At 69.9% G+C, this 229321-nt stretch carries 199 protein-coding genes, 4 tRNA genes and 1 riboswitch (2 of these 204 only partly in view); of the genes, 95 read left to right on the top strand and 108 right to left on the bottom strand.

Annotated elements, in window-relative coordinates; all coding sequences use genetic code 11:
* Nucleotides 1–258, bottom strand: partial view of an ABC transporter substrate-binding protein gene (locus MRB58_RS06435; protein ID WP_244780899.1) — the start only. It extends 750 nt beyond the left edge of the window; 258 of the gene's 1008 nt are visible here — the first part of the coding sequence; its start codon is at nucleotides 256–258; the stop codon falls past the left edge of the window.
* Between the two features lie 211 nt (nucleotides 259–469).
* Here MRB58_RS06435 and MRB58_RS06430 point away from each other — a divergent pair, with 211 nt between their 5' ends.
* From MRB58_RS06430 to MRB58_RS06390, 9 genes are all read left to right on the top strand, one after another.
* Nucleotides 470–853 (top strand): RidA family protein, encoded by a 384-nt coding sequence (locus MRB58_RS06430; protein ID WP_244780898.1) that lies wholly within the window; start codon nucleotides 470–472, stop codon nucleotides 851–853.
* Nucleotides 854–923: 70 nt separating this feature from the next.
* Nucleotides 924–1727 (top strand): creatininase family protein, encoded by an 804-nt coding sequence (locus MRB58_RS06425; protein WP_244780897.1) that lies wholly within the window; start codon nucleotides 924–926, stop codon nucleotides 1725–1727.
* 132 nt (nucleotides 1728–1859) lie between these two features.
* Nucleotides 1860–3461: an ABC transporter substrate-binding protein gene (locus tag MRB58_RS06420; RefSeq protein ID WP_244780896.1), complete on the top strand. Its 1602-nt coding sequence runs from the start codon at nucleotides 1860–1862 to the stop codon at nucleotides 3459–3461.
* 45 nt (nucleotides 3462–3506) lie between these two features.
* Nucleotides 3507–4484: an ABC transporter permease gene (locus MRB58_RS06415; RefSeq protein WP_244780895.1), complete on the top strand. Its 978-nt coding sequence runs from the start codon at nucleotides 3507–3509 to the stop codon at nucleotides 4482–4484.
* Nucleotides 4481–5461 (top strand): ABC transporter permease, encoded by a 981-nt coding sequence (locus MRB58_RS06410; RefSeq protein WP_244780894.1) that lies wholly within the window; start codon nucleotides 4481–4483, stop codon nucleotides 5459–5461. Before MRB58_RS06415 ends, MRB58_RS06410 begins: the two co-directional genes overlap by 4 nt.
* Before the next feature lie 43 nt (nucleotides 5462–5504).
* Nucleotides 5505–6398 carry a homocysteine S-methyltransferase family protein gene (locus MRB58_RS06405; RefSeq protein WP_244780893.1) on the top strand — a complete coding sequence of 298 codons (894 nt, stop codon included), beginning with the start codon at nucleotides 5505–5507 and terminating at the stop codon, nucleotides 6396–6398.
* Nucleotides 6395–7390, top strand: coding sequence for an ABC transporter ATP-binding protein (locus MRB58_RS06400; RefSeq protein ID WP_244780892.1), 996 nt, complete (start codon nucleotides 6395–6397; stop codon nucleotides 7388–7390). The genes MRB58_RS06405 and MRB58_RS06400 overlap by 4 nt, the downstream gene beginning before the upstream one ends.
* A complete protein-coding gene (locus tag MRB58_RS06395; RefSeq protein WP_371747239.1) occupies nucleotides 7387–8415 on the top strand; it encodes an ABC transporter ATP-binding protein in 1029 nt (342 codons plus the stop codon). The genes MRB58_RS06400 and MRB58_RS06395 overlap by 4 nt, the downstream gene beginning before the upstream one ends.
* A 121-nt stretch (nucleotides 8416–8536) precedes the next feature.
* A complete protein-coding gene (locus tag MRB58_RS06390) occupies nucleotides 8537–9085 on the top strand; it encodes a GNAT family N-acetyltransferase (protein WP_244780891.1) in 549 nt (182 codons plus the stop codon).
* A 71-nt stretch (nucleotides 9086–9156) separates the two neighbouring features.
* On the opposite strand, the gene MRB58_RS06385 is transcribed toward MRB58_RS06390, so the two are convergent.
* Nucleotides 9157–9834 (bottom strand): energy-coupling factor ABC transporter permease, encoded by a 678-nt coding sequence (locus tag MRB58_RS06385; RefSeq protein ID WP_244780890.1) that lies wholly within the window; start codon nucleotides 9832–9834, stop codon nucleotides 9157–9159.
* Nucleotides 9835–9883: 49 nt separating this feature from the next.
* A riboswitch (cobalamin riboswitch) is annotated at nucleotides 9884–10111 on the bottom strand.
* A gap of 140 nt (nucleotides 10112–10251) precedes the next feature.
* Here MRB58_RS06385 and MRB58_RS06380 point away from each other — a divergent pair.
* The 4 genes from MRB58_RS06380 to MRB58_RS06365 all read left to right on the top strand — a co-directional run bounded on the left by MRB58_RS06380 (nucleotide 10252) and on the right by MRB58_RS06365 (nucleotide 14262).
* Nucleotides 10252–11328, top strand: coding sequence for a BMP family ABC transporter substrate-binding protein (locus tag MRB58_RS06380; RefSeq protein WP_244780889.1), 1077 nt, complete (start codon nucleotides 10252–10254; stop codon nucleotides 11326–11328).
* A 224-nt stretch (nucleotides 11329–11552) separates the two neighbouring features.
* Nucleotides 11553–12395 (top strand): DUF2927 domain-containing protein, encoded by an 843-nt coding sequence (locus tag MRB58_RS06375; protein ID WP_244780888.1) that lies wholly within the window; start codon nucleotides 11553–11555, stop codon nucleotides 12393–12395.
* Between the two features lie 129 nt (nucleotides 12396–12524).
* Nucleotides 12525–13346, top strand: a complete 822-nt coding sequence (locus MRB58_RS06370; RefSeq protein ID WP_244780887.1) for a L,D-transpeptidase — start codon at nucleotides 12525–12527, stop codon at nucleotides 13344–13346.
* Nucleotides 13347–13623: 277 nt separating this feature from the next.
* Complete coding sequence (locus MRB58_RS06365) at nucleotides 13624–14262, top strand: Crp/Fnr family transcriptional regulator (protein WP_244780886.1); 639 nt, start codon at nucleotides 13624–13626, stop codon at nucleotides 14260–14262.
* A 43-nt stretch (nucleotides 14263–14305) separates the two neighbouring features.
* On the opposite strand, the gene MRB58_RS06360 is transcribed toward MRB58_RS06365, so the two are convergent.
* Nucleotides 14306–15016 (bottom strand): ribonuclease activity regulator RraA, encoded by a 711-nt coding sequence (locus MRB58_RS06360; protein ID WP_244780885.1) that lies wholly within the window; start codon nucleotides 15014–15016, stop codon nucleotides 14306–14308.
* 127 nt (nucleotides 15017–15143) lie between these two features.
* A complete protein-coding gene (locus tag MRB58_RS24810; protein ID WP_256461706.1) occupies nucleotides 15144–15275 on the bottom strand; it encodes a hypothetical protein in 132 nt (43 codons plus the stop codon).
* A gap of 528 nt (nucleotides 15276–15803) precedes the next feature.
* Between MRB58_RS24810 and MRB58_RS06355 the strand changes: the two genes are divergently transcribed.
* The 6 genes from MRB58_RS06355 (at nucleotide 15804) to MRB58_RS06330 (ending at nucleotide 21329) form a co-directional block, all read left to right on the top strand.
* A complete protein-coding gene (locus tag MRB58_RS06355; protein ID WP_244780884.1) occupies nucleotides 15804–16991 on the top strand; it encodes an ABC transporter substrate-binding protein in 1188 nt (395 codons plus the stop codon).
* 107 nt (nucleotides 16992–17098) lie between these two features.
* Nucleotides 17099–17926, top strand: a complete 828-nt coding sequence (locus tag MRB58_RS06350) for an ABC transporter ATP-binding protein (protein ID WP_244780883.1) — start codon at nucleotides 17099–17101, stop codon at nucleotides 17924–17926.
* 18 nt (nucleotides 17927–17944) lie between these two features.
* Nucleotides 17945–18271 (top strand): hypothetical protein, encoded by a 327-nt coding sequence (locus MRB58_RS06345; protein WP_244780882.1) that lies wholly within the window; start codon nucleotides 17945–17947, stop codon nucleotides 18269–18271.
* A gap of 22 nt (nucleotides 18272–18293) precedes the next feature.
* Nucleotides 18294–18998: an ABC transporter ATP-binding protein gene (locus tag MRB58_RS06340; RefSeq protein WP_244780881.1), complete on the top strand. Its 705-nt coding sequence runs from the start codon at nucleotides 18294–18296 to the stop codon at nucleotides 18996–18998.
* Between the two features lies 1 nt (nucleotide 18999).
* Nucleotides 19000–20013, top strand: coding sequence for a branched-chain amino acid ABC transporter permease (locus MRB58_RS06335; RefSeq protein WP_244780880.1), 1014 nt, complete (start codon nucleotides 19000–19002; stop codon nucleotides 20011–20013).
* Nucleotides 20010–21329, top strand: a complete 1320-nt coding sequence (locus MRB58_RS06330) for a branched-chain amino acid ABC transporter permease (protein WP_244780879.1) — start codon at nucleotides 20010–20012, stop codon at nucleotides 21327–21329. The genes MRB58_RS06335 and MRB58_RS06330 overlap by 4 nt, the downstream gene beginning before the upstream one ends.
* A 56-nt stretch (nucleotides 21330–21385) precedes the next feature.
* On the opposite strand, the gene MRB58_RS06325 is transcribed toward MRB58_RS06330, so the two are convergent.
* Complete coding sequence (locus MRB58_RS06325; protein ID WP_244780878.1) at nucleotides 21386–22087, bottom strand: hypothetical protein; 702 nt, start codon at nucleotides 22085–22087, stop codon at nucleotides 21386–21388.
* A gap of 192 nt (nucleotides 22088–22279) precedes the next feature.
* Here MRB58_RS06325 and MRB58_RS06320 point away from each other — a divergent pair, with 192 nt between their 5' ends.
* Together MRB58_RS06320 and MRB58_RS06315 are read left to right on the top strand one after the other, a co-directional pair.
* Complete coding sequence (locus MRB58_RS06320) at nucleotides 22280–22825, top strand: cytochrome b (protein ID WP_244780877.1); 546 nt, start codon at nucleotides 22280–22282, stop codon at nucleotides 22823–22825.
* Nucleotides 22826–22842: 17 nt separating this feature from the next.
* Entirely contained in the window at nucleotides 22843–23535 is a 693-nt protein-coding gene (locus MRB58_RS06315) for a RibD family protein (protein WP_244780876.1), read from the top strand.
* On the opposite strand, the gene MRB58_RS06310 is transcribed toward MRB58_RS06315, so the two are convergent.
* The 4 genes from MRB58_RS06310 to MRB58_RS06295 are packed head-to-tail and all read right to left on the bottom strand — an operon-like array spanning nucleotide 23517 to nucleotide 26745.
* Nucleotides 23517–24296, bottom strand: coding sequence for a trans-aconitate 2-methyltransferase (locus MRB58_RS06310; protein ID WP_244780875.1), 780 nt, complete (start codon nucleotides 24294–24296; stop codon nucleotides 23517–23519). The genes MRB58_RS06315 and MRB58_RS06310 overlap by 19 nt on opposite strands.
* The gene (locus tag MRB58_RS06305) at nucleotides 24293–25336 is read right to left on the bottom strand and encodes a glycosyltransferase family 4 protein (protein ID WP_244780874.1); all 1044 of its coding nucleotides are present in this window, start codon (nucleotides 25334–25336) and stop codon (nucleotides 24293–24295) included. The genes MRB58_RS06310 and MRB58_RS06305 overlap by 4 nt, the downstream gene beginning before the upstream one ends.
* 2 nt (nucleotides 25337–25338) lie before the next feature.
* Entirely contained in the window at nucleotides 25339–25737 is a 399-nt protein-coding gene (locus MRB58_RS06300) for a 6-carboxytetrahydropterin synthase (protein ID WP_244780873.1), read from the bottom strand.
* A 3-nt stretch (nucleotides 25738–25740) separates the two neighbouring features.
* Nucleotides 25741–26745 (bottom strand): zinc-binding alcohol dehydrogenase, encoded by a 1005-nt coding sequence (locus tag MRB58_RS06295; RefSeq protein ID WP_244780872.1) that lies wholly within the window; start codon nucleotides 26743–26745, stop codon nucleotides 25741–25743.
* 131 nt (nucleotides 26746–26876) lie between these two features.
* Between MRB58_RS06295 and mdoH the strand changes: the two genes are divergently transcribed.
* The 3 genes from mdoH (at nucleotide 26877) to MRB58_RS06280 (ending at nucleotide 29980) form a co-directional block, all read left to right on the top strand.
* Nucleotides 26877–28637 (top strand): glucans biosynthesis glucosyltransferase MdoH, encoded by a 1761-nt coding sequence (gene mdoH / locus MRB58_RS06290; protein WP_371747280.1) that lies wholly within the window; start codon nucleotides 26877–26879, stop codon nucleotides 28635–28637.
* Nucleotides 28638–28817: 180 nt separating this feature from the next.
* Nucleotides 28818–29165, top strand: a complete 348-nt coding sequence (locus MRB58_RS06285) for a VOC family protein (protein WP_244780870.1) — start codon at nucleotides 28818–28820, stop codon at nucleotides 29163–29165.
* A gap of 32 nt (nucleotides 29166–29197) precedes the next feature.
* The gene (locus MRB58_RS06280; RefSeq protein WP_244780869.1) at nucleotides 29198–29980 is read left to right on the top strand and encodes an SDR family oxidoreductase; all 783 of its coding nucleotides are present in this window, start codon (nucleotides 29198–29200) and stop codon (nucleotides 29978–29980) included.
* 82 nt (nucleotides 29981–30062) lie between these two features.
* Here MRB58_RS06280 and MRB58_RS06275 read toward each other — a convergent pair whose 3' ends face one another.
* A complete protein-coding gene (locus MRB58_RS06275) occupies nucleotides 30063–30917 on the bottom strand; it encodes a metallophosphoesterase (protein WP_244780868.1) in 855 nt (284 codons plus the stop codon).
* A complete protein-coding gene (locus MRB58_RS06270; protein ID WP_244780867.1) occupies nucleotides 30914–31804 on the bottom strand; it encodes a diacylglycerol kinase family protein in 891 nt (296 codons plus the stop codon). The genes MRB58_RS06275 and MRB58_RS06270 overlap by 4 nt, the downstream gene beginning before the upstream one ends.
* 145 nt (nucleotides 31805–31949) lie before the next feature.
* On the opposite strand from MRB58_RS06270, the gene MRB58_RS06265 reads away from it, so the two are divergent.
* From MRB58_RS06265 to MRB58_RS06250, 4 genes are all read left to right on the top strand, one after another.
* On the top strand, nucleotides 31950–33395 hold the full coding sequence (locus MRB58_RS06265) for a YcjX family protein (RefSeq protein ID WP_244780866.1): 1446 nt from the start codon (nucleotides 31950–31952) through the stop codon (nucleotides 33393–33395).
* On the top strand, nucleotides 33392–34522 hold the full coding sequence (locus MRB58_RS06260; RefSeq protein ID WP_244780865.1) for a YcjF family protein: 1131 nt from the start codon (nucleotides 33392–33394) through the stop codon (nucleotides 34520–34522). Before MRB58_RS06265 ends, MRB58_RS06260 begins: the two co-directional genes overlap by 4 nt.
* A 120-nt stretch (nucleotides 34523–34642) precedes the next feature.
* Nucleotides 34643–36070, top strand: coding sequence for an AarF/ABC1/UbiB kinase family protein (locus MRB58_RS06255; protein WP_244780864.1), 1428 nt, complete (start codon nucleotides 34643–34645; stop codon nucleotides 36068–36070).
* A gap of 125 nt (nucleotides 36071–36195) precedes the next feature.
* Nucleotides 36196–36272, top strand: a tRNA-Met gene (locus tag MRB58_RS06250).
* Between the two features lie 152 nt (nucleotides 36273–36424).
* Here the strand turns inward: MRB58_RS06250 and MRB58_RS06245 are convergent.
* The 5 genes from MRB58_RS06245 to MRB58_RS06225 all read right to left on the bottom strand — a co-directional run bounded on the left by MRB58_RS06245 (nucleotide 36425) and on the right by MRB58_RS06225 (nucleotide 41374).
* Nucleotides 36425–37371 (bottom strand): IS630 family transposase gene (locus MRB58_RS06245; protein ID WP_244781858.1). Its coding sequence is split into 2 segments (ribosomal slippage): nucleotides 36425–37035 and nucleotides 37035–37371, totalling 948 coding nucleotides; the frame shifts between segments, so codons are not numbered across the junction.
* 92 nt (nucleotides 37372–37463) lie between these two features.
* Nucleotides 37464–38207, bottom strand: a complete 744-nt coding sequence (locus MRB58_RS06240) for a GntR family transcriptional regulator (RefSeq protein WP_244780863.1) — start codon at nucleotides 38205–38207, stop codon at nucleotides 37464–37466.
* Nucleotides 38204–39736: a tripartite tricarboxylate transporter permease gene (locus tag MRB58_RS06235; protein ID WP_244780862.1), complete on the bottom strand. Its 1533-nt coding sequence runs from the start codon at nucleotides 39734–39736 to the stop codon at nucleotides 38204–38206. Before MRB58_RS06235 ends, MRB58_RS06240 begins: the two co-directional genes overlap by 4 nt.
* Before the next feature lie 4 nt (nucleotides 39737–39740).
* The gene (locus MRB58_RS06230) at nucleotides 39741–40202 is read right to left on the bottom strand and encodes a tripartite tricarboxylate transporter TctB family protein (RefSeq protein ID WP_244780861.1); all 462 of its coding nucleotides are present in this window, start codon (nucleotides 40200–40202) and stop codon (nucleotides 39741–39743) included.
* 206 nt (nucleotides 40203–40408) lie between these two features.
* Complete coding sequence (locus tag MRB58_RS06225; protein WP_244780860.1) at nucleotides 40409–41374, bottom strand: tripartite tricarboxylate transporter substrate binding protein; 966 nt, start codon at nucleotides 41372–41374, stop codon at nucleotides 40409–40411.
* Between the two features lie 267 nt (nucleotides 41375–41641).
* Here MRB58_RS06225 and MRB58_RS06220 point away from each other — a divergent pair, with 267 nt between their 5' ends.
* Genes MRB58_RS06220 through MRB58_RS06205 form a run of 4 tightly spaced genes read left to right on the top strand, consistent with a single transcriptional unit; the run spans nucleotide 41642 to nucleotide 44792 of the window.
* On the top strand, nucleotides 41642–41896 hold the full coding sequence (locus MRB58_RS06220; protein WP_244780859.1) for a hypothetical protein: 255 nt from the start codon (nucleotides 41642–41644) through the stop codon (nucleotides 41894–41896).
* Nucleotides 41893–42801: an NAD(P)-dependent oxidoreductase gene (locus MRB58_RS06215; protein WP_244780858.1), complete on the top strand. Its 909-nt coding sequence runs from the start codon at nucleotides 41893–41895 to the stop codon at nucleotides 42799–42801. Before MRB58_RS06220 ends, MRB58_RS06215 begins: the two co-directional genes overlap by 4 nt.
* A 36-nt stretch (nucleotides 42802–42837) precedes the next feature.
* Entirely contained in the window at nucleotides 42838–43518 is a 681-nt protein-coding gene (locus tag MRB58_RS06210) for an RraA family protein (protein WP_244780857.1), read from the top strand.
* A complete protein-coding gene (locus MRB58_RS06205) occupies nucleotides 43515–44792 on the top strand; it encodes an alpha-hydroxy acid oxidase (RefSeq protein WP_244780856.1) in 1278 nt (425 codons plus the stop codon). The genes MRB58_RS06210 and MRB58_RS06205 overlap by 4 nt, the downstream gene beginning before the upstream one ends.
* Before the next feature lie 13 nt (nucleotides 44793–44805).
* Here the strand turns inward: MRB58_RS06205 and MRB58_RS06200 are convergent, their stop codons facing one another.
* The 4 genes from MRB58_RS06200 to MRB58_RS06185 are packed head-to-tail and all read right to left on the bottom strand — an operon-like array spanning nucleotide 44806 to nucleotide 48352.
* A complete protein-coding gene (locus MRB58_RS06200) occupies nucleotides 44806–45534 on the bottom strand; it encodes a GntR family transcriptional regulator (protein WP_244780855.1) in 729 nt (242 codons plus the stop codon).
* A 26-nt stretch (nucleotides 45535–45560) separates the two neighbouring features.
* Entirely contained in the window at nucleotides 45561–46841 is a 1281-nt protein-coding gene (locus MRB58_RS06195; protein ID WP_244780854.1) for a TRAP transporter large permease, read from the bottom strand.
* Nucleotides 46841–47353 carry a TRAP transporter small permease gene (locus MRB58_RS06190; RefSeq protein ID WP_244780853.1) on the bottom strand — a complete coding sequence of 171 codons (513 nt, stop codon included), beginning with the start codon at nucleotides 47351–47353 and terminating at the stop codon, nucleotides 46841–46843. The genes MRB58_RS06195 and MRB58_RS06190 overlap by 1 nt, the downstream gene beginning before the upstream one ends.
* Nucleotides 47354–47374: 21 nt before the next feature.
* Nucleotides 47375–48352 (bottom strand): C4-dicarboxylate TRAP transporter substrate-binding protein, encoded by a 978-nt coding sequence (locus MRB58_RS06185; RefSeq protein WP_244780852.1) that lies wholly within the window; start codon nucleotides 48350–48352, stop codon nucleotides 47375–47377.
* A 141-nt stretch (nucleotides 48353–48493) separates the two neighbouring features.
* Here MRB58_RS06185 and araD point away from each other — a divergent pair, with 141 nt between their 5' ends.
* The gene (gene araD, locus MRB58_RS06180; RefSeq protein WP_244780851.1) at nucleotides 48494–50242 is read left to right on the top strand and encodes an L-arabinonate dehydratase; all 1749 of its coding nucleotides are present in this window, start codon (nucleotides 48494–48496) and stop codon (nucleotides 50240–50242) included.
* A gap of 41 nt (nucleotides 50243–50283) precedes the next feature.
* Here the strand turns inward: araD and MRB58_RS06175 are convergent, their stop codons facing one another.
* Both MRB58_RS06175 and sthA read right to left on the bottom strand, forming a co-directional pair.
* Entirely contained in the window at nucleotides 50284–51531 is a 1248-nt protein-coding gene (locus MRB58_RS06175) for an MFS transporter (protein ID WP_244780850.1), read from the bottom strand.
* A 366-nt stretch (nucleotides 51532–51897) separates the two neighbouring features.
* Entirely contained in the window at nucleotides 51898–53289 is a 1392-nt protein-coding gene (gene sthA / locus MRB58_RS06170; protein ID WP_244780849.1) for a Si-specific NAD(P)(+) transhydrogenase, read from the bottom strand.
* Between the two features lie 183 nt (nucleotides 53290–53472).
* Between sthA and argE the strand changes: the two genes are divergently transcribed.
* Nucleotides 53473–54627: an acetylornithine deacetylase gene (gene argE / locus MRB58_RS06165; RefSeq protein WP_244780848.1), complete on the top strand. Its 1155-nt coding sequence runs from the start codon at nucleotides 53473–53475 to the stop codon at nucleotides 54625–54627.
* A 61-nt stretch (nucleotides 54628–54688) separates the two neighbouring features.
* Here the strand turns inward: argE and MRB58_RS06160 are convergent, their stop codons facing one another.
* Nucleotides 54689–56068 (bottom strand): acetamidase/formamidase family protein, encoded by a 1380-nt coding sequence (locus MRB58_RS06160; protein WP_244780847.1) that lies wholly within the window; start codon nucleotides 56066–56068, stop codon nucleotides 54689–54691.
* A 357-nt stretch (nucleotides 56069–56425) separates the two neighbouring features.
* Between MRB58_RS06160 and MRB58_RS06155 the strand changes: the two genes are divergently transcribed.
* Nucleotides 56426–57289, top strand: a complete 864-nt coding sequence (locus MRB58_RS06155) for a helix-turn-helix transcriptional regulator (protein ID WP_244780846.1) — start codon at nucleotides 56426–56428, stop codon at nucleotides 57287–57289.
* A gap of 156 nt (nucleotides 57290–57445) precedes the next feature.
* Nucleotides 57446–58519 (top strand): NAD(P)-dependent oxidoreductase, encoded by a 1074-nt coding sequence (locus tag MRB58_RS06150; RefSeq protein ID WP_256461705.1) that lies wholly within the window; start codon nucleotides 57446–57448, stop codon nucleotides 58517–58519.
* A 32-nt stretch (nucleotides 58520–58551) separates the two neighbouring features.
* Here MRB58_RS06150 and MRB58_RS06145 read toward each other — a convergent pair whose 3' ends face one another.
* The 14 genes from MRB58_RS06145 to MRB58_RS06080 all read right to left on the bottom strand — a co-directional run bounded on the left by MRB58_RS06145 (nucleotide 58552) and on the right by MRB58_RS06080 (nucleotide 70483).
* Nucleotides 58552–59217, bottom strand: a complete 666-nt coding sequence (locus MRB58_RS06145; protein ID WP_244780844.1) for a TenA family protein — start codon at nucleotides 59215–59217, stop codon at nucleotides 58552–58554.
* Between the two features lie 198 nt (nucleotides 59218–59415).
* Nucleotides 59416–60402, bottom strand: a complete 987-nt coding sequence (gene dhaK, locus MRB58_RS06140; RefSeq protein WP_244780843.1) for a dihydroxyacetone kinase subunit DhaK — start codon at nucleotides 60400–60402, stop codon at nucleotides 59416–59418.
* 42 nt (nucleotides 60403–60444) lie between these two features.
* The gene (locus MRB58_RS06135) at nucleotides 60445–60864 is read right to left on the bottom strand and encodes a hypothetical protein (protein WP_244780842.1); all 420 of its coding nucleotides are present in this window, start codon (nucleotides 60862–60864) and stop codon (nucleotides 60445–60447) included.
* Nucleotides 60865–60870: 6 nt separating this feature from the next.
* Nucleotides 60871–62511, bottom strand: coding sequence for a putative PEP-binding protein (locus MRB58_RS06130; protein ID WP_244780841.1), 1641 nt, complete (start codon nucleotides 62509–62511; stop codon nucleotides 60871–60873).
* Entirely contained in the window at nucleotides 62504–62809 is a 306-nt protein-coding gene (locus tag MRB58_RS06125; protein ID WP_244780840.1) for an HPr family phosphocarrier protein, read from the bottom strand. The genes MRB58_RS06130 and MRB58_RS06125 overlap by 8 nt, the downstream gene beginning before the upstream one ends.
* Entirely contained in the window at nucleotides 62806–63195 is a 390-nt protein-coding gene (gene dhaM / locus MRB58_RS06120) for a dihydroxyacetone kinase phosphoryl donor subunit DhaM (RefSeq protein WP_244780839.1), read from the bottom strand. The genes MRB58_RS06125 and dhaM overlap by 4 nt, the downstream gene beginning before the upstream one ends.
* Complete coding sequence (gene dhaL / locus MRB58_RS06115) at nucleotides 63192–63830, bottom strand: dihydroxyacetone kinase subunit DhaL (RefSeq protein WP_244780838.1); 639 nt, start codon at nucleotides 63828–63830, stop codon at nucleotides 63192–63194. The genes dhaM and dhaL overlap by 4 nt, the downstream gene beginning before the upstream one ends.
* Nucleotides 63827–64852 carry an ABC transporter ATP-binding protein gene (locus MRB58_RS06110; RefSeq protein WP_244780837.1) on the bottom strand — a complete coding sequence of 342 codons (1026 nt, stop codon included), beginning with the start codon at nucleotides 64850–64852 and terminating at the stop codon, nucleotides 63827–63829. The genes dhaL and MRB58_RS06110 overlap by 4 nt, the downstream gene beginning before the upstream one ends.
* Complete coding sequence (locus tag MRB58_RS06105) at nucleotides 64849–65955, bottom strand: ABC transporter ATP-binding protein (protein ID WP_244780836.1); 1107 nt, start codon at nucleotides 65953–65955, stop codon at nucleotides 64849–64851. Before MRB58_RS06105 ends, MRB58_RS06110 begins: the two co-directional genes overlap by 4 nt.
* A gap of 4 nt (nucleotides 65956–65959) precedes the next feature.
* On the bottom strand, nucleotides 65960–66271 hold the full coding sequence (locus MRB58_RS24915) for a hypothetical protein (protein WP_371747238.1): 312 nt from the start codon (nucleotides 66269–66271) through the stop codon (nucleotides 65960–65962).
* Entirely contained in the window at nucleotides 66268–67215 is a 948-nt protein-coding gene (locus MRB58_RS06095; protein WP_244780835.1) for a carbohydrate ABC transporter permease, read from the bottom strand. Before MRB58_RS06095 ends, MRB58_RS24915 begins: the two co-directional genes overlap by 4 nt.
* Complete coding sequence (locus tag MRB58_RS06090) at nucleotides 67212–68150, bottom strand: carbohydrate ABC transporter permease (RefSeq protein ID WP_244780834.1); 939 nt, start codon at nucleotides 68148–68150, stop codon at nucleotides 67212–67214. Before MRB58_RS06090 ends, MRB58_RS06095 begins: the two co-directional genes overlap by 4 nt.
* Nucleotides 68151–68316: 166 nt before the next feature.
* A complete protein-coding gene (locus tag MRB58_RS06085) occupies nucleotides 68317–69645 on the bottom strand; it encodes an ABC transporter substrate-binding protein (protein ID WP_244780833.1) in 1329 nt (442 codons plus the stop codon).
* A gap of 271 nt (nucleotides 69646–69916) precedes the next feature.
* Nucleotides 69917–70483: a hypothetical protein gene (locus tag MRB58_RS06080; protein WP_244780832.1), complete on the bottom strand. Its 567-nt coding sequence runs from the start codon at nucleotides 70481–70483 to the stop codon at nucleotides 69917–69919.
* 231 nt (nucleotides 70484–70714) lie between these two features.
* Between MRB58_RS06080 and MRB58_RS06075 the strand changes: the two genes are divergently transcribed.
* The 8 genes from MRB58_RS06075 to MRB58_RS06040 all read left to right on the top strand — a co-directional run bounded on the left by MRB58_RS06075 (nucleotide 70715) and on the right by MRB58_RS06040 (nucleotide 78155).
* Nucleotides 70715–71599 carry a LysR family transcriptional regulator gene (locus tag MRB58_RS06075; RefSeq protein WP_244780831.1) on the top strand — a complete coding sequence of 295 codons (885 nt, stop codon included), beginning with the start codon at nucleotides 70715–70717 and terminating at the stop codon, nucleotides 71597–71599.
* Nucleotides 71600–71747: 148 nt separating this feature from the next.
* A complete protein-coding gene (locus MRB58_RS06070; RefSeq protein WP_244780830.1) occupies nucleotides 71748–72983 on the top strand; it encodes an amino acid ABC transporter substrate-binding protein in 1236 nt (411 codons plus the stop codon).
* A 22-nt stretch (nucleotides 72984–73005) separates the two neighbouring features.
* Nucleotides 73006–73872 (top strand): branched-chain amino acid ABC transporter permease, encoded by an 867-nt coding sequence (locus tag MRB58_RS06065; protein ID WP_244780829.1) that lies wholly within the window; start codon nucleotides 73006–73008, stop codon nucleotides 73870–73872.
* Nucleotides 73872–74825 carry a branched-chain amino acid ABC transporter permease gene (locus MRB58_RS06060; RefSeq protein ID WP_244781907.1) on the top strand — a complete coding sequence of 318 codons (954 nt, stop codon included), beginning with the start codon at nucleotides 73872–73874 and terminating at the stop codon, nucleotides 74823–74825. Before MRB58_RS06065 ends, MRB58_RS06060 begins: the two co-directional genes overlap by 1 nt.
* A complete protein-coding gene (locus MRB58_RS06055) occupies nucleotides 74822–75577 on the top strand; it encodes an ABC transporter ATP-binding protein (protein ID WP_244780828.1) in 756 nt (251 codons plus the stop codon). The genes MRB58_RS06060 and MRB58_RS06055 overlap by 4 nt, the downstream gene beginning before the upstream one ends.
* Nucleotides 75577–76296: an ABC transporter ATP-binding protein gene (locus MRB58_RS06050; RefSeq protein WP_244780827.1), complete on the top strand. Its 720-nt coding sequence runs from the start codon at nucleotides 75577–75579 to the stop codon at nucleotides 76294–76296. The genes MRB58_RS06055 and MRB58_RS06050 overlap by 1 nt, the downstream gene beginning before the upstream one ends.
* Nucleotides 76297–76346: 50 nt before the next feature.
* On the top strand, nucleotides 76347–77099 hold the full coding sequence (locus MRB58_RS06045; protein WP_244780826.1) for a hypothetical protein: 753 nt from the start codon (nucleotides 76347–76349) through the stop codon (nucleotides 77097–77099).
* 66 nt (nucleotides 77100–77165) lie between these two features.
* Complete coding sequence (locus MRB58_RS06040; RefSeq protein WP_244780825.1) at nucleotides 77166–78155, top strand: ketopantoate reductase family protein; 990 nt, start codon at nucleotides 77166–77168, stop codon at nucleotides 78153–78155.
* A gap of 67 nt (nucleotides 78156–78222) precedes the next feature.
* Here the strand turns inward: MRB58_RS06040 and MRB58_RS06035 are convergent, their stop codons facing one another.
* The 6 genes from MRB58_RS06035 to MRB58_RS06010 form a co-directional block, all read right to left on the bottom strand.
* Nucleotides 78223–79308, bottom strand: coding sequence for a 4-hydroxythreonine-4-phosphate dehydrogenase PdxA (locus tag MRB58_RS06035; RefSeq protein WP_244780824.1), 1086 nt, complete (start codon nucleotides 79306–79308; stop codon nucleotides 78223–78225).
* A 14-nt stretch (nucleotides 79309–79322) separates the two neighbouring features.
* Nucleotides 79323–80183: an NAD(P)-dependent oxidoreductase gene (locus tag MRB58_RS06030; protein WP_244780823.1), complete on the bottom strand. Its 861-nt coding sequence runs from the start codon at nucleotides 80181–80183 to the stop codon at nucleotides 79323–79325.
* A 12-nt stretch (nucleotides 80184–80195) separates the two neighbouring features.
* A complete protein-coding gene (locus tag MRB58_RS06025; RefSeq protein ID WP_244780822.1) occupies nucleotides 80196–81476 on the bottom strand; it encodes a TRAP transporter large permease in 1281 nt (426 codons plus the stop codon).
* A complete protein-coding gene (locus MRB58_RS06020; RefSeq protein WP_244780821.1) occupies nucleotides 81473–81982 on the bottom strand; it encodes a TRAP transporter small permease in 510 nt (169 codons plus the stop codon). Before MRB58_RS06020 ends, MRB58_RS06025 begins: the two co-directional genes overlap by 4 nt.
* Nucleotides 81983–82203: 221 nt before the next feature.
* A complete protein-coding gene (locus MRB58_RS06015) occupies nucleotides 82204–83190 on the bottom strand; it encodes a TRAP transporter substrate-binding protein (RefSeq protein WP_244780820.1) in 987 nt (328 codons plus the stop codon).
* Nucleotides 83187–84104, bottom strand: coding sequence for an amidohydrolase (locus MRB58_RS06010; RefSeq protein ID WP_244780819.1), 918 nt, complete (start codon nucleotides 84102–84104; stop codon nucleotides 83187–83189). Before MRB58_RS06010 ends, MRB58_RS06015 begins: the two co-directional genes overlap by 4 nt.
* Between MRB58_RS06010 and MRB58_RS06005 the strand changes: the two genes are divergently transcribed.
* Nucleotides 84105–84287 carry a hypothetical protein gene (locus tag MRB58_RS06005; RefSeq protein ID WP_244780818.1) on the top strand — a complete coding sequence of 61 codons (183 nt, stop codon included), beginning with the start codon at nucleotides 84105–84107 and terminating at the stop codon, nucleotides 84285–84287. It abuts the gene before it with no gap.
* 125 nt (nucleotides 84288–84412) lie between these two features.
* Nucleotides 84413–85084 (top strand): GntR family transcriptional regulator, encoded by a 672-nt coding sequence (locus tag MRB58_RS06000; RefSeq protein WP_244780817.1) that lies wholly within the window; start codon nucleotides 84413–84415, stop codon nucleotides 85082–85084.
* Nucleotides 85085–85156: 72 nt separating this feature from the next.
* On the opposite strand, the gene MRB58_RS05995 is transcribed toward MRB58_RS06000, so the two are convergent.
* The 11 genes from MRB58_RS05995 to MRB58_RS05945 form a co-directional block, all read right to left on the bottom strand.
* Nucleotides 85157–86158 (bottom strand): ABC transporter ATP-binding protein, encoded by a 1002-nt coding sequence (locus MRB58_RS05995; RefSeq protein ID WP_244780816.1) that lies wholly within the window; start codon nucleotides 86156–86158, stop codon nucleotides 85157–85159.
* Nucleotides 86155–87117 carry an ABC transporter ATP-binding protein gene (locus MRB58_RS05990; RefSeq protein WP_244780815.1) on the bottom strand — a complete coding sequence of 321 codons (963 nt, stop codon included), beginning with the start codon at nucleotides 87115–87117 and terminating at the stop codon, nucleotides 86155–86157. The genes MRB58_RS05995 and MRB58_RS05990 overlap by 4 nt, the downstream gene beginning before the upstream one ends.
* A 2-nt stretch (nucleotides 87118–87119) precedes the next feature.
* A complete protein-coding gene (locus tag MRB58_RS05985; RefSeq protein ID WP_244780814.1) occupies nucleotides 87120–88007 on the bottom strand; it encodes an ABC transporter permease in 888 nt (295 codons plus the stop codon).
* Nucleotides 88004–88951: an ABC transporter permease gene (locus tag MRB58_RS05980; RefSeq protein ID WP_244780813.1), complete on the bottom strand. Its 948-nt coding sequence runs from the start codon at nucleotides 88949–88951 to the stop codon at nucleotides 88004–88006. Before MRB58_RS05980 ends, MRB58_RS05985 begins: the two co-directional genes overlap by 4 nt.
* A 36-nt stretch (nucleotides 88952–88987) precedes the next feature.
* Complete coding sequence (locus MRB58_RS05975; RefSeq protein WP_244780812.1) at nucleotides 88988–90544, bottom strand: ABC transporter substrate-binding protein; 1557 nt, start codon at nucleotides 90542–90544, stop codon at nucleotides 88988–88990.
* 66 nt (nucleotides 90545–90610) lie between these two features.
* Nucleotides 90611–91393 (bottom strand): SDR family NAD(P)-dependent oxidoreductase, encoded by a 783-nt coding sequence (locus tag MRB58_RS05970; RefSeq protein ID WP_244780811.1) that lies wholly within the window; start codon nucleotides 91391–91393, stop codon nucleotides 90611–90613.
* 176 nt (nucleotides 91394–91569) lie between these two features.
* A complete protein-coding gene (bhcC, locus tag MRB58_RS05965) occupies nucleotides 91570–92733 on the bottom strand; it encodes a 3-hydroxy-D-aspartate aldolase BhcC (protein ID WP_244780810.1) in 1164 nt (387 codons plus the stop codon).
* Between the two features lie 89 nt (nucleotides 92734–92822).
* Nucleotides 92823–93893 carry a response regulator gene (locus MRB58_RS05960; RefSeq protein WP_244780809.1) on the bottom strand — a complete coding sequence of 357 codons (1071 nt, stop codon included), beginning with the start codon at nucleotides 93891–93893 and terminating at the stop codon, nucleotides 92823–92825.
* 36 nt (nucleotides 93894–93929) lie between these two features.
* Complete coding sequence (locus MRB58_RS05955) at nucleotides 93930–94310, bottom strand: response regulator (protein WP_244780808.1); 381 nt, start codon at nucleotides 94308–94310, stop codon at nucleotides 93930–93932.
* On the bottom strand, nucleotides 94307–97198 hold the full coding sequence (locus MRB58_RS05950; RefSeq protein WP_244780807.1) for an ATP-binding protein: 2892 nt from the start codon (nucleotides 97196–97198) through the stop codon (nucleotides 94307–94309). The genes MRB58_RS05955 and MRB58_RS05950 overlap by 4 nt, the downstream gene beginning before the upstream one ends.
* 9 nt (nucleotides 97199–97207) lie before the next feature.
* Nucleotides 97208–98224, bottom strand: a complete 1017-nt coding sequence (locus MRB58_RS05945; protein ID WP_244780806.1) for an ABC transporter substrate-binding protein — start codon at nucleotides 98222–98224, stop codon at nucleotides 97208–97210.
* A gap of 280 nt (nucleotides 98225–98504) precedes the next feature.
* Here MRB58_RS05945 and MRB58_RS05940 point away from each other — a divergent pair, with 280 nt between their 5' ends.
* The 4 genes from MRB58_RS05940 to pyk all read left to right on the top strand — a co-directional run bounded on the left by MRB58_RS05940 (nucleotide 98505) and on the right by pyk (nucleotide 102659).
* Nucleotides 98505–98774, top strand: a complete 270-nt coding sequence (locus tag MRB58_RS05940; protein ID WP_244780805.1) for a DUF3302 domain-containing protein — start codon at nucleotides 98505–98507, stop codon at nucleotides 98772–98774.
* Between the two features lie 21 nt (nucleotides 98775–98795).
* A complete protein-coding gene (locus MRB58_RS05935; protein WP_244780804.1) occupies nucleotides 98796–99734 on the top strand; it encodes an HlyD family secretion protein in 939 nt (312 codons plus the stop codon).
* Between the two features lie 114 nt (nucleotides 99735–99848).
* Nucleotides 99849–100985 carry a putative sulfate/molybdate transporter gene (locus MRB58_RS05930; RefSeq protein WP_244780803.1) on the top strand — a complete coding sequence of 379 codons (1137 nt, stop codon included), beginning with the start codon at nucleotides 99849–99851 and terminating at the stop codon, nucleotides 100983–100985.
* A gap of 222 nt (nucleotides 100986–101207) precedes the next feature.
* Nucleotides 101208–102659 (top strand): pyruvate kinase, encoded by a 1452-nt coding sequence (gene pyk, locus MRB58_RS05925; RefSeq protein WP_244780802.1) that lies wholly within the window; start codon nucleotides 101208–101210, stop codon nucleotides 102657–102659.
* A gap of 17 nt (nucleotides 102660–102676) precedes the next feature.
* Here the strand turns inward: pyk and MRB58_RS05920 are convergent, their stop codons facing one another.
* Genes MRB58_RS05920 through MRB58_RS05905 form a run of 4 tightly spaced genes read right to left on the bottom strand, consistent with a single transcriptional unit; the run spans nucleotide 102677 to nucleotide 106808 of the window.
* Nucleotides 102677–103495: a carbohydrate ABC transporter permease gene (locus MRB58_RS05920; RefSeq protein WP_244780801.1), complete on the bottom strand. Its 819-nt coding sequence runs from the start codon at nucleotides 103493–103495 to the stop codon at nucleotides 102677–102679.
* The gene (locus tag MRB58_RS05915; RefSeq protein WP_244780800.1) at nucleotides 103492–104376 is read right to left on the bottom strand and encodes a carbohydrate ABC transporter permease; all 885 of its coding nucleotides are present in this window, start codon (nucleotides 104374–104376) and stop codon (nucleotides 103492–103494) included. The genes MRB58_RS05920 and MRB58_RS05915 overlap by 4 nt, the downstream gene beginning before the upstream one ends.
* 58 nt (nucleotides 104377–104434) lie before the next feature.
* Nucleotides 104435–105697, bottom strand: a complete 1263-nt coding sequence (locus MRB58_RS05910; protein WP_244780799.1) for an ABC transporter substrate-binding protein — start codon at nucleotides 105695–105697, stop codon at nucleotides 104435–104437.
* 40 nt (nucleotides 105698–105737) lie between these two features.
* Nucleotides 105738–106808, bottom strand: coding sequence for an ABC transporter ATP-binding protein (locus tag MRB58_RS05905; protein ID WP_371747237.1), 1071 nt, complete (start codon nucleotides 106806–106808; stop codon nucleotides 105738–105740).
* 275 nt (nucleotides 106809–107083) lie between these two features.
* Here MRB58_RS05905 and MRB58_RS05900 point away from each other — a divergent pair, with 275 nt between their 5' ends.
* The 3 genes from MRB58_RS05900 (at nucleotide 107084) to MRB58_RS05885 (ending at nucleotide 120704) form a co-directional block, all read left to right on the top strand.
* Nucleotides 107084–107911 (top strand): DeoR/GlpR family DNA-binding transcription regulator, encoded by an 828-nt coding sequence (locus MRB58_RS05900; protein ID WP_244780798.1) that lies wholly within the window; start codon nucleotides 107084–107086, stop codon nucleotides 107909–107911.
* Between the two features lie 85 nt (nucleotides 107912–107996).
* Complete coding sequence (locus MRB58_RS05895) at nucleotides 107997–112997, top strand: glycerophosphodiester phosphodiesterase family protein (protein ID WP_244780797.1); 5001 nt, start codon at nucleotides 107997–107999, stop codon at nucleotides 112995–112997.
* A gap of 450 nt (nucleotides 112998–113447) precedes the next feature.
* Complete coding sequence (locus MRB58_RS05885) at nucleotides 113448–120704, top strand: autotransporter outer membrane beta-barrel domain-containing protein (RefSeq protein WP_256461704.1); 7257 nt, start codon at nucleotides 113448–113450, stop codon at nucleotides 120702–120704.
* A gap of 98 nt (nucleotides 120705–120802) precedes the next feature.
* Here MRB58_RS05885 and MRB58_RS05880 read toward each other — a convergent pair whose 3' ends face one another.
* The 16 genes from MRB58_RS05880 to MRB58_RS05805 form a co-directional block, all read right to left on the bottom strand.
* Nucleotides 120803–121483, bottom strand: a complete 681-nt coding sequence (locus MRB58_RS05880) for a DJ-1/PfpI family protein (protein ID WP_244780794.1) — start codon at nucleotides 121481–121483, stop codon at nucleotides 120803–120805.
* Nucleotides 121484–121505: 22 nt separating this feature from the next.
* A complete protein-coding gene (locus tag MRB58_RS05875; RefSeq protein ID WP_244780793.1) occupies nucleotides 121506–122477 on the bottom strand; it encodes a LysR family transcriptional regulator in 972 nt (323 codons plus the stop codon).
* A gap of 6 nt (nucleotides 122478–122483) precedes the next feature.
* Nucleotides 122484–123530, bottom strand: coding sequence for a carbon-nitrogen hydrolase family protein (locus MRB58_RS05870; RefSeq protein ID WP_244780792.1), 1047 nt, complete (start codon nucleotides 123528–123530; stop codon nucleotides 122484–122486).
* Between the two features lie 118 nt (nucleotides 123531–123648).
* The gene (locus tag MRB58_RS05865; protein WP_244780791.1) at nucleotides 123649–124926 is read right to left on the bottom strand and encodes an ABC transporter substrate-binding protein; all 1278 of its coding nucleotides are present in this window, start codon (nucleotides 124924–124926) and stop codon (nucleotides 123649–123651) included.
* A 39-nt stretch (nucleotides 124927–124965) separates the two neighbouring features.
* Nucleotides 124966–125724: an ABC transporter ATP-binding protein gene (locus MRB58_RS05860; RefSeq protein WP_244780790.1), complete on the bottom strand. Its 759-nt coding sequence runs from the start codon at nucleotides 125722–125724 to the stop codon at nucleotides 124966–124968.
* Complete coding sequence (locus tag MRB58_RS05855; RefSeq protein ID WP_244780789.1) at nucleotides 125717–126511, bottom strand: ABC transporter ATP-binding protein; 795 nt, start codon at nucleotides 126509–126511, stop codon at nucleotides 125717–125719. The genes MRB58_RS05860 and MRB58_RS05855 overlap by 8 nt, the downstream gene beginning before the upstream one ends.
* Complete coding sequence (locus tag MRB58_RS05850; protein WP_244780788.1) at nucleotides 126508–127554, bottom strand: branched-chain amino acid ABC transporter permease; 1047 nt, start codon at nucleotides 127552–127554, stop codon at nucleotides 126508–126510. The genes MRB58_RS05855 and MRB58_RS05850 overlap by 4 nt, the downstream gene beginning before the upstream one ends.
* The gene (locus MRB58_RS05845; RefSeq protein WP_244780787.1) at nucleotides 127551–128408 is read right to left on the bottom strand and encodes a branched-chain amino acid ABC transporter permease; all 858 of its coding nucleotides are present in this window, start codon (nucleotides 128406–128408) and stop codon (nucleotides 127551–127553) included. Before MRB58_RS05845 ends, MRB58_RS05850 begins: the two co-directional genes overlap by 4 nt.
* A 304-nt stretch (nucleotides 128409–128712) precedes the next feature.
* Nucleotides 128713–128789: transfer RNA gene (locus MRB58_RS05840), tRNA-Arg, on the bottom strand.
* 116 nt (nucleotides 128790–128905) lie between these two features.
* Nucleotides 128906–129355: a glyoxalase superfamily protein gene (locus MRB58_RS05835; protein ID WP_244780786.1), complete on the bottom strand. Its 450-nt coding sequence runs from the start codon at nucleotides 129353–129355 to the stop codon at nucleotides 128906–128908.
* A gap of 203 nt (nucleotides 129356–129558) precedes the next feature.
* Entirely contained in the window at nucleotides 129559–130017 is a 459-nt protein-coding gene (locus MRB58_RS05830) for a type II toxin-antitoxin system RatA family toxin (protein ID WP_244780785.1), read from the bottom strand.
* Complete coding sequence (lipA, locus tag MRB58_RS05825; protein WP_244781905.1) at nucleotides 130017–130994, bottom strand: lipoyl synthase; 978 nt, start codon at nucleotides 130992–130994, stop codon at nucleotides 130017–130019. Before lipA ends, MRB58_RS05830 begins: the two co-directional genes overlap by 1 nt.
* A gap of 208 nt (nucleotides 130995–131202) precedes the next feature.
* Complete coding sequence (locus MRB58_RS05820; RefSeq protein ID WP_244780784.1) at nucleotides 131203–131730, bottom strand: hypothetical protein; 528 nt, start codon at nucleotides 131728–131730, stop codon at nucleotides 131203–131205.
* 116 nt (nucleotides 131731–131846) lie between these two features.
* Nucleotides 131847–132689, bottom strand: a complete 843-nt coding sequence (locus MRB58_RS05815) for a sulfurtransferase (RefSeq protein WP_244780783.1) — start codon at nucleotides 132687–132689, stop codon at nucleotides 131847–131849.
* Complete coding sequence (locus MRB58_RS05810) at nucleotides 132689–133387, bottom strand: alanyl-tRNA editing protein (RefSeq protein ID WP_244780782.1); 699 nt, start codon at nucleotides 133385–133387, stop codon at nucleotides 132689–132691. Before MRB58_RS05810 ends, MRB58_RS05815 begins: the two co-directional genes overlap by 1 nt.
* Before the next feature lie 229 nt (nucleotides 133388–133616).
* Nucleotides 133617–134642, bottom strand: coding sequence for a cysteine synthase A (locus MRB58_RS05805; RefSeq protein ID WP_244780781.1), 1026 nt, complete (start codon nucleotides 134640–134642; stop codon nucleotides 133617–133619).
* 96 nt (nucleotides 134643–134738) lie between these two features.
* On the opposite strand from MRB58_RS05805, the gene MRB58_RS05800 reads away from it, so the two are divergent.
* Nucleotides 134739–135308 carry a CoxG family protein gene (locus MRB58_RS05800; protein ID WP_244780780.1) on the top strand — a complete coding sequence of 190 codons (570 nt, stop codon included), beginning with the start codon at nucleotides 134739–134741 and terminating at the stop codon, nucleotides 135306–135308.
* A gap of 15 nt (nucleotides 135309–135323) precedes the next feature.
* Here MRB58_RS05800 and MRB58_RS05795 read toward each other — a convergent pair whose 3' ends face one another.
* Nucleotides 135324–136220 (bottom strand): GAF domain-containing protein, encoded by an 897-nt coding sequence (locus MRB58_RS05795; protein ID WP_244780779.1) that lies wholly within the window; start codon nucleotides 136218–136220, stop codon nucleotides 135324–135326.
* A 257-nt stretch (nucleotides 136221–136477) separates the two neighbouring features.
* Nucleotides 136478–137470 (bottom strand): polyprenyl synthetase family protein, encoded by a 993-nt coding sequence (locus MRB58_RS05790; RefSeq protein WP_244781904.1) that lies wholly within the window; start codon nucleotides 137468–137470, stop codon nucleotides 136478–136480.
* Nucleotides 137471–137615: 145 nt separating this feature from the next.
* Here MRB58_RS05790 and MRB58_RS05785 point away from each other — a divergent pair, with 145 nt between their 5' ends.
* On the top strand, nucleotides 137616–137840 hold the full coding sequence (locus tag MRB58_RS05785; RefSeq protein WP_244780778.1) for a DUF2007 domain-containing protein: 225 nt from the start codon (nucleotides 137616–137618) through the stop codon (nucleotides 137838–137840).
* A 3-nt stretch (nucleotides 137841–137843) separates the two neighbouring features.
* Here the strand turns inward: MRB58_RS05785 and MRB58_RS05780 are convergent, their stop codons facing one another.
* The gene (locus MRB58_RS05780; protein ID WP_244780777.1) at nucleotides 137844–138794 is read right to left on the bottom strand and encodes a 4-(cytidine 5'-diphospho)-2-C-methyl-D-erythritol kinase; all 951 of its coding nucleotides are present in this window, start codon (nucleotides 138792–138794) and stop codon (nucleotides 137844–137846) included.
* A gap of 10 nt (nucleotides 138795–138804) precedes the next feature.
* On the bottom strand, nucleotides 138805–140631 hold the full coding sequence (locus MRB58_RS05775) for a tetratricopeptide repeat protein (protein ID WP_244780776.1): 1827 nt from the start codon (nucleotides 140629–140631) through the stop codon (nucleotides 138805–138807).
* 208 nt (nucleotides 140632–140839) lie between these two features.
* Between MRB58_RS05775 and ppdK the strand changes: the two genes are divergently transcribed.
* The gene (gene ppdK / locus MRB58_RS05770) at nucleotides 140840–143497 is read left to right on the top strand and encodes a pyruvate, phosphate dikinase (protein WP_244780775.1); all 2658 of its coding nucleotides are present in this window, start codon (nucleotides 140840–140842) and stop codon (nucleotides 143495–143497) included.
* Nucleotides 143498–143556: 59 nt separating this feature from the next.
* Here the strand turns inward: ppdK and MRB58_RS05765 are convergent, their stop codons facing one another.
* Together MRB58_RS05765 and MRB58_RS05760 are read right to left on the bottom strand one after the other, a co-directional pair.
* Entirely contained in the window at nucleotides 143557–144261 is a 705-nt protein-coding gene (locus MRB58_RS05765) for a hypothetical protein (RefSeq protein WP_256461729.1), read from the bottom strand.
* A gap of 177 nt (nucleotides 144262–144438) precedes the next feature.
* On the bottom strand, nucleotides 144439–146724 hold the full coding sequence (locus MRB58_RS05760; RefSeq protein ID WP_244780773.1) for a bifunctional diguanylate cyclase/phosphodiesterase: 2286 nt from the start codon (nucleotides 146722–146724) through the stop codon (nucleotides 144439–144441).
* A 343-nt stretch (nucleotides 146725–147067) separates the two neighbouring features.
* On the opposite strand from MRB58_RS05760, the gene flhA reads away from it, so the two are divergent.
* From flhA to MRB58_RS05705, 11 genes are all read left to right on the top strand, one after another.
* Nucleotides 147068–149164 carry a flagellar biosynthesis protein FlhA gene (flhA, locus tag MRB58_RS05755; protein ID WP_244780772.1) on the top strand — a complete coding sequence of 699 codons (2097 nt, stop codon included), beginning with the start codon at nucleotides 147068–147070 and terminating at the stop codon, nucleotides 149162–149164.
* A complete protein-coding gene (locus MRB58_RS05750; RefSeq protein WP_244780771.1) occupies nucleotides 149161–149919 on the top strand; it encodes a flagellar biosynthetic protein FliR in 759 nt (252 codons plus the stop codon). The genes flhA and MRB58_RS05750 overlap by 4 nt, the downstream gene beginning before the upstream one ends.
* A complete protein-coding gene (locus MRB58_RS05745; protein WP_244780770.1) occupies nucleotides 149916–150293 on the top strand; it encodes a hypothetical protein in 378 nt (125 codons plus the stop codon). Before MRB58_RS05750 ends, MRB58_RS05745 begins: the two co-directional genes overlap by 4 nt.
* A gap of 77 nt (nucleotides 150294–150370) precedes the next feature.
* Entirely contained in the window at nucleotides 150371–150760 is a 390-nt protein-coding gene (locus MRB58_RS05740; RefSeq protein WP_244780769.1) for a rod-binding protein, read from the top strand.
* Nucleotides 150757–151113 (top strand): hypothetical protein, encoded by a 357-nt coding sequence (locus MRB58_RS05735; protein ID WP_244780768.1) that lies wholly within the window; start codon nucleotides 150757–150759, stop codon nucleotides 151111–151113. The genes MRB58_RS05740 and MRB58_RS05735 overlap by 4 nt, the downstream gene beginning before the upstream one ends.
* The gene (locus tag MRB58_RS05730; RefSeq protein WP_244780767.1) at nucleotides 151110–151670 is read left to right on the top strand and encodes a hypothetical protein; all 561 of its coding nucleotides are present in this window, start codon (nucleotides 151110–151112) and stop codon (nucleotides 151668–151670) included. The genes MRB58_RS05735 and MRB58_RS05730 overlap by 4 nt, the downstream gene beginning before the upstream one ends.
* A gap of 23 nt (nucleotides 151671–151693) precedes the next feature.
* On the top strand, nucleotides 151694–153346 hold the full coding sequence (locus MRB58_RS05725) for a methyl-accepting chemotaxis protein (protein WP_244780766.1): 1653 nt from the start codon (nucleotides 151694–151696) through the stop codon (nucleotides 153344–153346).
* 28 nt (nucleotides 153347–153374) lie between these two features.
* Nucleotides 153375–156050: a chemotaxis protein CheW gene (locus MRB58_RS05720; protein ID WP_244780765.1), complete on the top strand. Its 2676-nt coding sequence runs from the start codon at nucleotides 153375–153377 to the stop codon at nucleotides 156048–156050.
* The gene (locus MRB58_RS05715) at nucleotides 156047–156520 is read left to right on the top strand and encodes a chemotaxis protein CheW (protein WP_244780764.1); all 474 of its coding nucleotides are present in this window, start codon (nucleotides 156047–156049) and stop codon (nucleotides 156518–156520) included. Before MRB58_RS05720 ends, MRB58_RS05715 begins: the two co-directional genes overlap by 4 nt.
* Before the next feature lie 14 nt (nucleotides 156521–156534).
* Nucleotides 156535–157698 carry a chemotaxis protein CheB gene (locus tag MRB58_RS05710; protein ID WP_244780763.1) on the top strand — a complete coding sequence of 388 codons (1164 nt, stop codon included), beginning with the start codon at nucleotides 156535–156537 and terminating at the stop codon, nucleotides 157696–157698.
* Nucleotides 157698–158543 (top strand): protein-glutamate O-methyltransferase CheR, encoded by an 846-nt coding sequence (locus MRB58_RS05705; RefSeq protein WP_244780762.1) that lies wholly within the window; start codon nucleotides 157698–157700, stop codon nucleotides 158541–158543. Before MRB58_RS05710 ends, MRB58_RS05705 begins: the two co-directional genes overlap by 1 nt.
* 9 nt (nucleotides 158544–158552) lie before the next feature.
* On the opposite strand, the gene MRB58_RS05700 is transcribed toward MRB58_RS05705, so the two are convergent.
* Nucleotides 158553–159413 (bottom strand): DUF6159 family protein, encoded by an 861-nt coding sequence (locus MRB58_RS05700; protein WP_244780761.1) that lies wholly within the window; start codon nucleotides 159411–159413, stop codon nucleotides 158553–158555.
* A 751-nt stretch (nucleotides 159414–160164) separates the two neighbouring features.
* On the opposite strand from MRB58_RS05700, the gene MRB58_RS05695 reads away from it, so the two are divergent.
* Entirely contained in the window at nucleotides 160165–168195 is an 8031-nt protein-coding gene (locus MRB58_RS05695; RefSeq protein ID WP_244780760.1) for an autotransporter outer membrane beta-barrel domain-containing protein, read from the top strand.
* Nucleotides 168196–168207: 12 nt separating this feature from the next.
* On the opposite strand, the gene MRB58_RS05690 is transcribed toward MRB58_RS05695, so the two are convergent.
* Nucleotides 168208–168297 (bottom strand) — tRNA-Ser (locus MRB58_RS05690).
* Nucleotides 168298–168448: 151 nt separating this feature from the next.
* On the opposite strand from MRB58_RS05690, the gene MRB58_RS05685 reads away from it, so the two are divergent.
* Nucleotides 168449–168889, top strand: a complete 441-nt coding sequence (locus MRB58_RS05685) for a group II truncated hemoglobin (RefSeq protein ID WP_244780759.1) — start codon at nucleotides 168449–168451, stop codon at nucleotides 168887–168889.
* Nucleotides 168890–168947: 58 nt separating this feature from the next.
* Here the strand turns inward: MRB58_RS05685 and MRB58_RS05680 are convergent, their stop codons facing one another.
* The 8 genes from MRB58_RS05680 to MRB58_RS05645 all read right to left on the bottom strand — a co-directional run bounded on the left by MRB58_RS05680 (nucleotide 168948) and on the right by MRB58_RS05645 (nucleotide 181026).
* Entirely contained in the window at nucleotides 168948–169841 is an 894-nt protein-coding gene (locus tag MRB58_RS05680; protein ID WP_244780758.1) for an ABC transporter permease, read from the bottom strand.
* Complete coding sequence (locus tag MRB58_RS05675; protein WP_244780757.1) at nucleotides 169838–170755, bottom strand: ABC transporter permease; 918 nt, start codon at nucleotides 170753–170755, stop codon at nucleotides 169838–169840. The genes MRB58_RS05680 and MRB58_RS05675 overlap by 4 nt, the downstream gene beginning before the upstream one ends.
* Nucleotides 170756–170786: 31 nt before the next feature.
* Nucleotides 170787–172910 (bottom strand): hydantoinase/oxoprolinase family protein, encoded by a 2124-nt coding sequence (locus MRB58_RS05670; protein WP_244780756.1) that lies wholly within the window; start codon nucleotides 172908–172910, stop codon nucleotides 170787–170789.
* 3 nt (nucleotides 172911–172913) lie between these two features.
* The gene (locus MRB58_RS05665; protein WP_244780755.1) at nucleotides 172914–174557 is read right to left on the bottom strand and encodes a hydantoinase B/oxoprolinase family protein; all 1644 of its coding nucleotides are present in this window, start codon (nucleotides 174555–174557) and stop codon (nucleotides 172914–172916) included.
* Between the two features lie 41 nt (nucleotides 174558–174598).
* Nucleotides 174599–175516 (bottom strand): LysR family transcriptional regulator, encoded by a 918-nt coding sequence (locus MRB58_RS05660; RefSeq protein WP_244780754.1) that lies wholly within the window; start codon nucleotides 175514–175516, stop codon nucleotides 174599–174601.
* A 166-nt stretch (nucleotides 175517–175682) separates the two neighbouring features.
* The gene (locus MRB58_RS05655; RefSeq protein WP_244780753.1) at nucleotides 175683–177209 is read right to left on the bottom strand and encodes an ABC transporter substrate-binding protein; all 1527 of its coding nucleotides are present in this window, start codon (nucleotides 177207–177209) and stop codon (nucleotides 175683–175685) included.
* Nucleotides 177210–177287: 78 nt separating this feature from the next.
* Nucleotides 177288–178973, bottom strand: a complete 1686-nt coding sequence (locus MRB58_RS05650) for a hydantoinase B/oxoprolinase family protein (protein ID WP_244780752.1) — start codon at nucleotides 178971–178973, stop codon at nucleotides 177288–177290.
* A gap of 4 nt (nucleotides 178974–178977) precedes the next feature.
* Nucleotides 178978–181026 (bottom strand): hydantoinase/oxoprolinase family protein, encoded by a 2049-nt coding sequence (locus tag MRB58_RS05645; RefSeq protein ID WP_244780751.1) that lies wholly within the window; start codon nucleotides 181024–181026, stop codon nucleotides 178978–178980.
* Nucleotides 181027–181464: 438 nt separating this feature from the next.
* Between MRB58_RS05645 and MRB58_RS05640 the strand changes: the two genes are divergently transcribed.
* On the top strand, nucleotides 181465–183333 hold the full coding sequence (locus tag MRB58_RS05640) for a dipeptide ABC transporter ATP-binding protein (RefSeq protein ID WP_244780750.1): 1869 nt from the start codon (nucleotides 181465–181467) through the stop codon (nucleotides 183331–183333).
* A gap of 156 nt (nucleotides 183334–183489) precedes the next feature.
* Nucleotides 183490–184305, top strand: a complete 816-nt coding sequence (locus tag MRB58_RS05635; protein ID WP_244780749.1) for an SDR family NAD(P)-dependent oxidoreductase — start codon at nucleotides 183490–183492, stop codon at nucleotides 184303–184305.
* Here the strand turns inward: MRB58_RS05635 and MRB58_RS05630 are convergent.
* From MRB58_RS05630 to MRB58_RS05610, 5 genes are all read right to left on the bottom strand, one after another.
* Nucleotides 184289–184750: a type II 3-dehydroquinate dehydratase gene (locus MRB58_RS05630; protein ID WP_244780748.1), complete on the bottom strand. Its 462-nt coding sequence runs from the start codon at nucleotides 184748–184750 to the stop codon at nucleotides 184289–184291. The genes MRB58_RS05635 and MRB58_RS05630 overlap by 17 nt on opposite strands.
* 77 nt (nucleotides 184751–184827) lie before the next feature.
* A complete protein-coding gene (locus tag MRB58_RS05625) occupies nucleotides 184828–185511 on the bottom strand; it encodes a GntR family transcriptional regulator (protein WP_244780747.1) in 684 nt (227 codons plus the stop codon).
* A gap of 28 nt (nucleotides 185512–185539) precedes the next feature.
* Nucleotides 185540–186574 carry a Gfo/Idh/MocA family protein gene (locus MRB58_RS05620; RefSeq protein WP_244780746.1) on the bottom strand — a complete coding sequence of 345 codons (1035 nt, stop codon included), beginning with the start codon at nucleotides 186572–186574 and terminating at the stop codon, nucleotides 185540–185542.
* A gap of 10 nt (nucleotides 186575–186584) precedes the next feature.
* Complete coding sequence (locus MRB58_RS05615) at nucleotides 186585–187643, bottom strand: isocitrate/isopropylmalate dehydrogenase family protein (protein WP_244781903.1); 1059 nt, start codon at nucleotides 187641–187643, stop codon at nucleotides 186585–186587.
* Between the two features lie 52 nt (nucleotides 187644–187695).
* Complete coding sequence (locus MRB58_RS05610) at nucleotides 187696–188706, bottom strand: SMP-30/gluconolactonase/LRE family protein (protein WP_244780745.1); 1011 nt, start codon at nucleotides 188704–188706, stop codon at nucleotides 187696–187698.
* 103 nt (nucleotides 188707–188809) lie between these two features.
* Here MRB58_RS05610 and MRB58_RS05605 point away from each other — a divergent pair, with 103 nt between their 5' ends.
* The 11 genes from MRB58_RS05605 (at nucleotide 188810) to MRB58_RS05555 (ending at nucleotide 201482) form a co-directional block, all read left to right on the top strand.
* Nucleotides 188810–189823: a tripartite tricarboxylate transporter substrate binding protein gene (locus MRB58_RS05605; protein WP_244780744.1), complete on the top strand. Its 1014-nt coding sequence runs from the start codon at nucleotides 188810–188812 to the stop codon at nucleotides 189821–189823.
* Between the two features lie 91 nt (nucleotides 189824–189914).
* Nucleotides 189915–190715: a tripartite tricarboxylate transporter TctB family protein gene (locus MRB58_RS05600; RefSeq protein ID WP_244780743.1), complete on the top strand. Its 801-nt coding sequence runs from the start codon at nucleotides 189915–189917 to the stop codon at nucleotides 190713–190715.
* Between the two features lie 4 nt (nucleotides 190716–190719).
* Nucleotides 190720–192264 (top strand): tripartite tricarboxylate transporter permease, encoded by a 1545-nt coding sequence (locus MRB58_RS05595; RefSeq protein ID WP_244780742.1) that lies wholly within the window; start codon nucleotides 190720–190722, stop codon nucleotides 192262–192264.
* Nucleotides 192261–193283, top strand: a complete 1023-nt coding sequence (locus MRB58_RS05590) for an aldo/keto reductase (protein ID WP_244780741.1) — start codon at nucleotides 192261–192263, stop codon at nucleotides 193281–193283. Before MRB58_RS05595 ends, MRB58_RS05590 begins: the two co-directional genes overlap by 4 nt.
* Entirely contained in the window at nucleotides 193280–194545 is a 1266-nt protein-coding gene (gene otnK, locus MRB58_RS05585; protein ID WP_244780740.1) for a 3-oxo-tetronate kinase, read from the top strand. Before MRB58_RS05590 ends, otnK begins: the two co-directional genes overlap by 4 nt.
* Nucleotides 194542–195177, top strand: a complete 636-nt coding sequence (gene otnC / locus MRB58_RS05580; RefSeq protein ID WP_244780739.1) for a 3-oxo-tetronate 4-phosphate decarboxylase — start codon at nucleotides 194542–194544, stop codon at nucleotides 195175–195177. Before otnK ends, otnC begins: the two co-directional genes overlap by 4 nt.
* Before the next feature lie 48 nt (nucleotides 195178–195225).
* Nucleotides 195226–195519 (top strand): putative quinol monooxygenase, encoded by a 294-nt coding sequence (locus tag MRB58_RS05575; protein WP_244780738.1) that lies wholly within the window; start codon nucleotides 195226–195228, stop codon nucleotides 195517–195519.
* 38 nt (nucleotides 195520–195557) lie between these two features.
* A complete protein-coding gene (locus MRB58_RS05570; RefSeq protein WP_244780737.1) occupies nucleotides 195558–196640 on the top strand; it encodes an isocitrate/isopropylmalate dehydrogenase family protein in 1083 nt (360 codons plus the stop codon).
* Nucleotides 196641–196965: 325 nt separating this feature from the next.
* Nucleotides 196966–198186 (top strand): MFS transporter, encoded by a 1221-nt coding sequence (locus tag MRB58_RS05565; RefSeq protein ID WP_244780736.1) that lies wholly within the window; start codon nucleotides 196966–196968, stop codon nucleotides 198184–198186.
* Nucleotides 198187–198289: 103 nt separating this feature from the next.
* The gene (locus MRB58_RS05560; RefSeq protein WP_244780735.1) at nucleotides 198290–200212 is read left to right on the top strand and encodes a tetratricopeptide repeat-containing sulfotransferase family protein; all 1923 of its coding nucleotides are present in this window, start codon (nucleotides 198290–198292) and stop codon (nucleotides 200210–200212) included.
* A 124-nt stretch (nucleotides 200213–200336) separates the two neighbouring features.
* Nucleotides 200337–201482, top strand: coding sequence for a calcium:proton antiporter (locus MRB58_RS05555; RefSeq protein WP_244780734.1), 1146 nt, complete (start codon nucleotides 200337–200339; stop codon nucleotides 201480–201482).
* A 103-nt stretch (nucleotides 201483–201585) separates the two neighbouring features.
* Here the strand turns inward: MRB58_RS05555 and MRB58_RS05550 are convergent, their stop codons facing one another.
* From MRB58_RS05550 to MRB58_RS05540, 3 genes are read right to left on the bottom strand one after another with little or no spacing between them, the layout of a single operon-like run.
* Nucleotides 201586–202890, bottom strand: coding sequence for a TRAP transporter large permease (locus MRB58_RS05550; RefSeq protein ID WP_371747236.1), 1305 nt, complete (start codon nucleotides 202888–202890; stop codon nucleotides 201586–201588).
* Nucleotides 202877–203431 (bottom strand): TRAP transporter small permease, encoded by a 555-nt coding sequence (locus tag MRB58_RS05545; protein ID WP_244780732.1) that lies wholly within the window; start codon nucleotides 203429–203431, stop codon nucleotides 202877–202879. Before MRB58_RS05545 ends, MRB58_RS05550 begins: the two co-directional genes overlap by 14 nt.
* A gap of 55 nt (nucleotides 203432–203486) precedes the next feature.
* The gene (locus MRB58_RS05540; protein ID WP_244780731.1) at nucleotides 203487–204473 is read right to left on the bottom strand and encodes a TRAP transporter substrate-binding protein; all 987 of its coding nucleotides are present in this window, start codon (nucleotides 204471–204473) and stop codon (nucleotides 203487–203489) included.
* Nucleotides 204474–204830: 357 nt separating this feature from the next.
* Between MRB58_RS05540 and MRB58_RS05535 the strand changes: the two genes are divergently transcribed.
* From MRB58_RS05535 to MRB58_RS05520, 4 genes are all read left to right on the top strand, one after another.
* Entirely contained in the window at nucleotides 204831–205367 is a 537-nt protein-coding gene (locus tag MRB58_RS05535) for a sigma-70 family RNA polymerase sigma factor (protein WP_244780730.1), read from the top strand.
* A gap of 14 nt (nucleotides 205368–205381) precedes the next feature.
* Nucleotides 205382–206008 (top strand): DUF1109 domain-containing protein, encoded by a 627-nt coding sequence (locus MRB58_RS05530; RefSeq protein WP_244780729.1) that lies wholly within the window; start codon nucleotides 205382–205384, stop codon nucleotides 206006–206008.
* Nucleotides 206009–206350: 342 nt separating this feature from the next.
* Entirely contained in the window at nucleotides 206351–207706 is a 1356-nt protein-coding gene (locus MRB58_RS05525) for a tetratricopeptide repeat protein (RefSeq protein ID WP_244780728.1), read from the top strand.
* 159 nt (nucleotides 207707–207865) lie between these two features.
* Complete coding sequence (locus tag MRB58_RS05520; protein ID WP_244780727.1) at nucleotides 207866–208777, top strand: LysR family transcriptional regulator; 912 nt, start codon at nucleotides 207866–207868, stop codon at nucleotides 208775–208777.
* Between the two features lie 4 nt (nucleotides 208778–208781).
* Here the strand turns inward: MRB58_RS05520 and MRB58_RS05515 are convergent, their stop codons facing one another.
* The 4 genes from MRB58_RS05515 to MRB58_RS05500 form a co-directional block, all read right to left on the bottom strand.
* The gene (locus tag MRB58_RS05515; protein ID WP_244780726.1) at nucleotides 208782–209426 is read right to left on the bottom strand and encodes a peroxiredoxin-like family protein; all 645 of its coding nucleotides are present in this window, start codon (nucleotides 209424–209426) and stop codon (nucleotides 208782–208784) included.
* A 45-nt stretch (nucleotides 209427–209471) separates the two neighbouring features.
* Nucleotides 209472–209948, bottom strand: a complete 477-nt coding sequence (locus tag MRB58_RS05510; protein ID WP_371747279.1) for a hypothetical protein — start codon at nucleotides 209946–209948, stop codon at nucleotides 209472–209474.
* A 196-nt stretch (nucleotides 209949–210144) separates the two neighbouring features.
* Complete coding sequence (locus MRB58_RS05505; protein ID WP_244780725.1) at nucleotides 210145–212385, bottom strand: calcium-binding protein; 2241 nt, start codon at nucleotides 212383–212385, stop codon at nucleotides 210145–210147.
* A 285-nt stretch (nucleotides 212386–212670) separates the two neighbouring features.
* Nucleotides 212671–212755 (bottom strand) — tRNA-Leu (locus MRB58_RS05500).
* A gap of 178 nt (nucleotides 212756–212933) precedes the next feature.
* On the opposite strand from MRB58_RS05500, the gene MRB58_RS05495 reads away from it, so the two are divergent.
* Nucleotides 212934–213908 (top strand): complex I NDUFA9 subunit family protein, encoded by a 975-nt coding sequence (locus MRB58_RS05495; protein WP_244780724.1) that lies wholly within the window; start codon nucleotides 212934–212936, stop codon nucleotides 213906–213908.
* Between the two features lie 91 nt (nucleotides 213909–213999).
* Here the strand turns inward: MRB58_RS05495 and MRB58_RS05490 are convergent, their stop codons facing one another.
* On the bottom strand, nucleotides 214000–214806 hold the full coding sequence (locus MRB58_RS05490) for an undecaprenyl-diphosphate phosphatase (RefSeq protein WP_244780723.1): 807 nt from the start codon (nucleotides 214804–214806) through the stop codon (nucleotides 214000–214002).
* A 111-nt stretch (nucleotides 214807–214917) separates the two neighbouring features.
* On the opposite strand from MRB58_RS05490, the gene MRB58_RS05485 reads away from it, so the two are divergent.
* From MRB58_RS05485 to MRB58_RS05470, 4 genes are read left to right on the top strand one after another with little or no spacing between them, the layout of a single operon-like run.
* Entirely contained in the window at nucleotides 214918–215607 is a 690-nt protein-coding gene (locus tag MRB58_RS05485) for a glutathione S-transferase family protein (protein ID WP_244780722.1), read from the top strand.
* On the top strand, nucleotides 215588–216733 hold the full coding sequence (queG, locus tag MRB58_RS05480; protein WP_244780721.1) for a tRNA epoxyqueuosine(34) reductase QueG: 1146 nt from the start codon (nucleotides 215588–215590) through the stop codon (nucleotides 216731–216733). The genes MRB58_RS05485 and queG overlap by 20 nt, the downstream gene beginning before the upstream one ends.
* Nucleotides 216721–217626: an SDR family oxidoreductase gene (locus tag MRB58_RS05475; RefSeq protein WP_244780720.1), complete on the top strand. Its 906-nt coding sequence runs from the start codon at nucleotides 216721–216723 to the stop codon at nucleotides 217624–217626. Before queG ends, MRB58_RS05475 begins: the two co-directional genes overlap by 13 nt.
* Entirely contained in the window at nucleotides 217608–217871 is a 264-nt protein-coding gene (locus MRB58_RS05470) for a hypothetical protein (RefSeq protein ID WP_244780719.1), read from the top strand. Before MRB58_RS05475 ends, MRB58_RS05470 begins: the two co-directional genes overlap by 19 nt.
* Before the next feature lie 1471 nt (nucleotides 217872–219342).
* On the opposite strand, the gene MRB58_RS05465 is transcribed toward MRB58_RS05470, so the two are convergent.
* From MRB58_RS05465 to MRB58_RS05450, 4 genes are all read right to left on the bottom strand, one after another.
* Nucleotides 219343–220935 carry a 2-isopropylmalate synthase gene (locus MRB58_RS05465; RefSeq protein WP_244780718.1) on the bottom strand — a complete coding sequence of 531 codons (1593 nt, stop codon included), beginning with the start codon at nucleotides 220933–220935 and terminating at the stop codon, nucleotides 219343–219345.
* A gap of 329 nt (nucleotides 220936–221264) precedes the next feature.
* Nucleotides 221265–221828 carry an LptA/OstA family protein gene (locus MRB58_RS05460; RefSeq protein ID WP_244780717.1) on the bottom strand — a complete coding sequence of 188 codons (564 nt, stop codon included), beginning with the start codon at nucleotides 221826–221828 and terminating at the stop codon, nucleotides 221265–221267.
* Between the two features lie 13 nt (nucleotides 221829–221841).
* A complete protein-coding gene (gene lptC, locus MRB58_RS05455; protein WP_244780716.1) occupies nucleotides 221842–222495 on the bottom strand; it encodes an LPS export ABC transporter periplasmic protein LptC in 654 nt (217 codons plus the stop codon).
* Nucleotides 222492–223106, bottom strand: coding sequence for a ribonuclease D (locus MRB58_RS05450; protein ID WP_244780715.1), 615 nt, complete (start codon nucleotides 223104–223106; stop codon nucleotides 222492–222494). Before MRB58_RS05450 ends, lptC begins: the two co-directional genes overlap by 4 nt.
* 368 nt (nucleotides 223107–223474) lie before the next feature.
* Between MRB58_RS05450 and MRB58_RS05445 the strand changes: the two genes are divergently transcribed.
* A complete protein-coding gene (locus MRB58_RS05445; RefSeq protein ID WP_244780714.1) occupies nucleotides 223475–224635 on the top strand; it encodes a lytic transglycosylase domain-containing protein in 1161 nt (386 codons plus the stop codon).
* Nucleotides 224636–224645: 10 nt separating this feature from the next.
* Here the strand turns inward: MRB58_RS05445 and xseA are convergent, their stop codons facing one another.
* Nucleotides 224646–226235 (bottom strand): exodeoxyribonuclease VII large subunit, encoded by a 1590-nt coding sequence (xseA, locus tag MRB58_RS05440; protein ID WP_244780713.1) that lies wholly within the window; start codon nucleotides 226233–226235, stop codon nucleotides 224646–224648.
* Nucleotides 226236–226279: 44 nt separating this feature from the next.
* Here xseA and MRB58_RS05435 point away from each other — a divergent pair, with 44 nt between their 5' ends.
* From MRB58_RS05435 to MRB58_RS05425, 3 genes are all read left to right on the top strand, one after another.
* Nucleotides 226280–226993, top strand: a complete 714-nt coding sequence (locus MRB58_RS05435; protein WP_244780712.1) for a 16S rRNA (uracil(1498)-N(3))-methyltransferase — start codon at nucleotides 226280–226282, stop codon at nucleotides 226991–226993.
* Between the two features lie 188 nt (nucleotides 226994–227181).
* Complete coding sequence (locus tag MRB58_RS05430) at nucleotides 227182–228552, top strand: glutamate--cysteine ligase (RefSeq protein ID WP_244780711.1); 1371 nt, start codon at nucleotides 227182–227184, stop codon at nucleotides 228550–228552.
* Nucleotides 228553–228764: 212 nt separating this feature from the next.
* Nucleotides 228765–229321: the 5' end (the start) of a xanthine dehydrogenase family protein molybdopterin-binding subunit gene (locus MRB58_RS05425; RefSeq protein ID WP_244780710.1), read on the top strand. The gene runs 1753 nt beyond the window's last position; the window shows 557 of its 2310 coding nt (coding positions 1–557); its start codon is at nucleotides 228765–228767; the stop codon falls past the right edge of the window.

The raw sequence follows: 229321 nt of genomic DNA, 5'->3' as shown, positions 1-229321 counted from the left end.
CTGCAACAGGTTGCCGCCCATGTGGAACTGGATCTTCCCCGCCAGCAGCAGCGCGCGGTTGTTCACCTGCGGTCCACCCGGCGCGATCGTGACGTCGAGGCCGCATTCCTCGTAGGTGCCGTCGGCGAGGGCCTGATAGTAGCCGCCGTGCTCGGCCTGGGGCAGCCAGTTGGTGCCGAAGGTGACCGGGGTCGGGTCCTGCGCCGCGGCGGGCAGGGCGACCAGCAGGGACGCCAGTGTCAGAACGGTCCGTGTCATCGTCTTTCCCCCTGGAGCCGGCGGCCGGCTCGCTTCGATTGCGGATCGCTTTGCGCGTCGCGTCGCGTCGCGGCCGACCGCGGAAGGGATACCACCCAGGACCGAACGCGCAACGGCCCTTCGCGCGTGCAACGTTCGTGCCGAGGGCGGGAGCGGGGCGCCGCCACCGAAGGCCCGTCGACCCGGCCGGCGTCCGTGCTAACGTGGCCCGATGAAGCGCCACACGCCGTCGACGATCCGCCGTCCGTTCGCCAATTATCCGCATGCCGTGGAGGTGCCGGCGGGGATGCGCCTGCTGCTGCTCTCCGGCCAGCTCGGCGTCGCGCCGGACGACAGCGTGCCCGAGGGCGCCGAGGCGCAGGCGCAGCTGTGCTTCGCCAACATCGCCGCCATCCTCGCCGAGGCGGGGGCCACCCCGGCCGACATCGTCAAGCTCAACGCCTACGTGACCGGGCGCGAGCATCTCCCCGGTTACATGGCCGCGCGCGACCGCTTCGTCGCCGACCCCGCCCCGGCGTCGACGCTGATGATCGTCTCCGGATTCGCGCGCGAGGCGTTCGTCGTCGAGGTCGAGGCGCTGGCGGCCATCCGCTGAGGCCCGCGCGGTTGCCGGCGCGCGGCCCCATGCGCTAGATCCACGCCCGTCGCACCCGGAGACGCCCTCGATGACTTCGCCGCGCCCGCACTGGGTGGAGATGACCACGCACGACATCCCCGACCATCCGGACGACTGGGTGGCGGTGGTGCCGACCGCGGCGATCGAGCAGCACGGGCCGCACCTGCCCATCGGGACCGACTCCCTCATCGCCGAGGGTATGGTGAAGACCGTGCTGGAACGGCTCCCGGCCGACATCCCGGCCACCTTCCTGCCGGTGCAGACGGTCGGCAAGTCCAACGAGCACATCGACTATCGCGGCACCATCACGCTGACCTGGGAAACGGCGATCCGCGCGTGGATCGAGATCGGCGAGTCGATCGCGCGGGCCGGGGTGCGACGGATCGTCTTCGCCAATTCGCACGGCGGCAACATCGCGCTCCTCGATGTCGTCACCCGTGAGCTGCGCGTCCGGTTCGACATGCTCGCCGTCCACGCCAACTGGATGCGCTTCGGCGACGCGGACCTGATCGGCGAGGAGGAGCGGGCGATCGGCATTCACGGCGGCACGCTGGAGACCGCGCTGATCCGCCATTTCCGCCCCGAGCTGGTGCGGGAGGAGGCCGCGCGGGCCTTCCCCAGTGCCCAGTCGCGCTATTCCGCCGAGTTTCGCCAGCTCGTCGCGCACGGGAGACAGCCCTTCGCGTGGAAGGCGCAGGACCTGTCGCCGGACGGGGTCGTGGGTGACGCGCGGGTAGGCAACGCCGCCCTCGGACGACGCCTTGCCGAGCATCAGGCCGACGCCTTTATCGACCTCCTGCGCGACGTGACCCGCGCGGATCTGGCGATTCTTTTGGGAACGCGCCCGCGCTGACAGGCCGCTCGCGCACCAACGGAAACACTTTGGATCTGCATAAGAGAATGGCTGGACGCCTCGCGCGTCCCGTGACTAGTCTCCCTGTCTAAATTCCGCGACGACGGAATGTGAGACAATGAGGAGCTCGCCATGAGACGGTTACTGCTCGGGACGGTGGCTGCTGCCGTGCTGACGAGCGCTGCACTCGCGCAAGACGACAAGACGTTCACGTTCGCGTTCCAGGGCGAATTGAAGTCGCTCGACCAGTATACGCTGAACGAGACCTTTTCGCTGGGCACCCTCGGCAACGTCTACGAGGGCCTGACCCGACGCGACAAGGACCTCAACATCATCCCCGGCCTCGCCGAGAGCTGGGAGATCGTCGACGACACCACCTGGCGCTTCCACCTGCGCGAAGGCGTCACGTTCCACAACGGCAACGATTTCACCGCCGACGACGTGGTCTTCTCGGCCGACCGCGTGCGCTCCGAGGGCTCGGACCTCAAGACCCGCATCCCCGCCGACGCCGAGTTCGTCGCCGTCGACGACCACACCGTGGACGTGAAACTCGCCACCCCCAACCCCATCCTCCACTACGAGTGGGACACCTGGGGCATCATGGACAAGGAGTGGTCCGAGGAGCACGACGCGGTCGCCGTGACGTCCGCCACCTCCGCCGGCGCCGACAGTCAGAACTACGCCGCCCTCAACGCCAACGGCACCGGCCCGTTCAAGATCACCAGCCACGAGGCGGGCGTGAAGACCGTCTTCGAGGCCAACGAGGACTGGTGGAACTGGGGCGACAAGGACTTCAACGTCACCCGCGTCGAGTTCACGCCGATCGGCCAGGACGCGACGCGCGTCAACGCGTTGCTTTCGGGCCAGATCGACATGGCCTACCCGATCCCGGTGCAGGACATCCAGCGCGTCGAGGCCAACGCCGACACCGAGGCGATGACCGGGCCGGAGCTGCGCACGATCTTCCTCGGCTTCGACCAGATGCGGCCCGAACTCGTCTCCTCGTCCGTCAAGGGTGAGAACCCCTTCAAGGACAAGCGCGTCCGCCAGGCCTTCTACCAGGCGATCGACATCGAGGCGATCAAGCAGAAGATCATGCGCGGTCTGTCGACCCCGTCGGCGCTGATGATCTCGCCGCAGCTCTACTCCCGCTCCGAGGAGTTCGAGCGCTACCCCTACGACCCGGACGCCGCCAAGGCGCTGCTCGAGGAGGCCGGCTACGGCGACGGCTTCTCGGTCATGATGGACTGCCCCAACGACCGCTACGTCAACGACGAGCAGATCTGCCAGGCGATCTCGTCGATGCTGGCGAAGATCGGCATCAAGATCGACCCGAACTTCCAGCCCAAGACGCAGTATTTCGCCAAGGTGCTGGCCTCCAACAAGTTCGACACCTCGTTCTACCTGCTCGGCTGGACGCCCGGCTCGTTCGACAGCTGGAACGTCATCCACAACCTCAACGGCTGCCGCAACGAGACCGGCACCGAGGGCGGCCCGTTCAACCTCGGCGGCTACTGCAACGAGGAGCTTGACGCGCTCGCGGACCAGATCCTGGTCGAGAACGACGCGGAGAAGCGCGACGACCTGATCTACGACGCGTTCAAGATCATCCACGACGACGTGGCGCACATCCCGCTGCATCAGCAGGGCCTCGCGTGGGGCAAGTCGACCAACGTCGACCTCCAGCAGCGTGCCGACAACACGCTGATGCTCTATCACGTCAACAAGAACTGACCTGGCGGGGCGGCTCCGGCCGCCCCCCATCGCCCCGGCCGAGTCGTGATTGCTTTCATCATCCGCCGTATCGTCCAGGCCGTCGTCGTCATGGCGGTCGTGGCGCTCATCGCCTTCAGCCTGTTCCGGTTCGTCGGCGACCCCGTGAACCAGATGGTCGGCATCGAGACGACACCTGCCGAGCGCGCCGCGCTGCGTGAGCGCCTGGGCCTCGACGACCCGGTGCCGGTGCAGTTCTGGCGCTTCATCTCCAAAGCCGCGCAGGGTGACTTCGGCTTCTCCTACCAGTTCAAGCAGCCCGTCGCGGATCTCCTGAAGGCGCGCGCGCCGGCGACGCTGGAGCTTTCCATCGTCTCGGCGATCTTCGCCCTCTTCGTGGGGATCCCGATGGGGGTCTACACCGGGCTCAAGCGCCACGCGGCGCTGTCGAAGGTGTTCCTGACCGTCTCGCTGGTCGGTATCTCGCTGCCGCCGTTCCTCATCGGCATCCTGCTGATCTTCATCTTCTCGGTGCACCTCCACTGGCTGCCCTCGTTCGGGCGCGGCCAGGTGGTGGACCTCGGCTTCTGGACCACCGGGCTCCTCACCGCGAGCGGGCTCAAGGCGCTGATCCTGCCGTCGATCACGCTCGGCCTCTTCCAGATGACGCTGATCATGCGCCTCGTCCGCTCGGAGATGCTGGAGGTGATGCGCTCGGACTATATCCGCTTCGCGCGGGCCCGCGGGCTGACGCGCCGGGCGATCAACTTCGGCCACGCGCTGAAGAACACGCTGGTGCCGGTGATCACCATCACCGGGCTCCAGCTCGGCTCGGTGATCGCCTTCGCCATCATCACCGAGACGGTGTTCCAGTGGCCGGGCATGGGGCTCTTGTTCCTGCAGGCGGTGCAGAACGTCGATATCCCGATCATGGCCGCCTACCTGTTGCTGATCGCGGCGCTGTTCGTGACCATCAATCTCGTCGTCGATCTCCTCTACGTGGCGGTCGACCCGCGCATCCGCCTGTCGGGAGGCTCGGCATGAGCGTCGATCCGGACCCCTCCGCGCTGGCGGTCGAGGCGAGGGCCGCCGCACCGCCGGAGCGGCCCGGGGGCGCCGTCGGCCGCGCCTTCGATTCCGACCTGTGGCACTCGTTCGCCAAGTCGCCGGTGACGATCCTGGCCGCGATCGTCACCGTGGCGATCTTCGCCTCGGCGATCGCCGCACCGTGGATCGCGCCGCACGATCCGTTCGACCTCGCCTCCCTGTCGCTGCTCGACAGCCTGACGCCGCCGGTGTGGCTGAACGGCGGCAACCCGGACTATCTCCTCGGCACCGACGATCAGGGCCGCGACATGCTCTCGGCGATCCTCTACGGGACGCGCATCTCGCTGGGAGTGGGCTTCGCCTCGGTGGCGTTCGCGGCGGTGCTCGGCATATCGCTCGGCTTGCTCGCCGGCTATGTCGGCGGCGCGGTCGACACCATCATCATGCGTGTCGCCGACGTGCAGCTGACCTTCCCGGCCATCCTCATCGCGCTGCTGATCGACGGGACCGCGCGCGGCTTGTTCCCCGGCCTCAGCCGCGAGGACTCGGCCTTCTACGTCCTCACCCTGTCCATCGGCCTTTCGTTCTGGGTGCAGTATGCGCGCACCGTTCGCGGCTCCACGCTGGTCGAGGCCAACAAGGAATACGTGATGGCCGCGCGGCTGATCGGCCTGTCGCGCTTCACCATCATGCTGCGCCACGTGCTGCCCAACGTGCTGGGGCCGGTGCTCGTCATCGCGACGATCAACCTGGCGCTGGCCATCATCCTGGAGGCGACGCTGTCCTTCCTGGGCGTGGGCGTGCCGCCGACGGAGCCCTCGCTCGGCACCCTGATCCGGGTCGGCCAGGACTTCCTGTTCTCCGGCGAGTGGTGGATCACGATCTTCCCCGGCGCGATGCTGGCCATCCTGGTGCTCGCTGTAAACCTGCTGGGCGACTGGCTGCGCGACGCGCTGAACCCGCGGCTGCGCTGAGAATGGCAGCGCTGCGACCCGCACGACCCCGAAAGGAGCGCCGATGACGGTACGCCTGCTCGACGGCGGCATGGGCCAGGAGCTGCGCAAACGCGCCGTCGGCCCGGCCGACAGCCTCATCTTCTCGGCCCGTGCGCTGCTCGACGCGCCGGGCGCGGTGCAGTCCGTGCACGAGGACTTCCTGCGGGCGGGGGCGGATATCCTGACCGCCCACACCTACGTCACCAACCGCTGGCGGCTGCGTCAGGAGAAGCTGGACGAGCACTGGTCCGCCATCAACCAGGCCGCCTGCGAGGTCGCCGAGGCGGCGCGCGAGGCGATCAATCCGGGGGCACTGATCGCCGGCTCGGTGCCGCCGCTGCGCCAGGCCTACCAGGCCGATTTCGTCCCCACCGCGACGCTCGACGCCGAATATGCCGAGCACGTCCTGATGCTGGCGCCGCGGGTGGACTTCTTCCTCGTCGAGACGCTGTCCACCTCGGCGGAGGCGATCGCGGCCGCACGCGCCGTCGCCACCACCGACCGTCGCGCCTGGATCTCGTTCACGTTGGAGGAGGAGGGGCCGCCGCGCCTGCGCGGGGGTGAGCCGCTGGCGGCGGCGCTGGCGGCGATCTCGGCCGCGGGACCGCTGCCGATCGACGCGATCCTCGTCAACTGCTCGATGCCCGAGGCGGTGGGATATGCCATGGCCGAGCTCGCCGCGCTCGACCTGCCGATCCCCTTCGGCGGCTACGCCAACGGCTTCGGCCCGATCCCGGACGGCTTCGGCCTCACCGCCGGCGTGGCCGACCTCGCCGAGCGTGCCGACCTCGACCCAGACACCTACGCCCGCCACGTCGCCCGGTGGATCGCCAACGGGGCGACGATCGTCGGCGGCTGCTGCCAGATCGGACCGGCCCATATCGCCCGCCTGAGGGAGCTGATCGACCACCCATGAGCGAACCCGTCCTCTCCGTCCGCCGCCTGAAGGTCGAGTTCCCGACCCGCCGCGGCGTGCTGCGCGCCATCGACGACGTATCGTTCGATATCGCACCCGGCGAGGTGCTCGGCGTCGTCGGCGAATCGGGGGCCGGCAAGTCGCTCACCGGGGCCGCGATCATCGGCCTGCTCGACCCGCCGGGCCGCATCGCCGCCGGGGAGGTGCGCCTCGAAGGCCGGCGGATCGACGATCTGCCGGCCGAGGAGATGCGGCGGATCCGCGGGCGGCGCATCGGCATGGTCTTCCAGGACCCGCTGACGAGCCTCAACCCGCTCTACACCGTCGGCTTCCAGCTCACGCAGACGATCCGCACCCACCTCGGCCTCGGTGCCCGCGCCGCCCGCAAGCGCGCCATCGCCCTGCTCGACGAGGTGGGCATCCCCGCCGCCAAGAGCCGTATCGACGCCTACCCGCACCAGTTCTCCGGCGGCATGCGGCAGCGGGTCGTCATCGCGCTGGCGCTGGCGGCCGACCCGGTAATGGTCATCGCCGACGAGCCGACCACCGCGCTCGACGTCTCGGTGCAGGCGCAGATCATCGGCGTCCTGAAGCGCATGTGCCGCGAGCACGGTGCCTCGGTCATGCTGATCACCCACGACATGGGCGTGATCGCCGAGACGGCGGACCGGGTGTGCGTGCTCTACTCGGGCCGCGTCGCCGAGATCGGCCCGGTGCGCGACGTCGTCTCCGCGCCCAAGCATCCCTACACGGTGGGGCTCATGGGCTCGATCCCCAAGCTCGACCATGCCGACCCGCGGCTGAGGCAGATCCCCGGCTCGATGCCCCGGCTCGACGCGATTCCGCCCGGCTGCGCCTTCAACCCGCGCTGCTCCGAGGCGTTCGCGCGCTGTGTCCTGAAGCGGCCCGACCCCATGGAGGTGGACGCATCGCGCGTCGCCTGCTGGCTGCACTCGCCCTACGCGCACGAGCACGCCACGGAACCGGCATGAGCGAGACCGCCGCCCCCGCGCTCCCCGCCGCGACCCGTGCCGGCGACATCATCGTCAAGGTCGACCACCTGTCGAAGACGTTCGACGTCTCGGCGCCGTGGCTCGACCGGATGCTCAACCTGCAGAAGCGCGCGCTCCTGAAGGCGGTCTCGGACGTCTCGTTCGAGATCCGCCACGGCGAGACTTTCGCGCTCGTCGGCGAGTCCGGGTCGGGCAAGTCGACCATCGCCAAGATCGTCGTCGGGCTCCTCTCGGCGACGGCGGGGGAGGTGGTGGTCGAGGGGGTGCCGGTGGGCCGGGACTCGGCCGCGCTGCGCCAATTGCGGCGGCGCATGCAGATGATCTTCCAGGACCCCTACGCCAGCCTCAACCCGCGCATGCGGGTCGACCGGATCATCGCCGAGCCGATCCGCGCGTTCGGCCGCGCCAAGGGGCGGCCGGTCAAGGAGATGGTCGCCGAGCTGCTGCGCGGCGTCGGCCTCGACCCGCGTGACGGGCAGAAGTTCCCGCACGAGTTCTCCGGCGGCCAGCGCCAGCGCATCTGCATCGCACGGGCGATGGCCTCCAGCCCGACCTTCCTGGTGTGCGACGAGCCGACTTCCGCGCTCGACGTCTCGGTCCAGGCGCAGATCCTCAACCTGATGCGCGACCTGCAGGACGCGCAGGACCTCACCTACCTCTTCATCAGCCACGACCTCGCCGTCGTGCGCCACATGGCGACGCGCATCGGTGTCCTCTACCTCGGCCGGCTCGCCGAGGTGGCGCCGGCGAAGGGCCTGTTCGAGAGCCCGCGCCACCCCTACACGCAGATGCTGCTCGGCGCTGTGCCGGACCTCGACATGTCGGGCCGGGACCGGGTGCCGGTGGTGGGCGAGATCGCCAACCCGATCGACCCGCCGCCGGGGTGCGCCTTCAACCCGCGCTGTCCGCTCGCGAACGAGCGCTGCCGCAGCGAACGGCCGGAGCTGACGGCCGCGGGCCCGGCGATGGTCGCCTGCCACGCCGTCGCCGAGGGGCGTGCCTGAGGCGACGGGACGGCGGCGAGCGGGGCCGGCCGGTTGTCGCCCGTGCGTGCGCGTGCTAGGCGCCGGACATGACCGAGCGCCCCACCGCCGACGGGCCGGCCCACTGCCAGAGCTAGCCGCCATGCCCGGGCGCCCGCCCCCCAACGACCTCACCATCCGCCCCGAGACCCCGCGCGACGACGACGCCGTCGAGGCGTTGTACCGCGTCGCGTTCGGCCCGGGGCGCTTCTCGCGCACCGCCTACCGCCTGCGCGAGGGGGTGCTGCACGACCCGCGCGTCAGCTTCGTGGCCGAGCGTTACGGCCTGGTGATCGGCGCGATCCGGCAGACGGCGGTGACCGTCGGCGGGAGGCCGGCCTACCTTCTTGGGCCGCTGGCGGTGGCCGAGACGGCGGCCAAGCAGGGGATCGGCCGCGCGCTCCTCAATCGCTCGATCGAGGAGGCGGCGGCGACCGAGGCGGACACGATCGTCCTCGTCGGCGATCCGGCCTTCTACGAGCCGTCCGGATTCGTGCAGGTGTGGGACCGGATCGTGATGCCGGGGCCGGTGGAGCGGCACCGGCTGATGCAGCGCGCGCTGCTGCGGCCGCTGGAGGGGCCCCTCGCGGCCGACCCGTGGCCCCCGCAGGAGGCGGGCATCGCGGCGGCCGTGGCGGTGGCGCGTGGATAGCGCCGCGCGGGTCGCGACGCGACGATAGAGGCGCCGATGGGAAGCGGCCGGGTGACCCCGGCCGCCGAGGGTCAGGCCGGCTGGTAGACGCGCGAGGACACCAGCGGGCGGCCCAGCAGGCCGGCGCCGAGCTTGGCGGCCGCCAGCACCGCGAGGTCGGCCAGCGGCTCGATCGCGATCACCAGCAGGTAGGCGCCGCCGAAGCTGGCGACGCTCGCCAGGTTGGCCGCGCCGAAGCCCTGGCCGTAGAACGCCCAGAAGGCGACCCAGGCGACGATGCCGCCCTGGTAGGCGGACGACAGCGCCAGCGCCTGCACGTAGCTCACGTCGACGTAAGGCGTCCTGGGCGCGATGATGCGCTTGGCCAGCAGCGCCACGCCGCCCAGCGGCACGATCAGCGTCGTCACGTTGACGAAGAACATCGGCAGGTCGGTCGGCGCGAAGAAGAGCCCTTGCAGGAGGAGGCCAACGGCGAGCCCGATGGCCGCCGGACCGGCCCCGAAGACGAGGAAGATCGTCGACCCCAGGATGAGGTGCACCTCGGAGATGCCGACGGGGTAGTGCGGGAAGACCTGGAAGAAGACGAAGACCGCCGCGGTCGCCAGGACCGAGCGCGTCATCATCGCGACGGGGCCGTCCTCGCGGATCGTGTCCCACGTCAGCTTGGCGGCGATGCCGGCCGAGGCCGCCGCCGTCGCCACCGCGAGAGCCATCTTGGCGCCGTCGACGACGCCGGGTTCGATATGCATGCGTTCACCTTTCTGCACCCACCGTGCAAAGGGGATTTCAGGACGCGGGGCGAGCCCGCACGACGATGGCAGGTGTCCTGGCTCGCGGGTCGCAGCTCGATCCCACCTTCCCAGCCTCGCCCGAGGGCGCGGCCAGTGGTGTCACGGGATGTCGCTCGCCGCATACAGTTGCGGGGGCAGCCACGGTTTCGGTCCCTGATGGGTACGCCACACCGTGTTCCCTTTTCACCCGCCCCACTCGTCTGCCGGGGCGGGAACCATCGCCGCCAACGTCCCGCAGCCGGGCGGCGGATGCAAGTCCTTCATCGCGCACGGTGGAGAGCCGCCGTGAGAGACCGCGGCCGCGCCTCGAAATCCTTTCCTTTTTGCTGAAGCGGATTGTAACGTTGCGCGACACGTACAACAGACGAGCCTGATATGACGCGTTTTGCGCCTCTCTTCGCCTTGACTGCCGCCGCCGCCTTGCTCGCCGCCCCTGCCAGCGCGCAGGACGATCCGACGAAGGCCTGCTTCATCTACGTCGGCTCGGTCGGTGACTTCGGCTGGACCTATCAGCACGATCAGGGCCGCAAGGCGGTCGAGGCGGAATACGGCGACAAGGTCGAGACGGCCTACCTCGAGAACGTCGCCGAGGGTGCCGACGCCGCGCGCGCGATCGAGCGGATGGCCCGCTCGGGTTGCGACATCGTCTTTACCACCTCGTTCGGCTTCATGGACGCGACCAACCGCGTCGCCGCCCGCTTCCCCGACATCAAGTTCGAGCACGCGACCGGCTACAAGCGCGAGCACCCGAACGTCTCCACCTACAACTCGAAGTTCTACGAGGGGCGCTACGTGATCGGGCAGATCGCGGCGGCGGTGTCGCAGACGGGGACGGCCGGCTACATCGCCTCCTTCCCGATCCCGGAGGTGGTGCGCGGCATCAACGCCTTCCTGCTCGGCGCGCAGTCGGTCGATCCGGACTTCGAGCTGAAGGTCATCTGGGTCAACACCTGGTTCGACCCGCCGCGCGAGGCCGACGCGGCGCGCGCATTGATCGACCAGGGCGTCGACATCATCACCCAGCACACCGACTCCACCGCGCCGATGCAGGTCGCGGCCGAGCGCGGCGTGCACGCCTTCGGCCAGGCTTCCGATCAGATCGCGTTCGGGCCGCAGACGCAGCTCACCGCCATCATCGACGACTGGGCGCCCTACTATATCGAGCGCGTTGGCGCGGTGATGGACGGGACCTGGGAGCAGCAGGACACCTGGCACGGCCTCGACACCGGCAACGTCGCCATGGCCCCCTACACCAACATGCCCGACGACGTGGCCGCCAAGGCCGCCGAGACCGCCAAGGCGATCGCCTCCGGCGAGCTGGAGCCCTTCACCGGCCCGATCAACAAGCAGGACGGCTCGGTCTGGCTGGAAGAGGGCAAGGAGGCGTCGGAAGGCGAGCTCCTCGGCCTCAACTTCTACATCGAGGGCGTCGACGGACAGCTGCCGCAATAATTTCGCGGCTCGATGCCGTGGGCGCCTGTGGCCAATCGACCGCGGGCGCTTGCTGCATCGTTCGGGCACGGCATATTCTCGCTTAGAGTGCAGAGCCGGAGAGGCGGCGCCCCGCATCGTGCGGGAACGCCGCCGTGTCGCCCGGTATTCTCTACGGAGAGGTTGTGCCGGCGGCGCACCGGGACGCGCCGCACCCGAGCGTAGGGGGAGGGAGATCCCGCAACATGCGCCTTGCGCTGAACCGGTCGTGTCGCGGCCGGGACCCTCGGTCGTCCGGTCTGGTCCGGGCCGCTCTCGTCGCCATCGTCCTGGCGGGCGCGCTCCTCGGTGCCCCAGCCCGCGGCACCGCGCAGACCCCCTACGGTGACGCCGAGCTGATCGACGGCTTCATGCTCACGGTTTTCGGCGCGGAAGACGGCAACACGCTGCGCGACCTCGAGGCGGCAAGCGTCGTGAAGAAGTTCACCGGCCCGGTGGGCTACACCATCGTCAACGGCGCCAGCAGCAACTACGCGGCCAGCGTGCGCGCCTTCCTGGCCGACCTATCGGACGCGGTCGAGGGGCTGACGATCGCCCAGGCCCTCTCGCCCGAGACGGCGCAGATGGTCATCTATCTGATCGACCGGCGCGATTATATCCCCACCATCCGCGCCAAGGTCTGGCCGGGGATCGACACCGCCTTCCTCGAGATCAACGCCTGCTCGGCGGTCATCGCGGCGCGGCGGACGGGGATCGAGCAGGCGTTCGTCTTCCTCGTCGCCGACGAGGGGTTCACGCCGCTCGCCCACTGCATGGTGGAGGAGATCTCCCAGAGCCTCGGCCCCGCCAACGACAGCGACGACCTGCCGGATTCGATCTTCAACGACTCGTCCGACGTGAACGTGTTCGGTGTGTTTGACTGGTATATCCTGAACATGCTGTACGACCCGCGCGTGCAAGCGGGCATGCGGATCGACGAGGTCGCGGCAATTTTACCGGCCGTGATCGCCGACGTCCGGCAGCGTCTTCCGGAAATTATGGCGCGGCGTCCGGCCGTTACACATCACGTCGCGTTTACCGATCCGTAACCATAAAATCACATTCGGCACAAAATCTCCGTTCTCTCGCCACTGTGAGTGGCCGAAATCAACCAGCGCGAACATATCATGGTCGCGTATCCCGTTGGACCCGGTCAGCTGAGAAAGGGATTGTGCCGTATGTCTCATCACTTCACGCGTCTTGCGAGCGGCACGTTCGGCGTGGCGCTCGCGATCGGCTTGGCGCTGCCCGCATCCGCCGACGGTGATCGTGCCTGGTGGATCCAGACGCTGCGCGAGCACCAGTCGAAGGCGAGCACCACGGTCGCTCCGGTGACGTCGACGACGCAGCAGCGCGTCGCCGCCACGCAGCCGCGCGTGACCGTGACGGCGCCGGGCGTCTCCACCGTCGCCACCGCCCAGTCCGCGCCGCGCTACCGCATGGTCGCCGGCCGCGTGATGCCGCTGGATCCGACCTCGGCCGCCGAGCAGCGCCAGGTGATCCACCGCGCCGCGACCGTGCCCGCCAGCGCCAACGCGCCGAGCTCGCGCCAGATCGACCCGCAGTTCCTGCCGACCGAGGTGGCGTTCAGCGGCTACGCCCCCGGCACGATCGTCATCGACACCGAGGAGAAGTACCTCTACCTCGCGATGCCGGGCGGCACGGCCAAGCGATATGGCGTCGGCGTCGGTCGTCCGGGCTTCCAGTGGGCGGGGACGCATCGCATCACCTCGAAGCGCGAATGGCCGGGCTGGACCCCGCCGGCGCAGATGCGCAAGCGGCAACCCGAACTGCCGGCCTACATGGAAGGTGGACCGGACAACCCGCTCGGCGCGCGGGCCATGTATCTCGGCTCGACGCTCTACCGCATCCACGGCTCCAACGCCCCCTGGACGATCGGCCACGAGGTGTCCTCCGGCTGCATTCGCATGCGCAACGAGGACGTCATGGACCTCTACGCCCGCGTCGACGTCGGCACCAAGGTGATCGTCAGGCGCTGAGGCGCGCGCCGCGACGCGGCGTCGGCGGGCGCGACGGGTACCCGCCGGCGAAGTCTCCGGCGAACGGTGTCTTGATCAGCCCCGGCGCACCGGCGGGCGATCACGCCGGTGGGCCGGCGCGTTTGCCGACTTCATCAGTCGCGCAACATTCTTCATTGCAAAATCGTGCGAGTCTTTCCTACTGTGGCACGGCCGCGCAGGCGGGAGCGGCCCAACTCGGCGAGGGATGATGCGCGTCAATCCGCAAGTTCTTTCCCAAAGTGTCGCGCTTGACGGATTGCCGGAAGACCTGGCGGAAGAGCTGACGAAAGTCGCGCGCACGCGCCCCGTCAAGTCCGGCCAGTCGGTGTTCGAGGCCGGCGACCCCGGCGACGGGTTCTACGCCTTGCTGGAAGGCTCGCTGCGCGTCGTGCTGCGCGGCGAGGAGAACGAGCAGGTGCTCGCCATCCTCTCCCCCGGCGCGATCTTCGGCGAGATGTCGCTGTTCGACGGGCAGCCGCGCTCGGCGAGCGTCGTCGCCGCCAAGGCCTCCCGCGTCGCCTTCTTCGACAAGTCCGCCGTCTACCGCTTCGCCGACGACAATCCCCTCGTCTATCGGCACATGCTGGCGATCGTCGGCAAGCGGCTGCGCGCGTCCAACGCGTCGCTGGCGGCGCGCTCGCTGCTGCCGCTCGCCGGCCGTGTGGCGCAGACCCTGCTGCACCTGGCCGACCTCTTCGGCAAGGACGTCGGCCAGGGGCGCACTTTGGTGCACCACAAGATCAGCCAGGCGGACCTCGCGGCGATGGTCGGCGCGGCGCGCGAGAACGTCTCGCGCGTCCTCAACGACTGGAAGCGCGAGGGGCACATCAGCCGGATCTCGGGCTACTACTGCATCGAGAACGCATCGGTCCTGCGCGCCCTCGCCACGATCTGATCGCGCGGGGCCGCAGCCCCGCGCCCGTGGTGCGGCCCGCGGATCAGGCTTTGCCGGCGGCCTTGGCGGCTTCGTAGCGGGCCTTGGTCTCGTCGTTCATCGGGTAGAGGCCGGGGAGGGGAACGCCGCGGTCGACCTCGGTCATGATCCAGGCCTCCATGCGCTCCTGCTCGGGCGCCTCGGCGCACACGGCCTCGACCAGGGCGGCCGGGATGATCACCGCGCCGTCGTCGTCCACCACTACGAGATCGTCCGGGAACACGGCGACGCCGCCGCAGCCGATCGGCTCCTGCCAGCCGACGAAGGTCAGCCCGGCCACGGAGGGGGGCGCGGCTGCCCCATCGCACCACACCGGCAGCCCGGTCGCCAGGACGCCCGCTGCGTCGCGCATCACGCCATCGGTCACGAGGCCGGCGACGCCGCGCTTGGCCATCCGCGCGCACAGGATGTCGCCGAAGATGCCGGCGTCGGTGATCCCCATCGCGCCGGCGACGACGATCGCGTCTTCCGGCATCGCCTCGATGGCGGCGCGGGTGGAGATCGGAGAAGCCCAGGAGGCGGGGGTGGCGAGGTCCTCGCGCGCCGGCACGAAGCGCAGCGTGAAGGCCCGGCCGACGAGGCGCTTCTGCCCCTCACGGGTCGGCCGTGCGCCGCGGATCCACACGTTCCGCAGGCCCTTCTTCAGGAGGATGGTGGTAATCGTCGCCGTGGTGACCCCCTCGAGGATCTGGCGGGGGTCGAGTTCGGTGGTCATTCCGGTGGCCCTTTATTGTCGCCTACTTCCTCGGCGACGGACGGGCCTCTGGTCAATCCACCACGGGGCATGCGCAACGCCCCGGGAGTCGGTGTCCGGTCGTGCGCGGGCGGATGCCGCGCGTCGATCAGAACGGAAAGGCGTTGATGCCGGCCGTCAGGCTGCCGGCGACGAGGGCCAGCAGGATCAGGTATTCGGGGAGGGGGGACTGGGCCGTCTCGGAAGAGGGAGTTTCGAGGTGGTCTTTGTCTTGCGGCATCGTTCTTTTCCTATGCGCCACAACAACGGGCACCGTCACCGATTGGTTTCAGGCCACGCTGACTGAATTTCATGCGGAGTGGATGAGACACATGATCCAGCGCGGGTGGGACATTCGCGCGCAAACTCTAAGAGGTTGCGACGCCCCGCGACAGATCTCCCGACCCATATACACGATCGGCCTCGTCCGGTGGTGAATATCACGTAAAGCAAAACAGGCGTAGGCGGCACTGTTTCTTTGGTTAATCGTAAAATGTCCTCATGAGCCGCGCGGGCGGCGGGCCGTCGTGGTCGACGGGCAGGTAGCATCGAGGTCGGGGGCGTGCCAGGGCGGCGGTCATCACAAGCGGTGGATTTCGCTTCACAGGGACGTGCAGTGCGGCGTCCGGGTGACACCGGCGCCGTGGGCGGGGCGTGACGGCCGCGTGACGGCGCGATGGCGCGAGAGGGGGCGGCACCATCTTGCGAAGCGGCAAGGCCTATGGTCAGGCTTCATGCCAAGCGAAAATGCTCGCCTGAGGAGCCAAAGATGAAAACCACCCTCATGGCGCTGGTCAGCGCCGCCGCACTCGTCACCGCCGCGCCCGTCCTCGCCGACGACGCCAAGATCGGCATCCTGCTCGGCTTCACCGGTCCGCTGGAAAGCCTGTCGCCCGCCATGGCGCTGGGCGCCGAGCTCGCCATCGCCGAGGTCAACGACTCCGGTAAGTTCATGGACGGCGGCTCCGTCACCTCCGTGCGCGGCGACGACACCTGCATCGACGCCGGCGCCGCCACCACCGCCGGCGAGCGCCTCGTCACCTCCGACGGCGTCAACGGCATCGTCGGCGCGATGTGCTCGGGCGTGACCGGTGCGGTCCTGCAGAACGTCGCCATCCCCAACGGCATCGTGATGATCTCCCCGTCGGCCACTTCGCCGGCGCTGACCTCGGTCGAGGATGACGGGCTCTTCTTCCGCACGGCGCCGTCCGACGCGCGCCAGGGCGTCATCATCGCCGACATCCTGACCGACAAGGGCGTCTCCTCCGCCGCGCTGACCTTCACCAACAACGACTACGGCAAGGGTCTGGCCGACTCGATCGCCGCGGCCGCCGAGGAGAAGGGCATCGAGATCACGATCAACGCCCCGCACGAGGACGGCAAGGGCGACTACTCGGCCGAAGTCGCCGCGCTCGCCTCCGCAGGCGGCGACATCCTGATCGTCGCCGGCTACCTCGACCAGGGCGGCCGCGGCATCATCCAGGCCTCGCTCGACTCCGGCGCGTTCGACACCTTCTTCCTGCCCGACGGCATGGTCGGCGAGGCGCTCGTCGAGGCCATCGGCGACGATCTCGACGGCTCCTACGGCGTGCTGCCGGGCTCGGACTCGGAAGGCTCGCAGATCTTCGCCAAGCTCTCCGAGGAGGCCGGCAATGCGACCGGCGTCTACGCGCCCGAGGCCTATGACGGCGCCGCGCTGATGATGCTCGCGATGCAGAAGACCGGCTCGACCGACCCCGCCACCTACAAGAGCGCCATCATGGAGCTGGCCAACGCCCCCGGCGAGCAGATCCTGCCGGGCGAACTGGGCAAGGCGCTCGAGATCATCGCCGGCGGCGGCGACATCGACTACGTCGGCGCCTCGTCCGTCGAGCTGATCAACGGTGGCGAGTCCGGCGGCTCGTTCCGCGAGATCGAGGTGAAGGACGGCGCCATCGAGACGGTGCAGTATCGTTGATCACCCCCGCCACGCCGGCCGCTGAGACGGCCGGCTCCACCATTGCGGCCGGCGAGCGAAAGGTCGCCGGCCCGTCGCATCGGGGCGATGCGACGAGCGCGGACGCGATGATCGCCGTCGAGGGCCTCGACAAGTGGTTCGGCGGCATCCACGCCGTGCGCGACGTGTCCCTGTCGATCGGCCGCAACACGATCACCGGATTGATCGGCCCCAACGGCGCCGGCAAGTCGACGCTGTTCAACGTGATCGCGGGGCTCTACCCGCCCACCGCCGGCCGCGTGATGCTGGACGGGCGGGACGTCACCGGCCTCGCCCCGCATGAACTCTTCCGCCGCGGCCTCCTGCGCACCTTCCAGCTCGCCCAGGAATTCCACTCGCTCCCCGTTCGCGAGAACCTGATGATGGTGCCCGCCTTTCAGCCGGGCGAGAACCTCTTCAACGCCTGGTTCCGGCCCGCCCGCGTCACCGCCCACGAGGCCGAGCTGCGCGACAAGGCCGACGAGGTTCTGGAATTCCTCACCCTGTCGCATCTCGCGAACGAGCGCGCCGAAAACCTCTCCGGTGGTCAGAAGAAGCTCCTGGAACTCGGCCGCACGATGATGGTCGATGCCAAGATCGTCTTCCTCGACGAGGTCGGCGCGGGGGTGAACCGCACGCTGCTCGGCACCATCGCCGAGGTGATCCAGCGCCTCCGGCAAGAGCGCGGCTACACCTTCTGCGTCATCGAGCACGACATGGACTTCATCGCCCGGCTCTGCGACCCGGTGATCGTCATGGCCGAAGGCGCGGTGCTCGCCGAAGGAACGTCCGAGGAGATCATGGCCGACGAGGCGGTGATCGAGGCCTATCTCGGGACCGGCTCCAGGCACGCCCGGCCGAAGAGCGTCGACGCCTCCGGCCCCGGCCCCGGCCCCGGCCACCAGGCGCCGGCGTGACGGAGGGGGTGCACCGCCATGTCTCGCCCCATGCGATATGCGATGATCGCGGTGATCTTCCTCCTGATCGCCGCGGCGCTGACGCCGGTGCTCGGCTTTCGCCTCTTCGTGATCGCGCCGCGGCCGGGGATCCCGGACGGGTTCGTCGCCATCGTGCGCGGGGCGAACTTTCTGCGGCCGTTCGATTCGCCCGAATGGGTCTGCCGGCGCTGGGGATCGGCGCCGAGCACCGAGTGCGTGACGCGCGCCATCACCGAGGTGAACCGCACCAGCCGCGTCCTGACGCGACTTCCCTATGTGCCGCCGCTGGCGACCCTGGCCGGGGTGCCGGACGAGGCGCGATGAACGATTTGGAGAGCATGAGCCGATGAGCTTTCTCATCGCCCGCGACATGCGCGGCGGCTACGGCGCGGAGGACATCCTCCAGGGCTGCACGGTGGAGGCCGACCGCGGCGAGATCGCGGTGATCGTCGGCCCCAACGGCGCGGGCAAGTCCACCGCCATGAAGGCGATCTTCGGCATGCTGCGCCTGCGGGCGGGCGCCATCTCCCTCGACGGTGCCGACCTCACCGCCATGAAGCCGACCGACCGCGTCAAGAACGGCATGAGCTTCGTGCCGCAGGTCCGCAACGTCTTCCCGTCCATGACGGTGGAAGAGAACCTCGAGATGGGCGCCTTCATCCGCCGCGACGACTACACGGCGACCATGGACGAAGTGTACGGCCTCTTCCCGGTGCTGGCCGAGAAGCGCCGGCAGCCGGCGGGCGAATTGTCGGGCGGGCAGCGCCAGCAGGTCGCGGTCGGCCGCGCACTGATGACCAAGCCTTCGCTCCTGATGCTGGACGAGCCGACCGCGGGCGTCTCTCCCATCGTGATGGACGAGCTGTTCGACCGCATCATCGACGTCGCCAGGACCGGCATCGCCGTCCTGATGGTCGAGCAGAACGCCAAGCAGGCGCTCGAGATCGCGACGCGCGGCTACGTCCTGCAACATGGCACCAACGCGCACACCGACACCGGAGAGGCCCTGCTCGCCGACCCGGACGTGCGCCGCACCTTCCTCGGAGGCTGACGTGGAAGGGTTCCTCAACGCGGTCGTCCTGATCGCCAACTTCGCCCTCGTGCCCGGCGCGGCCTACGGCTCGCAGCTGGCGCTCGGCGCGCTCGGCGTCACCTTGATCTTCGCGGTCCTCAGGTTCTCCAACTTCGCGCACGGCGAGACGATGTCGATCGGCGCCATGGTGACGATCTTCGTCACCTGGGGGCTGCAGTCCTGGGGCGTGTCGATCGACCCGCTCCCCACCGCGCTGCTGGCGCTCCCGGTCGGCATTCTCTTCACCGTCGGCCTCGTCCTCGTCACCGACAAGGTGGTCTACAGCTATTATCGCGAAAAGCGGTCGGATCAGGTGATCTTCATCATCGCCTCCATCGGCGTGATGTTCGTGACGGCCGGTCTCATCCGCTTCATCATCGGCCCGAACGACCAGATCTTCACCGACGGCGCCCGCTTCGTCTTCAACGTCCGCGACTTCAAGGAGGCGACCGGGCTCGACGAGGGGCTGGCGCTCAAGACCACCCAGGTCGTCACCCTGGTGACGGCGCTGATCTGCGTGGTCGCCCTCTTCCTGTTCCTGCAGAAGACGCGCACCGGCAAGTCCATGCGCGCCTACGCCGACAACGAGGACCTGGCGACCCTCTCCGGCATCGACGCCGGGCGCGTGGTGATGATCGCGTGGATGCTGTCGGGGACGCTCGCCGTCGTCGCCGGCGTCCTCTACGGGCTCGACAAGAGCTACAAGCCGTTCGTCTTTCAGGAGCTGTTGCTGCCGATCTTCGCGGCGGCGATCGTCGGCGGGCTCGGCTCGCCGATCGGCGCCATCGTCGGCGGCTACGTCATCGCCTTCGCCGAGGTGCTGACCACCTACGCCTACAAGCGTTTTCTCGACCACCTCCTGCCCGACGGTTGGATGCCGGACGGCCTCGTCCAGCTCCTGGGCACCGAGTACAAATTCGCGGTTGCGTTCGTGATCCTGGTGATCACGCTGCTCATACGGCCACAAGGCCTCTTCAACAGGAGGCCCGCATGACGAAGAATTCTCCGCTGCGCACGGTGCTGCCGTTCGCGATCTTCTTCGTCCTCGTGGCGGTGACCGGCTTCGTCCAGAGCTGGACGGTCGCGCTGACGATCATGAACATGTGCCTCGTCTCGGCGATCATGGCGCTCGGCGTGAACGTGCAGTGGGGTTACGCCGGGCTCGTCAACTTCGGCGTCATGGGGTTCACGGCGCTGGGCGGCGTCGCGGTGGTGATCGTCGCGGTGCCGACGGTGGACGCGGCGTGGGAGGTCGGCGGGCCCGGCGTCCTCTTCGGTCTCTTCGTGCTGCTGGCGACGGCAGCCGTCACGGTGGCGGCCCGCAGGCTGGTGAGCGGGCGCATCGCCAAAGCGCTGCTGACGGTCGTGCTCGTCGTGGCCGGCCTCTGGGCCGGGATGGAGGTGCTCGGCCCCTCGGTCGAGGCGGTCGAGGGCGTCAACCCGGCGATGGAAGGCTACCTCGGCGGCATGGGGCTGCCGGTGCTCCTGGCCTGGGTCGTTGGCGGTCTGCTGGCGGCGGCCGCGGCCTTCGTCATCGGCAAGATCGCGCTGGGGCTGCGGGCGGACTACCTCGCCATCGCGACGCTCGGCGTCTCGGAGATCATCATCGCCGTCCTGATGAACGAGGACTGGCTGGCGCGCGGAGTGAAGAACGTCGTCGGCCTGCCGCGCCCGGTGCCCTACGAGGTCGACATGCGGACCACCGAGTGGTTCCAGTCCCTCGTCGACACGCTCGGCATGCCGGCGATCCCGCTCTCCTCGATGGTGGTCAAGCTCGGCTATATCGGGCTCTTCGTGGTGGTCCTGGGGCTCATCCTGTGGCTGGCCGAACGGGCGCTCGCCTCGCCCTGGGGGCGCACCATGCGCGCCGTGCGCGACAACGAGACCGCCGCCAACGCCATGGGCAAGGACGTCAAGCGGCTGCACCTCCTGGTGTTCGTCGTCGGTTCCGGGCTGATCGGCGTGGCGGGGGCGATGCTCGTCACGCTCGACGGGCAGTTCGTGCCGACGGCCTACCAGCCGCTGCGCTTCACCTTCCTGATCTGGGTGATGGTGATCGTCGGCGGGGCGGGCAACAACTGGGGCGCCACGGTGGGCGCGTTCATCATCTGGTTCGCGTGGGTGGAGGCCGAGCCGGTCGGCACCTTCCTAATCGACTGGGCGACGCGCGGGCTGGGCGACGGCTCGTCGATCCGCCAGCACCTCCTGCAGAACGCCTCGCACATGCGCTACATCGTGATGGGCGTCCTGCTGCTGGTGGTGCTGCGCTTCGCCCCGCGCGGCATCATCCCGGAAACCGACCGGACCTGACCGGCCGGGCCCGATCCGCCCGCACGTCGGCCGGGGCCCTCGCAGGGCGGCCCGGCTCAGCGCTCGTAGGTGTAGCCGCGGGCCACCTTCTCGGCCAGTTCCTCGGCCGCGCGGGTCGACATGCAGCCGTCCCAAAGGTCCACCGTCGAGGCGATGGTGACGCCCGCGGCCTCGAGGTCGGCCATCTTGCGTGGGTTGCCGGTGACGAGCCGGACCGAGGCGATGTCGAGCGCCCGGATCAGCTTGCCGGCGATGTCGAACGAGCGTTCGTCGATGTCGTGGCCTAGGGCGAGGTTGGCCTCGTCGGAGGTGTGGCGCCGCTGGGTGCGCTTGCCGTCCACGAAGCCGTACTGCAACGCCAGGCAGTCGAGCTTGGCGCGCATGCCGATGCCGCGGCCCTCCTGGCGCAGGTAGATGAAGATCCCCTCGCGCTGCTCGGCCATCGCCTCCATCGCGGTGCGCATCTGGCTGCCGCAGTCGCACATCGAGGAGCCGAACGCGTCGCCGAGCAGGCACTCCGAGTGGATCCGTGTCAGCACCGACTTGGCGCCGGCGAACTCGTCCTCCACCGCCGCACCGAGATCCTGCGCCGCCAGCCAATTGCGCTTGCTGTAGAGGATCGCGAGATGCGGCGCGTCACCCATCGACACGCCGAGCGGCTCGAACGCCACGCACACGGCGACCTGACGGCGGATTTCCACCGGGGTGACGGCGACGAGGTTGAGCGCCGCGAACGACAGGGCTTGCGACAGAGACATTCGTTCCACTCTCCGTTGGCCGACGACACGCTATGCCCGTCGTCGGCCGGCTTAAGTGTGCTCGGCAACACTGCACGCGGCATCGACATCGTGCACTCCGGTTGCCTCGATGTTGTATTAGTTTGGGGCTGACACGTTGGTTCGACCAGTCCGGTGACCAACCGCCGCACGAGCGAGAGGCAGGACGAAGCGATGAGGCAAGGCTCGTATTCGGCGATCGCCAAGGGGTTTCATTGGCTTACCGTCTTGGCGGTGCTGTTCATGCTGGCGACCGGTTTCCTCATGACCTACCGCGGCGGCGACCTCGGCATCTGGGATGCACTGACCAACTGGCTCTATTCCAGCCACAAGCTCGTCGGCTTCACGATCTTGTGGTTCACGACTTTGCGATTGGTCAACCGTCTCCTCGCGGGTGCTCCGGCGATCGATCCGCCGTTGCACCCGCTCCAGCGCGTCGTCGCCGCGGCGACGCACTGGGCGCTCTACGCGCTCCTCGTCGTGTTGCCGCTGCTGGGGTGGACGGCGGTGTCACTGTTCCCGGCCCGCCAGGTGTTCGACTGGTTCTCCCTCCCGGCCCTCACCGCACCCGACAAGGAGACCTACAAGCTCGTCGCCGCCTGGCACGAGACGGCGGCGTTCGTCTTGATCGCCGTGGCCGCGCTGCACATCGCTGGCGCGCTGTTCCATCTCCTCGTCAAGCGCGACGGGGTGTTTCAACGCATGTGGCCCGGCCGGTGACGGCGGGGCGCCGCGGCATGCGCATCCTCGAGGCGCTGCGCGAGGCGGCGGCGGCGGGACGGCCGCTGGTCGTGGCCCAGCTCGGCCAGTCGCTCGACGGGCGCATCGCGACGCCCACCGGCCACTCCCACTACATCAACGGCCCGGAGGCGATCACGTTGCTGCACCGCCTGCGGGCGGAGGTGGACGCGGTGGTGATCGGCGCCGGCACCGCGCGGGCGGACGACCCGCGGCTGACGGTGCGGCACGTCGAGGGACGGGATCCGGCGCGGGTGCTGATCGACCGGCGGCGCTCGGCCGGCGCGGCGCTGAAGCTGCTGCGCGAGGACGGTTGCCGGCGCATCGTCTTCGGCCCGCCGCACGCGCACGATCCGGCCGGGGTGGAGACGATCCCGCCCGGCGCGGCGGCCGAGGGCGAGCCGCTGGCGCCGGCCGCCGTGCTGCATGCGCTCGCCGAGCGGGGCCTGACGCGGGTCCTGGTGGAGGGCGGGGCGACGACCGTCAGCGGCTTTCTCGCCGCCGGTGTCATCGACCGGATCGCCGTGCTGGTCGCGCCGATGATCATCGGCTCCGGCCCGATCGGCATCGCGCTACCGCCGATCGACCGGCTCGATGGCGCGCTGCGGCCGGCCGTCGAGGTGTCGACCTTGGCGGGCGGGGACGTCGTCTTCGACTGCGACCTCGGCGGCCTTCAGAACGTCGCGAAGTGATCGCGGTGGCCGACGAAGATCGTCGACACGGTCTTGCGGTCCCGGCGCCAGGCGGCGACCTCGTCCGCGCGCTCGGGCAGGATCTCGGTCGCGGCGGCCGCGAACCCGTCGAGCGTCGCCTGCATCAGTTCCGGGTCGAGCTGCCACTGTAGGCTCCACGCGCTGTCCGCCTCCTCGACGGTGGCGCCGACCGCGCGGAGCGCCGTGGTCAGCGCGTCGGCGGCGGCCGGTCCCAGCGCCGGCCCGAACGACTTCTCGCCCCGCTGATGGGCGTTGAACGCCTCGATCACCGTCTCGTCGAAGGGGTGCTCGGGCGTGATCGCGAGGCGGCCGTCGTAGGTCAGCATCGACAGGAAGGGGATCTTGTGCGCGGCCAGCGCCTTGGCTAGCCGGTCGACGAATTCCTGGGAGGTGATGTCGAACACGGCGGAGGCGGTGACGACGTCCGGCGGTTCGGTCCACAGCGGCTCGACCCGCAGGTCGGCGACGTGCGTCGCGATGCGCAGCCCGCCGTGCCCGGCGAGCTGCGCCTTGGCGATCGCAAGCAGCTCCGGATCGGCGTCGACCAGGGTCCAGTCCTGCGGGGGGCGGATATGCGGGAAGAGCTCGCGCACGGTCGCGCCGGTGCCGGAGCCTATGTCGATCACCCGCAGCGGGCGGCGCATCGGCTCGGTCAGGCGGGTGAGCCGCGTGGTCAGGGTGGAGCGGGCGCGGCGGTCGGCATCGCTGCGCAGAGCGAGCCAGCTCGAGCTGAAGCTCATGGCGTGGTGACGACCTCGGCAAGGCGGGCCGCGATCACCGCCGCACTGTCCTCCCAGCGGACGGCGGACCGGGCGGCACGGCGGGCGCCGGCGCAGAGGCGCTCGGCGCAGGCGGGATCGCTCAGCACGGTGCGCAGACCGGCGGCGAAGGCGCCCACGTCGTCCACGTCGACGAGGATGCCGGCGTCCGGGGGCACGACCGTCGGCACTGCGCCGCCGCGCGTCGTGACGACCGGGAGGCCGGACGCCATGGCTTCGAGAAACACCATTCCGAACCCCTCGTATCGCGTCGCGAGCGCGAAGACGCTCGCGTCCGCATAGTGTCGGCGAATGTTCGGTTCATCGAGTTCACCCGTCAGCATGATGCGGCCTGCCAGCGGTTCGATCGACGTTTCGAGCGACGAAGCCAGGATCGGGTCCCAGTCTTTGGAGCCGATGATAGCGCAGCGCCACGGCATGTCACTGATCTCGGTCAACGCCGCGATTAGCACGTCGTAACCTTTGCGTGCAATTATCGAGGCGACAGCTACGATGAGGGGCGGGTCCACCGGCCGGCGTTCCTGGTGCCAGGCGGGGTCCAGCCCCGGCACCGCGACGCTGATTCGGCCCGCGGGGACGCCATAGGCCGCGACCAGGCTCTCCCCCGTCGGCGGGCTGGTGACGACGACGCCGGCCGCCTGGCCGAGCGCGGCGGTCTCCATCTCGCGATGATGCGCCGCCGCGGCCGCGGAGAGGCCGGTCTCCAGCGCCAGCGGGTGGTGGATCAGCGCCACCATGGGGGTCTGGACGCCGCCGAGCGCGTCGGCCGGCATGGCGCTGAAGGCGAGACCGTCCACCAGCAGAACGTCGGCGTCGGCCGCCGCCAAGGCGTCCGCCGCGCGGGCGGCCTCGGCGGACGTGGGGACGGGAAAGGCGCCGTCCAGCACCAGGTGGGTGACATCGTGACCCAGCGCCCGCAGCTCGCCCAGCATCCGCCGGTCGTAGCGGTAGCCGCCGGACGGGGCGTCGATGTCACCTGGGATCGCGAAGGCGATGCGCATCCTCAGAGCGCGGCTTCGTACCAGGCCTTTGCGATGTGGGATTCGTTCAAGGTCACGCGGATGCGCGTCACGTTGCGCCCGTCGTCGCCCAGCGTGCCGTCGCGCGCCGCGGCGGCCAGCCGGTCAAACACCCAGCGGCACAGCACCTCGGTGGTCGAGCGCTTGGACTGGAAGTCGGGCAGCACGTCGAGGTTGGCGTAGTTCAGCGGGGCCAGCACCTCCTTCAGCGTCTCGGTGGCGAGGCCGATGTCGATGACGATGTCGTTGGGGCCGAGCACTTCGGAATAGAAGGTCGCGTCCACCACGAAGGTCGCGCCGTGCATGTTCTGCGCCGGGCCGAAGGCGGGACCGGGCAGGCTGTGGGCGATCATGATGTGGTCGCGGACTTCGAGGGCGTACATGGTTCACTCCGGTACGTATTCGAGCGTGATCGCCAGGGGACCGTCGTCGGTGAGGAGGCGGGGCAGGCAGTCGGGTGCATCGCCAAACGCGATATTGTGCGTCAGAAGCACGTCGAGTGCGGGGTCGTCCAGCAGGGCGAGTGCGGTTTGAAGCCGCCGCGTGGTGGTCCAGCGGGCCGCGCGCTCGGCCGGCACGCGTCCCACCTGCGAGGACACCAGCGTCAGCCGCTGCGAATGGAAGGCGCCGCCGAGCGGGACGGCGACCGTCCCGTCTCCCACCCACGACGCCTCGACGATGCGCGCCTCCAGGCCCGCGCCGGCGATCGCATCCGTCAGCGCCGCGCCGCTGCCGCTGGCATTGATGGCGACGTCCACCGGCGCGCCGGGCAGGGCGCCCGCACCGAACGCGGCGCCCATCGCCGAGACGACGCCGCGTTTGGCCTCGTCGCGGTCCATCACGGTGACGGTGGTGCCGGGGATCCGCGCCAGGATGCGCGCGACGAGGAGCCCCACGACGCCGGCGCCGATCACGAGGATATGATCCCCGGGTGCGGCCCTGCTGTCCCATACGACGTTGAGTGCCGTCTCCATATTGGCGGCCAGGGTCGCGCGGCGGGACGGCACGGCCGGCGGCACTGCGACGGCCGCCGCCGCGGGGACGGTGACGAGGGTCTGATGCGGGTGCAGGAGGAAGACGCGTTCGCCGCGGCGTTCGGCCGGTCCGTCGACGATTTCGCCGACCATTGCGTAGCCGTATTTCACCGGGAAGGGGAATTCGCCCTCCTGGTTGGGGCATCGCATCCGGTCGGCCTCGCTGTCCGGCACACGCCCTTCGAGGACGAGCCGCTCGGTCCCGCGGCTGACGGCGGAGTAGCGCGCGGCGATGCGGACGGTGTCGGCGCCGGCGAGCGGTTGCGGGGCGGGGCGCAAGGCATATCGTCCCGCCGCCACGCACCAGAGTGCCGTGGCTTGTCGCACCCCGGTGGTCGTGACGGGACGTTCTTCCATATCGACGTCGTTAAATCCGAAGTGTCGCGCGTGTCGAGTGCCGACGAGCACAGCGCCAGGGCCTGCGTCCTGCGATATCCCGAGAAACGGTAGCTGAAATGACGATGATGATGGCCGGCGCCCCTCCGCGAATGCACCCCGTGAATCTCGAACGGCGCCTGCTGGGGCGGCGGATCGTCTTCACACTGCTCAACGTGGTCACGGTCGCCGGGCTCGCCGGGGCGATGCTGGCGCTGTTGGCGGGCGACGGCATCGGGCTCGGGGAGGGGCTGATGTGGGGCGCCTACGTGGTCACGCTGCCGTGGCTGTCGATCGGGTTCTGGAACGCCGTCATCGGCACGTGGCTGCTGGTGCGCGGTCCGCGCGCGGACGACCCGCTGGCGCTCGACGAGGCGGCGGGCAGCGCCATCACCACCCGCACCGCCATCGTCATGACGCTGCGCAACGAGGCGCCGGCGGAGGCGATCGGCCGGCTGAGGCTGATGTTCGACGAGCTGGACGCCGCCGGCGAGGCCGACCATTTCCACGTCCATGTCCTGTCCGATACCGACGACCCGGCCATCGCCGCCGCGGAGGCGGACGAGATCGCCCATTGGCGCCACGAGAACGCGCGCGCCGGCCGGATCCACTACCGCCGCCGCAGCGACAATCGCGGCTTCAAGGCCGGCAACGTCGAGGATTTCTGCGCCACCCACGCGGCCGAGTACGACTTCTTCCTGACGCTCGACGCCGACAGCTACCTCGCCGCACGCGTCGTCCTGCGCCTGGTGCGCACGATGCAGGCCGCCGCGCACATCGGCATCCTTCAGACACTGGCGATCGGCACGCCCTCCACCTCGATGTTCACGCGCACCTTCCAGTTCGGAATGCGTCACGGGATGCGCGCCTACACCGCCGGCTCGGTCTGGTGGACGGGAGATTGCGGGCCTTACTGGGGTCACAACGCGTTGATCCGGATGGCACCGTTCGCGGCGCATTGCCGGTTGCCCAAGCTCGCCGGCTCCGGGCCGCTGGGCGGGCACATCATGAGCCACGATCAGGTGGAGGCGGTGCTGATGCGCCGCGCCGGCTACCACGTGCGGGTGATCGCGGAAGAGAGCGAGAGCTGGGAGGAGAACCCGCCGACGCTGCCGGACTTCATCCGCCGCGAGCTGCGCTGGTGCCAGGGGAATTTCCAGTATTTTCAGCTTCTGGCCATGCCGGGGCTGAAGGCGATCAGCCGCGTGCAGCTGGCGCTCGCCATCGTCATGTATCTCGGCGCGCCGGCGTGGATGATGTTCATCCTGCTGGGCGCCGTCGCGGTCGCGGTGCACGGCGCCGCGGTGCCGGCCGGGTGGGGGCTGGCGCTCGTCGGGGTGATCCTCTTCATGTGCTTCGCGCCGAAGATCATGGGCCTCGTGGCGGTGGTGGCGAGCCCGGTGCAGTCGCGCCGCTACGGCGGGCGGCTGCGGGCGGCGGCCGGCGGCGCCTTCGAGCTGACGGCCTCGATGCTGATGGCGCCGGCGGTGGCGTTCGCGGTCGCGGTGTTCGCCTTCGCGCTGATCTTCGGCCGGCGGGTCGCCTGGGGGGCGCAGCCGCGCGCCGTCCGCTCGGTCACCTGGGGCGAGGCGGTGCGCACCTTCTTGCCGCAGACGGTCTTCGGCCTCGCCCTCGGCGTGCTGATCGCAGCCCTGGCGCCGGACATCCTCTGGCTCGCCGCGCCGGTGATCGCCGGGCTGGTCCTGGCGATCCCGTTCGCGGTGCTGACGGCGGACCCGTCGCTCGGCCGGCTGATGACGCGGGCCGGCCTCTGCGCCATCCCGGAGGAGGCGGTGATGCCGCCCGCGCTCGCCCGCCTGCGGCAGATCGGCGGGGGGCGTGGCGGCGCCGAGGCCACCCGCGCGGCCGCCTGAGGCGCGGCGAGGGTACGCTCCTCGTCGAAGCGTCGCCGGTGCGCGGCGCGCCAAAGCCCGCTCCACGACGGGAGAGGGCCATGGTGCTTGATGTTCCGATAATGTTCTCTATTGTGGCGGCCGCAGAGGGAGAGAGGGAAGCGCGTGATGGCCCATCGGAGCCGACTGGGAGTGGTCGTGGTGGATTGCAGGACCGAGGACCTTGGCGACGCGCTTGCCTTCTGGTCCGCCGCGCTGGGGCAGCCCGGTGCCGTCGACCCCGACGGCAAGTATGCCGTTATGCAGGGCGCCGGCAACGAGCCGCGGGTGCTGCTCCAGGCGGTCGCGCACGAGAGCCGGGTCCATCTCGACATCGAGACCGACGATATCGCCGCCGAGGTCGCCCGCATGGAGCGGCTCGGCGCGCGGACCGTGGACGCGCGGCCACGCTGGACCGTCATGGAGGCGCCGACCGGCCATCGCTTTTGCGTCGTCGGCCCCCAGCGTGCAGGACTACAGGCCAACGGAACGCTCTGGGACGACGGTTGACGTCTCACCCGGAGGTCACGCACGGGGAAACGATGACTGATCTGCCGAACGGATTGTCCGCCTTCTCGCTCCAGGGCCGCACGGCGCTGGTGACGGGCTCCAGCCAGGGTATCGGCGCCGCGCTGGCCGAGGGGCTCGCCGCCGCCGGCGCCGCGGTCATCCTCAACGGCCGCGACACCGCAAAGTTGGAGGCCGCCGCCGAGCGGCTGCGGTCCACCGGCGCCGACGTGCGCACGCTCCCCTTTGACGCGACGGACCACGCCGCGGTGCGCGCCGCCGTCGACGCGGCGGAGGCGGAGGGCGCCGCGATCGACATCCTCGTCAACAATGCCGGCATGCAGCACCGCGCCCCGCTGGAGGAGTTCCCGGCGGAGGCGTTCGAGCGGCTGATGAAAACGAACGTCACCAGCGTCTTCAACGTCGGCCAGGCGGTGGCGCGGCACATGATCGGCCGCGGGGCGGGCAAGATCATCAACATCGCCTCGGTGCAGACCGCGCTGGCGCGGCCGGGCATCGCGCCCTACACCGCCTCCAAGGGCGCGGTCGCCAACCTCACCAAGGGCATGGCGACCGACTGGGCGCGGCACGGCCTGAACGTCAACGCCATCGCGCCGGGTTACTTCGACACCCCGCTCAACGCCGCGCTGGTGGCGGACGAGACGTTCTCAAAGTGGCTCGCCGGGCGCACGCCGCAGGGCCGTTGGGGGAACCTGCCCGAGCTGGTCGGCGCCTGCGTCTTCCTCTCGTCGGACGCGGCGAGCTTCGTCAACGGTCATACCCTCTTCGTCGACGGCGGCATCACCGCCAGCCTCTGAAGCCTTCTCCCGCGGTTCGGGTCGGCGGGCGGTGAGCCGGCGGACGGCGGCGCAGCGCTCGTGGCGCGGAGGAGGCCCGGCGTCAGGGCGTGGTGGCGGAGGGGTGGTCGATCCGCACGAGCGGGTCCGCCGCCCGCTCCCACTTCACCCCCGTCCACGAGACCGGGTGGACCTCCATCCGGCCCGCCTCGATCTCGATCAGGTTGAAGGCGTTCGCCTCGCCGCGAGTGCGCGAGGAGAGCGCGGTGCCGGCCTGGATCACCGTCACCCGGTGCTGCGGCTCGCCCACCTCGGTGACCACGGCGGCGGTGGCCGGCGGGGTCTGGAACGCGGCGGCGTAGGTGCGGTGCAGGTGGCCGGCGGTGACGAGGTCGACGCGCTCGTCCACGAACGCGGCCAGCGCCCGCTGCGCCCGCTGCACGATCGCCTTCGGCTTGGTGGCGAACTCGCCGTCCTCCTCCTCGAGGAAGGGGTGGTGCGCGACGATGATGCGGAACGCGTGACGCGCCGCGCCTTCGAAGCGCGCGCCGAGCCCGCGGATCTGCGCGCGCGACAGGCTGCCGCGCGACCAGTCCAGTTTGAAGCGCATGCGCCGCGCGGTGTTGAGCCCGACGACCGCCACGTCGTCGGAGAACCACGTCGGTTCCAGATCCTCGCCGACATGGCGGCGCCACCGCTTGTAGGGCTGGAACATCCGCTCGGGGATGTTCCAGGGGGTGATGTCGTGATTGCCGGGAACCGAGAGGGTCGGCGCCTCGAGGCGGTCGATGAAATCTCTCGCGCGCTCGAATTCGTCGTTGCGGGCGGCGAGGGTGAGGTCGCCGGAGAGAATGACGAGGTCGAGCCGGGCGCGGTTCAGCTCGTGGATCAGCGTCTCGGTCGTCGCCGGGTCTTCCGAACCGAAGTGCAGGTCGGAGACCTGGGCTAGTCTGGTCACGGCACCTCCTGAGGGGCGAACACTTGGATCTCTCCGCGCACGATCTCGACCGTGCAGGGGGAGGCGATGAGGGTGCTCTCGCCGTCGAGCATGGCGTGCATGCGCCGCCGCGGCCCGGCGATGGTGGCCCCGGTCGCGACCAGCTTGTCGACGTGCTCGTCGCTGGCGAGCTGGCCGAAGGCGCCGCGCAGCAGCATCCGCGCCACGTCCGCCCCGCTGTGCGGATGGATCGCGAACACGGTCATCTGGCCGCCGGCCACCGTATCGCGTCGCGGACGGGGCAGCATCCGCTCGCCGATGGTGCCGATCAGCACGGCGAAGGACTGCGAGTCGAGCTTTTTCTCGCCGGTCGGCGTGGACGCGGTCAGCAGCATCTTGGGGTCCCGCGGCAGCGTCGTCAGCGCGTGCGCGAAGAGCCAGATCCTGTCGACCAGGCGCATGTGACCGCGCCGCGCCTCGCGGTGGACGCCGATGCGCACCGGGAGCCCGGTGAACAGCGTGTGCAGGAAGACCCGCCCGCCGACGCACCCGTAGTCGACGTCACGCTTGGTGCCCGCGGCGATCACCTCGGCGGCGGCGTCGAGGTCCTCGGGAATGTCGAAGTCGTAGGCGAGGAGGTTCATCGTCCCAGCCGGGAGGATGCCGATGGGCCGCCCCCCGCCGCGATGCGCCTCGATCACGGCGCGGATGGTGCCGTCGCCGCCGCTGACGACGATGATGTCGTCCTCGGACTTCTGGCTGGCTTTGAGCTGCGCGCCGAAGTCGCCGCGCATGGGGTTGACGGTCAGGCCAGCCTGTTCCAGCGCGGCGACGGTGGACGCCAGCGCGTTCGCGGAATTGAGGTGGCGCCCGGAGGAGGCGTTGAAGATCAGGGCAGCCGACGGCATCGGGGTCTCGCGTTCGAACTAGAGCATGAACGCTTGTGCATTCAGATTTGTTGCCATTCGCCGGTTTTTGGTGATCGACGGCGGCGGACGGGTGTTCACGGTGGGCGCTGCCATCTAATGGAGCCAGGACGAGCGAGGGGACGACGTGCACGAGCGGTGGCGGCGGATCGGTGGTGAGGCGTGGACGGCCGCGGAGGCCGTCACCGAGCGTCTGGGCGAGGCCTTCTCGCCGACCTTGCGTCTGGGCGTGACAGGTCTGTCGCGCTCCGGCAAGACCGTATTCCTCGCCGCGCTGGTGCACAATCTGGTGCACGGCGGGCGGCTGCCGTTGTTCGCGCCCTACGCCGAAGGGCGCCTGTCGAGTGCGGGTCTCGCCCCGCAGCCGGACGACGAGGTGCCGCGCTTCCCCTACGAGGATCACGTCCGGGCGCTGGTGGACGAGCGTATCTGGCCCTCCTCCACGCGCAAGATCGCGCAGCTTCGCGTCACCATCGAATACGAGAGCGCCCGGCTCTTCAACCGTCGCTTCGGGGCCGGCCGGTTGCACCTCGACCTGGTGGATTACCCGGGCGAGTGGCTGCTCGACCTGCCGCTGATGAACCTCGACTATGCGCAGTGGTGCCGCGAGGCGATGGACGAGGCCGCCCGCCGCCCCGCCGACGCCGCGCCGTTCACCGCCGCCCTCCAGGGGATCGACCCTGCCGCCCCCGCCAGCGAGGCGACCGCGCAGCACCTCGCCGAGGCGTTCACCCGCTATCTGAGGGACGCGCGGGCCGATCCCGACGCGCTCGCCTCCCTGCCGCCGGGCCGCTTTCTGATGCCGGGCGACATGGAAGGCTCCCCCGCGCTCACCTTCGCGCCGCTGCCGGTGAGCGACGGCGAGCCGCCGGCGGGCTCGCTGGCGGCGATGATGGAGCGGCGCTACGAGAGCTATAAGACGCACGTCGTGCGCCCCTTCTTCAAAGACCACTTCGCCCGGCTCGATCGGCAGATCGTCCTGGTCGACGTGCTGGCCGCGCTCAACGGCGGCCCGCAGGCGCTCGACGAGCTGCGACGGGCGTTGCGGGGCGTGCTCGCCTGCTTCCGTACCGGCCGGCTCTCGTTCCTCGGTGCCCTGGTGGACCGGCGAATCCAGAAGATCCTGTTCGTCGCCACCAAGGCCGACCACATCCACCACGCCGACCATGACCGCCTGGAGCGCATCCTCAAGCACCTCGTCGCCGAAGCGGTGGAGGCGGCCGAGTTCTCCGGCGCCGAGGTGGACGTCGCCGCGATGGCCGCCGTGCGCGCCACCCGCGAAGCCAGCGTCACCCGGGCGGGCGAGACCTTCCTCGCCATCGCCGGAACCCCGATGGAGGGCGAGCGGATCGGCGAGCGGGTGTTCGACGGCCGGCGCGAGGTGGGCCTCTTCCCCGGCGACCTCCCCGACGATCCGCGCGAGGTGTTCGAGACCCCGCGGGACGAGTACGGCGTGACGACGCTCCGCTTCCGCCCGGGCAAGATCGAGACGTCGGGCGACACGACGCTCTCGCTGCCCCATATTCGGCTGGACCGGGTCCTTCAGTACCTCATCGGAGACCGCCTCCAATGACCAGGCGCCGCCCCATCGTATTCGACATCGACGAGGTGGAGTTCGACGAGGAGGACATCTTCGAGCCCGACCCGGTCGCGGACGAGCCGCTCGGCGCCGAGCGGCTCGAGGCAGCGCCCGAGCCCGAGGCCGAGCCCGGGACCGGCGCCGCCCCGCGTGGCCGCCGCGGCGGTCGCCGGCGGCGCGAGGCGGACCCCGTCGCCGATGCGGACGGACGCGGTGACGCGCGCGGCGAGGCCGTCGTCACCCCCGCGCCGCTGAAGAAGAAGCGCCGCTGGAGCTGGCTGAAGGTCTTCACCGTCGGCATCTCCGGCCTCGCGGCGCTGGCGCTCTCCCTTTCGCTCTACGCCTTCGTCGAGGATCTGCTCGCCCGCGTGCCGGCGCTGGGCTGGCTGGCGGCGGTGCTCACCGCGCTCGTCATCGCCGGCCTCGTCGGCATGGTGCTGCGCGAGTGGCTGGCGATCCGTCACCTCAAGCAGATCGAGGACCTGCGCCGCCGCGCCGACGACGCCGTCCTCACCGACGATCCCGCCGACGCGCGCGACGTGCTGGCCGATCTCATCGCCCTTTACGACGACCGTCCCGCCACCGCGCGCGGCCGCAAGGCCCTCAAGAGCCACATGCGCGAGGTGATCGACGGTCGCGACCTCATCGCGCTGGGCGAACGCGAGGTGCTCTCGCCGCTCGATCGCCAGGCGGTGACGCACATCGTCTCGTCTGCCCGGCGGGTGGCGGCCGTCACCGCGCTCTCGCCCCGCGCCCTCGTCGACATCGCCTACGTGGTGTTCGCGGCGTTGTCGCTGGTGCGACAGATCGCGACGATCTACGGCGGCCGTCCCGGCACGCTGGGCTTCCTGCGCGTCCTGCGCCACGCCATCGCCCACCTCGCCGTCACCGGCGGAATGGCGGCGACCGATTCGCTCATCGGCGAGGTGATCGGCAAGGGGATCGCCGCCAAGCTGTCCGCCCGCCTCGGCGAGGGTATCGTCAACGGGCTGATGACGGCGCGACTGGGGTTGGCCGCACTCGACGTGCTGCGCCCGCTGCCGTTCCACGGCACCCGCCGGCCGCGCATCAACGACGTCATGAGCGAGATCGCCAAGATCGCCCCCAAGGACGACAAGTAGCGGCCTCATCGAGGACGGCGGCCGGCCGCCCGCGGCGGGTGCCGGCCGATCGTCGCATCGCGCGGGTCGCGCCGGTCGCGCGTCCCTATATGCTCCGCGCAGGAGCAACGGGAGACGTCCATGGCGAGCGATCGCGAGCGGAACACCTTCGCCGGCCGCGCCGGCCGCTACGCGCGCGTCGGCGGCAACATGTCCGGCGTGGCGGCGAAGATGATGGCCGCCCGCGTCTTCGGCACCGAGCTGGACAACGACAAGACCGCCCAGGAACTCGCCAAGGCGCTGGGCAACCTCAAGGGCCCGCTGATGAAGGTGGCCCAGCTCCTCTCCACCATCCCCGACGCGCTGCCGCCCGAATATGCCGCCGAACTGCAATCGCTCCAGTCCGACGCGCCGCCGATGGGCTACCCCTTCGTCAAGCGCCGCATGGCCGCCGAGCTGGGCCCCGACTGGCTCCGGCGTTTCGCCCGGTTCGACAAGACGCCTGCCGCTGCCGCCTCGCTCGGCCAGGTGCACCGCGCCGCCACCCATGCCGGCGAGGAGGTCGCGGCGAAGCTGCAATATCCCAACATGGATTCGGCCATCGAGGCGGACCTGCGGCAGCTCGGGTTCATCTTCGGCCTGCATCGCCGCATGCGTCCCGGCATCGACACCTCCGAGATCGCGGAGGAGATCGCCGACCGCCTGCGCGAGGAGCTGAACTACACGCGCGAGGCGCGGGCGGCGAAGCTCTACGGCGCCACCTTCGCCGGCGACGACACCATCCGCGTGCCGACGGTGCACGACGACCTCTCCACCCGCCGCCTGCTGACGATGAGCTGGATGGAGGGCAAGCGCCTCCTGACCTACCGCGAGGCTTCCCTCGAGGACCGCAACACCATCGCCCGCGCGCTTTTCCGGGCCTATTGGGCGCCGTTCGCGCGCATCGGCGTCATCCACGGCGATCCACACCTCGGCAACTACGCGGTGTTCGAGGAGGATGGGGCACCGGCCGGCATCAACCTTCTCGACTATGGCTGCATCCGGATCTTCCCCGTCAGTTTCGTCGGCGGTGTGGTCGACCTCTACGAAGGTCTGCGCTCGGGGGACGAGGCGCGCGTCGTCCACGCCTACGAGACATGGGGCTTCAAGGGGCTGCATCGCGAGCTGATCGACATCCTCAACATCTGGGCCCGCTTCATCTACGGCCCCATCCTGGACGATCGTGTGCGGACCCTCGCCGACGGCACCAAGCCCGGCGAATACGGCCGGCGCGAAGCCTTCAAGGTGCACCAGGCGCTCAAGGAGAAGGGGCCGGTGACGGTCCCGCGCGAATTCGTGTTCATGGACCGTGCGGCGGTCGGCCTCGGCGCGGTGCTCCTGCACCTGCAGGCCGAGCTGAACTTCTTCCAGATCTTCCAGCAGCAGCTGGAGACGTTCACGATCGACGATGTCGCCGCGCGCCAGGGGGCCGCCCTCGACGCCGTGGGGCTTCCCCGGCCGGCCGAGACCGCGTCGTCGCGGATGGCGTTGCCGGGCGGAGGGGCACCGATGCCCAGCAATTCGGCATAGGAGCTATGTTGCGCCCATTTTTTGTGACGATTGGGTGTCGCCCCCCCTTTCACTCGGCGCCGTGGCTTGCTAGATGAGGGGCGTCGACGCGATGCGGCTGCGAACGCAGCGCTCGCCGACAATGGCGCGGGGTGGAGCAGCCCGGTAGCTCGTCAGGCTCATAACCTGAAGGTCGCAGGTTCAAATCCTGCCCCCGCAACCATCGCACCCGGTAAGGGGCGATAGGCCGCGCCAGACACGTTCGCCGCACGTCAGTCGGCAACTCTCGAAGTCATGTTTCGTATCGTAGCCTCTCCGCTCGCCTTCGTCGGCGTCGCGAGCCGGCGTCCGTCGGCTGGCTAGAGCACTTCGCGCTCAGTCCGGGTCATAGCCGGCGGCTCGGAAGTAGGCTCGGGCTTCGTCTGGCGTGACGAGGTCGAGGACCGCGCCGATGCGGTCCCACAGGTCATCGACGGTTCGCTCCGCCGCCTTTCGAAGGAGCGCCTTGATCTTGGCGAAGGCCATCTCGATCGGGTTGAAGTCGGGGCTGTAGGGCGGGAGGAACACGAGCCTCGCCCCGGCGCTCTCGATCAGGTCGCGAACGCGCCAACCCTTGTGACTGCCGAGGTTGTCCATCACGACGACGTCGCCCGGCGACAGGCATGGTGCGAGAACCTGCTCCACGTAGGTCTCGAACCATACGCCGTTGATCGCCCGGTCGAGCACCATAGGCGCGACGATCCCGGACAGCGAGAGCCCGGCGACCAGCGTGGTCGTCTTCCAATGGCCGAACGGCAGCGGCATGCGCAGCCTTGTCCCCCGGGCGCAGCGGCCGTGGGTGCGGGCCATCTTCGTGTTGGCCCAGGTCTCGTCGATGAAGATCAGGCGCTCGGCGTCGAGCTCGTCCTGCCCGTCGAACCAGGCGTGCCGCCGGGCAAGGACATCCGCGCGGTCCTGCTCGGCCGCGTGGCCGGTCTTTTTTTGCGCGTGATCCCGTGGCGACGGAAGAAGCGCGACAGCGCCGAGATGGAGACCGTGCCGCCGCTCTCACCGAGCCTTGCCTTCAGCTCGACCAGGGTGATGTCGCCGGTGCCGTCCAGGATCGCGAGGATGCGCTCGGCGTGGGCTTCGGTGACGTGGGACCAGCGGTCGCCGCCCTGGCGCTTGGCGCGGCATGAGCCGGTGCGTTGCCAAGCCTCGTACCATCGGATCGCCGTGGACGGGGCGACCTCGAACCGCGCCGCGGCCTGCCGGCGGGACATTCCATCGTCGATGGCGCGAACCACGCGAAGGCGAAGATCCTCAGAGAGCAGCTTGGGCATCATGACTGGCCCCCCATCGCCAGCCATGATGCTGAATCAGACTTCCGCTGATTCGGGAATCCCACAGCGATTCATTCCGAGCGCGAACCGCTCTAGCGGCGCGCCTTGTCGGGCGGTTTCGGCGGGGGCGCGGCGTCTTCCATTGCGGCGCTCATCTCCGAGGAGGGGATGGGAAAGCGGAAGGTCGTCGCACCGTCGACGCGGCCGGCGCGGCGGAAGCGCTCGATCGCCGCGGCCAGGTGGCAGGCGATCGCCGCGCGCGCCCAGTCCGGGTTGCCCGCCCGCAGCGCCGCGACGATCTCGCTGTGCTGGCGCACGCTCTCGATCATGTCGTCGCGGTCGTAGATGTAGAACCCGCCGATGACCAACGGATACTCCAGCAGCTTGACGCCGAAGGTCCGCAGGTGCGGGCTGCGCGATGCCTCGTAGAGGCCGGTGTGGAAGTCGAGGTTGGCGGTATGGATGACCTGCAGCCGGTCCTCCCGCTCGCTGTCGACCGCGGCGGCGATCTCCTCGTTCAGCGCCTCCAGCCGGTCGACCTCTTCGCGCGTCGCGTTCTTGGCCGCGAGCGATGCCCCATAGCCCTCCAGCATGATGCGCAGGTTGAAGATGTCTTCCACGTCCTGCGCGCCCCAGGGCGTCACCAGCGCGCCGCGCTTGGGCGCCGGCTCCAAGAGCCCCTCGGCGATCAGCCGGTGGATCGCCGCGCGCACCGGCGTTCGGCTGACGGAGAGGTCAGCCGCGACCACCTCTTCCTTCAGCTTGCTGCCGGGCTCGTAATAGCCCGACATCAGCCGCCGTCGCAGCGTGGAATAGACCTTCTCGCCGACGCTCATCCGGCGCTCGTCGCCTCGCCGCCGTCGTCGGGAGCGGCATCGTCACCGGCACCCCGGCGGCTGCGCCAGGCCCGCCACGCCGGTGTCAGCACCGTGAGCACGATCAGTGCGATCAGCACCCACGAGATCGGTCCGGCGACGAAGTAGAGCGGGTCGCCGCGGCCGATCAGCAGCGCACGGCGGAACGATTCCTCCGCCATCGGCCCCAGGATCACCGCCAGCACCGCCGGTGCCGTGGGAATGTCGAGCTTCTCCATGCCGTAACCGACCGCACCGAACGCCAGCATCAGCCACACCTCGAACATCGAGTTGTGGACCGCGTAGACGCCGACGGTGGTGAGCGCGATGATCATCGGGCCCAGGATGCGCGACGGCATCCGCAGGACGTTGATGAACGCCCGCGCGCCGATCTTGCCGATGACGAACATCAGGCCCGCCGTCACCAGCATCGTCAGCATGAAGCCGTAGACGGTGTCGGCGTCGGCGCGGAAGAGCTCCGGGCCGGGGCGAAGGCCGTGCACCAGCAGCGCGCCGAGGATGACCGCGGCGACGGCGTTGCCCGGCACGCCCAAGGTCAGCGCCGGGATCAGCGTGGCGCCGGTGTCGGCGTTGTTGGCGCACTCGGGGGCGGCGAGGCCCTCAGGCATGCCCTTGCCGTAATTGGCCTTGTCCTTGGTGACGCGGCGCTGCTCGTTCCAGGCCAGAAGCGCCGCGATGTTGCCGCCGAGCGCCGGGATGATGCCGACGAAGAGGCCGATCAGAGAGCTGCGGATCCACACCGGGATCAGCGTGCGCCAGCGGAACGGCGTGCGCTTGTTGCCGAGCGAGAGACTGCCCTTGGTGAGCGCCTCGCCGCCAAGCATCAGGTCGATCGCCGGGGGGATGGCGTAGAGGCCGGTGAGGAGGACGATGATGTCGATCCCCGAAAGCAGATCCAGCGTGCCGAAGGTGAAGCGCTCGGCGCCGGTCAGGCTGTCGATGCCGACCATGCCGAGGACGAGGCCGAAGGAGGCCGACAGGAAGCCCTTGGCCGGATTGCCGGCGAGGAGCACCGAGATCGTCGTGAGCCCGAAGAGCGCCAGCCAGAAGTAGTCCGCCGGCGAGAACTTCAGCGCGATGGCCGCCAGCGGCGGCGCCAGGAAGAGGAGCGCGAGCGCCGACACCGCGCTGCCCAGCGAGGACGAGGCCAGCGAGATGTCGAGCGCCAGGCGTGCCTCGCCCTTCTTGGCCATCTCGTGCCCGTCGAACACGGTGGCGATGCCGGCCGGCGTGCCGGGGATGCGGAGCAGGATCGCCGGGATCGACCCGCCGTACATCGCCCCGTTGTAGATGCCGGCGATCATGCCGAGCGCGACGAGCGGCTCCATCGCGAAGGTCAGCGGGATGAGGACAGCGATGCCCATGGTGGCCGACAGGCCGGGCAGCGCGCCCACCGAGATGCCGACGACCACGCCGACGATCATCGCGATGACGACACTGGGCGCGAAGACGGCGGGCGCAGCGTCGAGGATCGGGGAAATCATGTCCATCGGATCACAGGCCCAGGGCTTGGAGGAGCGTCTCGGGCGGCAGCGGGATCGACAGCAGCAGCCGGAAAACGCCGTAGAGGACCACGCAGAAGCCCGCCGACGTGATCAGCGCCACCGGCAGGTTGCGGTAGCCGATGAGGAACGACAGCCCCGGCACCATGATCAGCGTGGCGGTGAAGAAGCCGACATAGGTGACGGCGAGGACATAGCCGATCACGGCCGCGACGATGATGGCGAAACGCAGGAGAAGGCCGCGGTCGAGCGTCACCCGCACCCCCGTGCCGCGTGAGAGCGCGAGGGCCGATTGCGTCGCCCAGACCGCCGAGAGCGCCGCGGCGAAGCCCGTCACCGCCAACGGCATGTAGGAGGAGGCGCCGCGATACCCCGCCGCCTCGATCACCCCCAAAACCGATATCGCGCCGACGCCGAGCGCCGTCGCGAGTTCGATGGCAGCTCTGTTCGCCATCAGCCCCTCCCGGAATATGTCGATAGGTCGTGTCCGAGCCGTTTGCCGGCTTCTTGGTGCTCGTCGCGGCGGCCCGTGTTGGCGGGTCCGCCGCCGAGGACGATGCCGTCGTCGACGTCGCCCGCGGGCATCGTGCCTGTCGGGCTAGGCCGGGCGCGGCGTGTGCCGCCCCCGGCCGCTGCCGCCCCGCGAAGGGGCGGTGTGGGTCAGTCGTTGGCGACCCAGGGCTCTTCCTTCCACAGCGTCTGCAGCGTGGAATCGAGCCGCTCGAGCGAGGTGCGGAAGGACTCGCGGTCCTGGAAGGCGAGGGCGAGGTCCTGCTTGGCCGCCGCGGCGCGGAACTCCGGGTTGGCGACGGCGCGACCGACCGCGTCGGACAGCGTCTGCAACTCCGCGGCGTCGACGCCGGCGGGGGCGGCCATGCCACGGTTGGAGCCCATGATCACGTCGTAGCCCTGCTCCTGGAAGGTCGGCACGTCCGGCGCGCCTTCCCAGCGCTCCTCGGACATCTGGCCCAGCAGCACCAGCGTGCCGTCGTCGACGTCCTGCACCGTCTCGGAGACGTTCATCGAGGCCATCATGACGTGGCCGCCGATGACCGCGGCGCGCACGTCGGCGTTGCCGGAGAAGGGGATGTGCTCGAACTTGACGCCGGCCAGACGCTCGAAGTTGAGCGCGGCGAGGTGATCGTCGGAGCCGATGCCGGTGGTGCCGTAGGTGACCTCGCCCGGATGCTCCTTGGCGAAGGCGACCAGCTCGTCGAGGGTGGAGATGCCCTCGTCGGGACGCAGGCTGAACGCGCCCGGATCGTAGATGATGTTGGCGATCGGGGCGAAGCTGTCGATGTCGTAGCGCGCCTTGCGCTGGATCGGGATCGACAGGAGGTTCGGCGTGTTGATGAAGCCGATGGTGTAGCCGTCGGGCTTGGCCTGGGCGAGGGCGGTGAAGCCGATCTCGCCGCCGGCGCCCGGACGGTTCACGACGGTGATCGACGCGCCGTCGCCGAGCTCCTTCTCGATGAAGGGGACGAGGGTGCGGGCGGCGATGTCGGTGCCGCCGCCGGCGCTGTAGGCGACGATCATGGTGATGGGCCGCTCGGGATATTCCGCGTATGCGGACGTGGCGGCGACCGACGCCGCAAGGGTTGCGGCGAGCGCGATGGATTTCTTCATGGTCCCTCCCAATCGAGACGATCGACCACGGCGTTGATCGCCGCTGGCCCCGCTTTTTGGACACGAACAACGCTATACGAACCCAAATGCACGGGGCAAGAGCTTCGGCACGGAAATGCAATCCGGTGCGCCTATGGGCGCAATAAACGCCAGGAATACCTCCCGGCTTGGCGAAACAAACTGACGCTCGGCACCACCGCAGGGATTGCGCTCCCACTCCGTTTTGTATTTTTTCTGTACGGAAAAGAGAGCCACGGGAGGATCGCGATGGCCGCAGGAAACGCGAGGGACGTGCAGAATTCGCCCGGCCTCGATGCGCCGAAGGAGGGAGCGACACGCGTCCGGCTCGCCCACTACGGCGAGACTGGTCGCCCACCCGCCGCGCACCAACTCGATGCCGGTCCGTCCGCCGCCGTCCTCGCCCGCTTCCGCGTCACCGCCGGCCGTCTCGCCGGCGCCGCGCCGTCCCCCCGTCCCGACACCGCCAGAACAGCCCGCTGGCTCGCAGGAGAGGCCCGATGAGCCGCCCCGTCGTCGCCGTACTCGACCCCATCCATCAGCAGGCGATGGACCGCCTCGCCCGGCACGCCGACGTCCTCGGCCCCGGCGAGGCCGATCATTGGCGCGACGTGGCCGATGCGGTGATCGTGCGCGCCCACCCGATCACCGCCGCCGACGTCGCCGCCGCGCCGCGCCTGCGCGTCGTCGCCAAGCACGGCGCCGGGCTCGACAATATCGACGTCGCGGCGTGCGAGGCGGCCGGCCTCGCGGTGCGCTCCACCCCCGGCGTCAACGCCGATTCGGTGGCGGACCTGGCGCTGACGATGGCGTTGGCGCTGTCGCGCCGCCTCGTCCAGCACACCGACGCACTGCGCGCCGGCGAGGCGCAGCGCGGCCCGCAGCACCGCGGCTACGAAGTCGGCGAGATGGAAGCCGGCATCGTCGGCCTCGGCGCCATCGGCAGCCGCGTCGCGCGCCGGCTGATCGGCGGTTTCGGCGCCCCGGTCGCCGCTTTCGATCCCTACCTGGAGCGGTGGCCGGAGGGCGTGCGCCGCGTCGAAAGCCTCGACGCGCTGCTCGCCGAATCGCGCGTCGTCTTCCTGCATGTCCCGCTCGACGACGAGACGCGCCACCTGATCGACGCGGACCGGATCGCGCGGATGCGGCCGGGGGCCTTCCTCGTCAACTGCGCCCGCGGCGGGATCGTCGACGAGGCGGCCCTCGCCGCCGCGCTCCACGACGGCCGCCTCGCCGGCGCCGCGTCCGACGTCTTCGAGGCGGAGCCGAGCTTCCAGAGCCCGCTCCTCGCCGCCCCCAACTTCGTCGCGACGCCGCACGCGGGCGCGCAGACCCACCGTGCCCTCCTCAACGTCGGCACCGCCGTCGTCGACAAGGTTCTCGCCGCTCTCCAATCCGTCGACGCCTGACGCGCCGGCCGCAACACGATCCGAAGGAGGATCCCCATGACCATCGGTTTCCGCGTGATGAAGCGCAAACGCACCGTCCCCGCGGCCATCGTCGAGCGCTTCGCCGCGCTCCCCGTCGCCAACGTCTCCGACTCGATGTGGCGCATGACCGCCGGCGGCGCGCGCCTGCGCCCCTACCACAAGGAGGGGACCCGCTTCGCCGGCGTCGCCCTCACCGTGAAGACGCGGCCGGGCGACAATCTCATGGTGCACAAGGCGCTGGACATGGCCGGGCCGGGCGACGTCATCGTCGTCGACGCGGGCGGCGATCTCACCAACTCCATCCTCGGCGACATCATGACGACGATCGGCAAGAAGGCCGGCATCGTCGGCTTCGTGATCGACGGGGCGATCCGCGACGTGGACGAGATCCGCGAATCGGGCATCGGTATGTTCGCCGCCGGCGTCACCCACCGCGGGCCCTACAAGGACGGGCCGGGCGAGATCAACGTGCCGGTCGCGATCGACGGCATGATCATCGAGCCGGGCGACCTCGTCATCGGCGACGGCGACGGCATGCTGTGCGTGCCCTACGCCGAGGCCGAGACGGTGCTCGCGGCGTCCGAGGCCAAGAAAGCGGCCGAGGGGCGCGAGTTCGAGGCGATCGCCGCCGGCACGCAGGACCGCGCCTGGGTCGACAAGACGCTGGAAGCGCGGGGCTGCGAGTTCGAGGCGTGAGCGAAGAGGCCGCCACCGCGCGTCCCGACCCGGCGGCGGCCCGCGCCGGGGATGCCCCGGCGCGCTCGGACCCCGCGATCGAGAAGCGGCCGCACGAGGCGTTGCCGCGGGCGCTGCGCCGGGTCTTCAACCTCGACGATTTCGAACGGGTCGCGCGGCGCAAGCTGCCGCGCGGCGTCTACTCCTACGTAGCCGGCGGGTCGGACGACACCGTCGCCATGGCCCGCAACCGCGCCGACTTCGACGCGGTGCGGCTGATGCCGCGGGTGCTGGGCGGTCACGGCACGCGCGACCAGCGCACCACGCTGTTCGGCCGGACCTACGCCCACCCCTTCGGCATCTCGCCGATGGGTCTCTCCGCGCTCGCCGCCTACGACGGTGACGTCGCCCTCGCCAAGGGCGCCGCCGCGGCCGGGATCCCGGCGGTGATGAGCGCCACGTCGCTGACGGCGATGGAGCGGGTCGCCGCCGAAGGGCCGAGCCGCTGGTACCAGGCCTATTTGCCGGGCGACGACGCGCGCGTCGTGCCGATGGTGGAGCGCATCGCCGCCGCCGGCTACGAGGTGCTGGTGATGACCGGGGACGTCCCCGTCGCCGGCAACCGCGAGGATTCCAAGCGCGACAACTTCGGCGCGCCGATGAAGCCGAGCCTCGATCTCTTCCTGCAGGGGGCGACGCGGCCGGGCTGGGTCTTCGGCACCTTCGCCCGCACGCTTCTCACCCACGGCGTTCCCCACTTCGAGAACCAGGACGTCACCCGCGGCCCGCCCATCGTCGCGCGCGACGTGGTGCGCTCCTTCGCCGGCCGTGCGACGCTTTCCTGGCATCACGCCGAGCTGGTGCGCCGGACCTTCCCCGGCAAGCTCGTCATCAAGGGCGTGATCGCGCCGGAGGACGCGGCCCGCGCGCGCGACATCGGCGCCGACGGCATCGTCGTCTCCAACCACGGGGGCCGTCAGCTCGACGGCTCGCTCAGCGCCATCGCCGCGCTTCCGGCGGTGAAGGCCGCCGCGGGCGACATGGCGGTGATGCTCGACAGCGGCGTGCGGCGCGGTTCGGACGTCCTGCGGGCGCTGGCGCTGGGGGCGGACTTCGCCTTCGTCGGCCGGCCCTTCCTGTTCGCGGCCGCCGTCGCCGGTACGCTCGGCGTGCGCCACGCCGCCGCGATCCTCGCCGCCGAGGTCGATCGCGACATGGCGATGCTCGGGCTCGGCTCCCTCGCCGCCCTCGACGCCGGCATCCTCGCCCCCGCCTCCCGCTCGCGACGGGGCTGAGGCGGGGCGCACCTCACGGGGCGGGGACGAAGAAGTCCGGCTGCTGGGCGACGATGGCGGGCATGCGCTCGATGGTGCCGGAGAGGTGGCGGCGCATGGCGTCGGTGGCGCCGTGGCGGTCGCCGGCCTCGATGGCGGCCAGCACCGCGCCGTGCCCCTCCAGCACGGACTGCATCTTGCCGGCGCTGGGGAGGTCCAGCGTGCGCAGCCGCGCCATCTGGCTGGTGCGCTCCAGCACCAGCGCGTGCAGCGCCTCCTGCCCGGCGGCCATGAAGAGCGCGCGGTGAAAATCCTCGTCGAGCCGGCGGAAGAGGTCGATCTGCGAGGAATCGTCGGCGAGCGCCTGACTCATCTTGAGAATCCCCCGCGCCTCCAGGAGGCCCGACGTGTCGCCGAGGCCGGCGAGGCGGTTGACCACCTCGCATTCGATCCCGGTGCGGAAGAACTGCTCGTGACGCACCATCGCCTGGTCGATGTGCGTCACCTCGGTGCGGGACTGGCGGTAGGTGGCGACGAGGCCCAGCGTCTCGAGGCGCTGCAACGCCTCGCGCACCGGCGACTGGCTGACGCCGAACGCCTTGGCGAGATCGGGGCGCGAGAGGCGCATGCCGGGGGCGAGGTCGAGCGCGACGATGCGCGCCCGCAGCTCGTCGAACACGCGGGCGGACGTCGGCAGGTAGGCGCTCGTCCCCGGTGCTTTGGCGAGGATGTCGCTCTCTCCGTCCAGCCGAGGCGAATACATGGCGGCGCCCCCACGTCGTCCCGTCATCACATCAGAAGCCGCGGCAGCGACGTCGAGATGCTTGGAACCAGGATGAGTAGGATGAAGAAGACGAAAAGCGCAAGGAAGAACGGCATCGAAGCGCGGGTATAGGCACCGGTCTTCACATCCAGAATGCCGCATACGGCGAACATGATGACCCCCACCGGCGGGGTGAGACCACCGAGGTTGATGAGGAAGACCATCAGGATACCCATGTGGATCGGGTCGAACCCCGCCGCGGTCACCACCGGCATGATGATCGGCGTCACCAGGAGGATGTTGGCCGCGCCCTCCAGGAACATGCCCGAGACGACGAGGACGCCCATCACCAGCGCCAGGATCACCGCCGGATTCTCCGACAGCGTGGTCACGAACTCGGTGATCTGCTGCGGCGCCCGCTCGATGGTGATCGCGTAGCCGAGGACGCCCGCCATCATGATGAGGAGCATGATCATGCCGAGGTCCGAGACCGAGGCCCGCAGCGCTTCGAGCATGCGGGCCGGCGTCAGCTCGCGGTAGACGAAGACGCCGATGATGCCGGCGTAGACCACCAGGAAGGCGCCGGCCTCGGTGGCGGTGAAGATGCCGAAGCGGAAGCCGACGATCAGGATCACCGGGAACATCAGCGCCCAGACGCTCTCCTTGAAGCTCGCCCACAGCTCGCGCCTCTTCGGCAGCTCGGCGAGGTCGGCCGCGTAGCCCTTGTGGCGGGCGACGAGCCAGGTGGTCGCCATCAGCACCAGCGTCAGCAGCGCGCCCGGCAGGACGCCGGCCAGGAAGAGCCGCCCGATCGACACCTCGTTGATGTAGCCGAACAGAATGAGCCCGATGGAGGGCGGGATCGTCGCCGTGATGATCGACCCGAAGGCGAGGATCGCCGCGGTGACGGGCCGGGAGTACCCCTGCGCGATCATCGACGGGCCGAGCAGGCGGCTCTCCATCGAGGCGTCGGCGACGGCCGAGCCTGAGATGCCGCCCATCATGAACGACAGGACGATGGAGACCTGCGCGAGGCCCCCCGCGAGCCATCCGGTGAGGAGGCGGGAGAAGCGCACCAGCCGCTCGGTGATGCCCGACACGTTCATCAGGTTGCCGGCGAGGATGAAGAAGGGCACCGCGAGGAGCGGGAAGCTCTGCGTGGCGCCGACCATCTTCTGCACCGCCACCGTCGGCGGCATCGTGCCGGAGAAGATGAAGACGGGGATGGCCGCGAGCCCGAGCGCGAACGCGACCGGCTGGCCGACGAGGAGGAAGAGGGCGAAGAGCCCGGCGATGAGTAGCAGCATCAGGATTGACTGTTGGCGGACATCGGCGCGGCGACGGCGCGGCCGCGGGCGATGGCGATGAAGCGGGACAGGACGGTGCGCAGCATCAGCGCGAAGCCGAGCGCCATGGACGCGTGCGTCCACGAGCCCGGCATCTGCGCGGCGCCGAAGAGGCGCGGGTTCATCAGCACGGTGTTCTTCACCGCGTAGCGCAGCAGGAAGGCGAGCAGCACCGCCAGCACCGCGAGATTGACGAGCTCGACCCAGCGATAGCGGGCCGGGCCCAGCCAATCGGCGAGGATGGCGAGGCCGAAGTGGCGGCTTTCCTGCAAGGCGAGGTCCGCCGCCAGCACGCACAGCCACACGAAGAGGAGCTGCGCCACCTCGATCGACCAGATGATCGGCGAGCCGACCGCCCGCGCGATGGACGCGCCGGCGACGAGGACGACGATGGCGACGAGGAGGAGGACCGCGGCGCCCCCCTCCACTTTGCGAAGGACGGTGCCTGCGGTGAGCATCGAGGCGCTCGACATGACGTGATCCGGCACCCGGCCTCAGTCGCCGATCACCGATTTCGCGATCTCGGCCTCTTTCTCGAGGTTCAGCTCGGTGTAGACGCTGGCGACCGCCTCCTTGAAGGGCGCGAGGTCGACCTCGTGCACCTCGACGCCGGACGCGGCGACGTCCGCCAGCGCCTTGTCGCCCAGCTCGATGGTGAGGCCGGAGGCGTAGCGGCCGTTCTCGACCGCGAGATCGCGCACGATCTTCTGGTTCTCGGGCGAGATGTCACCCCAGGTGTCGGCCGAGATGACGAGGGCGGTGACGAGCTGGATGTGGCCGGTCTTGGTGACGTGCTTCACCACCTCGTTCAGCTTGGCGCCGGTGATGGCGGTGGGCTGCGCCTCGGCCGCGTCGATCGTGCCGAGCTGCAACGCGGAATAGACCTCGCCCCAGGCGATCGGCGTCGGCTCGGCGCCCATCGCGCGGATCGTCTCGATCCACACCGGCGCGCCGATGGTGCGCATCCTGACGCCCGACAGCTCGGCCGGCGTGGTGAACGGCTTCTGCGTCAGCGCGTGGCGGGCGCCCTGGTACCAGTTGGAGGCCAGCATCACGAGACCGGCCTTGTCGGCCAGCTCCTCGCCCCAGCCCATGTAGGCGTCGGACAGGGCGAACTTGTCGGCCTGCTCGTAGGTGTCGAACAGGAAGGGGGCCGACATGATGGCGAGCGAGGGCACGAACGAGGAGAGGCGGGCCACGTCCGTCACGGTGCCCACGTTGGCGCCGGCGCGAGCCTGGTCGAGCATCTCGGTCGTGTCGCCGAGCTGGCTGTTGTGAAACACCTCGACGACGACCTCGCCGCCGGTCTGCTCCTCCACCTCCTTGGCGAACTTGTCGAGCCCCTGACCCATCGGGTCGCTGGGGGCGAGGACGGTGCCGATGCGCAGCGTCGTCTCGGCCGCGGCGGGCGCGGCGAGGGCGGCGCCGGCGACGAGAACGGCGAGACACCGACCGATGGCGGTCATGGTCATTGGTATTCCTCCCAAATTGAAATTTTAGTTGTGATGGAAGATTAGAAATGCGATCGAAGCTGTGTCAACATAAAATTGCGGCTCGGCGGCGGGCCGGATAAACGATGCGACGGTTTGGGGGACTTTGCGTTGGACGGCCAGGTGACACGAACGACACGAACGCGGCGCAGTCCGGATCAGCTGCGCTCGGCGCGCTGGTTCGCGCCGGACGACCTCCGCAGCTTCGGCCATCGCTCGCGCATGATGCAGCTCGGCTTTTCGGAGGAGGATTTCCGCGGCCGGCCCATCATCGGCGTGCTCAACACCTGGTCCGAGCTCAACACCTGCCACGCCCACTTTCCCGAGCGCGTCGCCGACGTGAAGCGCGGCATCGCCCAGGCGGGCGGACTCGGCGTCGAGATGCCGGCGCTGTCGGTGGACGAGAGCTTCACCAAGCCGACCTCGATGCTCTACCGCAACATGCTGGCGATGGAGACCGAGGAGATGATCCGCTCCCACCCGCTCGACGGTGTGGTGCTGATGGGCGGCTGCGACAAGACCACCCCCGGCCTGGTGATGGGCGCGATCTCGGCCGGGGTGCCGATGATCTTCCTCCCCGCCGGGCCGATGCTGCGCGGCAACTACGCCGGCAAGACGCTGGGTTCCGGCTCGGACGCGTGGAAGTACTGGGATGAGCGGCGCGCCGGCAACATCTCCGACGCCGAATGGCGCGGCATCCAGGGCGGCATCGCCCGCTCGGCCGGCACCTGCATGACGATGGGAACGGCGGCGACGATGATGTCGATCGCCGAGGCGCTGGGGCTCACGCTGCCGGGCGCGTCGTCGATCCCGGCGGTGGATTCGGGCCACCAGCGCATGTCGGCCGACTGCGGCCGGCGCATCGTCGACATGGTGTGGGACGACCTGACCCCGGACGAGATCGTCACCCCCGCGGCGGTGAAGAACGCGGCGATCGTCGCCATGGCGACCGGCTGCTCGACCAACGCTGTGGTCCACCTCATCGCCATCGCGCGCCGCGCCGGCGTTGACCTGACGCTCGACGACCTCGACGCGCTGGGCCGGGTGACGCCGCTGATCGCCAACGTGCGCCCGTCCGGCAAAGAGTACCTGATGGAGGACTTCTACTATGCCGGCGGCCTGCGCGCGCTGATGCGTCAGCTGGAGGACCGGCTCGACGGCGAAGCGATCACCGTCACCGGCCGCCCCGTGACCGAGGGGATCGCCGGGGCCGAGGTCTACAACGACGACGTCATCCGCTCGCTCGCCAACCCGGTCTACCACGAGGGGTCGCTCGCGGTGCTGCGCGGCAACCTGGCGCCGGACGGGGCGGTGATCAAGCCGGCCGCCTGCGACCCGGCCTTCCACGTCCACGAAGGCCCGGCGCTGGTGTTCGACAGCTACCCGGAGATGAAGGCCGCGGTCGACGACGAGAGCCTCGACGTCACGCCCGACCACGTGATGGTGCTGCGCAACGCCGGACCGCAGGGCGGGCCGGGGTTCCCGGAGTGGGGGATGCTGCCGATCCCCAAGGCGCTCATCAAGAAGGGCCACCGGGACATGCTGCGCATCTCGGACGCGCGCATGTCGGGTACGTCATATGGCGCCTGCATCCTGCACGTCGCGCCGGAGGCCTACATCGGCGGACCGCTGGCGCTCCTGAAGACCGGCGACATCGTGCGGCTCGACCTGCCGGCGCGGCGGCTCGACATGCTGGTCGACGACGCCGAGATCGAGCGGCGCCGCGCCGCCTGGACGCCGCCCGCGCCGCGCTTCGAGCGCGGCTGGGGGTGGATGTTCTCGCAGCACGTCACCCAGGCCGACCAGGGCTGCGACTTCACCTTCCTCCAGGCCGACTTCGGCCGGCCCGCCGGAGAGCCCGACATCTACTGAGCCGGCTAGCTACTCGGCCGGACAGCCACTCGGCCGGCTAGCTATTCGGCCGGCACGGGGGCGGCGCTCGCCGTGCCGCCGCGCAGGCGGCGCGCGTCGAGCACCGTGACGGTGAAGACGAGGATGCCCGCGACGCTGAGGCCGACGCCGACGATGCCCGACGCGTCGGCGAAGCCGTAGCCCATGGTGAGCGCGGTCGCCGCCGCGAACGGGCCGAGCGCGTTGGCCATGTTGAAGGCCGAGTGGTTGAGCGCGGCGGCGAGCTGCTGCGCGTCGCCGGCGACGTCCATCAGGCGGGTCTGCAACACGGTCGACAGGCCGCCGGTGGCGCCGACCACGAAGATCACCATCAGGTAGGTCGGCAGCGAGCCGGAGGCGGCGGGGTAGAGCGCCATCGCCGCCAGCGTGCCGAACATGATGACGAAGGCCGCCAGCGTCTGGTTGCGGTCCGCTGCCCAGCCGGCGGCCAGCGCGCCGACGGTCATGCCCGTGCCGATCACCGCCAGCGCCATCGGCACCAGCGTCTCGGGGAGTGCCATGTCGGTGATCATGGTGGAGGCGAGGTAGGTGTAGACGGCGAACATGCCGCCGAATCCGACCGCGCCGGTCGCGAGCGTCAGGAGCACCTGGCGGTTGACGAGGGCGCCCAGCTCCTGAAGCGGGCTGCTCTCCTTGGACATCCGCCCCGGCGCCACGGTGAGCGCGACCGAGACCGCCGTCGCCGCCGCCAGCAGCGAGACGACGCCGTAGGCCGAGCGCCACCCCACCGTCTGCCCCAGCATGTTGGCGAAGGGGACACCGATGATGGTCGCCACCGTCAGCCCCAGCATGACCCGCGCGACGGCCGACGACCGGCGGTTCGGCGCCACCTGCCGCGCCGCGACCAGCGCCGCGACGCCGAAATAGGCGCCGTGCGGCAACCCCGAGAAAAACCGCGCGGCGACGAGCCACTCGTAGCTCGGAGCCAGTGCGGACATCGCGTTGAAGACCGCGAAGCCGCCCATGAAAGCGATCAGCAGCCGCCGCTTGGGCCAGCGCGCGCCGAGCACCACCAGGAGCGGCGCGCCGACCACCACGCCCAGCGCATAGGCGCTGATCACGTCCGAGGCGTCCGCCTCGGTAACGCCGAACGCGGCGGAGAAGTAGGGGACCAACGCCATGGATGCGAACTCGGACGTACCGATCGCGAAGCCGCCCAGGGCGAGGGCGAGAATGATGAGCCCGGCGCGCGTCTCCGGCCGGTCGGCGGCGAGGCGCGTCGTGGGCGTTGCGGCCAGATCGTTGCTCATAGCGGCGTCTTTCGTGACGAAGGTCGTGGTGGCGCCGGGCGAACCGGGCTGTGCGTCTCGGGTGTTCGGGAGCCCCGCCGCGGGCCCGCCGCGAACCCTCGGCCGCGCCATCCCGCCGCGGCCGGTCCCGCAGCCGTGGCGATGGCGCGCACGAAGGAGCACAGGGGCCGGGTGGGACCGGCGAACCGGTGGCCGTCCGCTGCGCGGGGGAGTGTCCTCGGCGTGTTCGGTGCGCCGACGATAGCGCACCCACAAGCTGGCGCTAGCGAAAGCTGATGCAAGGCGCGGCGGAGCTGCTATGCGCCGGATGCACGCCCTTGGCGGGGCACGGGCCGCCCCCGCCGGCGCTGGCCGCGTGCCGCGTCGCTAGAGCTGGCCCATGCGGTTCCACGCATCGAGCCCGGCGACTTTGTACGCCTCGGCGAGAGTCGGATAGTTGAAGGTGTTCTCGACGAAGAAGTCGACCGTGCCGTGCAGGTTGATCACCGCCTGGCCGATGTGGATCAGCTCCGTCGCCCCCTCGCCGACGATGTGCGCCCCCAGGAGGCGACGCGTCTCGAGCGAGAAGATCAGCTTCAGGAAGCCCGAGTTGACGCCCATGATGTGCCCGCGCGAGGTCTCGCGGAAGCGGGCGATGCCGCACTCGTACGGGATCGCCGCCTCGCGCACGTCCTGCTCGGTCATCCCCACGGTGGAGATCTCCGGCACGGCGTAGATGCCGTAGGGAAAGCTGTCCTGCGCCGGGGGCAAGGGGATGCCGAAGGCGTGGCACGCCGCGACGCGCCCCTGCTCCATCGAGGTCGACGCCAGGCTCGGAAAGCCGATCACGTCACCCGCGGCGTAGATGTTCGGGACGTCGGTCTGGTAGGTCGCCGGGTCCACGGTCAGCCGGCCGCGGGCGTCCGGCTCGATGCCGATGGCGGCGAGGTTCAGCGCCCCGACGTTGCCCGAGCGGCCGGCCGCGAACAGCAGCAGCTCGGAGCGTACCCGGCGCCCGTCCGACAGCGCGACCTCGACGCCGCGCTCGCCCTTGGTGATCCGGTCGACCTCGGTGCCGAGGCGGATCGTCATGCCACGGTCGCGCATCTGGTGGATGAAGTCGTCGACCAGCTCCTTGTCGACGAAGTCGAGGATCGTCCGGCGCGCCTCGACCAGCGTCACCGGGACGTCGAGTGCGGAGAAGATGGTTGCGTATTCCACGCCGATGACGCCGCCGCCGATCACGGTGAGCGAGCGGGGCAGCGCCTCGATCTCCAGGATCTCGTCGCTGTCGAACACGCGCGTCTTGTCGAACGGGACGTGCGGCGGGCGGAAGGGCTTGGTGCCGGTGGCGATGAGCGCCTTGTCGAAGACGACCTTGTGGGTGTCGCCGTCGTCGTCGGTCAGGGTCACCGTGTGGGCGTCGACGAACTTGGCCTCGGCGAAGGCGCTGCGCACCATGTTGCGCATGAACTGGTGCTGCAGCACCTCCACCTCGTGATCGAGCGTCTTGTGCAGGCGCTGCATCAGGTCGAAGGCGGAGATGTCCTTCTTCACCCGGTAGGCCTGGCCGTAGAAGCCGCGCTCGCGCCAGCCGGAGAGGTTGAGCACCGTCTCGCGCAGCGTCTTCGACGGGATCGTGCCGGTATGCACCGATACTCCGCCCAGCCGCCGTCCACGGTCCACCACCAGCACCGACTTGCCGAGCTTGGCCGACTGTACCGCGGCGCGCCGCCCCGCCGGGCCGCTGCCGATGACCAGCATATCGATCTCGTCCAACGGTCCCTCCAGTCGGGTGTGGGGGCGCGCCGCGCCCGCCCGGTCCCGTGCCATCGTCGACGGTGGTGGCAAAGACCATGCCGCATCGACGGCTGTCGAGGCTTGGCCCGGCGGCGCCGGCCGGTGCCGGCCGCCCACCGCGAGGCCCCTTGACCGCATGGGGCCGGCGCGATGAGGTGTGCCATGACCCTCACCCCCACGCAGATGCTGGAACGGCTCGTCGCCTTCCCCACGGTCTCGTCCCGCTCCAACCTCGAGCTGATGGCCTTCGTGAAGGACACGCTCGCCCAATGCGGCGTGACGGCCACGCTGCTGCCGGACCCGTCGGGGGAGAAGGCCAACCTCTACGCCACGGTCGGGCCGATGGTGGAGGGCGGCGTCGTCCTCTCCGGCCATACCGACGTGGTGCCCGCCGAGGAGGACACCTGGAGCGCAGGCCCCTGGGCGCTGACCCGGCGCGACGGGCGCCTCTACGGCCGTGGCGCGTGCGACATGAAGGGGTTCGACGCGCTGGTCCTGGCGGCGGTCCCGGCGATGGTGGCGGCCGGCCTCGCGGTCCCGATCCACATCGCGCTCTCCTATGACGAGGAGGTCGGCTGCCGCGGCGCGCCGCCGCTGATCGCGGCGATGAAGGCCGCGCTCCCGGCGCCGCGCGCGGTGATCGTCGGCGAGCCGACCCGGATGCGGCCGGTCGGTGGCCACAAGGGCTCGTTCTCGTTCCATACGCATGTCACCGGCCATGCCGTCCACTCCAGCCGGATCGACATCGGCGTCAGCGCGGTCATGACGGCCGCCCGGCTGATCACCTGGCTGGAGGACAGGATGGCCGCCAACGCGCGCGCCGCCGACCCGGCGAGCCCCTTCGTGCCGCCCTACACGACGATCCATTGCGGCATGATCCAGGGCGGGACCGCGGCCAACATCGTGTCCGACCGCTGCCGCTTCGTGACCGACATGCGGGTCGTGCCGCCCGAAGATCCGGAGGTGATCCTCGCCGAGTACGAACGCCATATCCGCGAGGTGATCGAGCCGGAGATGAAGCGCAAGCACGCCGGCGCCGGCGTCAGGATCGAGCGGCGCAGCGACGTCGCCCCGCTGATGCCGGACCCGGGCGGCGGGGCCGAAGCCCTCTTCGCAGCGCTCGGGGTCGGCGAGGCGCCCGCGGCGGTCTCCTACGGGACGGAGGCGGGCCTGTTCCAGCGGGCGGGATGGCCGGCGATGGTGTGCGGCCCGGGCGACATCGCCCAGGCCCACCAGGCGGACGAGTACCTGGAGGAGAGCGAGCTGGCGAAGGGCGAGCGGTTCATCGCCCGCCTCATCGCCCACCTGGCCGCCTGACGGGCCGTGCGGCGCGCCGGGCCGGGCGACGCGCCATGGAACGAGCCCGGCCGGGGCCGGCTCAGCGTCCGGCGAAGAGGCGCTTGTCGATGACGCCGTGGACGCCCCAGTTGCCGTCCACCACCTGTGTCACGCCGAAATCCGCCGCGACCGACATCAGCGAGATCGCCTCGTCTTCGGACAGCCCGTAGGCGGTCATCAGGAAGGTGCGCATCTTGCGGAAGGCGTCGCGCATGGCGCCGTCCACCGAGGACTTCGAATAGATGTCGCTCTGCGCGCTCTCGCCGAGGTCGTTGAGGTAGTCGGCGAAGGAGAAGCCGTGGACGACCCACTCGCCGGCGGTCTCCAGCAGCGGGAAGTCCAGCCCCTCGACCGGGGTGCCGGCCAGTTCGTCCGCCTTGACCAGCGTCACCCGCACCAGACCGGTGAGCGACGTCTCGATCGCGGTGCCGGCAAGCTCGGAATCGCCCTGCGCGGCGTGCGGGTCGCCGGCCGACAATAGGCCACCCTCGACCGCGACGGGATAATACATCGTCCCGCCTTTGCCGATGCGCCAGTTGTCGATGTTGCCGCCGAACGAGGACGGCGGGATGGAATCGACGAAATCCGCCTCCGCCGGCGCCAGCCCCATGGTGCCGAAGTGCGGGCGGATCGGTACGCGCACGCCCTCCAGCGCGGCCGTCTCCTCCACGGTGGCATGGTCGACCGGCACGCCCGGATAGTCGATCATCTCGTGTACGACGCCGTCCGGGTCGGTCTGCGGCGTCCAGCGGAAGGCGTAGACCGCCTGCGCCCAATCCTCCTTGCCGGTCGAGTCGAGCTCGTAGATCGTGATCACCTCACGCGGCTTCGGGTCCTCGATGAGGTCGTTGTAGTGGTAACCCCACCAGGCGGCGGCGTTGGAGCCGAAGGTCTTGCCGGCGTGCTCGGGGTTGGCCGAGGGGCGCGGCTTCAGGTCCAGGATCTCCACCTTCAGCACGTCCCCCGGCTCGGCCCCGCAGACGTAGACCGGGCCGGTGAGGATGTGCACGCCGAAGCCCTCGCCCGCCCCGCGCCCGTGGATCGACGCGTCGACCGGGCCGGCGCCACGACGGTTCACCCCCTTGCTGCCGGGCTCCCAGCGGAACACGCTCTCCGCACCCGGATCGCCCGTCACCATGCGCGAGGCGTCGTCGTTGGCGTGATGGGTGAGCGTCTCGAGGGTGACGAGGTCGCCGGAGTGGATGACCGCGGCGGGATCGAGGGTCTTGGAAAAGTAGCCCCAGTGGACGGTGTCGGCACTCGCCGGGATCAGATGGTGCGCGGGGCTCTCGGGGGCGGTGGCACAGGCCTCGGGGGCGTCCTGGGCGGAGGCGGCGCCCGCCGCGGCGAGCACCATCGTGCTCATGGCCGTGGCACCGAGGAGGACCCGCAGGGTGGGGCGGCTCGAAATGTGGGTCATCTGTGTCTCTGCTGTGGTGAAGATCGATCCGACCTGCAAAGACAATGCCATGAGAGCACACGCAGCGCGTGTGGAAGGTGTGCCGGGTGCAATATCGGCGCGTACCCGCGCCATCGATTGCGCACGCGTGTCATCCGGTAACTATCTTAGTAGCAAGACGCTTCATTCAGGCAAAAAGACATGCCATACGGTAATCGGATGCCACTGGTTGCGCTGTGCGGGTCACTCGCGCCGACCATGCCAGTTTTTTTCACCATATAGCGTAATACGTGCATTGTTCCCCTTTTCCAAACCGTGTCATCGACCAGATACTGGCGGACGCGGATGCGCGCTCTTGCCAGTTGTGGAAGGGGCCACATGCAAAAGATGGTTGAAAACAGGCTCGGCCAATTTCTGAAGGACCGCCGCTGCCAGCTGGACCCGGAGATGTTCGGCATCGCGCGGGCGGACCGTCACGACATGGGGCTCCAGTGCGAGGACGTGGCCGAGCGCGCCGGTGTGAGTGTCGCGTGGTATCAATGGCTCGAGGAGGGGTGGGAGGATGCGCCGTCCGCGGACGTACTCGATCGCGTGTCGAGCGCGCTCATGCTGAGCGAGCCGGATCGCGAGCACCTGCATTATATCGCGGCCACCATGTCCGGCCCCCACGGTGCGAGCCGGACCTACATGGTCCCGCCCAAATTGCAGCGCACTTTGGATGCGCTCAGCGTGTGCCCGGCCTACATCAAGTCGCCCTGCTGGGACGTGGTCGCCTGGAACGGTGCGGCGCGGGCGGTGCTGGAGGACTATGCGGCCGTGCCGCCGGATCGCCGCAACGTGCTGCGCATCATCTTCGGCGACACGGCGCTGCGCCGTAAGCTGCAGAACTGGGAGACGGTGGCCCGCCACGCGGTGGAGGATTTCCGCCAGCAGGGCATCCAGATGGGGATGTCGGACCGGGCGAAGGCGCTGGTGGACGACCTGTGCCACGAGAGCGAAGACTTCGCCCGCCTGTGGCGGGACGCCCCTCCCAACGAGGCCGGCGAGCGCACCAAGATCGTCGAGGTGCCGGAGTTCGGTGCCATCCTGCTCGACTATTCGCCCCACCACCTCAACGGCCATCCGGGGTTCCTGATGGTGGTCTACACGCCCGCCACGGTGTGCGACAGCGAGCGGCTGATCGGTTTCCTGAGCTCTCGCACCGGCCGCGTCGCCCGCTCCATCGGCATCGGCCGGCTCTGACGCCGGCGCCCTCCGTCGCAGACCCCATCGTCGGTGCGGATTCCTGCCGGAGCCGGCGGCACCTGGCGGCGTCAGCGCGGATGACGCACGATTCTGCGTCCAAAAAAATTGCAATCTTGCAATATACCTGCCTGCCCCTCCGTGGGGTTTTTGCGTATGCTGGCAGCCGACATTGTTCGATCGAATGGTCCGCAGCATCGGGGCGACTGCCGTGCGTCCCCTCCACGCCGCGGACGACGACCCGTCGGACGCCGGTTCCAGCCCGGCCCAGACCGTCGGCAACGACCCTCCGGACGGAGGGCGAGGCTCCCAGCGAAACGCGATCGTTGGCGTAACGAAGGCACCATACCGGGGGACGACGTGGACAGGATGCAGATCGGATTTCTCGGGGCGGGCCAGATGGGCTCGGGCATGGCGCTGTGCCTGTCGCGCGCCCATCCGGTGGTGACGATGCTCCACCGCAATCGCGGCCAGGAAACGCGTCTCAGAGCCGCCGATATCGAGATCGTCGACCGTGCCGAAGCCGTCGCCGAGCGGTCCGACGTTCTCTTCCTGTGTCTGCCCAACGCCGACACCGTGCGCGACATCGTCGAGCGTGTGCGCGGCGTGCTCCCCGGTGGCGCGATGATCGTCGACACAACCACCTCGCACCCCGCCGTCACCCGCGAGCTGGCCGCCGATCTCGCCGCGGCCGGCTTCGCCTTCATCGACGCGCCGGCCACCGGCGGCCCCGCCGAAGCGGCCGACGGGATGCTGGTCTCCATGGTCGGTGCGACGAAGGCGAATTACCAGCGGGTCGAGCCCTTCCTGGCGCTGACGTCGGAGACCATCGTCCACTTCGGCGGGCCGGGGGCGGGGCACGCGGCGAAGCTGATCAACAATTTCATCACCCAGGGTCAGGCCGCGTTGACGATCGAGGCGATGCGCCGGTGCGAGGCCGTCGGCATCGACATGGCGCACATGGTGGAGGCGATCGCCGCCAGCGGCAGCCGCTCCGGGACCTTCATGCGGATCATGCCGAGCGTCGTCGCCGGAACGTACGACGGCCTGCCGTTCAGCCTGGAGAACGCGGCGAAGGATGTGCGCTATGCGCGCGAGATGTTCGCCGAGGCGGGCGTCCCGTCGACGCTGATCGAGGGGGGCCTCTCCGCCTTCTTCGAGGCCGAGCTGTCCCGCTGGCCGCCGCAGACGTTCATCTCCGGCCTGATGCGCGACAGCGCGCTCGACTGACGGGATGGGGGGGCAGGGCGCAGGCGGCCGCGTCAGGCGGCGGGCCACAGCTCCTCGGTGCAGGCGCTCTGCCAGAAGGTATATTCCAGCTCGGCGCTCGCGACGTAGACGAGCAGCATCTCCTCGCGCACCGTCTCGCTCGCCTCCGCGGCGACGGCGTCGACCGCCTGCAGCATCTCGTGCATGGCGTCGGCGTAGGCGAGGCCGGCGTAGCTGTCGATCCAGGGCTGATAGGGGTTGCCGTCGACCGAGCGGCCCTTCAGATCGCGCCCGACCTCGGCGAACACCCAGAGGCAGGGCAGGAAGGTGGCGAGGAAGATCTCGGCCGGCTCGTTCTGCGCGCTGGCCTGCAGGTAGGAGATATATTGGTAGCAGGTCGGGTCGATGGAGGTTTCGCTGAACGAGTTGGCGCACAGGTCCAGCCTGTGGAACAGGTTCAGCTTGAGCGCATGCTCCTGTTTCATCGCCCGGTCGGCGGCGGTGAAGAACCGCGCGACCGCGGGCCGCTCCGACCCGCGCGCGGCGCTGCTGGCGAGCGCCCGCTCCATCCCGGTGAGGAAATGGACGTCCTGGACGACGAAACCCTTGAACCGCACGGGATCGAGCGTACCGGCGACCAGGCCCTGGGCGAACGGAGTCCTCAGGATCTTGTCGAACGAGGGCTTGGAGCGCGCCCAGGCGGCTTCGGAAAAACGCATCGATCCTCGGGGGTATCGAAATGCCGGGAAAGAACGATTGTACAATATAGCATAGAGATTCCTTATCAAGCGATCGAACATTAAATCGCAAAGACTTGGTCGGCCGCGGCCACGGAGCCGCGGTTGATGTGAATCAATTGCTTATTATTGCGGCAATCGGCCGGAAATCGTCTGCCGCAGGCCGGGTTCAGCCGGGGGTCACCACCGCAGCGCCGCAGTCGTGACCGGCGCGTCCCACAGCGCCGTGCGCTCGGCGTCGAGCCGGGTCAACGTGATCGACGCGCCCGCCATTTCCAGCGACGTGCAATAATTGCCGACGAGCGAGCGGGCGATGGTGAGACCGTGGCCCGCGGCCACCCGCGCCGCCGCATCGTAGAGGCCGTAGAGCTCCAGGAGCGGCGTGCCGCCCATCCCGTTGACGAGAAGCAGCACCTCCTCGCCCCTGGCGAGCTTCACGTCCTCGACGACGGCGCCGACGATCTCGGCGGCGATGTCGCGCGCGCTCATCATCGCGACGCGCCGGCGGCCGGGCTCGCCGTGGATGCCGATGCCCATCTCCATCTCGTCCTCGGCGAGGGTGAAGGTCGGCGTGCCGGCGGCCGGGACGGTGCAGCTCGTCAGCGCGACGCCCATGGTGCCGGAGGCGGCGTTCACCGCGTCGCCGAGCGCCTTCAGGGACGCCAGATCGTCGCCCCGCTCGGCCGCCGCGCCGACGATCTTCTCGACGATGACGGTCGCCGCCACGCCGCGCCGGCCCTGGCTGTGGGTCGACGCCTCGACCGCGACGTCGTCGTTGGTGAGGACGGTCTCCACCGGCCCGGAGGCCATCTCCGCCGCCATCTCGAAGTTCATCACGTCGCCGGCGTAGTTCTTGACGATGAGGAGCGTGCCGGCGCCGCCGTCGACCGCCTCCATCGCGGCGATCATCTGGTCCGGCGTCGGCGAGGTGAAGACCTGGCCGGGGCACGCCGCATCCAGCATGCCGGTGCCGACGAATCCGGCGTGCATCGGCTCGTGCCCCGTGCCGCCGCCCGAGATCAGCGCCACCTTGCCCTGCCGCGGCGCGTCCTTGCGGGCGACGAACATCGGGTCGAGACTCACGGTGACGAGGTCGGCGTGCACGGCGCCGAAGCCGGTGAGGCTCTCGGCGAGCAGCGTGTCGGCCTCGTTCATCAGCTTCTTCATGGGTTCCTCCTCGGCGGGGACTTGGCGTCCCTCGGGTTCGTGTCAGCTCTTGTGGGCGAGCGCGATGACGCGTTCGGCAAAATCGCGGATCAGCTCCTCCACCTCGTGCCGCACCGCGGGGTCGGCGAAATGGGGCACCGGGATGCGCAACACGTCCGCGTCGATGCGGGCCAGCTCCTCGATGGCGCCGGCCTGACCGGGATGGGCGAGGCGGTAGGCCTCCAGGAAGGTGCGTTTCTCCTCCGGCCCGAAGTGACACACGCGAAAGACCGTCGGGATGTGCTGGGCCGGGAGGGGGACACGGTAGGCCGGATTCGTGACCTGGCTGATGAAGCTCTTGTGCGTGCCGATCGCCTCGGCGAGCTTTTGCCGCGTGCCGGACGGGCGCCGCTCCAGCGCCGCCTTGAGGAGGCGCTTGTAGTGGGCGACCGGGTCGGCGTTATCGGCCTCGGCGTCGTCCACCGTCCGTCATTCCCCGCCGGTCGCGGTGGCCGCGCGGATCGCCTGCTTGACCGCGCCAACCTCGGCCGGCGCCACCGAGAAGGCGCGCAGCCCCGCCTCCAGCAGCGCCTGTGCGAGCGCCGGCGAGGACGCCATGTCGCCGCACAGCGAGACCTCGACCCCCCGCTGGGTGCCCGCGGCGACGGTGCGGGCGATCAGCTCCAGCACCGCGGGGTTGGTGGGGTCGGCGAGCGGGGCGACGGCCGGATTGTCGCGCGCCGAGGCGGTCGCGTACTGGACGAGGTCGTTGGAGCCGATGGAGTAGAAGCCGGCGTCGAACGTCTCGGCGGTGAGGGCGGCGGCCGGCACCTCGATCATGGTGCCGAGCACCGGGGCGGCGGCGGGGATGCCGGCCGCGGCGAGGCCGGCCAGCTCCTCGGCGAGGAGATCGCGCACGCGCTCCAGCTCGTCCGGCACCGTCACCATCGGCACCATCACCTTGAGCGGCACCGGCGCGGTGGCAGCGGCGCGGGCGAGGGCGCGCAGCTGGGTGCGTAGGAGGTCCGGCCGGCCGAGCGACAGGCGCACGCCGCGCACGCCCAGAAACGGGTTCGCCTCGCCGTCGAAGGTGACGCCGGGGATCGGCTTGTCACCGCCCGCGTCGAGCGTGCGGATGGTGACCGGCCGCCCGTCCGCCCAGGCGATCAGGCGCGTGTAGAAGGCGAGCTGCGCCGCTTCGTCCGGCGCGCCGTGCTGGAAGAGGAACTCGGTCCGCGTCAGGCCGACGCCGTCGCAGATCGCCGGGTCGAGCATGTCGAGGATCGCCGGATCGTCGATGTTGACCATCACCTTGACCGGGATGCCGTCGGCGGTGACGGCGGGCTCGGCGGCGTGCGCGTCGGCCGCGTCGCGGGCGGCGGCGCCTGTCACGCGGCGCGCCTCAGCCGCCCGCAGAGCATCGGGCGCGGGATGGGTGAGGAGGGTTCCGGCCGCCGCATCGAGGATCGCCGGCGCCCCCTCCCACGATGCGTCGAGCGCCGTGCGAAGGCCGACGACGAGGGCGACGCCGCGCGCCTTGGCGAGGATCGAAACGTGGCTGGTCGGGCTGCCGCCGAGGGTGGCGATGCCGCCGAGCCGCGCCGGGTCCAGCGCCAGGAAGGCGGACGGGGTCAGCTCTGCGGCGAGCACGATCGCGCCGGCCGGGACCGCGCTTTCGGCCGCGCGCTCGCCCGACAGCGCCAGGAGGACGCGGCGCTTCAGGTCGGCGAGGTCGTCGGCGCGGGCGGTCAACACCGGGTCGCCACCGGCGCGATAGTCGGCGATCTCGGCGTCCATCGCGGCGGACCAGGCGGCGTCGGCGGCAGTGCCGGCCGCGATGGTCGCGGCGATGGGGTCGACGAGGTCGGGGTCGTCGAGGAGCGCGGCCTGGAACTCCAGGATGTCGCCGGCGAGCTGATCTTCGGCGGCGAGGGTCTCCTCGAGCGCGGCGGTCGCGGCGGACAGGGCGGCGCGGAAGGCGGCGACCTCCTCCTGCGGCGCGGCGCTGGCGGTGCGGGGGGCGACGGCCGCCTCGCGCAGGATGTGCAGCGGGCCGATGGCGATGCCGCCGCACACCGGCGTGCCGGTCAGCGTCGTCTTGCGGGTCGCGACGGCCGCCGCCTCAGGCATCGAAGTTCGCCTCCACCAGCGCCACCAGCGCGGCGACGGCGGCCTCGGCGTCCTCGCCGGCGGCGCGGATGTGCAGCGCGCTGCCGTGCGCGGCCTTCATCTTCATGACCGAGTTGGGCGACTTGGCGTTGGTCCACCGCTCGTCGGACTCGGCGCGGACCTCGACGGCGGCGGCGAACGTCTTGGCGAGCTTGGTGAGCTTCACCGCCGGGCGCGCGTGGAGGCCCGTGGGGTCGACGATCGTCGCCGCGCCTTCCGTCCATTCGCTCGAGGCGGGCGCCGCTGCGGGACCGGTCATGCTCCAAAATCCTCTGCCGTTTGCCGCACCTCTTCGAGGGAGGAGCCGCCGGATGCTTCCGTCGCGGCCATCACCGCGCCCTCGACCACCGGGGCGTTGAGGATCGCGACACGGGCGCCGCGGTCCTCGGGTAGCATCTCGATCGCCATTTCCGAATTGGTCTCCGCGCCACCCAGGTCTACCAGGACTGCAACGCCCTTCTCGGTCCACACCTCTTCGATCGCGGCCATGATGGCGGCGACGTCGGTGCCGAGGCCGCCGTCCGCGGTGCCGCCGGCGCAGGCGACGCGCACCTCCTCGCCCACCATCTGCCGCACCATGTCCGCCGCACCCTTGGCGACGTCGGCCGAGTGGGAGACGATGACGATCGCGACGTTGTCACTCATGAGCGGGCCATCACGGTGCACACCGCCTCGGTGAGGAGCTGCGTGGAGCGCGCGCCGGGGTCGAGGTGGCCGACCGAGCGTTCGCCCAGGAAGGCGGCGCGCCCCTTGGTGGCGGTCATCGGGCCGGTCGCTTCCAGCGCGGCCGCCGCCACGTCGCGCGCGGTGGCGACGGGGTCGGCCGGGCCGGCACGCAGCGCGTCGGCGAGCGGGACGAGCACGTCGAGCATCGTCTTGGCGCCGACGTCGGCCTTGCCGCGCTTCTTCACCGCGTCGACGGCCGCGTCCAGCAGCTCCACCACCTCGGCGAGCGAGGCGGGGGCGTCGTCGCGCACTTTGCCGGCGGCCATCAGCGCCGAGCCGTAGAGCGGACCCGACGCGCCGCCGACCTTCATGACGAGCGTCGTCCCCGCCTTGGCGAGCGCCTTGCCGAAGGGGAGCGCGGCGAGTTCGCCGGCGATCGCGGTCACGGCCTCGAAGCCGCGGGCCATGTTATGGCCGTGGTCGCCGTCGCCGATGGCGCGGTCGAGCTCGGAAAGCGCGTCGCGGTGGGCGGCGATGGTCTCGCCGGCGGCGGCGATCAGCGCGCCGATCAGCGCGGCGTCGGTCGCGGTGGGCGTGTCGGTGGATGTACTCATGAAAGCCTCGATCCCGCGCTGTCGAAGTAGAGCGCCGCCCCTGGCCGCACGGTGGCGGCCACGGGCGTTCCGTGGGCGAAGTCCGTGCGGGGGCCGACCAGGGCATGCACATGCCGCCCCGAAATTTCGACGAGCGCGATTGTCTCTACACCAAAATGTTCGATCGTCAGGACCTGCCCCGTGACGCCGGTCCCGTTCGCGGCGCCGGCCCGCAGGACGATGTCCTCCGGTCGCACGCCGACGGTGGCGGTCCCTTGCGGCGCGGTGTCGACGCGCAGGGTGTCGGGCGGCAGGAGGTTGATCTGCGGGCTGCCGAGGCGCTGCGCGGCATACACGTCGGCCGGCGTCTCGTAGACCGCGCGCGGGGTGTCCACCTGCACCAGCCGACCTGCAGCGAGGACGCCGATCCGGTCGGCGAGCGTCATCGCCTCCAGCTGGTCGTGGGTGACGTAGACGATGGTGGCGCCGAGGTCCCGCTGGATGCGCTTCAGCTCGACCCGGAGGTCCTCTCGCAGCTTGGCGTCGAGCGAGGAGAGCGGCTCGTCCATCAGGAAGAGGTTGGGCGCGCGCACCAGCGCCCGGCCGATGGAGACGCGCTGCATCTCCCCGCCCGACAGCGCCGTGACGCGGTTCTTCAGCTTGGATTCGATCCGCAGCAGCTCCGCGATCTCCGTGACGCGCCGGGTGATCGCCGCACGGTTCACCTTGCGGCCCGGCGCCTTCAGCGGAAAGGCGAGGTTCTCGTACACGGTGAGGTGCGGATAGAGCGAATATTGCTGGAAGACGAAGGCGACGTCCCGCTCCGCCGGCCCCAGCCGGGTGACGTCCTCGCCGGCTATGGTGACGGTGCCTTCGTCCGGCATTTCGAGCCCGGCGAACAGGCGCAAGGTGGTGGTCTTGCCGGCGCCGGTCGGCCCCAGAAGGACGACGAACTCGCCGTCCTTCACGTCGAGCGTGACGGCATCGACCGCGGTGGTGTCGCCGAAGCGCTTGGTGGCGGCGCGGAGGCTGGCGGTGCTCATGCGGCCTCCCGCGCGCGGGCGCGGTCGAAGAGGGCGCTGGGGACGGCCTTGTCGCTGACCGGGTCGAAGACGATGAGCCGCTCGGGATCGAACGCGAGGCCGACCGTCTCGCCGGCGGCGACGCGCACGGTGTTGGGCGTGCGCACCCGCACGCGTCCCGCTTCGGTGTCGACGGTGACGAGCTGGCGCGCGCCCATGTACTCGGCGGCGAAGACGCGGCCCCGCAGCGGGCCGTCGTCGGCGATGGCGATGTGCTCCGGCCGCGCGCCGACGATCGCCTCGCCGCTCGCGAGCGCGGCCCGCGTCGCCGGCATCGCGAGGCTCGCGCCGCCGACCCGCACGCTCGTGGCGCCCGCCGGCAGCGGCCCCTCGCCGGGAAGGAAGTTCATCGACGGGCTGCCGAGGAAGCCGGCGACGAAGCGCGTCGCGGGCCGGTCGTACACCTCCATCGGCGGGCCGATCTGCAGCACCTCGCCGCGGTTCATGACGCAGATGCGGTCCGCCATCGCCATCGCCTCGATCTGGTCGTGCGTGACGTAGACCGTCGTGGCGCCGATCCGCTCGTGCAGCAGCCGCAGCTCCTCGCACATCGTCTCGCGGAACTCGGCGTCGAGCGCGCCGAGCGGCTCGTCCATCAGGAACGCCTTGGCGCGGCGCACGATGGCGCGGCCGAGCGCCACCCGCTGCCGGTCGCCGGCCGCGAGCCCGGAGACGCGGCGGTCGAGGATATCGTCGATCTGGAGGAGCTTGGCGACCTCCTCGGTGCGCGCCCGCACCTCGCGCCGAGGGACGTGCTGGGTGCGCAGCGGGAAGGAGATGTTCTGGCGCACGTTCATGTGCGGGTAGAGCGCGAAGAGCTGGAAGACGAAGGCGATGTCCCGCTGCGACGCACGGTTGAAGGTCACGTCCTCGCCGTCGAGCAGGATGCGCCCGGAGGTCGGCAGCTCCAGCCCCGCGATCATGCGCAAGGTGGTGGTCTTGCCGCAGCCGGAGGGGCCGAGCATCACGAAGAACTCGCCGTCGCGGATGGTGAAGTCGGACCCCCGGACGGCGGTGAAGTCGCCGAAGGACTTGGTCAGGGTTTCGATGCGGATCTCGGCCATCGCGCTACTCCGGCAGGTGGGTGGCGACGACGAAGCCGACGGTACCCGTGAGGATCACCGCGAACGACCAGCCGTAGAGCACGAACGACACCGGCTGCATCAGCATCACCACCCCGGCGGCGATGAGGACGGTGGCGAGGTTCTCCCACGGCCCGCGCCGCAGGAGGCGCCGCTCCTCCGGCGGAACCGTGTAGCGCACCAGCGGCCGCTCGGCCGCCGCGGCATGCGGCGGCTCGGGCATCATGCGCGCATCGGGCAGAGTGTGCGCGCCGGTGCGCGCCTCGGGGGTGCGGGTGTCGCGTTCGGCTTCGGTCATCGGCGGACGGCTCCGAAGGTGATGCCGCGCAGGAGCTGCTTGCGCAGGAGCACGGTGAAGACCACCACCGGCACCAGGAAGAGCGTCGTCCCGGCCGCGACGGCCGGCCAGTCGAGCCCGCCTTCGCCGATGATGATCGGGATGAACGGCGGCGCGGTCTGCGCCGTGCCGGACGTCAAAAGGAGGGCGAAGGCGTACTCGTTCCACGCGAAGATGAGGCAGAAGATCGCCGTCGCGGCGATGCCGGCGCGCATCTGCGGCAGCACCACTTTCACGAAGGCCTGGAAGCGGGTGTACCCGTCGACCACCGCCGCCTCCTCGTACTCGCGCGGGATCTCGTCGACGAACCCCTTCAGGAGCCACACGGAGAGCGAGAGGTTCACCGCGGTGTAGAGGAGGATCATGCCGAGGTGCGTGTCGTTGAGCCCCAGCTCGCGATACATGAGGTAGATCGGGATCGCGACGGCGACCGGAGGCATCATCCGCGTCGACAGGATGAAGAAGAGGAGGTCGTCCTTCAGCGGGATCTTGAAGCGCGAAAAGGCGTAGGCGGCGAGCGTGCCGAGGAACACCGCCAGGAAGGTCGACCCGAAGCCGATGATGACGGAGTTCATGTAGCGCCCGGCGAAGCGGGACTCGCCGGTGATGACCATGTTCCGCTCGCGCACCAGCGCGTCGTACCAGGTGGTCGGCGGGCCCAGGCTCTCGATGTACTCCGGCGTCTGGCGCGAGCGGGTGGTGAAGAGGTTCACGTAGCCCTCGAGCGTCGGCTCGAAGATCACCTGCGGCGGATAGGAGATCGACGCCGGCGGCGACTTGAAGCTCGTCGCCACGATCCACACCAGCGGGATCATCGTCAACAGCGCGTAGGCGATGACGAGCGTGCCGGCGATCACCTTTCCGCGCGGGGTGGATTCGACGATGGAGACGGCGGCGACACTCATTGCTTCACCCGGTTGAGCGCTTTGACGTAGATGTTGCCGAGACCGAAGACGGTGACGAAGAGGATCACCGCGAACGCGGACGCGTACCCGGTGCGCCACTTCTCGAACGCTTCGCGCTTCAGGTTGATGGAGGCGAGCTCGGTGGTGGATCCGGGGCCGCCGGAGGTCAGCTCGACCACCATGTCGAACATCTTGAAGTTCTCGATCCCGCGGAAGAGCACCGCCAGCATCAGGAACGGCAGGATGCGCGGCAGCGTGATGTACCAGAAGGTCTGGAACGGTCCGGCGCGGTCCACCTCGGCCGCCTCGTAGAGGTAGTCGGGGATCGAGCGCAGGCCCGCCAGGCATAGGAGCATGATGTACGGCGTCCACATCCAGGTATCGACGATGACGATCGCCCAGGGCGCCAGGTTGACCGAGCCGATCATGTCGATCGGTCCGAGCCCGGTGAAGAAGTCGACGATATAGGAGAAGATGCCGGTCTGCGGCTGATAGAGGTAGGTCCAGAAGGTGCCGACGACGGCGGGCGACAGCATCATCGGAATGAGGATGATCGTCGTCCAGACCGGCGCGCCCTTGAAATTCTTGTTGATGAGGAGCGCGAGGCCGAGCCCCAGCGCCACCTGGATCACCATCGTCCACACCACGAAGTGCGCGGTCGCCTGGAGGTAGGACCAGATGTCCTCGCTCCCCAGAAGGCGCGCATAGTTGCGCGTACCCAGCCACTCGACCGGCCGCCCCGGCTGATTGGCGCGGAAGTTGGTGAACGAGAGGTACACCGTCCAGATCAGCGGGAAGATGTTGATCGCCAGCAGCAGGACGATCGACGGCGCCACGAACAGTGTCGAGATCCACCGGTCCGAGAGGCCGCGCACGGTCCGCCGCCGCGGCGGGGCGCTGGGCACGGTCAGGGTAGGGTCAGCGTGATCGGACATCGGCTCGCCGTTCGCCAGAAGAGAAGGGTGGGCCGGCGGGTGGGGCCGGCCGCGGCGCCGTCACAGCCGGCGGGAGGGAGACCGGCTGCGCGCGGCGCGAGGTGGCCGGCGGCCCGTGCGCCGGCGGACGGGGCAGCCGCACCGCGGCCGCCACCGGGGAGGGGCGTCAGAGCTTGCCGTCGTCCTCGAACGAGTAGGTCCAGTCCTCGATCAGCTTGTCGAGCGCTTCCTGCGCGGTCCCCTGGTCGGCGACCACGTAGTCGTGCACGCGCTTCTGCATCGCCTGCAGCAGCTCGGCGTAGATCGGCTCCTGCCAGAAGTCCTTCACGTTGCTCATCGCCTCCAGGAACTGGCCGGCGAAGGGCGTGGACTCGGGGAAGGACGGGTCTTCCACCACCGCGTTGTGCACCGCGTAGCCGCCCAGCGACCACCACTTCTTCTGCACCTCGGGCTGGGCGAACCACTTGATGTACTGGAGCGCCTCGTCCTGGCTGTCCGAGTAGGCGACGACCGAGATGCCCTGGCCGCCGAGCACCGACGCGGCCTCCTTCGCCGACGGGTTGACGAAGAAGCCGGAAACCTCGCCGCCGACGGCCGGATCCTTGGCGATGCCGGGGAAGAAGGCGAAGAAGTTCATCTGCAGCGCCGTCTGGCCGGATTTGTAGGCGTCGAGGTCCTCGGTCATGTAGGCGTCCGAGTGGCCCGGCGGGGTGCAGCACTCGTAGAGCTCCTTGTAGACCTCGAGCCCCTTCACCGCGTCGGCCGAATTGACCGCGCCTTCCATGTCGTAGCTGCCGGCCGTGTTCTCGTACTTGAAGCCGTAGGGGTAGAGCGCGTTGGTGACGCCCATCGTGACGCCCTCCGAGCCGCGCTCGGTGTAGATCGCGGCGCCGTAGCGCGTCTCACCGTCGATCTCGCGGCCCTGGAAGAACTTGGCGACCTCCAGCAGCTCGTCCCACGTGGTCGGCAGGCCGAGTGGGCGTCCATACTCGGCCTGGAACGCCTCGCGGATCTCCGGCTTCTCGAACCAGTCCTTGCGGTAGACCCAGCCGACCGCGTCGCCCATCGCGGGGAGGGCGTAGTAGTTGGTCGACCCCTTCGGCCAGGCGGAATAGGCGTCCACCGCGGCGGGGAGGAAGTCATCCATCGTGATGCCCTCCTTCTCGAAGAAGTCGTTCAGCTGCACGTAGTGGCCGTAGGTGGCGCCGCCGCCGATCCACTGGCTGTCGCCGATCATCAGGTCGCACAGCTGGCCGCCGGAGTTCAGTTCGTTGAGCATCCGGTCGGCGAAATTGGTCCACGGGACGAACTCGAAGTTCATCTCGATGCCGCTCTCGGCGGTGAAGTCCTTGGACAGCTCCACCAGCGCGTTGGCCGGGTCCCAGGCGGCCCAGCACAAGGTCAGTTCCTTGGCCTGCGCCATGGCGGACGGGGCGCCGAGCGCCGTCCCGGCCAGCAGCGCAGCGGCGAGGGCGGCACGATGGATAGACGTCATGAGCGATCCTCCTTGCGAGATCGGGCCGCCGCGTCGCGGATCGGCCGGTGCGTTTCGTCCCCTGTCCGCAGGCCCGCCCCCTGTTGTGCCGGGGGCTCGAACGGCTGCGGATCGTTCGTCTCGTCAGTCGCCGGTTCTGGGCGGCGTACTAAACTTTCGCGTCGATAGGTTTAGTGGAAGTGAACTTTTCGATCTTGTCAAGCGCCCGTGCGGACAGATCGTGTCGCGCCGGCGGTGGCCAGCGGGGCTATGCGGGGGACGGGTGCGGCCGTCAGCGGTGGAAGCACGATCCGCTTTGACGCTCGGCGAGTTCGTCAAAGTGTTGCTGTATCAGCGGGAATTCCTCGACCACCGTCGCCGGATAGTGGGCGATCCCGGAATAGCGGCGCACGAAGAACGCCGCCCGCCAAGCACCCAGCAGGCACCCGTCCGTCGTCCGCAGCTCGATCCGGTGGCCCTGTTGCACGCCGAGTTTGAAGCTGCCGACGTCGTTGTCCATCTCGGCCTGGAAGACGATGCGCCCGTTGTCGTAGAAGCGCCAGCGCACCTGGCCCCAGGTGCAGTCACCGACGGCGGCAGGCGTGGTCCAGCGCCACTCGCGCCAGTGAACCGCGGCCAGCGTGCCGCGCGCCGCGGTGGTGCCGGCGGCGGAGGCGTCGCTGTCGCGCCGCGTCAGCTTCTCCTGGTGGACGAAATGGTCGTCGTCGCGCGACAGGAAGGCGTGGTCCGGATCGAGCCGTGCCTTGAGGAGTTGCAGGGCCTCCTTGCGCCGCCCGCCTTTGTCGCCCGACATCATCGGCCGGAGCAGGAAACCGGAGAGGGTGGCGAAGAAGGCCATGGCCAATGCGTTCCGATTGCGTGACCGCGTGGCGGGGACGAAGGGAGCGGAGCGCGGTGCCGCCCGCCTGATCGTCCCTGAAATGACCGCCTCCCGCAAGCAATCTCACCCCGGCCGCGTCGTCGGGCGGGGGGGCGCCGCGGCAGCGGGGGGCACCTTCTTCGCCGGCTTCGCTTGGCGCGGGAGGGATTAGGCGCCAAAACCCTCCGGCGTCGTGCGGGTGAGGAGCTGATGGAGACACTCTACGTCTATTTCGCGGAGGTCGCCCGTCAGGGGTCCATCCGCAAGGCGGCCGAGCGGTTGAACATCTCCGCCTCGTCCGTCAGCCGCCATATCGGCCGGCTGGAGCATGTTCTCGGGGCGCCATTGGTCGAGCGACGCACCCACGGGGTGAAGCTCACCGCCGCCGGCGCGCTGCTGCTGCGCTTCATCGAGGACCACTCGCGCGAGCTGTCCCGCCTGCGCGCCGCCATCGACGAGCTGAAGGACCTGGAGCGCGGTCACGTCTCGCTCCACACGGTCGAGGGGATGCTGGGCGGTGTGCTGCCGGAGGCCTTGTCGCGTTTCAGCGCCAGCCACCCGCGCCTCACCTACGAGGTCATCATCGCCGGGACCGACAATGTCGTCAGTGCCGTGGCCGACGACCGGTGCGATATCGGCATCGCCTTCGAGCCGCAGCCGCAGACCGGCGTGACCACCGTCGGACGCATGAGCCAGCCGGTGCTCGCGGTGATGACGCCGGACCACCCGCTCGCCGGCCGCACCAGCCTCACCCTCGGCGACCTGGCCGCGACGCCGGTCGGCCTGCCGGACAAGTCGTTCGGCATCCGCCAGATCGTCGACCGTGCGGCCGAGCGGACCACCGGGCTCACCGTGCGCATGCAGACCAACTCGATCGACATGGTCCGCCAGTTCGCGCTCGCCGGCATGGGGGTGAGCTTCCTTCCGTTCTTCGCCTTCCAGCGCGAAGCGGCCGCCGGGACCCTCGTCGGCGTGACGATCGACGACCCCGGCTTCGCCTCGGCGACGGCGCAGGTCTGCATCCACGCCGAGCGCCGGCTCACCTACGCCGCGCGGCAGATGCTGGAGGCACTGCGAGGGCCGCTGGGGCTGTGAGGCTCTGCCCCCGCCGCCGCGCCGTGCCGCGCCGTCGCCGCTTCGTGTTGCAGAACTTGCAACACCCTGCGGGAGAATTAGCCCTTCCGGAAAGCACCAGGGGTGGGTAGCGTAATTTGTGAGCATGCACACGAATGGAGCGGTTTCTATGCGTCGAGCCTCAACGAATTCCCCGTTCTCCCGGCGCGTCGCAGCCCTCGCGCTGCTCGCGGCCACGGCGCTGACGGGCGTCGCCCTCGCCCCGGCGGCGGCCGATGCCGAAACCATCAAGGTCGGCGCGCCGCTGCCCCTCACCGGCGCCCTGTCGCCCGAGGGCCTCAAGCAGCAGCGCGGCTACGACCTGTGGGCCAAGACCGTCAACGAGGCGGGCGGCATCAAGGCGGGCGACACCAGCTACGACGTCGAGATCGTCTACGTCGACTACGAGTCGCAGACCCCGCGCGCCGTCCAGTCGGCCGAGCGGCTGATCACCGAGGACGAGGTGAACTTCCTCTTCTCGCCGTTCGGGTCGGGCGCGGCCAAGGCCGCCTCCAGCGTGTCGGAGCGCTATCAGATCCCCACCATCGCCGCGACCGCCTCGTCCGAAGCGGTGTACGACCAGGGCTACCGGTTCCTCTTCGGCACCTTCACGCCGAACTCGACGCTGACGACGCCGCTGACCGAGATCGTCACCGCCGCCGATCCGGACATCAAGACAGTCGCCGTCTACGCCCGCAACGACCTCTTCCCGCTCGCCATCGCCCATGAGGCCGAGACCTCGGCCAAGGGGGCGGGCCTCGAGGTGCTGTCGTTCGACGAGTACTCGATCGGCACCATGGACCACGCCTCGGCGCTGACCCTGATGCGCCAGCGTCAGCCGGACTGGGTCTTCGTCACCGGCTACATCAACGACCTCATCCTCATCCGCAAGCAGCTCGCCGATCTCGGCGTCGCGCCCAAGGTGCTGACGATGATCGCAGGCCCCGCCTACAAGGAATTCGCCGAGGCGACCGGCCCGCTCGCCGGCAACGTGTCCAGCGCCGCGTGGTGGCACCCGGCCGTCGCCTACGACGGGGCCGACGTCTTCGGCACCACCGCCGACTATGTGACCGCGTTCGAGGCCGAGTACGGTGCGACGCCGGACTATGCCGAGGCCTCCGCCAGCGCCGCCGGCGCCATCCTGGGCCTCGCCATCGAGAAGGCCGGTTCCATCGAGCCGCAGGCCGTGCGCGACGCGCTCGCCGGGCTCGACGTCACCACCTTCTACGGTCCGGTGAAGTTCGGCGAGACCGGGCAGATCACCTCCCTCGAGCCGCCGGTGTTCCAGATCCAGGACGGCACGACGAAGGTCGTCTTCCCCGAGGCGGTGAAGCAGACCGACCTCGCCATCGGCGACATCAAGTAACGCACCGCCGCACGCACGCCCCATGCTCTACGCACAGATCCTCGTAAACGGTCTCGTCCTCGGTGGGCTCTACGCCTGCATCGCCGTCGGCTTCTCGCTGGTGTGGGGCGTGCTCAATGTCATCAACATCCTGCACGGCTCGTTCGTCGTGCTGGGCTCCTACGTCGCCTACTTCGCCTACGTGCATCTCGGACTGCACCCGTTCCTGTCGGTCTTCGTGTCCGGCGCGGTGCTCTTCGTGCTGGGTTATGCGGTGCAGGCGGGGCTGATCAACAAGGTGATCGCCGCCCCGGTGCTGACCACCCTCGTGCTCACCTTCGGCCTGGAGCTGATCCTCAACAACGGCATCCTCCTCGCCTTCTCGGCCGACTATCGCTCCGTGCAGCTCGCCAATCCGATGGGAAGTACCGTCGTCGGCGGAATCGTCCTGCCGCTGGAGCGCGTTACCGCCACCGTGCTGGCCCTGGGGCTGACGGTATTGCTCTACCTGATGCTGGTGAAGTCCCGTGTCGGCCGGGCGATCGTCGCGGTGCGGATGGATGCGGAGGCCGCCGCCCTGATGGGCGTGAAGGTGAAACGCATCTACGCCGTGACCTTCGGCGTCGGCGCGCTGATGGCGGGCGCGGCGGGGGCGCTGCTCTCGGTCGTCTTCCCGATCTCGCCGCTCAACTCCACCGAGTTCCTCGGCATCGCCTTCGTGGTGTGCGTGCTGGGCGGGCTGGGGTCGATCGCCGGCGCCATGGTCGGCGGCCTGGCGCTCGGCGTGATCGAGAGCTTCGGCGCCCTCTTCATCGGGCCGGAGCATGGGCTGACCATCGCCTTCGTCCTCCTGATCGTGCTGTTGATCTTCCGCCCGACGGGGATCATGGGCCGCCGGGGGTACGAGTGATGCACCGCGTCTGGGTCGGGCTGACCATCCTCGCCATCGTGGCGGTCGCCGCGCTGCCGGCGCTCGACGACAACTACCTCCTGCGTCTCGGCACGATGGGGGCGATGTACGCCGTCCTGGCGCTGTCGTGGAACATCATCGGCGGGTTCGCCGGCTATCCCTCGTTCGCCACGGCGGCCTTCTTCGGCCTCGGTGCCTATACCGGGGCGGTGCTGCAGGGGGCGGGGCTGCCGATGCCGCTCGCCTGGGCGGCGGCATGCCTCATGGCGGCGGCGTTCGCGGCGTTGCTGGGCCTCGCCATCCTCCACCTGAAGGGGCACTATTTCGCCATCGCCAGCCTCGTCGTCGGCGAGGTGCTGCTCGAAATCACGACCTCGTGGACCAGCGTCACCGGCGGCGGCATGGGGCTCAACCTTCCCATCATCCGCATCTCGATCGACGCGCAGGCGCGGCTGTTCTTCTGGTCGATGCTCACCTTCGCGGTGCTGGCGCTGGCGATGAACTATCTCGTCTCGCGCCACCGCCTCGGCTTCGGCCTCAAATGCATCCGGCAGAACGAGGATGCGGCGTCCATGGTCGGCATCAACACCACGCTCTACAAGACGATCGCTTTCGCTCTCTCGGCGCTCTTCGTCGGCGGCGCGGGCGCGCTCTACGCTTCGTGGGTCTTCTACATCGAGCCGCCGGACGTCTTCGCGACGTTGACGTCGGTGAAGCCGATCGTCATGGCCATGCTGGGCGGGGCGGGGACGGTGCTCGGCCCGGCGATCGGCGCGGTGCTCTTCCTCGTCATGGAGGAGGCGGTGTGGCGCAACCTCTTGTCGATCCACGCCGCGGCGCTGGGGCTCTTGATCGTGGCCTTGATCTTCTTCCTGCCGGGCGGGCTCCTCGGCCTCGTCACCGGGCAGCGTCGCCGGCCTGGGGCGCGGCGGCCGAAGGGAGGCCCGGCATGAGCGCGATCCTGGAGCTGTCCGGCGTCTCGCAGCGCTTCGGCGGGCTGACCGCGCTCGACAACGTCGACCTCTCGGTCGCGCCGGGCGAGGTGGTGGGCCTCATCGGCCCGAACGGCGCGGGCAAGACCACGCTCGTCAACGTCGTCACCGGCGTCTACCGCGGCACCGGCGCGATCACCTTCGCCGGCGAGCGCATCGAGACGCTGAAGCCCTACCAGATCAGCCGCCTGGGCGTGGCGCGCACCTACCAGGTCGTCCAACCCTTCCCGGAGATGACGGCGCTCGAGAACGTGACCGCTCCGGCCGTCTTCGCCCATCATGGCGTGACGCTCGCCACCGCACGCGACAAGGCGGCCGAGGCGCTGGAGTTCGTCGGCCTCGGCAAGGAGGCGGGCATGCGCGCCTCGTCGCTGACGCTCGCCGGCCGCAAGCGGCTGGAGCTCGCCAAGAGCCTCGCCATGGAGCCCAAGGTGCTCCTGCTGGACGAGGTGAACGCCGGCCTCAATCCGGCCGAGATCGACGTCGCGGTGGACCTTATCCGCCGCATTGCCGCCCGCGGCGTCACCATCATCATCATCGAGCATCTGATGAAGGTCGTGATGAACCTTTGCACGCGCATCGTGGTGCTGCACCACGGGGCCAAGATCGCCGAGGGGACGCCCGGCGAGATCACCGCAGATCCGCGCGTGATCGAGGCCTACCTCGGCAACCGCTACGCCAAGCGGCAGGCGGCCAAGGCGGGGGTCGCGTGATGGCCGAGCCGCTGCTCAAAGTGGCCGGGCTCGAGGCCGGCTACGGCGACATCCAGGTCCTCTGGGGCGTCGACCTCGACGTCGCGGAGGGCGAGATCGTCTGCCTCGTCGGCTCCAACGGCGCCGGCAAGACGACGCTCCTCAAGACGCTCTCCGGCCTCGTCCCGGCGACCGCCGGTTCGGTGACGCTGGCGGGGACCGAGATCGCCGGCGCGGCGCCGGACGCGGTGCTGTCGGCCGGGATCGCCCACGTGCCGGAGGGGCGGCGCCTCTTCCGCACCATGACCGTGCGCGACAACCTCCTGATGGGCGCCTACCTGCGCGACCCGCGCTCGCCCGAGGTCAAGGCCGATCTCGACCGTGTGATGACGATGTTCCCCCGCCTCGCCGAGCGGGCGCGGCAGGACGCGGGCACCATGTCGGGCGGGGAGCAGCAGATGTGCGCCATCGGCCGCGGCATCATGAGCCGGCCCAAGGTCCTGATGATCGACGAGCTGTCGCTCGGCCTCGCCCCGCGCGCGGTGGAGCTGCTGTCGGAGACGCTGGTCGAGGTCAACAAGGCCGGCACCACCATCCTCCTCATCGAGCAGGACGTGATGACCGCGCTCGAAATCTCACACCGCGGCTTCGTGCTCGACCGCGGCCGCGTCGTCATGAGCGGCACCCCGGAGGTCCTCGCCGAGGCGCCCGAGGTCCGCGAGGCCTACATCGGCGCCTGACGCCACCCGACTTCGTGCCGCCCGGCGGCATCCTTCTGGAGACCCTTTCGATGTCCGACACCGTCCCCATGCCCGCAGGCGGCTACGCCTACATGCCGGGTGTTTTCCAGTACTCGTGCGGCGTCGGCGCGCTCCCCGGCTTCGAGATCCGCCGCGTGACGTTCGACACCCCGGTGCCGCTGGAGGCGGGGTTCGCTTGGATCAAGGCCTTCCTGGAGGCGGCCGGGCGCCCGCTGGAGGCCTTCTGCGCCTGCGAGTTGCGCTCGCCGGGCCAGTTCTCCGAGGACGGATTCCGCGCCTTCAACGAACTCTACTGCGGCACGCTGGAGGCCTGGGGCATCTACGAGGACGGCATCAACCCGGTCGCCCGGTCCAACGTTTGTCCCGAGATCGGCGCGCCGGCGACGCCGAGCTTCCACGCCTTTTCCTACACCGTCCCGTCCGATGCCGGGCCGACCTTCGTCATCGCCGGCAGCGGTGAGGTGCCGGAGGGCAAGAACAACTACTTCGACCACGTCGTCGCGCGCGGCGACCAGAGCCCGGAGGGCATGCGCGCCAAGGCCCGGCATGTGCTGGGCGAGATGGAGCGCCGCATGGCCTCCTTCGGCAAGAGCTGGGCCGATGTCACCGCCGCGCAGATCTACACCGTGTTTCCGATCCACTCGTTCCTCGCCGAGGAACTGGTGACGCGCGGCACGGCGCGCCATGGTGCGACATGGTACTTCGCGCGCCCGCCCATCGTCGAACTCGACTACGAGATGGACACCCGCCGCGTGCTGAGCGAGACCGTCGTCAGCGTCTGACCCCGTCGGGGCCGGCGCGATCCGGGACGGACCCGCCGGCCACGGCGGAGGAGAGGTGAGGTTTCCATGCGTACAATCGTTTACGGCGTCGGCGCGATCGGCGGAGTGGTCGCGGCCGCGCTGACGCTAGCCGGGCGCGAGGTGGTGGGCATCGCGCGGGGCAACCGCCTGGCGCTGATCAACGAGAAGGGCCTGCTGCTGCGCACGCCCGAGGCCAGCGAGCGGGTGCCGTTCCCGTGCGTCGGCGATCCGTCCGAGATCGACTTCCGCGCCGACGACGCGATCCTGCTGACGATGAAGACGCAGGACACGCTGGGCGCGCTCGACCGGCTACGCGCCGCGGGCGTGACGACGCAGCCGATCTTCTGCATGCAGAACGGCGTCACCAACGAGCGATTCGCGCTGCGTCGCTTCCCCGAGGTGCACGGCGTCACGGTGCGCATGCCGGGGTTCATAAACGAGCCGGACGATGCGTGCGTCTTCTCCGGCCCCAAGCTCGGCATCTTCGACCTCGGGCGCTACCCGGGCGGGCAGAACGCCCACGACCACGCGCTCGCCGAGGCGCTGGAAGCCGGCAACATCGCCGCCTTCGTCCACGACGACGTGATGCGGCTGAAGTACGGCAAGCTCTTCGTCAATCTGCAGAACATCATCGAGGCCGCGCTCGGCCGCGGCGCCGACTTCGACCGGCTTTACCAGTTGGCCAAGCGCGAGGCCGAAGAGGTGCTGACCGCGGCCGCCGTCGGCTGGGACGTCGTCGACATGTCCGACGAGAAGCGCAAGAAATACATGAAGTTCCTGCCGATCGAGGGCGTGAAGTACGACGGCGGGTCGACGACGCAGAGCCTGATGCGCGGCAGCGGCTCCGTGGAGACCGACTACATGAACGGCGAGGTGACGCTGCTGGCACGCCTCAACGGCATGGAGGCGCCCGTCAACGCCTACCTCGTGGAGTTGTCCGGACGCCTGGTGCGCGACGGGCTGAAGCCCGGTGCGCTGACGATAGCCGACCTCGAGGCGGACCTCGCCCAGCGCGACGTCACCCTCGACAGCTGAGCGAAGAGGCGGGCTGGCCGGGTGGTGCGTCCCCCCGGCCGGCGCGGCGATGGCGCGGAGCGCCGCCTCAGGCTTCGGGCCGCTCCTGTGCGGCGGGGGCGGCGGCCGCATCGGCTGCGATCGCGGCCGCGTTGGCCAGGCGGTGTCCCGGATCGGGGAAGCCCTCGGGGTTGGAACGGCGCGACAGGCGCGTGGCGAGGCGGAGCGCCTCGATGGCGGCGCCGGGGTTGGCGGTGCCGCTGCCGGCGATGTCGTAGGCGGTGCCGTGCGCCGGGGTGGCGATCCAGAACGGGAATCCGCCGATCAGCGTGACGCCGCGGTCGAAGCCGATGAGCTTCATCGCGATCTGGCCCTGGTCGTGGTACATCGTCAGCACCGCGTCGAACTCGCCCTTCAGCGCCCGGACATAGACCGTGTCGGACGGGATCGGGCCGGTGACGCGGAACTGCTTCAGCCGCGCGGCCTCCACGGCGGGGGCGATCACCGCGTCGTCCTCGGTGCCGAAGTTGCCGCCGTCGCCGGCATGCGGGTTGAGGGCGGCGACGCCGATGCGCGGATTGTCGATCCCGGCGCCGCGCATGGTGGAATCGGTGAGCCGGATCGCCCGCTCCAGCCGTTCGGGCGTAATCAATGCCGCCACCTCCGACAGCGGCACGTGCGAGGTCACGCGCGCGTTCCAGACCTCCTCCAGCACGTTGAACTCCGAGCCCGGCGCGTCGGTGCCGATGGAGCGCTGCACGAAGCCGATCTCGTCGACATAAGACGGGTCGGCAAGGCGCATGGCGTGCTTGTTGAAGGGGGTGAAGGTCACCGCGTCGGCCCCGCCGGCGGCGGCGAGTTGCAGCGCGGTGCGGAAGTTGCGCACCGCGACGCTGCCGCCGGCCTCGCTGGATTCACCCAGCGTGATCGCATCGAGATCGGCGTGGGCGAGGTCGAGGAAGGCGGCGTGATCGAACGCGTTCGGGTCGAGATCGGGGAGGTGCAGCGAACGCTCGGCGATGCGCTCGCCCGCGTCCCACAGGCGGCGGTCGCCGATGACGATCCAGTCGGCGGCCTTGAAGGTCTCCTCGTCGGTGAGCGCCTTTACGGCGAGCTCGTTGCCGATGCCCGACGGATCGCCGAGGGCGAGCGCGATCAAGGGACGGTCAGCCATGGTGTCGGTCCTTCCTAGGAGGCCTTGGGGTAGAGGGTGACGACGGCGGAGCCGTCCTGCTCGGCCTTGCCACCCGCGACGAGCAGGCGAAAGAGAGTCAGCGCCTGACCTGCCATCGGCAGCGCCAGGGGCATGTCCTTGGTCGCGGTGTGCAGCATCTCGAGGTCTTTCAGGATCTGCCTTGCGTAGCCGCGTGGGGCGTAGTCCTCGGCGGCGAGCCGGGGCATCAGCGCGTCGAGCAGGTTGGAGCCGGCGTGGCCGGGGGCGAGCGCATGCGGGATCTTGGCCGCGTCGACGCCATAGGCTTCGGCCAGGCGGTAGGCCTCGGCGATGACGCAGTAGTTGGTCAGCACGAGCGTCTGGTTGACGAGCTTGGTCGCCTGCCCGGCGCCGACCTCGCCCATCAGCGTCACCCGCCCCAGTGCCGACAGCACCGGCTCGACCTTGGCGAAATCCTCCGCCGCGCCCCCGGCCATGATGGCGAGCGTTCCGGTCTGCGCCGCGCCGGGCCCGCCGGAGACCGGCGCGTCGACGAAGCCCATCCCCGCCGCCCGCAGCGACTCGGCGAGGGTGCGGGTCAGGGGGATGTCGGTGGTCGAGTGGTCGACCAGGACCTTGCCGCCGAGCCCGTCGGCCGAGAGGACGCCGCGCACCACGGCCTCGACGTCCTTGGGCGTGGTGACGCAGACGAGGACGTGGTCGGCCGCGGCCGCCACCTCCGCGGCGCTCGCGACGGTGCGGGCGCCGAGCGCTTCGGCCGCGGTGCGCGCCTCGGCCTTCACGTCGGTGCCGACGACGCTGTGGCCGCCGGCGACGAGCCGCTCGACGAAGCCGCACCCCATGAGGCCGAGGCCGATGAATCCGATCGTTGCCACAGGCGAGCCTCCCTAGCGGATCATGGACGGGATCCAGAGCGACAGCCCCGGAACGAAGGTGAGTAGGATGAGCGCCAGGACCAGCGCCGGGTAGAAGGGGACCATCGCCATCGCCAGCCGTGTGAACGACAGGCCGGTCATGTTCGAGAGCAGGAAGAGCGACAGCCCGAACGGCGGCGTGACGGTGCCGAACATCAGATTGAAGATGATGACGATGCCCAGGTGCACCGGGTCGATCCCCGCCGCCACGACCGGGGGCGCGATGATCGGCACCAGGAGCAGCGTCGCGGTCGTGCTGTCGACGAACATGCCCGCCACCAGGAAGATGACGTTGACGACGAGCAGCAGCAGCCACGGATTGTCACCGAGCGCGCCGAACCAGCCGGCGACGTCGCGCGGCACGCCCTCGACCGTGAGGATCCAGCCGAACATCGCCGCGGCGGCGACGATGAAGAGGATCGCGGCGGTGGAGCGCACCGTCTCGACCGCCGCCTTGACGACGAAGCGGGGCCCCATCGAGCGGTAGAAGACCGTGCCGATGACGAGGACGTAGACCACCGCGACGGCCGACGTCTCGGTCGGCGTGAAGTGGCCCGACAGCATGCCGCCGATGAGGATGATCGGCGCCATCAGCGCCGGCGCGGCCGGCCAGAAGGCACGCCACAGCCGGCGCGGCGAGGGCCAGTGCAGCGCCCGCGGATAGTCCCGCCGGAGCGACAGGACGGCCACCGTCGCCATCAGCAGCACCACCGCGATCAGCGCCGGCACGATGCCCGCCATCAGGAGCTGCACCGCCGAGACGGAGGTCACCGACGCGTAGATGATGATGGGGATCGACGGCGGGAAGATCGGCCCGATGATGGCCGACGCCGCCGTCACCGACGCCGAGAAGGGGAGGGGGAAGCCCTTGTCCGACATCGCCTTGATCTCGACCCGGCCGAGCCCACCGACGTCGGCGAGCGCCGCGCCCGAGACGCCCGAGAAGATCAGCGAGGCGAAGACGTTGACTTGCGCGAGGCCGCCCCACAGGCGCCCCACCAGCACGTCGGCGAACTTGAAGAGCCGCTCGGTGATCCCGGCCGCGTTCATCAGATTGCCGACGAAGATGAAGACGGGCACCGCGACCAGCGGGAAGGAGTCGAGCGCGTAGAGGACGCGCTGTGCGACCATCGCCATCGGAATGCCGCCGACGGCGATGTAGACGACCGACGGGACGAGGATCGCGAAGGCGACCGGCATTCCCAGGATGAAGAGCCCGAAGAAGCCGGCGATGACGAGGAAGCCTTCGTTCACAGCTCCGGCTCCCGGTCGAGGAAGCCGGCTTCCGGCGGGGCCACGGGCGGCGGCGTACGCCGGAACGCGAAGTAGAGCGCACCCACCGCGCTGACGGCGAGGCCGATCACCATGGGCGCGATGAACAGGCGGAACGGAATGTTGAGCATCGGGGTGCGGTTGTTCGCATTCTTGAGCGCGCTGCCGATGGCTGCGTCGATCAGGACGAAGAGGCAGGCGGCGGCGACGAGCAGCAGCCCGCGCTCCAGCAAGGTGCGCGCCCGGCCGGGAAGCCGGTCGACGATCTCGCTGAAGCGGATCTGCTCGTTGGTGGAGACGAGAAGCGGCAGCGCCAGGTAGACGAGGCCGATGAGCCCCCAGCGCGTCGCCTCCTCGAGGCCCGGGACGGGGGCGTTGAACGCATCGCGCATGACGACCTGGGTGAAGGGCAGCACCACCAGGGCGAACAGGGCGATCACGGCAAGCGTCGCGAACACGCGCTCGATCACGGACCAGATGACTCGCAAGACTTGGGGCTCCGGGAGTTTGGGGGCGGCGGCGCGTCGCGGCGGCCTTCGTCGCAGGGTCGGCGGGGCGGCTGCGGCGAGGGAACCCTCGCCGCCGATGCCCGCCGACCGCGCCGGCGCCGGACGGACCGTGGCGGCATCAAGCCGTCCGCGCCGGGTCCGCCGCGCTGCGCGGATCACCGGGCGGGGCTTTACCCCGCCGGGATCGTCGGCGTGCGGTGTTATTGCACCTCGTCGATGCGCTTCAGGTAGTCGGACCAGTTGGGGTAGTCCTCGTTCACCTTCGCCCGCACCGCCTCGCGGAACTCGTCGAGCTTCAGCCCGGCGGACTCGTCGATCACCGTCACGCCCTGTTCCTTCAGGAAGGCGATCTCGTCCGCCTCGCTGTCGCGGTACCAGGTGAGCGATTCCTGGCCGACCTCCTCGAGCACCTCCTCGACGATCGCACGATCCTCGTCCGGGATGCCTTCCCAGGCGTCCTCGTTGACGAACACCGCCAGCACCGACTCCATGTGGCCGGTCATCATCAGATACTCGTTCGCCTCGTACATCTTGCGGGCGATGATGTTGTTGAGCGGGTTCTCCTGCCCCTCGACCAGACCCGTCATCAGCGCCGGCATGATCTCGGAGATCTCGACCGGGGTCGGGATCGCGCCCATCCCTTCGAGCATCGTCGACCAGAGCTGGATCGGCACGCCGCGGAACTTCTTGCCCGCCATGTCGGCCGGCGAGTAGACCGGATAGCGTGCCGTCAGGTGCCGCGCGCCGCGATAGAAGTTGCCGACGATGCGGATCGACGCGTTCTCGATCAGCTTCTCGTTGATCTCGTCGAGCACCGGGCTCCCCGGCGCGGTCGCTTTCATCGCGTGGTCCATGCCGCGGTAGGCGTAAGGCGCGTTGAAGACGGCGACGTCCTCGTAGAAGCGGTCGAGCGAGGAGAAGTCGTGGTGGGCCATCTGGATGGCGCCGACGCGCACCGCGTCCAGCATCTCCGACAGGTTGCCGAGCTGCGAGTTGCCGAACACCTCGATCTGCACGCGACCGTCGGTGCGCTCCTCGATGCGCTTGGCCAGTTCCTCGGCGAACCGCGTCTGCCCTTCGCCCTCGGCGCCGACGTGGGCGTAGCGCAAGGTGACGTCGGCGCTCGCTGGCAGGGCGACGAGGGCGGCGAAGCCGGTGGCCGCGAGGGCCGTCCACAGGGGTTTCATGATGCTCCTCCCAAGACTTTGTCGTGTTTTTGTGGTGCCGCGGCCGGGGCGACCCGGTAGATCCGCGCGGCATTGTCGTGGAACAGCGCCCGGCGGACGTCGGGCGCCAGGTCGGCGGTGATCGCCGCGAAGCCGGCGAAGATCGTCGTCAACTCGCCGACGACCGAATCGACCGGGAAGTTCGACGCGAACATCGCCCGCTCCGTGCCGAAGATGCGCAGCGTGTCACGCACGACGAAGGCGTTGGCGCGCGCATCCCAGCGCTCGCCCTTCAGGCCGATGCCGGAGATCTTCACCGCGACGTTGGGCTCGGCCGCCAGCGTCTCCATCGCCGCGCGCCAACCGGCGAGGCCCTCGGCCGAGCGGTCGGCCGGCAGGCCGGTGTGGTTGAGGACGATGGTCGTCGCCGGGAAGTCGCGCGCCAGCTCGGCGGCAGCGTCGAAGTGCCACCAGGGCGTCTGCAGGTCGAAGTGGAGGCCGTGGGCGGCGAGCGCCTCGTAGCCCTTGCGCCACTGCGGGTCGTCCATCGACTTCGGTGCCCCGCGGCGTGCGTCGGCGCGGCCGGGTGCGGAGGCGGGCTTGTGGCGGATGCTGCGCACCAGCGGGAACGCGGCCTGCCCGGCGATCACGTCCGCCGCGTCGGGCGCGTCGAGGAAGGCCTGGGCGACGACGGCGCCCGGAAAACCGGCCGCGGCGGCATAGTCGTGCACCCACCGGGTCTCGCCGAAGGGATCCGCGAGATCCCACTCGGCCTCGACATAGACGGTCGAGACGATGTTCATGGGCCCGGCGTCGCGCCGGTAGTCCGCGGCGAGGTAGTCGCGGCGGATCGGCGAATAGTCGCCGTAGCGGAAGGGGATCATCTCCCCGCAAAGCCAGGGATGTTTTCCGAGTGACAGGTCCCAAAGATGCATATGTGCATCGATGATGCGATCCGGCAGAAGGCTCAGACCATTCGCGAGGTTCTCCAGCCCGTCCGGCAGCGGGCGTCTCTCCTCAGCCGTCACGATGCGCGCGCCGCGGCGTTCGGCATCGACGCGCCGTCCATCGTCATTGGCGGGCGGCGCATCGCAAGCGACGCCCCCGTCGTTCCATGAGGCAATTGCGCCTCCCCCCGGTTCGCTGCGATCTCTAACGGATCGCTAGCGTCATTCTTGTTATCTGAATACAGTATGCAGCATTACGGACGGTCCGCAAGAGGGTCGACCACTCAGAGGGCCCCATGCAGGTAAATCAGACCAACCCACCCGAGAGCCCGATCCTGCGGCGCACGCTGCACGAGGAGGTGGTCTCGCGATTGCGGGACATGATCATCGACGGCACGCTGGAGACCGGCTCGCGCATCAACGAGAGCGAGCTGGGTCCGCGGCTCGGCGTCTCGCGGACACCCTTGCGCGAGGCGCTGCGGACCCTCGCCAGCGAAGGCCTGATCGAGTTGGTGCGCTCCAAGGGCGCGGTGGTGCGCCGCTTCGGGATCGAGGACGTGGCCCAGATGCTGGAGTCGCTGAAGGCGATCGAGGGCTATTCGGCGCGTCTGGGCGCGACCCGCGCCAGCGACGCCGAAATCGCCCAGATCCTCGCCTGGCACGAGGAAATGGGGCGCTGCTACGAGGCTCAGGAGCGGCTCGCCTACTACAAGCTCAACCAGGCGATCCACACCGCGATCGTCGGCCTGGCGCACAATGCCAGCCTCGCCGAGCTGCACGAGCTGGTGCAGGGGCGGCTGAAGCGCATCCGCTACATCGGCAACCACGCCGAGACGAAGTGGGCCGGGGCGATGGCCGACCACGAGCGCATGGCCGAGGCACTGCGCCAGCGCGACGGCGAGGCGCTGGCCGAAGCGTTGGAGGACCACATGGACAACACGCTGATGCGCGTCCGCGACGTCCTGTAGCGCGAGAGGGGGAATTCTCCCTCGCCCGTGCGCCGCCGCACGCACCGGCGCCGCGGCACGAGAGCGCTCCCGTCAGACGTGGTGGCAGGCGACGCGGTGTCCCGGCCGGGTGGGCCGCAGGTCCGGCATGGTCTTGCACACGTCGGTGCGCTTGGGACAGCGGTCCTGGAAGGGACACCCCTCGATCTGGCTGAAGCGGCTGGGGGGCTCGCCCCGTTCCATCGCGCCGGTGACGCGCTTCGTCACGTCGATCCGCGGCACCGAGGCGATGAGCACCTGCGTGTAGGGGTGCTGCGCCTCGGCGAAGAGGGACGGCCCGTCGCCGATTTCGACGACGTGGCCCATGTAGAGGACGGCCACGCGGTCGGAGATCTTCGCCACGACGCCGAGGTCGTGGGAGATGAACATCATCGTCAGCCCCAGCCGGGCCTTGAGGTCGCCGAGGAGGTTCAGCACCTGCGCCTGGATCGAGACGTCGAGCGCGGAGACCGGCTCGTCGGCGATGATGAGGTCCGGCACGGGAAGGATCGCGCGGGCGATGCCGACGCGCTGGCGCTGACCGCCCGACAGTTCGTGCGGATAGCGGCCGGCGAAGGAGGGATCGAGGCCGACCTGCGTCAGCGCCTCGTCGACCAGTGCGGCGCGATCCTTGCGGCTCTTGAAGATGCCGTGGATGTCCCCCGTCTCGGCTACCGAGTCGCCCACGGTGCGGCGCGGGTTGAGCGAGGCGTAGGGGTCCTGGAAGACCATGCGCAGCTTGAGCCGCGCCTCGCGCAGCCGGCCCCCGCGCGCGGTCAGCAAGTTGCCGCCGCGGAACATCACTTCGCCGCCGTCGGCGTGGGTGAGGCCCATGATGGTGCGGCCGACGGTGGTCTTGCCGCAGCCCGATTCGCCGACGATCCCCAGAACCTCGCCCCGCTGCACGGTGAGCGAGATGTGGTCGACGGCCTGCACCTTGTAGCGCTTGCCGTCACGCTTGACGTTGAAGGTCTTGGTGAGGCCGCGCACGTCGAGCAGCGCGTCGGCGGCGGGGCCGGGCGCCGCGGAGGCGGCCGTGTCGGTGGACGCCATCATACGGCCTCGGCGATCAGCGGGAAGTGGCAGGCGGCGACGTGGCCGCCGGACGCGACGAGCGGGACCGGACCGGTGCGGCACGGGTCGCCGGCGCGCGGGCAGCGCGGCGCGAAGGGGCAGCCGTCGCCGATCTCGTAGGGCTTGGGCGCTTGGCCGGGGATCGACGTGATCGGCTCCTGGCCGGTCGCCGGGTCCGGCACGCAGGCCATCAGCCCGGCGGTGTAGGGGTGGAGCGGATCGGAGAAGATCCCCTCCACGGTGCCCGTCTCGGCGATCTTGCCGGCGTACATCACCGCCACGCGGTCGGCGAGCTGGGAGACGACGCCGAGGTCGTGGGTGATGAAGAGCACGCCCATGTGCAGTCGGTCGCACAGGTCGCGGATCAGGCCGAGGATCTGGAGCTGCACCGTCACGTCGAGTGCGGTGGTCGGCTCGTCGGCGATCAGCACCTTGGGGCGGCAGGCGAGCGCCACCGCGATCATGACGCGCTGGCGCATGCCGCCGGAGAGTTCGTGCGGGTAGGCGCGCAGCTGCAACGCGGCGTCGGGAATGCGCACCAGGTCGAGGAGCTCGCGCGAGCGCGCGGCGGGATCGGCCTCGGGATCGTGGACGCGCACGGCCTCGGCGATCTGGTCGCCGATGCGCATCACCGGGTTCAGCGAGGTCATCGGCTCCTGGAAGATCATCGCGATGTCGCCGCGGCGCTTCTTCACGCGCTCGTAGGGCGACAGGTGCGTGATGTCGTTGCCGTCGATGGTGATCGACCCGCGGCTGACCCAGGCGGAGGGGCGCGGCAGGAGGCCCATCACGGCCAGCGACGTCATCGACTTGCCGCAGCCCGATTCGCCCACCAGCCCCAGGATTTCGCCGGGCGCGATCTCGAACGAGACGCCGCGGACGATGTCGATCTTCCCGTGTCGGGAGCCGACGGAGACCACCATGTCGTCGACGATGAGCATCGCTACCTCCGCGTCTGACGGTTGCCCATCGCTTCGCGGAAGCGCGGGTCCATGTGGTCGCGCAGCGCGTCCCCGGTGAGGTTCAGCGAAAAGGCGGTGAGGGCGATCATCATGCCGGGAAAGAACAGGAGCCACGGCGCGCGGGTGATGTAGATCCGCGATTCGGCGAGCATGTTGCCCCAGCTGGGGATATCCGGCGGGGTGCCGAGGCCGAGGAAGTCGAGCGACGCCGCGCCGAGCTGGGCGAACGCGAAGACGAAGCTCGCCTGCACCAGCAGCGGCGAGATCATGTTCGGCAGGATGTGCTTGGTGATCATCCAGAGCGTGCCGCCGCCCATCGACCGCGCCGCCTCCACGTAGGTCTCCTCGCGCAGCCGCAGGGTGACGCCGTAGACGATGCGCGCGGTGGTGGTGAGGTAGACGACGCCGATGGCGAGGATCGCGTTGACGATGCCCTGGCCGAGGATGACGATCAGCCCCAGCGCCAGGAGCAGCGAGGGGAAGGCCATCAGCACGTCGACGCAGCGCATCAGCACCCGTCCGGCGGCCGGGTAGAGCGCCGAGACGATGCCGATCGGCACGCCCGTCGCCAGCGCGAAGCCCACCACGCCGAGGCCGATCATCAGCGCCAGCCGCGAGCCGTAGACGACGCGCGAGAAGGTATCGCGGCCGAAATGGTCGGTGCCGAACCAGTGCGCGGCGCCCGGCGGCACGAGCCGTTCGGTCGGGACGATGTCGACCGGGGAGTAGGGCGCGATCAGCGGCGAGGCGAGCGCGCAGACGATCACCGTCAACAGGAAGAGGAGCCCCAGCGAGGTGAGCGGCCGGGCGAAGACGAGGCCGAGAACGCCCGCGAGGACGCTGCGGCGGGGCAGGGCGGGCGCGCTCATTGCAGCTCCACCCGCGGATCGAGCAGACGGTACGAGATATCCACCAGCAGGTTGATGACGAGGTAGAGGCAGACGATCACCAGGATGACACCCTGGATGACCGGATAATCGCGCCGCAGGATCGACTGGACGACCGTGCGGCCGATCCCCGGCAGCGCGAACACCGTCTCGGTGACGACCGCCTCGGAGATCAGCGCGCCGAGGGTGAAGCCGAATGCCGAGACGACGACGAGCAGCGCGTTGCGCAGCGTGTGGCGCAGCACCACGCGGCGGGGGCTGATCCCCTTGGCCCTCGCGGTGCGGATGTAGTCCTCCTTGGAGACGTCGAGCATCGAGGCGCGGGTGAGGCGCAGGATCAGCGCCGCGTTGGGCGCCGCGAGCGCGAAGCTCGGCAGGAGGAGATAGCGCAGGTTGGAAAGGCCCCCATCGTCGAAGATCGACGGGTAGCCGGAGGAGGGCAGCCACCCGAGGGTCGCCGCGAAGACGAGGATCAGGTAGAGGCCGACCCAGAAAGTCGGGATCGAGGCCATCAGCATGGCGAGGCCCGAAAGGCCCTGGTCCAGCGGGCTGCCCCGCCAGACCGCGGCGATGACGCCGATCGGCACGCCGATCAGCACCACCCAGACCATGGTGATGGAGGCGAGCAGGATGCTCGTCTCCGCCCCGTCGGCGATGACGGAGGTCACCGGTTCGTCGAAGAAGATCGAGCGGCCGAGGTCGCCCTGCAGCGCGCTGCCGGCCCAGTAGAAATACTGGACCACCAACGGCTCATCGAGGCCGAGGCGCGTGCGCAGCGCCGCGGCCTGTTCGGGCGTCGCCGAGTCGCCCAGCATGACCAGCACCGGATCGCCCGGAATGAGGTGGATAAAGACGAAGATGATCACGGATGCGGCGACCAGCGTCGCCAGGGCCGCACCCGTCCGCTTCACGATATAACCCCACATCCGCGGCGGTCTCTCCTACTGGTCTTCAGGACGCAATTACTTCGACGCACCCCACCAGTAGTGGAAGCCCGGCGCCTTTTCCCACGCGGGCGTCACGCCCGGCGCGGCGACGTCGAACGAGAACACGTCGCCCACCTTCACGGCCGGGACCTGCTCGTAGGCCAGCGTCTGGAGCTTCTCCCAGGTCGCGGGGCGGCCGTCGGCGTCGGAGGTGTTGATGAACTCGGCCTCGAGGGCCTCCTTCTCGTCGCTCGTCCACCAGCCGGGGTAGTTGTCGTTCATGAAGGTCAGCAGCGCCGGGTCGGCGACGGTGTTGTGGTGGGTCATGAACATGTCCCAGGCACCGGGCTCGGCGCGCTGCTTCAGGAGCGTCGCCCAGTCACGCACGTCGAGTTCGACCTCGATGCCCGCGTCGGCGAGCTGGCGCTTGAAGACGTTCGCCTGGTCGAAATGCTGCTGGTAGTTGGTGGAGACGAGCAGGCGGATCGGCGTGCCGTCGTAGCCGGCTTCCTCGGCGAGCGCCTTGGCCTTTTCCGGGTCGCCGGCGTTGTAGGCGTCGAGCCCGGCGTCGGTGTGCCAGACGGAGCCGTCCTGGAAGAAGGCGCCCTGCGCCTGCCACAGCTCGGGATCGCCCACGGAGACCTGCAGCGCCTCGGTCATGTTGAGGGCGGCGAGGACGGCACGGCGCAGCGCCCAGTTGTCCTTCATGATGCCGTCCTTGGAGTTCATGAACATGAGCCCGAAGATCGGCGAGTCGGAGATGACCGGGGTGACCGACGGGTCGTCCTTCAGGATCCCGTAGAGGTCGCCGGAAATGAACTCGGCGTAGTCGTAGTCACCGGCCTGCACGCCGCTGACGCGGGTGCCGACGTCCGACACCGGGATGAAGCGCAGCGTATCGAGCACGGCCTCGCGCTTGCCGGCGTAACCGTCCGACGGGGTGTCGAGCGCGGCGTAATCGTCGAACTTGACGAGCTCGACGTAGCGGTTGGGGCGCCAGTCGCTGAACTTGTAGGGGCCGGTGCCGATGTAACTTTCCGGCTTAATCGGCTCGCCGCCGGCCTCGGCGACGATCTCGGACGGGTAGATCACCGGCCCGCCGTTGACCTGGGACATGAGGCTCTTCCAGGCACCGTTCGGCTCCTTCAGCGTCACGGTGACCTCGTAGTCGCCGGTCGCCTCGACCTTGTCGAGACCGAGCGTCGAGCCGCGGGCGCCGAACTCGGCCCAGCGCGCAATGGAGGCGGCGACGTCCTCGGCCTTCATCTCCTTGCCGTTGTGGAAGGGGACGCCCTCGCGCAGCGAGATGGTGATGATCTTGCCATCGTCCGAGACGGTCTCGCCGGTCGCCAGCAGCGGTTGCGGGACGGTGGCCGAGTCGAGCGCGTAGAGCGTCTCGAACATGTGCTGGCCGATCATCGTCGCGACGACGGCGGTGCCCATCTGGGTGTCGAGGCTGGGGGGCTCGCCGATGGTGGCGTAGCGCAGCGTCTCGGCATGGGCGGCGGTGACGGGAAGGCCCGCGCCCAGCGTGGCGGTGAGGGCGAACGCCCCCGCCGCGATCGCACGTTTCACTCCAAGTCTGGCCAGCATGGCAGCATTCCTCTCGCTCGTTGCGTTTCGTGAAGGCGGCCCGCTGCCGCCGCGGACTCTAGGCACTCAGAGGCAGGTGAAGCCCCCGTCGATCGTCAGCGCCGCGCCGGTCATGTACCGGGACGCGTCGGACGCGAGGTAGACGGCGAGCGGACCCAGGTCCTCCGGGTCGCCGGCGTGACCCGCCGGGATGCCCGCGACGGCCGCCTCGATGATTTCCGGCCGCTCGCGCGCCCAGCGCTGGTTCGGCGCGGTCATGAACATGCCGGGGCAGATGGCGTTGGCGGTGATCTGATGAGGCGCCCAGTCGACCGCGATGGCGCGCGTGAACTGCACGAGGCCGGCCTTCGCCGTCTCGTAATGGCGCCCGGAGATGCCGCGCCCGGCGACGAAGGCGTTGATGGAGGCCACGTTGATGATGCGTCCGCCCGTGCCGCGCTCGATCATCGCCGCGCCGATCACCTTGGTGCAGGCCACCGCTGCGGTGAGGTTGAGGTCGACGAGAGTGCGCCAGGTGTCGAGCGACGTGTCCTGGAGCGTGATGTTCTCGCGCCGGCCGCCGACGTTGTTGATCAGGATGTCGATCGCGCCGGCCTCGGTGAGCGCCGCTTCGCAGATCGTGGCGGCCGTCTCGGGAACGCCGGCGTCGCCGGGGAGCACGGTGACGGCGCGGCCCTCGGCGCGGATGTCCTCGGCGGTGCTGTCGAGATCGGCGGAGGGGCGGGCGACGAGGACGATGTCGGCACCGGCACTGGCGAGCGCCAGGGCCATTTCACGGCCGAGGCCGCGGCTGGCACCTGTGACGAGCGCGCGCTTGCCGTCGAGGCGGAACCGATCCAGGACGCTCACGCGCTTCGCATCTCCAGGGATCACCTCCAAACGGCCGTCCGACCGGGGCCGCTTGTGACGGTGACCCCGGTTCCAATAGCTCCAGCCTATCGAAGATTTATTTTACGTCCAGTCCGAATGTCTTGTTTCGTCAGGGTAATTCTAAAGCGTGGAAATTGCATGCCGTTTCCGGCGCCTCAGTAGACCTTGCCGCGGGCCGATACCGGCCACACCGTTTCCACCTTGCCGCCGCGCACGCCGACGTACCAGTCGTGCAGGTTGCAGGTGGGGTCGCAGTGGCCCGGAACGAGGCGCAGCTTTTCGTTGACGGCGAGCGCGTCGTCGGGGTCGTCCAGCACGCCGTGCTCGTCGGAGCAGCGCAGATAGGTGACGTCGTCGCGCCCGAAGACGGTGGGCAGGCCGCTGTCCACGGACTGGGACTTCAGGCCCGCGTCGCACACGGCCCGGCCGGGGCGCGGACGGCTCATGATGCCGGTCAGCAGGAAGAGGGCGTGCTCGAAGCCGTCCTCGTCGAGCCGGGCGCCGCTCTCGGCGGCGATGCGGCCGTAGTCGGCATCCATGAAGGCGTAGGAGCCGCATTGCAGTTCGTTGTAGACGCCGGACGCGGTCTCCAGCGCGAAGGTCCCGGTGCCGGCACCCGACACCAGCTCCGGCGGCAGGCCCGCGGCGGTGAGCGCCTCGGCGGCCCGCTTCACCAGGGCGATCGCCTTGTCGAGGGCGGCTTTGCGCTCGGGGTAGGTCGCGAGGTGCTGCGCCGCGCCGTGGTAGGCCTGTATGCCGGCGAAGCCGAGGCCCTCCGCCGCCGCGATGGCGCGGGCGAGGGCGACCACCTCCTCGGGCGTGGAGACGCCGCAGCGGTCCATGCCGCAGTCCAGCTCGACGAGGCAGGCGAGGGAGACGCCATGGCGCACGGCCGCCGCCGACAGCTCGCCCACGTTGGCGAGATCGTCGACGCAGACCGAGGTGGCGGCGCCGAGCTTGGGGAGCTGCGCCAGACGGTCGATCTTCGCCGGGTCGCGCACCTGGTTGGACACCAGGACGTCGGCGATGCCGCCGCGGGCGAATGCCTCGGCCTCGGACACCTTCTGGCAGCACACCCCGACCGCGCCGCCGATCTCCATCTGCAACTTCGCGACGTCGACCGACTTGTGCATCTTGCCGTGCACCCGCAGCCGGATGCCGTGGGCTTTGACGAAGTCGCCCAGCTTGCGGACGTTCCGCTCCAGCGCGTCGAGATCGAGGATCAGGCAGGGTGTCTGGATCTGGGCTTCGTCCATGCCGGGGTGAGCCGGGATGTCGTAGCCGACCTCGAGGGCGGCGAGCGGGTTCGTCAGGTCCATGGTGCGGGGGTCTCCGGGTCGGGGGCGGGTCTCTCGTCGGCGCTCGGCCGGCGCGGGCGGATCTCTCGTCGGCGCACGCTGGGCCGTTGTCAACGTGATGGTCGCGATCCGCCGCGGCCGGGCGGCCCGGCGCAGACCAGCTTGTAGACCTCGATCTGGTCGACCCCCTTGAGGGTCATCGGGCCGATCGGCTCGGCGTGGGGGGAGGCGAGGGCGGCTGCGGCGGGCTCGTCGATATAGATGACGTCGCCGCCGGGCAGTCCGGAGAGGTGGGCCGCGGTGTTGACCGCCTGCCCCCAGATGTCGAACGCCATGCGCGAGCGGCCGGTGATGCCGGAGATCACCGGCCCGAGGGTGAGGCCGCCACGCAGGTTCAGGCCGTGCTCGGCGAGCCACGGCTCGGCCATCAGCTGGCGCGCGCAGGCGACGCAGGCGGCCACCGGCGCCTCGTGCGGCTGCAGCAGGTTGCCGGCGACGACGGCGGCGTCCCCCACCATCTTCAGCTTCTCGATGCCGGCGGCGTGGGCGGCACGTTCCGCCGCGTCGGACATCATCGTGACCAGCTCGACGACCTTCTTCGGGGCAGTGGCGGTGGTGAAGCGGGAGAAGCCGGCAACGTCGAGAAACATCACCGCGACGCCGGTGTGGGCGCGGGGCAGAACGCGGCCGGTGGTGGCGAGCTCGCGGACCGCCTCGGGCGGCAGGATCGCCTCCAGGAGAGCGTCGCCGCGGGCCCGCTGGCGCTCGATCTCGGCGACGTAGGCGCGCTCGCGCTCGCGGGCGCGGCCCCGCTCCAGCCATGCGTTGACGCGCGCGGCGAGGACCGCCGGCTCGATCGGCTTGGTGAGGTGGTCGACCGCGCCGAGCTCGATGCCGCGCACGACCCGGTCGATCTCGTGATGGGCCGAGACGACGATGACGGGGATCTCGCCCGCGTCCGGCCGCTCACGCAGCGCCGAGAGCACGCCGAAGCCGTCGAGCCGGGGCATCATCAGGTCGAGGAGGATGAGATCGGGCGGGGCCTTTGCGACCATGGCCAGCGCCTCCACGCCATCGACAGCGACGACGGTGTCGTGGCCGAGATCTTCCAGCTCCTCGACGAGGAGGTCGCGGTTGTAGGCGGTATCGTCGACGATCAGGATGCGGGCCGGGCGCGTCATGTCGCAAGGCTACACGCAATCGCGCCGCGCGCCACTTCAGCGGCAGCAGCGGGCGACAAGCGCGAACAACGCGGCTTCGTCGACGGGCTTGGTGAGATGCTCGTCGCAGCCGGCCTCCAGGGCGCGCTGGCGGTCCCCGGCCATGGCGTGGGCGGTGAGGGCGACGATCGTCGTCCCGGCGACCTGCGGAGTGGCGCGGATGCGGCGGGCGACGGCCCACCCGTCCAGCACCGGCAGCGAGAGGTCGAGGAGCACGAGGTCGGGCCGCCAGGCGAACACCAGCTCGAGCCCGGCGGCGCCGTCGGCGGCACAGCGCACCTCGGCGCGCTCCTCCAGGAGCTGCTCCAGGAGGTCCCGGTTCATCTCGATGTCCTCGATGACGGCGACGCGGGGGCGGCGGGGGGCCAAGCCGGTCATTTGACCGCCTCGACGTCGCCGTGCACCGACCCGCCGCGCATGTGCAGCGGCACCTCCACCACGAACGTCGAACCGCGGCCGACGACGCTGCGCAGCGTCAGGTCGCCGCCCATCAGCCGGGCGAGCCGCCGGCTGATGGTGAGGCCGAGGCCGGTGCCCCCGGCAGGCCGCCCGTGCGGGCCCTCCACCTGGCCGAACTCCTCGAAGATGACCGTGCGGTAGGAGTCCGGGATGCCGGGTCCGGTGTCGGACACCTCCAGGACGAGGGTTGCGTGACGGGTGCGGACGCTGACGGCGATCCGGCCCGCCTCGGTATGCCGGGCCGCGTTGGACAGGAGGTTCATGAGGATCTGCCGCAGCTTCGACGCGTCGCCCATGGCGACGTCCGGCGCGGCGTCGATGTCGGCGACGAGGGCGACGCCGCGGGTCACCATCGGCTCGATCGTGCGCAGGCACTCGGTGACGATGCCGGACGGGGAATAAGGCGCGACGGCGACCTCCAGCCGCCCGGCCTCGATCTTGGAGAGGTCGAGGATCTCGTTGATGAGGCGCAGGAGGTGCTCGCCGCTGAGCTGGATCTTCTCGAGGTTGTCGGCCTGCCGCTCGGGGATCATCCCCTCGGTCTTGCGGTGGACGATGCGCGCGAAGCCGATGACCGCGTTGAGCGGCGTGCGCAGCTCGTGGCTCATCGCGGCGAGGAATCGCGACTTGGCCGCGTTGGAGCTTTCCGCCTCCGCCAGCGCCCGGTCGAGCGCGCGCTCGCGGCCTTTGCGCTCGGTCACGTCGCGCACGACGCACACGATGCCGCCGTTCTCGGTGACGGAGAGCGACAGCTCCTGCGGGAAGAGGGTGCCGTCGCGGCGGCGGCCGGTCGCCTCGCCGCGCCAGGTGCCGGCACTGCCGAGGGCGGGCATGATGGTGCCCTCGAACCGATGCAGCTCGGCGCGCTCGTAGAGCTCGGTCCAGCTCATGCCGATCATCTCGTCGCGCTCGAAGCCGTAGACGCGGGCGTGCGCCTCGTTGACCCAGAGGTAGCGTCCCTCGGGATCGGCGAGGGCCATGCCGTCCATCGAGGCCTGCATGCCGTGCAGGAAGATGCGCATGTTGGCCGCCGATTCCTTCAGCGCCGTCACGTCGTAGTAGGTGAGGAGCCGGCCGCCGTCGGGCAGCGCGATGCACTGGTATTCGAGGATGCGGCCGCTGGCGAGCACCAGCTCGTGGGTCGGGATGTCGCCGGCCTTCACCTGGCGGATACGCTCGTCGCGCCAGGCCGGCCATTCCTCGTCGCTCTGCGTGTAGAGGTTCAGGCGGCGGCTGAGGTCCATGTCGTCCGCGAGGGTGCGCGGCTCGTCGAAGAACTCCTCCGGCACGTTCCAGAGCCGTCGGTAGGCCGGGTTGCTGGTGCGCACGTTGAGGTCTTCGTCGAGAAAGAGCACCCCGTGGTCGACCGCGTTGAGGAGCGCCTCGAAGTCGCGGCGGCGGGCCAGCTCGGACTCGGCGCGCTCGCGCTCGCGCAGCTCGTGCCGCAGCTCGGCGGCGAGGCGCGTCAGCTCGGCGTTGCCGGCGGAGAGGTCGCTCTCGCGCTTTTCCAGCGCGCGGGCCATGTCGCGGAAGGCGCGGGAGAGCGTGCCGATCTCGTCCTTCCGCTGGGGCGACAGGTGGGCGAGCGCACTCTGCGCGTCCGACAGGCCGAGACGCAGCCGGTCGGCCGCGCGCACCAGCGCCGCCAGCGGGCTGCCGACATGGACCGACAGCGTGTTGGAGAGGATCGACAGCTCCAGCAGCAGCGCCACCAGGCCGACGAGGAGCACCAGCCAGCCGATCCCCTGCGCCTGGCGGTTGATCACCTCCTTGGGGAATATGGTGACGAGGTACCAGCCGGTGCCGTTGAGGACGGAGGCGGAGACGATGTCGTCGTACCCGTCGAGCTGGGCGATGGCGGCGGTGGGCGCCAACGCCTGCGCGGCCTCGAAGATGGCCTTGAGATGGACGTCCTCGGTGCGCTGGACGGGGAGAGAGCCGCCGCTCGCCTGGATGGCGGGCATGAACCGCGGGTGCGCGAGCAGGTTGCCGTCCTGGTCGAACAGGAGGTTGTAGATGCCGTTCTTGTCGGCCCGCACGACCCGCTCGATCAGGTCGTCGAGCAGGAGGTCGTGGCCGACGAGCGCGACGGTGCGCGCGCCGTCGCCGATCGCGCGGGTGACCGAGACGACCCATTCGTTGACGCCATAGTCGAAATAGAGGCGCGACCAGCGCGGTGTCGCCGGCTCGGGGGTGTCGGCGGCGGTGTCACGCTCGCCGCGGATGAGCTCGATCTTGCCGTAGATGCCCCATTCGCTGCCGGCGACGGCCCAGGGTCGTTCCGGCCAGTACATCAGCGCCGCGTTCTGTGGGGTGACGACGTAGGCGTTGGCGAAGCGGGTGCGCCAGGCCGGACCGAAGCGGCTCAGCACCTCGTACCCGGCCAGCAGCGCGCGGCGCGTCTCGGCATCGACCCGCACGCGGCGACCGATGAAACCGCTGGTGGCATCCTCGTCGAACACCGCCGGACGGGTGCGCCAGGCGCCGTTTTCGTCCTGGGCGAAGAGGGCGTCGAACGCGGCTTCGTCGTCGTCCTGCGCCGCGTAGGCGTCGCGGTACTGGCGGGCGAACATCGCGACGCTCGCCTCGCCGTCGAGCAACACCTGGCTCTCGCGGGCGCGCCGCTCGGCGGTGTAGCGCTCCAGCCCGTCGACCGCCTCGGCCTCCAGCCCGTCGGAGACCTTGTAGAAGGTGACGATCGCGCCCAGCAGCACCACCAGCGAGATCCGCAGCGCGACACGCCCGAGCGTCCGGGCGGCCAGCGAGTGGGGTCGTGGAAGAACCCAGAAGAGCCACTGCCAGGACATCCCCGCCCGTCAGTCCACGAGAGTGGCGAGGGGCGGGACGTCGCGGATACCGAGGCGCCGCGCGATGCGCGGATTGAAGAGCAGCTCGCCCTCCGTGTTGTAGGCGATCGGGATGTCGGCCGGGTCCGCACCGGCGGCGATGGCGAGCGCGGTGCGGGCGGCGAAACGCCCCTGCTCCTCCGGCCGCTTGCCCACGCCCAGCAGCGCGTAGGGCATCAGCCAGGCGAAATCGGTCCCGGTGGGGATCGCCGTCTTCGTCACGGCGAGATGGCGGGCGCGGCTGTCGTCCCAGTCGGCCACCGCGCCGACGCCGAGGAGGAGAAGCATGTCCACCGCCTGCTGCGCGGCGAGGAAGCCTTCGGTCCATCCCGCGAAGGAGGAGACGAACCAGGTCTCGGCGTAGTCGATCCCGAACAGGCGGATGTGCTCGGCCATCTCCTTTCGCTTGGTGGGCGTGTCCTCGGTGAGGAGGCCGAGGCGCGCGCCCCGGGCGTGCGGCGCCATGAGGCCGATGATCTGCGGGATCGCCGAGACCTCGACCATGCCGGTGGTGTTGGCGAAGGGGAGCCCGTAGATCGACGCGTCCCAGTTGACGCCGCAGAACACGATCGGAAGCCTGGAATCGCGGAAGTGGGCTTTGATGAGGTATTGCGCGGCGGGGTCGTCGGACGTGGTGACGACGTCGGGCCGCCACTCGTCGACGAGGGCGACGGCCGCCGCGGCCGCCGCGGCGATCGCGGCGTCGGACGGCTTGCGCTTGGCGTCAAGGTGGAAGACGCGCCACTCGCCGCCGGCAGCCTCGACGACGCGGCGCGTCTCGGCGGCGATGCGGTCGTTCCACTCGTTGCCTTCGTGGTAGCTGTCGACGTGGAGGATGCGGGGAGGCTGGGCACGCGCCGGCCGCACGGAGGCCGCCACCGCCGCACCGAGCGCCGAGGCCAGCACCATCCGCCGGGAGATCGGGCGCCGGGAGATGGTGCCAGGATGGGCCGCGGCTCGCCGAACACTCTTCGACGAGAGGCTCATGCTGCAATCCCCAGAGGTTCCGTAGTGATATAGGTGATGATTATACGCAAGCCCGCGGACGCATGCAAATGGTTGCCCCGTCGCGGGGGCGTTGCGGTGCGGCTGGACCCGCACCTCGCAGAGATCTCGTGGGCGATCGTCGAATATGGCGAAGATGTGACGTTGCGAGAGCTGCGTATCGTCACGATCAAATCTTGCGATGGCGTAGCTTTCGCGCTTGCCGGCGCGTCCGCGCTCGGCAATAGTGCCGCTCCCTGTGACGCGGCGAGAGGAGGCTGGCGTGCAGCCTCTGGATATTTTCGCGCTCGTGGTGCTGGCGGTCGTGATCCTCAGCGCGCTGATACTCTTCGTGGTGCTGGCGCGGATGCCGGGCGTGATCGCGCGAAAACGCGGCCATCCGCAGGCGGACGCGATCGGCGTCGGCGGCTGGCTGGGCCTCCTCTTCGGCGGCATCCTGTGGCCGGTGATGTTGATCTGGGCCTTCGCCGGCCCCGCCCCCATGTCCGACGCCGGTGGCGCCGCCGGCCGTCCCCGCCCCGAGGCGGGCTGACATCATGCGGAACTCACGGCGATGATCGTCTTTCTCACCGTCGTCTGGCTCGGCCTCATCGCGCTTCTCGTGGGCATCAAGCTGCTGCCCAACAAGCCGGCGACCTGGCTGTCCACCGTCGTCGTCTTCATCGCGCTCAATGTCGGCCTGATGATCCCGCTGCAATGGAGCGCCCCGCTCGGCAGCGCGACCGTCGTCGTCAACACGGTGCCGATCGTGCCCAACGTCGCCGGGCAGGTGACCGAGGTGGTCGCCGCGCGCAACACCCCGGTCAAAGCCGGTGACGTTCTCTTCCGGATCGACCCCGTTCCGTACCAGGCGCGGGTCGACGCGCTGGATGCGCAGTTGCAATTCGCCACGCTCCGGGTCGAGCAGTTCGAGACGCTGGAAGGGAGCCCCGCCGGCCGCCGCTTCGACCTCGACCAGGCGCAGGCGACCATGCGCCAGCTCCAGGCCCAGCGCGACGAGGCCGCCTACAACCTGGAGCAGACGACCGTCGTCGCCCCGGCGGACGGCTTCGTCACCACCTTGGCGTTGCGGCCGGGCCAGCGCGTCGCGGCCGTCCCGCTCTCCCCGGTGATGACCTTCATCGAGACCGATGGCGTGCACGTCGGCGCCCAGGTGGGGCAGAACCAGATCCGCTACGTCGAGCCGGGTCAGCCGGTGGAGCTGGCGTTCAAGACCCGGCCGGGCGAGATCTTCACCGGCACGGTCGAGGCGGTGATCGACGTCAACTCCCAGGGCCAGCTCACGACCGGCGGGCTCGTCGCGGCGACGCGCGACATCAGCTCGGTCCCCTACTTCGTTCGCATCTCGCTCGACGATGCGGACCCGATCGCAGACATCGGCGGCGGTGCGGCGGGGGCGGCGGCGATCTACACGCCGCGGCTGCAAGTGGCGCACATCATCCGCAAGGTGACCCTGCGGATGCAGACCTACCTCAACTACATCCTGCCCTAGCCACCACCACCACCACCACCATAACCGCCACCGGCCGGCCGCGCGCGGGCGTTTTGCATCCGCCCCCGTCGCGGTTCACTATCGGCCCGGAGCCGGGAGGAGACGCGGGCGCGGATGGAGCGAAACCACGAGGGGGCCACGACCGGGCGCACGCTGCGCGCGCGGGCGGCGAACGCGGTCGGCGAGGTGTCCGGCGCGTTCGGCGACCTCGGCACGCTGCTGCCCTACGTGGTGCCGGTGCTGGTCGCGGGCGTTTTGGCGCCGGGGCCGGTGTTCGCCGGTTTCGCGGCCGGCTACCTCCTCGTCGCGCTCGTCTACCGCGTGCCGGTGGCGGTGCAGCCGATGAAGGCGCTCGGCGCGGTGATCCTCGCCGGGGGGCTGGGGGCGGAGGGCATCGCCGTCTCGGGCGCCGTCCTGGGGGCGCTGCTGCTGGCGCTGGCGGCGACGCCGCTGGTCTCGCGCGCGGCGACCGCGATCCCGCGCTCGGTCGTCACCGGATTGCAACTCGGCCTCGGCCTGGCGCTCGCCGCGCTGGCCTTCCGCGCCGTCATGACGGACGTGGCGGTCGGAGCGGCCGCGCTGGCGCTCCTCGCGCTGGCCTTCCTCGTCCCGCGGGGACCCTGGGTGCTGCTGGTGTTGCCGCTCGGCCTGGCCTTCCCGGCGGGGGAAGTGGCCGCCATCTCGCCGGCGCCGCCGGGATCGCTGGTGGAGGCGGTGCTGTCGGGCGTGGTGCCGCAGCTCCCGCTGACGCTGGTCAACGCGGTGGTCGTGGCGGCGGCGGTGTCGCACGCGCTGTACGGCCCTGCGGCGTCGCGCGTCAGCGAGCGGCGCCTGGCGGCCACCAGCGGCGCGTTGAACCTCGTGCTGGCGCCGCTGGGTGCGCTGCCGATGTGCCACGGCGCCGGCGGTATCGCCGCACATCACCGGTATGGCGCGCGCGGCGTGGCGGCGCCGCTCGTCATGGCGCTGGCCTGCGCGGTGGCGGCGCTACAGGGCGAGGCGATCGTCGGCCTGCTGGGCGCGATCAACCCCGCCGCCGTCGGCGCGCTCTTGTTCTATGCCGGCGCCGAGCTCGCTTTTTCCCGCCGCCTGTTCGAGGCGCGGCCGGATTGCCGGCCGGTGATCGCGGTGACCGCCGGCGCCTCGCTCGTCCTCGGTCCGGCGGTGGCGCTGCTCGCGGGCCTCGCGGCGGAGGCGGCGCGCAGCCATCTCGCCCGCGACCGGCGCCGGACCGGCCCACCCTCCCTTTAGGCACTCTCGCGGTGCGGCGCCCGGCGCGGTCATGGGCCCCGGCTTGCGTCGATCGCCGTCCGCGACGTCGGGGTGGTTGCGCTCGCGGCCAACCGGAGCGACACGTCGGGAGCCGCGATCGGCGACCAGGTGGCGACGGGCCCCGCGCTGACCAACGTCAATGACTTCCGGGCCATCCTCGCCCCGCCGCCTGCCAGAGGATCCGCCCCCCGAGAGGACCCCATGCACCCCACCCGACGGATGAAGATCGTCGCCACGCTCGGCCCCGGTTCCAGCGACCCGGCGACCATCGCCGCCCTGTTCGACGCGGGCGTCAACGTCTTTCGCCTCAACATGAGCCACGGCAGCCACGCCGACACCGCCGCACGCCATGCCGCGATCCGCGCGCTGGAGGCCGAGCGGGGCCGCCCCATCGCCATCCTCGCCGACCTGCAGGGGCCCAAGCTGCGCTGCGGCACCTTCGCCAACGGCCGCGAGATCATCGTCGCCGGCGAGCGCTTCCGCTTCGACCTCGACGAGGCGCCGGGCGACGCAACCCGTGTCGGGCTGCCGCATCCGGAGATCTTCGCCGCGCTTCAGCCCGGATCGATCATCCTCGTCAACGACGGCAACCTGCGCCTGCGCGTGGAAGAAAGGTCGGAGCGCCACGCCGACTGCACGGTCCTCGTCGGCGGGGCGATCTCGGATCGCAAGGGGGTCAACCTGCCGGACGTGGTCTTGCCGCTGGCCGCGCTGACGCCGAAGGATCGGGAGGACCTGGAGTTCGCCTGCACCATGGGGGTCGACTGGGTCGCACTCTCCTTCGTGCAGCGGCCGGAGGACATGGACGAGGCGCGCGCACTCGTCGCCGGCCGCGCGGCGGTGCTCGCCAAGATCGAAAAGCCCTCGGCGGTGGCGGTGTTCGACGAGATCCTCGCCCGGTCCGACGCCATCATGGTGGCCCGCGGGGACCTCGGCGTCGAGCTGCCGGTGGAGGAGGTGCCGCCGATCCAGAAGCGGCTGATCCGGGCGTGCCGGCGGGCGGCCAAGCCGGTGATCGTCGCGACGCAGATGCTGGAGAGCATGGTCTCCAGTCCCGTTCCCACGCGCGCCGAAGTGTCCGACGTCGCCACCGCGATCTACGAGGGGGCGGACGCGGTCATGCTGTCGGCCGAATCGGCGGTGGGACAGTACCCGGTGGAGGCGGTCGGCGTGATGGTGAGCGTCGCGCTCCAGGTCGAGAACGACGCGACCTACCGCCCGGCGATCGACGCGACGCGCGTCGCCGTCACGGGGACGATCGCCGACGGCGTGGTCGCGGCGGCGCGCACCCTGTCGGAGGCGACACCCTCGATCCGGGCGATCTGCTGCTTCACCCACTCGGGGTCGACGGCGAACCTCGTCGCGCGCGAGCGTCCGGCCCGGCCCATCCTGGCGCTGACCCCGTTCGAGGCGACGGCGCGCCGGCTGTGCCTCACGTGGGGCGTGACGAGCGTGCGCACGGTGGAGCCGGTCGAGCGGTTCAAGATGGCGGTGATCAGCGCGGTGCGGGCCGCCTGCAAGATCGGCCTGGCGACGCGCGAGGACGACATCGTCGTCACCGCCGGCATCCCCTTCAACGTGGCGGGAACGACCAACATCCTGCGCGTCGCCCCGTGCGACGAAGCGCGACTGCGCGGCGCGGAGCCGGTGTAGGGGCGCCGCCCGCCGACCTATTTGATGCCGGCGGTGACGAAGGCTTGCATGAACTGACGCTGGAAGATGAGGAAGGCGACGACCAGCGGCGCGATCGTCATCAAGGTCGCGGCGCTGATCATCGAGATGTCGACCCCGCTCTCGGGGGCGCCGAAGAGGGAGAGGCCGATGGTCAGCGGGCGCGTGTCGGTGGAGTTGGTGATGACGAGCGGCCACAGGAAGTTGTTCCAGTGGGTCGCGACCGAGACCAGCGCGTAGGCGAGGTAGACCGGCCGCGCGACCGGCACGTAGACCCGCAGCAGCACGCCCATCCACGATGCGCCCTCCACGCGCGCCGCGTCCTCCAACTCGCGCGGGACGGACTTGAACGCCTGGCGCAGCAGGAAAATGCCGAACGCGCTCGCCATGTAGGGCGCGGCCATGCCGAGCGTGGTGTCGAACAGGCCGAGATCGGAGACGATGGCGTAGTTCTCCACGATCAGCACCTCCGGCAGGATGAAGAGCTGGAGGAGGACGAGGACGAAGACGACGTCCCGCAGCGGGAAGGCGAACCGGGCGAAGGCGAAGGCGGCCAGCGTGCACAACAGGAACTGCCCCGCCAGCACCAGCGTGACGAGCTGCACCGTGTTGAGGAGGTAGGTGAGCCACGGCGCCCGCTCCCACACCGCACGGAAGTTGGCGAGCGTCCACGGCGCCGACAGATCGAACGAGACGGCCGCGCTCGGCGAGTGGAACGCCGCCCAGAGCGCGAACAGGAGCGGCGAGATCCAGGCGAGCGCCAGGACGAGCGCGCCCAGCGTGTCGAGGCTGAGGAGGCCGTGGCGGTCGTTGGTCATCGGTAGTGGGCCTTGCGGTCGATGAGCGCGAACTGCGCCGCGGCGACGACGCCCAGCACCGCGAGGACGAGCACCGTCATCGCCGCGGCGTGCGGCGCGTCGAAGTAGGCGAAGGCCATTTCCCAGATGTAGTAGAGGACGAGTTTCGTCGCGTTGTCCGGCCCGCCCTTCGTCAGGATGAACAGGTGGTCGATCAGCCGGACCGAATTGATCAGCGCGTTGACGAGCACGAACAGCGTCGTCGGCATCAGGAGCGGCAGGACCACCCGGCGCAGGTACGTCGCGCGGCCCGCCCCCTCGACGATGGCCGCCTCCTTGAGGTCGGGCGCGATGGTCTGCAGCGCGGCGAGGTAGAAGATCATGTAAAAGCCCGCCTCCTTCCAGATCGTCACGAAGATCACGGCCCAGAGCGCGGTCTGCGGCTGCCCCAGCCAGTTGACCGAGGCGAACCCGAAGAGGCCGCCGATCTGGTCGAAGACGCCGATGTCGGGCGTATAGAAGAAGAGCCACAGGTTGGCCGCGGCGATCATCGGCAGCATCGTCGGCGTGAAGTAGGCGGTGCGCACGAAGCCTTTGGCGGGGATCTTCGCGTCGGCCCACAGCGCCATGGCGAGCGCGATAGCGATCGAGATCGGGATCGTCGTCGCCGCATAGAGAAGATTGTTGCCGACGACCTGCCAGAACACCGGATCGGCGAAGAGGTCGCGGTAGTTGTCGAGGCCCGCGAAGTGGGACGGCCGGCGGCTGGTGCCGCGCGAGTAGAGGCTCGACCACACGGTCGCGATGCTCGGCCAGAACGCGAACGTCGAGAGGAGCACCAGCGCCGGGAAGAGGAGCATCCCGGCGTAGATCGCGTGTCGTCGTCGCTCGTCGCGCGCCATCCGTGGGCCTTTCGCTGAGAGACGCGGGAGGGCGCGGTGCGCCCTCCGCGCGGGGGTCCTACCGGTAGGGGCGCAGCAGGCGCTCGGCGGTCGCCTGCGCCTCGGCGAGGGCCTCCTCGGCCGACTTGGAGCCGGTCAGCGTGGCCTGGACGGCGTTGTTCAGTGCCTCGCGCACGCGGGCCGTTTCGTAGGTCGAGAACTCGGGGATCGCGACCTCGAGCTGGTCACGCGCGACGAGCGCCTGCGGGAAGTCGGCGGCGTAGGCCTTCAGCGCCTCGGTTTCGTAGGCGGCGGGGCTGATGCCGACATAGCCGGTGGCGATCGACCACTCGGCGGCGCGCTCGGGCGCGGTCATGTACTGGATCAGCGCCAGCGAGGCCTTCTGCTCCTCCTCGGACGAGCCCTTGAAGAGGTAGAAGTTGCCGCCGCCGGTGGGCGATCCGGGCTGCACGTTGGCCGGGAGCATCGCGACGCCGAAGTCGAACGCCGCGCCGTTCTTGACCGCGGTGAGGTTGCCGGTGGTGTGCCACATCATCGCCGTCTTGCCCTCCAGGAAGGCCTGGCGCAGCGTGCCCCACTCGGTCGTGCCCTCGGGCATGACCGCGGCGTCGGTCATCAGCGAGCGCCAGAACTCGAGCGCTTCGACGACGGCCGGGTCGTCGAAGTAGGTCTCGGTCCCGTCGGCGCTCATCAGCTCCTTGCCGTTCTGGATCGCGAAGCACTGGAACATCCAGTACGGGTAGCCGGTCGAGGGGATCTGAATGCCCCACTGGCCCTCTTTGGTGAGCGCCTTGGCGTCCTCGACCAGCTCGTCCCAGGTGGTCGGCGGCGAGTCCGGATCGAGGCCGGCGGCCTCGTACAGGTCCTTGTTGTAGTACATGACGATCGTCGAGCGCTGGAACGGGACGCCCCAGGTCTGACCGTCGATCTGGCCGTTCTTCATCAGCGCCGGGTAGAAGCTTTCGAGCCAGGCCTTGTCGGCATCGCCGGTGGCGACCTCGTCGAACGGGACGATGAGGTCGTTCTCGATGAGGTCGTAGGCGTCGATCGAGAACAGCACCGAGAGCTGCGGCGCGTCGCCCGAGTTGATCGCCGAGAGGGCGCGCACTCGGGTGTCGTCGTAGTTGCCGGCGTAGACGGCCTCGACGGTCACGTCCGGGTTCTCGGCCTCGAAGCCCTCGATCATGCCGTCGATCACGGCGGTCAGCGGGCCGCCGACGGCGATCGGGTAGTACATGGTGAGGTGCGTCTCGGCGGCGGCCGGCAGGGTCAGGCCGGCGAGCGCCGTGGCGGCCACGAGGGCCTTCAGAGCGGGCGTCATGGAAACTCCTTGGCGGGGTCGGATGGGTCGCCGGCGTCGCTCAGACGGCCGGAGATGGGGCGGGGTCGCGACGGGCGCCGTCGGCGGCGAAGTGGTGTGCCGCGTCGGGCGACCAGTCGAGATCGAGGGGCGTGCCGGCGGGGATGACGATTTCGCCGGGGGCACGCACGATGAGGGGATGGGCGCCGGCCTCGACGTAGACGAACGTCTCGGCGCCGAGGAATTCGGTGGCGGTGACGGTCACGGGGAGGCGGCCGGCACCCGGGTCGACGAGCCGCAGCGCCTCGGCACGAATGCCGACGGCGGGGCCGCCGCCTTCGGCCGGCAGCATCTGCATCGGCGGGGCGCCGAGGAAGGTGGCGGCGAAGCGCGTGCCCGGCCGCGCGTAGAGTTCGGCGGGCGGGCCCGCCTGCTCGATGCGCGCCTCGTTCATGAGGACGACGATGTCGGCCATCGACATCGCCTCGGTCTGGTCGTGCGTGACGTAGACCACGGTCATCCCGAGCCGCTGCTGCAGGCGGCGGATATCGTGGCGCACCGCGTGGCGCAGCTTGGCGTCGAGGTTGGAGAGGGGCTCGTCCATCAGGCACAGCGGGTGGCCGGCGACGATGGCGCGGGCGAGGGCGACGCGCTGGCGCTGGCCGCCGGAGAGCGCGGAAGGTTTGCGCCGCTCCAGCCCTTCCAGCCCCGTGAGGGCGAGCGCTTCGGCGAGGCGGGTCCGCCGCTCGGCCCGCGGCACGCTGCGCACCTTCAAGCCGAAGACGATGTTCTCGACCACCGAAAGATGGGGGAAGAGCGCGTAGGACTGGAACACCATCGACAGGCCGCGCGCCGAAGGCGGCAGGGCGGTGACGTCCCGCCCGTCGATGGCGATGCGGCCGCCGTCCGGCGCTTCGAGGCCGGCGATGAGGCGCAAGGTGGTGGACTTGCCGCAGCCCGAGGGGCCGAGCAGGACGACGAAGGCGCCGCGCGGGACAGTGAGCGACAGGCCGCGCACGCCGGCGCCCCCTGAGAACGTGCGCGACAGACCGTCGATCGCGAGGAAGGGCGTCGCGGCGGGCGCGCCGGCCTCCGTCCCGCTCGTCGGTCCCGCGATGTTCATCGGCGCCATGGAGGTTCCCTTGTTCACAAGAGCGCCCTCTAGCCGTCGAGTTTGAACGGTGCATGTCGGCTGGGTGACATTCATATGAACATCCCCGCTGTCCATCTGAACATTGCGAGGCCTGTCCGGGCGGCTGTCAGGAGTTGCTTGGCCGGCAAACGATCAGCCGGACGTTTCCGCGAAGGCGGCTAAATATATCAGCTCGATAAAGCGGTATTGGAAATGATTTCGTTGCCCAACCCAATGTCATGGCGCTGAAACAATGCCGCGCTACAGGCGGCGACATGAACGGCTTCGATTTTCAAATGAACATCGGCGAGAGGGGCCCCGGCCAGCGGCAGGAGCTGATCGCGCAGATGCTGCAGAGCCGGGCCTTCCTCACCGTCGAGGAACTCGCCGCGCAGTTCGACGTGACGACCCAGACGATCCGCCGCGACATCAACGCCATGTGCGAGCAGGGTGCCGCGCGCCGCCGCCACGGAGGGATCGCCCGCATCACGTCCGACGGCAACGCCAGCTTCCGCGACCGCGAAGTGATGAACCGGAGCGCCAAGCTGAAGATCGCCGCCGCTGTCGCCCGGCACATCCCCGACGGCGCTTCGGTCTCCTTCGGGATCGGCACCACGCCGCAACTCGTCGCCGAGAGCCTCACCGCGCACCGTGGGCTGAAGATCGTCACCAACAACCTGCCGATCGCCCTCGCCGCGGCCCAGATCGCCGACTTCGAGGTCGCGGTGGCCGGCGGCCCGGTGCGCAACGGCGACCTCGACGTGTGCGGCTCGGCCGCCGAAGAACTCTTCGCCGCTTACCGCGTGGACTTCGCCGTCTTCGGCGTCGGCGGCGTCGACGAGGAGGGCAACCTCCTCGATTTCTCGCGCGACGAGGTGCGCGTGCGCGAGGCCATGCTGCGCCATTGCCGCAAGGCCCTCCTCGTCCTCGACGCCTCCAAGTTCGCCCGCCCGGCCCACGTGCGGGGCGGACGCATCGAGGAGGCCAACGCCGTGTTCAGCGACTGCGACCCCCCGGCCGCGATCCGCGACCTGCTGGCTCAGGCCGGCACCCTGTTCGTCAACTGCTCACCCCCCTCGCCGAGAAGCCGCTCGCCCGGCTGACCGGCGCGTCCGCCCCCGTCTGGCCCGTCGTCCCCGGCGTTCGTTCTCGGCGCTGGCGGGTCCGTGCGCCCAATTGAGAGACCCCATGAGCTCCCTGACCATCTTCGGCCACCGCGGTACCAATCCCTACCCCGACCACTCCGCCGATGCCCACAGTCACGCCATCGACTGGGGCGCCGAGTTCGCCGAGTTCGACATCCAGATGACCTCCGACGGCGTCCTCGTCGTCGCCCACGACACCGGCACCATCCCGGTCACGACCTACGCCAACCTCCTCGCCCGCGATCCCGACGTTCTGACGCTCGAAGAGGGGCTCGCCCTCGTCGCCGAGAAGTCGGCCGAGACGGGGCGGACGATCAACGTCAGCATCGAGATCAAGAACCCGGCGGCCCACGCGGCCGTCAACCTCGACCCGGCGCAGGCACTCGTCGACCTGTTGAGCGCGCAGGACGACGTCGCCCTCGACGCCATCTCGATCTCGTCGTTCGACGACGCCGTCCTCCAGCGCCTTTCCGACGACCTGATGCCCGACGCCGGCATCGACGTCGCGCTCGACTACCTCGCCACCAACTTCACCAACGCCGACATGGCCTCGATCGCCGCGTGGGCGACGTCGATCTCCGGCAACATCTCCTACGTCAATGCCGAGACGGTGAGCGCCGCGCACGACGCCGGGCTGCTCTATTTCACCTGGACGCACAACGGCACCGGCGAGGAGCTACAGTCGCTCATCGATATGGGTGTCGACGGCGTCTACACCGACAACACCCGCGTTGCGCGCCAGTACATCGACACCGTCGACGGCCTCAACACGGTCTACGGGACGACAGACGGCGACAACGTCAGCGGCACGGCGCGCGCCGACCGCATCTACGCCCTGCAGGGCGACGACACCGTCCTCGGCGGAGACGGGGACGACATCCTCAACGGCGACGGCGGCGACGACGTGCTCTCCGGCGCGGCCGGCGCGGACACGATCCTCGGCGGTGCGGGCGGGGACGTCCTCTTCGGCGGTGCCGGTGCCGATATGCTGGACGGCGGCGTCGGCGACGATGCGATCGCCACCGAGGGAACCGACACGATCCTTTTCCGCGCCGGCAGCGGCGTCGACCTCATCGCCGCCAACACCGACGCCACGGTGCGTCTGACCGACATCGCCTCGACGGCGGTCACGGTCACGATCCTCGGCGGCTCGCTCGTGGTCGAAGCGGGCGAGGACGCGCTCATCCTGCAGGACGCCACCATCGGCAGCCTCGTCTTCGCCGACGACGTGACGCTGACGGCGGCCGAACTGTCGGCGATGGCGACCGGGCCCGCGGCCGGCACCTACACCGATCTCGCCGACGCGCTGGTCGCCCGCATCGCCGGCGCGAGCGACGCCGCCCATATGGCGCCGACGCCCAACCTCGTCGTCAACGGCAGCTTCGAGGACATCGACGGCACCTCGACCCGCTCCTGGGGGCGCTACGATCCGAGCGGCGAGATGCCGGGCTGGGTCAACCTCGGTTCCGGCCGCGTCGAGCAGCATCAGGACACCGTCGACGGCGTCTCGGCCAACGACGGCGCCTATTGGAGCGACCTCGACGGCTGGCAGAACAACGTCGAGCTGGCGCAGACCATCGAGGGGATCGAGAAAGGTGCGACTTACACGCTCACCTTCGACCTCGCCGATACCGACCTCGCCGACGACGAGTCTCTCACCGTCACCTGGGGCGGCCGCACGATCTACGAGGCGACTCCGGACAGCGCCGAGTGGGAAACGGTGACGCTCAGTGTCGTCGGCGGCGCCGGTAACGGCTCCGACACGCTGGTCATCGCCCAGGGCGACGGCTCGCGCGACGGCGCCGGCCTCGCGCTCGACAACGTGACCATGGTCAAGGCCGAGGACGGGTCCAGCCGCGACGGCAACCTGATCGCCAACGCCAGCTTCGAGAACATCAACGGCACGTCCTATATGTCCGGCGGCCGCTACGCCGACGGCGAGATCGCCGAATGGACCGACCTCGAAGGCGGGCGGATCGAACTGCACGGCGACGCCGTCAACGGCATCGAGGCCCGCGACGCCGACTACTGGCTCGACCTCGGCGGCGCCGGCAACAACGTCGCGCTGGCGCAGACCGTCACGGGCGTCACCGCCGGAGAGAGCTACACGCTGACCTTCAAGGTCGCCGCGACCGACACCGCCGGTACGGACGCGGTCCGCGTCACCTGGGGCGGCGCGGTCGTCTACGAGGGGACCCCCGACGCGCGTTGGGAGAAAATCTCGGTCGAGGTGACTGGCGGGGCGGGCGACGGCTCGGATCGGCTCGTCTTCACCAACGTCTCCGAGAGCGCCAACGCCACCGGCATCGCCCTCGACGACGTGACGCTGGAGGAGACCGTCCCGGTCGACGCGACGCAGAACGCCGGCGCCTTCAACTTCGTCTTCATCCCGTACGAGACCGACGAGGTCGAGGCCGGCATGATCGAGGTCACGCAGAACGACACCAGCAACAGCCTCTCGTCGGTCACGCTGGAACTGTCCGGCGGCACCGACGGCTTCCACATCGACGGCGGCCAGAGCAACCGCGGCGACTACCATGTCTACATCGGCGACTCCTGGGACGGTGACGTCGACGAGGGGATCATCATCCCGACGATCGCCCAGAACGGCGTCGATCACGGTCAGGGGCAGGGCGTGCAGTACGGCACGGTCGGCATCGAGGACAACGTCGACGCGGACTACTTCATCGCGCTGGCCGAGGCCGACGGCGGCAGCGAATACAACGCCAGCGTCTCCGCCTCATACTTCCGCTACGACGAATTCACGGCGGGCTGGCTCACCCCGACGGGCATCTACCGCGGCAGCGACGATCTCGTGTGGGGCGACAACGTCGACCTGCTCGACACCGGCACCTATCTGGTCGAACTCGATGGTGTCGACACGCAGAACGACGGCATCCTCCTCGTCGCCGGCGGCAAGAACGAGGACAATTATGCCCTGTCGCGTCCGCTGGACGACGGCTCGGGCTACATTGTCCAGGTCCACGACAACGGCGCCGTCGGCCCCGATCCGGAGAGCGATCCGGCCGCCTTCGTCTACCTCGGCGTCGGCGAGACGGATCTCACCTTCGGCCGCGTCCTCTCCAGCGGCGCGTCCACCGTGTCCAACGGCGACTATGAGATCGAGAAGGTCGGCGTCGGCCAGTATTACCTGACGATCGACGGCTACGACGCCTCGATGGGGACGCTCTCGGTCTCGGCCGAGGGGCTCGACCTCCTCAACGCCGACAACATCGTCAGCTTCGAGGCCTACGAGGACGGCTGGCTGATCGAGACGCGCGACACCAACACCCAGGCGCTGCAGGACGCCGGCGCGCAGACCCTGCGCTCCGACTACTTCGGCGACCCGGTGCCGACGATCGATCCCGCCTACGTCGGCACCGCCGACGACTACGTGGCGATCTGGCAGAACGCCGACATCGACTACGCCTTCGTCATCGGTCACCGCGGCGGCATCTTCCAGAACGCCGCCGAGGCGCTGCCGGAAAACTCGATGACGTCGCTCGACTATGCCGTCGCCAACGGCACCAACATGATCGAGATCGACATCCGCAAGACGTCCGACGGCGCCTATGTGCTGATGCACGACGAGACGATCGACCGCACGACGAACGGCTCGGGCAGCGTCGCGAACATGACGCTGGAGGCGCTGAAGAGCTTCAGCATCACCGACCCGGTCACCGGCGCCCCCCTCGACGAGACGGTGCCGACGCTCGCCGAGTTCCTGGCCGCGTCCGAGGGCCGGATGATGCTCAACCTCGACATGAAGCTCGACCTCGACGACTACGTCGCCGTCCTGCAGCAAGTCGAGGATGCGGGCATGATGGAGTACGTCGTCGTCAAGGAAGAGCTCTACTCGACGGACGACATCGCCACCGTCGCGGAGACGTTCGCCACCCTCGGCTTCGACGTCGGCTTCATGCCGCAGGTCCGCCTCGCCGACATCAACGACATCGAGTTCCTGACCGAAGTGCTGACGACCTTCGGGCCGGAGGGCATCGAGGTCCACATGAACGCGATGGACGAGGACGTCATCCAGAGTGACGGCGACCTGATCTCCGACGAGGCCAAGGCGCTGCTCGACGAGTACGACGTGCGCCTCTGGATCAACACGATCTACGGCGGCTACGAGCACAAGGGCGACCAGAACGGCGCACGGGACGACTTCTACGCGCTGTCCGACGCGGACGCCGTCTGGGGCTACTGGCTGGACGAGGGCATCTCGGAGATCCAGACCGACGAAACGGCCGCAGCGATCGACTACTACAACGGCATCGGTGCGCGCTTCCGTCTCGACATGAACGACGTCTTCGGCCGCGACACCGCCGACCGCCTCACCGGCAGCAGTGCCGACGACCGGATCGACGCGCTGGGCGGCAACGATCTGGTCCGTGCCGGCAACGGGGACGACCTCCTCATCGGCGGAATCGGCAACGACACGTTCGACGGCGGCGCCGGCAGCGACACCGTGGACTATGGCGGCGAGGGTGCCGTCGGCGTGGACCTGCGGCGCGGGGCCGCCTCCGGCGAGGAGATCGGCCGCGACCGGCTCTCCAGGATCGAGAACGTGATCACCGGCGCCGGAGACGACACGGTCGGCGGCGATCGCGGGGCCAACCGGATCGCCACCGGCGGGGGTGACGACGCGATCGATGGCAACCTCGGCAACGACAGTGTCGACGGGGGCGCCGGTGACGACGTCGTCAGCGGCGGTCTCGGCGCGGACTTCCTGTCGGGCGGCGCAGGCGACGACACGATCACCGCCGGCCACGGCAACGACCGCGTGGTGGGCGGAGACGGTGACGACACGATCATGCTGAAGTCGCTCATCTGGCGGGGCGACGCGGATCAGGTGATCGTCGACGCCGACGACGGTGCCGACGACGTCTACGGCTTCAATGTCCGCAACGACGAGGTCGTGCTGTCCGACGGGGGCACCTACTCGCTCGAGAGCGACCGCGGCGACACCGTGCTGACCTACGGCGAGACCGTGATCACCTTCCACGACACGTCGCTGACGGACGGCGACATCATCCTGCTCTGACCCGGCCCGACAGGGGCGGGGGGCGGTTGGCCCCCGCGCCCCGGCGGCCGCGCGACGTGAGGAGGAGGCCGGTGCCGGCGCACCGGCCTTCTCTGCGTCGGGCCCGCGGTTCCGCCGGCGAGGCGAGCCATGCACGCGGCGCGGGAGCTGATTCCCTCTTGTCGCGCATGGTGTTGAGGGGCGCGATGTATCGCCGTTCCGCTGTCGGCCGGGTCGCATTGTTGCAAAATCGACCCACGACCGACACGATCGTCTCGGAATAGGTCAATATTTCGAGACCACAAGGCTGAAGTGTGGAACCTTTGCCGCCGGCTCTCTCGTCATGAGGTGTGTCGCCGCGCGAGTGCCGGCGAGACGTGCGGGTGCCGTGCGGGGCCGTCGTCGGCCACTCCGGCAATGCAACTCACGGTGAATGAGCCTCGATACGATACGTTTCTCCGAGGCCGACCCATGTCCCTTCCGATCCTTTTCCCGCCCTGTACGCAGAATGCTTCCGGGCACATGGGGACGCCGCGGCGACCGCTGCTCGCCTCGACGGCTCTGGTCGGTGCCCTGATCGCTCTCGTCCCGATGGGGATCGCCACTCCCGCCCGGGCGGGCTGCACCACCTCGGGCACGACGGTGACCTGCGAGGGTGACGACATCCCGGTCCAAATGCTGAGTGACCAGAGCGGCGCGCTGCCCAGCGCAATGGTGTACCAGAACGTGACGGCGACCGTGCCTCAGGGCTCCAGTGACACGAAGGCGGTCACCTTCTGGAGTCAATCCGGTTCCGAGGACGATCCGATTTCTTCGGCGACGTTCGACTTCACCTTCGACAAGGGCTACGGCATCTCCTACGCGACGGGGATCGCCGGCATATATGGCCGGGGCGCGACCGGGTCGACGCCCAGCGAATACTCGACCGGCAGCGAGAACAAGACCGGCCGGGACGGCGCGCCCGGCGACGACGGGACCGCGTTCACCTTCACCGTGCACGGCGTGAGCGCCGACGATGCGCCGGCGGCCGCGATGGAGGCGACGGGCGGCAGCAGCAGCTTCGGGATCTTGCTGCAATCGTTCGGCGGGATCGGCGGCGGCGGCGGCGAAGGCCACAACACCGGCTTCCACGACATCACCGGCGGCAAAGGCAGCGCCGGCGGCGCAGGCGGCGCGATCGAACTCGACGTCGAGGCCGGCAACGTGCTGAACCTGCAAACAACGGGGCTGTCGGCGATCGAGGCGCTGTCGATGGGCGGCTCCGGCGGAAAGGGCGGCGAGGGCCACGCCAATACGGGCGTGGGGACCGGCGGCGTCGGCGGCGTCGGTGGTGACGGCGGCAAGATCACCATCAATCTCTTGGGCGGCGGGACGTTGGCCGCGTCGTCCGACGGCACGGGGCAGGTCGCCGCGATCTATGGCGGCAGCGTCGCTGGTGACGGCGGAGAAGGGGGCTACGGCGAAGGCGGTCTCAAGCACGGCGAGGGCGGAACCGGCGGCGACGGCGGCGCGTCCGGCGACGTGTCGCTGACGATCGGCGCCACCGACGGTAGCGTCGCCACGACCATTCGAGGCAAGGGCGACGATGCTTACGGCATCACCCTGCAGAGCCTGGGCGGCGGCGGCGGCGAGGGGGGCGGCGCGAGCAGCCCCTGGACCAAGAGCAACGGCGGTTCGGGCGCGGGAAGCGGCATCGCCGGCTCCGTCACGCTCGACCTTTCCAATGCGACGGTCTCCACCGACGGCGACGACGTGAACGCCGCGCTCGCCCAGAGCATCGGCGGCTTCGGCGGCGCCGGCGGCTCGGCCTCGGGGATCGTCGCCTACGGTGGCGACGGCTATAGCGGCGGCGACGGCGGGGCGGTCTCGGTGACGACCTCGAACGGCACCTCCGTCACCACGACGGGCGACTATGCGGTGGCGCTCGAGGTGCAGTCGATCGGCGGCGGCGGCGGCAAGGCGGGCAGCGGGTCCGGCATCGTCGCGCTGGGCGGCACCGGCGGGCCGGGCGGGGACGGCGGCGCGGTGTCGCTCGACCTCGGCGACAGCACCTTCGGCACCACCGGTGTCGGCGCCAGCGCGGTGCGGGCGGTGTCGATCGGTGGCGGGGGCGGTGCCGGTGGCTCGGCGGGGGGTATCGTCGCGCTGGGCGGCAGCGGTGCGGCGGGCGGCGACGGCGGCCCCTCCGATTCGGACGCCCTGACCCTGACGCTCGACGGCGTGACCGTCACCACGCAGGGCCAGCAGGCGAGCGGCATCGAGGCGATGAGCATCGGCGGCGGCGGCGGCAGCGCCTCGTCCAGCGGCGGGTTGATCGACCTCGGCGGTTCGGGCTCGGGCGGCGGCTCCGGTCGCTCGCTCAGCGTCACCAGCGCGAACGCGGGCATCAACGTCACCACCAAGGGCGACTTCGCCGACGGTGTGAGTCTGCAATCGATCGGCGGCGGCGGCGGCAAGGGCGGCAGCTCGTTCACGCTCGCGGTGACCGCGGCAGAGCTCACCCACGCCCAGGGCGGGAGCGGCGGCGCCGGCGGGTCCAGCGGCGCCGTGGTCTACACCGGCTCGGCCAACGACACGATCTCCACCAGCGGCGACAATGCGGCGGGCTTCCTGGCCCAGTCGATCGGCGGCGGCGGCGGTCGCAGCGGCAACGACACGACGATCCAGATCGGCGCCTCGATGGCCCTCAACCAGGGGGCGACGTCCGAGGCCGCATCGGGCGGCGGCGCCAGCAAGGTGTCGATCAACCTGCAGGGCAAGTCGATCGAAACGAGCGGCCATCTCGCCCCCGGCGTCGTCGTGCAGTCGGTCGGCGGCGGCGGCGGCTCGGCCGGCACCTCCACCTCCGTCACCGTCGGCATCCAGATCGGCAACACGATGGGCGCCTCCGGCGGCGACGGCGGCTCGTCGGGATACGTCTACGTCGACTCCACGTCCGCCATCACCACGCAGGGGGACGGATCGGACGGCATCCTGGCGCAGTCCGTCGGCGGCGGCGGCGGCCATTCGGCCACCACCATCAACGTGACCGACGGCCTGTCTTTGCCGAGCTTCACCAAGTCCCTCGGCTCGACCCCCGGCGGCGGGACCGGCGGCAGCTCCGGGTCGAGCAACGTCCAGAACAACGGCACGATCGTCACCCACGGCGACAATGCGTCCGGCATCGTCAGCCAGAGCATCGCCGGCGGCGGCGGGCGCTCCGGCGATACCATCAGCGGCAGCCTCTCGATCAACATCGGCCAGAGCACGCTCGGCCAGTCCGGCGGGTCCGGCGGCAACGCGCAGTTCAGCCACGTCCTCAACCAGGGCGCCATCACCACCAGCGGGCACAATGCCGGCGCCATCCTCGCGCAGTCGATCGGCGGCGGCGGCGGCGTCGGCGGCGCGGTGATCCACGGCGACATCGGCCTCAACTTCAGCACCACCCACGGTGCCGACGGCGGTGTCGGCGGCACTGCCAATTACGTCCAGGTCTTCAACCATTCCGACCTCACCACCGGCGGCGCGCAGTCCTCGGGAATCGTCGCGCAGTCGCTCGGCGGCGGCGGCGGCGCGGGCGGGCTCACCGTCGACGGGTCGATCTCGCTCGCCAACATGGCGGTGGCGCTCGGCTCCACGGGCGGCAACGGCGGCAAGGCGGACTATTCCCACGTCACCAACCACGCCACCATCGCCACCGCGGGCGACCAGTCCCACGGGATCCTGGCGCAGTCGATCGGCGGCTCCGGCGGTCAGGCCGGCAACGTCATCCAGGGCGACGTGTCGGGCGGTGAGGTGTCGGGCTCGGTCGACGTCGCGGTCGGCGGGGCCGGCGGGGCGGGCGGCAGCGCCGCCCTCGCCCACGTCGAGAACAGCGGCACGGTGACGACCCAGGGCTTCGCCTCGATCGGCATCCTGGCGCAATCGATCGGCGGCGACGGCGGCCACGGCGGTTCGATCTACTCCGGCACGCTCAACGTCTCGCTGGAAGACGGCATCGCCTCCACCACGGCGATCGGCGGCGACGGCGGCGACAGCGGCGCGGCCGGCGACGTGCAGATCGAGAACACCGGCACCGACGTCGACGGCGCCAACGTCACCACGTCGGGCCACTTCGCGCACGCCATCGTCGGCCAGTCGGTCGGCGGCAACGGCGGCGTCGCGGGGGCGAGCTACGCCGGCACCTCCGAGCTCACCACCGGCGACAGCATCTCCACCAGCACCAGCGTCGGCGGCTCGGGCGGGTCCGGCGCGGTGGCCGGCACGGTGACGATCACCAACGCCGCGACGATCGCCACCACCGGCGGCAACGCCTACGGCATCCTCGGTCAGTCGATCGGCGGCAACGGCGGCGCGGCGGGCGCCGGCCACGCCTATTTCGGCGACCTCTCGAAGGAGACCGAGGAGTATTTCAACGTCAACGCCACCATCGGCGTCGGCGGCTCCGGCGGCACCGGATCGAACGCGGCCGCCGTGACGGTGACCAACTCGGGCGCCATCACCACCGGGATCGACAGCACCGGCGCGATCGTCTCCGGCGCGGACACCGGCTACGGCATCCTGGCCCAATCCATCGGCGGTGGCGGAGGCGACGGCGGCGGCGCGGGCGCGACCTCGGGCGGCTACACCAAGCTGCCGAAGGACGCGGACGGCAACAAGGCCGACGGCAGCGGCATCAGCATGAAGGTGTCGATCGGCGGGTCGGGCGGCGCGTCCGGCAACGGCGATACGGTGACCGTCACCAACGACAAAGGCGGCAGCGTGACGACCGGCGGCATCGCCTCGCACGCGATCTTCGCCCAGTCGATCGGCGGCGGCGGCGGCTCGGGCGGTGACGGCAAGCCCAGCGACTCGGGCTGGATCGCCAAGCTCGAGGCCGACTACGACAAGCTGAAGGACGCCAAGGAGAACTACGAGAAGCTCAAGGCCTACTACAAGAAGCTGACCGGATCCGACGAAGAGGCCGAGAAGAAGGCACGCGCCATCAAGGAACACACCATCGAGGTGAACGGCAAGGACGGGGCGGCCGGCACGGGCGGCACCGTCACCATCACCAACGACGGCACCTTGACCACCAAGGGCGAGAGCGCGGCGGGCGTCTTCGCGCAGTCGATCGGCGGCGGCGGCGGGGCGAGCGGTGCCGGCTCACAGGGCCTGGCCGACAGCCTGACCGTCTCCGGTGCGGGCAGCGGCGGCGGCGACGGGGGGTCGGTCACCATCTCCGGCGCCGGCTCCATCAGCACCGCGGGCGACAAGGCGCCGGCGATCTTCGCGCAGTCGGTCGGCGGCGGCGGTGGCGCGGCCGGCGACGTGGCGACCGTGCTGGGCGGTTCGCTGAGCGATCTCGCCAAGGTCATGGGCAGCGGCAAGTTGACCAACGACACCAGCTCCAACAGCGACAGCGACAGCGACGACAGCACCACCATCGTCGGCGGCAAGGGCGGCGACGTCACCGTGACGGTGAGCGACACCGTGACGACCTCCGGCGCCTACGCCCACGGCGTCTTCGCCCAGTCGGTCGGCGGTGCGGGCGGGGCCAAGGGCGAACTGTCGGCCGGCGACGGCACCGGCAGCATCGGCAGTGAGACCGGCGCGGGCGACGGCGGCGTCGTCACGGTCACGGTGGACGGCAGCATCAAGGTCGACGGGGACAACGCCGTCGGCATCGTCGCACAGAGCGCGGCCGGCGACGACGGCGCGAGCTATTCCGGCGGCGTCGACATCACCGTCAACGGCACGGTGACCGCCTCCGGCAGCGGCAGCCGCGCGATCCTCGCCCAGGCCGCCGAGAGCGGCAGCAGCGACACCAACACCGCCGCCGGCCGCGGTATCACGCAGATCACCATCGCCAAGGGCGCGACGGTGTCGGCGACCAGCACCGACGCGGCGGAGGTCATCGGCCTCATCGACGGACGCAGCGTCGTCGCCGGCGACGGCACCTTGAGCGCGTCCAACGTCATCACCAACAACGGCACGCTGACGTCGGCGTCCGACGATGTCTACGTCGTCCACGCGACGAACGGGGCGACCGCGATCGAGAACACCGGCACGCTGGCGGGGGCGATCCTGCTCAGCAATTCGCACGTCAACACGCTGCACAATGCCGCCGGCGCGACGCTTCAGATCGGCACGACGCTGAACCTCGGCAGCCAGCTCGGTGCGTCCTTCACCAACGACGGCATCCTGCAGATCGGCGAAGGCGATTCGACGATCACCTCCGCCTTCTATGCCGGCACAGTGGACATCACCTCCGCCGGCACGATCACCTTCGACGTCGCCAGCAGCGCCGACCAGAGCGGTAAGGTGACGGTCGACTACGACCGGGTGCAGCTCGCCTCGGATACGTCGACGGCGGTGACGCTCGCCGTCGAGGCGCTCGATTTCAACTGGACGAGCGCCGCCGGGCTGACGAACGGAGCCTCGCGGGAACTGGAGATCATCTCGGGCAGCCAGATGGACACCGTCCAGATGACCAAAGGCGGCAGCGATATCCACGGCGACTACTCGCTGACGACCCCGACGGCGACCTGGGACGTGCACTACCAGGGGGGCGATCAGGACCACCTCGACATGACGCTGAACGCCACCTACACGATCGACTATAGCGGCGAGACGAGCGGCGCGGGTCTCGGCGGCACGGCCCGTGACTTCGGCGCCCACTTCGGCACCCAGATGGGCCGCCTCGCCGCGGCCGGCGAGACGGTGCCCAAGAGCGTGCGCGACACGCTGGAGATGGCCGCGCTCGAATTCCTCAACCTCGACTCCGCCGACGCGCTGGAGACGCTGTACGAGGAGCTGTCGCCGGAGGAGACGCTGATCGCGGCCAAGCGGTCGGCACGGGCGGCGCTGTCGCTGCACAACCTCGTCCAGAGCTGCCCGACGATCGACGCCAGTGACGGCGCGGCGCTGCTGCGCCAGCAGGACTGCCTGTGGGCCAAGGGCATCGGCGGCTACAGCCGCAACGCCTCGATGGATCGGGCGCCCTCCTACACCGAGTCCGTCGGCGGCTTCGCCATCGCGGGGCAGAAGGAGATCTTCGACCACACCTTCCTCGAGGTCGGCGCCCAGTACGAGCACCTGTGGATCGACGGCGGCAACTTCGACCACCAGGGCAACGCCTACGGCATCGCCGCCTCGCTCAAGCGCGAGATGGGCATCTTCACGGTGTCCGGCACGATCGCCGGCGGCCTGTCGAATCTCGACTACTCGCGCGCCTATTCGATCGGCGGGCAGCGCTACCGGGCGAATTCGACCATCGACGGGCGGTTCGTCTCGGCCGAGGGGCGGGTCTTCGCCACCTTGCAGAACCAAGGCGGCTTCTACGCCAAGCCGGCGGTGGCGCTCGCGGTGACGCACAACTGGCAGGACGGGTTTACCGAGAAGGGGGCGGGTCCCTACAACTGGCGCCTGAACGACGTCGAGGCGACCCACGTCTACCTGACGCCGTCGCTGGAGGTCGGTCGCGCGTTCGAGATCCGGGAGAACCCGATCCTCGCCTACGTGCGCGCCGGTGTGCAGACAGCGCTGACCGAGCCGGAGCACTCCGTCGTCTCCAACATCGTCGACGGCGGCAGCGCGCTCGCCGGGCTGGACACGGTGATGAGCGACGACCGCTTCGTGGCGGCGCTGTCGGCGGGCGTGAAAATGGACGTCGGCGAGCGCGTGACGCTGTCGCTGGAGGGCGACTCGGCCTTCTCCGAGCACAGCACCAACCTCGGCGGCATGGCGAGGATCGACGTGCGCTTCTGAGCGCACCACACCCGCGGCCGGCTGCGGTGCCGGCCGGGGAAAAGATGGTGTCCCCCGGCAGGAACGCGGGGTACGCTTCCTGGCCTGCGTGGCCCGCTCTATAGCTTCGCCGCCGCTTGATCGACGGCCGCTGCGCGTTCCTCGATCATCGCGGCGGCCACGGCGCGGAAGGCGTCGACCACCTCCGCCGGCGCGGTGTGGGGGGAGCCGGCGGGGAAGGGAGGCTGCGGGTTGTACTCCATGTAGAGCTGGATGCGCTGGGCGGTCGCCGCGTCGGTGAGTTCGGCGGCGAGCGTCAGACCGAAGTCGATGCCGGCCGTCACGCCACCGCCGGTCACGCGGTCGCGGTCGATGCACACGCGCACGTCCGCCGGTGTGGCGCCGAAAGACTCGAGGAAGTCCATCGAGGCCCAGTGCGTGGCGGCGCGGTAGCCCTTCAGCAGGCCGGCGGCGCCCAGCACCAGCGCTCCGGTGCACACGCTCGTCACATATCGCGCGCCCTCGGCCTGGCGCCTCACGAAGTCGAGCACCTCGGGGTCGTTGAGGAGCGGGTTTACGCCTGGGCCGCCGGGAATGCAGATCACATCGAGCTCAGGACAGGAGGCGAGGTCGTGCGTCGGGAGGAGATGCAGCCCGACGTCGCTCACGACCGGATCGAGCGTCTTCCAGACGAGGTTTACGTCGGTGTCGGGCAGGCGCGCGAATACCTCGAACGGGCCGGTGAGGTCGAGCTGCGTGAGCTTGGGGAAGACGAGAAGGCCGATTTGCAGGCGGTCCATGGGCGGAGATCTCCGGAAGGGTTCAGGTGGCGGTGCCGTTGAGGAAGGGCTGGTCGCTCTCAATCAGCTCGGTGACGTACTTCTCCACCTCGATGATCCGCGCGGTGTGGGCGAGGTCCTGGTGCATCGAGAGCCAGAAGTCGCGCTTGGCGGTGGCGGACTTGGGCAGGACCGGCACCAGCCGCTCGTCCCGTGCGGCCACGAACGAAGGCAGCATCACGATGCCGACACCCGACAGCGCGGCATGATACTGGGCGACAAGGCTGGAGGAACGGAACACGATATTGGGCCGCCGCATGATGTCCGACAGCCATCGCACCGCGGATATCTGAATAAGGTCGCCGATATAGTCGATGAAATCGTGCGTCTCGAGGTCTGCCAGGCGCGCGGGCATGCCTCGGTGGGCGATATACTCGTGCGAGGCATAGAGGCGAAGCTGGAACTCGCCGATCTTGTTGCAGTTCAGGCGCTGCCCCTGTGGGCGCGGAAACGAGATCAGAATGTCCGCCTCGCGCTTGGACAGGTTGATCCAGTTGGACGCCGTCACGAGTTCGATGGTGATGCCCGGCTGCCGTCCGTGAAAGGCGGCGAGGCGCTGCGCCAGATAGAGGCTGCCGAGCGCCTCCATGGTGCCGACGCGCACGGTGCCGGACAGGCGCTTGTCGCCGTCGGCGCCGAACGACTGCGACAGCTCGCGTGCGTTGGTCTCCATCGCCTCGGCATGGACGAGGAGGCGATGCCCGGCGTCGGTGAGGGCAAAGCCGGTGCGCGTTCGGGTGAACAGCTTGGCGCCGAGCTGCGCCTCGAGCTCGCGCACGCGGCGTCCGACGGTGGTGGCGTCGGTGCGCAGATGCTTGCTCGCGGCGTTGAGCTGGCGGTGGCGGGCCAGCTCCAGAAAGTAGACGAGATCGTTCCAGTTGAACATCGCACCGGTGGCGGGGCCGGAGCGCCCCCCTCCCTGCAAGCCTACGGTGGCCGGCCCGGCCGTGTCCATCGCCGCTCAGGCGGTCCCGTGCGGGCGCGGCGGGTCGGGCTCCAGTTCTCCGTCGTAGGGGTAGCTGCGCCCCTCGCCGGCGGTGATCGCGATCGGCTCGCGCGGCGCGGCATCGACCTCCAGGCGGAAGATGTCGAAGCGATTGTAGTAGCCGACGACGTCGTGGAACTGTTTGGGCTCCACAGTCAGACCGACATCGATGTCGGCGTAGAGCAGCCCCTCGTCGCCCGTCATGACGTCGCCGACGGGCTCCGCATCCGGCCCCAGCACCATGGACGCGCCCTGCGGGGTATCCTTCAGGATGCGCACCGCATCGGCGCCCAGCCGCTCGATCGCGGCCTCCATCGTGGCGTCGACCACGGCGGAGGAGACGATGTTGAACACCTTCGCCTCGAACGCGTGGGCACCGGCGCGCACGCGGATGGCGGCGGTGAGGTCGTAGCGCCCCGCCTCGCCCGGATCGCGCGTCGGCCATGTGGGCGGGTAGGACGAGATGTGCACCTGCTCGCCCTGCGCCATCAGCGCATAGCGCGCGAGCGGGTTGGTGTTCTCGCCGCAGATCAGCATGCCAATGCGGCCGATCGGCGTGTCCGTCACCGTGAGGCCGGCGGCGTCACCGTTCGCCCAGATGAGCTTTTCGAAGAACGTCGGCACCAGCTTGCGGTGGTGATTGAGGATCGCCCCATCGGCACCGATCAGGAGGTTGGAGTTCCACAGGCACCCGACTGACGCGGTGGTCGCCTCGCTGATCCCGACCGATACCATGATGCCGTGCCGGCGTGCCGCTTCGCACAGGCGCCGCACCTCTGGCCCGGGCACCTCGACGGACTGTGCGGCGAGGGCGCGGAAGAGATCATGGCCGCGGATCGGCGCCTGCAGCGCTGCCCAGATCGGGAAGCCCGGCACGAAGCTTTCGGGAAACGCGATGATCGCCGCGCCCGCCCGCGCCGCCTCGCCGATGAGGCTGACGGCCTTGTCGACGGTGCGCTCGGCGTCGAGGAACACCGCGGACACATGCGCCGCGCAGGCGCGGAATTTCGGATAGGCTCGCATCGCTCGTTCCATGAGGGGGAGGGGCGGTCGGTGCCGCCGGGAGCCGCACGCCCGTCCTGTGGGTGCGCGGTGCCGCCGAAGAGAGCCGCGCGCCCGGAGCGGGCGCGCGGGCCGGGCGCTAAAGCGCTTCCTTGGTGAAGTCGTAGCGAGGCGGCAGGTTTTCCGCGATCTCTTCCTTGGGGATGCGCTTGATCACCTCGAACTTACCGCCCTGCACCTGGCTGATGTAGTTGTCGAGGATGCCGGAGTGGTCCTCGGCGCGCAGCAGCTTCTCACCCTGCGCGTGCTGGAGCGAGTTCTCCATCTTGGCGCCCTCGAGGTACTCGATCACGCCCTGATCGTCGGACTTGTCCTGCCACCCGGACGCCTCGATGGCGGCCTTGAGGAGGAAGAGGTTCTCCCACGGCTGCCAAGCGTGGCTCTTGGCCATCACGCGATCGGAGTCGCGTTCGCGCGCGTCGACGTCGTCGATTTCCATGATCTTGTTGAACGTGGCGTGCGGCTCGTCGTCCTTGGCGGCGAGCGGACGCGGGAAGTTCTCCAGGAAGTAGACGCCCTCGGCCGCACCGTCGATGTCTTCGGGGGAGATCGCCTCGATGGTGCCGGCGACCGAGTACATCTTCATCTTGTCGCCGAGGCCCATCGATTTCGCCTGCGTGTAGAAGGCGACCGACAGCGCGCCGAAGAATACGGAGAACAGCACCTCAGTCTCCTCCGGAATCTTGGCGAGGTACGGGACGAGGTCGCGCGCGTCGAGCGGGACGGCGATGGGGTCGTTCACCGTGCCGCCAAGCCCCTCGATGACGCGCTTGTGCTCCTGGTGATGGCTGTGGCCCCAGGCGTAGTCCGGGAAGATCATCGTCCAGTTCTTGCCCAGATTCTCGTAAGCCCACGGCGCGCCGGAGCCCGACAGCGTGTAGGTGTCGTTGCCGGTGCGGAAGGCATATCGCGAGCCCTTTTCGCCGGTCGCCTCGGTCGCCTCGCCGCACGAGAAGTAGACCGTCTTCATCTCCGTCGCGACCGGGATCGAGGCGAGCATCACTCCCGAATGCACCGAGCCGGTGATGAAGGCGGCCTGGTTGCGCTGGATCAGCGAGCGCAGCTTGCGGGCGCCCGTCGCGGGGTTCGATTCGGTGTCCTCGGTCACGAGGTTCAGCTCACGGCCGGCGATGCCGCCACCCTCGTTGATCATCGCGGCGGCCTTCTGCGCCGCCTTGTCGTGCCAGTAGCCCCAGGAGGAAAAGCCGCCGGTGAGCTCGGCCTGGTGCCCGATGGTGATCGGCCCGGCCGCTCGGGCCATCATGTTGCTGCCGATGGCGAGGTAGGCGGTGCCGAAGGCGCCGCCGGCCAACGCCGTCTGAAGGAAGCTTCGCCGTGTGGTGCCGCGCGTCGTCATCGAACGTCTCCTCGTGTTCGTCCGCCCATCGGCGGACCGTCAACGTCCCTGGAGCGAGAGACCCAGGTAGCGGTGGATGGTGTCTTGGTCGGCTTTGAGATCGTCGGACGTGCCCTCCCAGGCGATCCGGCCTTTCTCCATCAGGTACGTGCGCCGACAGATCCGGAGCGCCGTCTTCACGTTCTGCTCCACGAGCAGGATCGCGACGCCGGAGCGGTTGATCGACTGGATCGTGCGGCGGATCTCGGCGACGAGCTTGGGCATGATGCCCTCGGTCGGCTCGTCCAGTATGAGAAGGCGCGGCCCCATCATCAGGCAGCGCGCGATGGCGAGCATTTGCTGCTCGCCGCCCGACAGCGTGCCGCCGGCCTGCTTGAGCCGCTCCTCCAGGCGCGGGAAGCGGGCGAACGTCTCCTCCAGCCGCACCGGATCGGGTTCGCCGGTCAGGCCGAGGGTGAGGTTCTCCTCCACCGACAGCAGCGGGAATATGCCCCGCCCCTGCGGCACGTAGCCGATGCCGAGCGCGGCGAGTTTATGCGGCGCGAGGCGCGTGATGTCGGTGCCCTGAAACACCACGCGCCCCTTGGAGCGCGGCATCAGGCCGAGCGTGGTGCGCAAGGTCGTGGTCTTGCCGACGCCGTTGCGGCCGAGCAACGCCACCGCCTCGCCGGCGCCGACGGTGAGGTCGACGCCTTGCAGCACGTGGATCTTGCCGAAGTGAGCGTGGAGGTCGTGCGCAGCGATCACCGGCGCGGCGCCGGCGGCGGCTTCGTCGCCGGGGGCGGGTCGCTCAAGCATGGGCGGCCCCCATCGGTGCGGCGGGGGTGTCGTCGTCATCGTCCTCGTCGTGGCCGAGATAGGCTTCGCGCACGTCCTCGTCGTTCGCGATCTCGGCCGGCGTGCCCTGTTTCAGGATGCGGCCGAGACTCATCACGGTGATGTCGTCGGCGATGTCGAAGACGACCTCCATGTCGTGCTCGATCAGGATCACGTTCACCGTCTTGGAGAGGTCGACGATGGTCTCCACCGTGCGCTTGGTCTCCAGCGGGCTCATGCCGCAGATCGGCTCGTCGAGGAGCAGGAGCTCCGGGTCCGCGGCGAGCGCCATGCCCATCTCGAGGAGCGCCACGTCACCGTAGGAGAGTGTCGCGGCCTGGCGGTTGGCGATGGCGTCCAGGCCGAGCTGGTCGATAATGCGGTCGACCTTTTCGGTGACGGCGGTGAAGCGCGAGGCGGGCTTGAACGGATGAAAGCCGGCGTCCTTCGCCTGCGCGGCGATGGCGATGTTCTCGGACACCGTCAGCGCGCCGAACACGGATTTGATCTGCAACGTGCGCGTCATGCCGAGCCGCGCGATGCGGTGCGGCTTCATCCCGGTGATGTCTCTGCCGCGGAAGAATACGGCGCCCTCGGTGGGTTTCAGCCGGCCCGACACGAGGTTGAAGAACGTCGTCTTGCCCGCGCCATTGGGTCCGATGATGGCGTGGAGGCGGCCGGTGGAGGCGAGGTGAAAGTCCACCCCGTCGACGGCGGCGAGCCCGCCGAAGCGCTTCACCAGGCCCCGCGTTTCGAGGACGGCGCTCATTCGGCCGGCCCCCGCGTCTCGTCCTCGGCCTCGCGGCGCGGGCCGGCGATGCGCTCCACCAGGTCGATCACGAGGCCGGCGATGCCCTTGGGCGCAAAGATCACCGTGAGGATCACGATGGCGCCGACCAGAAGAAGGTAGTGGTCCCAGTAGAGCGACAGCTCCTCGCGAATGACGATGAGGAGCCCGGCGCCGATCACGGGGCCCAGCAGCGTGCCCGAGCCGCCGACGATCGCCCACACCACCGCCTCGCCGGAAACGTGGTAGAACATGTACGACGCCGAGGCGTAGCGGCCGAAGAAGGCGAACAGCGCCCCCGCGATGCCGGCGAACATCCCCGCGACCACGAACGAGGCGAGCCGCATCGCGTAGACGTTGATGCCGACGAGCTCGGCCCTGACGTCGTTCTCGCGGATCGCCACCAGCGCACGGCCGAACGGACTGCGTAGGATGATGCGCATCAGGAGGAGGCAGGCGGCCACCGTGATGAAGATGAAGTAGTACTGCACCGTCGGGTCGGTGAGGCCGATCTCCGTCTCGCCGAAGCGGAACATGACCGGGAGCGAGAAGCCGAGCCCGTCGTCGCCGCCGGTGAGCGGCTTCATGGTGAGCGCCAGGAAGTAGAAGATCAGCGAGAAGACGACGGTGATGATGGCGAAATAGTGCCAGGTGAGGCGCACTGCCAGCGCGCCGGAGACCGCCGCCATGGCCACCGACACCAGGATGCCGAAGCCGAACGCCGGCCAGAAGCCGAGGCCGAGCTGCGCCACGCCGATCGCGACGCCATACATGCCGAAGCCGAAGTAGAGTGCCTGGCCGAACGACAGGAGCCCGGTGTAGCCGAAGAGAAGGTTCACGCTGACGGCAAGCAGGGACCAGATGAGGATCTCGGCCGTCACGCTGACCCAGAACGGGTTCGTGAACATCGGCAGCACGTAGGGCACGGCGGCCAGGAAGAGGACGAGGAGAGCGCCGAGGCCGGCGACGATGACGGCGACGCGGCGCTCGGCCGGATCGCGCTGGCGGTGCCGTGGTCCGCTCACGCTGTCGCCCCGGCAAAAATGCCTTTCGGTCGAAGGAGCAGCACCGCGCTCATCAGGCAGAGCGAGGTGATGCGTGCCACCACCGGCTCGGCGAACGCGGTGATGACGCCTTCCAGGAATGCGAGCAACACGGCCGCGACGGCGGTGCCCTGCAGGTTGCCCAGTCCGCCGATGATGACGGCCATGAAGCAGAACGGCAGGATGTCGACGCCGGAGCGGAAGTCCACCGTGGTGATGGGCGCCGCGACGACGCCGCCGAGCGCTGCCATGGCAAAGCCGAGCGCGAAGGTGATGGTGTAGACGCGCTCCACGGGGATGCCGAGCGCGGTGGCAGTCTCCCGGTCGTGCCGGACGGCGCGCATCCACGTGCCGAGCTTGCTTTTGTGCAGGAACACGAAGAAGCCGATGATGCTGGAGAGCGCGATCACCGCGGCGAACACGCGGTAGAGTTCGTACTCGATGCCGAACAGCGGGATGGTGGCTTCGATCGGCGGCAGCAGCCGCTTGGGCGCTGCCCCGAAGGTCGCTCGCACGCCTTCTTGCAGCATGATCGAGAGGCCGAAGGTCGCCACGATGGTGAGTGCTGCGGCGCGCTGGATCGGCACGATGACGACGCGCTGGATCACGGCGCCGAAGACGAGCCCCAGGATCGGCACCAGCACGAGCGCGAGCCAGAAGTTGCCGGTGACGTCGACGACCGACCAGGCGAGCACGGTGCCAACCATGAAGAAGTCGCCGTGGGCGAGATTGATGATGTCCAGCAGCCCGAAGATGATGGAGAGGCCGAGCGCGATCAGCGCAATCACGAGGCCCCAGATGAGGCCGTTGATGGCCAGAGCGATGACGAGATCCATACGCCCCTGCGCGCCTGCCTCACAATTGATCGTGACCAATTAGTACGCAGGCATTCTTGCCTGTCAATTTCAAATTCCGCAGGCAAAAGCTGCGAAATTGCAGGCATGAGTTCGGCAGAACGTCCCCACGCGCGGACGTTGTGCCAGCCGTGGCGGCGGCGTCTCCTCAAACGAAAACTCTGAGGCCTGGTCGCAAGCGAGGGCGCGTCGATGCGATGCGTGCCGACTGAATCCGTCCGGCGGCTCTTCGGGACGCTGCTGCGCTCTCGAGGTCGAGTTCTGCTATCGCGAGCAAAATGGAAAATGGTGTCCCCGGCAGGATTCGAACCTGCGACCCCAGGATTAGGAATCCTGTGCTCTATCCTGCTGAGCTACGAGGACGCTTCGGCTTGATAGCACGCCATCGGCGCTTCGTGCACCTTTCATAGTACCGCGCTCGCCTCGGGTCCGGCGTCCCCTCGCGTGGGGGCGCCGCGCGGGGCGGCGCCCCGGCGGAGCTACCGCCGACCGTCGCCCTCGCCGGCGACCACCAAATGCGGCACGCCGTCCGACGTCTTCGTGAAGGAGACGCCGCCCGGCGAAATCGTGCCGCGGACGCGCGAGCGGTAGAACGAGAAGGTGGGGAAGGTGACGACGTCGATCGGTGCGTCGAGGACGAGTTCGATTTCGAAGGCTTCGCCCGCGCCGATCGTGCGTATCGTGTGGACGGTGCCGGAGAAGGCCTGGCCGAGATAGCGGCCCGCCACGCGCTGGCCGAGCGCGAGCGGCACGTCCGGTGCATTGCTCAGCCGCGCACAGAGCGCGTTCCAGCTGGCGTAGCCCTCCTCGTGGGCGACACGCTCGAGCGCCTTGGCGTGGCTGATCGAGTGGCCGGCGCGGGCCAACTCGGCGCGTAGCGCCCGCGCACGGGCGCGCGCATGGTCGCGTGTGTGGAGTGTGGTCGTCATCGTGATGGATCCCGTCGGTCGCGCAGAACGGGGCTCGCCTTGCCGTCGGACCGTAGGGGCCGTTCACGGGTCGAACCGGGGCAACCGGGAGATCTTCACCATCGGGCCGGGCCCGGCGAGCGGCAGGCGTCTCTCACCTCGACGAGGCGATAGGCCGATGCGCCGCGAACGTCAATCCCGGGCGTCGCGTCGGGGCAGGCGCGTCAGGCGGGCAGGCCGTAGACCTTGTCGGCCCGTTCCTCGAAGGCGGCGGCGAAGCGTCGGAAGGCGTGATCGAACACCTGGCCCATGACGGCCGCCAGCGTCCGGCTCTTGAACTCGTAGCGGATGGAGAAGTGGACGTCCGTGGTCGCCTCGTCCACCGGGGTGAAGGTCCACCGGTTGAAGAGCTCCTTGAACGGTCCGTCGAGGTAGGTCACGTCGATGACCTTGTTCGCCCGGTCCAGCACCACGCGCGAGGTGAACGTCTCGCGGATGAACTTGTAGGCGACCGTCATCTCCGCGACGAGCACCTCGCGTCCGTCGGGCAGCGTGTCGCGCCGGCGCACGCTGAGCGATTTGCACAGCGGCACGAAGCGCGGATACGCGTTCACGTCGGCGACGAGGTCGAACATATTGTCGACCCCGTGTTTGACGCGCCGCGTGGTCTCGAACTGGGGCATCAGGCGCGCTCCCTGTCGACCCGCCCCGTTCCCGCGGCCTGCCGCGCCTCGCGGGCGGCGCGCAGCCGGGCGAAGTCCTCGCCCGCATGGTAGGACGACCGGGTCAGCGGCGAGGCCGAGACCATGAGGAAGCCCTTCGCGGTGGCGATGGTCTGGTACGCCTTGAACGCCTCCGGCGGCACGTACTCCTTCACCGGGTAGTGCTTGCGCGTCGGCTGCAAGTACTGGCCGATGGTGATGAAATCGACGTCCGCGGCGCGCAGGTCGTCCATCAGCTGCAGCACCTCGTTGCGGACCTCGCCGAGGCCCACCATGATGCCGCTCTTGGTGAAGATCGTCGGATCCAGCATCTTCACCTGGTCGAGCAGGCGGATCGAGTGGTAGTAGCGCGCCCCCGGCCGCACCTGCAGGTACAGCGACGGGACCGTCTCCAGGTTGTGGTTGAAGACGTCCGGCCGTGCGTCGACGACGATCTCCAGCGCACCGGGCTTTCTCAGGAAGTCGGGCGTCAGCACCTCGATCGTGGTGCCGGGCGCAGCGTCGCGGATGGCGCGGATGGTGTCGGCCATGTGGTTGGCGCCGCCGTCGGCGAGATCGTCGCGGTCGACCGAGGTGACGACCACGTGCTCCAGCCCCAGCTTGGCGACGGCGTCGGCCACCTTGCGCGGCTCGGCCGTGTCGAGCGGGGCGGGCAGGCCGGTGCGCACGTTGCAGAAGGCGCAGGCGCGCGTGCAGGTGTCACCCATGATCATGAAAGTGGCGTGCTTCTTGGACCAGCACTCGCCGATGTTGGGACAGCCGGCTTCCTCGCACACGGTCACGAGGCCGTTGCTGCGTACGATCTCCTGCGTCTCGCGGTACACCGGCGAGCCTGGAGCCCGAACGCGGATCCACTCCGGCTTGCGCATCAGCGGCGCATCCGGGCGTTTCGCTTTCTCGGGGTGGCGTACGGTGGTGCGATCGACGACGGTCACCATCACGAAATCCCTTGTCTTCCAAATGGCAACATAGTCGCGTCGGCCGCAGGATGCGAGGCCATGCCGGCAATGGAGCCGTGCGCCCGTGCGCGATCGCAACACCTGCGCCAGCCCCGTGCCGCGCCGCACGGCGGACACGAAAACGCACCGCGAAGACTCCCTCGCGGTGCGTCCATGGCGTCGAGCGCGGCGCTGGGCCGCGGTGAGCCTACGCGGCGCGGGCGCTCGGCGTTCCCAGCGTCGCCTGTCGCCAGACGGTGGCGAGCCAGTCGTCGAGGCACAGGTCCTCGTCCTGGCGCAGGCGATATTCGGCCAGCAGCGGCGGCAGCAATCGCGCCTCGCGCGCCCGCAGGTTGACGAGGATCCCCGAGGCCGCCCAGTCCGGTACATTGAGATGCGTCACGGTGGCCGACATCGGGCCCTTCTCGAACGTGCGGCAATATTTGTGCACGCTCGCCTGCGGCAGCCAGTCGACGTCCATCGCGTTCACCAGCGCCTGGGCCGAGCCGCGCGCGTCGAGCGACGCGGCGCGGATCGGTTTCGGCAGCACCCGGCGCAGCGCCATCGACACCATCCAGTCCAACGGGAAGGTCGAGTTGATGAGCTCGTCCTCGACGCGGAAGCCCTCGCGGGTCGAGCGACGGGACACCTCGAGCCGAATCCCGCGGCAGATCTTCAGCGAGTACCCCTCGCCGACGATATAATGCCGGTCCCAGACCGAAGCCTCCGCCGTCATCCGCCAGCTGGACAGAAATGCCGGCGTCCCCGGCACAAGGAACGCAAACTGAAATGAGCCAGCCTCGCGCATCGCCAACCTCCGATTCATGACGACCGAAGTGTTGACGAACAAGGTTAACCCTCTCTTTCGCTTCCGCTCGGGCCCTTGACCACCGGGCGCGCCGGATCCCCGCCCCACTCCGTCCACGACCCGTCGTAGACCGCGGCGGGCGTGCCGATCCGCTCCAGCGCCAGCGCCAGGATCGAGGCCGTCACGCCCGAGCCGCACGTGGTCACGACCGGCTTCGTCAGGTCGACGCCGGCCTCGCCAAACACCGCGCGCAGCGCCGCTTCGTCCTTCAACCGGCCTTCCGGCGTCAGCAGCGAGGCGTAGTGCACGTTGCGCGCACCCGGCATGTGGCCCGCCCGCAGGCCGAGTCGCGGCTCGTCGACGCGTCCCTCGAAGCGCTCCGCCGAGCGTGCGTCGGCGACCGGGCGGCCCTCGGCCAACGCGGCGGCGACATCGTCCGCATCGGCGAACATCTCGGGGTGATAGAACGGCACGAACGTCGCCGGCGCCACGTCCTCCGGCGCGCCATGTGCGACCGGGTAGCCCGCCGCCCGCCACGCCGCGAGGCCTCCGTCCAGCACCGCCGCGTCGTGCCCCATCACGCGCAGCATCCACCGCGCGCGCGGCGCCGCGAACGGCGCGCCCACCTCGTAGACCACCACCGGCGTGTCGTTGGAGACGCCGAGCGCCCCCACCATCCGCGCGAACACCTCCGGCGAGGGGAGGGTGTGCGGCAGCCCGCTCGACGTGTCGGCGATGGCGTCGATGTCGAACCGGCGGGCGCCGGGGATCCGGGCGGCCACGAACTCGGCGTTCCCGTCGCGCCCCGTGTCGGGCATGTGCCACGATGCGTCCAGCACCACGACCTCGCCCAGGCGGGCATTCAGCTCTTCCGGCGTGATCAGCATCAGTCCACCAATTGCAAACGGACGCGGCGGTTCTGCCGGCCCTTCTTTTCGATCTTCGTCACCGCGACGCGGCCGATCTCGCCGGTGGTCGCGACGTGCGTGCCCCCGCAGGGCTGCAGGTCGACGTCGCCGATCCGCACCAGCCGCACTCGGCCGGAGCCGCGCGGCGGCTTCACCTTCATCGTCTTCACCAGGTCGGGGTTGGCGTCGAGCTCGGCGTCGGTGATCCATTCGGTGGTGACCGCATGGTCGCCGTCGATCATCTCCTGCACGGTCGCCGTCAACGCGTCCTTGTCGGGGCTCTCGGGCATGTCGAAGTCGAGCCGGCTGCCGTCGGCGCCGATCTGCCCGCCCGTCACCGGGAACGGTAGCGCCACCGACAGGAGATGCAGCGCGGTGTGCATGCGCATCAACCGCAGCCGCCGCGCGAAGTCGAGGTGCTGAGTGACGACGGTGCCGACGGGGGGCGGCGCCGCCACCATCAGCCGGATCACCTCGCGGTCGTCCCCGTATTGCGCATCGGTGACGGGGAGCTGCGTGCCGTCCGCCAGCATCAGGCTGCCGGTGTCGCCCGGTTGCCCGCCGCCGGCGGCATATAACAGCGCCTGGTCGAGTACGACCCACCCGTCGCCCACCTCCACCACGCGCCCCTCGGCGCGCTCGAGGTAGGGATCGTCGCGGAAGAGGGGGGTCGTCATGGTCGCCTCGTTCGTGGGACGCCGCTCGAGCCGAGGCAACCCCTCGGGGAGCGCGTGAAAAGGGGGGCCGTCGGCCCGTCGTCCACCCGTACGCGCCGCGTCGCCAACCGTCGAGAGCGGCGCCGCCCACCATAGCAACCACCGCCGCGTCGCATCGTCTCCTCCCGGAGAATTCGAGGCGGCGTTCAGCGCGACGTCGCCGCCGCCGCCGCCGCCGGGGCGCGGCCGATCAGGCCGCCACGAACGGGACGTCGATCGCCGGGCGCGTCTCCAGCCACGCCGGCACCGGAAGATCCTTGGACCGCAGGAAGTCCGGGTTGAACATCTTCGACGCGTAGCGGTAGCCGTAGTCGCACAGGATGGTCACGATGGTGTGGCCGGGGCCCATCTCCTTGGCCATCTTGACGGCGCCGGCGATGTTGATCGCCGAGGACCCGCCGAGCACCATGCCCTCCTCGCGGATGAGGTCGTAGACCAGTGGCAGCGCCTCGGCGTCCGTCACCTGGAACGGCATGTCGACCTCGACCCCTTCGAGGTTGGCGGTGATGCGGCCCTGGCCGATCCCCTCGGTGATCGACGAGCCCTCCGACTTCAGCTCGCCGTGGGCGTACCAGTTGTAGAGCGCGGCGCCCATCGGGTCGGCGATGCCGATCTTCACGTCTCCCCGCGCCTTCAGCGCCATGGAGACGCCGCCCAGCGTGCCGCCCGAGCCCGCCGCGCAGATGAACCCGTCGACCTTGCCCTCGGTCTGTGCCCAGATCTCCGGGCCGGTGCCGTGGACGTGAGCGTCGCGATTGGCCGTATTGTCGAACTGGTTGGCCCAGATGGCGCCGTTCGGCTCGGTCTCGGCCATACGCTCGGCGAGGCGGCCGGAGAGCTTCACGTAGTTGTCGGGGTTCTTGTAGGGGACCGCCGGGACCTCGATCAGTTCGGCGCCGGCCTGGCGGATGGCGTCCTTCTTTTCCTGGCTCTGCGTCTCGGGAATGACGATGACCGTGCGGAAGCCCAGCGCGTTGCCCACCAACGCCAGCCCGATCCCCGTGTTGCCCGCCGTCCCTTCGACGATCACGCCGCCCGGTGCCAGCGCCCCACGGGCCACCGCGTCGCGGATGATATAGAGCGCGGCCCGGTCCTTGACCGATTGACCGGGGTTGAGAAACTCGGCCTTGCCGAGGATGGTGCAGCCGGTCTCCTCCGAGGCGCGCTTCAGGCGGACCAGGGGGGTGTTGCCGATCAGGTCGATCATGTTCGTCATTGGGGGGACTCCTTGATCCCGCAATAGGGTCCGGCCCGCGTCGCTTCAAGGATTGGGATCTACCCAAACACCCGCTGCATACCTAAAATGTCGGTCGTGACAGATACGCCCCAACTTTCCGATACACCCTTCCGCGGCGGTCGCGCCGAGCCCACGATGCCGGACGGCAAGGGCCACCGGCTGCGCAGCGCCGGGTCCACCGTCGTCCCCGTGCGTCGCCAGCGCCTGTGGGAGATCATCATGGACGAGCAGCGCCTCGCCGCGGCGATCCCGGGCGCGGAGACGCTGCACCGCGTGGACGATGCCGAGGTGCGCACCTACGCGGCCGACGTCGGCATCGGCGTCGGGATGATCAAGGGCACGTGGCGCGTCACCGCGCGCTTCGCCGAGGCGATCGAGCCGGCGCACATCGTGCTGTTCGGCGGAGCGGACGGGCCGCTCGGCACCTCGTTCGGGGAGGGCTGGATCGACTTCGAGCCGGTCGAGGGTGGCACTCGCGTCAGCTACAGCTATGCGATCCTGATCACCGGCATGGTGGCCAAGGTCAGCGGCCGGCTGATCGACGCGGCGGCCGACAAGCTGATCGACAAGTTCTACGCGCGCCTCGCCCAGGCCGTGCGGGAGGAGCGCCGCGCCGCCGCCGACCCGCAGTCCGCCGGCGAATAGTCGCGCCGCCGCAGCTCAGGGCAGCTCTTCGAGGACGAGGCGGTAGCGCGGCGCCGCGGCCTCGATCTGGCACACGATCGACGCGCGCGAGGGGATGATCGCCCCGTCCCGCGTCGTCACCTCGACGAGGAAGGGCTTGGCGCGGTCCGCGGCCGCGCTGGCGGCCTTCTGGGTGGCGATGTTCACCAGCGTGTCCCAGCCGACGACATATTCCTGGATTGCCTGGGTCTTCAGACTGTCGATCCGCTCGCGCAGCAGGAGGCTCGCCGCGCGGTTGGCTCCGGTGATCAGCCCGTCCTGCGACGTCGTCAGCACGGCCACGTTGGAGCGCTGGCCGATCATCTCGATCTGCGCTCGCTCGGCCGGCGCCGTCATCGTGCGCGCCGCCAGCTCCAGCGACTGGCTGCAGAACCGCGCGATCATCGCGACCGAGCCGATCAGATCCGCCGGCGGCCGCGACCGGGCGACGTAATCCAGCACGATGAGGGTGCCGACGGCGTGATCTTGGACCCGGATCGGCGTGCCGGCGAAGAAGCGCGCGTGCGGGTAGCCGTGAACCATGAGGTCCTCGGTGAAGCGCGGGTCGCTCGAAGCGTCCGGCACCACGAAGACCGGCTCGTCGCAGTCGTGCACCAGGTCGCAAAGGACGGTGCCCTGCGGGTAGGCGTCGCGCGTGGTGTTGTCGACGTCGACGGTGGTGGTGATGAAGGCGGTCGGACAGTCGAGCAGGGCGCGTGCGGTGCGCAGCGCCGTCTCGTGCTGTTCGGAGCCCAGCCAGTTGATCAAGGAGTAGGTCAACGGCCACGGCAGACCGTTGCGCCCCGAGTCCCGCTCGCCCTCACGCACCTTGCGGCGCCCCTCGCGCGCAAGGGCGAGGGGGGTGTTGGAGTTGCTCGAGGTGGGGCTCGTCATGCCGTATATTTCCACGCGCCTTGCACAACGGTCAATTCGACCGCGTATGACGACTTAAGCTACATCGCCCTTGAAACAAGCATCAATCACATCAATCCGCACAACTACCACAACCGAAGGCAGCAACACTATAGGAACTCGATCACCAATGCAACCCGATGATAGGATCTCTATCGGACTGGTTGGCAGTTTGTAGTATAGTTCCAGTAGATCCTGGGGCCGGTCCCCCGCGCGCACGCAGGCTAGGCGGGACATGCTCAATGCAAACGCGCGACCGCGAAGCCGACCACCTCGGACAGTGCCTCGCGCATCGGCGCGTCCGGCACGGTGGCGAGGTCGCCCAGCGCCCGGTCGGCAAAACCTTGCGCTCTCGCCTGCGTGTCGGCCAGCGCCCCGGTCGCCTGCACGAGGTCGCGCGCGTGGAGGACGTCCGCGTCGGCCACCTCGCCCCGCTCGATGCACTTTTCCCAGAAGGCCCGCTCGTCGCCCGCGCCGCGCGCGTAGGCCAGCAGCACCGGCAGCGTCGCCTTGCCCTCGCGCAGGTCGTCGCCCACGTTCTTGCCCAGCGTCTGCGCGTCGCCGGCGAAATCCAGCGCATCGTCGATCAGCTGGAAGGCCAGGCCCAGGTTGCGGCCGTACGATTCCAGCGCCGGCCGATAGCTCGGCGCGTCGGCCAGGATCGGTCCCGCCGCCGTCGCCGCCGCGAACAGCGCCGCCGTCTTGGCGTCGATCACGGCCATATAGTGCTCTTCGCCGACGGCCAGGCTCTTGGCGCCGGCCAGCTGGCGCACCTCGCCCTCCGAGATCGTCGCCGCCGCGCTCGAGAACACGTCGAGCGCCTCCAGCGAGCCGACGTCGACCATCAGCTTGAACGCCTGTCCCAGCAGGAAATCGCCCACCAGCACGCTCGCCTGGTTGCCCCAGATCATCCGCGCCGCCGGCTTGCCGCGCCGCATCGCGCTGTCATCCACCACGTCGTCGTGCAGCAGCGTCGCGGTGTGCATGTACTCCACCGCCGTCGCCAGCTTCACGTCGCCCTCGCCGCGATAGCCGAACAGGCGTGCCGTCGCCAGCGTCAGCATCGGCCGGATGCGCTTGCCGCCAGAGGCGATCAGATGGTCCGCCACCTCCGGGATCATCGTCACGTCGGAGCCGGCGTGTGTCTTGATGAGCGCGTTGACCTCGGCCATTCGATCCGCCACGCTCTCGACCAGACGGTCGATGCCGCTGTGGGTGGGGACCGGCGCCATTGCCGCGGACGTGGTCACGGCTGTTCACTCGCACGGTATTGCATGTCTCGAACCATAGGCTTGCGGGAATGGGACGGCAACCGGCCTCGCCAGGCGACGACACCCTGCCGCGGAAAAGCCGGACGGGACAAGCGAAGGGACCTGCGTGGACGAACTCCTGCGAACCAACGACCTCGTCGTGATCTCGTTCGTTGATGCGCTCTTGAATGACGCAAAGATCCCTCACCTCGTCGTCGACCAGAACATGAGTGTCCTCGAAGGCTCGCTCGGCGTACTCCCCCGGCGCGTCCTCGTCGATAGGGATCGTTTGGATGAAGCTCGCCGAATAATCAACGAGGCGGGCATCGGCATCGAGCTGTCGGAGCGCTGACCCTCAGGCCGCGAACCCGGGCGGCGGGTCGCGGACGACCACCGCGGCGGGCGGCGCCTCGCCGCTGGCTGCGAAGCGCGCCGGGCGAACCCACCACTGCCGCGGCGCCCGTTCCCGCAGCCGCGTGACCGCCCGGTCGCGCGACCCGGCATCGGCGAACAGCCCGAACACCGTCGGCCCCGAGCCGGACATGCGCGCCAGCAGGCAGCCCGCATGGTCCGCCACCGCCGCCAGCACCACGTCGATCTGCGGGCAGGCGGCACGCGCGGGGGCCTCGAGGTCGTTGCGCGTGGTGGCGAGCCAGGCGGCGAGGTCCGCCACGTCCGCCAGCGACGGCATCGTGAAGGGCGCGTTGTCCCGCCGCTCCAGGTTCCGGAACACGTCGGCGGTCGACAGTGGTACGCCGGGGTTCACCAAGAGCCCGTGCAGCGCCGGCAGCGCCACCGGCCGGACCCGCTCGCCGACCCCCTCCATGACCGAAGGCCGCCCGTCGAGGCAGACCGGCACGTCAGCTCCGAGGGCCAGCCCCGCCTCGGCCAGCGTCGCCGGGTCGACACGCCGCACCAGTGCCGCCGCGCGCAGCACCGCCGCGGCGTCCGCCGAGCCGCCGCCGATCCCTGCCGCGACCGGCAACCCCTTGACGAGGCTCACATAGGAGATTTCCGGGCACACTCTCGCTGCGGCGGCGGCGAGGTTGTCCCTCCCGCTCGGCACCGCGCCGGCGAACGGCCCCGTGACCGCGAAGCGCGGCCCCTCCGGCGCCGGCGCGCCGAAACCGACGGTCACGCTGTCGCCGTCGGCGATCTCGGCGAAGGCGACCAGGCTCTGGAGCTCGTGGTAGCCGTCCGCCCGCCGTCCCAGCACATGCAGCGCCAGGTTCACCTTGGCGGGAACCGCCAGCCGCAGCGCCGGCACCGTCGCATCGGCGGTGCCCGCGCGGTCCGTCGCCCGCATCCGTCCGGCCTTACTCTTTCGGGGCGTTCTCGCCGCCGGTGTCCGCCTCGGACGGCTCCGGCGCGATCTCCACCTTGATCGAGGCCTCACCCGTGCCCTCGGCCGGCGCGGCGTGCTTGTTGGAAGCCTCCTGCTGCACCGGGGTCTGCGGTCCCAGGCCCTCGGCCAGCTTCTTGGCGATGCTCGCCGTCAGCTCCGGATCGGGATCGAAGTCGCGTGCGTGGGCCCACTGGAACATCGCCTCGCGCTTGCGCCCGACCTGCCAGTAGGCGTCGCCCAGGTGGTCGTTGATGACCGGGTCGATCGGCTTCAGGTTCACCGCGCGCTCCAGCTCGCGCACCGCGTCCTGGTAGCGGCCGAGGCGGTAGTAGGCCCAACCGAGGCTGTCGACGATGTAGCCGTTACTGGGCTCCGCCGCGACCGCTCGCCGCACCATGCCGATCGCTTCGCTCAATTTTTCACCGCGATCAATCAGCGAATAGCCGAGGTAGTTCAACGTATGGGCGTTGTCCGGCCGGTAGGTGAGGGCGAGGCGGAAGTCCCGCTCGGCGCCGTCCCACTCGTTGGTCCGCTCGCGCGCGATGCCGCGGAAATAATACAGCGTCCAGTAGGCCGGCGGCACGTCGCCCAGCGCGTCGATCGCCTTGCTGTAGGTCTGGCGCGCCTGGTCGTAGTTCTCCATGTCGCGGTAGACGTTGCCCAGGACGACCGTGGTCGGAACGTCGGTCGGGTCCTGCTCCACGGCGGTGCTCAGGAGGCTGATCGCCTCGGCGTTGCGCTCCAGCGCGTTGAGGTTCAACGCCTCCTGCACGCGGGCGGTGCGCGACAGGGCGTGCCCGTCCGGGATCCGACGGTAAATCTCGATCGCGGCCTCGTACTGCTGCAACGATTCCATCACCTGGCCCAGCGCCATCGCCGCGAAGTAGCTTTCCGGGTCGAGGTAGAGGGCGAGCTGGAAGAGCGCCGCGGCCTGGGCGTTGCCGCCGTCGCGCGCGTACGCGGTGCCGAGGCCGTAGAGCGCTTCGGCCGCGCCCTTCATCGGCGTGTCGATCAGCGGGGCGACGTCGCCGGCGGCGATCGCCTCGCGCAGCGACGCGGTGAACTGGTCGTTGCCGCCGAGCCGCTCCTCGAACTCGTCGAGGATCTCGTTGGCGCGGTCGAGATTGCCGGCGCGGGCGAGGGCGCGCACATAGGCCTCGACGACGCGCGGCGAGCCGGCGTCGCGCTTGAACGAGGCCTCGAGCGCCTCGCCGGCGACGTCGTTCCGGCCCGCGAAGTCGGCGATCAGGCCGGTGTGCAGCGTGGTCGACGGTTCGTACTGACGCGGGCCCGACAGCTCCTCGAGGTGCGCCAGCGCCCCGTCGGTGTCGTTCTTGGCGACCGTGATCCATGCCTCGAGCAGGCCGGCGACCAACTCCTGGATCTGCCCGCCCACCTCGTCGAGGTTGCCCAGCGTCTCCATCGCGGCGCCCCGTTCGCCGTTGCGGATCTGGTCCACGGCGAGGGTCGTCAGGGCGATCCAATTGTCCGGCTCGGAGCGCAGGAGCTGCTCGGCGAGCGTCACCGAGCGGGAGATGTTGCCGGAGGCGACGTTGAGGATGAGCGACGTGTCGAGAAGGTCGGTGTTGGCGCGGTCCTTGGCGAGGGCCGAGACATAGAAGCCGGCCGCGGCCGTGAGATCCTGATTGAAGCGGGCGTGCCGGGCGGCGAGGTAGAAGCCGCTCAGCGAGCCGAGGCCCAGCGCCTCCACCGGATCGACGGCCTCGCCGATGTTCCCCAACTCGTTGCCCGGCGCAGCCGCGGCCGCAGAGCCGGAGAGCGCCAGCGCGAACGCCATACCGATCGTAACCTTATTGCGCAGTGGCAAGGTGGACCCCTTCCGTCGAGACGCGCGTGGACGCGCAACTTGAACACGAAAACTGATGTGCGACCTAGGCGACACCGTCCACCAGCGCAACGCTCAGTGCAAGGGTTGGACTGGTGGTCGTTTCCAGATGACCTATGCTTGATTATACGGTGACGTCCGGCAGTAGGGGAACAACCACATGGGCAAATGGGTGTACACGTTCGGCGACGGTGCCGCCGAGGGTGACGCAAGCCAACGCGACCTCCTGGGCGGCAAGGGCGCGAACCTTGCGGAAATGGCGAGCCTCGGGCTCCCGGTGCCGCCCGGCATGACCATCACCACCGAGGTCTGCACCTATTTCTACGAGCACGATCGGAGCTACCCGCCCGAGCTCGAGGCGGAGGTGAACGCGGCCCTCGATCAGATCGCAGCGTCGACGGGCCGCACCTTCGGCGACCCGAAGATGCCGCTGCTGGTCTCGGTGCGCTCCGGTGCGCGCATCTCCATGCCCGGGATGATGGACACCGTCCTCAACCTCGGCCTCAACGACGAGACCGTGGGCGCGCTGGCCGAGAATGCCGGCGACGAGCGCTTCGCCGTCGACAGCTACCGCCGCTTCATTCAGATGTACGGCGACGTCGTCCTGGGCGTCGAGCACCGCAAGTTCGACGAGCACATCGAGGCGCTGAAGGACGAGCGCGGCGTCGAGCTCGACACCGACCTCACCGCCGACGATTGGCGCGGCATCATCGAGATCTACAAGGATCTCGTCCTGAAGGAGACCGGCAAGCCCTTCCCGCAGGACCCCAAGGACCAGCTCTGGGGCGCGATCGGCGCCGTGTTCGGCTCCTGGCGCAACGACCGCGCCATCACCTACCGCCGCCTCCACCAGATCCCCGAGCGCTGGGGCACCGCGGTGACGGTCCAGGCGATGGTGTTCGGCAACATGGGCGAGACCTCCGCCACCGGCGTCGCCTTCACCCGCAACCCGTCGACCGGCGAGAAGCAGCTCTACGGCGAGTTCCTCATCAACGCGCAGGGCGAGGACGTCGTCGCCGGCATCCGCACCCCGCAGGACATCACCGAGCGGGCCCGCATCGAGGCCGGATCCGAAAAGCCCTCCCTCGAGCGCTCGCTCCCCGAGTCCTTCGCCCAGTTCAAGGCCGTCTGCGACAAGCTCGAGGCCCACTACCGCGACGTCCAGGACCTCGAGTTCACCATCGAGCGCGGCAAGCTGTGGATGCTGCAGACCCGTGCCGGCAAGCGCACCGCCAAGGCCGCGCTGAAGATCGCCGTCGACATGGTGGACGAAAAGCTCATCTCCGAGGACGAGGCCATCAAGCGCATCGAGCCGGCCTCGCTCGACCAGCTCCTCCACCCGATGATCGACCCCAAGGCCAAGACCGACCTCTTCGCCAAGGCGCTTCCCGCCTCGCCGGGTGCGGCCGCGGGCGAGATCGTCTTCACCTCCGAGGAGGCCGAGCGTCTCGCCGCCTCGGGCCGCCCCTGCATCCTGTGCCGGATCGAGACGAGCCCGGAGGACATCTCCGGCATGCACGCCGCCGGCGGTATCTTCACCACCCGCGGCGGCATGACCTCCCACGCCGCCGTCGTCGCGCGCGGCATGGGCAAACCCTGCGTTTCCGGCGCCGGCGGGGTCAAGATCGACTATGCCGCCGGCACCATCACCGCCGGCGGCGTCACGCTGAAGAAGGGCGACAAGATCACCATCGACGGCGGCACCGGCGAGGTCCTCGTCGGCGAGGTGCCGATGCTCAAGCCGGAGCTGTCCGGCGACTTCCAGCGCCTCATGAAGTGGGCCGACGCCACGCGCCGCATGAAGGTACGCACCAACGCCGACACGCCGCACGACGCCAAGACCGCGCGCGAGTTCGGTGCCGAGGGCATTGGCCTCTGCCGCACCGAGCATATGTTCTTCGACCCGGCCCGCATCATGGGCATGCGCGAGATGATCCTCGCCGACGACACCGCCGGGCGCCGCGCCGCGCTCGACAAGCTCCTCCCCATGCAGCGCGAGGACTTCACGCAGCTCTTCGAGATCATGGCCGGCCTGCCCGTCACGATCCGCCTGCTCGACCCGCCGCTGCACGAGTTCATCCCGCACACCGACGAGGAGATCGCCGACGTCGCCAGGGCGCTCGGCGCCGACCCGGAGAAGCTGAAGAACCGCGCCCGGATGCTGGCCGAGTTCAACCCGATGCTGGGCCACCGCGGCGTGCGCCTCGCCGTCTCCTACCCGGAGATCGCCGAGATGCAGGCCCGCGCCATCTTCGAGGCCGCCATCGCCGCCGCGCAGAAGACCGGCGCCCCGGTGGTGCCGGAGGTGATGGTGCCGCTGGTCGGCCTCAAGACCGAGCTGGAGTTCGTCAAAAAGCGGATCGACGCCACCGCCAAGGCGGTCAGCGAGGAGACCGGCCAGACCTTCACCTACCAGGTGGGCACGATGGTCGAGCTGCCGCGCGCCGCCCTCAATGCCGACAAGATCGCCGAGGAGGCCGAGTTCTTCTCCTTCGGCACCAACGATCTGACGCAGACGACCTTCGGCATCTCGCGCGACGACGCGGGCGTGTTCCTCGGCTCGTACCTGCGCGAGGCGATCATCGACGTGGACCCGTTCGTGTCGATCGACACCGAGGGCGTGGGCGAATTGATCCGCATCGGCGCCGAGAGGGGCCGGGCCACCCGCCCCGACATCAAGCTCGGCATCTGCGGCGAGCACGGCGGCGACCCCAACTCGATCAAGTTCTGCGAAACGGTCAAGCTCGACTACGTGAGCTGCTCCCCGTTCCGCGTGCCGATCGCACGCCTGGCGGCAGCGCAGGCGGCGTTGGGGTAATTGTCGACTGAGGCGAACCATCCACGTTCCGGGCCTGCCGGAGTGGATGGGTTCGCCCGTCAGATCGCGAAGGGCCGCAGGGCCTCGTAGAACGGCATGGCCTCGGCGAGCACCGGGGCCAGATGCGGCGGCACCTCGGGGAGCGGACCCTCGGCCCCGGCGAAGCCGGTGCTGCGGTGCACCGCCCCATACCAATGCGGCGCCCATACCCCGTCGTCCGGATGCCCGCCGGCCGGCCACGTCAGCATCGCCGCGTCGAACGGCAGGCCGATCGCGTCGCACATGCGCCCCAGAACCCCCGCCGGATCGGCCCGAATGTCGAAGCTGTCGACCACGACAGGGGCCGCGCCGGTCCGCTCCCGCACCCGGTCGAACAGCGCCTTCTGCTGCGCGAATCCGATGTCGGCGAGAACCGGGTTCTCCCGCTTCACGTCATAGCTCGCCAGCACGCGCGCCGGATGGCGGATCAGGAACACGTGCGTCAGCCCGTCCATCCACGAGAGGTCGAACTCCGGCAGCATGTGCTGGGCCATGTGCTTCTGGTAAAAATGCATCTTTCCGCCCGGAGGCGCCCCGGCGCAGCGCGCCGCCACCCGGCCCGGGTCGGTCTCGTCGGCGGCGAGGATCGCGCCGGCCATCGGGTGGTCGAGCCCGGTCTCGGCCAGATAGGCCGCATAGAACGGCTCGTCCCACACCGCGCAATCCCCGCGGGCGCCGAACGCATACATCATGGCCGTCGAAAGGTTTCGCGGCCCGGACCACATCGCAATATTCAAGGTGCACCTCCATCGGCGGCGCACGATGCCGACCCGGACCGGGCGGGGCAAGCCGCCCTCCGTCGCATCTGCCCCGCGGCGAAGGCCGATTCCGCCGCGCGCACCCCGCCGGCACGTCTCCGCCCGCGAGCCTCGGCAGCCCGGCGGCTCGCGGAAGGCCCGCGCTCAGGCCGCGGCGGTCCCCTCGGCCCCCGCCGTGACCCCGCCGGCCAGGCTCTCCGGCGGTTGCGGGCGGGCGAGGTGGAAGCCCTGGAACATCTCGCACCCCAGCGCCTCCAGGCTGTCGTACGCCGCCTCGCTCTCGACGCCTTCGGCGATCACCTCCATCCCCAGGTGGGTCGCCATCTCGATGATCGCCCGCACGATGCGATGGTGCCGGGAGGCCTGCGGGTCGCTCAGCCCGCGCACGAAGGACTGGTCGATCTTGAGGTAGCTCACCGGCAGGTCCGCCAGCATCCTCAGCGAGGTATACCCCGTCCCGAAATCGTCCAGCGCGAAGCGGATTCCGAAGCCGCTGAGGGTCTCCATCGTCGCCGCCAGCCGCTGCACGTCGTCGACGAGGAAGTTCTCCGTCACCTCCAGCACCACCGCCGTCCCCGGCACCCCGGTGCCCAGAAGCGTGGCCTGGACCTCGGCGGCGAAGTCCCCCGCCTCCAACGTCGGCATGGAGACGTTCACCGTGAGCGTTTCGAACGGCGCCCCGTCGAGGCGCATCTGCGCGAACGCCACCATCGCCTGGCGGAACACCGCCAGGTCGATCCGGGCGATGAGGTTCGCCTCCTCGGCGATCGGGATGAACGTCGCCGGCGAGACGCACTCGCCGGTGCGCCGGTTGGTCCACCGGGCGAGCGTCTCGGCCGCCACCGGGCGCGTCCGGTCGTGGCCGAAGATGGGTTGCATGACGATGCCGATGTCGCCGTTCTCCACCGCCTCGGCGAGGTCCAGCTCCATCACGCGGCGGGTGTCCGCGCTCGACAGGACCGCTGGGCTGAAGGCGTGCACCGAACCGCCGCCCCGGTTCTTGCCCTGGTACAGCGCCAGGTCGGCGTAGTGGATCAGCGTTTCGGGATTGTCCGTGTCGCGCGGTAGCGAGCTGACGCCGACGCTGGCGCCGATCAGAATGCGGCACCCTTCGATGGTGAACGGCTCGCACAGCCGTTCCAGGATGACCCGGGCGTAGGCCATCGCGTTGGCCCCGCTCGGCGGCGGGCACAGCACCGCGAACTCGTCGCCGCCCAGCCGGTAGAGGCGGCAGCTCTCGGGAATGGCGGCGCCGATGCGCTCCACCACCCGGCACAGCAGCTCGTCGCCGACCGCGTGCCCGTGCACGTCGTTGACGGGCTTGAAGCGGTCGAGGTCGATCGCGATCAGCGCCGCGGGGCTCTGCAACTCGGCTCCGGCGGAGGCGTGCGCCAGGTCGTCGGCGAAGGCGACGCGGTTGAGCGCCCCGGTGAGCGGGTCGTGCAGCGCCAGGTAGGACACGCGCGCCTCGGCCGCCTTGCGCTTGGTGATGTCGACGAAGATGAGGAGATTCTCGGACGTGCCGTCGAGACGGGGCTGGTGCTCGCCGCCGGCGATCGGCACGAACGCCTTGCGCACGATGAGGTAGCGGGTGGTACCGGGAAGATCGACCCGGACCTCGGTCTCGGCCGCGTTCTGGCGCAGGGCCCCGATGAGGTCCTGGAAGGAGGGGATCGCCGCGCGGTTGAGCCGGAAGGTCTGCCTGCTGTCGAGCAGCGCCCGGCGGTCGACCGCGTCCAGCATCGCCAGCAGCGCGTCGTTCACGAACTGGATGCTGGCGTTCCCGTCCACCAGGCAGATGCCGACCGGGGCCCCGCGGGCGAGCGCGGCGAAGCGTCGTGCCTCGACGTCGAGCTGGTCCTTGAGGGCGTAATACTCCGTCACGTCGACGGCGATGCCGACGTTGAGCCCGCTCGGCAGGCGCGTCTTGGTCACCCGCTCCCACTTGTTGTTGGGATACTGGCGGTCGGCGGGGCGACCGTCGGCGAGGCGGTGCATCGCCAGGCGGTGGGCAAGCTCGGCCTCGATCGCCTCGGGCGGCAGGTGCTTCTGCAACGAGGTGCGGATCAGGTCGGAGTAATGCACGCCGGGCACCATGTCGTCCTTGCTGACGCCCAGCACCTCGCAATAGCGGCGGTTGCCGAAGATCAGCCGGTCGGCCTCGTCGTAGATCACGATGGAGCACTGCGTCGCGTCGATCGCCTCCGAGATGCGTGCCAGGCGGCGACGGCTCGCCACCGCCAGCCAGATCACCGAGACGAACCCGATCGCGGCGATGACGAGGGTCGCGCCGAGCGACACGGTGACGAAATCGAACGCGTAGAAGACGACGAGGAGGGTCGGCGCCAGGAGACCGAGGAGGAGGGCGAGATTGTACCAGAGGTTGCCGTGCCCGACTGAGCTCGATGTGAATTTGGTGACGTCGACCATCGGCGGTTTCTTCTGTCCCACGGCTTGAGGGTGAGTTGCCGCACGGCACCCCGCGGTCGCGCAGTCCGCTTGGGCGCGGCAGGCCCTCGAAGTCGGCCAGGCGGTACGCGGCTGCTTCCGGAAAGTGCGGTCGATGCCGCGGAACTCAAGTCTCGATCCCCATACTAACGCAAAAATTGCGCATGTTGAGCGTGCAGGGCTGGGTCCCGCAGGTTGAGGGGGGCGTCGCGCCGGGACCGTCAGCCTCGGCCCAGCGTCAGACGCGACATTGCAGCCAAACCGAAGCAAGCGAGGCGGCGCGTGCGAACGCGCGGCCCGGCTTCGCCATGAAGGCGAGAGGCTGATGACCACACAATCCGCGATATCGACGCCACCGACCGGGCTTTTCGCCAACGGAATTCGCGACATAGCCTTCGCGATCGGTGTCGTGGGGATGCTGGCAGTCCTGATCCTGCCGATTCCCACCTTCCTGATCGACGTATCGCTGGCGTTGTCGATCGCGCTGGCCGTACTCATCCTCATGGTGGCGCTGTGGATCGAGAAACCGCTCGAATTCTCCTCGTTTCCGACCATCCTGCTGATGGCCACCATGATGCGCCTGGCGATCACGATCGCGACAACCCGGCTCATCCTGTCCGACGGAAACGAGGGCGTGACCGCCGCCGGTCACGTCATCGCCGGCTTCTCGAACTTCCTGATGTCGGGCGATTTCGTGATCGGCATCGTGGTGTTCCTGATCCTGGTGATCGTGAACTTCCTCGTCATCACCAAGGGTGCCACCCGCATCGCCGAAGTCGGCGCCCGGTTCACGCTGGACGCCATCCCCGGCAAGCAGATGGCGATCGACGCCGACCTCTCCTCCGGCCTCATCAACGACGAGGAGGCCCAGCGCCGCCGCCGTGAGCTGGAGGAGGAATCCTCCTTCTTCGGCTCCATGGACGGTGCGTCGAAGTTCGTGCGCGGCGAGGCGGTGGCCTCCCTCATCGTCATCGCCGTCAACATCTTCGGCGGCATCGTCATCGCCACGACGCGCCATGGGATGGAGCTGTCCAAGGCGGCGGACGTGTTCACCCGTCTGTCGGTCGGGGATGGGCTGGTTTCGCAGATCCCGGCGTTGATCATCTCGCTGGCGGCGGGCCTCCTGGTCTCCAAGGGCGGCACCCGCGGGTCGGCCGAGAAGGCGATCCTGGGCCAGCTCGGCGCCTACCCCAAGGCGCTGATCATGGCCGCGGGGCTGATGGCGCTGTTCGCCGTGGTGCCGGGCCTTCCGTCGATCCCGTTCGTGGTGCTGGCGGCGATCCTCGCCTTCGTCGCCTACACCATCCCGCGCCAGCGCCGGGCCGAGGCGGAGGCGATCCGCGTCGCCGCCGAGCGCCGGGCCGAGGAGGAGGCGAAAGTCCACAAGGACTCGGTGAAGGCCGAGCTCGACATCCCCGAGATCGAACTCGTCGTCGGCAAGCAGCTCGCCCGCACCGTGCTGCGTTCGCCGACGGAGCTGGCCCACCGTGTCGCCAAGATCCGCCGCAAGTTCGCGCGCGAATTCGGGTTCGTCATCCCCGAGATCAAGGTCACCGAGAGCCTCACCGTCTCGCCCAAGGGGTACGAGATCCACATTCACGGCACCGCGGTCGCCAGCCACGAGCTGCGGGTCGGCGACTATCTCATCGTCACCGCCGAGGCGCCGCCGCCGCAGATCCCGCACGACGAGACGCGCGACCCGGCCTTCGGCATGAAGGCGGTGTGGATCAACGAGGCCTTCGCCGCCGACGTGAAACGCGACGGCTTCGTGCCGATCGACAACCTCTCGGTGGTGCTGACCCACCTCGTCGAGATCACCCGCAACAACCTCGCCCAGCTGCTGTCCTACAAGGACATGCGCGCCCTGCTCGACCGGCTGGACCCGGAGTACAAGCGCCTGATCGAGGAGATCGTCCCCTCGCAGATCTCCAATTCGGGGCTGCAGGCGGTGCTCAAGCTGCTGCTGGCCGAGCGCGTTTCGATCCGCAACCTGCACCTCATCCTGGAGGCGGTGGCGGAGGTGGCGCCGCATGCGCGCCGGGCGGAGATGGTCGCCGAGCATGTGCGCATCCGCATGGCCCAGCAGATCTGCGGGGATCTCGCCGAGAACGGGTCCCTGCACGTCCTGCGCCTCGGCAACCGCTGGGATCTCGCCTTCCACCAGGGACTGAAACGCGACGCCAAGGGCGACGTGATCGAGCTGGCGATGGACCCGCGCCTCGTCGAGGAGTTCAGCGAGGCGGCCTCCAAGGTCATCAACGAGATGCTGGCCCTGCACGCGCGCTTCGCCATCGTCACGGCGCCGGACGCGCGGCCCTACGTGCGCATGATCATCGAGCGGATGTTCCCGTCGATCCCGGTCCTGTCGCATCTCGAGATCGCCCGCGGGACGACCGTGCAGCCGATCGGCGCCATCTCGTGAACGGCACGGCGCCCGATGCCCTGGTGCTCGCGGTCGCCGTGGTGTTCGCCCGCGTCGGCGGGGTCTTCCTGATCGCACCGGGCCTCTCCTCGATGCGCGCGCCGATCCAGGTGAAGCTCTTCGTGGCGCTCGGCATCGCGCTCGCGGTCTCGCCGCTGGTGCTGGACCGGGCGGTGGCGGCGGTGGGGCAGGCGACCCCTGGAGACCTCGTCGCCGTTCTCCTCACCGAGACGATCATCGGCTTCCTCATCGGCCTCCTGTCGCGCTTCCTGATGATGGCGCTGCAGACGATGTCGGTCGCGATCGCCAACGCGGTCGGGCTCGGCGGCATGCCCGGCCTGTCGCTGGAGGCGGGCGAGCCGGGGCAGGCGGCGGCGATGCTCTTCATGGCGACGGCGACGGTGATCATCTTCGTCGCCGACCTGCACTACGAGATCCTGCGCGCCCTCATCGGCTCCTACCAGGTCCTGCCGCCGGGGGCGGTGCTGGACGTGCGCCAGGCGCTGGTGTCGGTCACCGACCAGATCGCGGCGGCGTTCTTCGTCGCGCTCCGGCTGGCGGCGCCGTTCCTGATCTACTCGGTGGTCGTCAACTTCGCGATCGGCATCACCAACAAGCTGTCGCCGTCGATCCCGGTCTTCTTCGTGTCGCTGCCGTTCGTGACGGCGGGGGGGCTCATCATGATGGCGCTGGCGATCCGCGAGGTGATGCTCGCCTTCTCCGACGCGTTTCGCCAGCTGACGGGTGCGCTGTGAAGCGGCCGGAGCGGATGGCGCGGCTGGCGCGGGCGCAGCGGGCGCTGGCGGAAGTGGCCAAGGCCGAGAGCATCGCCGCCAACGCCCGCTACGAGGACAGCGCCCGGCAAGCCGACGAGATCCTCGACGCGCTCAACGCCACCAACGTGCTGCACGGCTTCGCGGTGAAGGCGATGGCCGACACGCTGCGCCGCAACGGACGCACCACCGAACGGCTCCGCCGCGTCGCCGACGAGCGGGCCAGCCAGTACGTCCGCCAGGAGCGCACCGCGGAAGTGCTGGAGGAGCGGGCGACGCAAGCCTCGAGCGAGGCCCGTCGCAAAGAGGAACGCCAACGCATTGAAATTCTAGTCAGTTCACCCAGGCGGCGGTGAGCGGGGGCGGCGGCAAGCCCGCCGCCAGCCTCACTTCGTACCGTCGCGCCGAGCGCTGAGAGGTCCGAGTCGATCCGATGACGTCGATACCACCCATCAACGCCCTCGTGGCCGCCGATCCGTCGCCCGCGCTCCCCGCGCTCGGCGAGCGGGGAGGCGCCGCCGCCGGGCCCGCCGCGCCGCGGTTCGCCGACGCGATCCGGGCCGCCGCCCCGTCCGCGACCGTCGCCGGCCGTGCCGCTCGCGCGCGCACCGCCGGCGAAGAGTTCGAGGCGGTGACGCTGACCGCCTTCGTGCAGCACATGCTGCCGAACGAGGATTCGATCGTGTGGGGCGGCCAGGCCGGCCGCCTGTGGCGCGGCGTATTCGCGCAGCATCTGGCCGCCGAGGTCGCCGCGACCGGCGGCATCGGCATCGCCGACCTCATCAACACCATGCTCGAAGAGCGAAAAGGAGACGGGTCATGACGACCGGGATCACCAACGCCGTTAGCCGCCTCGAAGGCCTGATCGACACCTCCATCGCGGCGATGAGAGCGAGCGCCAGCATCGACGACAAGGCGTTGGCCGACGCCAAGGGTCGCGCGCTCCTCGAGTTGTCGCGCCTCGGCCACCATCGCCCGCAGGAGGACGAGCGGCTGCTCGAGCAGGTCCGCCGCCTGCGCGAGAAGCTCGCGGTCGAGGAGAAGCTGCTGATGCGCCGTCTCGAAGCGGCGCGCGTCATCTCCGAGATCGTCACCGCCGCGGTCCTCGCCGAGGAGTCCGACGGTACCTACGAGCCGCGGCCGCCGGTCACGACGGGGCTGGAGTCGCTGCAATGAAGGGTGCCCTCCTCGTTGGGATGTGGGCGGTCGTGGTGACGCTGGGCGCGGGCTACGCGGCCGCCTCCTTCAAGCTCAACTCGGTTGAGGAGGAGGCCAAGCCCAAGCTGGAGGGCCTGCGCTACACGTCGCTGCCGACGATGAGTGTCCCCGTCGTCGAGCATGGGCGCGTGGAGGGCTACGTCGTCGTGCGCATGGTCTACACGGCCGACGCGGCGGTGCTGCGCTCGCTGGCCTCCGAGCCCGACCCCTTCCTCACGGACGAGATCTTCCGCTCGCTCTACGCCCGCGCCGAGACCGACTTCGGCAAGCTGGCGCGCCTCGATCTGGGCAATTTCTCCGAGGAGGTGCGCGAGAACGTCAACACGCGGATGGGGGCGGAGGTCGTCCAGGATCTCCTGGTGGACGGCCTGAACTACATCGACCTGTCCGACCCCGACGCGATGCGCAAGGTCGCCGCCGCCGCGCAAAGCGCGGGCGTGCCGCAGAACCCGGCGCTCGACGCGGGCACCAGCCAGCCTGCGGCCAAGGAGCCGGGCGCCGGCGCCGCCCACTGAACCGATCGACCACAGGAACCCCCATGTCTGTCCTTCTGCGCATCCTCACCATCGTCGGCATCATGAGTTTGGCGATCGTCGCGACCGTCGTCATCGCCTCGCGCGGGACGGCGTCGATGAACGCGGCGATCGCCGAGTCGAACCTCGCCGCCGCGCGCATGTTCACGATCCTCGACATCGGGATCGACGTGCGCGGCATCGAGCAGGCGCTGGAGGAGATCGATGCCGGCGACACGGGCGCGGGGATCGACCCGGTGGCCGAGCTGCGCACCGCGCGCGACGGGCTCGTTCGTCACGCCGCCGCCCTCGCCGACTTCGACCGGCGGCGCGGCATGACCGGCGTCGGCCCGCTCGGCACGGTGCTGGGCAAGATGCTGAGCGACCTCGAGACCCTGCTGGCGGACGGGACCGATGCGCAGGCGCGTGCCCGCGTGGACGAGGACGTGGTGGAGGCCAAGGCGATCGTCCAGGACTACCGCACGACGGCGGTCGGCGAACTGGGCGAGTATGCGAGCGCCAGCGAACGATCCGGCACGGCGGCGTTGTGGACCGTGATCCTGTGCGGTGTCGCCGCGGTGGCGGGCGGATTTGCCGTCTCCTACTGGATCGCGACCGCCAAGATCGTGTCCCCGCTGTCCAAGCTGTCCTCGCGCATCCACGACCTGGAGGACGGCCAGCTCGACCATGCGATCGACGGGACGGAGCGCGGCGACGAAATCGGCCAGCTCGCGCGGACCGCCGAGGCGCTGCGCATCCGCCTGCAGGAGATCGAGGCGATGCGTGTGGCGGCGCGGCAGGAGCGCGACGAGCGCGCCCGCACCCAGCGCGAGGCGGTGGAGACCCAGGTCTCGCGCCTGGAGAACGACGTCAACTCGGTGGTGCGCAGCCTCTCGCAAGCGGCCACCCAGCTTTCGACCAGCGCCACCTCCCTGCGCGGCAATGCCGACACCTCCACCACGCAGTCGCAGCGCGTCTCGAACGCGGCGGAGGAGACGTCCAGCAACGTGCAGGCCGTCGCCTCGGCGGCGGAGGAGCTGGCGGCCTCGGCCCAGGAGATCGGCGGCCAGGTCTCGCAGTCGACGCAGATCTCGCTGGAGGCGCTGCGACAGGCCGAGAGCGCGACGGGGGTGGCCGAGGGGCTCTCCAAGTCGGCGCAGAAGATCGGCGAAGTGGTGACCCTGATCGAGGACATCGCCAGCCAGACCAACCTCCTCGCCCTCAACGCCACCATCGAGGCGGCGCGCGCCGGCGATGCGGGCAAGGGGTTCGCGGTGGTGGCGATGGAGGTGAAGTCGCTCGCCGAGCAGACCGGCGGCGCCACCAAGGAGATCTCGGCGCAGATCAACGCCGTGCAAGGCGAGGTCGACCGGGTGGTCGAGGCGATCCAGAGCCTCAAGACCAGCTTCACGCGGGCCAACGAGCTCGCCTCCAGCGTGGCCTCGGCGATCGAGCAGCAAGCGGCCGCGACGGGGGCGATCGCCCAGTCGGTGCAGCAGGCGGCAGTCTCCACGCAAGATGTGTCGTCCATCATCGTGGACGTGTCGAAGGCTGCCAATGACACGGGCGCCGGGGCGAGCGCGATCGTCTCAGCCTCCCAAGATCTGTCGACGCAGGCCGACACTTTGAGGAGCCGGATGGCGACGTTCATCGCTTCCATGCGCTCCGACGCGGCCTGAATCTGACGCCTGAGAGGACTTAAGAACCATGGACGGGATCGACGAACTCCTCGCCGAATTCATCACCGACACGCAAGAGGCGTTGGAGCAGGTGGACGTCAAGCTGGTGGAGCTCGAGACCGAGGCCGAACCGGCCGCGATGCTCAACGAGCTCTTCCGCCTGATGCACACCATCAAGGGGACGTGCGGCTTCCTGGGCCTGCCACGGATGGCCGGCGTGGCGCACAACGCCGAGACCTTGATGGACCGCCTGCGCAACGGCGACCCGGTCACCAACGACGCCGTCGACGCCATGTTGCAGGTGGTCGACCGGCTGAAGTTCCTGCTCGGCGCCATCGAGTCCTCCGGCGGAACGGAGCCCGAGGGCGACGACGAGGCGATCATCAAGGCGTTGCAGCTGGCCGGGTCGGACGGCGCGTCCGAGCTGTCGCCGGAAGAGATCGAGGCGCTGACGAACGGCGACGGTCCGCCGGCCGAGGCCGAAGCCGCGCCGGAGGCGGCACCGGCCGCCGCCGCGCCCGCTCCGGCGCCCGCCGCGGCCGCGCCGCCGCCCAAAGCGGCTCCCAAGCCCGCCGCGAAGCCGGCCGCCAAGGCGGACGAGAAACCCGCCTCCGCAGGCGAAAGCGGCGACGCCGCCTCCAGCTCGATCCGCGTCTCGGTCGAGACGCTGGAACACCTCATGACGGTGGTCTCCGAGCTGGTGCTGACCCGCAACGAGCTGACCGAGATCATGCGCAACGAGGAGCGCACGACCCACAAGCTCGCGCTGCAGCGCCTGTCGACGGTGACCGGTGAGCTGCAGCAGGCGGTGATGTCCACGCGGATGCAGCCGATCGGCAATGCCTGGCGCAAGCTGCCGCGCATCGTGCGCGACGTCGCCGCCAACCTCGGCAAGAACATCGAGCTGGAGATGGAGGGCGCCAACACCGAGCTCGACCGGCAGGTGCTGGAGTCCATCAAGGACCCGCTCATGCACATGGTCCGCAACGCCGCCGACCACGGCCTCGAGATTCCGGCCGAGCGCCTCGCCGCCGGCAAGACCGAGAAGGGCCACATCAAGCTCAACGCCTACCACGAAGGCGGCCAGATCCTGGTCGAGATCGCCGACGACGGCCGCGGCCTCAACGTCGACCGCATCAAGGAAAAGGCGGTCGAGCGCGGCATCGCCACCCAGGAAGACGCCGATCGGATGACGAACGAGCAGATCTTCTCGTTCATCTTCGAGCCCGGCTTCTCGACCGCCGCCAAGGTGACCTCGGTCTCCGGCCGCGGCGTCGGCATGGACGTGGTGCAGTCCAACGTCGAGCGGATCGGCGGATCGATCGACGTGCGATCGGCGGTCAATCAGGGGTCGGTCTTCACGCTGAAGATCCCGCTGACGCTGGCGATCCTGCGCGCGCTCATCGTCGGCGTCGACGGCGAGGATTTCGCCATCCCGCAGACCTCGGTGGACGAGCTTCTCAAGGTCGAGCCGGGCGGGGCGCACTCGATCCAGCTTATCAAGGATTCGCCGGTCCTGCGATCGCGCGACCGGCTGCTGCCGATCGTCGACCTGCGCACCATCCTGCAACTTCCCACGGCGTTCGACGAGAACGGCCAGCCGCGCACCGCCGACGAGAGCACCGAGGGCTTCGTGATGGTGATCCGCGCCCGCGGGCTGAAGTTCGGCATGCTGGTCGATTCGGTGCTGCGGACGGAGGAGATCGTTGTGAAGCCGCTGCCGGCGGCGCTGCGCAACATCGAGCACTTCTCCGGGTCGACCATCCTGGGTGACGGCCGCGTGATCATGATCGTCGACCCCAATGGCGTGCGCTCGGCCGCGGCGACGCCGTCGGAGGCGTCGATGTCGTCCTCCACCACGGAGGAGGAGGAGCTGGACAATATGGAGGACAAGCAGCTTCTCCTCATGTTCCGCGCCGCCTCGCCCAACCGCAAGGCGCTGCCGATCAGCCTCATCACGCGCCTCGAAGACGTGTGCCTCGCCGATGCCGAGCAGTCGGAAGGCCAGTGGCACATCCAGTACAACAACGAGCTGATCCCGCTGGTGTGGTTCGGCGGCCCGCCCGACCCCGACTCCAAGGAGCGCAAGCCGCTTCTCGTCATGTCGGACGACGGCAAGTCGATGGGGCTGCTGGTGGACGAGATCGTCGACATCGTCGAGGACATCGTCGACGTGCAGATCCCGTCCGAGCAGGCCGGCATCCTCGGTAGCGCCATCGTCGGCGGCGCGCATGCCGAGATCATCGATGTCGGCTACTTCCTCGGCCTCGCCTCTTCGCACTGGTTCGACCCGCATCAGCGCCAGAAGGTCGACGAGTCGATGAAGATCCTCCTCGTCGACGACTCGCCCTTCTTCCGCAACCTCGTCGCGCCGGTGGTGCGCGCCGCGGGCTTCGACCCGGTCGTGTGCGAATCGGGCAAGCAGGCGCTCGACAAGATCGCCATGGGCCTGCAGCCCAAGGTCATCGTCACCGACGTCGACATGCCGGACATGGACGGTTTCGAGTTCGCCGCCGAGGTCAAGAAGATCGACCGCCTGAGGCCGGTGCCGCTCTTGGCGCTCACCGGCATGCTGACGGACGACGCCATCAACCGGGCCCGCGAAGGCGGCTTCTCCGATTACATCTCCAAGCTCGACCGCAACGGTCTCATCGACGCGCTGCGTGAGTTCACCAAGCCCGAAACGAAGGAGGTTGCCGCGTGACCAAGAGCCTCTCCCGCAACGCGCTTCTCGACGAAGCGGACGGCTACGTCACGGCGCGCCTCGCCGGGCATTGGTTCGCGCTGCCGATCTCGGCGGTGCACGAGGTGTTCCTGCTGTCGCGCATCACCACGGTGCCGCAGTCGCCGCCGGGCATCATCGGCGTCCTCAACCTGCGCGGCCGGATCGTCACCGCGCTCGACACGCGCCAGATCCTCGGCTTTCCCCGCGCGGAGAAGGCGCCGACGATGGCCATCGGCATCGAGCGGCAGAACGAACTGTTCGGCCTCGCGGTGGACGAGATGGGGGACGTCCTCACCTCCGTCCCGTCCGAGCGTGAGCCGGCGCCGATGAACCTCGATCGCCGCTGGCGCGAGATCGTCACGGGCGTGCAGCGGTCCGACAAACACCTGGTGCTGATCGTGGCCGTGGACCGACTGTTCGACGGCGTGACGTCCCTGGTCAGCGCATGATCCAGGCGGCGCGCATGGCGCCGGACTCGGAGCGCAAGCGGCTGCAGCTCCTCGCCCACTCCGCGGCGCTGCGCACGGCGCTGCGGCGGGCGCTCAACCACTCCAACTATGCGCTGACGCCGGACGCGGTCGCCCCGTCCGACGTCAAGCGCGCCTTCGACGAGGCGCGGCCGGACTGCCTCGTGCTCGACACCGAGTTGCCGGGCCTGCGCGGCCTCGGCCTCCTGCAGCAGATCTCGCGCGCCGACCCGCGGCTGCCGATCGTCATCGTCGCGCCGCAGGCCGAGATGGCGAAGATGCGGGCCGAGGCGGTCGAGAAGGGGGCGATCGGGGTGGTGGGCAAGCCGCCGTCCGACGAGCCGTTCGCGCTGCGCCCCGTCGCCCAGGCGGTGATCGACCTCCTCGACTCGCAGTTCGGCTTCGCAGCGCGCCGCCGCGCCGGTTCCGACGCCGCGTCGATCGTCGCCGCGCCCAGGCCGACAGTGGCTCGCATGCCGCCGGGCACGCCCCCCGCCTCGCCGGCGCGGCCGCCCCGCAGCGGCTCGGCGACCGGCGCCGCGGTCCCGCCGCCGCGCGCCGCGCGCATCCATCGCCCGCCGCCGCAGGTGCTGGTGGTGGCCAGCTCCACCGGTGGCCCGCAGGCCCTCATCACCCTGTTTTCCGACATCTCGCCGGCGGCCGTGACCGTCCCGGTGCTCATCGTGCAGCATATGCCGGCGGCCTTCACGCCGATCCTGGCCGAGCACATCACGCGGGCGACCGCATGGACAGCGCTCGAAGCGAAGGCGGACGAGGCCTTGGTCTCCGGTGAGATCCGCATCGCGCCTGGAGGCCATCACATGATCGTTTGCAACTCGGGCGGAACCAAGCGGCTCAAGCTCACCGACACCGAGCCGGTCAACTTCTGCCGCCCCTCGGCCGACGTCCTCTTCGTGTCCGCGGCTGAGGTCTTCGGCCGCGGCGTGCTGGGCGTCATTCTCACCGGCATGGGCAACGACGGTTGCCAGGGCGCGAAGGTCATCTCCGCGGCCGGCGGCGCGATCTTCGCGCAAGACAAGGAGACGAGCGTCGTTTGGGGCATGCCGGGCGCGGCCGTCGGTGCCGGCGTGGCCGACCGTGTTTTTCCGTTGCCTCAGATCGCCAACGCGGTTCAGGCCGCCATGAAGGGGATCTTCTGATGGTTCGCGACGACGACTTCAGCTTCCTGCGCCGCATCCTGAAGGAGCGCTCGGGCCTCGCCCTCAGCGCCGACAAGCAGTACCTCGTGACGACGCGGCTGAAGCCCATCTGCGAGGCCCACGGCTTCAAGGACCTGACCGAGCTCGTCAACGCGATGCGCGGCGCCAGGGGCCGGGAGATCACCGAGGAGGTGGTCGACGCGATGACCACCAACGAGTCGCTGTTCTTCCGCGATCAGGCACCGTTCGACGCGCTGATCGGCGAGATGCTGCCGCGACTGATCGCAGCGCGCGGCGGCAAGCCGATCCGCATCTGGTCCGCGGCCGCCTCCACCGGCCAGGAGCCCTATTCGATCGCGATCCTGCTGGAGGAGAACCAGAAGAAGTTCGGCCGCCAGCCGGTGGAGATCATCGCGACGGACATCAGCCAGGCCGCGCTCGCCCGGGCGCGGGCGGGTGAATACACCCAGTTCGAGGTCGGCCGCGGGATGCCGCAGCAGTATCTGTCACGCTACTTCACCCGCGGGGAACGGAACCACTACCTGATCGCGCCGACGATCAAGAAGCGCGTGACCTTCCAGCCGCGCAATCTCCTCGAACCGTTCGATCGGCTGGGGCAGTTCGACATCATCTTCTGCCGCAACGTGCTGATCTATTTCGACCGGCCGACCAAGTCGAACGTGCTGGAGCGCATGGCGAGGCTGATGCCGCAGGACGGCTACCTGATCCTGGGCGGCCCGGAGACGACATTGGGGCTGACCCCGCAGTTCGCGCGCCACGGCGACCTGCGCAACGTCTATGTCCGGGCGTCGGCCGAGGCGGCGCAGGCCCGTAATGTGGCCTGACGCGGCCCGTCAGCGCTTGGGGTGGATGACCGAGGCCAAGGCGGCCTGATCGAACGGCTGCGGGACCACGCCGTTGCGCGCGTAGGCGAAGAGGGCGCCGCGGATCACCATCGACACCGTGCTGGCGACGAGCACCGTCAGCCCCAGCGCGACACCGAAGAGCACCACCACGGCGACCGCCGCAGCGGTCGGCAACGTGCTCGCCACGGCCACGAAGAGCACCGCGAACACCACGACGAGCACGGCGACGACGAGGCCGAACACCAGCGTAACGCCGACGTTGGCGAGCGCCGATTCGCCCCAGGTCCGCCGCACCAGCTTGGACGAGCCGGTGATGCTGGCGAACGGCCCGGTCCCGTCGGCCATCACCAGCGGGAAGGCGAAATAGGTGGCGATGGACCAGGCGAGGCCGGCCGCCCCGGCGACGAACTTGCCGAGATTGCCCGCCTTGTCGCGCAGGACGTTGAGCGCCACGCCGATGGTGGCGCTGACGAGTGACCAGGCGAGGATCTGCGGCAGCCGCCCCAATGCGGCGGCGAGGCCCGCGCCGACGCTGGCCGGCCGCCCCTCGATCCGGGCGAGGACGCAGTGAAGCAGGGCGCCGTTGAAGATGTTCATCACCGTGAAGGCGACGAGGTAGAAGACGAAGAGGTAGGCGTAGTCGAGCACCTGGGTGTCGGGCGTCCGACCTTCCAGCGCGGTGCGGAATTCTTCGCTGGCGACGATGGGCGCCAGGAAGGTCGCCGAGATCAGCGCCAGGCAGAGCCCGCTGACCAACGGCAGGATGAGCAGCGAGGTCTGTTCGCGCAGCATGGCCCAGCTCTGCCGGGTGAGGGCGGTGGCGTGCCGGACGCGTTGGGAAAAGCTCATCGGGTCACTCTCGCTCGGGCCGTGCGCAAGGAGTCGCGCAAGTTGCAAGATGTCTTGCCGCGAATACCACAGGTATGGAAGATGGCCGGCAGGCAGGACATGAACTGGCCGCACAGGATGGCATCGAAGTGGCGAGAATATCTTGCGCCATTCTGACGCGCAAGATCCGATGCAAAAAACGACGGCACATATCAATATATTGAACGAAGAGTACCCGGCGCCTGTCCCCCGATCCTTCCCTCCGGGCATCCACGCACGCGAGGATAAATGCGGTGGCGCCCGCCACCCGCCTCGGTCCGATCGGGCGGGCGAGGAGGTATTCCCGGTGCGACGTCTCTCTCGGCGTTCAGCCGTTCCCTCCCGCGATCCGAAGGTTGCGGAAGAGCGTGGCAATTGCGCCGGTGCGGCCAAATCTAAATCTGGAATACCCGAGCAGCCAACGTTTCAATCCTAGAACGTGTCGCCCGGTCTGCCGCTCGAAAGATCGAACCAAGCTGGAAATTGCCAACTTTATGTTGCGCGACAGAACGCATCCAGACTTCGTCAAGCTAGAGAAGCCGCCGATCACCGATCGCATCTGACGGGGACGGCGAGAGGGGCGCGGGGATGCCGTCACCTCAGGTTGGTGTTGCGCACAGAGCACATATCGGGCGCTTTGATGGCGGCCTCTAGGCTTCGGAGTCGCAGTCTTGCGACTTTATGTCATACGTTTGCAGTCGCCGCATTTGAGTTTCAGAGCAGGATATTTCCAATGTTCATGCACTCCTCATCACGCTCCGGGGCGCTGTACACTTGGCTTTCGAGCACCGCGCTCGTCACACCATTTCTCGTCGGATACTTGGCCGGCCCGGCGTTGGCCGACTGCACGACCGGCTCGATCGTCACCTGCACCGGCGCGCTGCCGAGCGGGGGCGCCTACTACCCCAACCAAGGGGTCACGCAGCTCACCATCGAGACTATCGGCGGTGATGCCACCCTGGCGACGGACGACGACACGCGTGCCGTGATCGGCACCTACGAGAGCCCCGACTACGACCCGTCGTTGAACAACGCACCCACGTCGGTCGAAGTCACGGTCGACCTCGGCGACGGCAATACGCTGACCCGCTCGGCCCCGACCGCCGGCACCAGCGACGGTTTCGAGGAGGGCCTCGCCCTCGCTCGCAGCGACGGCGGGCTCGGCAGCGCCGGCAAGTCGGTCAACAACATCATCGAAAACGCCTATGGCGGCGACGGCGGACAGGGCACGGTGGCCGGCGACGCCACGCTGACGCTCGACAGCGGCAACCTCACCTCGGCCCAGGGCGCGGCCCTCTATGCGTTCAGCTTCGGTGGCGGCGGGGGGCTCGGAGGCAACGCCGAGGCGCCCGCCGAGGCCTACTCCGGCGCCGGCGGCATGGGCGGCGATGGCGCCACGGCCAGCGTGACGACCACCTCCAGCCGCTCGGTCGTCACCACCTCGGGTGACAACAACGCCGGTATCCTGGCGGCCAGCTGGGGCGGGTACGGTGGTTCCGCCGGCCAGGCCAATTCGATCGACGCCAACCCTGGTGTCGGCGGCTCCGGCGCGGACGGCAAGCTCGCGCAGGTCGACAACGTCGCGACCATCGTCACCAGCGGCGCCTCCGCCAGCGCGATCGTCGCCAACAGCTTCGGCGGTGGCGGCAATTCCGGCCAGCCCGGCAGCATCTTCGGCGACGGCAGCAGCGGCGGCGGGGCCGGCAATGGCGGCACCGCCAGCATCACCAACAGCGGCGCGCTAACCACGACCGGCGACTACTCGACCGGCATCTCGGCGCAGTCGGTCGGCGGCTATTCGGGCGGGGGCGGGGCCTCGGGCCTCATCTTCTCCAGCGCGGGCAATGCGTTCGCCGGCGGCACCGGCGGCGACGTCACCGTGACCAACAGCGGCGCGATCACGACCAGCGGCAGCCAGGCGCAGGCGATCCTGGCGCAAAGCGTCGGCGGTGGCGGGGGCGCCGGCGGGTTCGCGGCGGGCGCCTATGTGGTGGCGGGCACCGGCGGCTCGGGCGGCACCAGCGGCACGGTCGAGGTCACGCACACCGACGGGATCCTTCAGACCAAGGGCAACGACGCCACCGCGATCTTCGCGCAGAGCGTCGGCGGCGGCGGCGGCGCGGGGGGCGGCTCGGTCAGCGTCAGCGCCGGCGTGAGCTTCGGGGTCGGCGGCACCGGCGGCACCGGCGGCGACAGCGATACGGTGAGCGTCAATTACTCCAACGGCTTCAACGCCGGCAGCACCCCGATCACCGCCCGCACGACGCTGGACACCGAGGGCGATCGCGCCGCGGGCGTCTTCGCCCAGAGCGTCGGCGGCGGCGGCGGCGCGGGCGGGTTCGACGTGTCGGTCGCGGTCGGGTCCGTGTTCGCGGGCAGCGTCTCCATCGGCGGCACGGGCGGGGCCGGCGGCAATGCCGCGGCCGTGCAGGCCGCCCACACCGGGACGATCACCACCAAAGGCAACTCGGCGGGCGGCATCCTCGCCCAGAGCGTCGGCGGCGGCGGCGGCTATGGCGGGTTCTCGCTGCCGGTCTCGGCCTCGGTCGGCACGTCTCTCTCGTTCGGGTTCGGCGGCGCCGGCGGCAGCGGTGGCAACGCCGACGCGGTCACGGTCTGGGCCGACAGCGACATCACCACCTCCGGTCTCAAGGCCGACGCGATCTCCGCGACCTCCCAGGGCGGCGGCGGCGGTCACGGCGGGTTCGACCTCTCGGTGGCGGCGGGCAGCGACCTCTCCCTCACCACCGCCTTCGGCGGCGACGGCGGCAGCGGCGGAACCGGCTCGACGGTCACCGTCACCAGCCGCGGGACGCTGACGACGAGCGGAAACAGCTCCTACGGCATCCTCGCCCAGAGCCTCGGCGGCGGCGGCGGCGACGGCGGATGGGCGATCGGTGCCGGCCTCGGCATCGCCTCCGTCAACCCGACCTTCGGCGGGGCCGGCGGCGCGGGAACGTCGGGCGGGACCGTGACGGTCACCAACGAGGGCGCGATCACCACCGGCGGGGCCCACTCCGTCGGCCTCCTCGCCCAGTCGATCGGCGGCGGCGGCGGCAACGGCGGCTTCGCCATCACCGGCAGCCTCAGCGGCACGACCTCGATCAGCCCCACGGTCGGCGGCAGCGGCGGCGCCGGATCGCAGGGCGGCACCGTGACGGTGGTCAACGACGGGGCGATCACGACCACCAAGTCCAACGCCGACGGAATCCGGGCGCAGTCGATCGGCGGCGGTGGCGGCAACGGCGGCTTCGCGGTCGACGGCGCGGTGACGCTGGTCCCGGTCGCCCTCACGCTCGGCGGCACCGGCGGGGCCGGCAGCGACGGCGACGCCGTCACCGTTACCAACACCGGCGACATCACCGCCGCCGGCAAGAACTCGCGCGGCATCATGGCCCAGTCGGTCGGCGGCGGCGGCGGCAACGGCGGCTTCGCGGCGACGGGGCAGATCGGCTTCGGCGACGGCAAGAGCAGCGCCGCGATCAACGCCACCATCGGCGGCAGCGGCAACAGCGGCGGCAACGGCGGCACGGTGGACGTGACGAACTCCGGCGCGATCGGCACGTCGGGCGGGCTGGGGCACGCGATCCTGGCCCAGTCGGTCGGCGGTGGCGGCGGCAGCGGCGGTTTCGCGGCCGACTTCACCCTGGCGGGGACGTCCGACCCGTCCCAGTCGGTCTCGCTGCGCACCACGTTGGGCGGCAGCGCCGGCGAAGGCAACGTCGCCAAGGACGTCACCGTCCACAACACCGGCGCGCTCACCACCACCGGCGCCCAGGCGTACGGCATTCTGGCGCAGTCGATCGGCGGCGGCGGCGGCGATGGCGGGTTCGCCGTCTCGGGCAGCCTTCAGGCGTCCGGCGTCGGCGTCTCGGTCGGGGCGGACGGCGGCACCGGCAACGGCTCGGGCAAGGTCACCGTCCACTCCGAGGGCGCGATCACCACCAGCGGCTCGAAGGCGCACGGCATCATGGCGCAGTCGGTCGGCGGCGGCGGCGGTAATGGCGGCTTCGCCGTCTCCGGGTCGCTGACGGCCAACCTCGTCGGCGATTCCGGCTCCGGCGGTTCGGACGACGACTCTGCCACCGTCTCGGTCGAGACCACGGTCGGCGGCTCGGGCGGCGACGCCGGCGCGGGCGGCGAGGTCGACGTCACCATCACCGAAGCGATCAGCACGAGCGGCTCCGGCGCGTACGGTGCGTTCGTCCAGAGCGTCGGCGGAACGGGCGGCTCCGGCGGCCTGGCCGGCTCGATGTCGCTCGCGGCAGGCACGCTCAACGCCAACGTCGACGTCTCGGTCGCCGGCGGCGGCGGCTCCGGCATGACCGGCGGCGTGGTCAACGTCACCCTCGCCGACACCGCGACGATCGCCACCACCGGCCAAGGCTCGATCGCGCTGATGGCGCAGTCGGTCGGCGGCGGCGGCGGCGACGGCGGGATGGGGCTCGCGGCCAGCGTCTCGTCCGGTCAGTCGACCTCGGTCAATGTCGGCGTCGGCGGCGACGGCGGCAACGGCAACACCGGCGGCGCGGTCACGGTCGACACTGCCGCCACGGTCACCACCTCCGGGTTCGCCGCCTACGGTGTCTTCACCCAGAGCGTCGGCGGCAGCGGCGGCGTCGGCGGCACGACGGTCGACGGCGGCATCACGACGACGAGCAAGTCCCTGCTCGCCAACGTCGGCGTCGGCGGTACGGGCGGCGAGGGGGGCGATGGCGGCACCGTCACGCTCACCGGCAGTGGCGCCGTGTCGACCCAGGGCGACTACGCCACGGCCGTCGTCGCACAGAGCGTCGGCGGTGGCGGTGGCGCGGGCGGCTCGGCCTACAGCGGCGGCGCCGGCGTCTCCGGTTCGTTCCAGGCCAACGTCGCGATCGGCGGGACCGGTGGCGCGGGGGGCGCCGGCAACACGGTCAAGCTCAAGCAGTCGGGCGGGGCGGTCTCCACGCAGGGCCTGCAAGCCTTCGGCGTCTTCGGCCAGAGCATCGGCGGCGGCGGCGGTCACGGCGGTGCCTCCCGCGTGCTCGACTTCAGCGCCGCGAACTTCGGCAGCAGCTCTGACCAGAACGCGGTGACGATCGCGGCCGGCGCCTCGTTCGGCGGCAGCGGCGGCGGCGGCGGAAATGGCGGCACCGTCCAGGTCACCAACGCCTCCGACGTCACGACCGGCGGCATCAGCGCCTTCGCCGTCTATGCCCAGAGCGTGGGCGGAGGCGGCGGGGCCGGCGGCGGCGCCTTCACCGGGACCTACGGCGTCGCCGACGGCGCCGATACCGACAACCGCTCCAAGATCATCGACATTCAGATGGCGTTCGGCGGCAGCGGCGGTACCGCGGGCGACGGCGGTGCCGTCACGCTCGCCAACTCGGGCGACATCGTCACCACTGGCGCCAGTGCCCGCGGCCTCTTCGCACAGAGCGTGGGCGGCGGCGGCGGCGCGGGCGGCAGCGCCGGCTCGCAGCAGATCATCTTCGGCAAGTCCTGCGGGGTCCCTTCGGCCACCGCGGCGCTGAAGAAGCTGGGGGCCAAGGTCGGCCTGTTCCGCAGCGGCACGGTGGACGGCTCACTCGCCGACGCCTGCGGCACCAACGATACCGGCACGGTGCAGAAGGCGAAGGAAGCCGCCGCCAAGACCACGATCAACTACGCCGTGCAGCACGGCGGCTCGGGCGGCGCGGCCGGCGACGGCAAGAAGGTCACGGTCACGAACGCCGGCTCCGTCACCACCTCGGGCGACGACGCCATCGCCATCTTCGCGCAGAGCGTCGGCGGCGGCGGCGGCGCCGGTGGCGAGGGCGAAATCGGCGTCCCGACCGACGTCGTCAGCAACACCTACGTCTCCGACCTCGACACCGTTCTGAGCGCGGCCCCGATCTCGGTCGACGGCTGGACCTACTCGCTCTCGATGGGTGGCTCGGGCGGCGCCTCCGGCGACGGCGGCATCGTCGAGGTCACGCACAAGAAGGGCGCGATCACGACCAGCGGCCTGCGCGCCTACGGCGTCCTCGCCCAGAGCGTCGGCGGTGGCGGCGGCCTCGGCGGCAACGCCGGAAACTCGGCGACCGGGGGCGTGGGCTTCGGCGGCACGGGCGGCGCCGGCGGTGACGGCGACGACGTGCACGTCACGCTGAACGCGGGCACCATCGTGACCAGCGGCGCCCACGGGCACGGCATCTACGCCCAGAGCGTGGGCGGCGGCGGCGGCATCGCCGGCGACCTGAAGTACCCCATTTCCGGTGCGACCGGAGGTGCCGGCGCGACGAACCTGAAGAACTATATCGCCGGGTTCGGCATCAACTACGCCCTCAAGGTGATCAGCGACGACGGGCCCGGGGCCGGCGGCAACGGCGGCAACGTCACGGTCGAGAACCAAGCTGCGATCACCACCAGCGGCGACGGCGCCATCGGCATCATCGCGCAGAGCGTCGGCGGTGCGGGCGGCTCGACCGGCGGGCACGACGTCGGCACGATCACGCGCCTGGGCAACGACCTCACCAACCAGACCGGCGACATCCTGGGCGACATCAGCTCGTTCTGGGGCACCGCCGGGCTGGCCGGACAGGGTGGCTCCGTCACGGTGCACAGCAAGGCTGCCATCGTGACCTCCGGAGCGGAGGCGCACGGCATCTTCGCCCAGAGCGCCTCCGGCAGCGGCGTCAGCGGCAAGGTCGAGGTCGAGGTCGACGCCGACATCACCTCGAGCGGCTACGGTGTGTTCGCCCAGAGCATCACCTCCGGCCTCAGCGACGACGCGGTGGCCAGCGGCCAGACGGTCTCCACCGGCACCAAGGCGGTCGACAATGGCGCCATCACCGTCACCGTGGCGGAAGGGGCGACCGTCTCCGGCGCCCTCGCCGGCATCGCCCTCGCGGACGGTTTCACCAATGCGGTGCTCAACTACGGCACCATCGAGAACGCCTCCGGCACCGCCGGCATGGCCATCACCTCGGCCGTCAGTGCCGCGATCGTCGACGCCGACGGAACCCTGGTCGACAACGACTTCGGCACCGCCCCGGCCGGCGGCGGCGCCAACGTCGACACGGTGGACAACTTCGGCGTGATCGTCGGCTCGATCGACATGTCGGCCCACCCGACGACCTTCACCAACCGCGCCGGGGCCACGTTCTCGCCCGGCGCCACGGTGGACCTCGGAGGCCCCGGCGCGACCTACGTCAACCACGGCACCATCTCGCCCGGCGGCAGCGGTGCGGTGGCGAACATCCAGACCACGACGCTGAACGCCGGTACGGTGACGTTCGCCAAGGACGGCAGCTACGTGGTCGACGCCGACTTCGCCGGGACGCCGACGTCGGACCTGATCGAGGTCGCGAGCCTCGGCAACGTCTCGGTCGCGGGCGACATCGAGTTCAACATCCTCAACGCCGTCACCCGGTCGGCCGACAGCGGCACCCTGACCATCGTGTCGACCGACGACGGCACTCTGACGGCCGACGCGTCCGAGCTGAAGATCGACACCGGCTCGGCGCTGATCACGGCGACCGGCAGCGTCGCCGCCAGCGGCCGGGCCTACCAGGTCTCCTACACGGTCGACATGACGGCCGACACAGGCGGCGGCCACAACGTCAAAGAGGTGCAGGAGACCGTCGCCGATCACGACGCGTCCCGCCGGCGGCAGTCCCGGGCGCAGTCCCAGGCGGCCGACGACGCGATCGCCTTCCTGTCGACCGACAACGCCCATGCGCGTGCCGCCGACGGCGCCGTGGCGGGTGCGAGCCACGTCCTCGACCCGCTGGTGCAGGCGCTCCTGAACGCCGGCTCCAACGCCGAGCTCAACGCGATCTACCGCCGCCTCAGCCCCGAACCCTATGCGATCAACGACGCGCTCACCTTCCGCTCGAACCAGCGCTTCATGCGCACGCTGGAGAGCTGCGAGGTCAACGGCGGGGTGACGGTCGGCGAGGCACGCGTCGGCTGTGCCTGGGCGCAGTTCGCCACGTCCACCGAGCATCACAGCAACTCGGCCGACAACTTCGGCTACGACAGCACGACCTTGCAGTTCAGCGCAGGCGGGTCGGCGGTCATCGGCGAGGACTGGCGCATCGCCGCCGGCGTCTCCTATGAGGACGCCGACATCCAGGACAATCAGGTCGGCTCCTCCAGCGACGGCCAGCGCTACCAGGCCGGTGCCTATCTGGGCCGGGTGTTCGGCGCCGCCGAGGTGGGGGTCGGCCTCTCGGGCGGCCTCGCGGACTATGACGTGACGCGCCACGACTATGCCGGCGATCGGCTCACGGCGGACCAGCAGGGCGGCTTCATCGGCGGCAGCGCGGTCATCCGCTACGAGATCGCCCTCGGCAATTGGGACGAAGGCGCACTTTCGCTGACCCCGGAACTGGCCGGCCGCGTGACCCACATCTACTCGGACGGGTTCACCGAGGACGGCGCGGTGACGGCGCTGCGGGTGAAGAGCCACGGGGAGACGTTCTACACGATCTCGCCCGCGCTGACGCTCAACGGCGAAATCGGGCTGCGCGAGGACTGGAGCCTGCGCCCCTATGCCCGTGCCGGGCTCGACTACATCATCGGCAACGACGACGTGGACGTCGGCGCCGAGCTGATCAACTCGGCCGGCAACGACGTGATGTCGATCGAGCACGGTCTCGACGCGCTGACGGCCCGGCTCGATCTCGGTGCCCGGCTGAGCGGCCCGAAAGGCCTCTCGTTGCAGGCGAACGTGAACGGCGAGTGGAGTGACAACCGCGACGAGTACGGCGCCGCGCTGCGCCTGAACCTGGAGTTCTGATCCGCGCGGCGATGGCGGGCGGGGTGGGATTCGAACCCACGGTACGCGTGAACGTACGGCGGTTTTCAAGACCGCTGCCTTAAACCACTCGGCCACCCGCCCGGCCGGGTGGTGATGCCACACTCCCCATCCCCGCGCCAGACCTTCGAGCGGGGGCGGCGGGGGCGCGCCGGGCACCTTGCCGTCGCGCGAGATGGGCGATACCTGCCCTGTCCCGGCCGCGGTCCGGGACAGCGCAGGAGGAGGGCCGGACGTGAATTCCAGCGAGGACGTCGCCCAGACACGATCGACCTTGTTCGACCGTCTGGGCGGCGCGGCGGCGATCGATCATCTGGTGGAGACGTTCTACAAGCAGATGGACAGCCTCCCGGACGCGGCCGCGCTGCGCGCCCTGCATGCCCCGGACCTCGGCCCCACGAAGGCCGACCTGAAGCGCTACCTGTCCGAGTGGACCGGCGGCCCGGCGCTGTACTCGCCGCAAAAGGGCCACCCGCGGATGCGTGCGCGGCACATGCACGTGCCGATCGGCGAGGCCGAACGCGACGCGTGGCTGGAGTGCATGCGCACCGCGCTCGCGGTGGCGGTCGCCGACGGTCCCGCGCGGCTCGAACTCTACGCCAACATGGCCAAGCTCGCCGACTGGATGCGCAACCAGCCCGGCAACCCCCACGACGCCCGCCGAGCGACCGGCTGACCCCCGGTCGGACGGAAGCGGCGCCGGGGCCCGCCCGCGCAGCGGCGCGCGGGGAACGTCAGTCCATCCGGGGATCGAGTGCGTCGCGCAGAGCGTCGCCCAGCGTGTTGAATACCAGGATCGTGGCGGCGATCGCGAGGCCGGGGAAAAACGAGGCGTACCACGACATGTAGAGATATTGCTGGCCTTCCGAGATCATCCCGCCCCAGGTCGGCGTCGGCGGCTGCACGCCGATGCCGAGGAAGCTCAGCGTCGCCTCGATCAGGATCATGCGCGAGATCTCGAACGTGGTGAAGACGATCAGCGCGGACAGGATGTTCGGCAGGATGTGCTGGCTCAGGATCCGGCTGTCGCGTGCGCCGATCGCACGGGCCGCCTCGATATAATCGAGCCCCTTCACCTGCAGCACGGACGCGCGCGCGATCCGCGCGAACTGCGGCCAGGAGGCGAACCCCATGATCAGGATCAGCGCGGGGACCGACGATCCGACGATCGTCACCAAAGCGATCACGAGGAGGATGATCGGAAAGGCGAGCAGCATGTCGATGACACGCTGGACGACGCTGTCGATCCAGCCGCCGAAATAGCCGGCGACGATGCCGAGGAAGGTGCCGATCGATCCCGCGATCGCCACCGCGCCGAGGCTGATGAAGAGCGTCATCCGTGCGCCGTAGATCATGCGCGAGAGGATGTCGCGGCCGACCTGGTCGCCGCCGAGGATGTAGCCGCTCTGCCTGTCGCTCATGAAGATCGGTTCGGCGAAGCGCTGCATGAGGCTCTGCTTGTACGGGTCCGCCGGCGCGATCAGGCCCGGCACCGCGGCGCAGACGACGAGCAGCATGAGGCACAGGACGCTGACCGCGACCGCCGGGCGCTTCAACTCACGCAGGAACGCGAGGGGGCGACCGGGCGCGGCACGCGCGGGCGCCGCCGTGGACGGCATCTCGCTCATGACAGCCGTATCCTGGGGTCGAGCAGCGCCGACAGGAGGTCGGCGAGGAGGTTGAGGACGACGAAGACCACCGCGAAGAAGATCACGACGATCTGCACCACCGGGTAGTCGCGCGCATAGATGGCCTGGATGGCGAGGCGGCCGATCCCCGGCCACGAGAACACCGTCTCCGTCACCACCACGCCGCCGATGAGGACACCGCACTGCAACGCGATCACCGTCACCAGCGGGATCACCGCGTTGCGCCCGGCGTGCTTGATCACCACCGCGAACTCCGAGACGCCCTTGGCGCGCGCGGTGCGGATATAATCCTGGCGCAGCACGTCCAGCATGCACGAGCGCATGATGCGCATGATGAGAGCGATGATGGTGGATGCGAGGGTAACCGCCGGAAGGACGAGGTGCGCCAGCGTCCCGCGCCCCCCCGTCGGCAGCCAGCCGAGCCAGACGGAGAAGACGAGGATGCCGAGGATACCCCAGTAGAAGGTCGGCACGGCCTGGGCGAACGCCGCGACGGATTGCAGCCCGGTGTCGGCCGGGGTGCGCTGCCAGTAGGCGGCGACGATGCCGGAAGGGATGCCGACGGCGAGCGCCAGCGCGATCGTCGCCCCCGCCAGCTCGAAGGTCGCGCCGAGCCGCTCGAAGAGAAGCTTCGTCACCGGCTCGGAAAACCGCAGCGAATTGCCGAAGTCGCCGGTGAGCGCGTCACCGACGTAGCGGATGAACTGGGTCACGTAGGGCTGGTCGAGACCGAGCCGCGCGCGCAGCGCCGCCCGCGCCTCGTCCGTGGCGTCGACCGGCAGCAGGAGGCTCGTCGGATCGCCGGTCATGCGCGTCAGCACGAACGAGATCAGGAGGACGCCCGCGAGCGAGACGACCGTCAGGCCGACGCGTCTGGCGAGATAGTTCAGCATGGACCGGCCCTGCGGGAGGCCTCGCCGCCCCTCATGCGCGCCCGCCCGGCGCGAGGTTCATGACGACGCTGCCGAACCGGTCGATCGTGGTGACCGCCGACGGCCCCGCGACGATGGTGCATTCGCGCTCCTCGATGACGGCGGCACCCTCGATCCGGTGGCCGTGGCAAAGCCGGCTGCGCTCGAAGACGGGGGTATCGACCTCGCCGCCGGCCTCCGGAAAATAGACCTTGCGGATCGCCTTCACGGGCGGAGCCGGGGTGTCGGTCACCGCGATATCGGGGACGGGGATCGCCGCCGCGCGGCCGGAGACGGTCACGCGGCAGGTGACGAGTTCGGCCGGGATCATCCTGTGGGCGTGGCCGAAGCGCTCCTCGTGGGCGGTGTAGAAGCGGGGTCCCATGTCCGCCAGCATCGCCCGGTCGATGGCGCCCTCCGGCATCGACACGGCGACCTGGTAGCCCTGACCGGCATGGCGCAGGTCCATCGAGCGCTCGACGACGACATCGTGCGGGGCGACGCCGGCCTGGGCCATCATCTCTGCGCCCTCGGCCGCCATCTGCGCGTACACGGCCGTCAGCTCGTCCGGGTCGGCCTTGTCGAGGCGGACCATGAACGAGCGGGCGAAGTCGAACGAGACCGGCGTCGTCACGAGGCCCATCGCCGACGTCGCGCCGGCGCCCGGCGGGACGATCACGCCCTTCATGTGGAGCGAACGGGCGAGTTCGTAGGCATGCGCCGGCCCGGCGCCGCCGAAGGCGAACAGGTAGAGCCTGCGCGGGTCGGCCCCCCGCTCGGCGATGTGGATCTTGCTCGCCGCCAGCATGTTTTGGTTGACGATGGAGGCGATGCCACGCGCGCAGGTCGCCGGCGCCTCGCCGAGCGTCGCGGCGAGGGAGGCGACCGCCGCCTGGGCCGCCGCTGCGTCGAGTGTCATCTCGCCGCCGAGGAAATAGTCCGGATTGAGGTAGCCGAGCACGACGTTGGCGTCGGTCACCGTGGGCCTGGTGCCGCCGCGGCCGTAGCAGGCGGGGCCTGGCGCGGCCCCCGCGCTCTCAGGGCCGACCTCCAGGAGACCGACCTTGTTCGCCTTGGCGATGGAGCCGCCGCCGGCACCGATCTCGATCAGCTCCACCATCGGGATGCGCACCGGCAGGCCGCTGCCCTTCTGGAAGCGCGACACCCGGCCGACCTCGAAGACGTTCGACTTCTGCGCCTTGTAGTCGGAGATGAGGCCGATCTTGGCGGTGGTGCCGCCCATGTCGAAGGTGACCAGCTCGCCGATCCCCATTGCCCTTCCGTAGTAGATCGCCGCCATGACGCCGGCGGTCGGACCCGATTCCAGCAACCGGATCGGCAGGTCCTTGGCGACTTCCGCGCTGGCGATTCCGCCGGAGGAGGCCATCACGTAAAGCGGGTTGGCGTAACCGGACGTGGCGAGCCCTTCCAGCGCACGGTCGATGTAGCGCGGGGTCAGCGGTTGCACGAAGGCGTTGGCGGCCGTCGTCACCGACCGCTCGTACTCCCGGATCTCCGGCGAGACATGGCTCGACAGGCTGACGAGGATGCCGGGGCAGGCCTCGCGGACGATGGCGGCCGCACGCTCTTCGTGCGCGGCGTTGCGGAAGGAATGCAGGAAGACGATGGCGACCGTCTCCACTCCCTCCGCCTTCAGCGTCGCGGCGATGGCGCGCACGGCGTCCTCGTCGAGCGGCGTGAGGACGTTGCCGTCGCGGTCGAGCCGTTCGGGGACGTCGAAGCGCAGGGAGCGGGGGACGAGGGGCTCCGGCATCGGTAGCGCAATGGCGTAGTTGTCGTAGCGCAGCTCGGTCGCCATCTCGAGCGTGTCGCGGAAGCCCGCGGTTGCGAGCAGCGCCGTCTTGGCGCCTTTCCGCTCGATCAGCGCGTTGGTGATCAGCGTGGTCGCGTGGATCGCGGTGGCGACGTCTGCGCCGGCGATGCCGAGGCGCGCGAACAGCGGCGCGACACCATCGGCGACGCCGCGGCTCGGGTCGTCGGGCGTCGTGAGGCTCTTGCCGAGGTGGGCCTGGCCGGACGCCGCGTCGACGAGGACGATATCGGTGAAGGTGCCACCGATATCGAAGCCGAGGCGCCAGTCGGGACGGCCGCCGGATGTGAAGGGCATGTCGGCCATGGCTCAGAGGCCTCCGTAGATGGTGGTGGCGTCGGCCGGGGAGACGAAGCCCATGTCGACATCGTGCTTCAGGGCGGCCTTGTCGCGCGCGGTGGGGTCGCCGTATCCGCCGCCGCCCGGCAGGTGCAGCGCCAGCTCCTGGCCGGGCTTCAGGATGAACGGGTCGAGCGGGAAGGGCTTGCCGTCGAGTTCCACCTTGCCCGCACCGCCCAGGCCGCCGCCTTCCAGTCCGGTCGGCGGGTAGGTGACCTTGTCGGCCCGCAACGTGACGCGGGCTTGCGCGTCGCCCAGCGTGGTGAGGCGGATCGTCTGGCCGAGGCCCCCGCGCCGGCGCCCCGCGCCGCCGGACCCCTCGCGCAGCGAGCGCTCCTTCACCAGCATCGGCCCGCGGTTCTCGATGATTTCGGCGGGCGTGATCGTGCCCTGGCCGGGGAAGGACATGGTCGGCTGGCCGTCCGCGTAGGAGACCGCGCCGGTGCCGCCGTTGGGCAGGACGTGAATGGCGAAGGGCTCGCCCTCGTCGTCGACCCCGGTGCAGGCCATCACCCAGAACGATCCGGCCGCCGCCTGCACCTGATCGGGAACGATGCCGACCATGGCGCCGAAGATCGCGGTGTGGAGGTGGAAGCTCGTCATCGAGCGAGCCTTCACCGGGGCGGGGAAGCGCGCGTTGAGCACCGAGCCGAGCGGCGCCACCGTGGTGATCGGCGCGTAGAGGCCTTCGTTGTTGGGAAGGTCCGGCAGGAAGGCGCACTTCAACGCGAAGATCGAGTGCGCGTGGGTGACGTTGTAGACGCAGTTGATAGACGCGCCCTCACGCTGCGGGCTCGACCCGGCGAAGTCCATCTCCAGGGTGTCGCCGGCGATCGTCAGCTTCAGCGCGATGTGGACCGGCTCGCCGAACCCGTCCGCGTCGACCTCCTTGCGGTAGACGCCGTCGGGAAGTGCGGCGATCGCCTCGCGCATCGCCGTCTCCGACCGGGAGAGGATCTCGGCACCGACCATGTCGATCGAGGTGGGGCCATAATCGGCGATGAACTCGGCGCAGCGGTCGGCCACGACCTTGCCGGCGCCCACCATCGCGCCGACATCGCCCAGGACCAGGCGCGGATGACGCACGTTGTTCTCGATGATGCGGAAGAGCTGGCGGTTGGGGACGCCCGCCTCGTAGAGCTTGCTGGGGGGAACGCGCAGCCCCTCTTCGAACACGTCGCGTGCGATCAGTTCGTCCAGCCGGCCGCCGATGTCGGACATATGGGCGGCGGCGGCGTAGTAGGCGAAGATCTCGCCGGCGTGAAACATCGGGACGATGACGTAGAAGTCCGGCAGGTGGCCGTGGCAGATCCACGGGTCGTTGGTGATGAGCACGTCGCCGGGCTGGAGCGTCTCGGGCGGATACTCGGCGAGCATGGTGCGCGCGGCGACGGGGAGGGACGTCGTGAACGCCGGCACGCAGACCTGCGCCTGGGCGATGGAGCGTGCCTGGCTGTCGAGCAGGATCACCGCATAGTCGCGCGAATCGCTGACGATCGTCGAGAAGGCCGATTGCAGCATCGCGACGTCCGCCTCGTCCATGATGGAGATGAGGCGGCTCCATTGGATCTGCAGGTCGATCGAGCTGAGCGTTGACGGCGCGTGGGTATCCATGGCGGATCCTTCGGGGTGGTCCCGTCCGGCGCTTCCCGTCGTCACACCGAGACGAGGGGGCGCGACAGGGGCAGGGTATTGAGGGTGATGCGCGACAGCTCGCCCTCCAGCATGCGCATGAAGGAGCGGCATGCGGCGGTGTCGCCATTGGTGGAGGTGACGCAGGACAGGCGGAAGTGCGGCGGCTCCGTCAGCGTCTGGATGGTATATTCTTCCTGGTCCGGGTCGGCGGCGAGCACGAATGCGGGCAGGATCGTGTGCCAGTCGCCCTTGGCGACGAGGCCGAGCGTCCCGAAGACCGAATCGAGCTCCAGCACCTGCTTGGGTCGCACGCCGTGCGTCTCGAGGAAGGCGTCGACCACCGTGCGGTAGGGCTGGCCGCGCTTGGGCATGATGAGGCGGATCGAGGCCAGCTCCGCCGGATCGCGTGGCAACCGCGCGGTGTTCCACGGCATGCCCGGCCCGCGTGAGACGAGGACACCCTCGGCGACCGCGAGCGTCTTGTCCTCCTCGCGCAGGTCCGCCGCGGCGATGACCGCCAGCGAGAGTTCGCCGCGGCTCACCATCTCGCACAGGAGCGTGCTGTTGCCGTCGATCACGTTGACGACGACGTTGGGATGCTCGTCCATGAAGCGGCTGAGGATGTTGGGCACCACATGGCGCGACATCCAGGGCGGGATGCCGACGTTGACGATCCCCTCCACCCCGCGGAACCGCTGCAGGGCGACGTTGGCCTCGTTGTATTTGTCGAGCAGCTGGACGCAGTATTCGTAGTAGACGGTGCCCGCCGGCGTCGGCTCGACGCGCTGGCTGGTGCGATTGAAGAGGCGCACGGCGAGCACCTCCTCCAGCTTCCGGATCCGCTGCGAGACGGCCGACTGTGTCGCGTTCTCGCGCTTGGCGGCGGCGGAAAAGGATCGCTCTTCGTAGACGGCGACGAAAATGCGGAACTCACGCATATAGCACATCGATGCCTCCGTTGAGCGTCTTGATGTTTGAAACGATTGTGCCGGAGTTGAGAACACCGGCGCGTGGGACGCAGCCCATCCCCCGCGCTGGGAGTGCGCCGGCCGCGGACCCGATTCCGGGGCCCCGGCCGGCGCGGGCCGTGTGCGTGCCGTGGGGTCAGGCCAGATCGATGCCGGCCAGCAGGTATCGCTGGTCACCGCGCGGGTCGAAGCCTTCCACCTTGGGCGAGGTGCCGTAGAAATCCGCGCCCTGGTAGAGGTAGAGGACGAAGGCCTGATCGAACATCAGCTGGCTGAGTTCGGCGTAGATCTCGGCCCGCTTCTCCGGGTCGATCTCGCTGGCACCGGCGTCGATCAGGGCGTCGAGCTCCGGGCTCTGCGTATAGGAATAGCGCCAGTCGGAGCGGAACTGGGCGAACATCGCGTCCGGATCGTCGGCCGGGGCGGTGCCCAGCATGGCGAGCGGGCCGAGCTTCTTGGCGTCGAGCTGGGCCAGGAACTCGCCCGCCTCCAACGCCACCATGCTGGTGGTGACGCCGACCTCGGACAGCATGCCGGAGACCGCCTCGGCGACCTCGCGGTCCTGGGCATAGCGGCCGGAGGGAAACTTGAACTGGATCTCGAAGCCGTCCGGATAGCCGGCCTCGGCGAGCAGCGCCTTGGCCTTCTCGACATCGTAGGGATAGTCCGAGAGGCTGTCGTCGTAGCCGACCTGGGCGGGGCGCAGGAGCTGGCCGTTCAACACCTTCGCCTCGCCGCCGAAGAGGGCGTCGACGATCGCCTGCTTGTCGACCGCGTAGTTGAGCGCCTTACGCACGCGCACGTCGTGCAGCGGGCTCTCCTCCTCCGGCAACATGGAGAGGGTCAGCATGTAGATGCGGAAGCTCGGCACCGCGACGATCTCGATGCCGGCGCCCTTCAGCATGCCGACGGCGGCGATCGGCAGGTTGGTGGCGATGTCGAACTCGCCCGCCTGGAGCCCGGCGGCGCGCGACATGTCGTTCGGCACCGGGCGCCAGACGAGTTCGCTCACGCCCTCCGGCTTTTCGCCCCAATAGTCGGCGTTCGGGACCATCACGAGGCGGTTGTCGCGCACCCACTCCTCGAGCTTGTAGGGGCCGGTGCCGATGGGAGCGGTGCGGAACCCGTCGACGCCGACCTCGGCCCAGTATTTCGGCGGGGTGACGTAGACCTGGGCCAGCAGCAGGCCCATGGCGGGATACGGCTCCTTGGTGGTCAGCTCCACGGTCATGTCGTCGACCTTGGTGACACTGTCGATCGACCGGCCGAAGAAACCGTAGGCCGGCGCCTGTTCGACGTCGGCGAAGACGGTCAGCGAATTGACGACGGCGTCGGCGTCGAGCGGCTCGCCGTTGGTGAAGGAGATGCCCGGCCGCACCTTCATGACCACCTTGTTCGGCTCGGGCTGCTCGAAGCTCTCCAGCAGGATCGGTTGGACATCGCCGGTGTCCGGGTCGCCCCAGCACAGCGATTCGGTGATCGCGTTGGCGGCGTTCAGCATCTCCTGGGCGGTGAAGTCGTTCGGCCACAGCGACCGCGGGTCGTAGCCGTGTGCGATCGTCAGCGTGCCGCCGGTCGCGGCGCGGAGCTTGGAGAAGGGCATGGCGGTGAGGGCCACGCCGGCGGCCGTGCCGGCGATGAAGGTGCGTCGGTTCAAATTCATCGGGTCAGTCTCCGGTGAGAGGCGACAGGCGTCGCGGGGCTTCGGACGAGGGACGAAAACGGGTGGTGCGAGCGAGCCTCAGGCGGGGCCGGCCCACGTGCTCCGGGCGGCCGCGGTGGAGACCTTGCGGTCGTCCACGTCCTTGGCGAGGGCGGCGGGATCGCGGCCGCTGACCGGCCCCCAGCCGCCGCCGCCCGGCGTCTGGATCAGGACGACGTCGCCCTTGTCGAGCCGCGTCACGGTCTTGGAGGGCACCGTCTCCTGCCGCCCGTCGGCGCGGGTGATGATGGTGTGGGCGCGCATCGCGTCCCCGCCGCCGGCGATGCCACGCGGGTCAGAAAAATGGTGCTCGGCGCGGTGGGTGAAGGTGATGTCGTCCTGCAGCGCCTCGTATTCGCGCAGCAAGCCGAGGCCGCCGCGGTAGGTGCCGGCACCACCCGAGTCGGGCCGCAGCTCCGAGCGGCGCATCAGGATGGGGAAGTCCATCTCGATCGCTTCCACCGGCAGGTTCATGCCGTTGGTGGTGTCGCTGTCGAACGAGTCGAGCCCGTCGCCGCGGGCGTGGGCGCCGGTCCCGCCGCACACCCCTTCCCCGACGACGAAGGGCTTATCCGCGGCATCGATGCCACCGAACATCAGGATGTGCTGGTTGGCGTTGAAGGCGGTGACGCGGTCGGGTACCGCCTCGGCCAGCGCGTGGATGATGTTGTTGGCGATCATCTTGATGACGGCGCTGCGCGCGTTGACGGGCGCGGGCCGCTTCGGGTTGACGAGGGAGCCGGCCGGCAGGTTCATCGTCACCGGGCGGAAGCAGCCGCCGTTGGTCGGAATGGTGGAGTCGGTGAGGGCCCGCACCGCGTAGTTCACGGCCGCCATCGATCCCGAAGGCACGACGTTGAACGGCCCGCGCACCTGCGCGCTGGTGCCGGTGAAATCGACGTGGAGCGTACCGTCGCCGATGGTCACCGCCACTTCGACCCGCACCCGCTTGTCGAGTTCCACGCCGTCGTTGTCGAGGTAGTCGACCGAATGGTAGGTGCCTGCCGGCAGCGTCTCGAGGGCGGCCCGCGTCAGAGCCTCGGAACGGTTGAGGAGCGTGTCGAAGATCGCCGACAGCTCGTTGGCGCCGACCGTATCGGCCAGCGCGCTCATGCGCTTGGCGCCGACGCGGCAGGCGGCGATCTGCGCGTTGAGGTCGCCGATCAGGGTGTCCGGAATGCGCGAGTTGAGGCGCATCATCTTGATGAGCGTCTCGTTGTATTTGCCCTCGCGCACCAGCGGCAGGGCCGGGATGATGAGACCTTCCTGGTAGAGCTCCGTCGCATCGGTCGGGATCGAACCGGGCGCGGAGCCGCCCATGTCCTGGTGGTGTGTCATGGCCGCCGAGAGGGCGATGGGCCGGCCATTGTGGAACACCGGCATCAGGACCGCGATGTCGGGGATATGGGTGCCGCCGGCATAGGGGTCGTTCATGCAGTAGAGGTCGCCTTCGCGCATGGTGGCGAGGGGAAACTCCTCGAGCATGTTCTCCACGCAGGGGATCAGCATCGTCAGGTGCGCCGGGATGGCCGAGGCCTGGCTCAGCGTCGTTCCGTCGAGGGTGAAGAGGCTGGCGGAGGCATCCATCCCCTCCTTGACGATGGGCGAGAATGAGCTCGTGAGGAGCGTCCACTCCATCTCGTTGGCGATGCCGTCGAGCTTGTTGCGGACCACCTCGAGGGTGATCGGGTCGATCTCGTCCGCGGGTGTGGTGGCGAGGTCCATCGGGTCAGATCCGGGTCAGAATGAGGGTGCCGCCGGCGGCGACCGTGGCGGTCCATCCCGGCTCGACGAGCGTGGTGGTGTCGCTCTGCTCGACGATCGCCGGCCCGTCGATCGTGATCCCCTCGGGGAGCGCGGCGCGGTCGTAGAGCGTCGCCGCGACCGGGGCGTCGACGGTCTCGAACCGGACGGCGCGGGTGCCACGGGAGAGGGGGGCGTCGGTCGGCACGTGCTGCGGGGTCGCGGAGGCGACGGACGACGCCGCGGAGGCGACGATGCGCACGTTGACGACACGGGTCTCGCCGCCTTCGCCGTGGCCGTGGATGGTCTCGTGCAGGGTGCGGAAGCGGGCGGCGATGGGGTCGAGATCGGAGCCGATTTCGCCGCGCGTCAGCGGCACCTCGACGAAGTGCGCCTGACCGACGTAGCACATGTCGAGCGCATAGCGGACCTCGTAGCGCCCGGCGAAACCTTCCGCCTCCATCAGCGCGGCGGACTTGGCCTCCAGCGCGTCGAGTGCGGCGACGATATCGCGGTCGGAGACGGACGACAGGTCGTGGTTGAACGCGGCGAAGAGCTCGTGCTCGACCGGCGCCGCCAAGAGGCCGCACGCGGCCAGGACTCCCGGCAGGCGCGGCACGATGATGCGCGGCATCGCGAGGTCGCGGGCGAGCGGCACGGCGTGGATGCCGCCGCCCCCGCCGAGCGGAACCAGGGCGAAGTCGCGCGGGTCGAGGCCGCGCTGCACCGAGACCAGGCGGATGCCCTCGGCCATCTGCGCATTGAGGACGCGGTGGATGCCGAGCGCGGCTTCCTCGATGCCGAGGCCCAGCGGTTTGGCGACCTTCTCCTCGACCGCGCGGAAGGCGAGGTCGGGGTCGAGCCGCATCGTTCCGCCGGCGAAATAACCCGGATCGAGGTAGCCCAGCACGAGGGAGGCGTCGGTCACGGTGGCGTCGTCGCCGCCGCGGCCATAGGCGGCCGGTCCGGGCTCGGAACCGGCCGAATGCGGGCCGACACGCAAGCCGCCGCCGGCGTCGATCCAGGCGATGGAGCCGCCGCCCGCGCCGATGGCGTTCACGTCCACCATGGGCACGCGCACGGTATAGCCGTCGATCGAGCCGGTGGACTTGACGATGGGCGCGCCGTCCTGGATCAGCGCGATGTCGCACGAGGTGCCGCCGACGTCGAACGAGATGAGGTTCTTGGCGCCGACGATCTCGCCGGCGGCCTTGGCGCCGATGACGCCTCCCGCGGGACCCGACAGAAAGAGGCGCACCGGCCGGCTCGCGGCGACGTTGGCCGCCGTCAACCCGCCGCGCGACTGCATGACCTGGAGGGGCGGGGCGACGCGTGCGCGCGCCAGGTCCGCGCTCATCTCGCCGAGATAGTTGACCAGGAGCGGCTTCACGTAGGCGTCGAACGCGGTGATGGAGGTCCGTTCGTACTCGCGGAACATCGGATCCACCTCGTGGGAGAGGGACACCGGCATGCCGGGCGCCATCTCCTCGATCATCGCCTTGGCGGCGAGCTCGTGGGCGGGGTTGTCGAACGAGAAGATGAACGAGACGGCGATGGCGTTCACGCCGGCGGCAAGCAGCGCCGCGATCGCGGTCTCGAGGGAGGCGCCGTCGAGCGCGGTGACGACGCGGCCGCCGGCGGTGACGCGTTCGCGGACCGTCTGCACGCGGGCGCCGCTCGCCAGGAAGTCCGGTGTCGTGCGCTGAAGGAACATGGCGTACATGTCCGGGCGGTAGGAGCGGCCGATCTCCAGGATGTCGCGGAAGCCCTCCGTCAGCAGAAGGCCGATCGGGCCGCCTTTGCGCTCGAGCACGGCGTTGGTGGCCACCGTGGTGCCATGGGCGAACTTCTCGATCGCGTCGGGCGTGACGCCGGTCTTCGTGAGCTGCTCCAGCGCCTGGGCGACGGCCTTCTGCGGCGCGCTCTTCGTGGTGGGCAGCTTCATGACATCGAACATGCCGTTGCGATCGACGCTGACGACATCGGTGAACGTGCCGCCCACATCGACGCCGACGACCAGGCCGGCCTCATTCATGGTCGTAGCCAAAGGTGATGCGAGCTGTAGCCATGATTTCGAGCGAACTTATCTGTGAAGTTGTTTGAGGCTGAAGGATTGCGACGGAACAGAGTTCCGTCAAATTAAACGTTTTCGCAGGGTCTATTAGAAAATCTACTAGGCGTGCCGACCCGCAATTGGCCTGGATTGCGACAAATATAGACATATGATCGGCCGCGTTCGGCGTGAAAATTGGCGAGTTGCTTCGAAATTGGGCGGGTCCGCGTGGTGAATGAGCTTGACAGCGGGGAGGCCGCGGTCGAGGCTCCGGTTCGTCGGCTGCCCGACCGCGCGACGCCTTCATCTTGACGATGACTTGTCGGCGTCGCGCTGCGTCCGCCGCACGCCTGCTTCCACTGAGCACCTGGCGCGCCCGTCCGACGCCCCCCAACTTTCGGCGCGCAGAGGATCGACACCGTGACGGAGACCACCCTCGCCCGGGAGGATACGCTCCTCTCCATCCGATCCCTGTCCATCGCCTTCCGCGACACGCGCGTCGTCCACGACGTCTCGTTCGACGTGCGCAAGGGTCAGACGCTCGCCATCGTCGGCGAATCGGGGTCCGGCAAGTCCGTCACCTCGCTCGCGACAACCCGGCTGATCGACTATGCGGGCGGCCGCATCACCCGCGGCGAGATCCTGTTTCGCGGCCGCGACGGCACCATCGTCGACTTCGCCACGCTGCCCTCGGAGCGGATGCGCCACATCCGCGGGCGCGACGTGGCGATGATCTTCCAAGAGCCGATGACGTCGCTGAACCCGGTCTTCCCGGTCGGCGCGCAGATCGGCGAGGCGCTGAAGATTCACGAGCGGCTGACCGATCGGCAGGCCAACGTCCGTGCGCTCGAGCTGCTGCGCATGGTCCGCCTGCCGGACGCGGAGGCGCTGGTGAAGCGCTATCCGCATCAGCTCTCCGGTGGGATGCGCCAGCGCGTGATGATCGCCATCGCGCTCGCCTGCTCCCCCCGCCTCATCATCGCCGACGAGCCGACGACCGCGCTCGATGTGACCATCCAGGCGCAAATCCTCGCGATCCTGCAGGATCTGAAGCGAGAGATGGAGACGGCCGTCATCTTCATCACCCACGACATGGGGGTCGTCGCGCAGGTGGCGGACGACGTCGTCGTCATGTGGAAGGGCCGCAAGGTGGAGGAGGGCGACGTGCGCTCCATCTTCGCCGCGCCGCGGCACGCCTACACCAGGGCGCTGCTCTCGGCCGTCCCGCGGCTCGGCAGTCGCAAGGGGGAGCCGCTTCCCGAGCGGGTCCCCGTGATCGTGATGGAGGGCGAAGAGGCGCGCGAGATCGGCGTGCGGCGGGTCCAGGACACGGCGGATTATTCCAAGCCGCTCATCGCGGTGAAAGACCTCGTGACGCGCTTCGCGGTCGGCCGGACACTGTTCGGGCGCGTCACCCACCGTGTGCATGCGGTGGAGGGGGTCTCGTTCGCGATCTACCCCGGCGAGACCCTGGCGCTGGTGGGCGAATCTGGCTCCGGCAAGTCGACCATCGGGCGGACGCTGCAACAGCTCATCAAGCCCGACAGCGGCACCATCACTTACCGCGAAATCGACATTGCGACGATGCCGGACGCGCAGCGGCGCGCCCTTCGCGAGAAGATCCAGTACGTGTTCCAGGATCCGTTCGCCTCGCTCGATCCGCGCCGCACAGTCGGCTATTCGATCGCCGAGCCGATCGTCGTCCACAACCTGCTCAGCCGTTCCGAGGCGGTCGAGCGACGGGTGCACGAGCTGCTCGACCGTGTCGGCCTGTCGCCGGACATGGCCTCGCGCTACCCGCACGAATTCTCCGGTGGCCAGCGACAGCGTGTCTCGATCGCTCGCGCGCTCGCTTCTTCGCCGGATCTCGTGATCGCGGACGAATCGGTGTCGGCCCTCGACGTTTCGATCCAGGCGCAGGTGATCAACCTGCTGATGGACATCCAGTACGAACGGGGCGTGGCCTATCTCTTCATCACCCACGACATGTCGGTCGTGGAGAAGGTCGCCCACCGGGTGGCGGTGATGTATCTCGGCCAGATCGTCGAGATCGGGCCGCGTGACGAGGTGTTCGGCAACCCGCGCCATCCCTATACGCAGAGCCTCCTCGCCGCCGTGCCGGTTGCCGACCCGACCCGCCGGCGCGCGGGAACGATGCTGTCGGGCGACATCCCCAGCCCGGTGCGCAAGGTGGGCGACGAGCCGGTGCGGCACGAGATGATCGCCGCCGGCCCCGGCCACTGGGTCGCCCGTGAGACCGACGCGACCCTCGCGGCCCGCGGCGGCTGACGCCGACCGGCCGGCGGCGGCCCTCCCGTGACGTAACCCCGACCCGCCGGCGATGGCGGCGCGATGCAACCCGCAGCGCGTGCTACCAAAGGGGCCGATGCAACGAGACCGGCGTCGACGCCGGCGGGGCCGTGTGCGCGGCCGAGGGAGGACGAGATGAGCGACCAACCACTGACCCCGGCGATCGACCCGGCGGCGGTCGCGCGGCTGTTCGACGTGCGGGGCCTGCGTGTCTTCGTCCCCGGCGGCTACGGCGCCATCGGCGAGGCGATCGCCGTCGCCTTCGCGGCGCACGGTGCGACCGTCGCCGTCGCCGGGCCGCGGAGGGAGAAGGCCGAGGCGCTGGCGGCGCGAATCGGCGCGAGCGGCGGCACCGCGCACGGCTTCGCCCTCGACGCGCGCGACGTCGGCTCGATCCGTGAGGCCACGGGCGAGGCGGTGGGCACGATGGGCGGCATCGACGTTCTGGTGAACTGCGTCGGCATCCAACGCGAGCAGCCGCTGATGGAGGTCACCGAGGCGGCCTTCGACGAGATGCTGGACACCAACCTGAAGTCGGCGATGTTCCTGGCGCAGGAGACCGCGCGCGACCAGATCGCCCGCGGTGCCGGCGGCCGGCAGATCCATCTCCTCTCGGTGCGTTCCGCGCTGGGCCTGCGGGGCCGCGGCTACTCGGCCTACTGCGCCACGAAAGGCGGCCTCGCGATGCTGGTCAAGCAGCACGCGATGGAGCTGGCGCCGCACGCGATCACCGTCAACGGCGTCGCGCCGACGTTCATCATGTCCGATCGCATCCGCCCGCATCTGGACCGGCCGGCGTTCCGGGACTTCATCCTGGAGCGCAACCCGCTGGGGCGCATCGGCGACCCGCTGGAGGTGGCGGGGCAGGTGATCGCCCTCGCCGCGCCCGCCGGGAGCTACATCACCGGCCAGATCGTCTACATCGACGGCGGCGTCACCGCATCGCAGTAGCGCCGCGGTGGGCCTCGGCGATCAGCTCGCGCATCGCCCGCACCGCGAACGGGTACCCCGCGACGCCGAGGCCGGCGACCACCGCCGTCGCCACCTTGGCGATGTGGGAGTGGTGGCGCAGCGCCTCGCGACGGTGGAGGTTGGTGATGTGCAGCTCGATGATCGGGCCAGGAAAGAGCGCCAGCGCATCGGCGAGCGCGATCGAGGTGAACGTGCAGGCGGCGGGGTTGATGATCATCCCGGCACCATCGTCCAGCGCCTCGTGCACCCAGCCGATGAGGTCGCCCTCGGCGTTGGCCTGGCGGAAGGTGAGGGGGTGGCCTTCGCTGGCCTCCCGGCACATCGCTTCCACCTCGGCGAGGGTGGTGGTGCCGTAAAGGTGCGGCTCACGGGTGCCGAGCCGATTGAGACTGGGCCCGTTGAGGATATGGATCGGTCGCGTCATGCGGTCCACGTGCCCGCGATCCGCGCACCGGGCAAGCCCGCTGCGCGGAACCCGCCGCGCCGACCCCGCAAATCGCCCTAAAGGTTCGTCAGCCCGTTGGACGAGAGGATCTCGGCCAGCATGTTGGCGGCGGTCTCGCGGTGGACGCGGTGGATCTGGCGGGCGCGCTCCGGCTCGCGGGCCTCCAGCGCGTCGACCAGCTCGTGGTGCTCCTGCGTGGACTTCACCGGCTTGGGCCGCAGACGCAGGGTCAACATGCGTACTCGGTGTGCCTGTTCCCAGAATTGCAGGATGACCGCGCGCAGGCGCTGGTTGGCACTGGCGCCGACGAGGCAGCGGTGGAAGCGCTCGTCGGCGACCGCCCAGGCCTTGCGGTCGTCGTCGGTGAGGGCGGCTTCCATGTCGTCCACGGCCTGCCGCAGGGCCGCCAACTCGTCGCCGGTGAGGCCGCGGGTCGCGACCTCGGCGGCGACCTCCGCCTCCAGCGCGGTGAGGATGGTGTAGATCTCGCGCATGTCGGTGGCGGAGATCGGCAGGACGCGCATCCCGTGACGGGGGCGAATCTCGACGAAGCCTTCGTTGGCGAGGCGGACGAGCGCCTCGCGGATGGGTGTCCGGCTCATCTCCAGAAGGTCGGCCAACTCCTGCTCGAGGAAGAAGGAGCCGACCGGGAACTCGTTGTCCAGCACGCGGCGCTTCAGCGCGACGTAGGCCTGCTCGGAGCGCGTCGCCGCGGTCGCACGCGGGTCGGTCTCGCTCACGGCTCCTTCGTCGGCAACGGCCACGTGATCAGCCTCCCTGCAACATGATCCGGCCACCCTCGGCGGACGATCGGTAGACGGCCTCCTCGACGGCGAGGTTCGTCAGGTATGCCCGCCCGGTATTCTCCAGCGGCGTTCCATCGCGCAAGTGTGCCACAACGTGGGACTGCAGTGCGTAAACGCTGTCGCCGGCAAAGCCGCGCTTCTCCCAGGCGAGCGGGTGGGCTCGCTCGTCGTTGCTGCCGAAGTCGCGCAGGAAGAGGTTCCCCTCGCCGTCGAGCCGCAGGGTGCCGGCCGACCCGTCGACCCAGAGCTCGCCCATCGTCAGCCGGCGGTTCTCGGCGATGTGGTCCGACAAGCGGTTGCCGTCGAACAGCGAGCGCACGCCGCCGGCATGGCCCAGCACCATGATGCCGGCGTCCTCGCCCGCGATCACCGGATTGAGCTGGCGCAGGTCCGCATAGACGCTGGCATATTCGCCGAAGAGGAAGCGGAAGGTGTCGATGAAGTGGATGCCGGTCTCGTGCATGAGGAACCGCTCCATCGACTGGAAGTAGGGCTGCCGGTCGAGGTAGGCGCGCGCCCCCTGTCCGTCGCCGGGGCGCAGGCGGAAGCTGGAACCGTAGATGTCGCCCAGGGCCCCCTCGTCGATCAGTCGGCGGATCTCGCGAAACCAGGGCTGGAAGCGGAAATTCTCGTGCACCACCAGCGTGATGCCCGCCGCCTCGGCAAGCGCCACGGTCTCCTTCGCCTCGGCGAGGGAGCGGGTGAAGGCCTTCTGGCAGATGGTGTCGATCTTCTCAGACGCGGCGAGCGCGACGAGGTCCTTGTGCGCGGCCGGCGGCACCGCGATGTCGACGAGATCGGGCGCCTCGCGGGCGATCATCGTCGCGGGGTCGGTGTAGGCGGCCCCGGCGCCGAACTCGGCGCGGTAGGCCTCGGCGCGGTCCGGGTCGGTGTCGCACACCGCGGCGAGGCGCACGCCCGGCATGCGCGACCACGCGTCGTGGTGGAAGCGGGCGAAGTAGCCGGCGCCGATGGTGGCGACCTTGAGATCCGTCATGCTGGCCCCTTCAGCGGATGTTGGCGAGCACGGCGTCGGTCACGGCGCGGGTGTCCGCGGTGCCGCCCAGCTCGCAGGTGACGAGACCGCCGTCGGCGAAGGCGGCGTCCACCGCGCGGCCGATCAGCCGGCCCGCCTCGACGACGTTCACCTCGCCATGCCGCGCGCCCAGCCAGTCGAGCATCATCGCCGCCGACAGGATCGCGGCGACGGGATTGGCTTTGCCGGTGCCGGCGATATCGGGCGCGGAGCCGTGGGCTGGCTGGAACACGGCGCGCTCGTCGCCGATGTCGGCCGAGGGCGCGTAGCCCATGCCGCCGACGAGCCCCGCGGCGAGATCCGACAGAATGTCGCCGAACATGTTCTCGGTGACCGCGACGTCGAGCGCCCAGGGCCGGCTCACCATCGCGAGCGCCGCGGCATCGACGTAGAGGTGGTCGGCGGCGACGTCCGGATGCCGGGCGGCGACCTCGTCGAACACTTTGCGGAAGAAGGCGAAGGCGGTGAAGACGTTGGCCTTGTCGATCAGCGTCAGCCGGCCCTCCTTGCCGGCCGCGCGCCGCCGCTCCGCCTCGCCGAACGAGTAGCCGAAGACACGCTCGGAGACGCGGCGAGTGATGACCATCGTCTCGCGCGCTACCGCGTCGTCCTCGACCACGCCCTTGCCGCGGGAGGCGAACAGCCCCTCGGTCGATTCGCGCACCAGGACGAAGTCGATCTCGGCCGCGCGTGGGTCGGCGAGAGCGGGGCGTACGCCGGGGATCGCGCGGGTCGGCCGCACCCCGGCATAGAGTTCGAACATGAAACGCAGGTCGAGCTGCGGGGCGATCTCGGTGCCGTCGGCGTAGCGCACCGAGGGCAGGCCCATCGCGCCGAGGTAGATGGCGTCGGCGGCCTCGCAGGTGCGCCGGCTCGTTTCCGGGAAAGCTTCGCCGGTGGACTGGTAGTGCGCGGCACCCGCGGGGGCGTCCTCGCGCACCAGGCGAACGCCGCCGGTCCGCGCCAGCGCGGCGTCGGCGATCGCGAGCGCGGCGGGGGTCACCTCCTGGCCGATACCGTCGCCGGCCATCACCGCGATCCTGAACTCGTTGGTCACCGCGTCGTCCTTCTCAAGCTTCTGGTCATGCGGGCATGCCGAGGAGGCCGGCGCGTGCCAGCGGCTCCAGGTCGGCGTGCCAGTGAATCGGCGCCACGCCCGCCGCGGGCATCGCGAGGGTGGCGATCCGGTCGCCCTTGAGGCAGCCGAGATAGCCGGTGCGCAGGTCCGCCCCGCCGAAGGCGAGACTGGAGACGTTCTTCAGCACCGAGCCGTGCAGGATCCCGAGCCGGTCGGAGGTGAGCGCGCCGCGCTCGTACATCTCTTCGGTGATCGCCATCTCCGCCGGGTCGACGTCCTCCAGCATCGTCTCGGCGACGCCGTCCGGGCCGACGCGAATGACGCGGTTGGAGACGATCGACGTGATCCAGAGGTTTCCGTCGACGTCGAGCGCGAGACCGTCGGGGAAGGTGCCGTCGTCGAACACCGTCACCGTCTCGCGGGGGCCCAGCGTCGCGGGGCCGGTGACGGGGTAGCGCGAGAGGCGCTTGCCGAAGGTCTCGTTGACGTAGAGGTGCCGGCCGTCGGCGGAAAGGGTGCACTCGTTGGTGTAGCCCAGCCCGTCGGCGACGATCCGTGCCGGCCCGTCCGGCGGGACGAGCACGATGAACCCGTCCGCCACGTCCGGCCGCGCGGCGTCGTGGCGGGGGAGGCGGCGCGTGCTGACCGTGACCCACAGGCGGCCCGCGGCGTCGAGCAGGGGGAAGTTGGTCGGCGGTAGCGGGGTGCCGTCCAGCTCGATGAGCACCGGCTCGGTCCGCCCGTCCGGGTGGAGGCGCAGGACGCCGCCGGCGTCGTCCCCGAGATGCGCGACGAGGAAGGTGCCGCCGGCCTCCAGCGCGATCCCGTTGGGGCGCAGCGGCGCGGCGACGTCACGGGCGGTGATGCGGCGCACCGTGCCGTCGGGCGCGATCACCGCCACGCCGCCATTGCCGGACCAATCCGCCGCGAAGAGGTGGCCTGAGGCGTGCGCCAGCACGCACTCCGGCCGGACGAGGCCCTCGCCGAGGTAGCCGATGGCGGTGAGCGGGATCATGTTGCGGGTGCCCCCTTTACGTATACGCTAATTCATACAATGATGCGTGCGATAATCAACCGGGCCACCGGTCGAACAACAATCAATCAGGGAGTGACACCACATGAGCTTCACCCGACACCTGTCGTTCGCGGCGGCGGCGATGATCGCGGCGACCCTGCCGGCGGCGGCGCAGGACTATCCGAGCCGGCCCATCACCAACGTCGTCGTATGGTCGGCCGGCGGCGGCACCGACACCGTCAACCGCCTCATCATGGCGGAGATGCAGAAGGCGCTGCCGGGCAGCGCGCGCGTCAACACCGTGAACCGCACCGGTGGCGTCGGCGGCTCGGCGGGGATGAGCTACGTCTTCAGCCAGCCGGACGACGGCTACACGCTGGCCGGCATCTCCGAGTCGGTGGTCACTGCCGGGGTGCAGGGCGGCTGGGAAGAGCGGATCGACGTCTGGTATCCGTTCATCGTCGGTGGCTCGCCCGACCTCGTCTCCGTGACCGCCAGCTCCGACTACAAGACGCTGGACGAACTCATCGAGGCGGCGAAGGCCGACCCCGGCTCGATCCGCGCCGGCGCCAGCGCCGCGGGCTCGATCCACCACCTCAACCTCCTGGCCCTGCAGGACGGAACCGGCGCCGAGTTCAATTATATCCCCTACGACGGGTCGGCCCCGGCGCAGAACGCGGCCGTCGCGGGTGAGGTCGAGGTGGTCGTCACGTCGCTCGCCGAGCAGCAGCAGCTCCTCCAGGCCGGCCGGCTGCGGCCGCTGGCGATGCTGACGGAGGACTCCTTCAAGCTCGGCGAGACCGAGATCCCCTCCGCCTTCACCGACTATCCGGACCTGACGCAGTATCTGCCGATCAGCCAGGCCATCGGCTTCGCGGTTCGGGCCGACGCACCGGACGACGTCAAGCAGACCCTGTCGGCCGCCTTCGACACGGCGATGCAGAGCGACGCGGTGAAGAAGTTCGCCAACGACAACTACTACTCGCTGTCCGGCAAGTCCGGCGATGCGGCGGCCGAGCAGTTCAACAAGCTGGAGTCGCTGTTCGCCTGGACCTTGTGGGATCTCGGCGCCGCGTCCGTGAACCCCGAGACGCTGGGCATTCCCAAGCCGGAGTGATCCGGCTCGAACGAACCCCGAGGCGCGGCCGGACCGGCTCTGCGGTGCGGCCGCGCCTACTTCTCGTGGCAATCAGGATGCGCCCCACTCCATGACCGACCCCCAACCCGCGCCCGGCGTCGCGACGACCGTGGACGCCCGCGCTTTGTCGCGCCTGCGCAAGGCGGACGTGTGGACCGGCATCGTCCTGGCGGCGGTGGCCGTCGCGATGATCGCCCAGGCGCTGACCTTCCCGCTGGAGGGCACCTACGCCGGGGTGAAGAACGCCTGGTACGTCTCCCCGGCGCTGTTCCCGCTGATGATCGGCGCACTGATGCTGGTGCTTTCGATCGGCCTCCTGGTGCGGGCCCTGCGCGACTTCCGCGCGCTGCGGCCGGGCGGGCGGCTCTTTTCGGTCGAGGCGGGGGCGCTCGGCGCGGAGGGGCGCAACGCGCTGCTGATCGCGGCGATCCTCGCGTTCTACATCCTCGGCCTCGTCCCGCGGGTGGACTTCGTCATCGCCACCACGGCGCTGCTGACCGTCTTCGTCGGCGCCTATGTCATCGAGGCGCCCGTGGGGCGCGCGGTGCTGGTCGTGCTTCTCGGCGCGGCCGGAGTCGCCGCCTTCGCGGTGGCCCTGGCCGGCGGCTGGCCGGCCCCCCGCTCGGCCGGGCAGGAGGTCGCCGACGCGATCGTCGCCGCGGTCGCGGTCCTCGCCATGATCGCGCTGTGCGTCTTCGCCCGCGGGGCGGAGCGACGGCGGCTCGGGCCCGTCATCGGCACCGCCATCGGCACGTCGATCGTGCTGTCGGCGATCTTCAAGTACGGACTGCTCGTGCCGCTGCCGCGCGAGGGGCTCGGCGTGGCGGTGATGGATGCCGTCGCCGGCGCCCTCGCCGGGCTCGCGGGCTGAGCCGATGGGTGGTCTTCACGAACTCGCCGCGTTCGGCGGGCAGCTCGTCTCGATCCTCGCGGTGCCGCAGAACTGGTTCGTACTGATCGGCGCCAGCCTCCTCGGCATCGTCTTCGGCGCGCTGCCGGGCCTCACCGCCACGCTCGGCGTCGGCCTCTTGGCGACGCTGACCTACGGCCTCGGCTACCAGACGGCGCTGATCGCGCTGATCGCACTCTATGTCGGCGCGATCTACGGCGGCTCCTACCCGGCGATCCTTCTCAACATCCCCGGCACCGCGGCGTCGGCCGCGTCGGCGATGGACGGGTACCCGATGTCCGCCCGCGGGGAGGGCGGCAAGGCGCTCGGTCTCACCACGACCGCCTCGTTCATCGGTACGCTCCTCGGCATGCTGGCGCTGGCGGTGCTGTCGCCCCTCATCGTCGAGGTGGCGCTCGGCTTCACGTCCTACGAATATTTCCTCCTCGCCCTCTTCGGCATCCTGATCTCCGGCACGTTGCAGAGCCCGGACCTCGTCGTGAAGGGGTGGATCGCCGGCGTCATCGGCATGGCGCTCTCCGTTGTCGGCCGCGACCCGCTGATGTTCTACCCGCGCTACACCTTCGGCCAGCCCGCGCTCGACCAGGGGCTCGAGGTCGTCCCGGTGCTGATCGGCGCCTTCGCCATCCCGCAGATCATCTCGACGCTGGCGAGCCGCACCCCGCTCGCCGTCACGCAGGTGCGCGACCGCGTGGTGCCGGCGCTCGGAACGCTGGTGAAGAACGCGCGGCACATCGTGCGCTCGGCGGCGATCGGCATCGGCATCGGCGCGGTGCCGGGCGTCGGCGAAGATATCGCCGGCTGGGTCTCCTACGGCACCGCCAAGTCGACCTCGCGCCACCCCGAGACGTTCGGCAAGGGCGAGCCGGCGGGGCTGATCTCGGCCGAGACGGCCAACAACGCCTGCATCGGCGGCGCGCTCATCCCGCTCGTCACGCTCGGCATTCCGGGGAGCCCGCCGGCGGTGATGCTCCTCGGCGCACTGATGCTGCACGGGCTGACGCCGGGGCCGATGCTGTCGATCTCCAACCCCACCTTCATCGCCGAGCTGGCGGCCATCATGGTGCTCGCATCGGCGGCGATGTGCCTCAACGGGCTGATCCTCGCCAAGCAGGTGGTGCGGGTCCTGGCGCTGCCGGCGGAGATCTTCCTGCCGGTCGTCGCGGTCCTCTCCGTGCTCGGCTCCTACGCGCTCGGCCTCAACGTCGAGAACCTCTACCTGATGCTGATCGTGGGCCTCGCGGCCTATCTCCTCACCATCATGCAGTACCCGATCGCGCCGCTCGTCATCGGCGTGATCCTCGGGCCGATGGCGGACGAGAACCTGCGCCGTGCGCTGATGGTCGGGCAGGGGAGCCTCGCCGGCTTCTTCGAGCGACCGGTCAGCGTGGTGTTGATTGTCGCAACCCTTCTGCTCATCGTCGCGCAAGTGCCGTACGCGCGGCGCATGGCCGGCCGCCTCGCACGGGGCCGGAGCACGACAACGACAGAAGCTAGGGACCGCCCATGACCGTATCCGCCCTCGTACCCCTCGGCCGCAGCGGCCTGCGGGTTTCGCGCCTGTGCCTCGGCACGATGATGTTCGGCGGACGCACCGACGAAACCGATTCGGCCCGCATCACCGACCGTGCGATCGACGCCGGCATCAACTTCATCGACACCGCCGACGCCTACAACGGCGGCCGCTCCGAGGAGATCCTCGGCCGTATCCTGAAGGGCAAGCGCGACCGGCTGGTGGTGGCGAGCAAGCTCGGCAACCCCATCGGCGACGATCCGAACCATCGCGGCCTGTCGCCTGCGTGGATCCTCGCCGAAGTGCCGAAGATCCTCGACCGCCTCGCGACCGACCGGCTGGACGTCCTCTACCTCCACAAGGAGGACCCGCACACGCCGCTGGAGGAGACCGTGCGGGCGCTCGAGGTGCTGGTGCGCCAGGGCCGCGTGCTGCACATCGGCGTCTCCAACCACAAGGCGTGGCGCGTGGCGCAGCTGACGCGCTACTGCGAGGAGGCCGGCATCGGTCGCCCGGTGGTGTGCCAGCCGCTCTACCATGCGCTCAACCGCTCCATCGAGGTGGAGCTGCTGCCGGCCTGCGCCGACATGCAGATCGCCGTCTACCCCTACAGCCCCATCGCCCGCGGGGTGCTGACCGGCAAATACGCGCCGGGTGCCGAGGCGCCCGAGGGGAGCCGCGCCAGCGCCCGCGACAAGCGCATCATGGAGACCGAGTTCCATCCCGAGACGCTGGCCGCCGCCGCCAAGCTCGCCGAGCACGCCAAGGCCCGCGGCACCGACCTCGGCGGTTTGGCGCTCGCCTTCGTGCTCGCCAACCCGATGATCTCCGGCGCCGTCGTCGGCCCGCGCACCCTGGCGCAGATGGAAAGCTACATCGCCGGCCTCGACGTCACCTGGGGCGCCGAGGACGAGGCGGCGTTCGAGGCGGTGGTGCCGAAGGGCTCCACCGCGGTGCGCCACTTCGTCGACCCGCAATACCCGGTCGAAGGCCGCCCGGCGGAGGTCGCGCGATGATCTTCGGCGCCGTTGCGGACGATCTCACCGGGGCGACCGACCTCGGCCTGATGCTGGCGCGGGCGGGAATGTCCGTGGTCCAGGCGATCGGCGTGCCGCGCGAGGGGGTGCCGCTGCCCGAGGCGGACGCCTGCGTGGTGGCGCTGAAGTCGCGCACCATCCCCGCCGCAGAGGCGGTGGAGATGAGCCTTGCCAGTGCGCGGGCACTGCGGGCGGCCGGCGCGCGGCAGATCCTCTTCAAGTACTGCTCCACCTTCGATTCCACCGACGAGGGCAACATCGGCCCCGTGATGGACGCGCTGATGGCCGAACTCGGCGCGCCCGTCACCGTGGCGTGCCCGGCGTTTCCGGAGAACGGGCGCACGATCTACAAGGGGCACCTGTTCGTCGGCGACCTGCTCCTGTCGGACAGCTCGATGAAGGACCACCCGCTGACGCCGATGACGGACGCCAACCTCGTGCGCGTCCTCGCCCGCCAGTCGCGCCACACGGTCGGCCTCGTCCCGTTCGAGGTGGTGGACGCCGGGGCCGAGGCGATCCGCGACGTGCTGGGCCAGGCGTCGCGGGAGGGGACCGGCGCCCTCGTCCTCGACGCCGTCACCGACGCGCACCTCGTCGCGATCGGCGAGGCGGTGGCCGACATGCCGCTGATCACCGGCGGCTCGGGTATCGCGATGGGCTTGCCGGACGCCTACCGCAGGCTCGGCCTCCTGGGCGAGGCGAGTGCCGCCGACGCCGACCCACACGTCCCCGGCCGTACCGCGATCCTCGCCGGTAGCTGCTCGGCCAAGACGCTCGCCCAGGTCGCCGCGGCGGCCGAGGCCGGCATCGCGCACCGGCGGCTCGACCCCGCCGCCCTCGTCGCCGAGGCGACGCCGGTCGCCGGCCTCGCCGACTGGGCCGCCGACCAGCGCGCCGACAGGCCGGTGATGATCGTCTCCAGCGACACGCCGGAGAAGGTGCGCGCCCTGCAGCGTGAGCACGGCAAGGGCGCCGTGGCCGAAGCGGTCGAGCATACCATGGGCGCGCTCGCCACGGCGCTGGTGGAACGGGGCTTTCGCCGCCTCATCGTCGCCGGCGGGGAGACCTCCGGCGCGGTCATCGGCGCCCTCGGCATCGAGGCGCTGAGGATCGGGCGCGAGATCGATCCCGGCGTGCCGTGGACCTACAGCACCACCGCAGAGCCGCTGGCGCTGGCGCTGAAATCGGGCAACTTCGGCGCCGAGGACTTCTTCCTCAAGGCCGACGGGGTGCTCTCGTGAGCGACGAGGGGGCCTTGCGCGCCCGCATCTGCAAGATGGCCGAACTCCTCTACATGCGCGGCTACGCTCACGGCAGCACCGGCAACATCTCGGTGAAGACGGGCGAGGGGATCATCATCACCCCGACGAACTCGTGCATGGGGCTCTTGGAGCCCCACCGCCTGTCGCTGGTCGACAAGGACGGCAACCACGTCTCCGGCGACAAGCCCTCCAAGGAGGCGTTCCTGCACCTCGCCATGTACGGCGAGCGACCGGAGTCACAGGCGATCGTGCACCTGCACTCGACCCATTCGGTCGCCCTCTCGATCCTGGAGGACACCGATCCGGACGACGCGATGCCGCCCCTGACCGCCTACGCGCGCATGAAGCTCGGCCGCCTCGCCGTGGTCCCTTATTTCCGTCCCGGCGACCGCGCCCTCGCCGAGGCGGTGCGCCTGCGGGCGCGCGAGCACCATGCCGTGCTGCTGGCCAATCACGGCCCGGTGGTGGCGGGCAAGTCGCTCGACGACGCGGTGTTCTCGGCCGAGGAATTGGAGGAGACGGCGAAGCTCGAGCTCCTCACCCGCGATCGCCCGCGGCGGATGCTGACACCCTGCCAACTCGCCGACCTCGACGCCGCCTTCCCGAACTGACCTGATCCCGGCCGGCGCCGATGCGCCGGCCCAACACCAGAACGTGCCATGTACGCCATCCTCGTGACCTTCCGCATCGCCGACGACGCCGTCGCGACCTTCACCGACCTCGTGCGCGCCAACGCCGCCGCGTCGCTCGCCGACGAGCCCGGCTGCCGGCGCTTCGACGTCCTGACCGACCCCGCCGCGCCGAACGACATCGTCCTCTACGAGATCTACGACGACGAAGCGGCCTTCCGGGCGCACATGCAGACCGGCCACTTCAAGGCGTTCGACGCGAAGGTCGGACCGATGGTGGCCGAAAAGACCGTGCGCGCGCTCCATCTCCTCCCCTCGCTCTGATCGGCCAACCGCGCAGCAGCACACCCGAAGGGCCTTCAATGGCAGACTACAACATCGCTGTTTTCGCCGGTGACGGCATCGGCATCGAGGTGATGGCCTCCGCGCTCACCGTGCTGGAGGCGCTGGAGGCGCGGTTCGGCGTCTCCATCGCCAAGCAGTCGTGGGACGGCGGGGCGGCCTACTATCGCGAGACCGGCCGCGACCTTCCCGACGGCGCGTTCAAGGCCGCGCGCGACGCCGACGCGATCCTCTTCGGTGCGATGGGGCTGCCCGACGTGCGCCTGCCGGACGGCACCGAGGTCGCCCCGCACCTCGACATGCGGCGCGAGTTCCGCCTGTTCGCCGGTGTTCGCCCGGCGCGCAAATATCCCAACACGCCGCCGTTGCTGGCCGATCCGCGCGCCGAGGCGGTGGATCTCATCGTGCTGCGCGAATCGACCGAGGGGCTCTTCGCCTCGCGCGGGCGTGGCACGGTGGAGGGCGGGCGCGTCGCCCGGGACACCATGGAGATCACCCGCGAGGCCTCGCAGGATCTCTTCGACTTCGCCTTCAACCTCGCCCGCCGGCGTGCCGACAAGGGGCGCGGCCAGCGTAAGGTGACGTGCGTCGACAAGTCGAACGTGTTCGTCTCGATGGCCTTCTTCCGCTCCATCTTCGACGAGCGTGCCGCCGCCCATGCCGACGTCACCGCCGGCCACGCCTACGTCGACGCAGCCGCGCTCGACCTCGTGCGCAAGCCCTGGACCGCGGACGTCCTGGTGATGGAGAACATGTTCGGCGACATCCTGTCGGACCTGTGCGGCGGTCTCGTGGGCGGGATGGGGATGGCGCCGTGCGCCGAGATCGGCCTCGAGCGCGCCCTCTTCCAACCGGCCCACGGCTCCGCGCCCGACATCGCCGGGAAGGGGATCGCCAACCCCACCGCGATGCTCGTCTCGACCGCGATGATGCTCGACTGGCTGGGCGAGAAGGCCGGCGACCGGCGCATGGTCGAGGCCGGCGACGCGCTCGACCGCGCGGTGTGGGACGCCTATGCCTCCGGGACGATCCTGCCGGTGGAACTCGGCGGTGAGAGCACCAACGCCGACGTCACCCGCGCCGTCCTCGCCGCACTGGGCTGACGCGGCGCCGGCCGGCCGCCCCGTCGCCGACCGGTTCGTCCCAGTTCCGGTCGTCCGAGGTTCTGGTCCGAGGGCCCGGTCGTCCGAGGGCCGGGGGGTATGGCCGCGGCCATGCGCTGGTCGCGGGGCGGCCGGACGGGAGCGGCCGGGCTGCGGCATGGACTTGTGCCGCCGATCGGCCCAAGTTCGGCGGAAGGCTCCCGCGCCGGGGCCGCCGCCGCGGGCCGCGCTCGCGCCGGGGACGCCGGGCGCGACGACCGGTCCCGCCGCCGCCTCGGCGCGGCGGCCCGCTCGGGCCCCGGACCACTGACGAGGACCCCGACACTTGGCGCTTCACCTTTCGCTCCGGCCCGCCGCGCTGGGCCGTCGGCCGCAGCTTGCGATCCTCCTCGTCCTCATCAGCCTCGTGATGGCCGGCAACGGCATCGTCGCCCCGGTCCTGCCGCTCTACGCCATGGAGTTCGGCGTCGGCGGAGCGCTGGTGGGGATGCTGATCACGCTGTTCGGCGTCGGCCGGCTCGTCGCCAATATCCCGGCCGGCATCCTCTCGGAGAAGTTCGGACGGCGCCCTTTCCTCTCCGCCGGCCCGGCTTTGATCGCCGTGGGCGCGGTGGGCGCGGCGATGGCGCACAGCTTCGAGGGGCTGCTCATCTGGCGCTTCGTCCAGGGCATCGGCTCCGGCATCTACATGACGACGTCCGCCGCCGTGCTCGTGCAGCTCTCCACCCCCGGCAAGCGCGGTCACACGATGGCGCTCTACCAGGGCTTCCTGCTCCTGGGGGCGGGCGTCGGCCCGGCGATGGGCGGCAGCCTCGCGGCGCACCTGGGAAGCGCGGCGCCCTTCTGGGGCTACGCCATCCTCGCCAGCGCGGCGCTCGTTCTGGTGCTCGTCGCCTTCCGCGAGCCGACCGACCCGGAGCCGGTCGAGGGGGAGGAGCCCGTCGCCCCCGCCTCGATGCGCACCTTCCTGAAGAACCGTGCCTACGTGCTCCTCTGCACGGTCACGTTCTGGATCTTTTTCACCCGCACCGCGGCGCAATGGCTGGCGATGCCGCTGGTGGGCAACCAGCGGTTCGGCCTGTCGGTCGACCTCATCGGCCTGGCGCTGACGGCGGCGGCCGTCGCCAACGCGGCGATGCTGCCGCTCGTCGGACCGGCGACGCAGCGCTTCGGCGCGATCACCGTGGCGGCACTCTCCACCTCGCTCGTCGCCGGGGCGCTGCTCGCCGTCGCCGTCGCCACCGATCCGGCGGTCTACTGGGCGGCGTTCGTGGTGCTGGGCATCGGCTCCGGCTTCAACGGCCCGTCGGTCGCGGCGGCGATCGCCGACATCACGCCCTCCAACCTCTTCGGCCCGGCGATGGGGACACAGCGCGCCATCGCTGATGGCGGCTTCGTCATCGGACCCATCCTCGTCGGCCTCGTCCACGACCTCACACCGTTCGGCTACACCGGCGCGCTCGCCGGTAACGCGGTGATGCTGGCGCTGGCGGGCATGCTGCTGTGGTTCGGCGCCGGGGCCGGAAGGCTGCGCGCGGCGCGCTAGATTTCGCCGAGCAGCCATCGCCCGCGCGTCCCCGCCGCGCAGCCCCGCGCAAGCCACGCCGCCTACGGTGCCGCGCCTGCGACAGGGTAAGGGGAGGCGGGCGGTGACGGCAGCCCATTCGATCGACCGGACGCTGGCAAAGGCGCGGCGCCTCGCCGACCACGGCGACTATCTCGCCGCCCACGAGATCTACGGCGAGGTGCTGGCGCGCTACCCCACCAACGCCCGCGCGCGCGACGGGCTGACGGCGCTCACCCGGCCCGCCCCGCTCGGCCCCGGCGACAAGCCGGTCGCCCGCACCCTCGCCGAGATCCGCCAGCACCTTGCGGCCGGAGACCCCGCCGCCGCGCTGCGCCTGGCCGAGCCGCTCGCCCGGCGCCACCCCGGTCTGGTGCGCACGCAATATGCGCTCGGCTGCGTGCACCTGGCGCGGGGTGACGCCGCGGCGGCGCTCGGCCCGCTGACCGCCGCGGTGAAAACGCAGCCGACCTGCACCGCCGCCGTCGCCAACCTGGGCACCGCGCTGGCCCAGCTCGGCCACCGGGGCGAGGCGATCGCCTGTCTCACCCGGGTCACCGCGCTGGAGCCGTGCTCGCCGCAGGCCCACACGCGCCTCGGCATCGCCCTCGCCGAGGCGCTGCGGCTCGACGAGGCGCACGCCGCGCTGGACGCCGCCCTCGCCCTCGACCCGTACGACGCAGCGGCCCTCGCCGCCCGCGCTCGGGTGCGCACGCGCCTCGGCCTCTATTCCGCCGCCGTGGCCGACCATGAGGCGGTGGTCGCGGCCGACCCGATCGCCGCGCGCCCGCTGATCGATCTCGGCAACACACTGCGCGAGGCGCGCCGATACGACGCCGCCGTCGCCGCCTACGAGGGCGCCGTCGCCCTCGACCCGCGCGCCGAGGTCGCCTTCAACAACATGGGAATCAGCCTGGGCGACCTGGGCCGGACCGAGGAGGCGGAGGCCGCGTTCCGCACCGCGATCGCCCTCGCGCCCCGTTACACCGAGGCGCATGCCAACCTCGCCACCTGGACGCGCTACCGCGAGGGCCACCCCCATGTCGCCGAGATGGAGGCGCTGCTGGCCGCCGAGACCGACGCGGCGTGCCGCATGCAGCTCGGCTTCGCCCTCGGCAAGGCCTACGACGACATCGGCGACGTCGACCGCGCCTTTGCCCATCTCGCCGCGGCCAATGCCGCCCGCCGCACCGCCGTCGCCTACGACGAAGGCCTCGTTGCGCGCCGGTTCGCCGCCCTGCGCGCCCCGTTCGAGGCCGGCCCGCTCCCCGCCTACGTGGGGCCGACCGACGACGGACCGGTGCCGATCTTCGTCATCGGCCTGCCGCGCTCCGGCTCCAGCCTCACGGAGCAGATCCTGAGCGCGCACAGCCGTGTCGACGGGGCGGGCGAGACCAACGCATTCGACCGCGCGGTGCGCCCGCTCCTCGCCGCGCTCCAGGCCGGCCGCCCGGTGACGCAGGATATCCTCGCCGACGTCCGCGGCCGCTACCGCGCCCTCGTCGCCGAGCTGCCGGTCAGCGCGCCGGTGGTGGTCGACAAGCACCTCGCCAACCAGCGTTGGGCGGGGTTCATCGCCGCGGCCTTCCCGGACGCGAAGATCGTCGCCATGGCGCGCGATCCGGTCGCCACCTGCTGGTCGATCTTCAAGCTCTACTTCGCGGTCGAGGGCAACGACTACGGCTACGACCTCGCCGAACTCGGCCGCTACCACCGGCTCGCCACGTCGCTCCAAGCCTTCTGGGACGGGCTCATGCCGGGCCGCATCCTGACGCTCGACTACGAGACGCTGACCCTCCAGCCCGAGGCGACGACGCGGGCGCTGCTCGCCCACTGCGGCCTCGCCTTCGAGCCCGCCTGCCTCGACTTTCACACATCGGGTCGCGCGGTGGCCACGGCGAGCGCCGGCCAGGTGCGCCGCAGCATCTACACCGGAAGCTCCGAAGCGTGGCGCCGCTACGAGGCACACCTCGGCCCGCTGATCGCCGCGCTCGCCGCGAAGGACTGACCGCCCGCACGCGGCGTCGGCGCGACGCCGATCGCCTTGGCGACGGGTGCCGCGGCTGCTAGCGATGGTGGGTGGCGTGCCGGTTGCATCGCGCGCCCCTGCGTAACGTGCCGGAGGGACCGCCTTGCCCAAGCAGGACCATCAGCCGGGGCGGACCGGTCCGCTCGCCTTCCTCGCCGAATGGCCGACCGTGCTGATCTGGGGCGTCTTCGCACTGCTGACGGCGCTGGGCGGCGCGCTGAAGCCGGATCTGATCGGCGAAGCCGGCTCGCTCGTCGTGCTCGGCCTCATCTTCGTGGTAATGCTGATGGCGGTGTTCCGCGTCGTCCACCACGCCGAGTGTCTGGCGGTCATCTTCGGCGAGCCCCTCGGCACGCTGATCCTCACGCTCTCGGTGATCGGCATCGAGGTGGCGCTGATCACCGCGGTGATGCTGACGGGCGAGAACACGCCCACTCTGGCGCGCGACACGATGTTCTCGGTGTTGATGATCGTACTCAACGGTCTCGTCGGCCTCAGCCTGCTGCTCGGGGGGCTGCGGCATGGGTTGCAGGTGTTCAACCTGTCGGGCGCCAACGCCTATCTCGTGGTGCTGCTGCCGGTGGCGATCACCAGCCTGGTGCTGCCGCGCTTCACGCCGTCGGCGCCGGGCGGGGGGCTGTCCAACCTTCAGACCGTCTTTCAGATCGTCGTCTCGATCGCGCTCTACGGCATCTTCTTGCTGTACCAGACGGTGCAGAATCCCAACGTCTTCCAGCAGCCCGCCCACGACGACGACAATGCGCCCGAGCCGATGCATCACGTCCGGCCCAAGAGCACCGGCGTCCACGTTCTCGGCCTTCTGCTGACGCTGGTGCCGCTGGTGCTGATGTCGAAGAAGCTCGCGGTCTATGTGGACTTCGGCATCGCTCAGATCGGGGCGCCGGTGGCGCTGGGCGGCTTCATCGTCGCCATCATGATCCTGACGCCGGAGGGGCTGGCCGCGCTCGACGCGGCGCGCCACAATCAGCAGCAGCGGGCGGTGAACATCTGCCTGGGCTCGGCGCTCGCCACCATCGGCCTCACGGTGCCGGCGGTGCTGACCGCAGCGTGGATCGTCGACCTTCCGATCGAGCTGGGCCTGTCGTCATCGGGGGTCGTGATCCTGGCGCTGTCGCTGGCGATCAGCATCGTGACCTTCGTCGGCACGCGCACCAATGCGTTGCAGGGCGTCGTCCATCTGGCGGTCTTCCTGGCCTACGTGATCCTGATCTTCGACGGCGACTTCTGACGCGGGCCGCCGGCGCCCCGTCGAGATTGGCCGGGTTGCCGGACTCGTCGGCGTTTCCACGGACGGCGGGGGAGCGGCACCCGGAGCGGGCGCCGCGCCCCTCCTAGCCGACGAAGCGCGGCATCAGCCAGCGGGGCAGAGCCAGGATCGCATCCGGGAACAGGATGATGAAGAGCAACACCGCGATCATCGCCGACAGGATGATCGCGACATCGCGCAGCGCCTGGACCATGCGGATCTCGCCGATGGCGCTGGCGATCAGGAGGCATAGACCGTAGGGCGGTGTCACCAGGCCGAAGGCGAGCGACACGACGCCGATGATCGCGAAATGGATCGGATGCATGCCGACGTCCTGCGCCACCGGGTAGAGGACGGTGCCGAGGATGATGATCGCCGGGATCGCGTCGATGAACATGCCCACGATCAGGAAGGCGAGGGCGATGAGGATGCCGGTCTCGGTCAGCCCCGCGCCCCAGGTGGCCATTTCGTTGACCAGCGCCTGGGGGATCTTGAAGTAGGCGAGGATCCAGCCGAAGGCCGACGCGGTGCCGATGCAGAACAGCGAGATCGCCGCGAAGCGCGCCGAATCGTAGAGCACCACCGGCAACCGGCGCGGCGTGATCGTGCGGTAGACGACCATGCCGAGGATCAGCGAGTAGATCACCGCGATGACCGAGGCCTCGGTGGGCGTGAAGAACCCGCCGACGATGCCGCCGATGATGATTGCCGGCGTCGCCAACGGGAGCAGCGCCCCCAGCAGCGCCTGCAGGAACTCCCGCCCGCTCGCCCGCTTGTAGACCGGGTAGCCGCGCCGCACGGCGTAGATGTAGACGATCCCCATCATGGAAGCGGCGATGAGGAGCCCCGGCAGGATGCCGGCGAGGAACAGCCCGCCGATCGAGACCGACATCAGCCCGCCCCACACCACCATGAGGATCGACGGCGGGATCACCACCCCCATCACCGACGAGCATGCGGTGACGGCGACGGCGAAGCTGGAGTCGTAGCCTTCCTTCTTCATTTGCGGGATCAGCAGGGAGCCGATGCCGGCGGCGTCCGCCGTCGACGAGCCGGAGATGCCCGCGAACAGCATCGACACCAGCACGTTGATGTGGCCGAGGCCGCCCGGCAGGTGCCCCACCGCCACGCGCGACAGGTTGACGAGCCGCTGCGTGATGCCGGCCGAATTCATCAGGTTGGCCGCCAGCAGGAAGAACGGCACCGCCAGCAGGACGAACGAGTTGTAGGACCGGAACATCTGGTCGAACAGCAGGCTCGGCGTCAGCCGGTCGGAGATGAAGAAGACGGGAACGCACGCCAGCCCGAGCGAGAAGGCGACCGGCACGCGCAGGATGACCAGCGCGATGAACGTGCCGAACAGGATAAGGGCGACCTCAGCGGGGGACATCGACATGCTCCACGGCCTCGAGATCGCCCGAGCGCCGGATCGGATCGTAGGGGGGCAGCGGCACGGATCCCAGCCGGACATAGTGGATGTCGCGGGCGATCTTCTCGATCAGGAACACCAGCCATACGGCGCCGGCGAGCGGCCAGGCGACGTAGATCGTCACCATCGGCAGCTCGGCGATCTCCGACGTCTGCATCAAGCCCTGATTGACGAAGGGGCGGCCGTACCAGAGGAACGCCACCGCCAGCCCGGCCATGGCGAGGTGCCGCACGAGCTTGGCGAGGCCCAAGGCGCGCGCCGTCTCGGGGACGGGCAGGAGGTCGACGTCGAAGTGGGTGTCATCGCGGACGGCGATCATGGAGCCGACCATGATCATCCAGACGAAGCAGAACCGAGCAAGCTCCTCGGTCCAGATGAAGCGCGGAACGAGGCCCGTGTAGCGCGACAGGACCTGCATCGTGACCGGCACGATGAGGGCGGCGATCAGGAGCGTGATCGCGACCCTGAGCGCCCAGTAGATGATGTCGAGTATGCGGATCATGGCGAGACCACACGGACGGGCGGCAGCGCGCCTCCCGTCCGATCGAGGTCGCTCGTTATTGGATCGCGTTGATCCGATCGAGGGTGTCGGTCGCGCCGAGTTCCTCGGCGTAGGCCCGCTTCACCGGCTCGGCGAGCTCCAGCAGCTTCTCACGCTCCTCGAACTCGTAGGTGGTGAGGAGGCCCTGGTCCTCCATCGCCTCGAGCTTCTGCGAATCCTGGGTGGACTCGATGTCGCGGCCGTACTTGCCGGCCTCGGCACCGGCCTCGCGGATGCAGGCCTGCAACGCTTCGGGCAGGCGGCGCATGGTCTTCCCGGCGAACCCGATCGGCCGCACGGTGATGGCGTGCTGCGTCTTGGAGATGTGCGGCCCGACCTCGTAGAATTTCATCTGCTCGATGCCGGCGGCCTCGTTCTCGGCCGCGTCGATCACGCCGGTCTGGATCGCGTTGTAGACCTCGTCATAGGCGATGACGGAGGGAGCGGCGTTGACGGCGTCGAAGATGCGCGTCTGGATCGGCGCGCCCATGACGCGCATCGGCAGGCCCTTCAGGTCTTCCATGGTGCGGACCGGGCGGTTGACGATAAGGTTGCGCGTGCCGCCGCCGGCATAGCCGATCAGCTCCACGTCCGCACGCTCCGACACGTCCTGCGCGATGGGGTCGAGGCCGCCTTGTTCGAGTACCTTGTTCCAGTGGTCGGTGTCGCGGAACAGGAAGGGCATGTCCATCAGCGGCGCCTTCTTGGAATAGGTCGACATGTGGCTCGGCGAGACGATCGCGTAGTCGACCGAGACGCCCTGCGACATGAAGTTGAAATAGTCCTTCTCCAGGCCGAGTTCGGAGTTTTTGTGCAGGACGAAGGTGACGTCACCGTCGTAGCAGGCATCCACCAGCTCCTCGAACTTGACGAGCGCCTTGGTGAAGGCGTGCTCGTCCCCGAACTGCGAGGCTCCGTGCAATTCGACCGCGTCCTGGGCTTGCGCGGCGCCGAGCGGCAGCGCGGTGACGGCGAACGCAATAGCTGCGATGACACGTTTCATTTGTATCCCTCCCATGACCCGATCTTTTTGCCGGGCCGTTTTATCCGTTCTTTCAGAACGTGTGCGACCAGTATGCTGGTTGAACGCCCGATGCGAAAGGGGGGAATACCTTCGAAGGACTCGGTGGAAAGCTCATATCGACAAAACGATGGGGCTCGATATCGTGAACGGGCCCGATTTCCCTTGCCGGACCGCCGGTTGATCTCGCAGTCGCCCGGCGGGCCGGCCGCGTGGGGGCGCCGCCATCCAATGCGAATGCGATACGACGGGGTGAGCATGGATTGTCTCCCGACGAAACGGAAGGGCACCATGTAACCGTTCCGGCGGCTCGGCCGAAGTCGTCATCGAGGAGAGTGGATGCAGTCGACCGAGAGGGCGTTGCGGGGCCTGATGATCGACGGGCTGAACGGCGATGCGTCGGCTCACGCGGCCTTGTTGCGCCTGCTCGTTCCGATTTTGCGCAGCTTCTACCGGCACCGCATGCGGGGTGACGAAAACGATATCGAGGATCTCGTGCAGGAAACGCTGATCGCCGTCCATACGCGCCGCGCCACCTGGGACCGCGCGCGCCCCTTCACCGCCTGGATGTTCGCGATCGCGCGCTACAAGATGGCCGATCATTTCCGCCGCACCCGCCGGCTTCAGCCGATCGACGGACTCGAGGAGACGCTGGCCGCGGCCGATACCGAGGCGAGCGTCGTCGCGCAGCTCGACGTCGAGCGCCTCCTCGCCGAGCTTCCGCCCAAACAGGCCCGGATGATCCGCGCCACCCGGATCGAGGGGCTGAGCGTCTCCGAGGCGGCGGAGGCGGGGGGCATCGGCGAGTCCGATGTCAAAGTTTCGGTGCATCGCGGCTTGAAGGCGCTGATGGTGCGGGTTCGGGGCGAACAGTGACGACGACGGAGGACTTGGTCCAATCGCTCGCCCGGGACGTTCCGCGCGTCGGCCGCCGCGCGGTGGAGCGGCGGATCCTGGCCGGCGCGGCGGTGGGGGCGGCCGTTTCTGCCCTCCTGGCGGTCGCGGTGCTGGGCTTGCGCGACGACCTCGGCACGGCCGCCCGCGGCGCGGCGTTGTGGACCAAGGTGGCGTACACCCTGTCGCTGGCGCTCGCCGCCGTCGCGATGTCGATGCGGCTCGCCAGGCCGGGGCGCGCGCCCGGGCGCGTCGCCTGGGTGACGGCGGTGCCGGTGCTGCTCCTCGGCGCCCTCGGCGCCGTCGAGCTGACGCGGACACCTCCCGCCGATCGGATGGCGCTATGGCTGGGCGAGAGCTGGGCGAGCTGTCCGTGGCTCGTGCTCGCCCTCGCCGTGCCGGTCTTCGCCGGTCTGCTCCGGGCCTATCGCCGATTGGCGCCGACGCGGTTGCGGGCGGCCGGCGCCGCGGCCGGGCTCACGGCGGGCGCGCTCGCCGCCACGGTCTACTGCCTGCACTGCCCCGAGGCGTCGGCGCTCTTCGTTCTGACCTGGTACTCGCTCGGTATCGTGCTCGCGGCGCTCGCCGGCGCTCTCCTCGGCCCCCTGCTTCTGCGTTGGTGACCTGCCGGGCCGCTCGTGATCTCGACCGCCCGGCGGCATCCGGCCGCTTACTCGGCGCCCCCGGAAAGGCGGCGCCGGGCTGCGATGACGCGCGCCTCACGACGACGTGACGACGCACCGGCGTAACGCCGGGCCCCGGTCGCAACGAACCCTTGTCAGACCGTTCCCCGTGACACGGCGAAGGAGTTGCACCATGAGACGGACCCATCGCGAAATTTCGGAGCGCCATGGCGGCCGCGCCGCGTCGCCCGGCACGCCGTCCCCCGGCCGCGGTGCCGCGCCGAGCGGTCGCGGCTTCCGCGCGGCAGGCGGCCGCGATGGCGCCATCGCGGGAGGCGCCTGATGCCCGTCGACCGCTACGGCACCGCCCACGCCGCGACGGACCCGAGTGCGCTGCGGGCCTTCGAGGCCGCCACCCACGCCGTCCTCGCCCATCGCCCGAACGCCGGCGCCGCCCTCGAGCAGGCGATCGCGCGCGACCCCGGCCTCGTCGCGGCGCACGCCTTGCGGGGGTTCTCGTGCCTCGTCCTCGCCCGCGACGAGTTGGCGCCCGCCGCACGGCTCGCTTTGCAGGCGGCGCGCGAAGCGAAAGACGCCAAGGGCGATGCGGTGCCGGCCGAGGCGGCGCTCGTCGATGCGCTGGCATTGGCCGTGGACGGCCGGTTCCGCGCCGCCGCCGATCGCCTGGACGCCTACGTCGCGACCGATCCGCATGCGCTGCTCCACGTCAAACTCGCGCAGTCGCTGCGCTTCATGGTGGGCGACATCGCCGGCATGCTGGCGGGAACCGGCCTCGTTCTACCGGCTTGGGAGGCGGAGCGGCCGGGCTTCGGCTATGTCCTCGGATGCCACGCCTTCGGCCTGGAGGAGGCCGGCGAACTCGCCGCCGCGGAATGGGTCGGCCGCCGCGCCGTCGCCTGGGCGCCGGACGACGCATGGGGCCTCCACGCCGTCGGCCATGTCTACGAGATGCGCGGCGCTATCGCCGACGGGATCGGCTGGATCGAGGCGGCCCGACCGGTCTGGACCGGGTGCAACAACTTCGCCTTCCACATGGCCTGGCATCTCGCCCTGTTCCACCTGGAGGCCGGCGACCACGCGCGGGTGCTGGACCTCTACGACACCGAGGTGCGCCCGCTTCCCACCGATGATTTCCGCGATATGGCGAACGCGGTGTCGCTGCTGTGGCGCCTCGAACTGGACGGCATCGCCGTCGGCGATCGCTGGGAGGCGCTGGCGGAGATCGCACGCAAGCGCCGCCGCGACGCGACACTCGCCTTCGCGGCGCTCCATAATCTCATCGCCCTCGTCGCGGCCGGCGACGTCGCCAGTGCCCGCGAACTCGCCGCCGCGATGGCCGCGCAGGCCACGGACGAGACGGACCAGGGCGACGTGATGAACGCGGTGGGGGTCGACCTGGCGGGCGTGATCCTGTCGTTCGGCTTCGGCCCGCGCGGGCCGGCGGCGCTCGGCGTCCTCGCGACCCGGCTGCAGGACCTCGGCGGGAGCCACGCGCAACGCGACGTATTCGTGCGGACCCTCGCCAAGGCCGCGGCCGAGCGCGGTGACCGGGTGGCGCTCGACAGGGTGCTCGCGGCGCGGCGCCGCCTGAAGTGCGACGACCGGTTCGTCACGACACTCGACGCTCGCCTCGATGCTCGCCTCGACGGGCGCCCCGGCCTGCGCATCCACGCATGACGCGCGCCCGTCCGCCCATGCCGGGGCCGGTGTCCCCGTGCGACCCCCGCCGAATGGGGCACTCCGACGGCGGGGCGCGGCCCGCCCCCGTCACCGCCGGGGTTCGTGAGATGATCGGACCCGCGATGGGTAGCGAGGCTCGGGCCCGGCGGTAGCGCGATGGAAATGTATCAGGTCCGCTATTTCCTGGCGGCGGCGGAACAGCTCAACTTCACCCGCGCCGCCGAGCGTCTCCATGTGGCGCAGCCGTCGCTGACGCGCGCGATCCAGAAGCTGGAGGACGAACTCGGCGGACCGCTCTTCCGCCGCGAGCGCGCGAACACGCACCTCACGGAATTGGGGCGCATGATGCTGCCGCACCTCGCCGCCTCGCTGGCGGCGGCGGAGGCGGCGAAGACGCAGGCTCGCAGCTTCTCGCGGCGCGAGGCGGGGCAGTTGACGCTCGGCGCCTCCTCGGCGGTGTGCGCGCAAAGTGTCGCCCCGCTGCTGTGTGCGACCGCGCGCGAGATCGCCGGCCTCGGGTTCGACGTCGTCATCGCCCCTTCGGCCGACCTCGAAGAGCGGCTGATGGGCGGAGAACTCGACGCCGCCTTCCTCACGCCGCTCGCCGGGGACGCGCCCGGTCACGAGCGCTTAGACCGGCACGACGTGATCGACGATCCGCTCGTCGTCGCCTTCGCGCCGGAGCACCGCTTCATGCGGGCGCGCGAGGTGACGCTGGAGGATCTGGACGGCGAGGCACTCGTGGTCCGCCGCGGCTGCGGCCACGAGGACGCCATCGCGGCGGCGATGGAGGCGCGCGCGGTCGTCCGCGCCGTGCGCCACCGCAGCGACGACGAGCGCTGGATGGGCGAGATGGTGCGCGCGGGCCTCGGCGTCGTCCTCTGGCCGGAGGCGGCGGCCGCCGCGTGGGGGCTGCCGTTTCGGCCGCTGGCGGACCTTCCCGTCACCTTTCGCGTCGCGCTGACCACGGTCGCCGGCCGGCGCCGCTCGCCCGCACTCGCTGCGTTGTTGCGCCAAGCCGGCATGACGGCTTCGGGCGACCTCGCCTGGCCGGTGCCGGCCGCATGAACGGTCAAATCCGGGCGACGATCTCCTCCGGATCGAGGCGAACGCAGGTGTCCGGATCGATGTGGGCGAGTGCGATCGTCCCGTCCGGCGCGAGGAGGTAGGTCGCCGGGATCGGCACGAGCCAGGCATCCGTGCCGTAGATGTGGCCGAGGTCGACATCGAGGTCGAGCAGGGCGTGGCGCAGCATGTCGGGCATTCGGAAGACGAGGCCATACTGCAGTGCCACGCCGTTCAGCCGGTCGGTCAGCACCGTCAGCCCGGCAAGGCCGCAGGTCCGCGCCGCGAACGCTGCGCTCGGCGCCTGCGGCGAGATCATCACCAGTCGTGCCCCGCGCGCGGCGATGCGCGATCGTGCGTCGACCAGGGCGTCCATCTCGATCCGGCAGAAGGAGCACCACTCGCCGCGCAAGAACGAGAGGACGACCGGCCCCGCCGCCAGCGCGTCCGACAGGACGAACGGCGCCCCCCGGCCGTGCGGCAAGGCGAAGTCGGGTGCCCGGTCGCCGGTGGTCTTCGCCCCGCCCGCCATGCCGCTGCGGCGAAGGTGGGCGGTGGCGTCCTCCATGCTCGCCCGATAGGCGGCGTCGAGCCGGGCGACGTTGCCTTTCAGCCGCTGCGAAAACGGGGTGAGGGGTGCTCCTCCCGTCATGCGCGGACCGCCCAGGCGAACCCGCCCGCGCTCACCGCCGAACGCTCACATGGCGCGCCTTTCGCGCCAACGCACGACGAAGGCGGTGACGACGCCGAACACGACGTGTCCGCCCAGCGAGGCCCAGGTGAGCGGAATGAAGCCCAGGAAGGCCGGGAGACCCGCCACCAGGTGCGCCATGACGAACAGGGCGAAGATCCAGAGGCCGACGCCGAAACCGGCGCCCGTCAGCCACCAGGGCAGGCTCGGCAGCACGAGACGTTGCAGCGGCCGGGCGATGAACAGATATCCGAGCGGATAGAAGACCACGCCGACGATCCCGTGGATCACCTCGGCGAGCAACGTGCTGGAAAAGCCGAACACGCTGCGGATCAGCGCTGCCGGTTCGAGCGGGCCGCCGACACCCGGAAGGTGAGGCGTGATCAGCCGGGCCCAGACCTCCCAGCTGATATCGGCCGCTGCACCGGCGAGGAGCGCCGTCGTGAGCGTCGCGGTCGTCAACGGTGGCACGAGGCCGGTCATGCGGGCGCCCATCGTGAGCGTCGGGGACGACGTCTTGTCCATCTCGGTCTCCTTGAAGAACCGGGCCCCTCGACCCGGTGGCCTCGATGATGGGGACGGCGCGGTGCGTCCGGAAATATAGATTGGCTCCCGGTTCGATAGGCGCCAGCTATCGAACCGCCTCGGGGCCGCTCGGTCGCCGCCCTATGGCCGCACGTCAGACCATGAAGTCTGCGAGATCGACGTCGCTCGGGGCGGTGTTCTGGAGGACGACGAGCGTGGAGCCGAGGGCGAGGGTCGTGTCCGCGCCGGTCTGGGAGAACACGAGGTCGTCCTCGTCCGCGTCGAAGGCGGTGAGGTCGATCGTGTCGATGCCGGCGTCGTAGTCGCCGATCGTGGTGCGCGGGCTCGTCGGTGCGATGACGAAGGTGTCCGCCGCGTTGGTCTCGGATCTGCCGGCGTCAAAGCCGATGAGGACGTTGACGCCGGCCCCGCCGTCGAGCGTGTCTTCCCCGCGTCCGCCGACGAGCAGGTCGTCGCCGCGGCCGCCGAGCAGAGTGTCGTCGCCGGCCCCGCCGTACAGTTCGTCGTCGCCCTCGCCGCCGCGCAGTTCATCGCGACCAATGCCCCCCCGCAGGAGGTCGCCGCCACCGTTGCCCAGGAGACGGTCGTCACCTTCGCCTCCGTTCAGCGTGTCGCCCACCGCCCGTCCGATGAAGACACCGTCGACGATCTCGTCGAAGCCGTTGAAGCCGTTGATATTGACGATGTTCAGTCCGATGTTCTTCAGGACGACGACGGCGGACCCGAGTGTGACGATCGTGTCGTCGCCGTCCTGGGAGAAGACGAGCGGCCCCCCGACCGAGTCGAAGGCGGTCAGGTCGACGGTGTCCGCGTTGCGCTCGTAGTCCCGGATGGTGGTGCGCGCGTTGCCGGCCGCGACGACGAACGTATCCTGAGCGTCGCCGCCGACCAGGAAATCGATGCCGGAGCCGCCATTGAGCGTGTCGGATCCTTCGCCGCCGACGAGGAAGTCGTTGCCGCGGTTGCCTTCGAGCAGGTCGGCGCCGTTCTGGCCGCGGAGCGTATCGTCGCCGGTATGTCCGACGAGTTCGTCGTTGCCGTCTCCGCCGAAGAGGACGTCGTCGCCTTCGTTGCCGAAGAGGCGGTCGTCGTCGTCCTGCCCGTCCAGCGTATCGTCGCCGGCGAGCCCGACCAGCGTGTCGGCGCCGGCACCGCCGTAGGCCGCGTCGTCGCCGCGTCCGCCGATCAGGGCGTCGTTGCCCAGGCGCCCCAGGAGGCGGTCGTCGCCGCCGGAGCTGCGGATCGTGTCGTCGCCGGCGAGGCCGTTGATCGTATCGTCGCCCGGCGTACCGGTCAGGTCGTCGTCGTTGGGCGTCGCGGTGTTGGGCTCCGCTTGCACGGCCGCGAATGCGTAGGCGTAGAGGCCGGTCGCCCCGTCCCCTTGCCCGACCGTCAGTACGTAGGGATCGCCGTCGACGGTCGTCAGAACCGTCGTCTCGACGCCGAGGAGCCCGTCGATCTCGTCCCCCTCGACGATGCCGCCCTGCGGCGAGAGCGATCCGTCCGGGTCGATTGATGCGACCTGCAAGCCATCGGGAACACCGGTGACGACGAGGTAGCTGGTCCCGTCGATCGTCCCGGTCGCGAGGGGGGATGTACGGTGGCCCACGCCGGTGTCGAACGTTTCGTTGAACGTCCCGGCGTCCGTCCGGCTCCAACCGAGAAATCCGTCCCGCCGAGCCTTTCCGTAGAAGTAGGTGACGTCGCCGACCTGCGTGCTCACCTCGGAGCTGGCGTCGAAGATGAAGATGCCGGTTGCGATCAACTCACCGAATGTCCCGTCCTCGTAAAGGGGGTAGTACGCATAGAAGGAGTTGAATTCGTTGCCGGAGTCATAGGCGCCTTCGACGAAGATGGCGCCCTCGTCGTGCAGGGAAGCGGTGAAGGACCGCGCGAATGCGAGGCCCACCCGGTCGGTCTCGACAAATGTCCCGTCCGCTTCGACCCGCTGGGCGGTGTATCCGTTCGCGGACCCCAGGCCGACAAAGCTGCGATCCCCGACGGTCAGCACATCGATATCGTTGGAAACGCTCTGCGCCTCGAAGGTCTGCGTGGCGATCGGCGTCAGAGAGCCGTCGTCCTCGATCCGATAGCTGCTCAGGTTGTCGGCGTCGTCGGTCTCGCCGACCGTGAAAAGGTAGGTCGCCTCACCGACGGCAACGACCTCGAAATCGAGTTGGCCCACCGGATCGGCCTCGGTTTCGATCGCGTCCAACGATCCGTCGGACGTCAATTCGTAGGCGACGGTGACGGCGTCCCCGATGTTCGGACCCGTTTTGACCGCCGCATAGACGAATGTCCGGTCGCCGACGACGGCGGCCTCGATGTCCCTCGCCCCGGTGATCTCGACGAAATCGGTCTGTCGGAGTGTCATTCTGGGGTCTTCCTGTCGCGCGTCCTCGGATCGCGCCGACGCCGGCGCCGCCCGTACGGGATCACATGCACAGGAGTTGGGCAACCGTCCGACCTACCGGTCCGATCGACCGCGAGACCCGTTCGTGAGGGCGCTGCGGCGAGGGTGCCGGGATGGGATATCGTGAGGTGCCAGAAGGACGCGGCGGGAATGCGGGTGAGTATGAACGGCGCATGTGGAGCACTGGAGCCGCTGGAGCTCCACGGGAACACGGTTCCCGGCGATCGCAACCACTTCAGACAGGAGTGGTGCCCAGGAGAGGACTCGAACCTCCACGGGTTGCCCCACACGGACCTGAACCGTGCGCGTCTACCAGTTCCGCCACCTGGGCTTGGGGTGGAGCCACGCGAGGTATAGCCAACCCGTTCGCGAGTCAACTCCATTCGCTCACGAACTTCACCGCTCATGCAAACGAACAGCCAATCGTCCCGGCGGCGCGATCCACCGTTGCTCTCAAAAGCGCAACGCCCTAACCCTGGAACTGCACCAAGGTGGCGGGCGAGGGAACGATGGAGCGCAATCCGAGCAAGTTGGTCACGGTTTTCGGGGGCTCTGGTTTTGTCGGGCGGTACGTGGTCCGCGCGCTGGCCAAACGCGGCTGGCGTGTGCGCATCGCCGTCCGCCGGCCCGATCTCGTCGGCCATCTGCAACCGATGGGCGGCGTCGGCCAGATCGCGCCGGTGTTCGCCAACGTGCGCAGCAAGGAGAGTGTCGCGCACGCGATCTCCCATAGCGACGTCGTGGTGAACCTGGTCGGCATCCTGTCCGAGGGCGGCAAGCAGACGTTCGACGCGGTGCAGAAAGAGGGCGCCCGCAACGTCGCCGAGGCGGCGAAGGCGGCGGGGGTCCCGCACCTCGTCCACATGTCGGCGCTGGGGGCGGATGCCGACGGGGCGTCCGACTATGCCAGGACCAAGGCGGCGGGCGAGGCGGCGGCGCTGGAGCACTATCCCGGCGCGGTCGTGGTGCGGCCCTCGGTGCTGTTCGGCCCGGAGGACGACTTCTTCAACCGCTTCGCCGGGATGGCGCGACTGTCGCCGGTGCTGCCGCTGATCGGCGGAGGCGAGACGCGGTTCCAGCCGATCTACGTCGGCGACGTCGGCCAGTTCGTGGCGGCCGCGGTCGAGGGGGACATCGCCGGCGGGCGGATCTACGAGCTGGGCGGGCCGGACGTGAAGACCTTCCGCGAACTGATGGAGCTGATGGGCGAGATCACGCACCAGAAGCGCAAGCTGGTCTCGCTGCCGTGGGGCCTGGCGAAGGCGAAGGCGCGCGTCCTGCAATACCTCCCCAAGCCACCGTTGACGCCCGACCAGGTCGAGCTGCTGAGGACCGACAACGTGGTTTCCGAGGCGGCCGCCGCCGAAGGCCGGACGCTGGCGGCTGCGGATCTCGACCCGCGCAGCATGACGGCGATCCTGCCGACCTACCTGTGGACCTACCGCCGCAACGGCCAGTTCGCCGAGCCCGGCAGCGCCGCCTGACGGGATCGCGGCGGTGGCCTCCCCACCGCCGGCCGGTCGCTCGACCGGCGGGCGGCCGCGGCGGCTGATCGCCGGCGGCGCCCGCGCATCGTCAACCCGCGTAGGTGATGATCGCGAGGCCGAGCACGCCCACCGCGATGCGCCACCACGCGAACGGCGTGAACCCGTGGCGCGACACGAAGTCCAGCAGAGTGCGCACCACGAACACCGCCGAGATGAACGCCGTCACGAAGCCGATCGCGATGATCAGCCCATCGTTGACCGAAAGCACGTTGCGGTTGGCGTAGAGGTCGTAGACGAAAGCCCCGGTCATCGTCGGCAGTGCCAGGAAGAAGGAGAACTCCGCCGCCGCGCGTTTGTCGGCCCGGAACATCAGCGCCCCGCCGATCGTCGCCCCGGAGCGCGAGACACCCGGCACCAGCGCCAGCATCTGGCAGCAGCCGATCGCGAGCGCGAGCCACAGCGGGAACCGCGTCGCGTCGTGGTAGTGCGGCGTGGGGGCCTTGCGGTCGATCATGAGCAGGGCGACGCCGCCGACGATGAGGCTGGTGCAGATCAGCGCCGGACTCTCGTAGAGCACGGTCTTGATGAAGTCGTGCAGGAGCACGCCGGCGATCGCGGCCGGCAGGAAGGCGATGACGATGCCGGCGCAGAAATTGCGCGCGGCCGGGTCGTGCGGGATTGCCAGCACGATCTTGGTGAGCTTGACGGTGTAGACCGCGAGAAGGGCGCAGATCGCGCCGAGTTGGATCAGCACCTCGAAGGTCTTACCGGCCGAATCGAAGCCGAGAAGTTCGCCCAGGAGAAGGACATGGCCGGTGGACGACACGGGAATGAATTCCGTGAGACCCTCGACGATGCCCAATATGATCGCCGAAGCGATTGTGTCGGCTTCCATTCGTTCGCCCTATGTGATGTCCGTGTGAACCGCTATATCGCGTTCGGCCTGCATGCGCCGGAACGCGTGCGGCGTCCCAACACCTTTGTTAAGCGCTAGGCGCTGGAGTCGATGATCCTTCACCACCATCCCTTCCTTCCCGCGTGTCGCTTCGCCCGGCTCGCGCTGGCCGAACACGCGATCGAGGTGGACCTGACGACGGAGCCCTTCTGGGAGGGGCGGCCGGAGTTCGTGGCCGTGAATCCGGGTTTGACGCTGCCGATGGCCTACGACAACGGCCGCGGCCCGCTGATCGGCGCGCGGGTTTTGATGGAATACGTCGACGAGCGCTACGGCGACATGCGCTCCGCCCACCGCCTGATGCCGTCCGACCCGATGCAGCGCGCCGAGGTGCGCCGCCTCGTCGACTGGTTCCTGGTGAAGTTCGACGACGAGGTCGCCGGGCCGCTGGTGATGGAGCGGATCCTGAAGCTGGAGATCCCGAACAAGCGCGGCGGCGGTGCGCCGGACTCCGGGGCGATGCGCCAGGCGCGGCACAACATCGTCGGCCACATGCACTATCTCGGCGCACTGACGTCCTCGCGGCATTGGCTCGCGGGGGACAGCCTGAGTTTTGCCGATCTCGCCGCCGCGGCGGCGCTCTCCAGCGTCGATTATCTGGGCGAGGCGCCGTGGGATGCCGATCCTGCGGTGAAGCAGTGGTATCAGCGGGTGAAGTCGCGGCCGGCCTTTCGCCCGCTCCTGACGGACAAGGCGCGCCTCGTCGCGCCCGCCCCGCATTATGCCGACCTCGACTTCTAGCGAGGCGGCCAAGCGGTTCCTGCGCGAGGACGCGCTGGCGGCGGGATTCTTCGACCTGCGCGTCGCCGACCCGGCGACGTTCGCCGCGGTGCACGGGGCGCGCCTGGAGGCGGCCGTCGCCGCGGGCCACCATGGCGACATGGCGTGGCTGCCGGCGACCGCCGCGCGCCGGCGCCATCCCCAGGCGCTGTGGGCCGAGGCACGCTCGGTCATCATGCTGGGGATGAACTACGGCCCGCGTGCCGACCCGATGAAGGATCTGGCGCGGCGCGATCGCGGGGTGGTTTCGGTCTACGCACGGGGACGCGATTACCACGATGTAATGAAGGGGCGGTTGAAAGGCCTGGCGCAGCGCCTGGTGGCGCGCTTCGGCGGCGACGTGAAGGTCTTCGTCGACACCGCTCCGGTGATGGAGAAGCCGCTGGCGGCGGCGGCCGGGCTCGGCTGGCAGGGCAAGCACACCAACCTGGTCTCGCGCCGGGCGGGCTCCTGGCTCTTCCTGGGCGCGATCTTCACCACGCTGGAGCTCGCCCCGGACGACGCGGAACGCGACCATTGCGGATCCTGCCGGCGCTGTCTCGATGTCTGCCCCACGAATGCCTTTCCCGCGCCCTACAGATTGGACGCCCGCCGCTGTCTGGCCTACCTGACGGTCGAGGCCAGGGGTATGATACCGCGGCCCTTTCGAGCGGGGATGGGAAATCGCATCTTCGGCTGTGACGACTGCCTGGCGGTGTGTCCGTGGAACCGGTTCGCGCAGGAGGCCTCCGAGATGAAGCTGGCGGGCGAGGACGAGCCGGCACCGCTGGCCGAGCTGGCGAGCCTCGACGACGCGGCCTTCCGCACGCGCTACGCCGGCACGCCGGTCAAGCGGCTGGGGCGGGAGCGCTTCGTGCGCAACGTGATGGTCGCGGTGGGCAACGCCGGGGAGCCCGCGCTGGCGCCGCTGATCGAGGCGCGGACCGCGGACGCGGCGCCGCAGGTTCGGGCGGCGGCGGTGTGGGCCGCTGGGCGGGTGCTGCCGGCCGATCGGCTCGCCGCCTTGCGTCTGGCACGGCGATCGCAGGAACATGACCCGCTGGTACTGAACGAGTGGCACCACGAGGAAGAGCCATGCACGCCCTGACCGACGAACCGCGCCAGACCGACATGCGCCTTGTCGGCCTGGGATTCGGGTACTCCGCCCGCGCCTTCATGCGCCTTGCCCGCCCCTCGAGTGTAGTGGGCACCACGCGCTCCGAGGATAAGGCGGATGCGCTGCACCGTTCGGGGGTCCGCTCGGTGCTGTACCACGGCGAAGAGAGCCTGACGCTCTCCGAGGCGGTGCGGCATGCGACGCACCTCTTGGTCTCGGCGGGGCCGGACGGGGACGGGGACCCGTTCCTGCGGGTGATCGAGCGGGACCTGGCGCATGCGCCGGACCTGAAGTGGATCGGCTACCTTTCGACCGTGGGGGTCTATGGCGACCACGACGGGGCGGTGGTGGACGAGCGGGCGAGCTGCCATCCGACGGCGGATCGCGGGGTGTGGCGGCTGGAGGCGGAGGCGGCGTGGACGGCGCTGGGACGGCGCATCGCGGTGCCGACGGCGGTGTTCCGCCTGGCGGGGATCTACGGGCCGGGGCGCAACCAGTTCGTGGCGCTCGAGGCGGGGAAGGCGAAGCGGATCGTCAAGCCGGGGCAGGTGTTCAACCGGATCCATGTAGAGGATATCGGGCGCACGCTGATGGCCTCGGTGGAGCGGCCGGCGTCGCGCGTCTACAACGTGGCCGACAACGAACCGGCGCCGCCGGAGGAGGTGGTGGCCTATGCGGCGGCGCTGATGGGGGTGGAGCCACCGCCGGAGGTGCCGTTCGACGAGGCGGAGCTGTCGCCGATGGCGCGGTCTTTTTACGGAGAAGTGAAGCGGGTTTCGAACGCGCGCATCCGTCAGGAGTTGGGGGTTCGGCTCGCGCATCCCACATACCGCGAAGGGTTGAACGCGTTGTGGGAGAGCGGGCGTTGGCGAGACTCTTATTGATGCTGGCGTGCGTGGTGTCGGGCGGCACCGCGCTGGCGCAGTATGATGCGCAGCAGAACCGGCAGATCTTGCAGGACCAGCGGCGGGATGCGCAGTCGGTCCAGCAGCAGCAGTCGTACGAGCGGCAGCTTCAGTCGTACGAGCTGCGGGACCGGGCGATCCGCAACTCGCAGCGGCAGGTGGACACGTTCCGGCCGACCGACCGCCCCGGCATCGGCGTGAACGGCACGACGACGCTGCGGTAAGCGACAGGCGCCGGGCGGGTGCGGGGCGCGCTCGCTGGCGGCCGGCGGGTTTCGACGGATGGGGGAGGGGCGCTCCGAGGGCGCCTTTTTTCGTGTGCGGAGGGCGGTGCCGGCTGGGCGCGCGGTGGCGCGGGCGTGCGGGCGCGGCTTCGCGCGGCGGGGCCGGCGGAGGGCGGACGGGGAGGCGGGACGCGAGAGGGCGACCGCTGATGAATTTTGTGAGGCCGTCCTCACGCGTCCCGTTCTCGGCTTTTTCGCGGGTCCGGGTGGGCGTTACGGCTCAGGGTGAACCGTCACACCGATCCATGGGGCCTCTCCCCGGAGAGGGGACAGTCGCGGCTATCGGGCCCGGCCCGTCGTACCACCGCGCATCGTCATCGGCCCGGACCGCTCCACCTTCGGCCGGTGCGCTCGTTACGCGCGCCGACCGGAGGCAACCGGTGCCCCTCACCCCGTCGTCGGTCGGTCCGGTTCCGCCTCCCCCGGGTGAGGGACGGTGGGAGTATGGAGGCGGCGGCGAACGAATGATTGCGACAGCCGACTGTGTAACCGACGGGGATCTTGAGACGACGACGGGTGATTTCAATAATCCTACGAGCGGAGTTTGCAGTTGGATCAGTATATCTATAAGCGCAAAGAGTGGATGGATTGGCTCGAATTTGATGAGCACCAGGCGATCAAGCACCAGCTCCAAGCGTTATTATGGTCGGACGCGTCTTTTCGGTTGATAAACGAGGCGAGACGCTACGCGTCAGAGGCCGGCGGCCGCTTCGCTGTCCTGAATCCGATCATTGTCGATTCAATCGATCGTGGGTACATTTCTGAACAATTATTTATTATTCGGAGATTGATGGAACCGGCAAGTAGGAGGCCCGAGAGGCAAGTTATATCTCTGCGGCGTTTGATAGATGATGTCTATACGCATCGTCGTATTATTTGTCGTTCGAAGTACATAGAGGCATGCAAGTGTGTTGGGGGACCATCGTCCTTGTCGGAGCGATCTCTCAGTCAGACATTTGATCAATTTACCGGAGAGCGCGCGGGAAACGCTCCAGGCGATGACTCTGTCAGTGAAGAGTATTTTGATTGGGTAGAGCGGACACTAAATCTTGCTCCGATCCAAAAAATTTCGAGCTACGCGAACAAGTACGTCTTACATTCGGCCGACAAAGCGAGCCGGATGGGGGTGGACCCGAGTGGAGTATGCTTGGACGAATTTCGGGGCTGCCACTCAGCCATAACGTCCGTGGCAGCGAAGATGAGCTTGTTGGTCACTGGTCGAGATCTAGGCGGGGTGCCGAGGCCGATGTTTGATCCGATAGAGTTCTGGGAGGCATCATTTGCGCCTCCCAGTGACTTTCCAGTGATGATGGACGAATGGGAACAGGGTTCTTTGGTACGAGACGGCTGAGCGAACTTTCTGGCGCGGCCGCGTCGTCGACGCGCCGAAATCGGTCCGTGATCCCCGCCCCTACTCCGCCGCCACCGTCCCCGTGTCGCCCCCCTGCGCATGCAACCGCCGCCGGGCCTGCAGCTTGTTGACCGCCGCCACATACGCCTTGGCGGACGCCACCAGGGTGTCGACGTCGGCGCCGCGGCCGGACTCGATGCGGCCGTCGTGCTCCAGCCTCACGGACACTTCGGCCTGGGCGTCGGTGCCCTCAGTGACGGCGTGGACCTGGTAGAGCGAGAGCTTGGCCTCGTGCGGGACGATCTTCTTGACCGCGTTGAAGACCGCGTCGACGGGGCCTGAGCCGGTCGCCTCCTCGGTGACGTGACGGCCCTCGACGTCCATCACCAGGATCGCCTTCTGCGGGCCGCCGGTGCCGGCGATCACGGTCAGGCTCATCACCTTGGCGCGCTCGGCGACCTCCTGGATCTGATCTTCCAAGAGCGCCTCGATGTCCTCGTCGTAGACGTTCTTCTTGCGGTCTGCGAGGTCCTTGAAGCGGCGGAAGGCGTCCTGCAGGGCGTTGTCGCCCAGCTCGAAGCCCAGCTCCTTCAGCTTGGACTTGAAGGCGTGGCGGCCGGAGTGCTTGCCCATCACCAGCGAGGACGAGTGCACGCCGACATCCTCGGGCCGCATGATCTCGTACGTCTCGGCGTGCTTGAGCATGCCGTCCTGGTGGATGCCGCTCTCGTGCGCGAAGGCGTTCTTGCCGACGATGGCCTTGTTGTACTGGACCTGGAAGCCGGAGGCGACCGAGACCAGCTTGGAGGCGCGCATCAGCTTGGTGGTGTCGACCCCCGTGGTCCACGGCATGACGTCGCCGCGCACCTTGAGGGCCATGACGACCTCCTCCAGCGCGGCGTTGCCGGCCCGCTCGCCGAGGCCGTTGATGGTGCACTCGATCTGCCGGGCGCCGCCTTCCAGGCCCGCCAGCGAATTGGCGACGGCGAGGCCGAGGTCGTTGTGGCAATGGGTGGAGTAGATGACGTCGTCGCCGCATCGCTCGCGGATGTACTCGAACATGGCGCGGTATTCGGTGGGCGTCGCGTAGCCGACGGTGTCGGGCAGGTTGATGGTGGTGGCGCCGCAGCGGATCGCGGTCTCGACGCAGCGTGCGAGATAGTCGAGCGGGGTGCGGGTGGCGTCCATGCCCGACCATTCGACGTCGTCGACCAGGCCGCGCGCCTGGGTGACGGTCTTCTCGATGATCGCGACGACCTCGTCCTCGGAGGCGCGCATCTGATGCTGGAGGTGGATGGGCGAGGTGGAGACGAAGGTGTGGATGCGCGGGCGGCGGGCGTGGCGCACGGCTTCGCCGGCGCGGGCGATGTCGGCCGGAACGGCGCGGGCGAGGCCGGCGACGACGGAGGTCTGCACCTGGCGGGCGATCTCGGATACGGCCTCGAAGTCGCCTTGAGAGGCGATGGGGAAGCCGGCCTCGATGACGTCGACCTTCATGTCGTCGAGGGTCAGCGCGATGGAGACCTTCTCGTCGTGGGTCATGGTGGCGCCGGCGGACTGCTCGCCGTCGCGCAGGGTGGTGTCGAAGATGATGACGTTGTTGTCGGTGGGCACGGTCGTTCTCCTGGGGCGGCGGGCGCGAGCGCGAGGCATCGACGCGTGGCCGCATGATCGGGTTGGTGGTTCGATCATCCCCTGAACGTGCGCCCGTCCGGCGGGCCGCCGACGCTCAGGGGCTGGTAAGGAGAAGAAGGAGGCGCACGGCCGGAAGCGCGGCCGGCCCGGGGGGCGGCGACAGGCGCGGGAGGGACGTGGCGTCGATCATGGCTGGTATGTACCGGCGTGGCGGCGCGACGGCAAGGGGGTTTTTGGCCGCCGCCGCATCGTGCGGCAAGATTCGCCCACGCTGCGGCCTTCGTGCTTTGCGAAGAGGCATCGGTGAGCCCGGCCGGCGTGCCGGATCGGCTGCGCCGGCGCGCCGGTCAGTTGCCGCCGGGAGTGAGGAGGACGCGCACGCGCCCGGTCGACTGCACACGGGCGATGCCGGTGTTGAGGTCGACGGTGAGGGTGTCGCCGGTGACGACATTTTGGCCCTGGGTGAGGGTGACGTTGCCGTTGAGGGAGAGCGTGTTGGAGTCGAAGTCGATCACGCCGTCGTTGCCGGTGGCGGTCTGCCCGTCGGACTCGAGGAGCACCTCGCCGGAGGCTTCCAGGCGCGAGATGCGCTGCTGGCCGGGGGTGGAGGGGGCCTTGCCGGTGGAGGCGGCGGAAGTGGCCGCGTCCGGCGAAGGCAGCGCGGACTGGGAGTAGACGACGGTCAGGCGCGAGGTCTGCAGGGCGGCGTTGCCCTGGCGCACGGTGACGTTGCCGGTGAAGACGGCGGTCGACTGCTTGTCCTGCACTTCCAGCGCGTCGGCCTCGATCTCGATGGGGGTGTCCTGATCCTGGCCGAAGTCGGCGAACCCGGTCTGGAGCTGCTGCGCGGCAGCCGGCAGGGGAGCGACCAGTAGGGCCAACAGGAGAACGCGGGCGAGGTGGGGGACCATGTCGGCTCCGAATCTAGGTCGCGGGGTGGATGGTGATGGCAACGCCATCGGAGAAGCGGATGAGGTCGCCACCATCGAATACGTCGATGCGACCGGCGCGGATCGTGCCGCGGGGGGAATTGATCGAGACACCGGCCTCGGAGTGCATCTCACCCTTCTGGAAGAGCACGGTGGCGCGATCCATCGAGGCCTGGGTGCCGTCGGTGGAATCGATGCGGATGCCGTCGTCGAGCGTCAGCACCTCGGTGTTGGTGTCGTAGGTGGCCTCGTCGGAGTGCATGGCGACGCGCTCGCCGTCGCTCATCTCGAGCTTCGCGTCGAGGCCCTCGATGGCGAGGTGGGAGGGCGTCAGCAGGCTCTGGATGGCGCGTGAGGCGACGACTTCGTAGCGCCGCCCGCCGCCGAGATGACCGGCGAGCTTGGGCTCGTTCATGACGAGGCCGTCGGCCGTCAGCGACAGGCCGGCGAGGGCGGCGATGGGGAAGAGCTTGGGCAGCACCGCGGCGACGGTGATCACCGCCGCGATCATCATCCCCAGCGTCGGCACCAGGACGCGCAGGCGCTTGACGCGGCGCGTGTTGCGCAGGGCGCGCTGCTCCTCGCGCCGCCGCGTGCGGGGCGCGAAGGAGCCGTCGCCAGGGAGTGGGAGCGCGGCGGCGTCGGTCATGAGTGGGCGAAGATGTCGACGTCGGGCCAACCGGCGAGGTCGAGCTCGACACGGGTCGGCAGGAAGGCGAACAGCCGCGTGGCGAGATCGGCCCGCCCCTCGCGCTCCAGCATCACGTCGAGACCCTTGCGGATCTTGTGCAGATGCAGGACGTCGGAGGCGGCGTAGGCCATCTGCGCGTCGGTCAGCTCGCCGGCGCCCCAGTCGGAGGATTGCTGCTGCTTGGAGATGTCCTCCCCGGCGACCTCGCGAGCCAGCTCGCGCAGGCCGTGCCGATCGGTGTAGGTTCGCACCAGGCGCGATGCGATCTTGGTGCAATAGATCGGCGCCGGCATCACCCCGAAAGTGGCGGCGAGGATCCCCATGTCGAACCGGCCATAGTGGAACAGCTTCTCGATCGTGGGATCGGCCAGCATGGCGGTGAGATTGGGAGCGGCGGTCTGCCCCTTGGCGATCTTCACCAGGTCGACATTGCCGTCGCCCCGCGACAACTGGACGAGGCAGAGGCGGTCGCGCGGAAATTGCAGCCCCATCGCCTCGGTGTCGATGGCGATGGAGGTCACGTCCCTGAGGCGCTCGGGCAAGTCGCCGTGATGAAGCGTGATGGTCAATGTGTGGTCCGTTCCGATCTTTTCCGCCATGTGATGGGGGTCGCGACAGGGCTTGACAATGGCATGGTGATAATTGCGTGCGCGGATTGGTAAATAATACAGTCGTATTGTGGCGCAGGATCCATGGTTTTGCCCGTGGAACGGTTCGGCGGCAGGGGCGGGGCCGGCACGGCCGGACAGTCCCGCTCGGCCTCGCCTTAATTCTCGTCTGCGCTCAGATAGGAACGGGAATCGCTCGGGCCAATGAATGGCCGTCATGCGGGAAGGCCGAAGGCTGCCGCGATGCGCGCCTCCAGGGCGAGCCGGAGGCCGACGGCGCCCCGCCCGCCGCGGGCACGCCCGCGGGTACGCCGGCGGTCGACGGCGCGGTGCCGGGCGATGCCGAGGGCTCCGAACCGGGCGCTGGCGAGGGCATCGATGACGGGACGGCCGCTGCGACGAACGATGCGCCGGGCGGAGGCGGCGACGATGGGGCGTCGGCCGGGGACGAGCCCGACGCCGGCGCCGACGCGGACCGGGACACGGACGCCGCGCAAGCCGACGCCGCGAGGGCTGCCGAGAAGGAGAGGGCTGCCGAGAAAGAGAAGGAGGTGGCGGAGCTGTGCCGCCTCCTGACCGCGGCGGCCGACCGGCACGGTGTCCCGCACGATTTCTTCATCCGCCTGATCTGGAAGGAAAGCCGGTTCAATCCGGGCGCGGTCAGTCCCGTCGGCGCGCAGGGGATCGCCCAGTTCATGCCCGGCACCGCGCGGATCCGCGGGCTGAAGAACCCGTTCGACCGAGAGGAGGCGCTCTACGCCTCGGCTCACTTCCTGGCCGACCTGAAGCGGCGCTTCGGGTTCTGGGGCCTCGCCGCGGCCGGCTACAACGGCGGCCCCAACCGCGTGCCCCCGTTCGTCGCCGGCGTCGGCGGCCTGCCGTACGAGACGATCGACTACGTCTACTCGATCACCGGCCGCTCGGCGCAGTATTGGGCCAACCTCGCCGCCGCCCGGCGCAATATGCTGACCTCCCGGCCCGCGCCGGCCGTCCTCGCCGGGGCCGGCCAGTTGCGCCCGCCGCCGGCCGAGAGCGAGCCGGAGGGGCCGCGCGATCTGGGGCTGGAGCTGGTCTCGCTCGACGCGCGGACCCGCGGCGCGCCGCTGCCGAAGCTCCCCGTCGTCCCCGGTCCGCGCCCGGCCTACGATGCGCCGAAGGTCGACTGCCCCAAGCTCGTCGCCTCGCTGGGGCAGGCACGGGCGGTCGCGCCGCCGTCCGGCGGAGCTTCGGGGTGGACGCCCTGGGGCGCGCAGGTCGCCGGCCACCCTCAGCGCAACATCGCGATGCGGATGTACGGGCGCGTGAAGGGGCGGCTGCCGGGCGACCTCGCGGCGGAGGAGCCCAACATCGTGGTGCGGCGCTTTGCGGCCCGCGGGCGGCGGCCCATCCACGCCGTCCAGTTCGCGGCCCAGAGCCGGGGCGAGGCGGAGGCGACATGTCGCCGCGTCGCCAAGGCGCTGGTGCCGTGCGTGGTCGTGCGCAACCGCTGAGGGGCGTGGTCTAAAGCAGGGTGCCCTGGCGGTCGTCGACCTTGCGGGAGCGGCGACGCGGGGTGGGGCTCTGCGCCGCGGCCGAGCGCGCCGGGCCGGAGCCTTCCACCACGGCGACGCGCCCGTCGGCGAACTGGAGCTGAAGCGCCTCGCCCTTGCCGACCGCGGCGGCCGAACGGACGGTGCTGTCGTCGCCACGGCGCACCAGGGCGAAGCCGCGATCGAGCACGGCGGTGTAGGAGAGCGCGCCGAGCAGCTTGTCGATCCCGGTCAAGCGGTGACGGAGCGTCGCGAGGAGGTGGGTCGCCACCCGGTCGCGCCGCTGCACCGCGCGGGCGAGGCGGTCCCGCTGGTCGGCCACGGGGCGCGCCAGCAGGTGCGGCGAAAGACGCGCGCCGGTGCGGGCGGCGGCGGCGCGGCGGTCGGCCAGCGTGCCGTCGGCGGCGCGGGCGAGGCGGGCGCTCGCCATGGCGAGGCGGTCGCCCGCGCGCTCGACGGGGCGGTGGGCGATGGCCGGCGACAGGTGGCGCGTGGCGACGAGCCAGCGGTGGCGCGCGTCCGCCGTCTGCTTGAAGAGGGCAGCGAGGGCACGGTCGGCGGCGATGTCGAGCCGTTGGCGCAGGGGGTCGACGAGCGTGGGGCCGGGCGGCAGCCCGCGCGACAGGAAGCGCAGATGCTCGGCGCGGTGGCGCAGGTGCGTCGCCATCGCGGTATCCAGCCGGCGGGCGCGGTCGGCCAGCGTCGCCAGGCACTCGGCCCGGACGGGGACGACACGCTCGGCCGCGCCGGTCGGCGTCGGTGCGCGGTGATCGGCGGCATGGTCGACGAGGGTCCAGTCGGTCTCGTGGCCGACGGCCGAGACGATCGGGATCGGGCTCGCCGCGACCGCGCGCACCAGCGCCTCGTCGTTGTAGCCCCAGAGGTCCTCCACCGAGCCGCCGCCGCGCGCGACGATGATCACGTCGGGCCGCGGCCCGCCATAGTCGCCGGCGAAGCCCTGGACCGCGGCCGTCACCTCCGCGGCCGACGTCTCGCCCTGGACGCGGACCGGCCAGACGACGACATGCGCCGGAAAGCGGTCCGCGATGCGATGCAGAATGTCGCGGATGACGGCGCCGGTGGGCGAGGTGACGACACCGATGACGCGCGGCATGAGCGGCAGCGGGCGGCGGCGCGCTTCGTCGAACAGGCCCTCGGCGGCGAGCTTCTGACGCCGTTCCTCGAGGAGCTTCATCAGGGCGCCGAGGCCGGCGGGCTCCAGATTGTCGACGACGATCTGGTACTTGGAGCTGCGCGGGTAGGTGGTCAGCCGCCCGGTGGCGATGACCTCGAGGCCTTCCTCCGGCTTGGTGGCGAGCTTGGACCACGCCCCCTTCCAGACGACGGCGTCGATCGTGGCGTCGGCGTCCTTGAGGGAGAAGTAGCAGTGGCCGGACGAGTGGCGGCCGCGGAAGCCGCCGATCTCGCCGCGCACGCGCACGTAGCCGAACCCGTCCTCCACCGTGCGCTTCACTGCGCGCGACAGCTCCGAGACGGTGAATTCGGCCGCGTTGGACGAAGCCGGGCGCTCGTCTTCGAAGAGGGTGAAGGGGTCTGCCATCGGCGCTATGATAGGAGCTTCGATCCGCTACCGGAACCTCTCCCTTGCGCGACTTCACCGCTCCTCGCCTCTTCGTCCACGCCGATCTGCCCGGTCCCATCGCCTTCGACCAGCGGCAGACCAATTACCTGAAGAACGTGCTCCGGCTGGCGCCGGGCGCCTCGATCCTCGTCTTCAACGGGCGGGACGGGGAGTGGCGCGCCGAGGTCGCCGAGCTGGGCAAGAAGGCCGGCGGCGCCGAGGCGGTGGAGAAGACCGCGGCGCAGACCCGGCGGCCGACGCTCGTCTACGCCTTCGCCCCGCTCAAGCAGGCCCGGTTCGACTACATGGTCGAGAAGGCGACCGAGATGGGGGCCGGCCGGCTGGTGCCGGTGCTGACCCAGCATGGGCAGGTGCGCAAGATCAACCGCGAGCGGCTGGCGGCCAACATCGTCGAGGCGTGCGAGCAGTGCGGCATCCTCTGCGTGCCGCAGATCGACGAGCCGGTGGCCCTGAGCGACTTCCTGGGCAGCCTCGACCGACCGCTGGTAGTGGCCGACGAGGCGCTCGCCGGCGACGCGATGGACGCCGTCGCCACCATCCGCGCCGCCGGATCGCCGCTGGCGGTGCTGGTCGGTCCGGAGGGCGGCTTCTCGGCGGAGGAGCGGGCGCTGTTCGCGCCGCGGGCGGTGCGGGTCTCGCTGGGGCCGCGGATCCTGCGGGCCGACACCGCGGCCGTGGCGCTGCTGGCCCTGGTGGAAGCCGCCTTTCCCAGTTGACCGGGTGACCGCTGCGGCCGGTGCGCGGCAGCAAATCCGGGGGCGAGTGCAGGGAGTTGTTGCACTTTTGTCGCTGGTGGGCGAGGGCTGTCGCCGCTGAATATCGCCTAGCGACTTAAGTGGCATGGCACGTAGTTGCACCGCGGCGATCACCTCACTATGGTCCGCCGGCCAATGGCGAGGGGACGATGGCGCGCGATACTCTGGATGATACGCCGATCGAGGGGCTGGATGCGCTTGTCGCGTACATCGCAGCCGGCGAGAAGCCGGCGGCGGACTTTCGAATCGGCACCGAACACGAGAAGTTCGCCTTCAATCTCGCCGACCTGTCGCCCGTCCCCTACGAGGGCGAGAACGGCATCGGCGCGATCCTGACCGCCCTCGGCGAGGAGACGGGCTGGGAGCCGATCAACGATCAGGGCCGCATCATCGGCCTCGCCGGGACGGAGGGCGGCGGCGCGATCTCCATCGAGCCGGGCGGCCAGTTCGAGCTGTCGGGCGCGCCGCTCGCGACGTTGCACGAGACCTGCGTGGAGGCGAACGGGCACCTGGTGCAGGTGCGCGAGATCGCCGAGAAGCTGGGCATCGGCTTCCTCGGTCTCGGCTTCTGTCCGACCTGGACGATCGACGAAGCCGCCCGCATGCCCAAGCAGCGCTACGACATCATGCGCGCCTACATGCCCAAGGTCGGCACCCGCGGGCTCGACATGATGCACCGCACCGCCACGATCCAGGTCAACCTCGACTTCTCGACCGAGGCGGACATGGTCAAGAAGATGCGCGTCGGCCTGGCGCTGCAACCGGTGGCGACGGCGCTGTTCGCCAACTCCCCCTTCGTCGAGGGGGTGCCGAACGGCTTGCGCTCCAACCGCGGCGAGGTCTGGCGCGACGTCGACCTGCAACGCTCCGGCCCGATCCCGTTCGCCTTCGAGGACGGCTTCGGCTACGAGCGCTACGTCGACTGGGCGCTCGACGTGCCGATGTACTTCGTCAAGCGCGGCGACGCCTACATCGAGGCGACCGGTGCGACCTTCCGCCAGTTCATGGACGGCCGGTTCGACAAGCTGCCCGGCGAGCGGCCGACGATGGGCGACTGGATCAACCACCTGTCGACGCTCTTTCCGGACGTGCGGCTGAAGCGCTTCCTGGAGATGCGCGGGGCCGACGCCGGACCGTGGGGGCGGATCTGCGCGCTGCCGGCCTTCTGGGTCGGCCTCCTGTACGACGACGGCATCCTCGACCAGGCGCTCGCCATGTGCGACGAGCTGACGGCGGCGGACCGCACCGTGATGTGGAACCGCGTGCCGACCGACGGACTGCTGACCCACGTACGCGGCCGCACCGTGGCGCAGATCGCGCGCGAGGCGCTGGCACTCGCCTCCGAGGGGTTGCGCCGCCGCGCCCGCGCCAACGGCGACCTCGCCGACGAGCGGACCTTCCTCACCCTCCTGGAGGACGCCGCCCACTCCAGCCGCTCCCCCGCCGACGAGCTGGTCGACGCCTACTACGGCGTCTGGAACCGCGACATCGACAAGGTCTTCGAGACCAACGCCTTCTGACCCGGCCGGCGCGCCGCGGGCGACCCGATGGCGCGCGGCGTGGCGGCCCGATGGCGTGGCCGCGAGGCGGCAAGGGGGCGTGCCGGCGAGGCGGCAAGGGGGGCGTGCCTTGTGCGCCCCGCCTCTGCTATGGGCGGAACGACCTGCCGGCAGCGGGCCGGCGTGCGCGCACGCCGGCGTGTCGCAGGGCGCTGAACTCGGAGCTTGGATCGATGCCGCCATCTTCCCCCACCGCCGACGGATCGATCCTGCGCCTGGAGGACGAGCGGTTCGTGCGTGGCCGCGGGCGCTTCACGGCCGACCACCACCGGCCGGGTGAGGCGCACATGGTGGTGGTGCGCTCCCCCCACGCCCATGCCGAGATGCGGCGCGTCGACCTCGCCGCCGCCGCGGCGATGCCGGGTGTCCTGGGCGTCTATGCCGACGCCGAGCTCGCTGCGGATGGGCTGGGAACGCTGCCGTGCGACGTGAAACTCGACGGGCCGCGGCCGCTGATCGTGCCGCCGCGGCGGATCCTGGCGCGCGGCCGCGTGCGCTACGTCGGCGAGCCGGTCGCGGTCGTCGTCGCCGAAACGCCGGCCGCGGCGATGGACGCGGCCGAGGCGGTCGACATCGACTATGACGCGCTGGAGGTCGTCACCGACGCCCGGGAGGCGCTCGCCGCGGGCGCGCCGCAGCTGTGGGACGAGGCACCGGGCAACCTCGCTTTCGTCTTCGAGCGTGGCGACCGGGCGGCGACCGACGCGGCCTTCGCGGCGGCCGCGCACGT

The organism is Acuticoccus sp. I52.16.1, assembly GCF_022865125.1.
GTDB lineage: Bacteria > Pseudomonadota > Alphaproteobacteria > Rhizobiales > Amorphaceae > Acuticoccus.
Note: the sequence above shows the minus strand (reverse complement) of the source record. Positions and strands in the feature narration are given on the sequence as shown.

Excerpts from the sequence above, each read along its gene's own strand:
- MRB58_RS06430 (WP_244780898.1), top strand. The coding sequence starts at position 470 with ATGAAGCGCCACACGCCGTCGACGATCCGCCGTCCGTTCGCCAATTAT.
- MRB58_RS06425 (WP_244780897.1), top strand. The coding sequence starts at position 924 with ATGACTTCGCCGCGCCCGCACTGGGTGGAGATGACCACGCACGACATC.
- MRB58_RS06420 (WP_244780896.1), top strand. The coding sequence starts at position 1,860 with ATGAGACGGTTACTGCTCGGGACGGTGGCTGCTGCCGTGCTGACGAGC.
- MRB58_RS06410 (WP_244780894.1), top strand. The coding sequence starts at position 4,481 with ATGAGCGTCGATCCGGACCCCTCCGCGCTGGCGGTCGAGGCGAGGGCC.
- MRB58_RS06405 (WP_244780893.1), top strand. The coding sequence starts at position 5,505 with ATGACGGTACGCCTGCTCGACGGCGGCATGGGCCAGGAGCTGCGCAAA.
- MRB58_RS06400 (WP_244780892.1), top strand. The coding sequence starts at position 6,395 with ATGAGCGAACCCGTCCTCTCCGTCCGCCGCCTGAAGGTCGAGTTCCCG.
- MRB58_RS06395 (WP_371747239.1), top strand. The coding sequence starts at position 7,387 with ATGAGCGAGACCGCCGCCCCCGCGCTCCCCGCCGCGACCCGTGCCGGC.
- MRB58_RS06390 (WP_244780891.1), top strand. The coding sequence starts at position 8,537 with ATGCCCGGGCGCCCGCCCCCCAACGACCTCACCATCCGCCCCGAGACC.
- MRB58_RS06385 (WP_244780890.1), bottom strand. The coding sequence starts at position 9,834 with ATGCATATCGAACCCGGCGTCGTCGACGGCGCCAAGATGGCTCTCGCG.
- MRB58_RS06380 (WP_244780889.1), top strand. The coding sequence starts at position 10,252 with ATGACGCGTTTTGCGCCTCTCTTCGCCTTGACTGCCGCCGCCGCCTTG.
- MRB58_RS06375 (WP_244780888.1), top strand. The coding sequence starts at position 11,553 with ATGCGCCTTGCGCTGAACCGGTCGTGTCGCGGCCGGGACCCTCGGTCG.
- MRB58_RS06370 (WP_244780887.1), top strand. The coding sequence starts at position 12,525 with ATGTCTCATCACTTCACGCGTCTTGCGAGCGGCACGTTCGGCGTGGCG.
- MRB58_RS06360 (WP_244780885.1), bottom strand. The coding sequence starts at position 15,016 with ATGACCACCGAACTCGACCCCCGCCAGATCCTCGAGGGGGTCACCACG.
- MRB58_RS24810 (WP_256461706.1), bottom strand. The coding sequence starts at position 15,275 with ATGCCGCAAGACAAAGACCACCTCGAAACTCCCTCTTCCGAGACGGCC.
- MRB58_RS06355 (WP_244780884.1), top strand. The coding sequence starts at position 15,804 with ATGAAAACCACCCTCATGGCGCTGGTCAGCGCCGCCGCACTCGTCACC.
- MRB58_RS06350 (WP_244780883.1), top strand. The coding sequence starts at position 17,099 with ATGATCGCCGTCGAGGGCCTCGACAAGTGGTTCGGCGGCATCCACGCC.
- MRB58_RS06345 (WP_244780882.1), top strand. The coding sequence starts at position 17,945 with ATGTCTCGCCCCATGCGATATGCGATGATCGCGGTGATCTTCCTCCTG.
- MRB58_RS06340 (WP_244780881.1), top strand. The coding sequence starts at position 18,294 with ATGAGCTTTCTCATCGCCCGCGACATGCGCGGCGGCTACGGCGCGGAG.
- MRB58_RS06330 (WP_244780879.1), top strand. The coding sequence starts at position 20,010 with ATGACGAAGAATTCTCCGCTGCGCACGGTGCTGCCGTTCGCGATCTTC.
- MRB58_RS06325 (WP_244780878.1), bottom strand. The coding sequence starts at position 22,087 with ATGTCTCTGTCGCAAGCCCTGTCGTTCGCGGCGCTCAACCTCGTCGCC.
- MRB58_RS06320 (WP_244780877.1), top strand. The coding sequence starts at position 22,280 with ATGAGGCAAGGCTCGTATTCGGCGATCGCCAAGGGGTTTCATTGGCTT.
- MRB58_RS06315 (WP_244780876.1), top strand. The coding sequence starts at position 22,843 with ATGCGCATCCTCGAGGCGCTGCGCGAGGCGGCGGCGGCGGGACGGCCG.
- MRB58_RS06310 (WP_244780875.1), bottom strand. The coding sequence starts at position 24,296 with ATGAGCTTCAGCTCGAGCTGGCTCGCTCTGCGCAGCGATGCCGACCGC.
- MRB58_RS06305 (WP_244780874.1), bottom strand. The coding sequence starts at position 25,336 with ATGCGCATCGCCTTCGCGATCCCAGGTGACATCGACGCCCCGTCCGGC.
- MRB58_RS06300 (WP_244780873.1), bottom strand. The coding sequence starts at position 25,737 with ATGTACGCCCTCGAAGTCCGCGACCACATCATGATCGCCCACAGCCTG.
- MRB58_RS06295 (WP_244780872.1), bottom strand. The coding sequence starts at position 26,745 with ATGGAAGAACGTCCCGTCACGACCACCGGGGTGCGACAAGCCACGGCA.
- mdoH (WP_371747280.1), top strand. The coding sequence starts at position 26,877 with ATGCACCCCGTGAATCTCGAACGGCGCCTGCTGGGGCGGCGGATCGTC.
- MRB58_RS06280 (WP_244780869.1), top strand. The coding sequence starts at position 29,198 with ATGACTGATCTGCCGAACGGATTGTCCGCCTTCTCGCTCCAGGGCCGC.
- MRB58_RS06270 (WP_244780867.1), bottom strand. The coding sequence starts at position 31,804 with ATGCCGTCGGCTGCCCTGATCTTCAACGCCTCCTCCGGGCGCCACCTC.
- MRB58_RS06260 (WP_244780865.1), top strand. The coding sequence starts at position 33,392 with ATGACCAGGCGCCGCCCCATCGTATTCGACATCGACGAGGTGGAGTTC.
- MRB58_RS06255 (WP_244780864.1), top strand. The coding sequence starts at position 34,643 with ATGGCGAGCGATCGCGAGCGGAACACCTTCGCCGGCCGCGCCGGCCGC.
- MRB58_RS06240 (WP_244780863.1), bottom strand. The coding sequence starts at position 38,207 with ATGAGCGTCGGCGAGAAGGTCTATTCCACGCTGCGACGGCGGCTGATG.
- MRB58_RS06235 (WP_244780862.1), bottom strand. The coding sequence starts at position 39,736 with ATGGACATGATTTCCCCGATCCTCGACGCTGCGCCCGCCGTCTTCGCG.
- MRB58_RS06230 (WP_244780861.1), bottom strand. The coding sequence starts at position 40,202 with ATGGCGAACAGAGCTGCCATCGAACTCGCGACGGCGCTCGGCGTCGGC.
- MRB58_RS06225 (WP_244780860.1), bottom strand. The coding sequence starts at position 41,374 with ATGAAGAAATCCATCGCGCTCGCCGCAACCCTTGCGGCGTCGGTCGCC.
- MRB58_RS06220 (WP_244780859.1), top strand. The coding sequence starts at position 41,642 with ATGGCCGCAGGAAACGCGAGGGACGTGCAGAATTCGCCCGGCCTCGAT.
- MRB58_RS06215 (WP_244780858.1), top strand. The coding sequence starts at position 41,893 with ATGAGCCGCCCCGTCGTCGCCGTACTCGACCCCATCCATCAGCAGGCG.
- MRB58_RS06210 (WP_244780857.1), top strand. The coding sequence starts at position 42,838 with ATGACCATCGGTTTCCGCGTGATGAAGCGCAAACGCACCGTCCCCGCG.
- MRB58_RS06200 (WP_244780855.1), bottom strand. The coding sequence starts at position 45,534 with ATGTATTCGCCTCGGCTGGACGGAGAGAGCGACATCCTCGCCAAAGCA.
- MRB58_RS06195 (WP_244780854.1), bottom strand. The coding sequence starts at position 46,841 with ATGCTGCTACTCATCGCCGGGCTCTTCGCCCTCTTCCTCCTCGTCGGC.
- MRB58_RS06190 (WP_244780853.1), bottom strand. The coding sequence starts at position 47,353 with ATGTCGAGCGCCTCGATGCTCACCGCAGGCACCGTCCTTCGCAAAGTG.
- MRB58_RS06185 (WP_244780852.1), bottom strand. The coding sequence starts at position 48,352 with ATGACCATGACCGCCATCGGTCGGTGTCTCGCCGTTCTCGTCGCCGGC.
- MRB58_RS06175 (WP_244780850.1), bottom strand. The coding sequence starts at position 51,531 with ATGAGCAACGATCTGGCCGCAACGCCCACGACGCGCCTCGCCGCCGAC.
- argE (WP_244780848.1), top strand. The coding sequence starts at position 53,473 with ATGACCCTCACCCCCACGCAGATGCTGGAACGGCTCGTCGCCTTCCCC.
- MRB58_RS06160 (WP_244780847.1), bottom strand. The coding sequence starts at position 56,068 with ATGACCCACATTTCGAGCCGCCCCACCCTGCGGGTCCTCCTCGGTGCC.
- MRB58_RS06155 (WP_244780846.1), top strand. The coding sequence starts at position 56,426 with ATGCAAAAGATGGTTGAAAACAGGCTCGGCCAATTTCTGAAGGACCGC.
- MRB58_RS06150 (WP_256461705.1), top strand. The coding sequence starts at position 57,446 with ATGCTGGCAGCCGACATTGTTCGATCGAATGGTCCGCAGCATCGGGGC.
- MRB58_RS06145 (WP_244780844.1), bottom strand. The coding sequence starts at position 59,217 with ATGCGTTTTTCCGAAGCCGCCTGGGCGCGCTCCAAGCCCTCGTTCGAC.
- dhaK (WP_244780843.1), bottom strand. The coding sequence starts at position 60,402 with ATGAAGAAGCTGATGAACGAGGCCGACACGCTGCTCGCCGAGAGCCTC.
- MRB58_RS06130 (WP_244780841.1), bottom strand. The coding sequence starts at position 62,511 with ATGCCTGAGGCGGCGGCCGTCGCGACCCGCAAGACGACGCTGACCGGC.
- MRB58_RS06125 (WP_244780840.1), bottom strand. The coding sequence starts at position 62,809 with ATGACCGGTCCCGCAGCGGCGCCCGCCTCGAGCGAATGGACGGAAGGC.
- dhaM (WP_244780839.1), bottom strand. The coding sequence starts at position 63,195 with ATGAGTGACAACGTCGCGATCGTCATCGTCTCCCACTCGGCCGACGTC.
- dhaL (WP_244780838.1), bottom strand. The coding sequence starts at position 63,830 with ATGAGTACATCCACCGACACGCCCACCGCGACCGACGCCGCGCTGATC.
- MRB58_RS06110 (WP_244780837.1), bottom strand. The coding sequence starts at position 64,852 with ATGAGCACCGCCAGCCTCCGCGCCGCCACCAAGCGCTTCGGCGACACC.
- MRB58_RS06105 (WP_244780836.1), bottom strand. The coding sequence starts at position 65,955 with ATGGCCGAGATCCGCATCGAAACCCTGACCAAGTCCTTCGGCGACTTC.
- MRB58_RS24915 (WP_371747238.1), bottom strand. The coding sequence starts at position 66,271 with ATGACCGAAGCCGAACGCGACACCCGCACCCCCGAGGCGCGCACCGGC.
- MRB58_RS06095 (WP_244780835.1), bottom strand. The coding sequence starts at position 67,215 with ATGAGTGTCGCCGCCGTCTCCATCGTCGAATCCACCCCGCGCGGAAAG.
- MRB58_RS06090 (WP_244780834.1), bottom strand. The coding sequence starts at position 68,150 with ATGTCCGATCACGCTGACCCTACCCTGACCGTGCCCAGCGCCCCGCCG.
- MRB58_RS06085 (WP_244780833.1), bottom strand. The coding sequence starts at position 69,645 with ATGACGTCTATCCATCGTGCCGCCCTCGCCGCTGCGCTGCTGGCCGGG.
- MRB58_RS06080 (WP_244780832.1), bottom strand. The coding sequence starts at position 70,483 with ATGGCCTTCTTCGCCACCCTCTCCGGTTTCCTGCTCCGGCCGATGATG.
- MRB58_RS06075 (WP_244780831.1), top strand. The coding sequence starts at position 70,715 with ATGGAGACACTCTACGTCTATTTCGCGGAGGTCGCCCGTCAGGGGTCC.
- MRB58_RS06070 (WP_244780830.1), top strand. The coding sequence starts at position 71,748 with ATGCGTCGAGCCTCAACGAATTCCCCGTTCTCCCGGCGCGTCGCAGCC.
- MRB58_RS06065 (WP_244780829.1), top strand. The coding sequence starts at position 73,006 with ATGCTCTACGCACAGATCCTCGTAAACGGTCTCGTCCTCGGTGGGCTC.
- MRB58_RS06060 (WP_244781907.1), top strand. The coding sequence starts at position 73,872 with ATGCACCGCGTCTGGGTCGGGCTGACCATCCTCGCCATCGTGGCGGTC.
- MRB58_RS06055 (WP_244780828.1), top strand. The coding sequence starts at position 74,822 with ATGAGCGCGATCCTGGAGCTGTCCGGCGTCTCGCAGCGCTTCGGCGGG.
- MRB58_RS06050 (WP_244780827.1), top strand. The coding sequence starts at position 75,577 with ATGGCCGAGCCGCTGCTCAAAGTGGCCGGGCTCGAGGCCGGCTACGGC.
- MRB58_RS06045 (WP_244780826.1), top strand. The coding sequence starts at position 76,347 with ATGTCCGACACCGTCCCCATGCCCGCAGGCGGCTACGCCTACATGCCG.
- MRB58_RS06040 (WP_244780825.1), top strand. The coding sequence starts at position 77,166 with ATGCGTACAATCGTTTACGGCGTCGGCGCGATCGGCGGAGTGGTCGCG.
- MRB58_RS06035 (WP_244780824.1), bottom strand. The coding sequence starts at position 79,308 with ATGGCTGACCGTCCCTTGATCGCGCTCGCCCTCGGCGATCCGTCGGGC.
- MRB58_RS06015 (WP_244780820.1), bottom strand. The coding sequence starts at position 83,190 with ATGAAACCCCTGTGGACGGCCCTCGCGGCCACCGGCTTCGCCGCCCTC.
- MRB58_RS06010 (WP_244780819.1), bottom strand. The coding sequence starts at position 84,104 with ATGCATCTTTGGGACCTGTCACTCGGAAAACATCCCTGGCTTTGCGGG.
- MRB58_RS06005 (WP_244780818.1), top strand. The coding sequence starts at position 84,105 with ATGTGCATCGATGATGCGATCCGGCAGAAGGCTCAGACCATTCGCGAG.
- MRB58_RS06000 (WP_244780817.1), top strand. The coding sequence starts at position 84,413 with ATGCAGGTAAATCAGACCAACCCACCCGAGAGCCCGATCCTGCGGCGC.
- MRB58_RS05995 (WP_244780816.1), bottom strand. The coding sequence starts at position 86,158 with ATGATGGCGTCCACCGACACGGCCGCCTCCGCGGCGCCCGGCCCCGCC.
- MRB58_RS05990 (WP_244780815.1), bottom strand. The coding sequence starts at position 87,117 with ATGCTCATCGTCGACGACATGGTGGTCTCCGTCGGCTCCCGACACGGG.
- MRB58_RS05985 (WP_244780814.1), bottom strand. The coding sequence starts at position 88,007 with ATGAGCGCGCCCGCCCTGCCCCGCCGCAGCGTCCTCGCGGGCGTTCTC.
- MRB58_RS05980 (WP_244780813.1), bottom strand. The coding sequence starts at position 88,951 with ATGTGGGGTTATATCGTGAAGCGGACGGGTGCGGCCCTGGCGACGCTG.
- MRB58_RS05975 (WP_244780812.1), bottom strand. The coding sequence starts at position 90,544 with ATGCTGGCCAGACTTGGAGTGAAACGTGCGATCGCGGCGGGGGCGTTC.
- bhcC (WP_244780810.1), bottom strand. The coding sequence starts at position 92,733 with ATGGACCTGACGAACCCGCTCGCCGCCCTCGAGGTCGGCTACGACATC.
- MRB58_RS05960 (WP_244780809.1), bottom strand. The coding sequence starts at position 93,893 with ATGACGCGCCCGGCCCGCATCCTGATCGTCGACGATACCGCCTACAAC.
- MRB58_RS05955 (WP_244780808.1), bottom strand. The coding sequence starts at position 94,310 with ATGACCGGCTTGGCCCCCCGCCGCCCCCGCGTCGCCGTCATCGAGGAC.
- MRB58_RS05950 (WP_244780807.1), bottom strand. The coding sequence starts at position 97,198 with ATGTCCTGGCAGTGGCTCTTCTGGGTTCTTCCACGACCCCACTCGCTG.
- MRB58_RS05945 (WP_244780806.1), bottom strand. The coding sequence starts at position 98,224 with ATGAGCCTCTCGTCGAAGAGTGTTCGGCGAGCCGCGGCCCATCCTGGC.
- MRB58_RS05935 (WP_244780804.1), top strand. The coding sequence starts at position 98,796 with ATGATCGTCTTTCTCACCGTCGTCTGGCTCGGCCTCATCGCGCTTCTC.
- MRB58_RS05930 (WP_244780803.1), top strand. The coding sequence starts at position 99,849 with ATGGAGCGAAACCACGAGGGGGCCACGACCGGGCGCACGCTGCGCGCG.
- pyk (WP_244780802.1), top strand. The coding sequence starts at position 101,208 with ATGCACCCCACCCGACGGATGAAGATCGTCGCCACGCTCGGCCCCGGT.
- MRB58_RS05920 (WP_244780801.1), bottom strand. The coding sequence starts at position 103,495 with ATGACCAACGACCGCCACGGCCTCCTCAGCCTCGACACGCTGGGCGCG.
- MRB58_RS05915 (WP_244780800.1), bottom strand. The coding sequence starts at position 104,376 with ATGGCGCGCGACGAGCGACGACGACACGCGATCTACGCCGGGATGCTC.
- MRB58_RS05910 (WP_244780799.1), bottom strand. The coding sequence starts at position 105,697 with ATGACGCCCGCTCTGAAGGCCCTCGTGGCCGCCACGGCGCTCGCCGGC.
- MRB58_RS05905 (WP_371747237.1), bottom strand. The coding sequence starts at position 106,808 with ATGGCGCCGATGAACATCGCGGGACCGACGAGCGGGACGGAGGCCGGC.
- MRB58_RS05900 (WP_244780798.1), top strand. The coding sequence starts at position 107,084 with ATGAACGGCTTCGATTTTCAAATGAACATCGGCGAGAGGGGCCCCGGC.
- MRB58_RS05895 (WP_244780797.1), top strand. The coding sequence starts at position 107,997 with ATGAGCTCCCTGACCATCTTCGGCCACCGCGGTACCAATCCCTACCCC.
- MRB58_RS05885 (WP_256461704.1), top strand. The coding sequence starts at position 113,448 with ATGTCCCTTCCGATCCTTTTCCCGCCCTGTACGCAGAATGCTTCCGGG.
- MRB58_RS05880 (WP_244780794.1), bottom strand. The coding sequence starts at position 121,483 with ATGGACCGCCTGCAAATCGGCCTTCTCGTCTTCCCCAAGCTCACGCAG.
- MRB58_RS05875 (WP_244780793.1), bottom strand. The coding sequence starts at position 122,477 with ATGGACACGGCCGGGCCGGCCACCGTAGGCTTGCAGGGAGGGGGGCGC.
- MRB58_RS05870 (WP_244780792.1), bottom strand. The coding sequence starts at position 123,530 with ATGCGAGCCTATCCGAAATTCCGCGCCTGCGCGGCGCATGTGTCCGCG.
- MRB58_RS05865 (WP_244780791.1), bottom strand. The coding sequence starts at position 124,926 with ATGACGACGCGCGGCACCACACGGCGAAGCTTCCTTCAGACGGCGTTG.
- MRB58_RS05860 (WP_244780790.1), bottom strand. The coding sequence starts at position 125,724 with ATGCTTGAGCGACCCGCCCCCGGCGACGAAGCCGCCGCCGGCGCCGCG.
- MRB58_RS05855 (WP_244780789.1), bottom strand. The coding sequence starts at position 126,511 with ATGAGCGCCGTCCTCGAAACGCGGGGCCTGGTGAAGCGCTTCGGCGGG.
- MRB58_RS05845 (WP_244780787.1), bottom strand. The coding sequence starts at position 128,408 with ATGGATCTCGTCATCGCTCTGGCCATCAACGGCCTCATCTGGGGCCTC.
- MRB58_RS05835 (WP_244780786.1), bottom strand. The coding sequence starts at position 129,355 with ATGACGACCACACTCCACACACGCGACCATGCGCGCGCCCGTGCGCGG.
- MRB58_RS05830 (WP_244780785.1), bottom strand. The coding sequence starts at position 130,017 with ATGCCCCAGTTCGAGACCACGCGGCGCGTCAAACACGGGGTCGACAAT.
- lipA (WP_244781905.1), bottom strand. The coding sequence starts at position 130,994 with ATGGTGACCGTCGTCGATCGCACCACCGTACGCCACCCCGAGAAAGCG.
- MRB58_RS05820 (WP_244780784.1), bottom strand. The coding sequence starts at position 131,730 with ATGACGGCGGAGGCTTCGGTCTGGGACCGGCATTATATCGTCGGCGAG.
- MRB58_RS05815 (WP_244780783.1), bottom strand. The coding sequence starts at position 132,689 with ATGCTGATCACGCCGGAAGAGCTGAATGCCCGCCTGGGCGAGGTCGTG.
- MRB58_RS05810 (WP_244780782.1), bottom strand. The coding sequence starts at position 133,387 with ATGACGACCCCCCTCTTCCGCGACGATCCCTACCTCGAGCGCGCCGAG.
- MRB58_RS05805 (WP_244780781.1), bottom strand. The coding sequence starts at position 134,642 with ATGACGAACATGATCGACCTGATCGGCAACACCCCCCTGGTCCGCCTG.
- MRB58_RS05795 (WP_244780779.1), bottom strand. The coding sequence starts at position 136,220 with ATGACGAGCCCCACCTCGAGCAACTCCAACACCCCCCTCGCCCTTGCG.
- MRB58_RS05790 (WP_244781904.1), bottom strand. The coding sequence starts at position 137,470 with ATGGCGCCGGTCCCCACCCACAGCGGCATCGACCGTCTGGTCGAGAGC.
- MRB58_RS05780 (WP_244780777.1), bottom strand. The coding sequence starts at position 138,794 with ATGCGGGCGACGGACCGCGCGGGCACCGCCGATGCGACGGTGCCGGCG.
- MRB58_RS05775 (WP_244780776.1), bottom strand. The coding sequence starts at position 140,631 with ATGGCGTTCGCGCTGGCGCTCTCCGGCTCTGCGGCCGCGGCTGCGCCG.
- ppdK (WP_244780775.1), top strand. The coding sequence starts at position 140,840 with ATGGGCAAATGGGTGTACACGTTCGGCGACGGTGCCGCCGAGGGTGAC.
- MRB58_RS05765 (WP_256461729.1), bottom strand. The coding sequence starts at position 144,261 with ATGTGGTCCGGGCCGCGAAACCTTTCGACGGCCATGATGTATGCGTTC.
- MRB58_RS05760 (WP_244780773.1), bottom strand. The coding sequence starts at position 146,724 with ATGGTCGACGTCACCAAATTCACATCGAGCTCAGTCGGGCACGGCAAC.
- flhA (WP_244780772.1), top strand. The coding sequence starts at position 147,068 with ATGACCACACAATCCGCGATATCGACGCCACCGACCGGGCTTTTCGCC.
- MRB58_RS05740 (WP_244780769.1), top strand. The coding sequence starts at position 150,371 with ATGACGTCGATACCACCCATCAACGCCCTCGTGGCCGCCGATCCGTCG.
- MRB58_RS05735 (WP_244780768.1), top strand. The coding sequence starts at position 150,757 with ATGACGACCGGGATCACCAACGCCGTTAGCCGCCTCGAAGGCCTGATC.
- MRB58_RS05730 (WP_244780767.1), top strand. The coding sequence starts at position 151,110 with ATGAAGGGTGCCCTCCTCGTTGGGATGTGGGCGGTCGTGGTGACGCTG.
- MRB58_RS05725 (WP_244780766.1), top strand. The coding sequence starts at position 151,694 with ATGTCTGTCCTTCTGCGCATCCTCACCATCGTCGGCATCATGAGTTTG.
- MRB58_RS05720 (WP_244780765.1), top strand. The coding sequence starts at position 153,375 with ATGGACGGGATCGACGAACTCCTCGCCGAATTCATCACCGACACGCAA.
- MRB58_RS05710 (WP_244780763.1), top strand. The coding sequence starts at position 156,535 with ATGGCGCCGGACTCGGAGCGCAAGCGGCTGCAGCTCCTCGCCCACTCC.
- MRB58_RS05705 (WP_244780762.1), top strand. The coding sequence starts at position 157,698 with ATGGTTCGCGACGACGACTTCAGCTTCCTGCGCCGCATCCTGAAGGAG.
- MRB58_RS05700 (WP_244780761.1), bottom strand. The coding sequence starts at position 159,413 with ATGAGCTTTTCCCAACGCGTCCGGCACGCCACCGCCCTCACCCGGCAG.
- MRB58_RS05695 (WP_244780760.1), top strand. The coding sequence starts at position 160,165 with ATGTTCATGCACTCCTCATCACGCTCCGGGGCGCTGTACACTTGGCTT.
- MRB58_RS05680 (WP_244780758.1), bottom strand. The coding sequence starts at position 169,841 with ATGAGCGAGATGCCGTCCACGGCGGCGCCCGCGCGTGCCGCGCCCGGT.
- MRB58_RS05675 (WP_244780757.1), bottom strand. The coding sequence starts at position 170,755 with ATGCTGAACTATCTCGCCAGACGCGTCGGCCTGACGGTCGTCTCGCTC.
- MRB58_RS05670 (WP_244780756.1), bottom strand. The coding sequence starts at position 172,910 with ATGGCCGACATGCCCTTCACATCCGGCGGCCGTCCCGACTGGCGCCTC.
- MRB58_RS05665 (WP_244780755.1), bottom strand. The coding sequence starts at position 174,557 with ATGGATACCCACGCGCCGTCAACGCTCAGCTCGATCGACCTGCAGATC.
- MRB58_RS05660 (WP_244780754.1), bottom strand. The coding sequence starts at position 175,516 with ATGCGTGAGTTCCGCATTTTCGTCGCCGTCTACGAAGAGCGATCCTTT.
- MRB58_RS05655 (WP_244780753.1), bottom strand. The coding sequence starts at position 177,209 with ATGAATTTGAACCGACGCACCTTCATCGCCGGCACGGCCGCCGGCGTG.
- MRB58_RS05650 (WP_244780752.1), bottom strand. The coding sequence starts at position 178,973 with ATGGACCTCGCCACCACACCCGCGGACGAGATCGACCCGATCACCCTC.
- MRB58_RS05645 (WP_244780751.1), bottom strand. The coding sequence starts at position 181,026 with ATGAATGAGGCCGGCCTGGTCGTCGGCGTCGATGTGGGCGGCACGTTC.
- MRB58_RS05635 (WP_244780749.1), top strand. The coding sequence starts at position 183,490 with ATGAGCGACCAACCACTGACCCCGGCGATCGACCCGGCGGCGGTCGCG.
- MRB58_RS05630 (WP_244780748.1), bottom strand. The coding sequence starts at position 184,750 with ATGACGCGACCGATCCATATCCTCAACGGGCCCAGTCTCAATCGGCTC.
- MRB58_RS05620 (WP_244780746.1), bottom strand. The coding sequence starts at position 186,574 with ATGACGGATCTCAAGGTCGCCACCATCGGCGCCGGCTACTTCGCCCGC.
- MRB58_RS05615 (WP_244781903.1), bottom strand. The coding sequence starts at position 187,643 with ATGGCCGGCGACGGTATCGGCCAGGAGGTGACCCCCGCCGCGCTCGCG.
- MRB58_RS05610 (WP_244780745.1), bottom strand. The coding sequence starts at position 188,706 with ATGATCCCGCTCACCGCCATCGGCTACCTCGGCGAGGGCCTCGTCCGG.
- MRB58_RS05605 (WP_244780744.1), top strand. The coding sequence starts at position 188,810 with ATGAGCTTCACCCGACACCTGTCGTTCGCGGCGGCGGCGATGATCGCG.
- MRB58_RS05600 (WP_244780743.1), top strand. The coding sequence starts at position 189,915 with ATGACCGACCCCCAACCCGCGCCCGGCGTCGCGACGACCGTGGACGCC.
- MRB58_RS05595 (WP_244780742.1), top strand. The coding sequence starts at position 190,720 with ATGGGTGGTCTTCACGAACTCGCCGCGTTCGGCGGGCAGCTCGTCTCG.
- MRB58_RS05590 (WP_244780741.1), top strand. The coding sequence starts at position 192,261 with ATGACCGTATCCGCCCTCGTACCCCTCGGCCGCAGCGGCCTGCGGGTT.
- otnK (WP_244780740.1), top strand. The coding sequence starts at position 193,280 with ATGATCTTCGGCGCCGTTGCGGACGATCTCACCGGGGCGACCGACCTC.
- MRB58_RS05575 (WP_244780738.1), top strand. The coding sequence starts at position 195,226 with ATGTACGCCATCCTCGTGACCTTCCGCATCGCCGACGACGCCGTCGCG.
- MRB58_RS05570 (WP_244780737.1), top strand. The coding sequence starts at position 195,558 with ATGGCAGACTACAACATCGCTGTTTTCGCCGGTGACGGCATCGGCATC.
- MRB58_RS05550 (WP_371747236.1), bottom strand. The coding sequence starts at position 202,890 with ATGTCCCCCGCTGAGGTCGCCCTTATCCTGTTCGGCACGTTCATCGCG.
- MRB58_RS05545 (WP_244780732.1), bottom strand. The coding sequence starts at position 203,431 with ATGATCCGCATACTCGACATCATCTACTGGGCGCTCAGGGTCGCGATC.
- MRB58_RS05540 (WP_244780731.1), bottom strand. The coding sequence starts at position 204,473 with ATGAAACGTGTCATCGCAGCTATTGCGTTCGCCGTCACCGCGCTGCCG.
- MRB58_RS05535 (WP_244780730.1), top strand. The coding sequence starts at position 204,831 with ATGCAGTCGACCGAGAGGGCGTTGCGGGGCCTGATGATCGACGGGCTG.
- MRB58_RS05525 (WP_244780728.1), top strand. The coding sequence starts at position 206,351 with ATGCCCGTCGACCGCTACGGCACCGCCCACGCCGCGACGGACCCGAGT.
- MRB58_RS05520 (WP_244780727.1), top strand. The coding sequence starts at position 207,866 with ATGGAAATGTATCAGGTCCGCTATTTCCTGGCGGCGGCGGAACAGCTC.
- MRB58_RS05515 (WP_244780726.1), bottom strand. The coding sequence starts at position 209,426 with ATGACGGGAGGAGCACCCCTCACCCCGTTTTCGCAGCGGCTGAAAGGC.
- MRB58_RS05510 (WP_371747279.1), bottom strand. The coding sequence starts at position 209,948 with ATGACCGGCCTCGTGCCACCGTTGACGACCGCGACGCTCACGACGGCG.
- MRB58_RS05505 (WP_244780725.1), bottom strand. The coding sequence starts at position 212,385 with ATGACACTCCGACAGACCGATTTCGTCGAGATCACCGGGGCGAGGGAC.
- MRB58_RS05495 (WP_244780724.1), top strand. The coding sequence starts at position 212,934 with ATGGAGCGCAATCCGAGCAAGTTGGTCACGGTTTTCGGGGGCTCTGGT.
- MRB58_RS05490 (WP_244780723.1), bottom strand. The coding sequence starts at position 214,806 with ATGGAAGCCGACACAATCGCTTCGGCGATCATATTGGGCATCGTCGAG.
- MRB58_RS05485 (WP_244780722.1), top strand. The coding sequence starts at position 214,918 with ATGATCCTTCACCACCATCCCTTCCTTCCCGCGTGTCGCTTCGCCCGG.
- queG (WP_244780721.1), top strand. The coding sequence starts at position 215,588 with ATGCCGACCTCGACTTCTAGCGAGGCGGCCAAGCGGTTCCTGCGCGAG.
- MRB58_RS05475 (WP_244780720.1), top strand. The coding sequence starts at position 216,721 with ATGCACGCCCTGACCGACGAACCGCGCCAGACCGACATGCGCCTTGTC.
- MRB58_RS05465 (WP_244780718.1), bottom strand. The coding sequence starts at position 220,935 with ATGCCTCGCGCTCGCGCCCGCCGCCCCAGGAGAACGACCGTGCCCACC.
- MRB58_RS05460 (WP_244780717.1), bottom strand. The coding sequence starts at position 221,828 with ATGGTCCCCCACCTCGCCCGCGTTCTCCTGTTGGCCCTACTGGTCGCT.
- lptC (WP_244780716.1), bottom strand. The coding sequence starts at position 222,495 with ATGACCGACGCCGCCGCGCTCCCACTCCCTGGCGACGGCTCCTTCGCG.
- xseA (WP_244780713.1), bottom strand. The coding sequence starts at position 226,235 with ATGGCAGACCCCTTCACCCTCTTCGAAGACGAGCGCCCGGCTTCGTCC.
- MRB58_RS05430 (WP_244780711.1), top strand. The coding sequence starts at position 227,182 with ATGGCGCGCGATACTCTGGATGATACGCCGATCGAGGGGCTGGATGCG.